Origin of the sequence: Bradyrhizobium shewense, from assembly GCF_900094605.1 — a bacterium.
GTDB lineage: Bacteria > Pseudomonadota > Alphaproteobacteria > Rhizobiales > Xanthobacteraceae > Bradyrhizobium > Bradyrhizobium shewense.
On sequence record NZ_FMAI01000017.1, the window covers coordinates 1 to 192,537 of the forward strand.

Here is a 192,537-nt window from a genome sequence, read left to right on the forward strand (position 1 = left end):
CGGTCGCCCAGCGCCTCCTCCAGTTCGCGCTCCGAAAGACCGTAGAGCGACTGCAGCAGCACCGCGCGAAACAGCACAAGCACCGGATAGCCTGGACGACCGGGGCTCCCTTCATCCCGCAAATGGCCGATCAGCTTCTCGAACCGGTACCACTTGACCAGGCCAGCCAACCGATCCAGCGCCGCATTGGCGCCGGCGCCCTTCGGCATCAGCGCTTCCACAAAGCTCGGCTGTCCTGTCCGCTTCACCGCCATCGATACCTCCAAGGCTTTGCCCTAGGGAATCACAACTGGCGGATTACGCAACAGGCCCCCTGTGGGAGAGGGTGGCTCGCCGCGACAGCGGCGAGACGGGTGAGGGGTATCTCTCGGCGAACTCGATGGAAATTGCTTTGCGGAGAGATACCCCTCATCCGGCGCTTCGCGCCACCTTCTCCCACAAGGGGAGAAGGGGCAACGTCGCTTGTAGCTACTTCATCTTGCACTTGTCGTGGAAACGATCCTGGTCGTTCTCCACGATGGTCGCGACCGTCTTCAGCGAGAGCTGGCCTTCGGCGTCCTTCACGACGTCCTGGAGATAGAAGCTCTGCACCGGGATGTGGTTCTTGCCGTATTTGAACGCGCCGCGCAGCGATTTGAAGTTGGCCTTCTCCATCTCGGCCTTCATCGCATCCTTCTTGCTGGTGTCGCCCTTCACCGCGACCACCGCGCTGTTGATGAGCTGGGCGGCGTCATAGGATTGCGCGCCGTAATAGGTCGGGCGCAGACCGGTGTACTTCTTGCGATAGTCGGCGACGAAGCGCTTGTTCTGCTCGTTGGGGAGGTCGTTGACCCATTCCTGCGCGCCTGGCACCCCGAGCGCGTTCTCCTTCTGTAGCGGCAGCGACAGCTCGTCCACCGTGAAGGCGGTGTAGAGCGGCATCGTGCTCTTCAGGCCGGCCTGCGCATATTGGTTGAGGAACTGCACGCCGGCTGCGCCCGGATAGAACACGAAGATCGACTCCGCGCCCGAGGCGCGCGCCTTGGAGAGCTCGGCGGAGAAATCGAGCTGGCTCGGCCACACCGTGTATTCCTCGCCCTTGATCTCGCCCTTGAACGTGTTCTTCAGGCCCGCGAGCATGTCCTTGCCGGCCGCGTAGTTCGGCCCGATCAGGAACACGCTCTTGACGCCCTTCTGGTTCATGTAGAGGCCCATAGCCTGCGGCGTCTGGTCGTTCTGCCATGAGGTCGAGAACACGTAAGGCGAGCACAGCTCGCCGGCGAGCTGCGACGGGCCGGCGTTGGCCGAGATCAGGAAGGTCTGCGAGTCGACCGCGGTCTTCAGCGAGGCCAGCAGCACGTTCGACCAGATGTAGCCGACGATGAAATCGACCTTGTCCGACTGCACCAGCTTCTCGGTCTTCTGCTTGCCGACATCGGGCTTCTGCCCGTCATCCTCGTAGATGACCTCGACCGGCTTGCCGTCCATCTTGCGGCCCATGTGATCCAGCGCGAGCTCGAAGGAGTTGCGCATATCGTTGCCGATCACGGCGGTCGGGCCGCTGAAGGTCGAAACGAAACCGATCTTGATGGTGTCGCCGGCGAAAGCCGGGCTCGCCAGCACCAGCGCCGCTGCGCCCGCCAGCCAGAATGCCGTCCTCATAACCACTCCCCTCCTTATTATCGGTCCCGGAAAACGGGGTGATCGCCGCCCCGGGCCTGTCTCTATTGAACGCAAAATCTGTCGCGCCGCCAATGGCTCAGCGGCCGCTGCTGCACCATATTTCGCCCCAATCGGCGATGGCAAGAAATATAATTCTACATACTTCGGCCAAGGCCTGATCCGAGCCTGCGGCGCTTTTTCGCGCCCGATCGATACATCCGGCCTATGCGGCGATTGATGACAGCTATTGGACCGCGGCGTCCAATCCGCACTTAAATGGGGGTGTGGAGCAGCGAGATTCGAGGGCACATCATGACCACGACACCGCATCGCGTCGTCATCGTCGGCGCCGGCTTCGGCGGGCTGGAGACGACCTACCGGCTTGCGGGTGCGCCGGTCGAGATCACGCTGATCGACCGCCGCAACCATCATCTGTTCCAGCCGCTGCTCTACCAGGTCGCGACCGCCTCGCTCGCCACCAGCGAGATCGCCTGGCCGATCCGTCATCTGATGCGCGACCGGCCCGAGGTGACGACGCTGTTCGCGACGGTCAGCGGCGTCGACGCCGCAAGGCGCCGCGTGCTGATCGACGACGGCAGCGAGGTGCCTTACGACACGCTGGTGCTCGCCACCGGCGCGCGCCACGCCTATTTCGGCCACGACGAATGGGAGCAGTTCGCGCCGGGCCTGAAGACGCTGGAGGACGGCACCACGCTGCGCCGCCACATCCTGGTGGCGTTCGAGCGCGCCGAGCGCGAGACCGATCCGGAAAAGCGCGCGGCGCGGCTGACCTTCGTCATCGTCGGCGCCGGCCCCACCGGGGTCGAGCTCGCCGGCACCATCGCCGAGATGGCGCGTCACACCTTGCCCGGCGATTTCCGCAACATCGACACGACCAAGGCCCGCGTGGTGCTGATCGAAGCGGGGCCGCGCGTGCTCGCGGGCTTCGCCGACGATCTCTCAGCCTACGCGCAGGCCTCGCTGGAGAAGATCGGCGTCGAGGTCGTGCTGGGACAGGCCGTCACCGAGATCAATCGCGAGGGCGTGGTGTTCGGCGGCAAGCTGCTCGAGGCAAAGACCCGAATCTGGGCGGCCGGCGTGCGCGCCTCACCCGCCGCAGAATGGCTGGACGCGCCGGCCGATCGTGCTGGCCGCGTGCAGGTCAAGGACGATCTGAGCATCCCTGATCATCCCGAGATCTTTGCGATCGGCGACACCGTCTTGATCAATGCCTGGGAGGGCAAGCCGGTGCCCGGCATCGCACCGGCCGCCAAGCAGCAGGGCCGTCACGTCGCCGAAACGATCAAGGCGCGGCTGCGCGGAGAGCCGACTGGCCCATTCCGCTATAAGCACTCCGGCAGCCTCGCGCAAATCGGCAAGCGGCTTGCGGTGATCGACTTCGGCCGCATCAAGCTGCGCGGCACCATCGCATGGTGGATCTGGGGTATCGCCCACATCTACTTCCTGATCGGCCTGCGCCACCGCCTCAGTGTCGCGCTGAGCTGGCTCTGGATCTACGCGCGGGACCAGCGCGCAGCGCGGCTAATCACGCAAGGAAGCAGTAAGGTGGTGTAGCGTCTTCTTCCCTTCTCCCCTTGTGGGAGAAGGTGGCGCGAAGCGCCGGATGAGGGGTCTCTCTCCGCTCACGAGAGTACCCGCGAGGAGAGAACCCCTCACCCGGCTTCGCTTTGCGAAGCCACCCTCTCCCACAGGGGGAGAGGGTGCAGCGGCGCTCGCCGCGACAGCTACTTCACCAGCTCGCACCCGCCTTCAGCCAGCGGGCGGAACGCCTGGTCCGCCGGAATCGTCGAGACCAGCTTGTAATAATCGTACGGATATTTCGATTCCTCCGGCTTCTTCACCTCGAACAGGTACATCGGATGCACGACGCGGCCGTCCTGACGGATGGTGGTGTCGCCGAACAATTTGTCCTTGCCTCTGAACTTCTTCATCTCGGGCACAGCGTCCTTGGCGTTGTCGCTGCCGGTCGCGGCGACCGCGTTGAGATAAGCGAGCGTCGAGGCATAGACGCCGGCCTGGTTGCCGCTCGGCATCTTGCCGTTCATGCCCGGCCGCGCGGCGAAACGTTTGGCGAACGCGCGGGTGTCATCGTTCATGTCCCAGTAGAAGGCTTCCATGAGCTGGAGGCCCTGCGCGACCTTGATGCCCATGCCGTGAACGTCGTTGATGAAGAGCAGGAAGGCGACAAGCTTCTGTCCGTTCTGCTGGATGCCGAACTCGGCAGCCTGCTTCACGGCGTTGATGGTGTCACCGCCGGCATTGGCAAGGCCGATCACCTGGGCCTTCGACCCCTGCGCTTGCAACAGGAACGAGGCGAAATCGGAAGTGCCGAGCGGATGCTTGGACGAACCCAGCACCTTGCCGCCGTGTCCCTCGATGTATTTCTGCGCCTCAGCCTCGATGCCCTTGCCGAGCGCGTAGTCGACCGTGAGGAAATACCAGTCCTTGCCGCCGCGCGAGATCATCGCGGCCGCCGTGGTGTTGCCGGTGGCCCAGGTGTCGTTGACCCACTGAATGGTGTTGGGCGAGCAGGCCTTGCCGGTGAGATCCGAGCTTGCGGTCGAAGAGGCCAGGAACGTCATGCGGCTGTCGCGCAGCAGCGTGTTGATGGAAAGACCAACCGCTGAGTTCGGCACGTCGACGATGGCATCGACGCCCTCGACGTCGAGCCATTTGCGCGCAATGGCGTTGCCGACATCGGCCTTGTTCTGGTGGTCGGCATAGACGATCTCGACCTTGATGTTCTTGCCGCCGCCGTTGAAATCCTCCGCGGCCATGCGCGCGGCTTCCACCGAGCCCATGCCGTTGGTGTCCTGGAAGATGCCGGAGATGTCGTTGAGCACGCCGACGCGCACGACATTGTCCGAGATCTCGGCGGTCGCCGCGCCGGTCACCAGGCTGGCGGCCAGCGCAAGCGTCCATTTCAGATGTTTCATTCTTCCCTCCCCTGTTTGATGGTTTGCCGCGCCGGACGTTGCCGGCGCGTCGAGACTCAGACCTGCCGTTCCGGCAGCTTCACCACGAGCCCGTCGAGCTCCGGCGTGATCTTGATCTGGCAGGACAACCGGCTGTTGGGCAGCCGCTCGCTCGCAGTGCCGTCGAGCAGCGCGTCCTCGTCGTCAGCCGCGGCGGGAAGCCGCGCGAGCCAGGCATCGTCGACATAGACGTGGCAGGTCGCGCACATGGCGTTGCCGCCGCACTCGGCCAGAATGCCGTCGAGACCGTGTCGGGTCGCGGTCTGCATGGCGCTCTCGCCGTCCGCGGTCTCGACGCGCTCGGACTTGCCATCGGGATGGATGAAAGTGATGGCGGGCATCAAAGCTCCTGGTCAGGCCGGGGTGATCGTGACGGGCAGGCTATCGAGCCCGCGCAACGTGTTGTTGAAGCGGCGCCTCGGCTCGCCCGTGATCTCGATCTTCGCGATGCGCCGGGCCAGCGCCGTCAGCATCACCTCGCCTTCGAGGCGGGCAACGAGCTGGCCGACGCACATGTGGATGCCCGAGCCGAAGCCGACATGACCGGAGGTGCGGCGGGTGATGTCGTAGCTATCAGGCTCGTCCCAGCGTCTGGGATCGCGATTGGCGGCGGCCAGAAACATCAGCACTTTCTCGCCCTCGCCGATCGTCGCGCCTGATAGCTCGACCTCCCGCGTGGTGGTGCGGAAGAAAGTCTGCACCGGACTTTCGAACCGCACGGCCTCCTCGAAGGCGTTGCGCGCCAGCGTCAGATCAGCGCGCAGGCGCTGCCACTGGTCGGGGAAGCGCGCAAGGCAATAGACCGCCGCACCAATGCCGTTGACGGTGGTGTCGAGACCGGCGGACAGCAGCGAGCGCACCAGCAGCGGGGCCTCGGTCGCGGTGATCTCGCCGTCATCGACGCGGGCGTGGATACAGGCACCGAAGCCACCGGGTGCGAGGTTGTCGCGCTGGCATTGCTCGGCGACATAGGCCTGGTGCGGCGCCGAGCGCGCGATCGCCTCCTGGCGCAACTGGTTGGGCGGGCCGAACGCGTTGAACACGACGCTCGCATAGGGGATCAGATGCTCGCGCCCCTCCGCCTTCAAGCCCAGCGCATCCGGAAAGATCGAGAGCGGATAGGCCTCGGCGAGATCGGTGATCGCGTCGAAGCTGCGCTTGTCCAGCAGCGCATCCACCCGCTCCTCCGCCGCGGCCGCAAAGCGATCGCGCACCTGCTTCATCACGGTCGGCGACAGCACCTTTGACAGCACGGCGCGGGTGCGGGTGTGCGCGGGCGGATCGGCCTCAAGGATCAGGCTCGGCGGCCGCCACGGCGTCTCCTTCTTGAAGTCGGACAGGCCGACGCCGCGGCTGGAACAGAAGGTCGCGGGATCGTTCAGCACCGCATGGACCTCGGCATAGCGCGCCACGCCATAGACGTTCCACTTGTCGAGATAGACCACTGGACCGGCCTCCCGCAGCCGCTGATGCGTCGGATACGGGTCGGCGAAAAAATTCATGTCGAAGGGATCGACGTCGAGATGCGGGACGGCCGCAGAGCCTGTCGATGCAGGGGTGCCGGATGCGGTCATGGGAGACCTCTCTCATTTTGATCTTGTGAAAGCGCGGCGCATGCCTTTAGGTCGGTGGCCTCACCGCGAGACAGAACGCCGACATGCCTGCGCCTTCGACCAGACCCCGCCACAAGCCTGCGCCCGCAGAGGCGGGACCGACGCTCGATCTCGAGCGTTACGTCCCGGCCTTCGTCACCTTCATCGCCAACAAGCTCTCGAACAGCGCGACTGCGTTCTATCAGCGGGAGTTCGGCGTCAACGTCACGGAATGGCGGGTCATGTCGCTCCTGGCGATCGAGCCCGGCATTCCGGCCTCGCGCATCTGTCACGTCATCGGCTTCGACAAGGGTCCAGTGAGCCGGACGCTGGCGGGCCTCGAGAAGCGCGGGCTGATCTCGATCCGCACCGACCCAAACGACGGCCGCACCCATTCGATTTCCCTGACGGCGAGGGGCCGCGCCACCCATGACAAGGTGATCGCCGCCGCGCTCGAACGCGAGCGGCGGCTGTTGTCCTGCCTCAACAAGGACGAGCGCGAGGTGCTGATCGGCCTGCTCCGCCGGCTGCACGAAAATCTCGGCGCAGTCACCGGCGGCACTGAGACCTGACGGGGCGCGCTTCAGGCATCGCCCTCCGTCACATCCAGGCATGCGCCGCCGTTTGCGGACGGCACCGTTCGGGCCGAGCATCGTTTCCTCCAGGATCAGACGCGGCGGTTTTCCCGCCGTCATCGCTCTCTGGAACGGTTCGCATAAATTAGTTGCTTAGGCAACAAAAGAATCAGCAATATATTGCGGCAGGGGGACTGGCGTATTGGGCGGGGACGTCTCGCTTGCTTCCTTCTCCCCTTGGGAGAGGGGAAGATCGCGGCCAGCTACAGCCCGATCCACTCGCCCGACGCATCATCGTTCAACCGCGCCACCGCATCGGCGCGGCGCGTCAGCACGGCGCGCTGGTTGATGTAGCCCTTGTCGGTGATCTCGCCGCCATCGACCGACGGCGGCTCGGCGAGAAGCAGCGCGCGCGTGGCGTGGCCGGAGGAGTTGGGGCCCTGCTGCTTCAGTTTCGCCAGTCCCTGCGCGATGACGATCCTGACCTTGTCGTGGGCGAGCACCTCGTTCACATCGGCCGTCTCGCCCAAGCCGGCATGGGCGCGGCAAGCCGCGATGTTCGGGATCACCAGGAAGCGCACCTCGTCGCCGCCATGGCCTGCGACGACGATGTCCTGCGCCAGCGGCGCCAGCGCGGCGATGCCGGCGACGCGCAGCGTGCCGACGCTGACCCATGTGCCGGAATTGAGCTTGAAATCCTCGGCGACGCGGCCGTCGAAGAACAGACCGCGCTCCGGCCGCGCGTGATCGGCGAGCTTCACGGCATCGCCGATGAGATAAAAACCCTCTTCATCAAAGGCCTGCTTCGTCAGCTCCGGCGCCTTCCAATAGCCCGGCGTGACGTTGGGACCGCGCACCCGCACCTCAAGCTTGTCGCCGGAAGGGACGAGCTTCAGCTCGGTGCCGGGAATGGGGACACCGATATTGCCGGAGCGCTCCGCGAGGAAATGGCAGTCGGCCGCGAGCGGCGACGTCTCGGTCGAGCCCCAGGCCGAAACCATCGGCATCGCGCGGCCGACGGTCCTGATTGAGAGGTCTTCGAGCGCATCCCAGAGATTCTGCGGCAGCGCCGCGCCGGCATAGAAGGCGAACTTCACCTCGCTGAAGAAGCGGCGGCGCAGCTCCTGGTCGCCGCGCAGTGCCGCGATCAGCATGTCGAAGCCGCGCGGCACGTTGAAATAGACCGTCGGCATCACGCTTTTCAAATTGGCCAGCGACGTCGCAAACAACCCGGGCGCCGGCTTGCCGCCGTCGATATAGAGCGAGCCGCCATTGCGCAGCACGAGATTGAAATTGTGGTTGGCGCCGAAAGTGTGGCTCCAGGGCAACCAGTCGAGAATGACGAGATCGCCACCACCCTGCTCCAGAAACGTCCAAGTCTGCGCCTTGGCCTGCTGGCTCGAGGTCAGCATGCGCTGGGTGTTGATGACGGCTTTGGGCGTACCTGTCGACCCCGAGGTGAACAGGAGTTTTGCGATCGTATCCGGCGTCACCGCGGCGAACGCCGTTGCGACGTCGGGCGTTTCGGGCGTCGCGGCGATGGTGTGGAACGCGAGCGCATCGACATCGTCAGCGTTCCCGCTGATGATCTGCGCCTTGTGCAGCGGCTTGATCGCGGCGAGCGCTGGCGCAAATGGTTTCGTGGCGGAGACATAGATCGCGCCCGGCTCGAGCAGCGCGATCATGCTCTTGAGCTTGTCGAAATCTTTCGACATCAACGAATAGGCCGGCGAAATCGCGGCCGAGGGCACGCCGACATGCTGTGCGGCAAGCGCGAGCAGCGCGTGGTCGATGCTGTTGTCGGAGATGATCGCGAGGGGGCGTTCGGCGCTCAGACCCTGCGCCAAGATCCAGGACGCCGCCGCACGCACCTGGCGCAGCGCCTGCGCATAGTTGACGGTGGTCCAGGGCCTGTCGACATCGCCGCGCTCGGCAAGGAAGATCGCATCCGGCGTTTGCCGCGCCCATTGCTCCAGCCAGTCACCGACGCAGCGCGCGCCATCGCGCAATGGATCGGGCGAGCGCAGCACGATGCTGCCGTCGGCGCGATGCTCTGCGACCGTCCGTGGCGTTGCAAACAGGCTTGCGGCATCGCCGCGTGCGGCGGTTGTCATGATTTCCTCCTCCGCCCGGATCCCGGATCGGCCGCAGCCTCGTTCCGGGCTGCTTTGGCCATAATGTTGGGCATGACAATTGTTGTCGTCAACAACAATCTTTCGCCCGAGCGACAGAGACGCTACAATAGGTCCGGCAGGAGACGCGATTTGACAGCCACCGCAGCCCAGACTTCCGCACGCAAGCGCGCCGGCAACGGCGCGGCGCCTCGGGATATGGCCGACGATATCGGCCTCGACGCACTGGTCGGGCACGCCGGCTATGCGGTGCGACGCTTCCAGATCTGGATCTTTCAGGACTTCATCAGAACGCTCGGCAATGTCGACATCCGGCCGACGCAATATTCGGTGCTGACGGTGATCGGCGCCAATCCGGGCCTGTCGCAGATGGCGGTGGCAAAACGCCTCGGCATCGAGCGCGCCCGGCTGGTGCATCTGCTCGACAGCCTCGAACAGCGCAAGCTCGTGAAGCGGGTCAAATCGAAAGCGGACCGGCGCTCGCATGCCCTGCATCTCACGCCCCAGGGCGAGACGGCGCTGGCGAAATTCAAGCGGCTTGCGGCCGAGCACGAGCGGCATGTCGAAGAGAAGATCGGCAAGGAAAACCGGGCGCAGCTACTTCGGATCCTCGCCGGCTTCACCTGATCTCGACTGCCTATGATTTGAGCAGGTGCCCGTCACAGGGCGCCGGCGCGAGCACCCATCGACCTGTCGAAATTCCGCCCAAGCCTCTGATTGCACGATAATATCCGCAGCAGCATTCCTGCCCGGATAATGTACACAATGGCACATCGCTTGCTTCACTCCGGGTGAAGCAGTTGCCGGAGTTTTATCGCCATGAGGGCTGAAATGGGGGCTGAGCAGCCTGAAACGATCGCCGCGATTGTGGCCGCGCATCGCGCGGGCACGCTGACGCCGGCAGAGACGATCGCGCGGACCTATCAGCGCATCCGCGACCACAATGATCCCGCCATCTTCATCAGCCTGCGCGACGAGAAGGATGCGATCGCCGAGGCCGAGAAGCTTGCTACGAAGGACGCCGCCAGCCTGCCGCTCTACGGCGTGCCCGTTGCGGTGAAGGACAATATCGACGCGCTGGGCTTTCCGACCACGGCGGCCTGCCCGGCCTTCTCCACGACGCCGACGCATGACTCGACCGCTGTGGCGCGGCTGCGCGCAGCCGGCGCCATCATCATCGGCAAGACCAATCTCGACCAGTTCGCGACCGGCCTCGTCGGCGTGCGATCGCCCTATGGTGTTCCCAAGAATTCGATCCGCGAGGATCTCATTCCCGGCGGCTCCAGTTCGGGCTCCGCTGTGGCGGTCGGCGCGGGGCTCGTGCCGCTGTCGCTGGGGACGGACACCGCCGGCTCGGGCCGCGTGCCGGCGATGCTCAACAACATCGTGGGTCTGAAGCCGAGCCTCGGCATGATCTCGAACGCGGGCCTCGTGCCGGCCTGCCGTACGCTCGATTGCATCTCGGTATTCGCGCTGACGGTCGACGACGCCGCACTCGCGCTCTCCGTGATGGCAGGTCCCGACCCGGCCGATCCGTTCTCGCGCGACCGGCCGCTGGGCGCGCTCACGCCGTTCCCGGCAGGCTTGCGCCTCGGCGTGCCGCGCAACGGACAGCTGATCTTCTTCGGCGACAAGAAGGCGGAAGCCGCCTACGCCGATGCGCTGAAGCGCTGGACTGCGCTTGGAGCGAAGCTCGTCGAGTTCGATCTCGAGCCGTTCTACGAGACGGCGCGGCTGCTCTACGAGGGCCCCTGGGTCGCCGAGCGTTATCTCGTGATCAAGGATCTGCTGGCGTCCGCGCCGGATACGATCCATCCCGTGACGCGCGAGATCACCGCGGCCGGCGCACGGCTCACCGCTGCGGACACGTTCTCGGCGCTCTATCGCCTGCAGGGCCTGCGCAAGATCGCCGAGCGCACGTTTGCCAATATCGACGCGCTGGTGCTGCCGACCGCGCCGACGGCCTATACGACCGCGCAGGTGCTGGCCAATCCGATCGAGCTCAACAGCCGGCTCGGCACCTACACCAATTTCGTCAATCTGCTCGACCTCTGCGGCCTCGCCGTGCCGGCATCGATGCGCGCCGACGGCATTCCGTTCGGCATCACGCTGCTCGCGCCCGCAGGACATGACGCGCTGCTCGCGAGCATCGGCCGCGTTTTCCATGCCGATACCGAGTTGAGCCTCGGCGCGAAGGGCACGGCGCAAGCTCCGCTGTCGCCGCTGCCGCCAAGCAGCAGCGACGAGATCCCCATCGCGGTCGTCGGCGCACATCTGTCCGGCATGGTGCTCAACGGCGAATTGAAGGCGCTGGATGCAAAGCTGATCGAGGCGACAAGAACCGCGCCCGACTACAAGCTCTACGCGCTCAAGACCACGCCGCCGAAGCCCGGCATGCTGCGCGTGGAAGCCGGCAAGGGCGCCGCCATCGAGCTGGAGCTCTGGTCGCTGTCGCCGTCTGCCTTCGGCAAGTTCGTCAATGCGATTCCTTCGCCGATGGCGATTGGCACGGTGCGGCTGGCGGACGGACGCAGCGTAAAAGGGTTTCTCGTCGAGCCCGAAGTGCTGGGCGATGCGCGCGACATCACGGCGTATGGCGGCTGGCGCGCGTATATGAAGGAAGCTGCGACAAAGTAGGTCTCGTAGGTGGGCAAAGCGAAGCGTGCCCACGATCCCGACCTTCATGAAAACCGTGGGCACGGCGCTTTGCGCCTTTGCCCACCCTACGGCACCGCATGTGCGGCCCTACACCGAAACCGCGTAGATCTCGTACTCCCCGCGCACCAGCTCGATATGTGCACGCATCGCCGCCGCGGCGCCCTGCTTGTCGCCGCGCATGATGGCGACGACGACGCGGTCGTGCTCGGCTTGCGATTTGGCGAGACGGCCGAGGTTGCGGAACTGGGCGCGGCGGAACGGCTGCACGCGCACCCGCGTCGCCAGCGTGATCTCGGCGATATAGCCGTTCTGCGATCCCGCATAGATCGCATTGTGGAAGCGCTCGTTGACCTCGTGAAAGCGATCGGGATTGCCGGTGTAGCTCAGCACCCGCAGCTCTTCGTGGATGGCCTCCAGGCCGTGGCGCTCGGCCGCGGACATGCGCTCGGCGGCAAGGCCGGCGCACAGCGCCTCGAGCTCGGCCATCGCCTCGAACATGCTCGTGAGACGCTCGATCGAGGGCTGCGCCACCACCGCGCCGCGATGGGCACGCGCTTCGACGAGGCCGCTGGCTACGAGCTGACGCAGCGCCTCGCGCACCGGCGTTCGCGACACGCTGAAGCGGCGCGCGATGTCGGTCTCGTCCAGGGGCGAGCCGGGGGCCAGGGCGCCGCGCACGATCTCGTCGGCGAGCTGCAAGCGCAGCTCCTCGGCGCGCGTGACCTTCAGCAGCGATGGTGAGGCGCGGTCGACGCGGGGCACCACCGGCTCGGCCGGCAGCGCTCCCTGCGGAAGATCGTCGAGCGTCATGCGGTCAGGTCTCTTTCGGCTCGTCGATCATGCTGACATGGGCTGCGACGACGCGCCAGCCCTCGGGAAAGCGAATCCAGGTCTGCATCTGCCGGCCGACCTTGCCGGGCGCTGTGTCGCGATAGAACAAAGTGGAGGCCACCGCGGTGTCGCGGCCATAGCTGCTGATCACCGTCTTGGCGGTGCGGCGGTTCAGGCCGACCGGCGAGCGCGCGGCGCGGAAGCCGTTGATCGCCTCGTAGCCATAGAGATTCTCGCCGATGCCGTAGCGCAGCGTGCGGGGATCGTTGCGGAAGAGCTCGCCGAGCACGGCCACGTCATTGCTGATGAGGGCCTGCTCATAACGATCGAACGCGGCTTTGACTTCCGCGATCACCTCGGGGAGATCGATCTCCATTTCATATTCCTCTCGGCGCGGGCGCTGCGGCGACGCCCATCTTTTCCAGGGCGTGCGCGACGCGGAGCGCGATGTCCTCGCGCCAGGGCGCAGCGATGATCTGCACGCCGATCGGCAGCGGCTCGAGCGGCACCGGCACGGCCACCACCGGCAGGCCGATGAAGGAGATCGGCTGGGTATGGACGCCGATATTGGCGCGCACCGGCAGCTCGACGCCGTCGAGGTTGAAATTCACCTGGCCGAGCTTTGGCGCGGTGCAGGGCGTCGCCGGCGCGAGCAGCACGTCGACGGATTTGAAGATCTCGGCGAGCTGCGCGCGATACCAGCGGCGGAATTTTTGCGCGCGGTCGACCATCGGCGCCGGCACCATCGCGCCCGCGATCAGCCGGTCGCGCACGGCCGGATCGAAATCGTTCGGCCGCTTGCGCAGGCGATCGAGATGCAGCGAAGCGCCCTCGGTGGTGGTGATGACATAGGCTGCCGCGCGGGCGCGCGCGGCTCCGGGAACGTCGACCACCTTCGTTGCGCCGAGCGCCTTGGCGACACGACTGACGGCCTCGACCGCTTCCGGAAACACATTCTTCTGGAAATAGCCGCCCGCGATGGCGATGCGCAGATCCGAGACCGGATTGGCGATCAGCGGCAGCGTCGGCTCCAGCCCGCGCGTCGTGCAGGCGCTGTCCTCCGCGTCGGGGCCCTGCATCGCGTCATAGGCGAGCGCGAGATCGGCGGCCGAGCGCGCGAACGGCCCGAGATGATCGAGGCTCGCGACGAAGGGGAACGAGCGCGCGCGCGACAGCCGGCCATAGGTCGGCTTCAAACCAAAAATGCCGCAGAACGAGGACGGCACGCGGATCGAGCCGTTGGTGTCGGAGCCGAGCGCGATCGGCACCAGCGCGCCGCCGACCGCACTGCCCGAACCGCCGGACGAGCCGCCGGTCATCCGCGTGGTGTCGTGCGGATTGCGCGAGGGACCGTCATGGACGTTCTCGCCGGTGAAGTCATAGGCGTATTCGCCCATGTTGAGCGCGCCGACCAGCACGGCGCCGGCGGCTTCCATGCGCTCGATCAAGCTGGCGTCACGCTTGGCGGGCGCGAGGTCGCGATTGATCTTCGAGCCGGCGCGCGTCGAAAGGCCCGCGGCATCGAACAGGTTCTTCACCGCGAAGGGCACGCCGGCGAGCGGGCCGACTTCCTTGCCAGCGGCAATCTCGGCGTCGATGGCACGCGCCTTCGCGCGGGCGCGCTCGGCGGTGACGTCGGTGAAGGAATTGAGGATACCGTCGTGCTGCTTGATACGCGAAAGTGCCGCTTCAGTGGCATCGAGCGCGGACATCCTGCGGCCCGCGACCGCACTCGCAATTTCCGAGGCCGTCATCTCTGGCTTGCTGGTCATGGCAACATCACGCGGTGAAAATCGGTGCCGGCTCGGTCTCGTCCGGCAGCGCGAATTCGTCGACCAGGCGGGCGAGCCGCAGCGAGACTTCGAGGTTGGCGCGCACCGCAGGCCTCCAGGCCTCCTCGATCGGCAATGCCAGCGCTTTCGATACGGCGTCGATATAATCGTCCAGCGGCTCGGCCATCACGCTCCCAAACTATCTCGGTGTACCTGCAACGGCGGATGCGGGATCGCCGTCAGCAGCTCCTTGGTGTAGTCGTCCTGCGGATCGCTCAAGACCTGCTCGGAAGAGCCCTCTTCGACGATTCGACCCGTCCGCATCACAATGACACGATCGCACAGCAAGCGCACTACGTTCAAATCATGCGAGACGAACAGATAGCTCATACCTAGCCGCGCCTTGAGGTCCTGCAGCAGATTGAGGACGACGGCCTGCACCGAGACGTCCAGCGCCGCCGTCGGCTCGTCCAGGATGACGAGTTTTGGATGCAGCGCGATGGCGCGGGCGATGCCGACACGGGCCTTCTGGCCGCCGGAGAGCTGGTGCGGGAAGCGATCGAGCAGATTGTGCGGCAGGCCGACCATGGTCGCCAGTTCCTCGCAGCGGGCGCGGAGCGCGTCGCGCCCCCTGATATCGCCCAATTGCATGATCGGGTCGGCGATGGCACGCGCGGCGGTGAAGCGCGGGTTGAGGCTGTCGGTCGGATCCTGGAACACCATCTGGATGCGGCTGCGCTGCGGCAGGCGGGCGAACGAGGCCGGCGCGATGCCGCCGATGTCCTCACCGTCGAACTGGATCAGGCCGGAGGTCTGGTCGAGGAGGCGCATCACCATCATTGACGTGGTCGATTTGCCGCAGCCGGACTCGCCGACGAGGCCGACGCTCTCGCCATGGCCGATCGAGAAGCTGATGCCGTCGACGGCGCGGAACGCATCCGGCTCCAGCGGTGGCTTGCGGCCGAACAGCTTTCCGAGCGTCGCGGTGGCACCCTGGCGCGGGTATTCCTTGACGAGCTTTTCGACGCGGAGGAGGGGCTTTGATGTCTCGTCACCCCCGGGCTTGACCCGGGGGTCCATCGACGGAGATGAATCTTGCGAAGCGTGATGGATGGCCGGGTCAAGCCCGGCCATGACCGGTGCAGCGTCTTCCTCCGGCAGCAGATCCCGCAACGACACACCGAGCCGCGGCGTCGCGCGCATCAGCTTCTTGGTGTAGGGGTGCTGCGGGTTAGCGAAGATGTCGGCGGCTTTGGCGGTCTCGACCACGCGGCCCTTCTCCATCACGACGACGCGGTCGCAATAGGCGGCGGCCAAACCGAGATCGTGCGTGATCAGGATGGTCGACATCGCGCGGCGCTTGGTCAGCTCTACGATCAGGTCCATCACCGCCTTCTGCGTGGTCACATCAAGGCCGGTGGTCGGCTCGTCCGCGATCAGCAGCTGCGGATTGCAGGCGAGCGCGAGCGCGATGACGACGCGCTGGCACATGCCGCCCGAGAGCTCGAACGGATAGGCATGATAGCGCTCGCGCGGGCGGGCGATCTTGACCTGCTCCAGCGCCTCGATCGCCTTCTCGCCGTGATCGGCGACCTGGGCCTGCTGCACATGGGTGCGCAGCACATCCTCGATCTGGTCGCCGACTTTCCGGATCGGATTCAGTGCTGCCCGCGGATTCTGAAAGATCATCGAGACTTCGCGGCCGCGCAAATCGCGCATCTGGTCCTCGGTCGCGGCCTTGACGTCGATGCCGGAGAACATCACCGAGCCCTCGGCGATCCGCCCCGCGCGGTCGAGGATGCGCATCACCGCGTAGGACGTCACCGACTTGCCGGAGCCGGACTCGCCGACGATCGCCAGCGTCTCGCCCTTGGCAACGGAGATGTTGACGTGCTGCACGGCTTTGACGATGCCGCGGCGGGTGGTGAATTCGACGGTGAGGTCCTGGACGTCGAGCAGCGGCTGGGCGGTCATGGATGCCAGCCAATCAAAAAGGTCGAAAACAACCCCATGCACAGTAGAATGGGGTTGTAATCATTGGAGAATTTTTCACGGATTCTTGCGTGTGAGGGAGGCGTCCCTTCCTCATTCCCTCCCCCCCTGTGGGGGAGGGGCAGGGAGGGGGGTGCCACACCGGGACTCTCTCCGCATGCGAGCACCGCGACATCCATCCCACGGATACTTTTTCCTGGGCTACCCCCCTCCCCAACCCTCCCCCACAAGGGGGGAGGGAGCGAGAGAGACGTGCCCTCGTCCCAGCTTCGCGGCACGCACTCGAACCCGACCACCATCACGTCCTCCGCTGGGGATCGACGATGTCGCGAAGGCCGTCACCGAGGAGGTTGAAGCAGAACACGGCGATCATCAGGGCAAGGCCGGGGAAGAGCGCGATCCACCATTCGCCTGACACCATGAAGCCGGCGCCTTCGGCGACCATGATGCCCCATTCGGCCGTGGGCGGGCGGACGCCGAGGCCGATGAAGGAGAGGCCGGCGGCGTTGAGAATGGCATAGCCCATGGTCAGCGACATCTGCACGATCATGATCGGCATGATGTTAGGGAGAATGTGCACCAGCAGGATGCGGAATTCGCCGTTGCCGGAGAGGCGCGCGGCCTGCACGAAGCCGGCGTTGCGGCGCACATTGGCCTCGGCGCGCGCGACGCGGGCGTAAAGCGGGAAGTTCACGATGGCTGTGGCGAGGATGATGTTCTGCACGGTGTTGCCGAGCGCGGCGACGATGCCCATGGCCAGCACGAACAGCGGGAAGGCCATGATGGTGTCGGCGATGCGGCCGACGATGCGATCAGTCCAGCCGCCAAAATAGCCGGCGGCGATGCCGGCAAGGCCGCCCATCAGGAACACCAGCACGACGGAGGCGACCGCGATGAACGTATCGAGCCTTGTTGCCACGACGACGCGGCTGAAGATGTCGCGGCCGAGCTGGTCGGTGCCGAACCAGTGCGCGGCCGACGGCGGCTTCAGCGCCGCGGCGGTGTCGGAGGCGAGCGGATCGTACGGCACCACATAGGGGCCGACGATCGCGGCGGCGAGGATCAGGATCAGCAACGCGAAGGCAAAGCCGGTGACTTTGTTCTCGCCCAGCACGTAGCGGGTCTGTTCGAGGATCGCAGTCAGTCCCGAGGTGCGTGCGGGACCGACGGGTTCAACAGCAGGCGCAACGGAGCTCATTGTGTCCCCCTAGCCTTCAAGCCTGACGCGCGGATCGATCACGCCGTACAAAATGTCGATCACGAGATTGAGCAGCACGTACATGACCGCCATGGTCAGCACAAAACCTTGCACCGGCGCGAAGTCCGACGAGATCAGCGCTTCCACGGCGTAGGAGCCGATGCCCGGCCAGGCGAACACTTTTTCCACCAGCACGTTGGCGCCGAGCAGGAACGAGAACACCATGCTGAGCGTGGTGATCACGGGCAGCATCGCGTTGCGGAAGGCGTAGGTGACGATGACGGTCGTCGGGGACAGGCCGCTGGCGCGCGCGGTGCGGACGAATTCGGACGCGAGCACCGCCAGCATCGAGGCGCGCGTCATGCGCGCGATCGGCGCCAGCGAGAAGATCGCGAGCGTCGTCGCTGGCAGGATCAGCTGGCTCAGCGCCGAGCGGAACGCTTCGAGATCGCGCGCGATCAACGTGTCGATCAGATAGAAGCCCGTGACGGTCGGCGGGGCGCTGGTGAACACGTCGAGCCGGCCGAGCGGGGCCGGCGACCAGCCGAGCCGGAAATAGAAGACATAGACCAGCACGAGGCCGGTGAAGAACACCGGCAGCGAGACACCGGCTGTCGTCGTCACGCGACATAGATGGTCGAGCCATGATCCCGGCCGCGTTGCAGCCAGCACGCCGAGCGGAATCGCGATCACGACGGACACGATGAGGCCGAGCAGTGTCAGTTCGGCCGAGGCCGGCAGGCGGTTGCGGATTTCGGCTGCCACCGGCTGGCCCGTGGTCAGCGAGTTGCCGAAATCGCCATGGGCGAGATCGTTGGTGTAGCGGAAGAACTGCTCGATCAGCGGCTTGTCGAGGCCGAGTTTCTTGCGAATCTGCTCGACGGCTTCCTTGGTCGCGGCCGGGCCGGCGAAGTAGGCGGCGGGATCACCGGGCAGCGCCCGCGTCAGCAGGAAGGTGACGATGACGACCCCGATCAGCGAGGGAATCGCGAACATCAACCGCTTGCCGATCATGGTCAGCATGGGGCGCTCCTGATGTGCTCGGTTTGGAAATGAGATCGCGCCACGCTCACCGGGGGAGGGCTAGGGAGGGGGGTGGCTCCGGGAGAGGTCGGAGTTCGTGGGCTACCCCCCTCCCTGCCCCTCCCCCACAAGGGGGGAGGGAATGAGAGAGTGGCGCTCACCTCACTAGACCAAGAGACACAGAAGGACGCGGACATGTCGCTCGCGCCAATCATGCCTCACCCCTTCGCCATCGCGCGATAGTCCAGCCTGCGGTGGAACCAGTACTGATAGCCGCTGATGTTCTTCTGCATCGCGACGTTGACGAAGGGCTGGTACAGCGGGATGCGCGGGATATCGGTGTAGGCGAGATCGACGAAGCCCTTCACGTCCTTGTCGTAGGTCGCGGTATCGCCGGCCGCAGCAGCGGTGCGCGCGCCGTCGATCAGCTTGTCCATCTCCGCCGACTTGTAGCTCATGGTGTTGAAGACGGAATTGTTGCCGTGATAGCACCAGTAGAAGAAGTATTCGGGGTAATCGAGCCAGCCCGAGAACACATTGGTGAAGAGCGGCATCTCCTTCTTGTTCAATTCGGTGCGCCAGTTGGCGCCGGGCACCTTGTTGATGGTGGTCTTGATGCCGATCTGAGCCAGGCTCTCCTGCACCAGCACGCAGAGCGGCTCGTTGACGCCGGCAAAATTCAGGTCGAACGAGATCGTGGTCTCGAAGCCGCTGGCGTAGCCGGCCTCGATGAGAAGCGCCTTCGCCTTCTCCATGTCGGTGTTGTATTTGTGCGGCTGCGGCCAGGCGACTTCGGTCGCCTTGTCCTTGGCCGCGCCGAACATCGGGTTGGCGAGGCCGAACATCACGGCGTCCATGATCTTCTGATAGGGCAGCGCGTAGGCGACCGCCTGACGCACCTTCGGATTGTCGAAGGGCGGCTTGGTGACGTTCATGCCGATATATTGGATGCCGTTGGAGAACGGCAGCGACACCACGTTGAGCTTGCCGTTGGCCTTCATCTCCTGAAAGTCCTTGTTCGGCAGCTCGTAGGAGATGTCGGCGTCACCTCGCTCCAGCAGCGCGCGGCGGTTGCCGGCCTGCGGCACCATGCGCCAGATCACGCGCTTGATCTTCGGCAAGGGGCCGCCGACCCAATCCTCGTTGCGCTCCATGATGACTTCGGTGCCCGCGGTCCATTTCGTCACCTTGTAGGCGCCGGAGCCCGCGGTCTGCTGTTTTGTGAACTCGAGACCCCAGGGGTCCTTCTCGCTGGCATTCTTCTTCACGAGCTCGGAGTTGACGATGCAGGGCACGATCACGGCGAGATCGGGAATCGTCAGCTTGTCCTTTTTCAGGAAGTCGACGCGCACGGTGTAGTCGTCGATGACGACGAACTGCTCCGGCTTGGTCAGCGAGCCCGCGCTCATCTGGAAGGTCGGGAAGCCGCCGACGCTGACGGCACGATCGAGCGACCATTTCACGTCCTTGGCGGTAACGGGCGCGCCGTCGTGGAACTTGGCGTTCTTCTTCAGCTTGAAGGTGACCGACATGTCGTCGATCTTGAAATCCTCGGCGAGCTCGCCCTTGAACTTGTCGCGGTCGTAATAGGGCACGCCGCCTGGGCCGGTCTTCATCTCGTGGCTGATCAGGCGGTCATAGCAATTCCAGGACACCTCGTAGCCGGGCACATTGGTGCCGACGCCGTGGATGTCGAGATTGTTGGGACCGCCTTCCGAGACGATCAGCAGCGTCTCCGAGCGGGCGTCGGCATAGGCAGAGGAAATCACCTGTGGCATCGCCGGAAGCGCCGCTCCGGCGGCCAATCCGGAAACGGACTTGAGGAAATCGCGGCGCTTCATGAAATCGCTCCAACACAACGTTTTTGGTTGGAACCGGATTCGCAAGGTTCGTGCCAGAGCTTAACGAGGAGTTACGATCAATTTAATGAACTGATATCGCTTAGGAAATGTCGATTTAGGCGCGTCGCGGCCTTCGTCTCGACCTCCCGAAATTGCATACAAAGATACAGATTTGCCTATTCAATGAGCTTAATTTGATTGGCGCCCGCCCAATAAGCACGGCTGTCATTCCAGGGCGATGCGCAGCATCGAGCCCGGAATCCATCGGGCGGCAGCACGCGCAGGATCATGGATTCCGGGCTCGCCGCTCCGCGGCGCTCGGGAATGACGGAAAGAGGCGCGGCCGGCGCTCGCCGGCGCTCAGCCCGCCCAGATCAGCTCCTGCAGCTCGACCAGATCATCCGCCTGCTCCTGCCAGCCATCGATGCAGATGTGGCTGTTGAGGTCGCTGGCGCGATGCAGCAGCATCAGGGCCATCAACCGGCGCTTGAGCGTGTAGTCGAGCTTCGCATAGCCAAAGCCTTCGAGCAGGCTCTTCACCCTTCCCGGCCGGCCCGCCGCCATGAACGCGCCGGGGCCGAGCAGGTCGTAATCGCGCCATCCCGCCAGCACGTCGCCGAAGTCGAACAGGCCGTTGAGCGACCACTGACCGTCATCGCAGGCGAGCAGGAAGTTCTCCGGAATGTATTCGCCGACCAGAAAGACCGGCGGCGCATCCATCGGAATCAGCTCTTCCGCATCGCGCAGGAGATCATCGAGGCCGGCAAGAAATTTCGGCGCAAGGCCGAGACGGGTGTGCCGGGCCCTGCAGCCCTGCATCTGGGCACGCATAAAGTCGTCCCAGCGCGGCTCGATTCGCGCGAGCGGCCCGAGCGGGGCGCGCTGGACGCTGACGATGGTCTCGCCGATCTGGCGCAGCAGGCGTTCCTTCTGCGCTTCCGCCAGGTGCGGCCACACCTCCGAACCGAGCGTGCCTGATAGCCGCGTGATGACGAGATAGGGCCAGCCGTCTCGGGTTCCTTCGGCGACGATCTCGGGGATCGGCAGATCGAGATGGCCTTTGAGCTGCATCAGCGAGCCGCGCTCGGAGACGAATTGCGCGTGCAGCATCGGCGGGAAGATTTTGAGGATCGGCCCCTCGCCGAGGCCGACGACGAGGTTGGTGCCGGTCGCGAACACATGCGGCGCGCTGACATCGAGATCGTGGCTGTGCGCAATGTCGAGCGCGATCGGCAGCCATTGCGCAGGCGCAGAGCGAAAGGCGCGGAAGCTTTCGGCGTCGGTGAGTTGAGACAATTTCAGCGACATCACCTGCTTGGTCCGTTTGAGCTCGTCATGCCCGGGCTTGTCCCGGGCATCCACGTTCTTCGTAGCGTGTGGCAAGGCGTGGATGGCCGGGACAGGCCCGGCCATGACGCTGCGGAGAGAGCTTGCACGCTAACGTCAAGCTTCGCTTCCGTCCTCTACCGCTCTGGACTCGCGCGCTCGAACTGGCGCAAGAGCTTGTTGCCGCGCTCGACGGCGGAATCCAGGGCGGATTGCGCGCTCTTCTGGCCGGAAAAGGCCTGCTCCAGCTCGTCCTCGATCGCGCCGCGGATCAGGACGAAGGAGCCGAGCCGGATGCCCTTTGAATTCTCCGTCGGCGGATTGAGCGTGATCTCCTCGAACGAGATCGCCGAGCCCGGATTGCGCTCGTAAAAGCCCTGCGCGCGCGTCAGCTCGGAAGCGGCGCGGGTGATCGGCAAGTATCCGGTGTTCTGATGCCAGGCGGCCTGCACGCCGGGCTGCGACAGATAGGCGAAGAAGCGCGCCACGCCCTTGTATTCCTCGCGCGGCCGGTCGCGCAGCACCCACAGGGTGGCGCCGCCGATGATCGAGTTCTGCGGCGCGCCCTTCACGTCGGGCCAATACGGCATCATGCCGTAGCCGATCTCGAATTTCGAATTCGCCTTGATGTCGGCGCGCGTCGCCGAGGAGCCGATGAAGATGCCGCATTCGCCGCTCTGGAAGCGCGGCTCGGCCGCTTGGCCGCGGCCGCCATAGTCGAACAGTTTCGTCTTTTGCCATTCGGCGAGTTGGGCGATGTGTTTGACCACGACCGGATTGTTGATGGTCAGCTCGGCATCGAGCCCGGCAAAGCCGTTCCCGCGCGTCGCCAGCGGCAAATTATGGAAGGCGGAGAAATTCTCGACATGGATCCAGGACGGCCATGACGTGGTGAAGCCGCACGCAGCGCCACGGTCGCGCAGGCGCTTTGCGGCGGCGCCAAGCTCCGGCCAAGTCTTCGGCGGCGTCTCCGGATCGAGGCCGGCGTCGCGGAACATGGTCTTGTTGTAATAGAGGATCGGCGTCGAGGAGTTGAACGGGAACGACAACAAATTGCCGGCCGCATCGGTGTAGTAGCCGGAGATGGCGGGCAGGTAGTCATTGAGCGAGAACGGCTCGCCCTGGTCCCGCATCAGGCTGAACACCGGATAGATCGCACCCTTGGCCGCGGTCATGGTGGCGGTGGCGACCTCGTTGACCTGGACGATCGCGGGCTGGCTGCGCGAGCGGAAGGCGAAGATCGCGGCGGTCACCGTCTCGGTGTAGTTGCCCTTGTAAGCGGGCACGATGCGGTAATCGGACTGCGAGGCGTTGAAGTCCGAGGCGAGCTTTTCCAATTGCCGCCCAAGCTCGCCGGACATGGCGTGCCACCACGCGATGTCGGTGGCGGCGCGCACGGGCGCGGCCAATGAGAGAGCCGCCAATGCGGCGACGAGCTGCAAAAGGCGCGATGCTGAAGTCACGATGGCTCTTCCCATGCCGCGCGACAAAGGCGGCTGCCCTGCTTACGGCGCGGCATATCCGGTTTCAACCGGGAATGAGCGCCGGCCGCGCCGCACAATTACACGCCGCGCCGAGCGGGATGGCCTTCCCCCGACCATCTGCTAGATTGCATTGAACCTTTTGCCCCCGCCATAGACTCCACCACTGAGGGGTTGAGTGTGCCAGTGTTGAGCCGTGCCGAACTCTCGCGGACCGGAGTGATCGTCGTCGCGCTTCTGCTTACCGTCTGTGCGACGGGCGCCGTCGCACGCGAATTTCGCGCCGCCGATACCCAGACCGAGGATTACCCGACCGTCCAGGCGCTGCGCTACATGGGCGCGCTGATCGCCGAGCGCAGCGGCGGCCGCCACGAGATCAAGGTGTTCCACTCCCGCCAGCTCGGCGAGGAAAAGGAGACCATCGAGCAGACCCGGGCTGGTGCGATCGACCTCAACCGGACCAACGTGGCGCTGATCGGCAACTTCGTTCCGGCGATGAACGTGCTCGCCATGCCGTTCCTGTTCCGGTCCATCGAGCACATGCAGAAGGTGCTGGACGGGCCGATCGGCAGCGAGATCCTTGATAGCTTCGAGCCCTATGGCTTCGTCGGGCTCGCCTTCTACGATTCCGGGGCGCGGTCGATCTACAACGGCGCCCGTCCGGTGAAGACCATCGCGGATCTCAAGGGATTGCGGATCCGGGTGCAGCAGTCGGAGTTGATGAGCCAGATGATCCGCTCGCTCGGCGCCGAGCCGGTCGAGATGCCCTATGGGCAGGTGCTCACCGGGCTCGCCAACCATCTGATCGACGGCGCCGAGAACAATTGGCCATCTTTCGTGACGACGGACCATTACACACACGCCGGGCATTATACGCTCACCGAGCACACGATGAGCCCCGAAGTGCTGGTGATCTCGCTGAAGGCCTGGCAGAGCCTGTCGCCGGACGACCGGACCATCTTCAGGGAGGCCGCGCAGCGCTCCAGCCGGTTCATGCGCGAGAAATGGCGCGACCTCGAAGAACAGTCGCAGCGCAAGGCGCTGGAAGCCGGCGTCACCATCATCAGGGATATCGACCGCAAGCCGTTCGAGGACGCGATGGCGGCGATCTACGCCAAGGCCGGGCGCGAGCCCGCCGCGGCCGCGCTGATCGAACGCATTCGCAAGGTGGAGTGAGCCGCGTTGGCTGCACTTGGACATACCGAGCACGCAGACAGGCCGTCCGGCCCGATCGGACGGCTGCGCGCACGGCTGGTCGGCGTGCTGCGGGCGGTGCCGATCCGCTGGCGCATCCTGTCGATCGCGGCGCTGAACTCCGCCGTGGTGGTGGTGCTGGTGGCGATGATCTGGAACGGCGCGCAGGTGCTGGGCTCGGCCTGGGGCGACGTGCGCCAGGTGCGCGAATCCGACCGGATCCTGGCGCTGCTCGAAAGCGAGACCGGGCGCCTGCACAATTTGATCCATCGCTACATCAACCAGCCGAGCCCGGACCTGTTCGCCGAGATCCTGCTGCTGCGCGAGGCGGTGTTGGGCACGCTGACCAACCGCGCCGCCAAGGACCCGATGCTGTCGGGCTCGGTCGAGGAGCTGGAGCGCACCACCGACCGCTTCCTCAACGGTTTCGGCGAGCTGCGCAGCGTGCAGGCCACCATCGCCAAGACCTATGAGGACCAGGTGCAGGGCCCGGCCAGGGACATGGCCGGGCTCTATTCCATCATCGAAGGCGCCACCGGCCATCGCGACGCGCTGATCTGGCCATCGCTCGGAAAATCCCGCGAGGCCTTCACCGCGATGCTGGTCGCGGCCAATTCCTATTATCTGTCGCTGTCATCGGGCGCCGCCGACGACGCGCGCCGCAACACCGAGACGATCGAGAAGACCATCCCCGTGATGATCGATCTCGCCGACAACGACCTGCAGAAGATGGCCCTGCGGCGGCTCGGGGCCCGCACCGCCGCGCTGCGCGAGGGCTTTGCAAAGCTCTCCGAGCAACTTGCCAGCCGCACCGAGCTGCTCCGCAACACCATCGACGCCAGCCAGGCCGAGGCGATCGGCGCCATCGACGACCTCTCCACCAAGATGCGCCGGCGCGAGCAGAGAGCGCAGGAGACCTTTGACCGCACGCTGGCGGATATTTCCCGCCGCGTCCTTTCGATTGCGGTGATCTTCCTCGGCATCATCCTCACCGCCGGCGTGATGATCGCGCTGTCGATCCGGCTGCCGCTGCAGCAGATCATGGCGGCGATGCGCGCGATCACGCTCGGCGACCTCGACCGCGAGGTGCAGGGCACCAAGGCCCGCGACGAGGTCGGCGCCATGGCGCGCGCGGTGGAGGTGTTCCGCGAGAACGCGATCGCCAAGCGCGAGACCGAGGACGAGCTGCGCGCGTCCAAGGAGAAGGCCGAGAGCGCGCTGCTCGAGCTCAATACCGCACAGCAGAATTTGATCGATGCCGAACGGCTGGCGGCGCTCGGCGGTCTCGTCGCCGGCGTCGCGCACGAGGTCAACAACCCGATCGGCATCAGCCTCACCGTTGCTTCAAGCTTTGCCCGGCGCAGCGAGATCTTCGAGGCCCAGCTCAGGGGCGAGGGGGGCCTGCGCCGCTCGCAGCTGGAGGAATTCGTGCAGTCCTCGCGCGACGCCTCGCAGCAGCTGGTCGCCAATCTGCAGCGCGCCGGCGAGCTGATCCAGTCGTTCAAGCAGGTCGCGGTCGACCGCTCCCATGCCGAGCGGCGGCAATTCTCGCTCAGCGAGGCCACCGACCAGATCATCGCCAGCTTGCGCCCGGTGCTGAAGCGCTCGCCGATCACGCTCCAGGTCGACGTGCCCGAGGGGCTGCTGCTCGACGGCTATCCCGGCTCCTATGGCCAGATCCTCACCAACCTCTTCCTCAACGCCGCCAACCACGCCTTCGCCGACGGGCGTGCCGGCACGATCATCATCCAGGCGCGGCCACGCGGGACCGAGGACGTCGAGCTCATCTTCACCGACGACGGGGCCGGCATGACCTCCGACGTGCAGCGCCAGGCCTTTGACCCTTTCTTTACCACCCGGCGCAATGAAGGCGGCACGGGACTCGGGCTTCATATCGTCTATAACCTCGTCACCCAGCAGCTCGGCGGGCGCATGATGCTGGAATCCAAGCTGGGACAAGGCACCACTTTTCGCATTATCATGCCCCGGGTTGCCAAGGGCGGCGCGCAAAGCACAGAAAGTGACGGGACTTCTCAATGGCCGAACAGGACGATGTCCTCCACCTGATCGACGATACCGGTACCGCGTCGGAGGATGCCAACGCCCGGAAATGGAAGATCGCCGTCATCGACGACGATCCGGCCGTGCATGACGGCACCCGTTTTGCTCTCTCGGATTACAGCTTGAACGGCCAGAGCCTGGAGATCCTGTCGGCCTATTCCGCGGCGGAAGGCCGCAAGCTGATGGCCGAGCACAGCGACATCGCCGCCGTGCTGCTCGACGTCATCATGGAGACCGACGTCGCCGGCCTCGAGCTGGTCGAGTTCATCCGCAACGAAATCCGGAACGAGACGGTGCGCATCATCCTGCGTACGGGACAGCCCGGCCAGGCGCCCGAGCGGCGCGTGATCGTGCAGTACGACATCAACGACTACAAGGCCAAGACCGAGCTCACCGCCGACAAGCTGTTCACCTCGCTGACCGCGGCGCTGCGCTCCTATCAGCAGCTCGAGCGCATGGTGCAGACAAGGCGCGGGCTCGAGATCATCATCGACGCGGCCTCGACGCTGTACGACTTCAAGTCGATGCAGCGGCTCGCCGAGGGTGTGCTGACCCAGCTCGCCTCGCTGCTCAACGTCGATTGCGCCGGTATACTGGTCTTGCGCGACAATGGCGGCCTCGACCCCGAACTCTCGGTGCTCGCCGGCAGCGGCTGCTACAGCCGCTTCATCGGCACCACGACGTCGAAGGCGCTCGATCCCGAACTGCGCGAGATGGTGGAGGCCGCGTTCCAACGCCGCAAGAACGAATTCGCCGACCACCGCAGCGTGATCTATTTGCGCACCGGGTCCGGCCGCGAGGTGGTGGTGCTGCTGCAGGCCGAGCGCGAATTATCCGAGACCGATCGCTCGCTGGTCGAGATCTTTTCCTCAAGGCTCTCGATCGCCTTCGACAACGTCATCCTCTATCAGCAGCTCCAGGCCGCCAACACCCAGCTGGAGGACCGCGTCGCCCAGCGCACCCGCGCGCTGATGCAGGCCAACCGCCGCCTCTCGGCGCAATGGCTGCGGCTGCAGCGTGCCAACGGCTTCAAGAACGAGATTTTGGGCACCGTCGCGCACGATCTGAAAAATCCGCTCGGCGTCATCCTGGGCCGCACCGAGATGCTGAAGGAGCTGATCTCGACCGGCGCCTCGGAAAACGGCGTGGTCGCCCAGGTCGACCATATCCGCGACGCCACCAAGCGCCTGACCACGATGGTCGACCATCTGATCTCGGATGCGATGGCCGATGCCTTCGACATCACCATCCGCCGCGAGCCGGTCGATGTCGCCGCCCTGGTCAAGGAGGTCGCCGAGGCCAACCAGCCGCTCGCCGTCAACAAGCAGCAGGCGATCAGCGTCGCCGCGCCGGCCAACATCGTCACCATGTGCGACACCGACCGGATCCGCGAAGCCATCGACAATCTCATCAGCAACGCCATCAAATACTCACCAATCGGCGGCAGGATCGACGTGGTCGTCAGCCATGAGGGCAGCGAGACCGTCATCCGCGTCAGCGACGAGGGCGCCGGCTTGTCGCCGGAAGATCTCGGCCGCCTGTTCGGCCGGTTCCAGCGGCTGTCGGCCAAACCGACCGCCGGCGAGAGCTCGACGGGACTTGGGCTCTCCATCGTCAAGCGTATTGTCGACATGCATGGCGGCGAGGTGACCGCCGACAGCGAAGGGCCCGGCAAGGGCTCGACCTTCACCATCACCCTTCCCGCGACCGAAATGCCGTGATCTCAAGACCATGACCCAAAGCCAGCACATCATGATCGTCGACGATGAAGCCCCGGCCCGGGAGATGGTCGGCGATTATCTCAAGATGCACGGCTTCACCGTGACGCTGTGCGACGGCGGCAAGTCCTTGCGCGCCGCGATCCAGGGCAGCATGCCTGATCTGGTCGTGCTCGACCTCAACATGCCCGAGGAAGACGGCCTCTCGATCATCCGCGACCTCAAGAGCCGCATCAACGTGCCCGTCATCATGCTGACGGCAACCGCGAGCCCGATCGACCGCGTGGTGGGGCTCGAGCTCGGCGCCGACGATTACGTGGCCAAGCCCTGCGAGCTGCGCGAGCTGATGGCGCGCATCCGTTCAGTGCTGCGGCGGAGCGGGCCGGCCAAGGCCGCAGCGCCCGATGCCGCGGCGGCGAAATCCGACAAGGAGCAATTGGTACGGTTCGGGACAAAGTGGCTCGATCTCGAAGCCCAGGCCTTGCGCGACGACGAGGGCAACGAGCATCCGCTGACCGCCTCCGAGTTCGGGCTGCTGAAGGTGTTCGCGGCCAATCCGAAGCGCGTGCTGTCGCGCGAGCGCCTGCTCGAACTCGCCAACGCGCGCGACGCCGAAGCCTTCGACCGCGCCGTTGATCTCCGCATCATGCGCATCCGCCGCAAGATCGAGCCCGATCCGGCCAAGCCCGCCGTGATCCGCACCATCCGCGGCGGCGGCTATCTGTTCTCGCCGGCGGGCGAGAAGGCGTAAGAGCAGCCACACTCCCCGCCGTCGTCCCGGACGAGCGCAGCGATGATCCGGGACCCATAACCACAGGAAGTGGTTATGACGCCAAAAGGGTAACTCCGAGTCTTCGCCAAATTTCTCCCTGTGGTTATGGGTCCCGGGTTCGCTTCGCGCCCCGGGACGACAGGAGAGTGATTAGCGCGACCGAACGCAAATCTCCGGGATTCGTTCCGTGGCGCCTCCGTCCGGCTCAAAACCCCTACCCCCGTATTTTCCGTACATTGAAATTCCACGCTTTTTTGTCCCGAATGTTTCGTCATCCCTCCTTCGACGAAACAATTTGGCGGCGCACGAAACCATTTTCCCCTTTTCGTGCAGACGTCCCGAAACGTTGGCTCATTAACACTTTGGTCCAAGGAAACGCCGCTCGGTCGCGGCGCTACGGGGAGCCAAGTCAATGCGGAACGTCATCGCCATCAACGCCCAGGCCAGCCAGAGCATCATCGCCGCTCAGGCGACTTCGGACGACATGCTTCTCGAAAGCATTGCCGACGGCAACCGGACGTCGATGCATATCCTTTATTGCCGGCACAGCGTGCGGGTGTACCGCTTCATCCTGCGCATCGTGCGTGACGCCACCGCGGCAGAAGATCTCGTCAGCCAGGTGTTTCTGGACGTGTGGCGCACTGCCGGCCAGTTCCAGGGCCGCTCGCAGGTCTCGACCTGGCTGCTCTCGATTGCCCGCTTCAAGGCGCTGACCGCGATGCGCCAGCGCCGCTTCGAGGACATCGATCAGGAGGACGTGCGCCAGATCCCCGACGATTCCGATACGCCGGAGACCTCGCTCGACCGCAGCGACACCAGCGCCATCCTGCGCGCCTGCGTGCAGAAGCTGTCGCCCGCGCATCGCGAGATCATCACCCTCGTCTACTACCACGAGAAGTCGGTGGAGGAGGTCGGGCAGATCATCGGCATCCCCCAGAGCACCGTGAAGACGCGGATGTTCTACGCCCGCAAGCAGCTGGCGGAATTGCTTAGGGGCTGCGGCGTCGAGCGCTTCGCCGCCTAAGCTCAATGAATTCAAAGGGATAGGGCCACCGATCTGGCCCTCTCCCGGGACACGGAAGTGTTACCGCCCACGAAACAATTGAAACAAAGCACAACATCAGGCGGAAAAACTTCCCTCCTATAAAGCTCACATACGGTTTTGCTTAAACCTCCCAAGGACCTCTACGACCCGGACGGGATGCCCCCCTCCGGGTCGTTTTGTGTTTGGGGGCATGTTGCCGACTCTAGCCGCCGGCTGAGTAAGGAGGGCACCACTCTCTCATTCCCTCCCCCCTTGTGGGGAGGGGCAGGGAGAGGGGTGCCGCACGGGGACTCTCTCGATTTTGCACGCGGAATGAGCGGAGATGGATGGACCATTTCCTGGGCTACCCCTCTCCCCTGCCCTCCCCCACAAGGGGGGAGGGAGCGCACTGCCGCTGCGGCTAACGGGCTGCCTCGCAAACCCGCTCCCCGTCACGAAGCCGTGACGCTCCGTAACGATCGCCCCATCCCGCCCGAACTCCCCTCGTGACCTCCTTCACGAGTGCCCCATGCTCGAACTTGTCTTCGCCGTCCTTGCCGGCATCCTCACCATCGCCGCGCCCTGCACGCTGCCGATGCTGCCGATCCTGCTTGGCGCCTCGATCGGGCGCGCGGGGCATCTGCGCCCGGCGATGATCGCGCTCGGCTTCGTGCTTTCCTTCTCGGCGACCGCGCTGCTGCTGGGTGCGATCACCCGCCTGTTCGATTTCGATCCGAATGTGCTGCGCGAAGCCGCCGCGATCCTGCTGCTCGGCTTTGGCCTGTTGATGCTGTGGCCGGCGCCGTTCGAATGGCTGTCGAGCCGGCTCAATGGCTGGCTCGATCTCGGCAATTCCGGCGCTACCCAGCGCGAGGGCGCGCTCGGCGGGCTGGTGCTCGGCACCACGCTGGGCCTGGTCTGGACGCCTTGCGCCGGCCCTGTGCTCGGCTCGATCCTGACGCTGGTTGCGACCTCGAAGAACCTCAGCTGGGCCGGCACGCTGCTGATCGCCTATGCGATCGGCGCCGCGATCCCGATGCTTGGGATCGCCTATGGCGGGCAGGCCGCGACCACACGCGTGCGTAGGCTGGCGCGGATCTCGCCGCGGCTGCAGCAGGGCTTTGGCATCGTCGTGATCGGCTTCGCGGTCGCCGCCTATTTCCAATACGACACGCTGATCGTGGCGTGGCTCACCGGCTTCTATCCCACCGGCCAGATCGGCCTGTGATCATCCCTCATCTTCACCGGAGGACGCTTCCATGACTTTCAAGCTGCTCGCCGTCTCGGCCGCCCTGATCGGCTTCACCGTCACCGGCGCCGTCATTCCCGGCATCTGCGAGGAGGCCGCGCGCGCCACGCCTGTCCTCACCGCCGCCGCAAACCAGCAGACCGCGCCGGACTTCGCCGGCGTCACCAACTGGTTCAACTCGAAACCACTGAGCATGGCCGATCTCCGCGGCAAGGTCGTGCTGGTCGATTTCTGGACCTATGGCTGCGTCAACTGCGTCAACACGCTGCCGCACGTGACCGACCTCTATGCCAAGTATAAGGACAAAGGCCTGGTCGTGGTCGGCGTCCACACGCCGGAATTCCCGTTCGAGCGCTCCGCCTCCAACGTGCAGGCCGCGCTCAGGCGCCACGGCATCACCTATCCGGTGGCGCAGGATAACGATTCGAAGACCTGGAACGCCTACAGCAACCGGTACTGGCCGGCGCAATACATCATCGACCAGACCGGCAAGATCGTGTTCCAGCACGCCGGCGAGGGCCGCTACGACGAGATCGACCGCACGGTGGCAAAGCTGCTGAACGTCAGCAGCTGATGCGGCGCGGGCATGGTGCGGCGGGTTTCGGCTGTCACCCTTGTTGCTTGACTCCACGGACCCGTCCGTGGAGTTTCGCGCTGACGCAATCAGCCGCCCGCAATGGACGACACGCCCCTCAATAACGACATCCGGCTTCGTGAAGGCGCCTCGATCGCGCAGCGGCTGGTCATGTCCGGCTTCGCGGCCGCCGTTGCGCTCTGCTTCACGCCGGGCCTGCTTACGCACGACACGCTGGAAATCATCATATCGGTGGCGGCGCTGCTGGTGGGAGCCGGGTTCGTCGTTGGCATCATGATGGCGCCGGCGGTGGTGTGGATCATCACGCCGGGCGAGATCCTGATCGGGCGGCAAAGCCCGTTCGGAAAGCTGCGTACGCGCATCGTCGCGAAGGACGTCATCACGAGGCTGCAGGTTCCCGGCAGCAAGCGGGTGAAGGCCCGCTTTCAGCTCGTCTTCACGCTGACTTCGGGAGAGCGACTGACGTCCCCGCCGATCTCCGACGTCACCCATGTTCGCGACACCGTGGCCCGGATCGCAGCGCAGTTCGAGGTTCCCAATGTCGAGGAGCCCGTCAACCCGCTCGATGCCAGCAATCCCGAGATGCATCTCGGCGAGCCGCTGGAGGCGTTTTCCGCGCGGGACATCCGCATCGTGTCCCTGATCGCCGTTGCATTGTCCGCCCTGCCCTATGCCTACAAGCTGTGGCGCGGATGGCCGCCCAGCCATGTCGACATCCTGCTGCTGCCGCTCGGCGTGCTCGCGGCGTTCGCCGTGCATCGCTATGCCAACCTCGTCACCGGCGCGTTCTGGATCATCCGCGAGGACGACATCCGCGTCGAACGCCTGTGGGGAGACGGCACGCCGCGCGCCGATCATATCGAGGGGCATGACGTGAAGACGATCACCGTCGAGCGCCGCGGCCGGTCCGAGGACGAGCACTGCATTGTCACGATCCGCCTGCACTCGGGACGGCGGTTTCGCAGCCCGCGGATCGGCTCGCGGGTGGAGGCGCGCGCGGTGGGAACGGAGATTGTAAGGCGGCTCGGTATCGCGCCGGAGAGCAATAAGATCTGACGATGACGGAGATAAGGCCCGACTGGCTCCCCGATTGAGGTGCGTTCCCTCCCCCCTTGTGGGGGAGGGCTAGGGAGGGGGGTAGCCCGGAAAAAGGTGTCGGTGGTTGGCGCTGCCGAGTGTGGTGTGCGACGGCGAGAATCCCCGTGCGGCACCCCCCTCCCTGCCCCTCCCCCACAAGGGGGGAGGGAACGGAGAGAGCGCCGCATTGGCCAAACACGATGGAGCTTCACTCCATCACGCACAAAAGCGCTTCACCCTTGGGCGAAGCCAAAAACTAGGCTTTTCGCGCCATCCCCTGTTTGTGGCATTGCCAGGCGGGCGTCAAAAAACCAAAGCATTCTCGTGACATATCAGGGCGGCGCGCCATCAACTTGCCATGAACATGCCCCTCAGGTTTGATGGTTCCGAATGATTTGCGCCGTGGCAGTGGGGAGAGCTTGAAATGACGGATTTTCGTCGCCTGACCGGGATGTTCGTGGCCGCGATCGGCCTGATCCTGTCCGCACCACATGCCATCGCGCAGCAGCCTGATCGCGGCGACGAGCCGGGTCTGGTCGCCGACGACGGCTACCAGCTCGAACCGGAATGGCAGAAGCAGGTCGTCTACTTCCGCACGACCGAGACGCCGGGCACCATCATCATCTCCACGGCCGAGCGCCACCTTTACCTGGTGCAGCCGGGCGGACGCGCGATCCGCTACGGCATCGGTGTCGGCCGCGACGGTTTCCAGTGGCAGGGGCTCGTGAACATCACCAACAAGAAGGAGTGGCCGGACTGGACGCCGCCGCCGGAGATGATCCAGCGCCAGCCCTATCTGCCGCGCTTCATGGCCGGCGGGCCCGGCAACCCGCTCGGGGCCCGCGCCATGTATCTCGGCACCACCGTTTATCGCATCCACGGCACCAACCGCCCCGATACGATCGGCACCAAGGTGTCCTCGGGCTGCTTCCGTCTCGTCAACAACGACGTCGCCGATCTCTATGAGCGCGTCCCCGTCGGCACCAAAGTGGTGATCCGGCAGAAGCCCGAGCTCTGAGGTTTTTGATCCGAGCATGGTCCTCCGGACCATGCTCGTCGCCTTCCCTCCTGATTCCTTTTCCCGATTTTTCGAGAGAGCAACATGATGCGCACTTTTCGAGGCGGCCTGCTGATCGGGCTCGCGGTCGCCGTGCTGGTCGCCGTTCTGGCCATCATCTACGAGTTCTACGACACCCGTACGCTGAAGCGCACCGTGCGCCGCGGGGAGGTGCTGTGCGGCGTCAACAAGGGCCTGCCGGGCTTCTCGTACTCCGAGGACAACAAAAACTGGACCGGCTTCGACGTCGATTTCTGCCGCGCGGTGGCCGCGGCGATCTTCAACGATCCGGGCAAGGCGAAGTTCATCCCGCTCGATGCCGGCGAGCGCTTCAAGGAATTGCAGAGCCGGAAGGTGGACATCCTCTCGCGCAACTCGACCTGGAGCATGGCGCGCGAGCTCGACTACGACCTCTATTTCCCCGCGGTCGCCTATTACGACGGCGCAGGCTTCATGCTGCCGCGGTCGCGCAACAAGGAGACCTCGCTGGACCTGACCGGCAGCAAGGTCTGCGTCCAGGCCGGCACCACGACGGCACTCAACGTCGCCGATTACTTCCGTGCCAACAACATGAAGTATGACGAGGTGAAGTTCGACAAGCTCGACGAGGTCGTGAAGGCCTACGACACCGGCAAGTGCGACACCCTCTCCGCCGACGTCTCCCAGCTCTACGCGCTGCGGATCAACCTGGCGAAGCCCGGCGACAACATGATCCTGCCGGACATGATCTCCAAGGAGCCGCTCGCCCCCGTGGTGCGCCAGCGCGACGACGATTGGATGATGATCGTGAAGTGGACGCTCTATGCGATGATCAACGCCGAAGAGCTCGGCGTCACCTCGGAGAACATCGACGAGGCGCTGAAGTCGAAGAAGCCGGAGGTGATGCGCCTCGTCGGCACCGAAGGCAATTACGGCGAGCAGCTCGGCCTCACCAAGGACTGGGCCGTCCGCATCATCCGCCACGTCGGCAATTACGGCGAGATGTACGAGCGCAACATCGGCGAGAAGTCGAAGCTGAAGATCCCGCGCGGCATGAACCAGCTGTGGAACGCGGGTGGCGTGCAGTACGCGCCGCCGATGCGGTAAGGAAGAGGCGGCTCTCTCTGCTGTCGTCCCGGCGAACGCCGGGACCCATACCGCGTGATCTATCGATAAGCACAGGTGACAGTACCGCGGAGAGATCTTCAAACTCCGAGCCTTCGTCAAATTACTCCCAGGGGTTATGTGTCCCGGCGTTCGCCGGGACGACACCCGGGGTGAGGCACCATCGTGCCTTGGGCCGTCGCCTCAATACCCCCGCGCGCGCGCCAGCTGCTCGGTGTGGTAGTTGGCGTCGCCGAACAATTCCTCGCACACCCGGGCACGCTTCATGAAGAAGCCGATGTCGAACTGGTCGGTCATGCCCATGCCGCCGTGCATCTGCACGCCTTCCTGCACCGCGCGCGTGGCGGTGGTGCCGGCGCGGGCTTTTGCCACCGCGACGGCCGATGTTGCCTTGGCAACATCGGCATCTAGCGCCTGAAGCGCCTTCATGGTGGCGGCGCGGGTGATCTCGATATCGACATAGAGCTCGGCGGCGCGATGCTGCAGCGCCTGGAATTCGCCGATCAGCTTGCCGAACTGCTTTCTGTTTTTGAGGTACTCAACGGTACGGTTGAAAACTTCTTCGCTGAGGCCGACCATTTCGGCGGCGACCGCGCCACGGCCGATGTCGAGCACGCCGTCGAGCAGCGCGGCGCCCTGATCGATCTCGCCGAGCACGCTGTCGGCATTGACCTCCACATTGGTGAGCTCGATCCGCGCCGCATTGTGCGCGTCGACCATGATGGTGCGCTCGATCGCGACGCCCTTGGCCTTGGGGTTGACCAGGAACAGCGTCAAGCCTTCGCGCTCGCCGGCGGAACCGGCAGTGCGCGCGGCGACGATGAGCACATCAGCAACGTGGCCATCGACGACCAGCGCCTTCGCGCCCGAGAGCTTGAAGCCGTTGCCCGCGCGCACGGCCTGCAGACTGGTTTGGAGCGGGCGGTGCTTTGTGCCTTCGTCGATCGCGAGCGTCGCGAGCAGCGAGCCGCTCGCGATCTTTGGCAGGTACTCCGATTTCTGCGCGGCATTGCCGCCGCGGTTCAGCGCCGAGGCCGCGACCACGCTGGTGGCGAGAAACGGCGACGGCATCAAGGTGCGGCCGATCTCCTCCATCACGACACCGGCCTCGACATAGCCGAGCCCGCTGCCGCCGAACTCTTCCGGCACCAAAAGGCCGGCGAAGCCCATCTCGGCGAAGGAATGCCAAAACTCCTTGGAGAAGCCGGCGGGGTCTTTGCTGTCGCGCAAATGCCGCAGGTGCGACACCGGCGCCTTGTCGCTGATCAGGCCGCGCGCGGAGTCGCGGAGCATTGATTGTTCTTCGGTGAGGACGAGGGCCATGTGCTTGAGTCTCTAACGTCTGGTGGAATGCGTGTTTGTTGCTGTCATTCCGGGGCGCGTTGAAGACGCGAACCCGGTATCTCGAGGTTCTCAGGTGCGCAACTGCGCACCATAGTTCGGTCCTACGGACCGCCCCGGAACGACGATCAAGCCCCCGGCAAATCCAGGATGCGCTTGGCGACGATGCCGAGCATTACCTCGGTGGTGCCGCCCTCGATCGAGTTGGCCTTGGTGCGCAGCCAGGCGCGCGGGCGGGCGCCCTGCTTGGAGCGCTCGCTCTCCCATTCCAGCGCATCGACGCCGCCGGCCGACATCAGGATCTCGTAGCGGCGCTTGTTGAGCTCGGTGCCGTAATATTTCATCGCCGACGAGAACGCCGGATGCGCCTGTCCCGCCTTGGCGAGATCGACGGCGCGCTCGGCGCAGGCCGCGAGTGCGGCTTCATCGACGTCGAACGTCGCGATCTTGCCGCGCAGCATGGAATCATCGAGCCGCCCCTGCGCATCGGTGCCGACGGAGTTTGCCGCGATCTGACCGAGCGGCCGGCCGACGCCCCGCTCGCCCATCCCCGAGATCATCGCGCGCTCATGCTGCAGCAGGTATTTCGCAACGTCCCATCCGCGGTTGACGGTGCCGACCACATGCGATTTCGGCACGCGGACGCCGTCGAAGAAAGTCTCGCAGAACGGCGAATAGCCGGAGATCAGCAGGATCGGCTTGGTCGTCACGCCCTTCGAGGTCATGTCGAACAGGATGAAGCTGATGCCGTCATGCTTCTTGGCGGCGGGATCGGTACGGACGAGGCAGAAGATCCAGTCGGCGTAGTTGGCGTAGGAGGTCCAGATCTTCGAACCCGTGATGACAAAATCGTCGCCATCGCTCTCGGCGCGGGTCTGCAGCGAAGCAAGGTCGGAGCCGGCATTCGGCTCGGAATAGCCCTGGCACCAGCGGATCTCGCCCGCCGCGATTTTCGGCAGGTGCTCCTTCTTCTGCGCGTCGTTGCCGTATTTCAGCAGCGCCGGCCCGAGCATCCAGATGCCGAAGCTCGACAGCGGCGGCCGCGCGCCGATTTTTCCCATCTCGGCGCGCAGCACCTTGTGCTCGGCTGCGCTCAAACCTCCGCCGCCATATTCCCTAGGCCAGTCAGGCACGGTCCAACCCTTGTCGCGCATGCGCTCGAACCAGATGCGCTGCGGCTCGGACGAGAACTTTGCGTTGCGTCCGCCCCAAAACACGTCGGCATCCGACGCCGCGGGCTTGCGCATCTCCGGCGGGCAATTGGCTTCCAGCCAGGCGCGCGTCTCAGCGCGGAATGTTTCGAGTTCGGCGGTCTCAGAATCGCTGGTTTTGGAGTCAGTCATTGGTCGTTTCCATCAATCAAAATCGACTTGTTGGGCGCGACTCTGGGCCAAGCTCCCGCGGAATTCAACCACTTCCGCGACCCGCATTCCGCTATAGTCGCGACCAGGGCGGTGCTTGAAAACAAAGAGGAAACGACGATGCGCCTGAAACTTCTTTCGCCTGGCGAAATGAACGAGAGCCAGCGGCAGACCTATGACGAGTCGATTGCCGGCAAGCGCGGCAAGCCGCCGGCGCCGATGATGGCCTGGCTGAACAGCCCTGAGATGGCCCGTCACGCCACGCGGCTCGGCGAAGTGCTGCGCTTCGACACGATATTCCCCGCAAAGCTTTCAGAGATTGCGATCCTGGTGACGGCGCGGCACTGGACCGCGCATTACGAATGGTACGCGCATAAACGGCTGGCACTGGCGGGCGGCATGAAGCCCGAGATCATCGACGCGATCCGCGACCGCCGCACGCCTGAGTTCGACGATCCCAGGGGCAGGATGATCTACGACGTGGCGAAATCGCTGCACGAGGGCCACGGCGTCGAGAAGGGCCTCTATGATGAGGCGGTGAAGCTTCTCGGTGAGCGCGGCGTGGTCGAGGTGATCGGATTGTGCGGTTACTACACGATGGTGTCGATGACGCTGAACACGTTCGAATTCGAGCTGCCCGAGGGTGAGGTGCCGGAGCTGGCTTAGTTTCTGTTTCCGGAAACGCTGGGTTTCGGAATGGGCCGTCGCAATGTGCCGCAGCCCGCCTTATCTGCTGGTTTTCAACGGAGTATTCCCATGCCGCAAAGCCCAGCCGTCGCCGCCGGCACCAGGATCGGCCACGTTCACCTCAAGGTCGCCGATCTCGATCGTGCGCTCGGCTTCTATTGCGGCGTGCTCGGCTTCGAGCTGATGCAGCGCATGGGCTCGGGCGCGGCCTTTATCTCGGCCGGCGGCTATCATCACCACATCGGGCTCAACACCTGGGAAAGCAAGGGCGGCTCGCCGCCGCCGCCAGGCACGACCGGGCTCTATCACACCGCCATCCTCTATCCGACGCGCGCCGCGCTCGCCGATGCGCTGCACCGCGTGCGCTCGGCCGGCATTGCGCTCGATGGCGCCAGCGATCACGGCGTCAGCGAGGCGCTTTATCTGCGCGATCCGGATGAGAATGGCGTCGAGCTGTATTGGGACAAGCCGAGGGAGCAATGGCCGTTCGGGCCGGATGGCAAGCTTGCGATGTTCACGAAACGGCTGGATGTGGAGGCGTTGTTGAGGGATCGGCAAGGATAGTCTCGTAGGGTGGGCAAAGCGAAGCGTGCCCACGAATCCTGCTGACTCATCGAGCAATCGTGGGCACGGCGCTTTGCGCCTTTGCCCACCCTACGCGAGCTTCGCCCGGGGCTTGCCCCACACCATGATCAACGCCGCCGCTACCACCTCCAGCGCGATGCAGAGATAGAACGGCAGCGAATAACCGCCGGACCAATCGCGCAGAAAGCCAACGACGCCCGGGCCGAACGCGTAGGTCACCTGGTTGATCGCGGTATTGAGGCTGATCAGCACGCCGAACGAAGCCGAATCGAACTCCTGCTGCACGATCAGCGACGGCAGCGTGATCAGATTGCCGACGGAGAAGCCGAACACCGCGCAGGCCGCGATCAGCACGTAATCGTTGTGCAGGTTGATGACGACCAGAAGCGCCGCGGCCTGGCTGAGGAACGACAACGCGGAGGCCAGCCGCTGGTTGAGACGATCGATCACCAGCGAGAACAGCACGCGGCCGACCACCGCCATCGCGGTCAGCACCGCGACGGCGACCGCCGCGCGCTCGCGGCCGATCACGGGATCGAGGAACGAGATCAGATGCACGATGAAGCCGACCTGCGCGAACAGCACCAGCGCAAACGCAATCGTCACCGTGAGGAAGCCGACGTCGCGCAGCGCCCATGCGCGGATCTGCGTCGATGATTGCGGCTTCGCCTTCGCCGCCGCGTGCCAGCCATGGTGATCGGGCGGCCGGCCGACGAGAACAAGGATCACCGGCAGCAGCAGCACCAGCATGGCGCCGGCAGCGGCGTACATCGCGCTGGCAAAGCCGACATGGCCGATCAGCGTCACCAGCAGCGGCACGCCGACGATGCCGCCGAAGCTGGCGCCATTGAGCGCAAGGCTGATCGCCATGCCGCGCTTGTGGTCGAACCACAAGCTGATCGTGTTGGTGATCATGGCGAGACTGGTGCCGGCCCAGCCGAAGGCGAGCACGGCGTCGGCGAGATAAAGCTGCCAGGGCTCGCGCACCGCGCCGATCGCAACGCTAGCTGCCGCCATCGCCAGCGTGCCGGCGATCAGGCAGAGGCGCGGACCGTATCTCCTCACGGCTTCGCCGACGAACACGACGAGCAGCGCGCCGAACAGATAGAAGAACGTGGTGCCCGATGAGATCAGTGTGGTTGGCCAGCCCCGCGCGCGCTGCAGCTCGGCGACATAGACGCTCTGGCCGTAGAAGCCGAGCCCCCAGCCGAAGGTCGCCAGCAGGAAGCAGACCGCGACGATGCGCCAGCCTTCGTAGCGAAGGGAGGATTCATCGATCGCTGGGGCTTGGGGATTGTCGAGCATCGCCGCTTACTCCGTCATGCCCGGGAATCCACGTTGTTCGATCCCAGCACCTAAGACGTGGATGGCCGGGGCAGGCCCGGCCATGACGACATCTAAATAGCCCTCGCCTTAAAATCACTTCGACCTGGATCGAAGTATCAACGTTGCTGACAATCTCCTGCCAGTCAAATCGCGTCCGGGAACTCGCCCATTGCCGCCTCCAGCCGCGCCTTGCGGCGGCGGGCCCAGGAGACCAGCGAGAGCACGGCAAGGCCCAGCACCACCGGCGGGAACACCACCAGGTTCACCGCCGACCAGCCGTAACTGGCGAGCAATTGTCCGGAGGAGAACGAGCCGATCGCCATCATGCCGAACACCAGGAAATCGTTGAAGGCCTGCACCTTGTTGCGCTCCTGCGGGCGGTGCGTCTCCAGCACCAGGGCTGAAGCACCGATGAAGGAGAAATTCCAGCCGACACCGAGCACGATCAGCGTGGCCCAGAAGTGCATCGCGGTGAGACCGGAGAGACCGATGCCGGCGGCGCCGGCTTCCAGCAGCAGGCCGGCGGCCACGACCTTCGGTGCGCCGAAGCGGGCGATCAGCGTGCCCGTGAAGAAGCTCGGCCCATACATCGCGACGATGTGCCATTGAATGCCGAAATTGGAATCGGACACGGACAGCCCGCACATCTTCATGGCGAGCGGCGCCGAGGTCATCACCAGATTCATCATGGGATAGGAGATGATGCCGCACAGCGCCGCGGCGACGAAGCGCGGCTGGGTCACGATGGTGAGCAACGGCCGGCCGCCATGCAGATCGGCCGGTGCGGGTTTGGGCATATCGACGCCGGCGACGATGCCCATGGCGATCAGCGCTACTGCGGCCTGCACCAGGAAGCTGAAGGCGAACAGATAGGGCTGCCAGACATCCATGGTCCATTGCACGAGCTGCGGACCGAGCACGCCGGCGAACACGCCGCCGGCCATCACCCAGGACACCGCCTTGGGCCGGTAGGCCGCGCTGGCGCCGTCGGCAGCGGCGAAGCGATAGGACTGCGCCACGGAGCCGTAGAGGCCGCCGAGGAAGGTCGCGATGCAGAACAGCGCGAACGAGCCGTGCAGGATCGCGAACGAGCCGAGCACGCCGGTGAGCGTGCCGAGAGCGGTGCCGATGACGAAGGCCGCGCGGCGGCCGAAGCGGCGCGAGATCGCGCCGGTCGGCAGCGTGCCGGCGGCAAGTCCGACCACATACATCGAGATCGGTACCGTCGCGAACGACATGTCGGGCGCGAGCGTGGCGCCGACGATCGCGCCAGTGGCGAAGATCACGGCCGAGTTGGCGCCGGTCAGCGCCTGGGCTGCGGCGAGGCGCACCACATTGGCGCGCACGCGAGCGTCGTCGGCGATCTCATGGGCAGAAGTCACGTCAAGCATCGGCTTTTTCTGCCCGAACGGGCTCAAGGGCTTGTTGATTCCCGGCACTATGGAGGGACGCGCATGGCCGGGCAACCGGCGCAAACGGGCGCAGGCCATGCCTCTGACGCAATCGGTGCGATGATAGCGGGCTGCGCACTTGACGGCTTGCGCTCGATCAAATCCTATCCGCCGCTATTTTTCGGAGTTTCGTTCATGACCGTCGACGACAGGCCCACGCTCAGCGCTCCCGACGACGATCCCTGGCTGTGGCTGGAGGAGATCGAGGGCACGCAGGCGCTCGATTTCGTCGAGCGGCAGAACAGCCTGACGCTCCAGGCGTTCGGTGGCAAAGCCTTCGAGCACGACCGCGACATCCTCGCAGCGATCTATGATCGCCCCGACAACATTCCCTATGTCAGCCGGCGCGGCAGCGACTTGCACAATCTCTGGAAGGACGCCGCCAACCCGCGCGGCCTGTGGCGGCGGACCACGCTGACGGAGTTTCGCAAAGCTGCTCCTGCGTGGGAGACCATGCTGGATATCGACCAGCTCGCAGCGCGCGAAGGCGAGGACTGGCTGCTGAGCGGGATCGCCACGACGCCGGGAAGCTCGCGCGCCATTTTAAGCCTGTCGCGCGGTGGCAGCGACGCTGTGACGTTGCGCGAATTCGACCTCGTTACGAAGAGCTTCGTGGCGGACGGCTTTACACTGCCGGAAGCCAAGGGCGGTGCGGACTGGCTTGATGCCGACACGCTGCTGCTGTCGAGCGCCCATGGCAAGGGCATGGTGACGGACTCCGGATACTCGCGGACAGTTCGCCTGTGGCGGCGCGGTCAGCCGGTCGATCAGGCCGAGGTGATCATCGAGACCACCGCCGATCACATGATGATCTATGGCGGCGCCGACGACACCGGCCCTGAGCCGCGGGCCTGGATCGTCGAGCAGATCGACTTCTTCAATCACGCGGTCTGGCTGCGCGACGCGGCCGGTCGCATGACCAAGCTCGATCTGCCGACCGGCATCTGGTTGCAGGCCCATGGCGACTGGTTCGCGATGAAGCTGCGCAAGGACTGGACGGCCGGCGGGCGGACCTACGCCACCGACACCGTGCTCGGCATCTCACTGTCGGCATTCCTGAACGGCAGCCGCGATTTTGCGGTGCTGTTCGAGCCGGCGCCGCGGCGCGCTTTGCAAGGCCTGTTCTGGGCGGCGGGCAAGCTCGTGCTGTCGATCCTTGACGAGCTGCGTCCGCGCTTTGAGATCCGCACGCCGTCGGCCGCCGGCTGGAGCCGCGAGACGCTTCCCGGCCTGCCGCAAATCGGCGTCGTCGACGTCTGGCCGCTCGATCGTCATCCCAGCGAGAGCAACGGCGATCTGCTCGCCAATGTGCAGGATCCGCTCACCCCACCGTCGCTGCTCTTGATCGAGCGCGGCGTCGCAAGCCCCGTCGTGCTGAAGCAGGCGCCGAAGACGTTCACCGCCGACGGCCTCGTGGTGACCCAGCACGAGGCGGCCTCTGTTGACGGCGAGCGCATTCCCTATGTCCAGACCGGCCCGGGAGGCGAGACCGGCGATGCGCCGGTCTATATGAGCGCCTATGGCGGCTTCGCCCATTCGGTGAAGCCGTACTACAATTCCTCGCTCGGCAAGCTCTGGCTGGAGCGCGGCGGCACCATTGTGCAGGCGAATTTGCGCGGCGGCGGCGAGTTCGGCACGCGCTGGCACGATGCTGGCCGGCTCGCCGGCAAGAAACTCTCGCATGACGATTTCGCCGCGGTCGCGGCCGATCTCGTCCGCCGCGGCGTGACGAGCGCAAAACGGATCGCGGCCCAGGGCGGATCGAACGGCGGCATCCTCATCACCAACATGCTGGTGCGCTACCCCGAGCGCTTCGGCGCGCTGTTCTGCACCATCCCGCTGATCGACATGCGTCGCTACACAAAACTGCTCGCGGGCGCGAGCTGGATCGCAGAATATGGCGACCCCGACAAGGCCGAGGAGTGGGAGTGGCTGAAAACCTACTCGGCCTATCACAATGTAAAAGCCGGCCAGACCTTTCCGCCGATCCTGATCGCCACCACAAGGCGCGATGACCGCGTTCATCCCGGCCACGCCCGCAAGATGGCGGCCAAGCTGCAGACCATGGGCTACGAGGCCTGGTTCTACGAGCCGGAAGCCGGCGGCCACGGCTACGGCAAGGACAACAAGGAGCGCGCTGGCTTCGAGGTGCTCGGTTTTCGGTTCTTGAAGGAGAAGATCGGGTGGAAGGATGAAGGCTAGTAGTGATGGGCTCTCGAAGCTCTGATCGTATCGCGAGGTGAGGCGGGCCCAGCTCTCTCATTCCCTCCCCCCTTGCGGGGGAGGGGCAGGGAGGGGGGTGCCACACGGGGACTCTCTCGATTTGTGCGCGCGTCACGATCACAGATGGATTGACCGTTTGCTGGGTTACCCCTCTCCCCCGCCCTCCCCCAAAAGGGGGGAGGGAGCGCACCACTTTCGCGGCACGCCCCTCGGCTCAAGCAGACGTCGCTTATCGCTCGAACACCAGCGTCAGATTGTTTGCGGGCATGTCGATCGTATCGACGAGGCGAAGACCTGCAGCCTTCGCGAGCGTCTCGACATCGCTGATGTCGCGCACGCCCCAGTCGGGATTGCCTTCCCGCAAGGAGGTGTCGAACACCGCATTGCTGAGCGCGGTGTGCTTGCCGTCGCGCTTGAACGGGCCGTAGAGGAACAGCTTGCCGTCGGGGCGCAGGTAGCGGCCGGCGCCGACGAACAGGCCCTCGGCCACGGCCCAGGGCGCGATGTGGATGACATTGGCGCAGAACACCGCCGCAAGGCTCGTCGGCGCCTGTCCGCTTTTCATCTCCGGACACCAGTCGGGATCGGTGAGATCGATCCGCAGGGGGCTGCGGATGTTCGCGAGGCCTGTATGGACGCGCCAGGCCTCGATGCTCTTGAGATGGCGCTGATTGAGGTCGCTCGGCCACCAGATCAGGCCAGGCGTGTGGCGGGCGAAATGGACCACGTGCTGGCCGGTTCCGCTGCCGAGCTCGACCACGTTGCCGGTCAGCCCGGTGAGGTGCTTTTCCAGCGCCGCCCAGATCGGCGCATGGTTGCGATGGAACGCCGGTGCATCGAGCCGCCCATCCGGCTCGACCCGTCCGCCATCCCTGCCAAATTCGACGACATATTCAGCCAAGTCAGTCCCCAATAAATGTGAAACAGAAGAGACGGCCCGTAAGGGCCAAACGCCCTAGAATAATTTGCTAGTGCCAACCTGTTAGGATGAACAAACGATCTCATCGGTTGCAATGCGCAGGATATTAACTCCATTTTGCCGCGTGCATAGTCTTGATTGTCAGACGATGCCCTTTGTGCTTTGGAACGCTTATATTTCCGCAAACGAGATCATCGACATAACGCCTGGGACGATGCCTTGACCGCCTTTCCTTGCAAGCTTGCCGTCCTGGCGGCGCTGGTCCTCTCCGCCGGCGCGGCTGTGGCTCCGGCGCGGGCACAATCCGCTGTCGCCGACGGCCAGAAGCTCGCTTTCGATCGCGGCAAGGGCAATTGCCTGACCTGCCACGTCATCAAAGGCGGCGACCTGCCGGGAACAATCGGGCCGGAACTGAAGGACCTCAAAGCCAAATACCCCGATCGTAATGAGCTGACCGCGATCATCTTCGACGAGACCAAGCGCAATCCGCAGACCATGATGCCGCCGTTCGGCCGGAACCGGATTTTGACCGAACAGGAGATCAGCGCGATCGTTGATTTCCTGCAGACCCTGTAACGGCCGGCTGCCCAGGAGACTTGAGATGACCACGACCACCGGCGCGCTTGCGACGAGGCGCCTGATCCTTCAGGGCGCGGCCTCTGTCGCCCTGCTCGGCCTTGGCAATCTGCCGTTCGCGGCGGCGCCCGCGCGTGCCGCGGCCAACGACAAATATCCGGAAGAGGCTTTCAAGCAGAAGCACGAGGCCGACGCGATCAAGGCGCTCTATGGCAAGACCGCCGAGCCCTCCGACAAGGTCAAGCTGGATGCGCCCGAGATCGCCGAGAACGGTGGCGTGGTGCCGGTGTCGGTGACGACGACGCTCGACAAGGTGAGCTCGATCTCGTTCTTCGTGACCGAGAACCCGTACGCGCTTGCAGCATCCTACAAGTTCGCCGACGGCACCATTCCGGGCGTCGCCAACCGGCTGAAAATGGCCAAGACCACCAAACTGGTCGCCATCGTCGAGGCTGACGGCAAGCTCTACAGCGCGACCAAGGAAGTGAAGGTCACCGTCGGCGGCTGCGGCGGCTAGGAGGATCGGTCCGATGGCATCAAGCATTCGCGTGCGCGCAACATCCAATGGCGACATCACCGAGGTGCAGGCGCTGATCCAGCACCCCATGGACACCGGCCTGGTCAAGGATTCCAAGGGCGAGCTGATCCCCGCGCACTTCATCCAGGAGCTGAAGTTCGAATGTAACGGCAAGGACGTCTTCGTCGCCGATTGGGGCACCGCGGTCTCCAAGGATCCCTACGTCAAGTTCAGCTTCAAGGGTGCCAAGAAGGGCGACGACCTCAAGATCTCCTGGACCGACAACAAGGGTGCGTCGGATACGACCACCGCGAAGATTTCGTGATGAAGACCCGATCTGCCCTGCTGCTTGGCTCGCTCAGCGCCGCGCTCGTGGCGTTCGCCCTCACCTCTCCGCGCGTCGTCGCGGCCGACAAGGTCGATCCCGTTGCCGACGCCAAGGCGTTCCAGAACTTCTTCTTCCAGAAGTTTCCCGACGTGAAGCACGAGGACTTCGTCAACGGTCCGTATTCCATGAACGCGGACATGAAGCGGCAGTGGCAGGAGAAGGAGGAGTTCCCGCCTTACGAGTTCGCACTCGACGCCGGCAAGGAGATGTTCGCCACCCCGTTCAAGAACGGCAAGACCTACGCCGATTGCTTCCCGAACGGGGGCGTCGGCATCCGCCAGAACTATCCTTACTTCGACGAGAAGGAGGGCAAGGTCGTCACGCTGGAGCTCGCGCTCAACCGCTGCCGCGAGGCCAATGGCGAGGCGCCCTACTCCTACGTCAAGGACGAGATGGCCTCGCTCACCGCCTACATGGCCTTCACCTCGCGCGGCAAGCCGATGGACATCAAGATTCCCGATGATCCCCGTGCGCTCGCGGCATTCGAGAACGGCAAGCGCTACTTCTACACGCGGCGCGGCCAGATGAATTTCTCCTGCGCCAGCTGCCATGTGCAAAGCCCGGGCGAGCGCATCCGCGCCGAGGTCCTGGCGCCAGCGCTCGGCATCCTGAACGCGATGCCGATCTACCGCTCCGAATGGAGCGGCATGGGCACCACCAGCCGCCGCTTCGTGACCTGCAACAGCCAGACCCGCGCGGTTCCGCTGGAGCCGCAAGCGGACGAATATCGCGACGTCGAATATTTCCTCTCCTACGTCGCCAACGGCCTGCCGATATCTGGCCCGGGAGCGCGGCCATGAAGCGGTCACTTCCCCTCGCCATGCTGCTGGCGCTCGGCCTCGCGTCAGCGGCGCGCGCGGCAAATGAAGCGGATTACAAGGCGGCCTATGCCACCGCGGAAGCCGCATCGAAGGAGGCTGCCGGCTTGCGCAACCAGTGGACCGTGACCGTCTCGACGCTGGCCGCGGCCAAGAAAGCGGCGGATGGCGGCGATTTCGACCGCGCCACAGCCGCAGCCAGGGAGGCCGAGGCGCTGGCAAAGGCGTCGATCTTCCAGGCGGCGTCCGAAAAAGAAGCCTGGAAGGCGATGGAAATCCGCTAGACTGGCCTCAACTGAAACAGTCTTGCGACATTGAGGGCGCGGAGAATTTTGGTATGGCGATCCGCCGCCGCGATTTCCTGAAGAGCGCAGGCCTTGCCGCTGCATCGCTCAGTCTGCCCCGACTTGCGCGGGGGACTGAGACCGCGAGCATTTACGACCTCGAGCGCTTCGGCAACGCGCGCATCCTGCACATCACCGATACGCATGCGCAGCTCAACCCGGTTTATTTCCGCGAGCCCAGCATCAATATCGGCATCGGTGAGATGGCCGGGCGGCCGCCGCATCTGGTCGGCCGCGCCTTTCTCGATCGTTTCGGCATCCGTCCCGACAGCGCCGATGCCTATGCCTTCACCTGCGTCGAGTTCGAGAAGTCGGCAGGCCGCTTTGGCAAGCTCGGCGGCTTTGCCCATCTGAAGACGCTGGTCGATCGCTTGCGTGGCGATGTCGGAGAGAAGCGTTCGTTGCTGGTCGACGGCGGCGATCTCTGGCAGGGCACCGGGCTTGCCAACATCATGCAGGGCCGCGACATGGTCGAGGTCGCCAATCTGCTCGGCATCGAAGCGATGACCGGGCATTGGGAATTCACCTATGGCGAGCAGACGCTGCGCGACAATCTCGAGCGTTTCAAGGGCGAGTTTCTGGCGCAGAACGTGTTCCTGACCGAGGAAGCCGCGTTCAACGACGCTCCCGCATTCGACAAGGCCACGGGGCGCGTGTTCAAGCCTTCGATGATCAAGGAGATCGGCGGTCATCGGGTCGCGATCGTCGGCCAGGCCTTCCCTTACGTGCCGATCGCGCACCCCAAGCGGTTCACGCCGGACTGGACCTTCGGCATCCGCGAGGAGGAGTTGCAGAAGCATGTCGATGCCTTGCGCGGCACCGACAAGGTCGATGCCGTCATCCTGCTGTCGCACAACGGCATGGATGTCGACCTCAAGCTCGCAAGCCGCGTCACCGGCATCGACGTCATTCTCGGCGGCCATACCCATGACGCCGTGCCGCAGCCGATCGCCGTGAAGAACGCCGGCGGCACCACGCTCGTCACCAATGCCGGCTCCAACGGAAAATTCCTCGCCGTGGTCGATCTCGCGATCGACAAGGGCAAGGTCAGCGACATTCATTATCATCTGCTGCCTGTTTATTCCGAGCTGCTGAAACCCGATCCTGGAATGGCCGAGCTGATCGGCCGGCTGCGCGCGCCGCATGTGACCGACTGGTCGGCAAAGATCGCAACGCCTGACCGCCTGCTCTATCGGCGCGGCAATTTCTCCGGGCCGGTCGACGAGCTGATCTGCACCGCGCTGCGCACCGAGCTCGATGCCGAGATCGCGCTGTCTCCGGGGTTCCGCTGGGGCGTCACCGCGCTGTCGGGCCAGGCGTTGACCATGGAGGACCTGCTCGCGGAGACTGCGATCACCTATCCCGAGACCTATGTGCAGGAGATGACGGGAGCCCAGATCAAGGACGTGCTGGAAGACGTCTGCGACAACCTCTTCAACGCCGATCCCTATTATCAGCAGGGCGGCGACATGGTGCGCGCCGGTGGGCTCAGCTACACCTGTACGCCGACCGCCGCGATCGGCGGCCGCATCTCGGAAGTGAAGCTCCATGGCGGCAAGGCGCTCAGCGCCAGCCACCGCTACAAGGTCGCAGGCTGGGCTTCGGTCAACGGCCAGCAAGGCGCGCCGGTGTGGGACGTCGTCGGCAAATATCTGCGCTCGGGCCGGATGTTTCAGGAGCGGCTCGGCTCCGGCGTGACGCTGAAGGGCGTCGAGGACAATCCGGGTATTGCGGGACAAGGATGATGCGGGCGCAGATCTTATTTGCGCTGCTGCTGGCGCTACTGGTCCGGGCCGCGATCCTGCCGGCCTCGGCGCAGCAGGTGCCGCTTCAGGACAAGCCGTTCGCCGAGCACAAGATCGTGCTGCAACTCTCCGATGGCGATGCAAGGAAGCAGGCGCTGGTGCTAAGCGTCGCCAACAATCTTCTGAAGGCGTACGACCCCGACAAGATCGCGATCGAGGTCGTCGCGTTCGGCCCCGGCGTCGATCTCCTGTTGTCCGGCAGCGAGCGTCGCAAGCAGGTCGAAAGCCTGATCGCGCAGGGCGTGCGCTTCGACATCTGTCTCAACACGGTCGATACGATCGAGCGCGAGACGGGCAAGCGGCCGGAGTTCATCCAGTCCGCGACGCCGGTGCAGGTGGGCGTGGGGCAGATCCTGTTCCTGGCGGAGAACGGGTATACGGTGGTGAGGCCGTAGGGGGCGTTGTCCCGCCGAACACGCGTGTACCCAATCCGCCCGGCGGACGACGTCCGCATGACCATCGGAAACGGACAAAAGAGGCGCGCTTGGTCATGTCGGCCAAGGGCCAGATCCGGACTCATGCTGCGAATTTCAAGGAGGTGTGGCGGACCGGCGAGGTATCCACGCTTGCCTCACACGGCATAACGCCGGTAGAGCACGACGATTACAGCGAGTACCGTCCCGGCATAAATGACCCGAGCGGCGTGATCCAAAATAATAGCGGCGCGCTTTCGGCCGGCGTCTCGAAGTTTTTCATGTTTGTAGCCCGCCAATATCGTCATCAGGCATAGTATGAAGAAAATGTAGAACATCTCTTCGACTACCACCGTGTATCCGACATCGCCGACCTGACTGGCGACCGTCACGAGCAGCACCGCGCTCGCCAGGATCGAGGTCACTGGAATCGTCACGCGTTCACGAAACATGGTTTCGGGAAAGAACAGCGTCGCGAACACGACGAGCACGAGCAGAAACAGCGGCAACAGGTTCTTCAGCATGTAGATGGCGGAGCTGCGGCGCAGCATGATGGTCGCATCGAAGCCTGCGAATTCCGTCATTGCCTCGGCACCAAACGAGGACGCCTTTCCGAGCGTCGATCCGCTGGACTGAGATTCGACGAAGTAGTTCAGTCCGAGAAATCGCCAGAGCTGAAGTCCGGAATAGGCCCCATCCTCGGCCCGCGAGCTTCCGTCGTCGGCGAGGCGCAAGCCGAACCGATCGATGACATAGGTGATGAGTTCCCGCCGCTGCTCCGTGTTCTGGAAACGTAGGCGCAATTCCTGCGTGTCGAACGGATAATCATGGAGATCGAAACGGGCTTTGAAATCGCCGTTGATTCGATAGAGCCGATAGCTCAGGCCGTCTTCCTGTCCAATCTGAATCGGCCGAGCCGGATCGAACGCCCCGCGATCCAGCAAGGCCGGGAACTCGACGTGCGTCTGCGCTTCATCGTCCCCGGCGAACCGCATCCAGAGATAGAAGTCGACGTTGAACGAATTTTGCTTCACGTCGATCCGGCTGACGCGAATGATGTCGATGCCGGTATAAACGACGCGCTGTATCCAGTAGTGTCGGTCGCCGAACGTGACGACATGGCCCTCCTCTCGTTCCGCGGCGAGATCGATTCCTTTGGGCTGATCGATGCGTACGAGTTGCAGCGGCGCAGTGACGAACAAACCGTAACGGAAGAAACCCAGTCGAATCGGGCGCGGAATGTCGCGGTTCGCGTTGAAATAGAGCCGCCCAGTCAGCCCGACGACCGCCGATTTCGGATCGTTGATCGCGGCAAGCGCGACGCGCACACGGTCGCGATCTGCAACCTTGCTGTCGGATCGTTTCTGAATCCCCTGCCCCATAAACCGGGGATGTACGGCAGCTCGTTTTAGCGCATCGATCATCAGGCGCGCAGCGTCATACGAGCCGCCGGCAACCCAGCTTGGCAAGGTTCCCGCTTTCGCTTTGTAGTCGGCGGCAAAGACCTGCGCTGCCACACCGGCACTGTCGAACATCAGCGAGGAAGCAGCATACAGATTCTCGCTGAAGAAACCCGGCTGCGCTTTTTCCTCGGGCTCATTGGCGAAATTCTGCAAATAGCTTTCGCGGGCCGCGGCTTGGGATGCAATGATCATTCCCTTGATACCGCGGCGGCGGAGCGCCTTGACGATGTCTGCGCTAAAATCGGTTGCCGCGCCGACGACAATAACACCGGGCCCGGGCTCCTGCGCGGCAGCGTCCAGCGCCTCATCCGTCGATCCGATCTGACCGGCTGCGACGTCCAGTCCGAACACACGCAGCTGCTCCGCCGGATAGGCCGTCGCAAATCCATGCTCAAAACTCTTGCCGTAGGAATCGCGCGTGTGAACGAGACGGACTTTTGGCTCCCTCATCACGGCGCGCAGATGCTCCGCGATCGAGCGCGCCTGCACGGAGACCGGCGACAGCGCACGAAAATAATATTCACTGTTGTTTGTCAGATCGTCGGCAGCCGAGCTTCCCGTGAGTGCCGGTATCCGCGCATCCTTGTATATCGGCGCCGCCGCGAGCGACGCGGAGCTGAGATAATGTCCGAGCACAGCGACGCACGGGCTGTCGGCAATCGCCTGCGCATTCGCGCGCGCCACGGCTGGATTGCTTGCGTCGTCGAACAGAACGAGCTCAATCAGCCGTCCGTTGACACCCCCTTTGGCGTTCACCTCGTCGATTGCAAGCTGCGTCGCGACCAGGCTTTCCGCCCCGATCGGGGCGGACGGGCCAGAGAGCGAATTGGCGAACGCGATGCGAATAGGCTCTGGGCGCGTCCAGAGGACGGCGGCCCAGGCGACAGCAAGCACCAGGACCACGCCTGCAACAACGGCAAGCCACACTATCGGCCGCTGCTTCATCGTCGATCCTCGCATCGATCGGCATAAGCCGAGATTCGTCAGATCGAAGCCTCAATCAGGCCGAGATTGCCGCCGCTGACAGCGTTTTTCAAGCCCGCCCCATCGCCACCGGCAAAATCAAGACCACTCAAGGCGGATGAAGGACAGTGCGTGGTGCCGAAGGTCAGAGCTGTCGGCCGTGGCCTTGTCCACCCTGATGACCCGACGGGGAGCGGCTTGGCCCGGACTTCGCGTTCGGGCTAGAAGCAGACCTCTACAAGCCGCTCGTCGTGGCTTTCCAAAACCTATCCATCGCTGAGCAATGCTCTCTGAACTTCGGCCCCAGGAAGCCTGCCACCGACCTGAAATCGAATGCCTTTGTGCCATCTGCATGCTGTAGTGATTCAAGAAAGCCGGTTGATAACGCGGCACGTTCTTGAGCAGGGCCGTCTTCGAGCGCTTGTTCGCAGAGTTCAAAGACGGATTGTATTGTGCTTTTTGGCAGTCGATTGAAATGCTCGACAAGAGCTTCCGCCAATCCGGCACCCACGAGGGTTACGGGCACCACTTCAGTTGACCATTCGGCCTTTAGCTCAGCGAGCACTTCTCTCAATTGAGGTGCAAGATCAGCAATTCTTTCAAGATAGCTCTCATCCCCAAGCATGCGACCAAAATGTCGGACACGGATCATGTCGGCAATGGGTCACAAGGCGTTATCCCTCAGGCCGGGTCGCGTGTCCGCTTCGCTCCTGAAAGCGGGCGTCGCAGATTTATGAGCCCTAGTGCGCAATTGCGCACCAGGCAGGGACGACACCGAATTTGTGGACCGCCCGCCCTCTCGCCCCCATCACGCGGAATAAAAATCTTCCAAATTTTCTTCTTCGCGCAGTGAATTACTTCTCTTTTTGCCTCCCGACGTAGTAGAATCTATAAATCACGCCACGCCGGGGTCTTGCCATGATCTTCCGCCAGCTCTTCGACAGCGTTTCGGGCACCTACAGCTACGTCCTTGCCAGCCGCCCCGGCGGCGAGGCGCTGATCCTCGATCCCGTGCTGGAGAAGGTCGATCGCTACTGCCAATTGCTGCGCGAGCTCGACCTCAAGCTGGTCAAGGCGGTCGACACCCATTTGCATGCCGACCACGTCACCGGCCTCGGCGAGCTGCGCGACCGCACCCATTGCATGACCGTGATGGGCGACCAGACCAAGGCCGACGTGGTGGCGATGCGGGTCGCCGACGGCGACAAGGTGACGATCGAGGGCCTGTCGCTCGACGTGATGTACACGCCTGGCCACACCGACGATTCCTATTCCTATCTGATGGGCGACCGGGTCTTCACCGGCGACACGCTGCTGATCCGCGGCACCGGCCGCACCGATTTCCAGAACGGCTCATCGCGCGCACAATACGAATCGATCTTCAACCGCCTGCTCAAGCTGCCGGACGAGACGATGGTATTCCCGGCGCATGACTACAAAGGCGACACCGTCTCCACCATCGGCGAAGAGAAGCGCTACAACCCGCGACTCCAGGTGCGGTCGGTCGACGAATATATCGAGCTGATGGCCAACCTGAAGCTGCCCAATCCGAAGATGATGGACGTGGCGGTGCCCGCCAACATGCATGTCGGCCTGCATCAGGAGGAACTGGAGAAGGAAGGCCGTGCGCTCAGCGCGGTCGAGGCGATCCGCATTCTCGGCCGGCCCGACATGCTGCTGGTCGATCTGCGCGAGACCAACGAGCGGATGAAGCACGGCATGCTCGAAGGCGCGCTGCATACGCCCTATCCGTCCGTCGAGGAGAGCCTCAAGCCCGGCGGCATGCTGCGCGAGGTCGCCGCCGCCACCGGCCGCCGCATCGTGTTCTTCTGCGCCTTTGGCGAGCGCTCGGCGATGGCGGTGGCCGCCGCCAAGGCGGCCGGCCTTTCCAACACCGCCCATATCGCCGGCGGCGTGGATGCCTGGAAGAAGGCGGGCGGGCCGCTCGTGCACTGACGGCCCTGCTTGCGATAGGTCAGAAACTACACATATGTTCCGGATAGGATCGGATGCAGCATCACCATCCGGGAACAGCCATGGCCAAGATCGGCAAGCCAATCGAGCCGCCCAAAATCGCTGACAAGAAGCGGGCGGAAGACAAGGCGAAGATACCGCCGCCCCCTCTCGACGACGATGACTACGAGGACGGCGACATTGCGACGCCCAAACGCGACCGCTACGGTCCGGATGACGAGTCGTTGTGAGGGCGTGAAGTTCACCTCACGAACGGTGCGTTCCCTCCCCCCTTGTGGCGGAGGGTTAGGGAGAGGGGTGCCACACGGCACACTCTTTCGAGAGCGCGGCGATTAACTCTGCATCGACCGGATGGAGCCTTTGCTGGATACCCCTCTCCCCCGCCCTCCCCCACAAGGGGGGAGGGAGCGCAGTGTGCCTCGCTGAACCAGTGAGCAGGTCTTGAGATGGCAGCGCCCCACCCGCACTACCTGCCATGCGCCTGCGTTGATGGACAAATAACCGCTCTCCCCGATAGTTTGCGCGCCTTCCAGGGAGTGAAACCGGAATTGCAATGATCGACGTTCTCGCCGCACCGCAGCAAGGCAAGGCGGACAGCGCGCTACGCACGCTGACCGGAATCTCGATCGCGCATTGGGTCAGCCATTTCCATCTGCTGGTCCTGCCGATGCTGTTCCCGTTCCTCAAGGCGCAGCTCGGCGTCGGCTATATCGAGCTCGGCTTCGCGCTCACCGTGTTCGCGGTGGTGTCCGGACTGACGCAGGCGCCGACCGGCTATCTCGTCGACCATTTTGGCGCGCGGCGAATTCTGCTGGCTGGCCTCACGCTCGGCGGCTTCGCGCTGATCCTGCTCGGCCTGCACCTCAGCTACGCCTCGCTGATCGCCTGCGCCGTGCTGCTGGGTCTCGCCAATAGCGTCTATCACCCCGCCGACTACGCGATCCTGGCCGAGCACATGGACGAGGCACGGATGGGCCGCGCCTTCTCGATCCACACCTTTGCCGGTTTTCTCGGAGGCGCGGTGGCGCCGGCGATCGTGGCGGCGCTCGTCACCCTGTCGGGCGGCGTCGGCGCGCTGATCGCATCGGGTGCGATCGGCATTCTGGTGGCATTGCTGCTGCTCGTCATGAACATTCCCGACGCCGGCGCCAGCAAGAAGAGGCCGGGCGCGGAGAACGCGCCGAAGCAGGCTGTCATCACACAGGCGCTGATCGTGCTGACCGCGCTGTTCATGCTGCTCAGTCTCTCGGTCGCCGGTATCAACAATTTCGGCGTTGTCGCGCTGATGAGCGGCTATGGCACGTCCTACTCGGCCGCCAACGTCATGCTGACGGCATTCCTTGGCGCCAGCGCCGCCGGCGTGCTGGCCGGCGGTTTCCTCGCCGATCACACCGAACGCCATGGCTATGTCGCAGCGGCCTGCTTTGCCGTGAACGCGGCGATCGTGCTGCTGATCGCGCTGGTGACGCTGCCCGGCTGGGCTCTGACCGCGGCGATGACGGCGGCGGGTTTTCTCTCCGGCGTGATCGCCCCCTCGCGCGACATGCTGGTGCGCAACGCAGCACCTGCCGGCGCTGCGGGGCGCGCCTTCGGCATCGTCTCCACCGGCTTCAATCTCGGCGGCGGCATCTCACCGCTGCTGTTCGGCTGGATCATGGACCAGAGTGCGCCACACTGGGTGTTCGGCGCGTCGGTGGTGTTCATGGTGGCGACGGTGGTGCTATCGCCGTTCACGGAGCGGAAGCGGGAAGCGAAGGCGTAGCTACAAATTCGGTCGTCGTCCCCGCGAAGGCGGGGACCCATAACCACAGGGAGGAGACGTGGCGCGAGACTGGTCACTCCGAATCTTCGCCAAATGCCCCCCTGTGGTTATGGGTCCCGGATCTGCGCGCGCTTAGGGCGCGCTTGTCCGGGACGACGACAAGAAACAAGAAACAAACCGGGAAGAAACACATGAACCATCCTGATCTTGTCATCCGCGGCGGCACCGTCGCGGACGGTCGCGGCGGCGAACTGTTCGAGGCCGATGTCGCCATCACCGGCGGCAGGATCAGCGAGGTCGGGAAGGTCTCTGGCAAAGGCGCCGAGGAAATCGACGCACGCGGAAAGCTGGTGACGCCGGGTTTCGTCGACGTGCACACCCATTACGACGGCCAGGTCACCTGGAGCCAGGACATCACGCCGTCGTCGCAGAACGGCGTCACCACCGCGATCATGGGCAATTGCGGCGTCGGCTTTGCGCCGTGCAAGCCCGCCGACCACACCCGCCTGATCCAGCTGATGGAAGGCGTCGAGGATATTCCCGAGCCTGTCCTCAGCGCCGGCATTCCGTGGGCGTGGGAGAGCTTTCCGGACTACATGAACTGGCTCTCCAAGCGCGATTTCGACATCGATGTCGGCGCGCAACTGCCGCATGCGGCGCTGCGGGTCTACGTCATGGGCGAGCGCGGCGCACGCCGCGATCCCTCGACCGCCGAAGACAATGCCGCGATGGCCAAGCTCGCGGGCGAAGCGGTGCGCTCCGGCGCACTCGGCTTCTCGACCTCGCGCACGCTCAACCACCGCACCTCCACCGGCGACTTCACACCGACGCTGAAGGCCGGAGAGGACGAGCTCACCGCGATTGCCGGGGCGATGCACAGCCAGGGCCGCAGCGTGCTGCAATTCGTGCTCGATCTCTCCACCATCCACGAGGACCTGCCGATGATGCTGCGGGTCGCCGACACGACGAAGTGCCCGATCTCGTTCTCGATCACGCAGAACGACAGATCGCCAAACCGCTGGCGCCAGACGCTGGACGAGATCAATGCGGCGGCGAAGCGCGGCCTCTCCATCACCGCGCAGATCGCAGCGCGCCCCGTCGGCCTGCTGCTCGGGCTCGAGCTGTCGCGCAATCCGTTCCAGACTCATCCGAGCTACAAGGCGATCGCGCATCTTCCCTTGAAGGAGCGGCTGGCGCGGCTGCACCAGGCCGACGTGCGCAAGGCAATCCTGAGCGAGACGGCGACCGCCACCGACGATCCGCTGTTCTTCCGGCCCAACTACGACAAGATGTTTCTGCTCGGCGATCCCCCCGATTACGAGCAGCCGCCGGAGAACGCGCTGGGGCCGCAGGCGCGCAAGCAGGGCCGTCAGCCGGAAGAGCTCGCCTATGATGCGATGCTGTCGGACCAGGGCCGCGGCATGCTGTACGTGCCGTTCCTCAACTATGCCGACGGCAATCTCGACGCGACGCGCGAGATGCTGATCGATCCGCAATCGGTGCCGGGCCTGTCCGACGGCGGCGCGCATTGCGGCATCATCTGCGATGCCAGCTTCCCCACCTATCTGCTGACGCACTGGACGCGTGACCGCAAGCGCGGCGAGAAGCTGTCGATCCCGTTCGTGGTCGCGGCACAGTCGCGCAAGACCGCACTCTCGGTCGGCCTCACCGATCGCGGCCTGATTGCGCCAGGCTACAAGGCTGACGTCAACGTGATCGACTATGACCGCCTGCATTTGCATCCGCCGAAGGTGCATTACGATCTGCCGGTCGGCGGGCGGCGCCTGCTGCAGGACGTCGACGGCTATGAGGCCACGATCGTCTCGGGCGTGGTGACGCGGCGGCATGGCGAGGCCACGGGCAGGCGGCCGGGGAAGCTGATTCGCGGGGCGCAGGGGGTGAATTAGGAGCTGACGGTGAGTGAGGCGCGAAGTCCGAGCCTCATTCTCAGTGTCGTCCCTGCGAACGCAGGGACCCATAACCACAGGGAGCTGTTATGGGGCTAAACTGGCAACTCCGAGTCTTCGCCAATCGCCTTCCTGTGGCTATGGGTCCCGGATCTGCGCGCGCTTTGGGCGCGCTTGTCCGGGACGACAGCGGTGGTTGGGGAGGGTAAGAGAGCAGCACCCTTACGTCGGCGACACCGCACCCTTCAGCGCGCTGGCCTGTGCCGCCGCACCGCGCGTCAGCCTGGCCTTTTCCGAGTTCGGCCACAGCAGCAGCAGGCCGAGCAGGCCGGAGCCGACCATGATCACGGCGTTGATGGTGAAGCCGGCCATGTAGCCATCGACCGTGCTGCCGGCACGCTGGATCATCGCCCCCATCACGGCGGGCGCGATGATGCCGGCCAGCGTGTAGAGCGCACCGTAGATCGCGAGGATCGCGCCGCGCTGCGACGTCGGCGTGAACTCGCCGAGCATCGGCGGGCAGACCACATAGATCGCCCCGCACAGGCCCGAGCCGACCACGAGCAGCGCGATCTGCAAGCCCGCGCCCTGAGCATGCGGCATCATCGCCAGAATCAGCCCGCCGATCACCAGCGGCACCGAGCCGAGCACGCCGCGAGCCACGCGGGTGTTGTAGCCGCGCGCCATCATCACCTGCGAGATCCACCCGGTGAGAATGACGATAGTGGCGCCGAACACCCAGGGCAGGATCGAGATGAAGCCGGCCTGGCTCTGCGAGAAGCCGAGCCCCTTGACGATGAACGGCGTGAACCAGGTCAGGCCGAGCGAGAGTGCCCAATAGGCGCCGAAGGTCGCCGCGACGCAACCGATGAAGGTGCGAGAGGTGAGAAGCTGCAAGTAAGGGATCTTCTGCTCGGTCGCGGCCAGGACCTGCGTGTCCTCCAGCGGGCCTTCCTTGCCGAGCGCGAGCCAGGCGCAAACCCAGATCAGACCGACGACGCCGAGCGCGCCGAAGGCATAGTGCCAAGAATGATTGACGATGACCCAGTTCAGCGCCGGCACCGCCAGGATCACGCCGAAGGCCGAGCCCTGCGACAGGATCGCGGTCGGCAGCGTGCGCTTCTCGTCGGGGAACCATTTGTAGATCGCGTGCGCGGCGACGGAGAAGGCCGGGCCTTCGCCGGCACCCAGCACGATGCGGCAAATCAACAGCGTGGTGAAGGAGACGGTGCCGACCATCGGAAACTGCGCCAGCGCCCAGATCACTGCGAGCACGAGCAGCACCCAGCGCGTCGGCACCTTGTTGACGATGAAGCCGACCACGATGGCGGCGATCGAGAACAGGAAGAAGAACGAGGAGCCGAGCAGGCCGAACTGCTCCGGGGTGAGCTTCAGATCGGTCATGATCGGCACGCCGGCGAGACCGACGACGATCTTGTCGGCGAAGTTCACGACCATGAAGAGGAAGAGGAGAAACGTGACGGTCCAGGCGCCCTTTGGCGTTCCCGTGGTCCCGATCGTCTTGCCGGCTACCTCCGTCGTTCCCTCAACGCTCATGATTCTCCCCCGTCGATGTCTTTTGGCACTTTTTTGATTTGGCTGTCTTGGGAGCTAACAACGGCTTCGAGACCAACGCAACCCGGCATTTCCGCAGCAAGTGTGCTACGCAGCAATTCCGTTAATTCCGCCCGGCGCCATTCATCGTGTTGAGCATCAAGAATCTCTCCAAGACCTTCTCCTCGGCCGGCGAGCCGGTCCATGTGCTGCGTGGCGTCGATCTCGACCTCAGGGCCGGCGAACGCGTCGCGCTGACGGGTGAGTCCGGCAGCGGCAAGAGCACATTGTTGCACCTGATCGCGGGACTCGATGCCGCCGATGGGGGCGCGATCCGGCTAGAGGACGTAGAGGTCACCGCGCTGTCCGACGCAGGGCGTGCCAGCTTGCGGCGCGACCGGATCGGCCTGGTTTTTCAGCAATTCAACCTGATCCCGAGCCTGTCGGTCGCGGACAATCTGGTTTTCCAGGCGCGGATCGCCGACCGTCACGATGCGGCCTGGACCAAAGAGCTGGTCGAACGGCTTGGTCTCGGCGCTCTCCTGAAGCGCTATCCCGAGCAATTGTCCGGCGGGCAGCAGCAACGGGTCGCGATCGGCCGGGCGCTGGCGACAAAGCCATCGCTGCTGCTGGCGGACGAGCCGACCGGCAATCTCGATGAGACCACCGCCGAGAACGTGCTGGCGCTGACGCGCGACCTCGTCGCGCGCACCGGCTGCGGCTTCCTGATGGTGACCCATAGCCTGCATCTGGCCGGCACGCTCGACCGCCATCTCACCCTGCATGCGGGGCGGATCGCATGAGACGCGCGCTCTGGGTGCTCGCTGTGCTGCTCAGCCATTGGCGGCGTCACAAGATGCAGTTCGCGACGCTGCTGGTCGGGCTGATCGCGGCGACCGCGCTGTGGAGCGGCGTGCAGGCCATCAACCAGCAGGCCCGCAATGCCTATGACCGCGCCGCGGCGACATTTGGCGGCATCCGCACGGCCATGCTGGTCGCGCCTGCTGGCGCGACCTTTCCCCAGGAGCTGTTCATCAAACTCCGTCGTGCCGGTTGGCCGGTGTCGTCGGCGCTGGAGGGCCGGGTCCAGGTCAACGGACGCTCGGTGCGGCTGCTCGGGATCGAACCGGTCACGCTGCCGGTCGAAATCGGCAACGCACCGCGCCTCGGTGCTGCGGATTTAGGCAGGTTTGTTGCACCGCCGGGCCAGACATTGGTGGCGCGGGAGACGCTGAGCGAGTTGCAGGAAGCGGAAGGCGCGACGCCACCGATCAGCAACGGCGCGAAATTGCCGCCGCTGCGCGTGCTTCCGCAGCTCGCGCCCGGCGTGCTGGTGGTCGATATCGGCGTGGCGCAGCGTCTGCTGAACAAGCCGGATCAGCTGTCGCGGCTTCTGATCGGCAAGCCCAAGAGCAAGCCTGCGCCTCTGGCAAGCGTGGTCGGCGACCAGTTGCAGCTGGTCGAGCCGACTGCAGAGACCGAGCTGGAGCGCCTCACCGACAGCTTTCACCTCAACCTCACGGCGTTCGGCCTGTTGTCGTTCTTCGTCGGCCTGTTCATCGTCAACTCTGCCGTCGGCCTCGCCTTCGAGCAGCGGCTGCCGATGCTGCGAACGCTGCGCGCCTGCGGCGCCTCCGCGCGGCTGGTCAACAGCGTGCTGGTGGTCGAGCTCGTGGCGCTGGCACTGATCGCCGGGCTGATCGGGCTCGTCTGCGGATATTTCATTGCGGCAGTGCTGCTGCCCGACGTCGCGGCGTCACTGCGCGGGCTCTATGGCGCTCAGATTCCGGGGCAGCTGACCTTACAGCCTGAATGGTGGCTCGCCGGCATCGGCATCAGCATTGCGGGGGCGCTTGTTGCGGCGGCGACCAGCCTGATCAAGGCGATCAGGATGCCGGTGCTGGCGACGGCGCAGCCGCACGCCTGGCAGCAGCGGCAGCGCCGCTGGTTGATCTTGCAAAGTCTCGCCGCCTGCGCCGTGTTCGCAGTCGCGCTGTTGCTGCTTCAGTACGGGCAATCACTGATCGCGGGCTTTGGCGTGCTGGCGGCGCTGATGTTCGGTGCGGCCCTGATCCTGCCGGCGCTGCTCGAGATCATCCTGCTCGCGGGTCAGCGCGCCGCGAGAAAGCCGCTTGCACTGTGGTTCTGGGCGGACAGCCGGCAGCAGCTTTCCGGATTGTCGCTGGCGCTGATGGCGCTGCTGCTTGCCCTCGCCGTCAATGTCGGCGTGTCCACCATGGTGGAAACCTTCAGCCGCACCTTCCTCGGCTGGCTCAACGGTCGGCTCGCCGCCGACGTCTACATCAGCGCCTCGGACAATGCGCAAGGCGTCGCCATCCGCAACTGGCTGCGCGAGCGCAGCGACGTGCAGGCGATCCTGTCGGGCGGCCGCGCCGAGGCGCAGGTTCAGGGCCAGCCGGTGGAGCTGCTCGGCCTGCCCGATCACGCGCTCTACCGCGAGCGCTGGCCGCTGCTGGAAGCCGCGCCGCGCGCCTGGAGCCGGCTCATGCCGGGCAATGCCGCCTTCATCAGCGAGCAGTTCAGCCGCCGCCTCAACGTCCGCATCGGCGACGTCGTCGAGGTGCCGGCGCCAGGCGGGACCTGGGAGCTCGACATCGTCGGCGTCTATGCCGATTACGGCAATCCCAAGGGGCAGCTGACCGTCAACGTCGCCGCGCTGATCCGGCAGTTTCCGCAGACGCCGCAAACGCGGATCGGCCTGATCGTCGCTAAGGAGAACATTCCCGGCCTGATCGCGGCCTTGCAGAAGCAATTTGCGCTCGACGACCGCAGTGTGGCCGACCAGGCGACGGTGAAGGCGGAATCGGTCCGCATCTTCAACCGCACCTTCGCGGTGACCTCGGCGCTGAACGCGTTCACACTCGGTGTCGCCGGGATCGCGCTGTTCACCAGCCTGTTGACGCTGGCGAATTCCCGTCTGCCGCACCTTGCACCGCTATGGGCGATCGGCATCACGCGACCGCGCCTTGCCGCGATCGAATTGACCAAGACGCTGTCGGTGGCGCTGTTCACGGCGCTGCTCGCCGTGCCGCTCGGGCTCCTGGTGGCGTGGTGCCTGATCGCGATCGTGAACGTGAAGGCGTTCGGCTGGCGGCTGCCGTTCCACGTGTTTCCGCTGCAACTGGTCGAGCTGGTCGCGGTCGCGCTGTTGGCGTCGCTGCTTGCGGCGCTGTTGCCGGTGGCACGGCTGGCGCGAATGCAGCCAGCAAATCTCGTCAAGGTGTTTGCCAATGAGCGCTGATCGCATGTCGCGCCGCGCCTTCGCCGGCGGCATCGCCGCGCTGACGCTCGCACGCCGCGCCGGCGCGCAAGGCTATGCGGGGCTCGGTGAGACCGCGGACGGCTTTGGGAAGGTGACGCCGGGAAAGCTGTTTGCCTTTCCTGGCGATCACGGGCCGCATCCGGAGTTTCGCATCGAATGGTGGTATCTCACGGCAAACCTCGTCGATTCCAGCGGTGCGGCTTGCGGCCTGCAATGGACGCTGTTCCGTCAGGCGGCGCAGCCGGGCCCGCAAGGCGAAGGCTGGGCCAATCAGCAAATCTGGATGGCGCATGCGGCGGTGACGCGCGCCGACACCCACCGCTTCAACGAGGTCTTTTCACGCGGCGGCGTGGGGCAGGCCGGCGTTACGGCAAAGCCGTTTGCGGCCTGGATCGATGATTGGGAAATGAAGGCTCTCGAGCGAACCGATGACCGCACTTTGGCGCCGCTGGCGCTGAGGGCGTCCAGCACCGATTTCAGCTACGCACTGACGCTGGAGGCCGATCGTCCGGTCGTCTTACAGGGCGACCGCGGCTACAGTCGCAAGTCGGAGCGTGGCCAGGCATCCTATTATTACAGCCAGCCGTTCTACCGCGCCCGCGGCACGCTCACCATCGACGACAAGCCGGTCGATGTCTCGGGCCAGGCCTGGATGGACCGCGAATGGAGCAGCCAGCCGCTCGACGCCGACCAGACCGGCTGGGACTGGCTGTCGCTGCATCTGTCGTCCGGCGACAAGCTGATGCTGTACCGGCTGCGGCAGAAGGACGGCAAAGACTATCCGTTCGGCAACTGGATCAGCGCCGCCGGCGAAACGCAGATGATCGCGGGCAGCGACATCCAGATGATGCCGAAAGCGACGGCGGAGGTTGCGGGACGCAAGCTGCCGGTGGAATGGCAGATCGCGATCCCGTCGCGATCGTTCTCGATCCTCTGCAAGCCGCTCAATCCCAGGGCCTGGATGGGGACCGGCTTCTCCTATTGGGAGGGGCCGATCGGCTTTGCCGGGACGCATCACGGCGTTGGCTATCTCGAGCTGACCGGGTATTGAAGCGGCGACCTCTTCAAAGGGATTCCGCGATGTATCACCTCACCGCCCTCGTCACGCTGCTGGCGATCGCGTTTTATTTCTTCACCGCCATCAACGTGTCGCGCTCGCGCACCAAGACCGGCGTCAAGGTGCCGGCGATGTCGGGCCATCCGGATTTCGAACGCGCCTTCCGCATCCAGATGAACACGCTGGAATGGATGCCGATTGTCCTGCCGGCGCTCTGGCTGTTCGCGGTCTATATCGGCGACGGCATCGCCGCAGGGATCGGCGCGGTCTGGATCATCGGCCGCGTCGTCTATTTCATCGGCTATACGAAGGCGGCAGCCAAGCGCGGCACCGGTTTCATGATCCAAGGCATCGCCGCCATTGCGCTATGGGCCGGCGCGCTGGGAGCGGTGGTGTTGCGGCTAGTGTAGTGAATCACATCACGCGTGCACGTGTCCCGGGCGCGGTGCAGCGTTTCACGCTGCAGCGCGTCCGGGACACGAGAGCCTCACTTCGTCAGCGGGCAGCCGCTGTCCTTGGCGGTGAAGAAGGCCTTGTCGCCGGGGACGGTGGCGAGCAGCTTGTAATAGTCCCAGGGCTTCTTCGATTCCGAGGGCTTCTTGACCTCGAACAGATACATGTCGTGGATCATGCGGCCATTCTCGAGCACCTTGCCGCCTTGCGCGAAATCGTCGTCGACCGGCAGCTCCTTCAGCTTCTTGGCAACCGCATCGGGATCCTTGGTGCCTGCCGCCTTGACCGCCTTCAGATAGCTCAGCGTCGCCGAATAGGTGCCGGCTTGGATCATGTTCGGCATCCGGCCGGTGCGCTTGAGGAAGCGTTCGCCGAGATTGCGGGACTTGTCGTTGACGTCCCAGTAATAGCCTTCGGTCAGCACCAGGCCCTGTGCAGCCTGGAGGCCGAGGCCGTTCACTTCGGCAAGCGTCATCAATAGGCCGGCGAGCTTCTGGCCGCTGGCGACGATGCCGAACTCGGACGCCTGCTTGATCGAGTTGGTGGTGTCGAGGCCGGCATTGGCAAGGCCGACGATCTTCGCCTTCGAGCTCTGCGCCTGCAGCAGGAACGAGGAGAAGTCCGAGGAATTGAGCGGCACGCGCACCGAGCCGACCACCTTGCCGCCATTGGCGGTGACGATCTCGCTGGTGTCCTTCTCCAGCGCGTAGCCGAAGGCGTAGTCCGCGGTGAGGAAGAACCAGGTGTCGCCGCCGGCCTTGGTCAGCGCACCACCGGTGCCGACACCGAGCGCGCGGGTGTCGTAGGCCCAGTGGAAGCCGTAGGGTTGGCAGGCATCGCCGGTCAGCCGCGAGGTGGCGGCGCCGACGACGATGTCGATCTTCTTCTTTTCCTTGGACAGCTCGTGGATCGCGAGCGCGACCGAGGAGGTCGTCAGCTCCGTGATCATGTCGACGTTCTCGACGTCGTACCAGCGCCGCGCGATCGAGGTCGCGAGGTCGGGCTTGTTCTGGTGGTCGGCGGTGACGAGCTCGATCTTCTGACCCAGCACCTCGCCGCCAAAATCCTCGATCGCCATCTTGGCCGCCTCGACCGACCATTTGCCGCCGTAATCGGCATAGACGCCGGATTGGTCGTTGAGGATGCCGATCTTGACGCCTTGCGCGGAGGCCGGCGCCGCCAGCACCAGGGCGGAGGTTGCGACGGCGGCCAAAAGTGCTGATTTCATCTGTTAGCTCCCAGCAGTTTTCTGTTTTGAAATCGCGCGGATACTAGTGAAGAACCCTGCGCCTGCCCATCCATTTCACGTTGGTCGTTAGTATGGAGGTCGCCACAGAAATGGTGTCGTCCCGGACAAGCGAAGCGAAGATCCGGGACCCATAGCCACAGGGAGGAGTTTGGCGAAGACTCGGAGTTACCGGAGTCGCGCCAAACTCCTCCCTGTGGTTATGGATCCCCGCGTTCGCGGGGATGACGGCAGAGGGTGTGGAGGCGTCGATGGCCATAGAGACAGCGTCAGGCCGCCACCTGCGGCTTCTTCCCCTCATTCCGCCCCTCGGCCAGGTTCCGCACCACCACGTAGAAGATCGGCGTGAACAACAGGCCGAACAGGGTGACGCCGATCATGCCGAAGAACACGGCGACGCCGACGGCCTGCCGCATCTCCGAGCCGGAGCCGCTCGATATCACCAATGGCAAGACACCGAGGATGAAGGCGAACGACGTCATCAGGATCGGCCGCAGGCGCAAGCGGCAGGCGTCGATCACCGCCTCCAGCCGCGGCTTGCCCTCGTTCTCGATGTCGCGCGCGAACTCGACGATCAGGATCGCGTTCTTGGCCGCCAGCCCCACCAGCACGACGAAGCCGATCTGGGTGAGGATGTTGACGTCCTGCCCCATGATGCGCACGCCGATCGTGGCCGCGAGCAGGCACATTGGCACGATCAGGATCACGGCGAACGGCAAGGTCCAGCTGCCATATTGCGCAGCGAGCACGAGGTAGACGAACAGCACGCAGATCGGGAACACGTAGAGGCCGGCATTGCCGCCGGTGACCTGCTGATAGGACAGATCGGTCCATTCGAAGGTGAAGCCGCTCGGCAAGGTGTCGTCCGCGAGCTTCTTGATGGTGTTGAGCGCCGTGGTCGAGCTGGTGCCCGGCGCCGGCTCGCCCTGGAGCTCGGACGCGGCGTAGAGATTGTAGCGCGCGACGCGATCAGGTCCGGAGACGTCCTTGAACTCGACCACGCTGCCGAGCATCACCATGTCACCGGACGCGTTGCGCGTACGCAAGCGCGCGAGATCGCTGGGCTCTTTCCGGAACGGGAAGTCGGCCTGCGCGGTGACGTGATAGGTGCGGCCGAACAGGTTGAAGTCGTTGACATAGGTCGATCCGAAATAGCTCTGGATCGTGTCGTTGATATTGGAGATGGGAACGCCGAGCTTCTGCGCCTTGGTGCGGTCGATGTCGACGAAGAGCTGCGGCGTGTTGGCCGAGAACGGCGAGAATACCGTGGGGCCGAGCAGCGAGGGCGATTTGCGCGCCGCGGCGACAAGCTCGTCGGTGGCCGCGGCGAGCAACTCAGGCCCGCGGCCTTGACGGTCCTGAATGCGGATGGTGAAGCCGCCGCCGGTGCCGATGCCAGGCACGGCCGGCGGCGGGATCACGATGATGAAGGCGCCCTGGATCGCGGACAGGCGCTTGCGCAGCTCGACCGTGATGGCGTTCGCAGACAATCCCTTCTCCATCCGCGCCTCGGGCTCGTCGAACACCGGGAACAGCGCCGCCGCATTGCCGGCCTGGGTGCGGGTGGCGCCGGAGAAGCCGGCGAAAGCGGCGACGCGGACGATGCCCGGCGTATCTAGCGCGATCCGCTCGATCTCGCGCACGACCTCGGTGGTGCGCGCCAGCGAAGCCGCTCCGGGCAATTGCACGGAGACGATGACGTAGCCGCGATCCTGCGCCGGGATGAAGCCCTGCGGCGTGGTCGCAATCAGCCAGCCGGCGCTTCCGATCAGCGCGACGTAGATCAGGATCATCACCACCGCATGACGGATGACGAAATTGGCGAGGCCGGCATAGCCATGCGCCAGCCGGTCGAACACACGGTTGAAGACCCCGGTGAAGGCACCCCACGCCCGCGCGATGACATTCCAGCTTGCCGGCGGCCGCTTCTCCTCGTGCGGCACCAGGATCTGCGAGGCCAGCGCCGGCGACAGCGTCAGCGAGCAGAAGCAGGAGATCGCGGTCGCGACCGCAATGGTGACGGCGAATTGCTGGAAGAACTGCCCGGAAATACCGCCCAGGAAGGCAGTCGGAACGAACACCGCGCAGAGCACCAACGCGATCGAGACCAGTGCGCCGCCGACCTCCTCCATGGTCTTGAGAGCAGCATCGCGCCGGCTCATGCCGTGCTCGAGATGCCGCTCGACGTTCTCGACCACCACGATGGCATCATCGACCACGATGCCGACCGCGAGGACGAGACCAAACAAAGTGAGATTGTTGATCGAGAAACCCAGCGCCGCCATCACCGCGAAGGTGCCGACCAGCGACACCGGGATCGCGATGATCGGAATGATCGCCGGACGCCAGCCCTGCAGGAACACCAGCACGACGATGACCACGAGCAGCATCGCCTCATAGATGGTCTTGATCAGCTCGTGGACGGACTGCGCGATGAATTCGGTGGGATTGTAGCCGATATTGTAGTCGAGGCCTTTCGGGAAGCTCTCCTTGAGCCTCGTCATCGTGTCGGTGATGTTCTTTGCGGTGGCGAGAGCGTTGGACCCGGGCCGCTGCGTCACCAGCATGGCGACCGCGGATTTGCGCAGCAGGAAGCTGTTGGTGCTGTAGGCGAGCGCCCCGAGCTCGATGCGGGCGACGTCGCGCAGCCGAACGACGCGGCCATCGGAGCCGGCCTTGATCAGGATGTCCTCGAACTGCTTCTGGTCCTTCAGGCGCCCGGTAAAGGTGAGATTCGGCTGGAAGGCTCGATCGGCGATCGGCGGCTCGGCGATCTGGCCGCCGGCGATCTGCACGTTCTGGGCGCGGATCGCGGCCAGCACCTCCGCCGAGGTCAGGCCGAGATTGGCGATCCGGTCAGGATCGAGCCACAGCCGCATCGAATAGTCGCGCGCGCCGAAGATCTGGATGTCGCCGACGCCGTCGAGACGCAGCAGCTGGTCGCGAACCTGGAGCAGCGCGTAGTTGGAGATGTAGAGCTGGTCGAACGTGTCGTCGGGCGACAGCATGAACACGACCATCAGGATGTCGGGCGAGTTCTTGCGGGTGGTGACGCCGTTGCGCTGCACCTCTTCGGGCAGGCGCGGCTGCGCGATCGCGACGCGGTTCTGCACCAGCACCTGGGCCTTGTCGAGATCGGTGCCGAGCTTGAAGGTAACAGTGATGGTGAGCTGGCCGTTCGAGGTCGCCTGGCTGTAGAGATACAGCATGTCCTCGACGCCGTTGATCTCCTGCTCGATCGGAGCTGCGACCGTGTCGGACACGGTCTGCGCGGAGGCGCCGGGATATTGCGTGGTGACGACGACGGTTGGCGGCACCACTTGCGGATATTCGGACACTGGCAGCGTGGTGTAGGCGAGCGCACCGATGATCAGGAGCACGATCGACAGCACCATCGCCAGGATGGGCTGGTTGATGGAGAGACGACCGAGATTCATGACTTGCCACCGGCTGGGGCTTGCGCGGTCTGCGGGGCAACCTTGGCGCCGACACGGGCACGCTGGATGCCGTTGACGATGACGCGGTCCTCGGCCTTCAATCCTTCGCGGATCACGCGCAGGCCGTCATCCAGCGGCCCGAGCACCACGGGACGCGCCTCGACGGTGTCGTCGGGCTTCACCACGAACACGATCTTGCGGGACTGGTCGGTCGCAACCGCGACATCCGGGATCAGCAATGCTTCATAAGGTGCGCTGCCGATCAGCCGTACGCGCCCGAACTGGCCGGGCAGGATCGACAGATCGGTATTCTTGACCACGGCGCGGCTGCGCAGCGTGCCGGTCGAAACGTCGAGCCGGTTGTCGAGGAAGTTGATGGTGCCTTCATGGGACGGCTTGGTTTCGCCGGCCAGCGTCACCTGCACCGGATTGGCCGTGTCGCGCGAGCTCGGGCGCCGCCCTTCGAACCACAGCTTGCTGTATTTGATGAAGGTCGCCTCATCCATGTCGAAATAGACGTAGATCGGGTCGAGCGTGACGATCGAGGTCAGGAGGGTCGAAGAGCCATTGTCGCTGCCCTGCACGAGATTGCCGGGGCTGACGAGATGGCGGCTGACGCGGCCGGTCAACGGTGCCGTCACATGGGTGAATTCGATGTTCAGTCTGGCGGCTTTGAGCGCGCCTTCAGCCTGCACCTCCGCGGCATGCGCAGCTTGCAGGGCCTGACGGCGCTGATCGACGACCTGCTCGGAGACCGCGCTGGTCTGCACCAGGCTGAGGCCGCGGTCGAGCTCGCGCTTGGCAAGTTCCACCTTGGCGCGGGCATCCGACAGCTGCCCCTCCGCCTGCGTGGCCACCGCCTCGAACGGACGCGGGTCGATCACGTAAAGCAAATCGCCCTGACGCACGATGGCGCCGTCCTGGAATTCGACCGAGTTGACGAAGCCGCCGACGCGCGGGCGCACCTGCACCTCCTCCACCGCCTCGAAGCGGCCGGTGAACTCGTCCCAATCGGTAACGGTGCGCTTGACCGGCTGGGCGACCGTCACGGGCGCCGGCGGCGGCGCAGACGCTTGCGAGGTGGGCTGCCCGCAACCGGTGAGCGCGAACGAAGCGACGAGGAGACCCGCTAGTGCGTAATGCCGCGGCTGGACGAATTCGTGCTTTTTGACAAGTCGCTCGCTTCCATCCGGTCCAGCCATCCCAGGTCCTCGCATCGTCCTCATGCCAAAAGCCGCGGAAAAGGCAGGGTAGGCATTTACCCGCGGGCGTCCCAAGATGGGTGGAGTTGATGACCACTTCAAGACCAAAGCGCGTGCAGGGCTCCAAGCGCGCCCTGACCGGTTGGCGGGTTGACGGGGGTGGCAACCCACCCCGCACGCGCTGAGTAGCCGGCAGGTTTGCGATTGGACTTTATTCGCCGGGCTCTTGAATGGAAACGTCCTTCCCCTTTCCCCGCACGCGGGGAAAGGGGAAGAGCAGCCAGCGCCTTCGCACATGACGAACGCCATCCGCTCGGCTAGATTGCCCTTACAAAAACAAGACGAATTGTCCGGGAGGACAGGCGTGCACCAGGGACGTGTCGTTTTCGGCGCGATCGAGGAGGTCGTGTTCGGCCATCCTGCAACTGAGGCCATCGTCGCGCAGATGGACCGGCTGGAAACGCGCCGCGCCTTCCTGATGGTTTCGGGCACGCTGAACCGGCAGACCGACGAAATCAGCAAGATCAAGGAAGCTCTGGGCCCCCGCTGCGCTGGCCTGTTCGATGCCATGCCGGCGCACACGCCGCGCGAGGCGGTGATCGCGGCAACCAACGCGGCGCGCGAGGCCGGCGCCGACCTGATCGTCACCGTCGGCGGCGGCTCGATCACTGACGGCGCCAAGGCGGTACAGCTTTGCCTCGCCAACGGTATCGACGATGTCGACGGGATCGAGCGGATCCGCGTGCACAAGGGCGTCGCACCGGAGATGACGGCGCCGACCGTGCGCCAGGTTAGCGTGCCCACCACGATCGCGGGCGGTGAGTTCTCATCCATCGCGGGCGTCACCGACCGAGCTGCGCATGTGAAGCAGATACTGCGGCATCCGCTCGCCGTGCCGCGCGCGACCATCCTCGATCCCGCGATCACCGTACACACGCCGGAATGGCTGTTCCTGTCGACCGGCATCCGCGCCATCGACCATTGCGTCGAGGCGATCTGCTCGCGCGAGACGCATCCCTATGCCGACGCGCAAGCGGTGAAGGGCCTCGCCATGCTCGCGGACGCGCTGCCGCGGGTGAAAGCCGACCCCGCCGATCTCGACGCGCGGATGGACGCGCAGATCGGCACCTGGCTGTCGATGGGCGCGCTCGCGGCCGGCGTTCCGATGGGCGCGAGCCACGGCATCGGCTACGTGCTGGGCGCGGCCTTCGACGTGCCGCACGGCTACACCTCCTGCATCATGCTGCCGGCGGTGATGCGCTGGAATGCGAGCGCCAATGCCGAGCGGCAGATGATCGTCGCGGCCGCCATGGGCTTTCCCGGCCACAACGCCGCCGATGTGCTCGATGCCTTCATCCGCTCGCTGGGCATGCCCCGCAGCCTCGCTGAGGTGCGTGTATCGCCCGAGCATTTCGAGACAATCGCCGAGCAGGCGATGCGCACCAACTGGATCCCGCGCAACCCGCGCAAGATCGAAGGCCCGGCGCAGGTGCGCGAAATCCTGCTTCTCGCCGCATAATCCAAAGCCGGAGGATAGATGTACCCAGGTCAGCATGCCCGCCTACGCCCGCTGCAGCCCGCCTTCATCATGGCGGCCACAGGCGAGGCCGTCACCTATCGCGAGCTCGATGCGCGCAGCAACCGGCTGGCCCATCTGTTCCGCAAGCACGGCTTGAAGCGGCTCGACCACTATTCGATCTTCATGGAGAACAATTCGCGCTATCTGGAGGCCTGCGGCGCCGGCGAACGCTCAGGGCTGTATTACACCTGCATCAACTCGTTCCTGACGCCGGGCGAACTCGCCTATCTGCTGGTCAACAGCCAGTCGAAGATCCTGATCACCTCGGTGGCGAAGCTCGACATCGCCCGCGAGGCGATCAAGGCCTGCCCCGACATCAAGCTCTGCATCGTCGCCGACGGCCCCGGCGAGAGCGAGCGCATCGTCGGACTTGCGGACGTCACCGCGGATATGCCGGCGACTCGAATCGCGGATGAATGGCTCGGCACGGCCATGCTCTATTCGTCCGGCACGACGGGACGGCCGAAAGGCATTCTGCGGCCGCTGCCGGAGGAGCCGCCGAAGCATAATCTGCCGCTGTTCGATTTTCTGACCAAGCTCTGGCACTACCGGGAGGGCATGGTCTACCTCTCGCCGGCCCCGCTCTATCACTCGGCGCCGCAGGCGGCCGTGAACCTCACGATCCGCATGGGCGGCACCGTGATCATCATGGAGAGTTTCGATCCCGAGCGTTATCTCGAGCTGGTCCAGCGGTGGGGCATCACCCACACCCAGCTGGTGCCGACGATGTTCTCGCGCATGCTGAAGTTGCCGGAGGAGGTGCGCGGCCGTTACGACCTGTCGTCGCTGGAGATCGCCATCCACGCCGCTGCGCCCTGGCCGGCTCTGGTCAAGGACGACATCATCAAATGGTGGGGCCCGATCATCCACGAATATTACGGCGCCACCGAGGGCCTCGGCTTTACCGCCTGCAACAGCGAGGAATGGCTTAGCCACCGCGGCACCGTCGGCAAGGTGCTGCTCGGCGACCTCCACATCCTCGACGAGAACATGCGGGAATGCCCGACCGGCACGCCCGGCCAGGTGTGGTTCAAGACCGCCTCGCCGTTCGAATATTTCAACGATCCGGAGAAGACCAAGGAGGCGCGCTCGGCCGACGGCAGCATGAGCACGGTCGGCGACGTCGGCTATGTCGATGCCGACCGGTTTCTCTACCTCACCGATCGCGCCACCTTCATGATCATCTCCGGTGGCGTGAACATCTACCCGCAGGAATGCGAGAATCTGCTGATCACCCATCCGAAGGTCGCCGATGCCGCGGTGTTCGGCGTGCCCAATCCCGATCTCGGCGAAGAGGTGAAGGCGGTGGTACAGCCGATGCCTGATGTCGTGCCGGGCGAGGCGTTCGCCGAAGAGCTGATCGCATTCTGCGCAAAATCGCTGTCGCGGCAGAAGGTGCCGCGCTCGGTCGATTTCGAGAAGGAATTGCCGCGGCTGCCGACGGGGAAGTTGTACAAGCGCCTGCTGCGGGACCGGTATTGGGGGAACAAGGCGTCGAGGATCGTGTGAGGGCGTATCTACGAATTCCGCTGTCGTCCCGGACAAGCGAAGCGCTGATCCGGGACCCATAGCCACAGGAAGGTGTTTGGCGAAGACTCGGAGTTGCGAGCGCGCGCCGCAGCGTCTCCCTGTGGTTATGGGTCCCGGGTTCGCGACTTCGTCGCGCCCCGGGACGACAGCGGAGTTTGTTGGTGCGATTGCGCGCAACATCCGCAACACCAGCACCGGAACCATCTCTTCGCACCTGCACTCTCACATCGTGAGAGCATGAAGACCTGCGGCCTTCGGTCATCCGAATTGTCGAGGCGGCATGCGGCCTTACCGGTTGCCTCCCTCAACTCGCGTGCTATCGTCGCGACAAACAGGCCGCAAAGGCCAAAAAGACTGATGTCCAGGGAGGATGAGCATGCGGAGCGTGTGGGCGCTCGCCGCAATGGCGGCGCTATCTGTGCTGACGGCCTCAACCACCACGCTCGCCGGCGAGCCCAAGCAGGGCGGCGTCCTGCGAATGTATCACCGCGACAGCCCGGCCAACGCATCGATCCTCGAGGGCGCGACCTATTCGGTCAACGTGCCGTTCATGGGCGTTTTCAATAACCTCGTTATTTACGACCAGCACATCGCGCAGAATAGTCCTGAGACCCTCCGGCCCGAGCTGGCCGAAAGCTGGTCCTGGGGCAACGACAACAAGAAGCTGACGTTCAAGCTGCGCCAGGGCGTCAAATGGCACGACGGCAAGCCGTTCACATCGGCCGACGTCAAATGCACCTTCGATCTCCTGATGGGCAAATCGCAGCAGAAGCTGCGGCAGAATCCACGCAAGGCCTGGTACAACGAAGTCAACGAGATCACGACGAGCGGCGATTTCGAGGTCTCCTTCGACCTGAAGCGGCCACAGCCGTCACTGCTGGCGATGCTCGCGTCCGGCTATACGCCGGTCTATCCCTGTCACGTCTCGCCGGCGGACATGCGCACCCATCCGGTCGGAACCGGACCGTTCAAGTTCGTCGAGTTCAAGGCCAATGAATCGATCAAGCTGACGCGAAATCCGGACTATTGGAAGAAGGGCCTGCCCTATCTCGACGGCATCGAGTACACAATCATCACGAACCGCTCGACCGCGATCCTGGCGTTCGTCGCCGGCAAGTTCGACATGACCTTCCCGACGCACATCACGATCCCGCTCCTGAAGGATATCAAGTCGCAGGCGCCGAACGCGACTTGCGTCGTCGAGCCGACCAACGTTTCGACCAACATCATCGTCAATTCGACCTCGGCGCCGTTCGACAACATCGATATTCGTCGGGCGGTGGCGCTTGCACTCGACCGCAAGGCGTTCGTCGATATCCTGTTCGAAGGCCAGGCCGATATCGGCGGCACCATGCTGCCACAGCCCCAAGGCGTCTGGGGCATGCCCAAGGACAAGCTCGAGACCATTCCGGGCTATGGCCGGGACGTGAACGCGAACCGCGAAGACGCGAAGAAGCTGATGCAGAAGGCGGGCTACGGCCCCGACAAGCACCTCGCGGTGAAGGTCTCGACGCGCAATCTCGCGGAATATCGCGACCCCGCCGTGATCCTGATCGACCAGCTCAAGAGCATCTATATCGACGGCGAGCTCGACGTCGTCGAAACCGCGAACTGGTTCCCGAAAGTCGCGCGCAAGGACTACATGCTCGGCCTCAATCTGACCGGCAATTCCGTCGACGATCCCGACCAGTCCTTCTACGAAAACTATTCCTGCGGCTCGGAGCGGAACTACACCAATTACTGCAACAAGGAGATCGAGAAGCTGTTCGACGTGCAATCGCAGGAGACCGACACCAGCAAGCGCAAGCCGCTGGTCTGGGATATCGACAAGAAGCTGCAGGAGGATGTCGCCCGTCCGATCATCTTCCATGCACGGGCCGGCACGTGCTGGCAGCCCTACGTCAAGGGCATCACGATCATGTCGAACAGCTCCTATAACGGCTTTCGCTACGAGGACGCGTGGCTCGACAAGTAGCGCGGCAGGCTGAAGACTAGCGGCTCGCGGAGGGCGAAGGATGTTTGCCTATCTGGTGCGACGCCTGTTCCTGATGCTCGTGACCCTGTTCGGGATCTCGATCGTCATCTTCCTCCTGCTGCGCATCGTGCCCGGCAACATCGTCGACATCCTGTTCGCCGCGGCCGGCTATGTCGATCCCGCCGACAAGGCCAACCTGGAGAAGGAGCTCGGCATCGACCAGCCGCTGATCGTGCAATATTGGCACTGGATCAGCGGTTTTCTGCGCGGCGATTTTGGTTACTCCTACGTCTCCGAGAAGCCGGCGCTGCAGGAGATATTGCCGCGGATCCCGATCACGGCGCGGCTCGCCGGCCTCGCGCTGTTGTTCTCGGTCTCGATTGGCATTCCGCTCGGCGTCATCAGCGCCGTGAAGCAGGGCACACGACTGGATTACGCCTTGCGTGTCGTCAGCCTCAGCGGCTTGTCGCTGCCCTCGTTCTGGCTCGGCCTGCTCATCCTGACGGCGTCGGTGGCGATGTTCGGCCAGATGCCGATCTTCAATCCGAATCCGCAGACCTGGCTCGAGGCGTTCGCAACCTACGCCGTGCCGGCCGCCGCGGTCGGCTTCCGCAGCGCGGCGCTGACCATGCGCATCACGCGATCCTCGATGCTGGAGGTGCTGCGTCAGGACTACATCCGCACCGCGCGCGCCAAGGGTGCCTCCGATGCCGCCGTGAACTATCAGCACGCGCTGAAGAACGCGATCCTGCCCGTCATCACCGTGATCGGCATCGAGGCGGCGTTCCTGATCGGCGGCCTGATCGTCACCGAGACGGTGTTCAACATCCCCGGCGTCGCCCGCTTCCTGGTCGAGGCGATCCGCTGGCGCGACTATCCGATCGTGCAGAACCTCGTGATGCTGATCGCCGTCGTGGTGGTGAGCGCGAATTTCATCGTCGACATGCTCTACGCCGTGTTCGATCCGCGCATCAGGTACACGGATTAGGAGATCAATTTGGCCGCGATCGACTTCGACGTTGAACTGAGGCGGGCCGGCGCGCATGCGACCGGAGGCTGGCGCCGCGTGCTGTTTCTGGCACAGCGGCATGTGCTGGGCGCCGCCGGCCTCGTCATCATGACCGTGTTCGTGTTCACGGCCATCTTCGCCGATTTCATCGCGCGCTATGATCCCTTGTCGATCGATTCGGCCCGCGCTCTGGCCCGCCCGAGCCTGGCGCACTGGATGGGAACAGACTCCTTCGGCCGCGACGTGTTCAGCCGCATCATCCACGGCGCGCGGATCTCGCTTGCGGTCGGGATCGGCTCGACCGCGCTCGGTGGCACGATCGGCGTCATCGTCGGCCTCACCTCCGGCTATCTCTCCGGTTGGGTCGATCTCGTGTTCCAGCGCGTCTCCGACGTCCTCCAGGCGCTGCCGCTGCTGGTGCTGGCGCTAGTGATGACGGCGGCACTCGGCCCATCGCTGCCGAACGTGATCATTGCGATTGCCATTCCGCTGATCCCGACGGTCGCGCGCGTCATCCGTGCCAACACGCTGGCGCTGCGCGAACTCCCCTTTATCGAAGCCGCCAAATCGATCGGCATGAGCGAAGTGCGCATCGCGCTCCGCCACGTGCTGCCGAACACGCTGGCGCCGCTTATCGTGCTCGCGACCGCGCAGCTCGGCTCGACCATCCTGACGGAAGCTTCCCTCTCCTTCCTCGGCCTCGGCATTCCCGAGCCGTATCCGTCTTGGGGCCGCATGCTCTCCGAGTCCGCCGCCGAATATGTCCGAACCGCGCCGTGGCTGGTGATCTTCCCGGGCATTGCGATCAGCCTCGCCGTGTTCGGCGCCAACCTGTTCGGCGACGCCCTGCGCGACATCCTGGATCCGAGGCAGCGCGGCTGATGACGGACAAATCCCACCTTCTCGAAGTGAAGAACCTGAAAACGGTGTTCTTCACCAATTCCGGTCTGTTCAAGGCCGTCGACGACCTGTCCTTTACCGTGAAGCGCGGCGAGACGCTGGCGATCGTCGGCGAATCCGGCTGCGGCAAGAGTGTCACCGCGCTGTCGCTGATGCGGCTGGTGCCCGATCCGCCCGGCCGCATCGTCGGCGGCTCCATCTCGCTCGAGGGCACCGATCTGCTGGCACTGGATGAAGCGGAGATGCGCGCCGTCAGGGGCAACCGCATCTCGATGATCTTCCAGGAGCCGATGACTTCGCTCAATCCGGTGATGCGGATTGGCGACCAGATCGTCGAGGCGGTGCGGCTGCACCGGAACATCCCGGCGAAAGAGGCCCGGAATATCGCCGTCGAGATGCTGCGCCTGGTCCGCATTCCCGAACCGGCACGACGCGCGAAGGAGTATCCGCATCAACTCTCCGGCGGCATGCGCCAGCGCGCGATGATCGCGATGGCGCTGGCCTGCCGGCCGGTGCTGCTGATCGCGGACGAGCCGACCACCGCGCTTGACGTCACCATCCAGGCGCAGATCCTGGCGCTGATCCTCGACCTTCAGAAGGAGCTCGGCACCGGGCTCGTGCTGATCACGCACGATCTTGGCGTGGTCGCGCAGACGGCGCAGCGCGTGATCGTGATGTATGCGGGGCGAAAGGTCGAGGAAGCCAGCGTCGAAGCGCTGTTCGCCGCCCCAAAGCATCCCTATACGCGCGGGCTGATGGCCTCGATCCCGGCGGTGCCGGCATCCGGCGTCCCGGCGCAGGCGCGGCTCAACGAAATTCCCGGCACCGTGCCGTCGCTTGTGCGGCTGCCGAAGGGCTGCGCCTTCGCACCGCGCTGCAAGCTCGCAATCAAGCGCTGCGAGGCCGAATATCCGCCGCTTGCGGATTGGGGCGGCGGACATCTTGCAGCCTGCTGGCGTGCGGCTGAAGTCGCGGAGGTGGCATGAGCGAAGTTCTGCTCGAAGTCACCAATCTCAAGAAGCACTACCCGGTGCGGGCCGGCGTATTGCGCAGGCAAGTTGGCACCGTGCACTCGGTCGACGGCGTCTCGTTCTCGGTTCATGCCGGCGAGACGCTCGGACTCGTCGGCGAATCCGGTTGCGGCAAGTCGACGGTGGCGCGTAGCGTGCTGCGGCTGGTCGAACCGACCTCGGGCCAGATTCACCTCGAAGGCGAGGATATCACCCATCTGTCCAAGGCGGCACTGCGCCCGCACCGGCGCTCGATGCAGATCGTCTTCCAGGACCCGTTCGCCTCGCTCAATCCGCGCATGACCGCCGGCGACATCGTCGGCGAGCCGCTTGCGGTGCACGGGCTCGCCAGTGGCAAGGCGCTGGATGCGCGGGTCGCAACGCTGTTCGAGCAGGTGGGCTTGCGAGCCGACCAGATGCACAACTTCCCGCATCAATTCTCCGGCGGCCAGCGCCAGCGCATCTGCATCGCGCGCGCGCTCGCACTCGAGCCGCGCCTGATCGTCTGCGACGAGCCGGTGTCCGCGCTCGACGTCTCGATCCAGGCGCAGGTGATCAACCTGCTGATCGACCTGCAGCGCCAGCACGGCTTCTCCTATCTCTTCATCGCGCACGATCTTGCCGTGGTCGCTCATATCAGCCATCGCGTCGCCGTGATGTATCTCGGCCGCATCGTCGAGATCGCAGGCAAGGACGAGCTGTTTCGCAATCCCAGGCATCCCTACACGCAGGCGCTGCTCGCCTCGGTGCCGATCGCCAATCCGCTCGCGAAGAAGCTCGCGCCGCTGGTCGACGGCGATGTGCCGAGCCCGGTCAATCCGCCCTCAGGCTGCGCGTTTCACACCCGCTGCCGGTTTGCGATGGAGCGGTGCAAGACGGAGCGGCCGGCGCTGCTGGAAGCTGGCGATGGGCATCAGGTGGCGTGTCTGCTCAATGAGGGCACGGGGCGGAGCCAGTTGGCGCCAACGACCTGATCACCGGCCACGCCGCCAGCGCTGCGGCCAGATGCTTGAGCGTGTGGCCCGAGACGAAGTGCCCTGTCGCTTCGAAAATGAGCGCGTCACCGAGTTCGAAAAGCTTCGCCAGCACATAAAAGAAGATCACGCCGCCCAGCGGCACGCCGAGCGCGCCAGGCCGCGGCCGCGTCAACGCCAGTCCCACGGCAAGTGCCATGCCGCCGAACTGCACGACCACCCATGGCGTGAGATTCTCGCGCGCCACCCAGGCAGCCAGCAGGCCGGCCATCATCATCAGCACCAGCACTGCCTCGCCTGCACGCACGCTGATGCGTTCACCGGCTGCGATGCCCAGAAAGCCCGCGAACGCCACCGCCATGCCGAGACGATCGGCCACGAGGCGTTGCGGCATGTCGGGGTCCAGGTGATAGAAGCCAGAACCCAGGCACGTGAGGATCAGTCCGACGAAGAACCAGCTTGCACCCACGGGCGCATCATGGCGGGCGCGCAGCCGCTCCGAACCCCAGACGCCCATCGCGAGAAAGGCGAGATTGCTCAGCACATCGCCGGCGTTGGGCACACCGAGCCAAGTGCGACTGTCGACGAAGTGCGGGACGTGCCAAGCGGCGGCGGGCAGTGCGGGAGCGAGGAGTGCCGACAGCGTCAGAACGCAGAGGGCCCCAATCAGGTATCTCTCGTGGAGTTGCGGGGCGGCCAACGAGAAGCGGCGGGCTACCGACGGGAGCGTCGGATTGGTCGCTTGGGCGGGATCATTGACGCGCAACATGCCGGCTCCAAAATTGAACAACGTTCAATATATGTAGCCAAAAAAATGAAACTCGTTCAAATTTAATTTCGCCCTTCGCACCAATATGCAATTAAACAACTGAAATATAAGGGAATTTTTATCGCACGCGAGATGCCGTAGGGTGGGCAAAGCGGAGCGTGCCCACGACTTTTCTGCGATTAGCGCGAGATGGTGGGCACGGCGCTTTGCGCCTTTGCCCACCCTACGAGACTGCGTTCGCCGCGCTAACCTGCCCCGATCTCGGCGACGATCCTGCCCGTCGTCACCTGCTCGCCTTCGGCGACGTCGATAGCCGCCACCACGCCGTCGACGCCGGCCTTGTGGACGTGCTCCATCTTCATCGCTTCCAGCGTCAGCACCGGTTGGCCGGCGGTGACGCGGTCACCCGGCTTGACCAGCACGGCGACGACGCGCCCGTTCATGGCGGCGCGCACCTTGCCGTCGCCGCCGTTGGCAGCAGTGGCCTTCGGCGCGGCGAGCGTGAGATCGGTGACCGCGAGAGGGACGCCGCGATGCTGGAGGTAGAGCCGATCACCGTCGCGCAGGAACTTTGCGCTGTCCATCACGCCATTGTGGCTGAAGCGGACGGCGTCGGAATCGAGTTGGTCGATCTCGAACTTGTCTTGTCGGCCGTCGGCGGCGACAGTGTAACTACCATCGCGCTCGCGCGTGACTTCGAGTTCGTATGTCTGACCGGCGATCTCGATCTTCGCTGGCAACGGAAAGGTGGCGGCGAGGCTCCGCCCGCCCTGCCATGACGGCGCGCGCGGGTTGGTGACGTAGAGCAGCAGCCCCGCCAAAGCCGTATCGAAGGCCGCGTCCGCACGCGGCGCCAATAGCTCATCGCGATGCGCGCCGATGAAGGCCGTCGTCGCCTCGCCCTTGGCGAAGCCGGAGTGGCGCAGGCACGACATCAGGAACGCCTGGTTGGTGGTCACGCCAAAGGCCGTGAGCTGCTCCAGGCCGACGATCAGCTGCGCTCGCGCCTCCTCGCGGCTCGCGCCGTGACTGATGACCTTGGCGGTCATGGAATCGTAGAACGGCGGAATCTCCGAGCCCGATTGCAGCGCGTGCTCGACGCGGACGCCATCTGGCACCTGCCAGCGCGCCATGCGGCCGGACTGCGGCATGAAGTCGTGCGCGGCATCTTCCGAGCAAAGCCGCACCTCGATGGCATGGCCGGAGAACTTGATATCCTGCTGCTTCACCGGCAACGGCTCGCCGCGCGCAACACGCAGCTGCAGCTCGACCAGATCGAGCCCGGTGATGGCCTCGGTCACGGGATGCTCGACCTGGAGACGCGTATTCATCTCCATGAAGTAGAATTCGCCATTTTCGTCGAGCAGGAATTCCAGCGTACCGGCGCCCTCGTAACGCAGCGCCTTCACCGCGGCGACCGCGACGTCACCCATTTTCGCGCGCAGCTCCGGCGTCACGGCGGGCGACGGCGCCTCCTCGATCAGCTTCTGATGCCGCCGCTGCACCGAGCAGTCGCGCTCGCCGAGATGGATGGCGTTGCCGTGGCTGTCGCCGAACACCTGGATCTCGATGTGGCGGGGATTCTGGATGGCGCGTTCGAGGATCACCGTGGGATCGCCGAACGCGGCCTTGGCTTCGGAACGCGCGCTGCGCAGCGAATCGGGGAACGAAGCGGCGTCCGTCACGAGCCGCATGCCACGTCCACCGCCGCCGGCGACCGCCTTGATCATCACGGGGAAGCCGATCTCCTTGGCCTCCGCGAGCATGACCTCGTCACCCTGATCGGCGCCCTGATAGCCGGGCACGCAGGGAACGCCGGCCTTCTTCATGATCTCCTTGGCGCCGGCCTTGTTGCCCATCGCCTCGATCGCCTGTGGCGACGGGCCGATGAAGATCAGGCCGGCATCCTTGCAAGCTTGCGCAAAATCCTCGTTCTCGGCGAGGAACCCATAGCCGGGATGAACGGCATCTGCGCCACTCGCTTTCGCCGCGGCGATGATCGCGGGGATGTTGAGATAGGATTGCGCCGGCAAGACTTCGCCGATGCGCACGGCCTGGTCGGCCTGTTGCACGTGGAGCGCGTCGCGATCCGCATCCGAATAGACCGCGACGACGCCAAGGCCCAGCTGCCGCGCGCTGCGCATCACGCGAAGCGCGATCTCGCCGCGATTGGCGACCAGGACCTTGAAGAACGGCCGGTGCTGCACTGATCCGTTCCTCATGGGCGGGCCACCGAGAACTGCATGCGCTGCGGCGTCCGTGCGTCGCCTTCGCGGCAGATCGCGAGCACTTCGGACAGCACCGCGCGGGTGTCGCGCGGGTCGATCACGCCGTCGTCGAGCACGCGGGCACTGGTCGAGAACACGTCCATTTGGCCGTCGAACACGCCGATGATTTGCGCCTTCATCGCGTCGAGTTTTTCCTTTTCGACCGGCTTTCCGCGCCTCGCGGCGGCCGCTTCCGTCACGATGGCCATGGTCTCGGCCGCCTGCTCGCCGCCCATCACGGCGGTCTTGGCATTGGGCCAGGAGAAGCAGAAGCGCGGATGGAAGCCGCGGCCGCACATGCCGTAATTGCCGGCGCCGAACGAGGCGCCGCAGTAGATGGTGATCTGCGGCACTGTCGCCGAGGTCACGGCCTGGATCATCTTCGAGCCGTGCTTGATCATGCCGGCTTCTTCATAGGCTTTGCCGACCATGTAGCCGGTGGTGTTGTTGAGATAGAGGATTGGCGTGCGGGTCTGGCAGCACGCCTGGATGAAATGTGTCGCCTTGTTGGCACCGGCGGGATCGAGCGGCCCGTTGTTGGTGATGATGCCGATCGCCTGTCCTTCGATGCGGGCGTGGCCGCAGACGGTGGCGGGGCCGTAATTCGGCGCCATCTCGGTGAAATCGGAATCGTCGACGATGCGTGCGATCACCTGCTTCATGTCGACGGAGCGCTTGTGGTCCATCGGCATGATGCCTAGCAGCTCGCCCTGGTCGTAGCGTGGCGGCTTGAATTCCGACGCCGTCCTGCCCGGCCGTTCCCATTCCAGCGCCGCCATGATCTCGCGCGCGATGCGCAGCGCATCGCGGTCGTCCTCGGCAAGATAATCGCCGAGACCAGAGACCTGGGTGTGCATCTCGGCGCCGCCGAGCTCCTCCTCGGTCGCGATCTCACCGGTCGCGGCCTTCAGCAGCGGCGGCCCGGCGAGGAAGGCGCGGGTACGACCGCGGACCATGACGATGTAGTCGGAGAGACCCGTCTGATAGGCGCCGCCGGCAGTCGAGGAGCCGTGCGTGACGGTGACGACGGGCAGGCCTGCCGCAGAGAGCCGCGCCAGATTGCGAAAGATGTTGCCGCCACGGACAAAATCCTCGACGCGGTAACGCAGCAGGTTGGCGCCGGCGCTTTCGACCAGTTGCACGTAAGGCAGCTTGTTCTCCAGCGCGAGCTCCTGCACCCGCAGCGTCTTGTCGAGGCCGTAAGGCTGCAGCGCGCCGGCATCGATGCCGGAATCGCTGGCGCTGACCATGCAGCGGATGCCCGAGACGAAGCCGATGCCGGCGATGACGCCGCCGCCGGGCACGCTCTTGGTCGCGTCCGGTACATCGAACATGTAGCCGGCGAGCGTCGACAGCTCGACGAAGGGCGCACCGGGATCGAGCACCAGCGCGACGCGCTCGCGCGGCAGCAATTGGCCGCGCTTGTGGAAGCGATCCTTGGCTGCGGCCGACGCCGCGCGGGTGCGCTCTTCCAGCGCGCGCATGCGGTCGATGAGGCCGAGCATGCCGTCGCGGTTGGCGTGGTAGGCGGCGCTGCCGGGGGAGATGGTGCTTTCGAGAATGGACACAGTTTACTCCGTCATTCCGGGGCGATGCGCAGCATCGAACCCGGAATCTCGAGGTTCCGGGTTCGCGCTTCGCGCGCCCCGGAACGACCATGTTTGGCTAGCGATTCGTCCCAAAGATCTTCCGCGCCTCGGCCGGGCTTGCGATCTCGCGGCCGGCACGGCGGGCGCAGGCGGCGACGGCCTCGATCAGCTGGCCGTTCGACGTCACCTTCTTGCCGTCGGCGAGATAGAAAGTGTCCTCGAGACCGGTGCGCAGGTGGCCGCCGAGCTCGGCGCAACGCTGGTGCAGCGGCCAGATTTCCTCGCGGCCGATCGCGGTGACCTGAAAATTCGCCTCGGGACGTTTCAGCCTGATCAGGATCGGCAGCAGCTCCGGGTCCGAGGGCATTCCCGAAGCGACGCCCATCACAAAATTATATTCGAGCGGTCCCTTGTACATGCCGACCTGGTTGTACATGCCGACACAGCGGACGATGCCGACGTCGAAACATTCGAACTCGGGGATGGTGCCGACCGCCTTCATGACGTCGAGATAGTCCTTCACCTTCTCGACCGCGTTGTCGAACATCATCGGTGGCCAGGCCCAATTATTGTCGGCCTTCACCTTCAGATAATTCAGCGAGCCGGCGTTGCAGGCGGCGATCTCCGGCTTGGTCTCACGGATGCAGTCGAGCGCGCCGGAGTAGTTCGGTCCTGACACGCCCGAGGTGTGATTGATGATCACGCCGGGACAGGCTTCGCGGATCGCCTGCTGGATCTCCTTGCTGACGGCGACCTCCCAGGACGGCAGATGTCCCTTGCCCGGCGCCTGCTGACGCAGGTGGATGTGCATGACGGACGCACCGGCATCGAACGCAGCCTTGGCCTCGCGTGCCATCTGCTCGGGCGTAACCGGCACGTTGTGCTGCTTGGGGTCGGTGAGCACGCCGTTCAGCGCGCAGGTGATGACGGCCTTGTCGCTCATGCCTTGGATGTCTCGCACGTTGAGAATTCAACGCTTGCGATCATGGGATGGGCGGCATGCGGCTTCTTGCGCGGAGAAGCTGGAAAACACGACGAATTCGTAGGGTGGGCAAAGCGACTTGTCCGCCGAAGCTCGTAGAGCGAAGGCGGAAGCGTGCCCACCATCTTTGCCAGTTGCCGAGAAGTGGTGGGCACGGCGCAAGAGCGCCTTTGCCCACCCTACGAGAGCGAGCCTAACTCGCCTCTGCGAGCCGCACCGTCTCCGTGCTGCGATAGATCGCAAGGTCGCGCGAGCCGACGAAGATCGCGCGCGGCTTCAATCCGTAGAAGCGGCGGATCGAATGGCTGAAATGCGTGGAGTCGGGATAGCCGATGTCCTGCGCGAGATGGGCGAGGTTGAGGTCCTGGTTGGCGAAGTGCAGCAGATGCCGTGCGCGCTTCCAGGCGCGGAAGGAGCGGAACGAGATGCCGGTCTCTTCCTTGAACAGATGCAGGAAGCGCGAGGCCGAGAGCCCCGCCTCCGCCGCGCAAGTGTCGGCCGTCACCGGCTCGCCGGTGAACCGCTCGATGCGGGCGACCGCCCGGGTCACGCGTGGATCGAGCGCGCGGCGGGCAAGCGCCTCGCCAAAGCACATCTCGTCGAACTCGGCGGTGGTGATGTCGCCATAGCGGCGCTGGCGCAGCAGCGCGTAGGCAGCGAGGATCTTGCGGGCATAGGTGGCCTTGTCCGGCCCCCGCAGCCGCTCGGCCAAGGCCTCGATCACGCCATCCGGCATGCTTTCCGGCTCGAGGGTCACGCTGATTGCAGTGCGGTAGTCGCTGGCGATGGAATGCCGCTGGTTCGGCAGGGTCACGATCAGTTCGTCCGACGTGTGGACGTCGTCGATCGTCAGGTGCAGGCTGCCTTTCACCGCGACGTAGATATGGCAGCAGCCGGGGGTCCGCTTGCGAGGGCGGCCGAGCAGGCCGGCATAGAATACCCGCTCCGGCGTGATCAGCATCAGATGGTCGGATTCGCGACCTTTATCTTCCATTGGGGTCCTCCTCGCGCGGCTCTCTGGCCGCTGCGGACGGAGGTCACCTTAGCGGAAATTTGGGCGCTGTCACGACGCGATAGCGCTGTCATAAACCATGCGCCGTCGTTCCGGGGCGGTCCATTGGACCGAACCCGAAACCTCGAGATTCCGGAGTTCGATGCTGCGCATCGCCCCGGAATGACGACCTAAAACTTATGCCCGCACTCTTGGTGCAACATTCTGCTCGGCACCAGCCTTCTGTTCCGCAGCCACGGCGCGCTTGAAACCGTCCCGCTGCTGCAGGCGCGCCCAATAGGCTGCGACATTTGGCCCAAAATCCTTGGCGAGCCCGATATTGTCGGCCAGCCGAAGCGCATAACCGATGACAATGTCAGCGGCGGTGAAGCGGCCGGCGCACAATGCTTCGGCATTGGCCGTCGCTGCCTCGACGGCGCGCAACCGGCCCAGGAACCATTTTGCATAGTCGCCGGCAACCTGCGGATTGCGGCGCTCCTCCGGCTCGAGCTGGGTGTATCGGAGCACCAGCGTCTGCGGGAAGGTTAACGTGGCGTCGCTGAAATACATCCAGTTCAAGAACGCGCCATAGGCGGGATCTTCCGGCCCGACCATCAGCGGCGTCGGGCCATGCTTGATGCCGAGATAGTGGCAGATGCCGGAGGATTCGGTCATCTTCGTCTCGCCGTCCACCATGAAGGGTATCGTGCCGAGCGGATTGAGCGCCAGATATTCCTTGGCGAAGACCCGCGGCGGGAACGGCAGCATCTTCAGCTCATACGGCAGCCCCATCTCTTCCAGCATCCAGAGCGGGCGAAAGGAGCGCGCGGCGTCGCAGTGATAGAGCGTGATCATCAAGAGCTTCCTTTGCTGCCGGGCAGCGTGCCCATCATCTTGCATAGGACCATCAGCATGACCTCGTCGGCACCGCCGCCGATCGAGGTCAGGCGGCTGTCGCGATAGGCGCGGCTGACCGGCGTCTCGTTGGTAAAGCCCATTCCGCCCCAATATTGCAAGCAGGCGTCGGTGAGCTCGCGGCCGAGCCGGCCAGCCTTCAGCTTGGCCATGGTCGCAAGCTTGGTCACGTCCTCGCCGGCCACCAGCTGCTCGGCGGCACGATAGATCAGCGCGCGCAGCAGCTCGACCTCGGTCTGCATCTCCGCAAGCTTGAAGTGCACCACCTGGTTGTCGAGGATCGACTTCCCGAAGGCCTTGCGGTTGCGGGTATATTCGATGGTCTGATCGATGATGTATTCATGCGCCTTAAGACAAGCCGCCGCGCCCCAGAGCCGCTCCTCCTGGAATTGGATCATCTGGTAGGTAAAGCCCTTTCCCTCCTCGCCGATCCGGTTGCGCTTGGGGACACGGACATTGTCGAAGAAGATCTGCGCGGTGTCGGAGGAGCGCATTCCCATCTTGTCGAGCTTGCGGGCGATGATGACGCCCTTGCTCTTCATGGGCACGCAGATCAGCGACTTGTTGCGGTGAACGGGCCCGTCGCCGGTGTTGGCGAGCAGGCAGATCCAGTCGGCCTGGGTGCCGTTGGTGATCCACATCTTGCCGCCGGTGATGACGTAGTCATCGCCGTCGGAGCGTGCCTGGGTCTTGATCGAGGCGACGTCGGAGCCCGCGCCGGGCTCGGAGACGCCGATGCAGGCGACGAAATCGCCTGAGATCGAGGGCGTCAGAAATTCGCGCCGCACCTCGTCGGAGCCGAACCGCGCCAGCGCCGGCGTTGCCATGTCGGTTTGCACCCCGATCGCCATCGGCACGCCGCCGCAGGTGATGGCGCCAAGCTCCTCCGCCATCATCAGCGCATAGGAGTAGTCGAGGCCGGAGCCGCCGAACTCCACGGGCTTGTTCAGGCCGAGGAAGCCGAGGCTGCCCATCTTCTTGAACAGCTCGTGCGCCGGGAAGATGTCGGCCCTCTCCCAGTCATCGACATGAGGGTTGATCTCGTTCGCGATGAACTTTTGCAGGGAGCGGCGGATGTCGTCGTGGTCGGCGGTGAATAGCATTTTCTCTCTCAACCTCGTCATTCCGGGGCGACGCGAAGCGTCGAACTACGATGCGCAATTGCGCATCTGAGAATCTCGATATTGTTGGACCCATCTCCAGGTCCCGGGTTCGCGCTCTGCGCGCCCCGGGACGGCTCTCATCACAACCCCATCTGCCGGCTGGCCAGATCCTTCATGATCTCCTCGGTGCCGCCGCCGATGGCGTTGACCTTGACCTCGCGGTAGATGCGCTCGGCCTTGATGCCGCGCATGAAGCCGGCGCCGCCGAAGATCTGTACGGCTTCCGAGGCGCAGAAGGCCATGGTCTGCGTCGCCTGGTTCTTCATCATGCAGATTTCGGCGACCGGGCTCTCGCCCTGCTCGAGCCGCCAGGCCAGCATCTCCAGCATCGCCTGACTTGCGGCGACCTTCTGCGCCATGTCGACGATCTTGTGCCTGATGACCTGGTGCTGGGCGAGCGGCTTTCCGAAAGTCTTGCGTTCTTTGGCGTAGCCGATCGCCTCGTCGAGGCAAACCCGGGCGAAGGCGGTGCAGCCGGCCGCCATGCCCATGCGCTCGCTGTTGAAATTCTGCATGATGATCTTGAAGCCCTGGCCTTCCTCGCCGATCAAATTTTCGGCCGGCACGCGGCATTGGTCGAAATGCAGCGTCGCGGTGTCGGAGGCCCACCAGCCCATCTTCTTCAGCTTGGTTCGCGACAGGCCGGGCGTATCGCCCTCGATCAGGAGCAGGCTGACGCCGCCGGCACCTTCGCCGCCCGTGCGCACCGCAACGGTCAGATAGTCGGCGCGCACGCCTGAGGTGATGAAGGTCTTCTCACCGCTCACGACGTAGTGATCGCCGTCGCGCCGCGCCCTTGTGGCGAGGTTCGCGACATCGGAGCCGCCGCCCGGCTCGGTGATCGCGAGCGCGGAGATCTTGTCGCCTGACAGCACCTGCGGCAGCACGCGTGCCCTCACCTCCGGCCGTGCCGCCCGCGCAATCGGCGGCGAGCCGATGGTGTGGCTCATCAGGCTGGCGCTGACGCCTCCGGCGCCCGCCCGCGCCAATTCCTGGCTCGCCACGATCTTCATGAACTGGTCGGCGGCGATCCCGCCATATTCCTCAGGGAATCCCAGCCCCAACAGGCCGATCTCGGCCGCCTTGCGATAGAGCGCGCGGGGGAATTCGCCGGCCTCGTCCCACTCATGGGCGAACGGGGAGATCTCCTTCTCGACGAAGCGGCGCATCATTTCGCGGAAGGCATCGTGCTCGGCGGTATAGAACGGGCTCTTCATCGCAGTCTCGCCTCGCGGACGGATTCGTCTCGTTCACCATGGCCGGAACATCGGCGGCTCACTTGCGCAGAGTGGCTGACTGAAGAACCACTGCGGCGCGGGCCATGGCCTAGCAACTCAACGCAAGACGATTTTGACCCCTCGCGCGCCAACTCCAAATCAAAAAAAGACGTCGATGCACCAACTCCGGCTGGCCCCAGGGCCACGCCGGGCATGGTGCACGGCAATAAGGATGCAGGCGGCAAAGACCGCCGAGGGAGGAATTCTTGGCCGTTCGTTACTACGACTGGATCATTCATCATGGCCGCCGCACGCCTGACAAGGTTGCGGTGATCGACCTCGCGAGCGAGCGGCGCTTCACCTATTCGCAGCTGGACGCCCGCGTCTCGCGCCTCGCCTCATTCCTGCGCCATACGCTGAACGTCTCACGCGGCGACCGCGTCGCGGTGCTGGCCCTGAACACGACCGATACGCTGGAGGTGCAGTTCGCCTGCGGCCGCCTCGGTGCCATCTTCGTGCCGCTGAATACCCGCCTCACCGTTCCCGAGCTTCAGTTCATCACCGGCGACTGCGCACCGAAGGTGATGATCCACGACACCGACCTCGCCGAGACCGCGCTTGCCGTCGCAAAGCTGTGCGGCATTGCAACCAGTCTGCTGCTCGGCCCCGGCGGGTCCTATGAGGCCGGCATTGCGGGCGCAAAGCCGCTCGAGGCGATCGAGCAGGTCACGCTCGATGACGTCTCGACCATCATGTACACGTCGGGCACGACGGGACATCCGAAGGGCGCGACCATTACCCATGGCATGACCTTCTGGAATTGCGTCAATCTCGGTGGCCCCGCCTGCATCGGGCCGTCCTCGGTGCTGCTCACCGTGCTGCCGCTGTTCCACACCGGCGGACTGAATTGCTACACCAATCCGGTGCTGCATGCCGGCGGCACCGTGATGATCATGCGCGCGTTCGACCCCGGTACCGCGCTCGGCCTGATCAACGATCCCGCGCAGGGCATCAACGTGTTCTTCGGCGTGCCCGCGATCTACCAGTTCATGGCGCAACACCCCGCCTTCGCGACGACCGATCTCGGCCGGCTGATCGTGGGCGGCGTCGGCGGCGCACCGATGCCGGTGCCGCTGCTGAAGGTCTGGGAGGCGCGCGGTGTCGCACTTCAGCAAGGCTATGGCATGACCGAGACCTCGCCGGCCGTGCTGGTGCTCGACCGCGAGGATGCGGCGCGCAAAGCCGGCTCCGCCGGCAAGCCTGTGCTGCACACCGAAGTGCGCATCGTGCGGCCCGACGGCAGCAACGCCGATGTCGGCGAGCTCGGTGAGCTCTGGGTCAAGGGGCCGAACATCACGCCGGGCTACTGGAACAGGCCGGAGGCGAACAAGACCTCCTTCACCGACGGCTGGCTGCACACCGGTGACGCGACGCGCGTCGACGAAGAGGGCTTCTACTACATCGTCGACCGCTGGAAGGACATGTACATTTCCGGCGGCGAGAACGTCTATCCGGCCGAGGTCGAGAACGTGCTGCACCAGCTCGCGGCCGTTGCCGAAGCTGCCGTGATCGGCATTTCCGATCCGCAATGGGGCGAAGTGGGCCTTGCCATCGTCGCGGTCAAGTCGGGCCAAAAGCTGACCGAGGCCGATGTCTTCGCGCATTGCGCGGCCAAGCTGGCGCGCTTCAAATGTCCGCGCCAGATCCGCTTCGTTGACGCGCTGCCCCGCAACGCCACGGGCAAGATCCACAAGCCGACCTTGCGCAAGGAGTTCTCGGCGGCCTCCGAAGTCGACAAGAAAGCCGCCAACGCCTGACCCAAGCGCCCCTCGCGGGCGCTTTTCTTTTTTGAAGTGCCTGCTCCACCCAACAAGAAACCCCAAGGAATTTCCATGAAGAACAAGAAACTCGTCCTCGCCGCGGCAACTGCCCTGACATTGCTCTCCACCCAGGGCGCTTTCGCGCAGAAGAAATACGACACCGGCGCCAGCGACACCGAGATCAAGATCGGCAATGTCGAGGCCTATTCCGGTCCCGCTTCCGCCTACGGCATCATCGGCAAGACCGAGGAAGCCTATTTCAAGATGGTCAACGATCAGGGCGGCATCAACGGCCGCAAGATCAACTGGATCTCTTACGATGACGGCTATTCGCCGCCCAAGACCGTGGAGCAGGTCCGCAAGCTGATCGAGAGCGACGAAGTGTTCCTGATCTTCAACGCGCTGGGCACCCCGACCCAGACCGCCGTGCAGAAATATCACAACGCCAAGAAGGTGCCGCAGCTGTTCCTCGCCACCGGCGCCAGCAAGTGGAACGACCCGAAGAATTTTCCCTGGACCATGGGCTTCCAGCCCAGCTACCGGGTCGAGGCCCGGATCTTCGCCAAATACATCCTGAAAGAGAAGCCTGACGCGAAGGTCGCGATCTTCTATGCCAACGACGATTTCGGCAAGGACTACCTCGCCGGCATCAAGGACGTGTTCGGTGAAAAGGCATCCAAGCTGATCGTGGCCGAAGAAAGCTACGAGACGTCGGAGCCGTCGATCGACGCCCATATCGTCAAGCTCAAGGGCACCGGCGCCGATGTTTTCGTGAACATCGCCACACCGAAATTCGCGGCCCAAGCCATCAAGAAGATCGCCGAGCTGGAGTGGAAGCCGATGCACCTGATGACGGACGTTTCGGTGTCGATCGGCGCGGTGATGAAGCCGGCCGGTCTCGAGGCATCCGAGGGCGTGCTGTCGGCGCACTACCTGAAGGATGCGTCGGATCCGCAATGGAAGGACGACGAGGGCATGAAGAAGTTCATGACCTTCATCGACAAGTACATGCCCGGCGCGAATATTTCGGACGCGAATCTCGTTTACGGCTATGCGGCGGCCCAGACGATGGTTCAGGTGCTGAAGCAGTCGGGCGACAACCTGACGCGTGAGAACGTGATGAAGCAGGCCGCCAGTCTCAAGGACTTCGTCCCTGACACGCTGATCCCGGGAATCAAGATCAACACCTCAACCACGGACTTCGCGCCGATCGAGCAGCTCAAAATGTGGCGCTTCAAGAAGGGCCAGTGGGAGCTGTTCGGCGACATCATTAGCGCGGAGGCCGGAGGCTAAAGCGCGATGCGATTAGAATGAATCGTCATCGCGCTTTAGGTTGTTGTTTAAGCATGATCTTTTCGGAAAACCGCTGCGCACTTTTCCGGATCATGCTTTAGCTCGACCGAAAGCACCCACTGAAACACCGAATAGCGGCCGAAGGGCCGCTATTCTTGTTCAGCGAGCAGCGCTGCCCTGCCGGCGATTTCGGCCTCGCCGCCCACGTCGATCGCCACGATGGACAGGCCGAGAGGACGCGAATCGCCGACGCCCCTGAGCACCGGGCATGACCACGCAAGGGTGGCGATACCTGATGGCGGCAGATCGAGGCTAAGCGTATAGCTGTCGCAGCCGATCACGATCGCGGCGGGATCGACAGGCGCGCCGTCGAGATAGAAATGCGCGCCGATCGCCTCAAGCGGCGCGCGAAGTGCCGGGCTTCGAATGCGGACGATGTTGCGGCCGGGCGGCCCCTCGATCCGCAGGGCAGCCTGCGGCTCGCTCCACCGGAAAGTGTGACCGGCGGAAGACTCTTCGGCATGGAAGCCGATCTGCGCAAGAACGTGCTTGCCCATGAGCCCTGCAGCGGGCCTGCCCTGTCGGGACAGGTGGGAAATGCAATCGAATCTCTGAAGCCTTATCAGTGCGGCGATGTAGCGCTTCATCCATCGGCCGATCGCCTCGCTCGACCCGATGCGCTCCAACGCCGTCAAGACCGTGTGTGCACGTATGACCCCCAGACGGGCTGCCGCACGCGTGCCGAGCCCGCCGAACAGAGCCGGTGCGACCCAGCGCAAAAAGGCACGCAGCATCTCATCGGGCCGCTTCCATCCCCGCCCCGCGAGGCTGTCGCGCACGAGTGCTTTCAATGCATGGCGGGCGAGCGAGGCATCGAACTCGCCCTGCTTGCTCCAGTCGAGCGGAATTTCCAGCAGCTCGCTGCCGGGATCGTCGCGCGCCTCACTGAGATAGCGTATCTGGCCCTGCACAAAATCGAGCGTAAAGGTCTCGAGCTCGTCGAGCCTGCCGACGTAGTAGTGATGGACGCAGGCTCCGTCCAGATAACCGATGACGTGACCGCGCGCATAATAGCTGGCGGCGAGCACCCATTCGGCAAAGTGACCCAGATCCGTGCGCAGGCCGCCGCACTCCTCGTAGACGTCGCGTCGTGTCACGAAACACTGATCGAGCACCTTGAGCCAAGGATGCACCTTCATGCCGAATTCGATGTCGGATTGGTACATCGCAGCTTCTGCCTCCGACAAGGCATTGTGGCAAACCGGGATCGAACGGCAGGAGAATCCCGACCAATCGGGATGATCTTCAATGGCGCGCAAGCAGAGTTCGAGCACGTCGGGTTCGGGACGGCAGTGTGATTCCGTGAAGAAAAGGTAGGAGCCGCGGGCCTTCGCCGCGCCCAGCGCACTCAACTCGATGTCGTGATTGGATTCGCTGTATTCGAGATGCGCATCGTGGCCGACGAGCGCCTCGATATCCGCGCGGAGTTGAGCGTCCGGCGGTACGGCGAGGATGATCTCATACAGAGACCTGTCTACACTCTGTGATGTCCAGCCGAGCCAGGATTGCCGCCACTGCCCGCGATGGTCGTCGAGCGGGATGATGATGGAGAACAGCGGAGATTCGCCGATGCATGGGGCGCGCGCGTTCTGCATACCCCCTTATAGACGCAGGCAACGCCATTCCGGATTCTTTCTTGCGGACTATACCGACAGAAACAGTGCGAAGGATTCTTCCACCGTGCGGCGCAGATGCTTTCCGTACAACGCATGGTTGGCGTCGCCGGGCCCGACCCTCCCCAGCGACGGCTTCGGGACGTTCCGGAGCGGTACGTAGGCGATCGGCGCTGCGATCGGCGTGAGCTGTGAACCAGGCCCGGCGCGGAGCGTCGAGATGATGCCGTACATCTCGCCGGCGACCGTCGGCCGCGACACCGTGATCACGCGATGCTGGCCGTGCTTGATGATGACGAGGTAGATGAAGCCTGACTGATGCGGGACGGCGACCTCGCCGGTATGCTCGTAGGCGGTATCGGTGCGATCGCCCTCCCGAAAGACCAGCGAAGACACCTTCGGCTCCCAGACGATCTCGGTACGGTACGCGAAGATCGCGTCCTTGTCGCCGAACGACGGCCGCAGCGTGATGTAGACGTCCTCGAGCCAGGTCACGGCGCGATGCGCATAGGAGCCAAGACTGTCGGGAGCGACATCGTTGGCGGCCTGAGGCGCCGCCACGACGGGGCTCTTGCGCAAGGAGACGCCCAGCGCCTGCTCCAGCCGGACCGTGGTCGCCAGCGTAAACGGCCGCCGGCCGCCGAGCACCTTCTCCAGCGTCGACAGGCTGAGCTTGGCCTGCTCGGCCAGCGTCTGCCGGGAGATCCGGCGCCTGGCGAGCTCCTCGCGAATGGTCTCGGCGATCTCGCGGCTCTGCTCGTCCGAAAGCTGCTTGTCGGTGAGTTTATCCTGCATCTGCATCGCTAACCCTGCTCCAGCACGGCCATTCTAGCAGGGCGGACAAGTCAGCACAAAACCGCACATGGGCGCCCCACGGCGGCCTGCCCGCGCCGGCCGCGGCGGAACATGACCGATCATTCTGCTCGCGAAATCGGCCCCCTCCAGCGAATGCTCAGAGCCAGCAAACGTCCTTCCGGAGCAGGCCAATGGACACCTACGATACAGCCGACAACGACGAGCACCCCATGTTGAAGGGGCTGATCAAGCTCGGATTGTTTCTTCTCGCGCAGGGCATCGCGGTGATGCTGATGGCCTTCGTGGCCCTGCTCGTCAGCTTCGGGACCAGTTGGTCGGCAACGACCGGGCAGGCCAGCCTGCTCCAGCCCGGCGACGCCAGGTCCGGCTCCCTCCTCCTGAAGGAGGATGGCGTCACCACCGAAGCGATCCGCCTCGGCATCGATGTCGACATCACGGCATCAGGCCCGACGCTGCGCGCGCGCGTCACCCAAATCTTCCGCAATCCGACCAAGGACTGGGTCGAAGCAACCTATGTCTATCCGCTCGCGACCGGCGGCGCCGTCGATACGCTGAAGATGGTGGTCGGCGACCGCGTCATCGTCGGAGACATCAAGGAGCGGCAGCAGGCCCGCGTGATCTACGAAGAGGCGCGCCGCACTGGTCAGAGGGCGGCGCTCACGGAGCAGGAGCGGCCGAACATCTTCACCAACTCGGTCGCCAATATCGGCCCCGGCGAGACCGTGCTGGTGCAGATCGAATATCAGGAACCCGTGCATCAATCCGGCAACGAATATTCACTGCGTCTGCCGCTGGTGGTCGGACCGCGCTACAATCCGGCGCCGATCGTGCAGAGCGTCGACTTCCGCAAGGACGGATCGGGCTGGGGCACGGCGACCTCGGACCCGGTACCGGACCGCGACCGCATCTCGCCGCCTGTGCTGGATCCCGCCAGGAATGCACCGGTCAATCCGACCAGCATCACGGTGCGCCTGAAGGCCGGCTTCGCGCTCGGTGAGGTCAGGAGTCACCACCATAAGGTCAAGATCGAGAGTCCGGACAACACGGCGCGTGTAATCACGCTCGCCGACGGCGTCGTCCCCGCCGACCGCGACTTCGAGCTGACCTGGAAGCCCGCCGACGAGAAAGCGCCGTCAGTCGGCCTGTTCCGCGAACATGTCGGTGATGCCGACTACCTGCTCGCCTTCGTCACTCCGCCCAGCGCCGAGCAGACGACACAAAAGCCGCTGCCGCGTGAGGTCGTGTTCGTGATCGACAATTCGGGGTCGATGGGCGGCACGTCGATTGTCCAGGCCAAGGCGAGCCTCGCCTACGCTCTGTCTCGCCTCCAGCCGACCGACCGTTTCAACGTCATCCGCTTCGACGATACCATGGACGTGCTGTTTCCTGCCTCCGTGCCTGCAGACGCCGCCCATGTCGGTGATGCCACCTCGTTCGTGAGCGCGTTGCAGGCACGCGGCGGCACCGAGATGGTGCCGGCAATGCGCGCCGCGCTGGCCGACAAGCTCGGCGACACCGGCATGGTTCGCCAGGTCGTCTTCCTCACCGACGGCGCAATCGGCAACGAGCAGCAATTGTTCGAAACGATCACGACGATGCGCGGCCGCTCGCGCGTCTTCATGGTCGGCATCGGGTCGGCGCCCAACACCTATCTGATGACCCGCGCCGCCGAGCTCGGCCGCGGTGCCTTCACCCATATCGGTTCCGTCGAGCAGGTGGAGGAGCGCATGCGCGGCTTGTTCGCCAAGCTCGAAAACCCGGCCGTGACCGGCCTTACCGCGAAATTCTCCGAGACCAACGCCGACGTGACCCCGGCGATGATCCCCGACGTCTATCGCGACGAGCCGCTGGTGCTGGCAGCAAAGCTCGACAAGCTCGCAGGCTCGCTCGAGATCAAGGGGCGGGTCGGCGATCGTCCATGGTCGGTAACGCTGCCGCTGCAAAATGCCGCCGAAGGCAACGGCCTGTCGAAACTCTGGGCCAGGCGCAAGATCGGTGACGCCGAAGTGGCGCGCGCCATGCGGGAGCTCGCGCCCGAGGAGGCCGACAAGGCGATCCTGGCGCTGGCGCTCGACCATCAGATCGTTACGCGCCTGACCAGCCTTGTCGCCATCGACAAGACGCCGAGCCGGCCCGAAGGCGCGCCGCTCAAGCTCAGCGAATTGCCGATCAACCTGCCGGCCGGCTGGGAGTTCGAGAAGGTGTTCGGCGAACGGCCGCAGATCCCCTCGCAGTTGCGTGAACGCCACGCCGATGCGCGCACCTCACCCGCCGCGCGGCGTCCGACACCCGCAGCGCCTGACGCGATCCGTCTGCCCAAGACAGCAACTTCAGCCGAGCTGAAGATGATCGCAGGCCTGATCCTGATCGTGCTCGCCCTGATCCTGTTCGTGTTCAACCGGCGTCGGCTCTTGCTCACCGACGCCGCTTGAGAGAGGAGCCTCCCCGAACTCCTCTGTTAGCGCGCGCGGCTGCCCGTCCCATACCAACGGCCGCGCGCGTCTTTTTCCAGTCATTGCGAGGAGCGACGCGACGAAGCAATGACGAGAGTAGATGTCATGCCCCGCCTCTTATCTCCCCTGGTTCTGGCACTGATCGGTCTCATCCTGTTTGGCGACGGCGCCTACATCCATGCCAAGGCGTGGCTGGCGCAGGTGCTGCTGGAGCGCGCGTTCGACAAGAGCCTCGCGACGGGCGAGGTGATCAAACCATGGGCATGGGCCGATACCTGGCCGGTCGCGCGGATCGAGGTGAAGCGGATAGGCGCCAGCGCGATCGTGCTGGAAGGTACGAGCGGCCAGGCGCTTGCCTTCGGGCCGGGCCATATCAGCCGAACGGCTGATGCGGGCGAGCGCGGTGTTGCCGTATATGCAGCGCATCGTGACACACATTTCCGCTTCTTGCGAAATGTTGCAGTCGGAGACATCGTTGAGATCACCCGCCGCGACGGCAAGCATTTTCGCTATCGGGCGGATTCTTCAGCCGTTGTCCGTTTCGACGCGTCGGGCATCGATCCCTCAGCGCAGGGCGCGGAACTCGTGCTCGCGACCTGCTGGCCATTCGACGCCGTTACGTCCGGCCCGGAGCGCTATGTCCTGCATGCCACCTTGATCGAAACGCGTGAATAGCGGTTCGCAATCGGCCCGTCCGGGAACGATCGAGCCCTCTCAAACCGCGCCTGACACGCCGGTCCATCGCGTTTGACGCGACCGTGAACTGGCGCCGCCGACCAGAGACCTGTAAGAAGGTCCCATTGATTTTTGGACGTTGTAATTTGCGAAAGCTCGATGGATGGACGACGAGTTCAGGCGGCGCCTCGAACAGCGAATGGAGCAGCTCGAAAATCGCGTCGCGCTGCTGGAAAGGAATCAGGATCTCATCGCCGCCGGGCAAAGGCGCTCCTCGCTCCGGAGCCTCTGGCGGCGTCCGCCGATGTGGACCTTCGAGCAATATCCTCCGCGCCTGCTCAACCTGACGGCCTTCCCGCCAGCACCCTCGATCCACGAGAATGCACCGCGGATCGCGATGGTCACACCGAGCTACAACCAGACGCAATATCTCGGCGCCACGATCGACAGCATCGTGAGCCAGAACTATCCTAACCTGTATTACCACGTGCAGGACGGCGCCTCGATCGACGGCACCGCTGACCTCCTGAAGAGCCGCGGCGAGAGCATCAGCTGGAAGAGCGAGCCTGACAGCGGACAATCGAACGCCATCAATCTCGGCTTCGCCGGCGTCGACAGCGAGATCATGGCCTATCTCAACAGCGACGACATGCTGCTGCCGGGGACACTGGCCTATGTCGCCAACTACTTCACGTCGCATCCCCATGTCGACATCGTCTATGGCCATCGCGTCTTCGTCGATCGCGAGGGACTCGAGGTCGGCCGTGCCGTGCTGCCGCCCCATGACGGGCGCGCGCTGCAATATGCCGACTATATCCCGCAGGAGACGATGTTCTGGCGCAGGCGCGTGTGGGACAGAATCGGTCCGATCGACGAAAGCTTCCACTACGCGATGGATTGGGACTTCATCCTGCGGGCGCAGGCCGCGGGATTCAAATTCGTGCGCCTGCCGCGATTTCTCGCCTGCTTCCGAATCCATGATGCCCAGAAGACGGCATCGACCTACGCGATCGGCGTCCGGGAGATGGGCATCCTGCGGCGCCGCGCTCTCGGCTTCGATCCGACACAGATTCAGATTCGCCGCGCCATCGCCCCCTATCTCGCGAGGCAGGTCGTCTTTCACTACGCCCACAAGCTGAGCCTGCTAGGATACTGAGCGGGCGGCGATCACCCACCTCGTGCCGCACGGACATCGTGATCGAGCCAGATCCGCTCGAGCCCGATGCCGAGAGGTCGCGCGTCGGAGCTCAGTCCGAGATCCGCGGGCGAGCGTGGATCGGATAGCGACAGCCTGATGGTCAACGTCCCGTCGGCGGCAATCGCGGCGGGATCGAGCATCAATCTGCGCAAGCCCGCGAACGCCTCTCTCGAGAATGTCAGTTGCTGCGGCGCTCCGTTGCCGACGCGGCAGGCCGCCCGCAATTGCGGATTTCTGTCGGAAACGAAGGCCCGGCACGCCAGCACAAGCTCGACCGGCCGTGACGGAATGGGATGGACCTCGAACCGGAGCACGCAATTCCTGGCAATGGACCAGGTGCCCCATTGCTCCGGCTCGCTCCATCCCTCGATCAACGCGGCGACGCCCGCTCCGCCATGCGCGAATTCGAGCTCCTTTGCGCCGAGGACCGGCGCGGACACGGGAGCCTTCAGAGCGGCCGGATCGAACGGCCCCTGATCCGGAACGAACTGCGCGATCACGCGCACTGCGTCCGCAATCGAATTGAGCCCAAGCGCAGAACCATCCAGCTCGTAAACCACACGGTTCGGTCCGGTCACGCGAACGCCCCCGCGGGGTGGCGGCCGATCCGCAAGGCGGGCAGGAATGATGATGTCGGCAACGTCGAATCCATGCGTGCGGGCGAGTTCGCCGATGGTCTGCACGGTCCGATCATACAGGGGCGGCCGATGGTTGATGTCGGTCGCGAGCGCCTGTGCCAGCGCCTTGAAGTCGAGCCGCACATCGCCGTGATCCGCCAGCAGCAGACGCTTGAGGACAAGCATGTCCTTGGCGATGAAGAGCTGAAGGGCGTTGAGATCGGGGAGTTGGGGATCCTCGTCAATGGGTCCGAAATCGCGCGCCCCTCGCGGCGTCTCGAGCAGATCAGCGGTCTCGAAGAACAGCGCGTGACCGGTGCTGTGCTGCGAGAACCCGGCCATGCTCAGAGGCCGCGACAGTCGGATGAAACTGTCGGTCAGCGCAGCGTTGGCGATACCGGACGCCACGTCGGGCGATAGACCGATGAAGTAGCGCCCACCGATCGCACGCATCCGATCGATGATGCTGCGGCGGACGAACGAATTGTAGATCATCGGCAGATGCGCATAGTTCGCCTGGAAACCGAAGATGCGCCTCAGTTCGTCGCGCGACGAAACTCGCTGTGCGGACGAGGTCAGGTCGATCTCGGCGAGCAGCCGGTTGCGGAAGGCCGGATGATAGTAGCTCGGCCAGTGATAGGTGTAGGCGCTCCAGCTCAGGAGATCGATGTTTCGGCCGGAGAGCATCTCCGATGCCGTGGTACATGCATAGGGCATCAGCCCGTCGTCGTCGCCGATGAAGGCGACGTACTCGCCCGAGGCATGGCCGAGCGCCGCCTCCCAATTGTCGGTCATGGTCAGAACGGTCTCGCTGGCAAAATGCCTGAAGCGATCGTCCTGGAGGTCTGCGACGATCTTCTCAATCTCGGGATTGCCGCCATTGTTCTGAACGATGAACTCGCAATCTGCATGCGCAGGCTGGCACGCCATGGTCGCGAGCGCATGGCGAAGCGTGTCGGGACGATCGAGGGTCGGCACCACGATGGACAGCAGCGGCATGATCACCATTTGAGAGAATGAGGGTCACGGTTTCCTAGCATCTTGCCGGACCGTTCGCACTTTCGCCAAAAGTCTCGTGATGCTAGCCTCATCGCCAAATCCTGCCCATTCCGTCTCGCGGCATGGAGCGGCCACGATCAGCCCCAAAAGCCGGCGCGCGGGGCGCGCGTTGCAACAAGAACAAGAAGTGAGGAAGCGCATGGAAGCTCAAGTGCCCGCCGCATCGGTTTCTCCGCGCCCATGGTCTCCATCGCCCGACGCCGGAGAGATCGTCAAGGGCATCCATGCCATGCTGCACCCGCACAACATCGTGCTGGTGGGCGCGACCGACAAGCCTGGCAATTATGCCGAACGAATCTGGAATAATCTGATCAAGTACGGTTACGAGGGCGGCCTCTATCCGGTCAACGCCAAGCGGGAAACCATCTGGGGCGTCCCCTGCTACAAGGACTTTGCGAGCCTCCCGGAAAAGCCGGATCACGTTCTGGTGCTGGTGCCGGCGCGCTTTGCCGTACAGGTGATCCGCGATGCCGCTGCCGCCGGCGCACGGTCGGCCACCATCGTCACCTCGGGCTTCAGCGAGTTGCAGGACGAGGAAAGCCAGAAGCTCGCGGCCGAATTGCAAGCGGCGATACGTGAGACGGGACTTGCCGTCACCGGCCCGAATTGCCTCGGCAACTTGAGCGCCGGCGAAAAGCTCTTCACCAACATCGACGATCGTGTCGTCACCATGGAACAGGGCGCGGTGGCGATCGCCGGGCAGTCCGGCGCCATCGTCATGGCGATCCGCCAGGCCCTGGAGGATCGAGGTGTCGGCGTCGGCTACATGGTGACCTCAGGCAATGAGGCAGGACTCGAGACGCCGGACCTGATGCGCTATTTCGCCGAGGATCCAAGCATCAAGGTGATCGTCGTCTACCTCGAAGGCGTGCGCAACACCAAGGCCTTTCGCGAGGCCTGCAAGGCAGCGCGCGCTGCCAGCAAGCCGGTGATCGCACTCAAGCTCGGTTCGTCCGAGGGTGGCCGCGCCGCGGCGATGGCACATACGGGTGCGCTTGCAGGCTCGATCGAGACGTTCGACGCCATTGCAACGCGCGAAGGCGTCATCCGCGTCGGCGGGCTCGACGAACTGATCGAGACCACCGAATGCTTCGTTCATTGCGGCGTGCCCAAGGGCGACCGGCTCGCGGCCGTCACGCTGTCCGGCGGCAAGCGCGGCATGCTGCTTGACGCCTTCTATGCCGAGGGCCTGAACTTTGCGCCGCTCAGCCCGCACGTCGGCTCCGAACTGGCAAAGATGCTCGGGCCGGGGTCGATCGTCGGCAACCCGCTCGACGCCGGCTTTGCCGCGGTGGTCGATCCCTCCGTCTACATGAAGTCGATCAAGCTGATGATCGACGACCCCGATATCGACATCGTCATCGTCGATGCCGAGCTGCCGAAAGCCCCGCACGAGCTTCGCGAGCGCAATTTGCGCATCGTCGACGACATGGCGCGCCAGGGCGGCAAGCCCGTGATCTATATCAGCGCGATGTCGATCGGCTTCACCGAGTTCACCAAGACCTTGCGCAAATCGCTGCCGCATCTCGCGGTCATGCAGGGCATGGACCGGGCGGTGACTGCAATCAAGTCGCTGCTGGACTACGCCAGGCTGCGCAAGGAGGTGCCCGATATCGTCCCGAGCTCGAAACCTGCCGCGCGCGCCGTGCTGGAGAAGGCGCTGAGATCGGCGAGCGGCGCCGCACTCGACGAGGTCGCCTCGAAGAAGCTCCTGAAGGCCTATGGCATTCCGATCTCGAAGGAAGCCATCGCGCAGACGGCAGCCGAGGCGGTGAAGATCGCCAAGCAGATCGGCTTTCCGGTCGTGGCAAAACTCGTCAGCGCCGAGATCCTGCACAAATCCGACATCGGCGGCGTGGTGCTGAACCTCAACAGTGCCGCCGAGGTGAAGAAGGCGTTCGCCGATATCACCGCCCGGGTGAGCAAGTTGCAAGGCAAGCCCAAGCTGGACGGCATCCTGATCGCGCAGCAGGTCAAGGCCGAGCTCGAGCTCGTCGTCGGCGCCTCGCTCGATGCCGAGATGGGACCTGTCGTGCTGTTCGGCACCGGCGGCATCGACATCGAGCTGATGAAAGACGTCGCGCTCGCCGGCGCGCCGCTGGACGAGGCCGAGGCGCGGCTCCTGATCGGCCGCACCAAGGCCGGCATCAAGCTGCGCGGCTATCGCGGCAAGCCGGCCCTGCACGAGGCCTCCGCGGTGAAGGCGCTGGTCGGCCTGTCCAATTTGATCGCGGATGCCGGCAACCGGATCGCCTCGATCGACATCAACCCGTTCCTGATCAACACCAGGACAGGCGTAGCGGTCGATGCCCTGATCGTGCTGAACAATGCTGCTGCAAGGCGGGTTGCCGGGCATTGAGGCCGTAGGGCGGATTAGCGTCAGCGTAATCCGCCAATTTACACGACTGCTGAGGCGAAAACGGCGGGTTACGCTTCGCTAACCCGCCCTACGTACCATTGGGGCTCCTTCCAACCTGCCCGCTTTGGCCGTAGAATCGCCTGATGGCACGCGCGAGTAATCTGGTGATCGGAACGGCAACGCTGACGGTGATTGCCGTGGCGTTCGGCGGCCTGCTCGGCGTGCAGAAATGGCGCACCATCCAGAGCCGCAGCCAGTTGCGCGTGGTGTTCGAGGGCGGCTCCGCCAGCGGACTGCGCCGCGGCGGCCCGGTCAATTTCGACGGCGTGCCCGCGGGCCAGATCCTGTCGATCAAGCTGGATAATCCACGCAAGATCGTGGCGCTGGTGATGCTCGACAACACCGCGCCGATCCGCAAGGACACCGTGGCGGGCATCGAGTTCCAGGGCCTCACCGGCGTTGCCGCGATCTCGCTGATCGGGGGCGCGCCCTCTGCGCCGCCGGTGCCGCTGGACTCGGACGGCGTCCCCGTGCTGACCGCCGATCTCAGCGACGCCGAATCCATCGTCGACACCCTGCACAGTGTCGACCGCACCATCGTCAGCAACGCCCCCGCGATCAAGGAGGGCCTGCGCACGTTCGAGGACTACACCGCCGACCTCCGGAGCAAGGGTGGCGAAATCGACTCCGTCATGGCCAAGGTCGACACCGCCTTCGCGGGCTTTGACAAGGCAGTCACGAAGATCGAGGGCGTGGTGCCCGGCTTCGTCGACGGCAAGGCCGACGAGCTGTTCGAGAAGATACAGGGGCTGCACGAGCTCGCCGACACCATGAGAAAGAAATCGGCCGGCTACCTCGAGGACATCCGTCGCTCGCTGCTCGACGTCAGCGAGGCCGCCAACAAGATGAGCGGGACGCCGGCCCCCGCTGCCGCCCCGCGCCCGCCGCGCAAGCCGCCGCAGAAGAAGCAGTGACGCCTCCCCTATCCTCCCTCTCAAGGGAGGCGACCATGCCTCACCACGCGTAGCGCACGACGCCCTTGCCGGCGTAGGAGCGGGTGAGGTTCGAGAACTCTCCCTCGAACGTCGCCGATGCAGACCAGCCGTTCATCCAGTTCATCTGCGCTGATGCCGTGGTCAGCGCCGAATCGCGCGCCTGGGCGGCACCGTTCACGACGAACGCCGATCCCGGCAGGGTCTGGAACACCGCGCCCACAGTGCGGTCCGGATTGTAGTCATGCGCCCAGGCGAGGCGGCCGCGCAGGGTCATGAGACCACCGGTCGCGGCAAACGATCTGTCCGCGCGCAGGCCGAGCTCGGTGCGGGTGCTGGTCACGTCCTTGGCGGCATAGTTGAGTGCGAAGACGTTGCTGCCGACCACGGCAGCCTCTGCATAGGTCGGAAGGCTGAACAAGGTGGCCTGGAGCGCGGCATAGGGCGTGACGCCGGCCCACTGCATGGCATAGCGATAGCCGCCCTCGATGCGGCCCGAGATCGCGTTGGCGTTGAACTGCGCCCGCAACTGGTCGTAACCGGCAGCCGTCACGACGCGGTTGGTCGTGACGTCCTGCCAGCCATAGGCGAGCGCCGCCGTGATGTAGGCAGGTCCCGCCGTATGACGCACGAAGGCACCGGCCTGGAATAGATCGGAGCGGCCCCAGCCGAGCCCGTTGACGTTGAAAGCGGTCCCACCGCCTGCGAGTGCAAAGCCCGCAATCGTCGACGGCGAGAAGCGGTAATCGAGGCCCATGGCAGTGCCGTATATACTGCTCCTCGTGTTGTTCGAGCCGAGGCCGGCATTGCCGTCCGTGGTCTGCGAGCCGCCATAGCCGGCCGTCCACACATCCCAGCGCTGCTCGAAGGTTGCCGCCGGTGCCTTGCGGTAAATCGAGGCGAAGGCGTCGCGCGCGCTCTTTTCGCGCGCATTCGCGTCCGCGGCAAATGGCGACGCGCCAGGCGCGCCGCTACGTCCTGAGCTGAAGACGTCGGTCAACAGGCTCATGAACAGGTTCATCGCATTGAACGTCGTCTGCTGCGATCCCGTTTGCGGATTCACCCGAGGCCTGCGTCAGGCCCCCGGGACCAAGACCCGCGAGTTCGGCCTGCAGGAAGCCGTTGGTGTTGAAGAAGTTCTGTAGGGTCGTCGCGACGTTCTGCTGGTTGACGTTGAGCGCGTATTTCGCGCCGTAGTTCAGCGTGAAATCGAGGAAGACCTCGTTCGACCCGACGGTCGTCGTGCCGATGAGGCCACCCGGCGCGGCAACGCCCGAAAAATTCCCGACGGAGGTGCCGAAGAAGTTCATGATCGAATAGTGCTTCATCACCGCGGCGCCCGGATACAGCGCGACGCCGACGGTGCCGTCCAGCGCGACATTGCCGGTGACGAGCGCGTGGCTCGTGCTGGATCCGCTACCGACCTGCACCACATAGACCGAGCCGGACTGAAGCGTGAGACCGCCCTGAACCTGCATGCTCGAGCCCGGGCCGCCGTCGCCGGGCGCATAGATGCCGCCGTTGGCGATGAGGGTATTGCCAACGATTCCGGCGCCGAACAACGCACCACCTGCATTCACGGTGGTCAGGCTCGACTGCGAGATGTCACCATCGACCCGCAGGATGCCGCCGTTCACCGTGGTCGTGCCGGTGTAGGTATTCGCGCCCGAGAGGATCAACGTGCCGCTGCCGACCTTTTCCAGCGAGCCGGGGCCGGCGGGACCGCAACCGCAGGTATCACCGATGACGCCGCTGACCTCGGTCGAGAGGTTGTTACCGCCGACGACGAGGGTATTGCCGCCGCCGATGTAGTAGAAGCCGCTGCCTTCGATCGATCCTGCGGTGATGCGACCATCGCCGGCCGGACCGGCGCCTCCACCGAAATCGACGACGCCGGTCCCGGTGGTGATGAAGCGTGCGTTGCCGCCGGTGGAGTTGTCGAAGAATTCGGTCCTGCCGCCGTCCTTGGTGATGATCGTGGCATTGCCGGCCGTGGTGAACGCGCCGAAATCGGTGAGACCATCCGCTTCATTGATGATGGTTGCATTGCCGGCGGTCGCCGTGTCGGAGCCGGCGAACGTCCCGAACACGGTCCCGCCAAAATCCTTGTTCACGATCGTCGCCGAGCCCGCCGAAGATTGTTCGATGAATATCGTGCCGCCGCCATTCTGGTTGGTGATGTTGGCCGCGCCTGCATTAGTCCGTCCGAAGAAGCCGATCAGGCCGCTGTCATTGATGATGGTGGCCCGACCGGCCGTCGCGGTGTCGGCTCCACCCCTGAGCGGATCGCCGAAATACACCTGGCCGTTGTTGGTGATCACGATCGAGCTGGCGGAGCTCGCGTTGAGGAACATCGTCGTGCCGGAGAAGGCGTTCAGGATGGACGTGATTCCCGACGTGTCGGCATTGACGATGCTGAAGAGGCCCTCGTTGGTGACGGCGCCGACCATGCTCGCGGTGTGGGTCGCGTCACCGAGCTGCAGGGATCCGCAATTGCAGATGAAGGTGCCGCCGGTATAGGTGTTCGCGCCGAGCAGCGCCAGGGTACCTGGTCCCTGAACATTGATGCCGTCGCTGCCGACGATGCGGGAAGCGATCACGGCCGAGGGATCGCTGGTGCCGGTCAGATCGTTGGTGACGAATGTGGTGCCGCCCGCAGCCAGCCTGAGGTCGCCGCCCTGGATGGTATAGAGCGAGCCGTCGGCGGTGAGGTCGAAGCCCACGAGGCTGGTGAGCTGCACGCCGCCAGGCGTAACCGTCACCGTGCCGCCCGTCGCCGGCGTCGAGGGAGCGCTGCTTCCGAACAGCGTGCCGGCTGACGCGGGATCATAGGCCGTGCTGGTCGCTCCAAAGAAGTCGGTCCAGTTGGTCGTCGTGTTGTCCCAGACGCCGCCCCCGCCGTTGACGATGCCGTTCGGCGTTGTCTGTGATCCGTTGAAGACCTGCTGGGCCCCGACGGGGCTCGCCATAGCGATTGCGAACGAGACGAAGCCGGCCCCGAATGCCACGCGCATTGCCGCGGCACTCCGGCGCGGGCAACTCCCCCCGCTCGATCGCAACCAAGCCCCCACGCTCGTTCCTCACCCCGCGGCGCTCCCCAACGGCGCCGCGGGGAACTTAGGCGAAGAGGATGGGCGGTAGAACTACGGGGCATCGAGAATCTGCCAACGGGACCCCCAATTCGGGCAGATTCAACAGTCCATGTTGTAACCGCGCCACGGTTTTGCCGGGCGCCATTCCCATTCCGCGCACATACGGACGCATGAGAACGTCCACATTTGTGGACGGCCATTCACATCAGTGGTTGACCGTCCAACTCATGGTGCCGGCAAGGGCTCAGTAATTGCTCGGAGACGACCCATTCGGGATGCCGTCAATCGGACATTCGTCCGTGCCGGGGGTCGAGCGGGTCATCGCCTCGACCATGTCCCTCGTGCCTTCGGGATCGGCGATCCAGTTCTTGTAGAAATCATACGGGCACGCCGCGACGCCGCGCGGGCTTTCCCCGGAGTTGATCATGCCGGTGTAGCCGCGGTGGACCAGCTTGTAGAGATGGTTCTGCGACTGGCCGTTGCGGCGCGCATCGCGGATCAGATGTTTCGACAGCTGGGCGTACTGGATGCCGTAATCCTCCTCGCCGCATTCGCCGAGCGTACGGCCGTCGAAGCCAATGATCGCGGAGTGGCCGAAATAGGAATAGACGCCGTCGAAACCGGCGGCATTGGCGACGGCGACATAGACGTTGTTGGCCCACGCCATGGCCTTCGAGATCAGAACCTGCTGCTCCTTGGCCGGATACATGTAGCCCTGGCAGCGCACGATCAGCTCGGCGCCCTTCATGGCGCAGTCGCGCCAGATCTCCGGAAAGTTGCCGTCGTCACAGATGATCAGGCTGACCTTCATCCCCTTCGGGCCGTCGGAGACATAGGTGCAATTGCCGGGATACCAGCCTTCGATCGGCACCCATGGCATGATCTTGCGGTACTTCTGCACGATCTCGCCCTTGTCGTTCATCAGGATCAAGGTGTTGTAGGGCGCCTTGTGCGGATGCTCCTCATGGCGCTCGCCGGTCAGCGAGAACACGCCCCACACCTTGGCCTTGCGGCAGGCCTCGGCGAAGATCGCGGTCTCTTCACCCGGCACCGCGCATGCCGTCTCGTACATCTCCTTGGAGTCGTACATGATGCCTTGCGTGGAATATTCGGGGAAGATCACGAGGTCCATGCCGGGCAGGCCGACCTTCATGCCCACCACCATGTCGGCGATCTTGCGGGCATTGTCGAGCACCTCGGCTTTGGTGTGCAGACGGGGCATCTTGTAATTGACCACTGCAACGCCGACGGTGTCGTTGCTGCTGGAAATGTCGCCGTGAAGCATTTGAGCGCTCCTGTCGTTTATTGGTTTAAGGTCATCGCGGGCGTTAGTGGCTGATCATCCAGGGCCGCGCCGTGGGAAAACCCTTGGCGCCGCCTTTGGTCTTGGTCACCAGCCGCGCCGGCTTCTTGCTGTCTGGCGCGCTCTTGTCCTTCACGGTCTTGCCAGACGAGCAGCAGCCGCAGCCGGGACCGTGCGAGGCCTTGTATTGCGCCAGCGTCTGCGGCGCGTGGGTGCTGCGCTCGTTGACGGCATGCGCCTTGCGCTTCTCGGCCGGCATGCAGAAGAAATTCGGCGCGGTCAGGATCACGCGCGGCGCCGACGTCTCGCAGCGCGGGCAGCTTTGCGGATCGTCGCACTCGGCCATCGGGCGCAGATCCGTAAAAGGTCCGCAGTCGTCACAGAGATATTCGTAGACCGGCATCGCATCACCTAAGCTCTTGCCTGTTCATACAACTCGCTGCCACCATTCGTGTGGAGACAGCCGCTCACCCCAACCCTCTCCCCGTAAGAACGGGAAGAGGGAGCGCACCGGCTACTTGTCCGGCGAGATCGGCATCTGGATATCGCCGGTGATGTGCTTGATGGGACCTGCCGCCGACGGCATCACGTCGAAGTCGAAGATCTCGGTCGGCAGCCACAGCGTGGCGCAGGCATTGGGTACGTCGACCACACCGGAGATGTGGCCCTGACACGGCGCCGTGCCGAGGATCGAATAGGCCTGGGCGCCGGAATAGCCGAACTTCTTCAGGTACTCGATCGCATTGAGGCAGGCCTGGCGATAAGCGATGTGGACGTCGAGATAATGCTGCTTGCCGGCCTCGTCGACCGAGATGCCCTCGAAGATCAGATAGTCCTTGTAGTTCGGCGTGATCGGCGACGGCTTGAAAATCGGGTTCTTGATGCCGTATTTCGACATGCCGTCCTTGATCACTTCGACCTTCAGATGCAGCCAGCCGGCCATCTCGATGGCGCCGCAGAAGGTGATCTCGCCGTCACCCTGGCTGAAGTGCAGATCGCCCATCGAAAGACCCGCACCCGGCACATAGACCGGGAAGTAGATCTTCGAGCCGCGGGAGAGATCCTTGATGTCGCAATTGCCGCCATGCTCGCGCGGCGGCACCGTGCGCGCCCCCTCCGCGCCGATCTTGGCCTTGACGTCGCCCTTGGCGCGGCCGCCATGGGCGGTCGCCGCGAACGGCGGATTGGCAAGGCCGGGCACGCGGGTCGGATTGGTCGAGATCAACTCGGCCTCGCGCTTGTTCCAGGTCTCCAGCATCTTCGGATCGGGCAGACAGCCGATCAGGCCGGGATGGATCAGGCCGGCGAAGTTGACGCCGGGCACGTGGCGTGACGACGTATAGAGGCCCTTGATGTCCCAGATCGACTTCTGCGCCAGCGGGAAGTGGTCGGTGAGGAAGCCGCCGCCATTCTGCTTGGAGAAGAAGCCGTTGAAGCCCCACAGGCTCTCTTTCATTGGACCGACGTCGAGCAGGTCGACGACAAGGAGGTCGCCGGGCTCAGCGCCCTTGACGCCGATCGGGCCGGACAGGAAGTGCACGATCGACAGGTCGATGTCGCGCACGTCATCGGCGGAATCGTTGTTCTTGATGAAGCCACCGGTCCAGTCATAGGTCTCGATGATGAAATCGTCGCCGGGATTGACCCAGGCCACGATCGGGATGTCGGGGTGCCAGCGGTTGTGCACCATGTCATTTTCGTAAGCCGACTTGGTGAGATCGACCTTGATCAGTGTCTCTGGCATCGAGATGCTCCCCTTTTACATGGTTGGTTAGACGGACAGATATTTCGAGACCTGTGCGGCATCGACGGCATCGCGCGGATCGTCGCGAACGATCTCGCCGTTCTCGATCACCAGCACGCGGTCGGCGATATCGAGCGCGAAGCTCAGGACCTGCTCGGACACGACGATCGAGAGCCCCTTCTCGTCGCGGATCCGCTTTAGCGTTCGCGCCATCTCCTTGATGATGGAGGGCTGGATGCCTTCGGTCGGCTCATCCAGCAGCAACACCTTCGGTTTGGTTGCGAGCGCACGCGCAATGGCGAGCTGCTGTTGCTGGCCGCCGGAGAGATTGCCGCCGCGGCGGCCCTTCATCTCGAGAAGGACCGGGAACAATTCATAGATGTCGCCGGGCACCTCGGATTCGCCCGCGACGACGAGGCCGGTCTCGATGTTCTCCTTCACCGTCATGGTGGAGAAGATCATGCGGCCCTGCGGCACATAGGCGAGACCCTTGGCGACGCGCTCGTAGCTCTTGAGGTTACCGAGCTCGGCACCGTCCATGGTCACCGAGCCGCTCCTGGCCGGCAGGATGCCCATCAGCGACTTCATCAGCGTGGTCTTGCCCATGCCGTTGCGGCCCATGATCGCCACGATCTCGTTGGGCGCGACCTTGACGTTGAGCCCGTGCAGCACCTCGCTCTGGCCGTAGGCGACGTGAAGATCGGAAATTGCCAGCATCAGCGTGCTCCTAGACTCGGTATGCCTTCCTTCTCCCCTTGTGGGAGAAGGTGGCGCGGACGAAGTCCGCGACGGATGAGGGGTTTGCATCCGCGGATGCGACAGGCAGTTCGACGCGCGGAGAGAGACCCCTCACCCGGATCGCATCTGACGATGCGATCCGACCTCTCCCACAAGGGGAGAGGTGCACCGTCAATGCCGCTGCGGACTCGCTGGCTCTCACCACGTCAGTGCCCCAGATAGACTTCGATGACCTTGGGATCGTTCTTGACCTTCTCCATGGTCCCTTCGGAGAGGATCTGGCCCTGATGCAGCACGGTCACCTTGTGGGCGATGTCCTCGACGAACTTCATGTCGTGCTCGATCACCAGCACCGAACGGTTCTTGATGATACGGTTGAGCAGCTCGGCGGTCTTGGCGCGCTCGGACACGCTCATTCCGGCGACGGGCTCGTCCAGCATCAACAGATCGGGATCCTGGATCAGCAGCATGCCGATCTCGAGCCATTGCTTCTGGCCGTGGCTGAGCTCGTCGGCATAGGTGTTGAGCTTGTCCTTGAGGAAGATCATCTCCGCCACCTCCTCAACCCGATCCTTCACGAGCTGGTCGCGCTGAAAGGTCAATGAGCCGAACACGGTGCGGCCGCGCGGGAACGAGATCTCGAGGTTCTCGAACACGGTGAGATCCTCGAACACCGATGGCGTCTGGAATTTGCGTCCGACGCCGGTCTGCACGATCTCGTTTTCCTTCATCTTCGTGAGCTCCTTGCCACGAAACTGGATCGAGCCCGAGGTCGCCTTGGTCTTGCCGCAGATCAGGTCGAGCACAGTGGTCTTGCCGGCGCCGTTGGGACCGATGATGACGCGGATCTCGTTCTCCTCGACGTAGAAGGAGAGATCATTGACCGCCTTGAACCCGTCGAACGAGACGGTCAATCCCGAGACAGCGAGCAGGAATTCCTTGGGCTGATGACCGACGAGCATGATCTACCTCCTCACTGCCAGCGTGGCATCGGCATCGTGATGACCGACGAGCATGATGGTCTCCTCACTCTGCCGGTGCGCCGTCGGCGACCGAATTGTCGTTCCAGCCCGGCTTCCGCTTGCGCGAGGCGAACAGCCGATCAATTCGCGGCTGCACGTAATCGGCCCAGAGCCCGGACAGACCGTTCGGGAAGGCGAGCACGACGGCGATGAACAGCGCGCCGAGGCCGAACAGCCAGAGTTGCGGGAAGGACTCCGACAGACTGGTCTTGGCGAAATTCACCAGGATAGCGCCCCATATCGCGCCGAAGATCGACATGCGCCCGCCGACCGCGGTGTAGATCACCATCTCGATCGACGGCACGATGCCGACAAAGGACGGCGACATGAAACCGACATTGAGCGCGAACATGGCGCCGCCGATCGCGGCGAAGACCGCGGCCATGCAGAAGGCAAAGATCTTGAAGTTGGCGACGCTGTAGCCGGAGAAGCGGACGCGATCCTCCTGTTCCCGCATCGCCACCAGGATGCGGCCGAGCTTGGTCAGGCGGATGAACTGCGCGATGCCGATGCAGGCGAACAGCAGCACCACCTCGACGAAGTACAGGATGACCTTGGCGTGGTCGGGCCGGATGTCCCAGCCCTTGAGGGTACGCAGATCGGTCATGCCGTTGATGCCGCCGGTATAGCCCTGCTGCCCGACGATCAGGATGGTCAGGATGGCGGCGACGGCCTGGGTGATGATCGCGAAATAGGTGCCGCCGACGCGGCGCTTGAACATCGCGGTGCCGATGATCAGGGCGAACAGGCCGGGGACCAGGATGATGGCGAGGATGGTGAAGGTGAGGCTGTGGAACGGCTGCCAGAACAACGGCAGCGACGTGATCTGATTCCAGTCCATGAAATCGGGGATGCCGGGCGTCGACTGGATCTTGGTGTTCTCGACGCTGGACGCCTCGAGCTTGAGAAACATCGCCATGCAATAGCCGCCGAGGCCGAAGAACACGCCCTGCCCCAGGCTCAGGATGCCGCCATAGCCCCAGCACAGCACGAGGCCGAGGGCGACAAAGGCGTAGGTGAGGTATTTCGCGACCAGGTTGAGGCGGAACACATCCAGCGACAGCGGCAGGATCACGAACAGCACGGCGGCCAGAACGATGAAGCCGATGAGCTCGGACCGATTGAAGAAGCGTGAGTTGATCATGACTTGCCTGCTTCTCGTTACTTGCGGACTTTGAGGGCGAAGAGACCCTGCGGCCGCAGCATCAGGATGCCAACGACAGCGAGCAGCGTCAGGACCTTGGCCATCGAGCCCGACATGAAGAATTCGAGCGTCGATTGCGTCTGCGAGATCGAGAACGCGGAGGCGATGGTGCCGAGTAGGCTCGCGGCGCCGCCGAACACGACGACCAGGAACGTGTCCACGATGTAGAGCTGTCCGGAGGTCGGCCCGGTCGAGCCGATCATGGTGAAGGCACTTCCGGCGATCCCGGCGATGCCGCAACCGAGCCCGAACGTGTAGCGGTCGACCTTCTCGGTATTGATGCCGACCGCGCCGGCCATGATGCGGTTCTGCACCACCGCACGGACTTGGCGGCCCCAGCGCGACATGTACATGACGTAGGCGACCGAGAGAGTGATCAGCACGGTGAGACACATCACGAAGACACCGTTGATCGGCACTTCGATGCTGTCGGTGACGTGCAGCGAGCCCAGCATCCATTGCGGCAACTCGACGCCGACCTCACGCGCGCCGAACACGGAGCGATAGGCCTGCTGCAGCATCAGGCTGAGGCCCCAGGTGGCAAGCAGCGTATCCAGCGGGCGCTTGTAGAGATGCCGTATCAGCACCCACTCCACCAGCATCCCCAATGCGCCGGACGCGACAAAGGCCAGGATCATCGCAAGGAAGAAATAGCCGCTGAACAAGCCCGGCAAATATGACTGGAAGACATTCGAGGTCATCCAGGTGACGTAGGCACCGAGGATCATGAACTCGCCATGGGCCATGTTGATGACGCCCATCTGGCCGAAGATGATGGCAAGCCCAAGCGCCATCAGGACGTAGACCGAGAACAGGATCAGTCCGGCAAAGCCCTGCATGACGAAGATGGATCCGAGATCACCAATCGAGTAGTCGCCGAACATCGATGTCCTCCGTCGGGGATAAGGGTCCCGCGTCGCGAGCAGGTTCGCGACGCGGGGGTCTTGGGCGTGGATTTGCTGTCCACGCCAGGGAGCGGTTGGACTTGAGGAAAAGCGCGACGGGCGCCGCGGCTTACTGGTAGCCCTTCGGGAACGGATCGGGCTCAACGAGATCGGCGGTCTCGTAGATCAGCTCGAACTGGCCATCGAGCTTGGCGCGTCCCACCCGGGTCTTCGACCAGAGGTGATGATTCTCGTGGATGCGCACATAGCCTTCCGGCGCGCCCTTGAACTCGACGCCGGGCGAAGCCGCTGCGATCTTGTCGACGTCGAAGGAACCCGCCTTCTCCACCGTCAACTTCCACAGCCACGGGCCGAGATAGGCAGCCTGGGTGACGTCTCCAATCACCGTCTTCTCGCCCCACGCCTTCTTGAACGCCGGCACGAAGGTTTTGTTGTTCGGATTGTCGAGCGACTGGAAGTACTTCATGCAGGCATAGGCACCCGCGATGTTCTCGCCGCCGATGCCGTCGATCTCGTCTTCGGTCACCGAGATCGTCAGCAGCGCCTGCTTGGAGAGGTCGATGCCGGCGGCCTTGAGCTGCTTGTAGAAGGCGACGTTCGAGCCGCCCACGACGTCGGTGAAGATCACGTCGGGCTTGGTCAGCTTGATCTTGTTGATGACCGAGTTGAACTGGGTGTTGCCGAGCGGATAGTACTCCTCGCCGACCACCTTGCCCTTCAGCACGTTCTCGACGTGCTTGCGCGCGATCTTGTTCGAGGTGCGCGGCCAGATGTAGTCGGAGCCGATGAAGAAGAACGACTTCGCGCCCTTTTCCTTGGCGATCCAGTTCAGGCCGGCGAGAATCTGCTGGGTCGCCTCCTGGCCGGTGTAGATGACGTTCTTGGACTGCTCGAGGCCTTCGTAGAAGGTCGGGTAGTAGAGCATGCCGTTATACTGCTCCATGACCGGCAGCACCGCCTTGCGGGAGGCCGAGGTCCAGCAGCCCATGATCGCCGCGACCTTGTCGTTGACCAGCAGCTTCTTGGCCTTTTCGGCGAAAGTCGGCCAATCGCTGGCGCCGTCCTCCTGGATGAACTTGATCTTGCGCCCGAGCACGCCGCCCATGGCATTGATCTGCTCGATGGCGAGCTTTTCGGCCTCGATCGACCCGGTCTCGGAGATGGCCATGGTGCCGGTCGCCGAATGCAGGATGCCGACCGTGACCTCGGTGTCGGTGACCGCAAGGCCGGTGGTATTGACCGCCGAGGTCGCGGGAGCCTGTGCAAAGGACGCCCGCGGCAGCATCGTGATGGCCGGCACGGCGGCCATTCCCATCAATAGTTTGCGCCGGAGCGGCGACAAAAGGCCCTTGTTTGGTTCGTCTGACATGAGCACCCCACTTTTGTTCGAGGACACGCGATTGGTGCCGGTGAGGATGGCTCGGATCTATGCAGCGCCAGCATACGCAAGATCGCGTATACTGCACCGCAAAATGCCGACGTAGGCTTTTGGTACGGAATTTGCGAGGGCTCCGGGTCCGTATCAGGAGTGGGGTAGAGCGTGGCAGGGCGGCAGCGAATAGACCGCGTCAGGCGCCAGTACAACCAATGGGTCGCCAACCAGACGCTGGAGGACTACGCGCTGCGCTTCACAGCCAAGAGCGCGCGCCGCTGGTCCGCCGCCCGGGTCGCCAACACGGCGCTGGGCGCGATCTCGTTCCTGGCGATGGAGGCGATCGGCGGCACCATCACGCTGAACTATGGCGTCACCAACGCGGCCGCCGCCATCCTCGTGGTCTCGACCATTATCTTCTGCTGTGGCGTGCCAATCGCCTATTATGCCGCCAAATGCGGCATCGACATCGACCTTCTCACGCGCGGCGCCGGCTTCGGCTACATCGGATCCACCGTCACCTCGCTGATTTACGCGTCCTTCACCTTCATCTTCTTTGCGATCGAAGCCGTGATCCTGGCGTCCGCGCTCGAGATGTGCTTCGGGATTCCGCGGCCGATCGGCTATCTCATCAGCGCCGTCGTGATCATCCCGCTGGTGGCCTACGGCATCACGCTGATCAGCCGCTTCCAATTGTGGACGCAGCCCCTGTGGATCGTGCTCCACATCATTCCGTTCGCGGCGATCGCCTGGCACAACCCGCACTCCTTCACGGAGTGGCGCAAGTTCTCAGGCGAGCACGGCGACCTCAACGGGCATTTCGACCTGCTACTGTTCGGGGTTGCGGCCTCGGTGGTGTTTTCGCTGGTGGCGCAGATCGGCGAGCAGGTCGACTTCCTGCGATTTTTGCCGCGCGACCGCCGCGCCTCCAAAGCGTCCTGGTGGGTGGCGCTGATGAGCGCAGGACCGGGCTGGATCGTGCTGGGCGCGCTGAAGCTTCTGGCGGGTTCGTTCCTCGCCTTCTTCGCGCTCAGCCACGGGGTGCCGCCCGAGGAGGCCGCGGAGCCCGCGCATATGTATCTCGAAGCGTTCCGCTATGTGCTGTCGCAGCCTGACCTCGCGCTGGCGTTGACCGGCACGTTCGTGATCCTGTCCCAGGTGAAGATCAACGTCACCAACGCCTATGCCGGCTCGATCGCCTGGTCGAACTTCTTCTCGCGCTTGACCCACAGCCATCCCGGCCGGGTCGTCTGGCTGGTCTTCAACGTCATCGTGGCGCTGCTGTTGATGGAGATCGGCGTCTACAAGGCCCTGGAGCAGACGCTGGCGCTCTATTCGAACGTCGCGATCGCCTGGGTCGGTGCGCTGGTCGCGGATCTCGTCGTCAACAAGCCGCTTGGATTGCGGCCGCAGCAGATCGAATTCAAGCGCGCGCATCTCTACGACGTCAATCCGGTCGGCGTGGGTGCGATGACGATCGCGACCATTGTTTCCATCAGCGCCTTTTACGGCCTGTTCGGGCCTACCGCGAAGGCGCTGTCAGCCTTCATAGCGCTGGCCGTCGCCTTCCTCACCGCACCGTTGATTGCCTGGGCCACGGACGGCAAATATTACATCGCGCGCAAGCCGAAGCGGAGCTGGCAGGACCTCGAGTCGATCCAGTGCTGCATCTGCGAGCACGCGTTCGAGCCGGAGGACATGGCCTCCTGCCCCGCTTACGCCGGACCGATCTGCTCCTTGTGCTGTTCGCTGGATGCCCGCTGCCACGATCTCTGCAAGCCGCACGCGCGGATCCAGGCGCAGGTATCGGAGACGCTGGGCAAGCTGCTGCCGCAGCCGATCTACGCGCGCATCAATTCGCAACTCGGCCATTATATCGGCGTGTTCGTGGTCTCCGCTGGCCTCGTCGCGCTGGTGCTGGGCCTGATCTATCTGCAGACCTCGGCGAGCGTGCATGGCGAGAATGGTCTCGTCTCCGACGTGCTCTGGAAGGTGTTCTTCTCGCTCAGCATCATCATCGGTGTGGTGGCGTGGCTGTTCGTGCTGGCACAGCAGAGCCGCCGGGCCGCCGAGGAAGAGACCCGGCGGCAAACCGCGCTGCTGATCCAGGAGATCGACGCCCACAAGCGCACCGACGCCGAGTTGCAGCGCGCCAAGGAGGTCGCCGAATCCGCCAACCTCGCCAAGAGCCGCTACGTGGTGGGCCTGAGCCACGAGCTGCGTTCACCGCTGAATGCGATCAGCGGCTATGCCCAGCTCCTGGAGCAGGACACGACGCTCAACACCAAGCCGCGCGATCAGGTCCGCGTCGTCCGCCGCAGTGCCGACCACCTCTCCGGCCTGATCGACGGCATTCTGGACATCTCCAAGATCGAGGCCGGACGGCTGTATCTGTCGCGCGACGAGGTGCGCTTCAGCGAGTTCCTCGATCAGCTGGTGGGCATGTTCCGCCTTCAGGCCGCTGCCAAGGGCATCGATTTCGTGTTCAGGCGGCCGGCGTATTTGCCGCTGGTGGTCTATGCCGATGAGAAGCGGCTGCGCCAGGTGTTGATCAATTTGCTCTCGAACGCCATCAAGTTCACCCAGACCGGTAGCGTGCAGTTCGTGGTGCACTATCGCAGCCCCGTCGCGGAGTTCGAGGTGATCGACACCGGTCCCGGCATCCAGGGCGACGATCTCGAACGCATCTTCGCGCCGTTCGAGCGCGGTGCGCTCGGCGTCTCGCAGCCACAAACCGGCACCGGGCTCGGCCTGACCATCAGCCGTCTGCTCGCCGGCGTGATGGGCGGCGATATCAAGGTCATGAGCACGGTCGGCACCGGCTCAACGTTCAAGGTCAAGATCCTGCTCTCGGAGGTCATCAATCCCCAGCGCATCGCGCCGGTGGAGGCTCCGATCTCCGGCTATCACGGCGCGCGCAAGACCATCCTCATCACCGACGACGACCCCGTGCATCGCGACCTCCTGCGCGAGGTGCTGACGCCGCTCGGCTTCATCCTGCTCAGCGCCCCCGACGGCCCCGGCTGCCTCGCATTGGCGCAGCATTGCCGGCCCGATATGTTCCTGCTCGACATCTCGATGCCCGCCATGGACGGCTGGGCCGTCGCGGAGGCCTTGCGCGCGAGCGGCCATCACCAGGCGCGCATCCTGATGGTGTCGGCCAGCGCGATCGAGGCCCACGGCGCGCCGCTGGCGCAGCCCTTCCATGACGGCTATCTGATGAAGCCGATCGACATCCCGAGGCTTCTGGAGACGATCCGCCAGCTCCTCAAGATCCAATGGCAATACGGCTCGGACGAGATCGCGGTGCCGTTCTGGCGCCCCGAAAGCGGATCGAGGCCGCCGGCGCGGCACATCGAGGCGCTGATCGGGCTCGGCAGGATCGGCTACGTCAAGGGCATCCAATTGAAGCTGGACGAGATCGGCAGCGAGCATCCGGAACACGCCGACTTCGTCGCGCAGATGCGGTCGCTGGTCGACCGCTTCGATCTCGAGCAGTACATGGCCACATTGAAGACGTTGCATGCGCATGAACATTGAGTCGAAAAAGCGCGACGTCGCGCTCGTCGTGGATGACTCTCCCGAAACGCTGCGGCTGCTCACCGACGCGCTCGACGGCGCCGGCATGACGGTGATGGTGGCGCTCGACGGCGCGGCGGCGATCCGCATCATCGACCAGATCACGCCCGACATCGTGCTGCTCGATGCCGTGATGCCCGGCATCGACGGCTTCGAGACCTGCCGTCGGCTCAAGCGCGATGCGGGTCTTGCCAATGTCCCCGTGATTTTCATGACGGGCCTCGCCGAAACCGAGCATATCGTTCGCGGGCTCGAGGCCGGTGGCGTCGATTACGTGACAAAGCCGATCGTGATCGAGGAGATGCTGGCGCGCATCCGCGTCCATCTCGGCAATGCCCGCCTGACCCAGAGCGCGCGCGCAGCGCTCGACGTCTCCGGCCGCTTCCTGTTCGCGGTCGATCGCCAGGGCGAGGTACTTTGGGCGACGCCGCAGGCGCAGAAGCTGCTGTCCGATCATCACGGCGCACAGGCCGACGACTTCGTCCTGCCGCCATCGCTGCTGCAATGGCTGGAGCAGGCCAGGGCCAAGGGCAGCTCGAAGTCGCAAGGAGCCTCTCTGCCCGACAATCCCCAGCTTCGGCTTTATTACATGGGCGAAACCGCGCCGAACGAGTTCCTGCTGCGGCTCTCCAGGGAGTCCGGCACCGCGCTGCCGCCTGAATTCACCAGCGAACTCGGTCTCACCACCCGCGAGGGCGAGGTGCTGGCCTGGCTCAGCAAGGGCAAGACCAACCGCGACATCGCGCAAATCCTGGGCCTCAGCCCGCGAACGGTCGACAAGCATCTCGAGCAGATCTACGCCAAGCTTGGCGTGGAGAACCGCACGGCGGCGGCGGCGATTGCGGCGAATACGACGCGAAGGAATTCGTAGAGTCGCGGTGTGGATGAGTTGGTACGCCGCTCACCCAACCGACGGTGTCGTCCCGGACAAGCGAAGCGCCGATCCGGGACCCATAACCACAGGAAGCAATCTTCCGCGAGTCGGCAACTCCGAGTGCCATAACCACTTCTCCCTGTGGCTATGGGTCCCGGGTTCGCTTCGCGCCCCGGGACGACAGCGGAGTGTGTGGCGATCACATCCGCCCCTCACACATGCAGCGCCCTCACCCGTAAACAAACGCCTTGTCATCCAGATCCGTCTTCGGGATCTCGTCCTTCTCGGTCCAGTAATCCTGGCTGTGCTGCCATTCCGGCTTATCGCCGCGCTTGGGCAACAGGTCCATGTTGCGCATCATGTAGCCGGGGTTGAAATTTTCCGGATCGATCCAGGGCAGGATCGGCATGTTGTGGTCTTCGGCGCGCAAGCGCACCTCGACCTTCTTGGCGCCCTTGGTCTTCATATGGCCAAGCAGCCGGCAGACGAAGTCTGCGACCAGATCGACGCGCAGCGTCCAGCTGGCGCGGAAATAGCCGAACACCCAGACCATGTTCGGAACGCCCGTGAACATCATGCCGCGATAGGTGACGGTGTCGCCGAACGCCAGCGGCTTGCTGTCGATCTCGAAGGCGATGTCGCCGAGCGCCGCGAGATTGAAGCCGGTCGCGGTGACGATGACATCGGCTTCCAGCAGCTTGCCGGATTTGAGCTGAATGCCGTTCTCGACGAAGCATTCGATCTCGTCGGTGACGACGGAGGCCTTGCCGCTGGCGATGCCCTTGAACAGATCGGCATCGGGCACGAAGGCGATGCGCTGCCGCCACGGCCGGTAAGTCGGCGTGAAGTGCGTCTCGACGTCGTAGTCTGGACCGAGCACCGCGCTGATCTGGCCGATCAGGTCCTTCTTGACCTGTTCTGGCTTGGATACGCAGAGTTTCGTGAAGGCATCCTGCTCGAACAGTATCTTGCGCCGAACAATCTCGTGGATCCAGGCCTCGTCGACCTGAAGCCTGCGCAGCTCCTCCGCGATCTCGATGGCGTTGCGGCCGAGGCGAAAATAGGTCGGCGAACGCTGCAGCATGGTGGCATGCGCGCACTTGTCCGCGATGTTCGGCACCAGCGTTGCCGCAGTCGCGCCTGAGCCGATCACCACGACCTTCTTGTTCGTGAGGTCGAGATCATCAGGCCAGGTCTGCGGATGGACGACGCGGCCCTTGAAGCGATCGGTGCCCTTCCATTCCGGCGTGTAGCCTTCCGAATGACGGTAATAGCCCTGGCACATCCAGAGGAAGTTCGCCGTGAAGGTCTTCGGCTCGCCGGTGTCGGTCGTCATCGCCTCGATAGTCCAAAGATTCTGCTCGCTCGACCAGCTGGCGGAATTGATCTTGTGCTTGTAGCGGATATGCCGCGCGATATTGTTGTCGTCGATCACCTCGTTCATGTAGGCGAGGATTTCTTCGGCGGTCGCGATCGGCGGCCCGACCCAGGGCTTGAAGCTATAGCCGAACGTATGGAGATCACTGTCCGAGCGGATGCCGGGATAACGATGCGTGCTCCAGGTGCCACCGAATGTTTCCTGCGTTTCCAGGATCACGTAGCTGGTGCCTGGAAGCTGCTTGTTGATGTGATAGGCGCTGCCGATGCCGGAGATGCCGGCGCCGACGATCAGCACGTCGAAATGTTCAGAAGCCTGTTTGGCCGTGGCGTGACTGCGAACAGCGACATTCATTGTTGCTTCTATGCCTTGCTTGTTTTTGTGGCCGCCCTTGACGGACGACGCGTTTCCTCCGCGGCCGGCATGATCACCCGCCGCGCTTCCGCTTCAAAATGACATAGATCAAGTCGCGGTCAAATCACAGTGCCGCACCCCAGCTCCGCGCGGTCTGCAAGATCCAGTCGCGGTAGAGCGTGAGCGGCGTGACCCCCGTCAATCCGCCACAGCCATCGCCGGCGTTCGGTCCCGTCGCCCAGCTGATGACACCGACAAGCACGGCGCCGTTCGGCTTGTCCTCGAACACAGGACCACCGGAATCGCCGGTACAAGCGCCAATTCCGTCGCGAACACCGTTGGTTACGGGATCGACCAGGCGGATCTGAAGCGTGCCGGGCTGGCCCGTGACGACAAGGCCCGCGACGCGCGTGGCCCCGCCGCTCCTGCCATCACCGCGCACGGTGACACCGGTACCGGCAATGACGAAACGGCTACCGACCTGGATTGGAATATTCGGCGCGCCAACCGGCGCCGCCGATTTTCCCTTGAGTGGAATTTCCAGTTGCAATAGCGCCACGTCTGCACCGGCACGATGCACCTGCGCTTTATAGCCCGGATGGATCGCGATGGTGCGCACGTTCAGCAATTGCGGTGCGCCACCGCTGCGATCGACGATCTTGTAGTCCGCGCCCGGCGGCACGCAGTGAGCGCCGGTCAATACGATCTTCGGCGCGATCAGAGTGCCGGTGCAGGAATTGCCGCGCGAGCCGACGATGGTGACGACGGCGCGCGCGACGCCATCGGCCTGCGGCGTGCCGCCGCCAACAATGGCATGAGCGGGCGTGGCGAGCACCAGAGTGACCGCGGCGAATGTCGCGATTGTCTTCATGGGGAACATGTCTCGTCAGTCTGTTCGGGGAGCGCCTGATTTGCTTCGGACTGGTCCTTGCCGATAGCGCATGCTAGCCCTCTTGGAAAGGAATTGACGAGGGCAGGACATTGGCGATCGAGGCTGTGATCTTTGATTTTGGCGGCGTGCTGACGAGTTCGCCGTTCGAGGCATTCGCGCGGTTCGAGACCGAGCGCGGGCTGCCCGTCGACATCATACGCCGGACCAACGCCGCCAACCATTTGGAAAACGCCTGGGCCAAGTTCGAGCGGGCCGAAGTCGATATCGACACCTTCGACGAATTGTTCGCCACGGAATCGCTCGCACTCGGCGCGGAGGTGCGCGGCCGCGAGGTGCTGCCGCTGCTACAGGGCGATCTGCGTCCCGAGATGGTCGAGGCGCTGAGGCGCATCAAGGCGCAATTCAAGACCGGCTGCATCACCAACAATCTGCCTGCCAATGCCATCGGCAGCATGACCGGGCGCTCCCTCTACATCGCCGAAGTCATGGTGTTGTTCGACCACGTGATCGAATCCGCCAAGATCGGCCTGCGCAAGCCTGATCCGCGTATCTACAGGCTGATGGTCGAGACGCTGAAGGTCGATCCGAACAATTGCGTCTATCTCGATGATCTCGGCGTCAACCTGAAACCCGCGCGCGACATGGGCATGACCACGATCAAGGTGACGAGCGGCGCCCAGGCGATCGCGGAGCTTGAGAAGGCGACGGGGCTGAAGCTCGGGTAGGCTTGCGAGGCACGAAGCCGTAGGGTGGGCAAAGCGAAAGCGTGCCCACCACAAGCAGGTCGTGGGCACGGCGCTTTCGCGCCTTTGCCCACCCTACGAGAGCTCGCAATGACGGCGGAGCCTACTCCGCCGCCGCGATCCGCTCCGGAAACGCCGCCGCCAGCTCGTCGCGATCCGGCTTCAGCACGCCGCGCTCAGTGATGAGGCCGGTCACGAGCCGCGCCGGCGTCACGTCGAAAGCGTAGTTCGCGACCGGCGATCCCTCGGGCACGATGCGTACCGTCTCCAGCCTTCCATCCGCGGTGCGGCCGGTCATGTCGGTGACTTCAACGCCGCTGCGTTGCTCGATCGGAATATCGCGGATGCCGTCATGGACGGTAAAATCGATCGTCGGCGACGGCAGCGCGACATAGAACGGCACGCCATTGTCGTGGGCGGCGAGCGCCTTCAGGTAGGTGCCGATCTTGTTGCAGACATCGCCATTCGCGGCGACGCGGTCGGTGCCGACGATGGCAAGATCGACCATGCCGTGCTGCATCAGGTGCCCGCCGGTGTTGTCGGGGATCACCGTGTGCGGCACGCCATGATGACCGAGCTCCCAGGCCGTGAGCGAGGCGCCCTGGTTGCGCGGACGCGTCTCGTCGACCCAGACATGGACCTTGATGCCGCGCTCATGCGCGAGATAGATCGGCGCCGTCGCCGTGCCCCAGTCGACGGTAGCGAGCCAACCGGCGTTGCAATGGGTCAATACGTTGACGATCTCGCCACGCTTCTTCGATGCAATTGCCTCGATCAGCTTCAGCCCGTTGCCGGCGATGCCGCGGTTGATCTCGACATCCTGCTCGACGATCTCGTCGGCGCGCGCATAGGCCGCCTCGGCGCGCTCCAGCGGATCGATCGGCGCGAGCGCCATGCGCATCTCGTCCAGCGCCCATTTCAGATTGATCGCGGTCGGCCGCGCCACTACGAGCGTGTCGTAAGCGCGCTTCAGGCCGGCGTCGGAGGCGTCCTCGCGCATGGCGAGCGCCATGCCGTAGGCCGCCGTGGCACCGATCAGCGGCGCGCCCCGCACCAGCATGTCGCGGATGGCGACGGCTGCGTCTTCGCAGGATGTCAGCTTCGCGACGACGAACTCATGCGGCAGGCGGCGCTGGTCGATCGCACCGATTGACCAGCCGTCATGCTCGCGCCAGATGCTGCGAAAATGCTTGCCGTCGACCTTCATGGCATTCTGCCTTTCACTTCACGCGCAGGATGCGCCCGGCCACCGCGTCGAGCTTCTTCAGAAGCTCGGGATCGCGCGCCTCGGGTGCGGCGATCAGCGCTGTGTCGAGCGCGCGATCCGAGCCGATCGGACAGGGTTCGTGCTCGCGCGGAAAATCCTTTGCCAGCCGCGCCACCAGCGCTTTCGCCTTGTCGGCGTTCGAGGTTAGCACGCGGATGATATCTTGCACGGTGACGGCATCGTGATCGGGATGCCAACAGTCGAAATCCGTCACCATCGCCACCGTGGCGTAACAGATCTCCGCCTCACGCGCGAGCTTCGCCTCCGGCATGTTGGTCATGCCGATCACGGAATAGCCCAGCGTCTTGTAGGTCATGCTCTCCGCATAGGTGGAGAACTGCGGCCCTTCCATGCAGACGTACGTGCCGCCACGCGCGATTGCGATGCTTTCGGCTTCAGCGGCCGCGGCAAGATGAATGCGCAGACGTGGAGAAACCGGATGCGCCATCGACACATGGGCGACACAGCCCCGGCCGAAAAACGAGCTCTCGCGCTTGTAGGTGCGGTCGACGAACTGGTCGACGAGAACGAAGGTGCCCGGCGGCAGTTCCTCCCTGAAGGAGCCGCAGGCCGATAGCGAGATCAAATCGGTGACGCCGGCCCGCTTCAAAACGTCGATATTGGCGCGGTAGTTGATGTCGGAGGGCGACAGCCGGTGCCCCTTGTCATGCCGCGGCAGGAATACGATCGGCAACCCTGCGATGGTGCCGCGGCGCACGGGCGCCGACGGCTCGCCCCAGGGGCTCCTGATCACCTCTTCGCGCGCACCCTCGAGGCCCGGCAAATCATAGATGCCCGAGCCGCCGATGATGCCCAATACCGCCTGCGTCATGCCTGCTCCACCCTGTTCGCCACGTGCGACATGGTTAAGCTATGCCAGTTTTGCGGCGGTTTTGGAACGGGGGTGGTGGGGGCGATATAGTGTGAGGGCGGAGGCCCCACACTCAGTGTCGTCCCTGCGAACGCAGGGACCCATAACCACAGGCCGTGGTTTGGCGAAGACTCGTAGTTCGGTAATTCGACCGTCATAAGGTCGATAGATTCCGCGGTATGGGTCCCTGCGCCCCGTGTGCAATTGCGCACTAGGCAGGGACGACAGTTGCGGTTTGGCTTTAAGCCGCGGTCGCCAGCTGCAGCTGGGTCGCCACCATCCGCTCCAGCGTCTCGACGGACTGGAAATTTTCCGGCGTGATCTCGGCTTGCGGGATGGTGAAGTCGAACTCGGCTTCGACGCCGAGCATCAGATTGACCATGTCCATCGAGGTCAGGCCGACATCGACGAGCTTGGCGGACGGCGTGACGTTAGCGGCGAGCGAATTCTGCTCGAGGATGCCCTTCACCAGCTTGATGATGCGATTGCGTACGTCGGTATCAAAGGATTGCATCGGCAAATTCCCGTCTGTCTGTAAAAGGTCGGACCGGCTTGCCGCTAGGATGGGCACGGCCTGTCGGTCCCGCAATGGGCGACACCAATACTTCGCGTTTCTTAGTAAACGATGACTCAGATTGTCTGAAATTCAGGCTTCTTCCAGAGTCCTAACGCGATGCTGGAAAAACGGGTGATGCAAACAACCGGACCTTAACTGTTCGTTCGGAATTGGACTTTGTTTACCCTCTATTTCATCGACGAATTTGAATTAAATCCGTAGCCTCGTCTCACAAGCAAAGATGGCCGGAGGATCGCTTACGCGCATCGCGAATGATGCCGGCGATCTCGAACGGCAAACCGGAGGCGGACGAGTATGAACGTGCGTGAAGCAGTCCTCACTGTCGACGAAACGCAGACGGGCTTCCTCGAGCAGGGCCCCTCCCTGATCGAGCGCGCCGCCCGAACCGCCGCAGCTGCCGCGGCCGACGCAGACGGGGTCGATCGCGACGCTCGTTTCCCGCACAAGGCTTTCGAGGTCGCGCGCGAGCAGAAGCTGCTCGGCGTCATGATCCCGGTCGAGTTCGGCGGCTTCGGTGCCTCCATCTACGACGTCACCGACATCTGCTACACGCTCGGACGCGCCTGCGCCTCGACCGCGATGATCTACGCGATGCACCAGACCAAGGTTGCCTGCGTCGTCAGGCACGGCCACGGCATCCCCTGGATGGAAACCATGATGCGCCGGGTCGCCCGCGACCAGTGGCTGCTCGCCTCCTCCACCACCGAAGGCCAGAACGGCGGCAACATCCGCGCCAGCGCCGCTGCCGTCGATCACGCCGGCGACACCGTCTCGCTGGTGCGCGACGCCACCGTGATCTCCTACGGCGCGGAAGCCGACGGCCTCGTCACCATCGCCCGCCGCGCTACCGAGGCCGCCGCCTCCGACCAGGTTCTGCTGGCGCTCGCCAAGGACGATTATTCGCTGAAGCGGACGCTGGGCTGGGAAACGCTCGGCATGCGCGGCACCTGCTCGACCGGCTTCGAGCTGAAGGTCGATTGCCCCGCCGATCGCGTCTTCCCGGAATCCTATGACAAGATCCACGCCCAGACCATGACGCCGTTCGCACATCTGTGCTGGTCGTCGGCCTGGGCCGGCATCGCCGCCGCAGCCGTGACCCGCGCGCAAGCCTTCGTCCGCAAGGCGGCCCGCACCTCCGGCGGCCAGATGCCGCCGGCCGCGGCACATTTCACCGCCGCCAAGATGTCGCTGGCAAAGCTGCGTGCGCTGCTGTCGACTAACATCGATGCCTTTGCCCGCGCCGAGCATGACGAGCGCGCCCTCGGCTCGCTCGACTTCCAGTCCTCGATCACGCTGCTGAAGGTGCAGGCTTCCGAACTCGCGGTCGAGACCGTGATGCATGCGATGCGCACAGCCGGCCTCTCCGGCTACCGCAACGACGGCGAGTTCACCATGGGCCGGCACCTCCGCGACGTGCTGTCGTCCCCGATCATGATCAACAACGACCGCATTCTGGCCAATGCCGCGACATCGACGCTGATGAGTGGCGTGCCGACAAGCCTTCACGACTGAATCAACAATAACAATTTTGAGATAGCAGGACATCGCGCCATGAATATTGCCATCCTCCCCGACTCGCCCGCGACCGCGCCGCAGATGATCGATCCGCTCGATCATCTGGCCGACAAGCTGTTCCACCGCATGGGCGCCGACGGCGTCTATGCCCGCACCGCGCTCTATGAAGGCGTCGTCGAGAAACTCGCGGCGCTGATCACGAGCCATCGCGAGAGCGGCACCGAGGTGATGCGCTTCCCGCCGGTGATGAGCCGGGCTCAGCTGGAGAAATCCGGCTACCTCAAGAGCTTTCCGAATCTGCTCGGCTGCGTTTGCGGTCTGCACGGCACCGAGCGCGAGATCAACGCCGCGGTGAGCCGCTTCGACGCCGGCGGCGACTGGACCACCTCGCTGTCTCCCGCCGATCTCGTGCTGTCGCCCGCCGCCTGCTATCCGGTCTATCCGATCGCGGCGAGCCGCGGCCCCTTGCCGAAGGGTGGTCTGCGCTTCGACGTTGCCGCGGATTGCTTCCGCCGCGAGCCGTCGAAACATCTCGACCGGCTGCAATCGTTCCGGATGCGCGAATATGTCTGCATCGGCAGCCCCGATGACGTCGCCGATTTCCGCGAGCGCTGGATGGTGCGCGCGCAGGCGATCGCGACCGACCTCGGCCTCACCTTCCGTGTCGACTATGCCAGCGATCCTTTCTTCGGTCGCGTCGGCCAGATGAAGGCGGTGAGCCAGAAGCAGCAACAGCTCAAGTTCGAGCTGCTCATTCCACTGCGCTCGGAAGAGCAGCCGACGGCCTGCATGAGCTTCAACTATCACCGCGAGCATTTCGGCACGACCTGGGGAATCCAGGATGCCGGCGGTGAGCCGGCCCACACCGGCTGCGTCGCCTTCGGCATGGACCGGCTGGCGGTCGCCATGTTCCACACCCACGGCACCGACCTTTCCGCCTGGCCCGCCAAGGTGCGGGACGTCCTGGGCCTGCAGCCGCGGGGCACGGCCGACGCCCATGTCGAGGGCTGGCGCTAGCAGCATGATCCGGATCCGAAGGACCGCGTCAGCGAAAAGTGCGAAGCGGTCTTCCGAAGAGACCATGCTGAAACAATAGACCAAACGAGGCCTGTCATTTCCACGGGTAAGACGAGCGTGATTCACACCAAGGTGCGATGCCGCGAGATCACCGAGTCCGACGCCGAAGCGGTCGCGGACCTGCTGACGCGCGGCTTCGTCGGCCGCTCGCGGAACTATTGGATCCAGGGTCTGCGCCGGCAGGCCTTCCGGTCCGTGCCGGAGGGCTATCCGCGCTTCGGCTACATGCTCGAGAGTGACGGCACGCCGGTCGGCGTGCTGCTGCTGATCTACACGGCGCGGAAGAACGGCGAAGAGACCGCCATCCAGTGCAATCTGTCGAGCTGGTATGTCGATCCGGCCTACCGCAACTATGCCCCGCTGCTGACCAAGATCGCGCAGCGGCACAAGGACGTGACCTATTTCAACATCAGCCCGGCACCGTGGACCTGGCCGATCATCGAAACGCAGGGCTTTCGCGCCTATTGCCGCGGCATATTCTTCTCGGTTCCTGCCCTGGCGCGGCCTCCGCGCTGGAGCGAGATCGAGGTCATCTCGCCTCACGCCAAGACGATCGAGGGACTTTCCGAAGGCGAAACCGAGCTGCTGACGCGGCATGCGCGCTACAATTGCCTCAGCCTCGTCTGCCGCACGCCGAAGGGAACATTCCCCTTCATCCTGCAACCGGTGCGGATCCGCCGCGGGTTCATCGCGCCCCCTGCGATGAAGCTGATCTATTGCCGCAGCGCCGCGGAATACGCCGCCTGCGCAGGCCGCATCGGCCGGCTGCTGCTTCGGCTCGGCAAGATCGCGGTGGCGATCGATTCCAATGGACCGCTTCCTGGCCTGGTCGGTATTTATACCGAGCGGCGCGGTCGCAAATACTTCAAGGGCCCGGATCGGCCGCAGCTCGGCGATCTCACCGATACGGAACTGGTGTTGTACGGGCCGTAGGGAAGGCTGTCGGACCAGACCACCGCTGTCGTCCCTGCCTAGTGCGCAATTGCGCACGGGCGCAGGGACCCATACCGCGTGATCTGTCTCTAAGCCGCAATGCTGGTACCACGGGAAGGCCCCTTCACTTCCAATCTTCGTCAAACCTTTCCCTGTGGTTATGGGTCCCTGCTTTCGCAGGGACGCCACTTCATTTGACGCGCCCTCCCGGCCAACTCTCGCGCGCACCTCCGCATTTCCGACGCGCTCTCCATCGCCAGTCACCGTCCGTAAACTACTGCGCTTAAGGGAATTTTCCGGCCTCTTCGTTACCCTCGGCGGCTGAATTAGGCTGCGTTAAGTCTATTGCTCGCCGAGATCCCGCCGATCCCATGACGTCGACCCGCGATAACGAGCTTGGTGCACGCCGCGAGCAGGGCCCGGAGGCCCTGGTCGCGCTGAGCCAGCTTGCGCTCGACCACATGGAACAAGGCGTCTGCGTCTACGATGCCGACAACCGGATCGTGCTGGTCAACCAGCGTTACCTGTCGCTGTTCGACATGTCGGCCGACATCGTGCGGGTGGGCACGAGCTACCGCGAGGTGCTTGCGCATAGTGCGATGCGCGGCAACTTTCCCCAGGACCAGCTCGACACGCTCTACTCGGCGCGGATCGCGCAGATCGCGGGGGGAAAGCCGTTCCGGACCGAGCAGCAGCTTGCGACCGGGCTCGTCATGTCGCTCGAGCTGAAGCCGCTTCCCGGCGGCGGCTGGATGACGATCTGCGACGATGTCACCCGCCTCGCCCGGCTCGAGGCGGAATTGCGCGTGCAGACCGAGCGCAGCCAGCACGCGCTCTCCAACATGTCGCACGGCCTCATCATGTACGACGCCGACAGCTGCGTCGTCGTCTGCAACGAACGATTCCTGAACCTCTACAATCTCGATCCCGAGATCGTGAAGCCGGGAGCCTCGCATCGCGAGGTGCTCGATCATTGGGTATCGCGCGGCAATTTGCCGGGCATGCCGACAGACGAATTCCATAAATCCAGGCTGCAGGACGTGCGCACCAGAAAGGCGAAATCCCTGCTGGTGATGCGTTATGACGGACGCATGGTGCAGACGGCCTCCCGCTTCCTGCCCGACGGCGGCTGGGTCACCGTGCACGAGGACGTCACCGACCGGCTGCAATACGAAGAGACGCTGCGGCAGCAGAACTTCATTCTCGACGCCGCGATGGAGAACATGGCGCACGGGCTCGCCTTCTACGACAGCGACATGCGCCTTCGCGTCTGCAACAACACCTACCGCAAGATCTACCTGCTGTCGCCGGAGGAGACCAGGCCCGGCACGCATCTCGCCGAGCTGATCGAGCGCTCGATGGCGAACGGCGCGTTCTCTTCCGAATACAGCCCGCAACAGCTGCTGGAAGCCGCCAGTGCGAGGATCGCCAATCACGACGCCTCCCCGATGCGCCGTCGGATGTCGAACGACACCGTGATTTCGGTCAGGTACTGCGCTCTGGCCGAGGGCGGCTTCGTCGCCACTTACGAGGACATCACCGAACGCGAGCACGCGATCGAGGAGCTGAGCGAGCAGTATCGCCGCTTCGACGCGGCGTTGAACAACATGAGCCAGGGCCTGTGCATGCTCGATGCGAGCCTGCGCGTCATCGTGTGCAATCGCCGCTACATCGAGATGTACGGCCTGTCGCCTGATGTCGTGAAGCCCGGCGTCTCGATGCGCGAAATCATGGAGCACAGCTGCGAGCTCGGCATTCATCAGAACACCACAGCCGCGCGGCTCTATGCCGATTACGTCGAGCGGCTACGCGAGGGCGAGCATACGCTGCACCGCCATTTGAGCGACGGCCGCATCATCAAGCTCAATCACAAGCGGATGGAGCATGGCGGCTGGGTCGTCACCTACGAGGACGTCACCGAGCGCCACAAGGCCCAGGCGCGCGTCGCGCACATGGCGCGGCACGATTCGTTGACCGACCTGCCCAACCGCATGCTGTTCCGCGAAAAGATGGGTGAGGGATTGAACCAGGTCGCGATCGCCGGCGGCGCGATGGCCGTGCTGTGCTTCGACCTCGACAATTTCAAGACCGTCAACGACCGCCTCGGCCACGCCGCCGGCGACCGGCTGCTGCGCTGGGTCGCGGCGCGGCTGAAGGAGAATGTCGGCGAGCACGACACCGTCGCGCGCCTTGGCGGCGACGAGTTCGCCGTCCTCCAGCGCGGACCGCAGCCGCAATCGGCGGAAAAGCTGGCCCGGCGCCTGGTCGAGGTCATCGGTCATCCGCCGCCACTGGAAAGCCAGTCGATCCATGTCGGCGTCTCCGTTGGCATCGCGATCGCGCCCGACCACGGGCTCGATGCCGACGAGCTGATGAAATGCGCCGATCTCGCGCTGTACCAGGCCAAGGCCAAGGGGCGCGGCGCCTATCAGCTGTTCGAGCCCGAGATGGAGGAAGAGGCGCGCAGTCGGCACGCGCTGGAGCACGATCTGCGCGGCGCGCTCGAGGCGCGTGAATTCCATCTGGTGTTCCAGCCGCAGCTGCGGCTCGATTCGTCCGAGCTCACCGGGTTCGAGGCGCTGCTGCGCTGGAAACATCCGTCGCGCGGCTTCGTCTCGCCGGCCGAGTTCATTCCGATCGCTGAAGAGACCGGGCTGATCGTTCCGATCGGCGAATGGGTGCTGCGCAGCGCCTGTGCGACCGCCGCGTCCTGGCCCGATGTCACCGTCGCGGTAAATCTGTCGCCGGTGCAGTTCCGTTCGCGCGGGCTGGTGGCGATGGTCACGAGCGCACTTGCCGAAGCCGGCCTGCCGCCGCAACGGCTCGAGCTCGAGGTCACCGAGACGGCGCTGCTCGACGACAGCGACGCGACGATCGAGATCCTGCACCAGCTTCGCGCGTTAGGGGTACGCGTCAGCCTCGACGATTTCGGCGTCGGCTATTCCTCGCTGAGCTACTTGCGCAAATTTCCATTCGATCGCATCAAGATCGATCGCTCCTTTGTCGGCACGCTCGGCGAAAGTCCGGAGAGCGTTGCCATCGTCCGCACCATCGCGAGCCTCGGCTCCGTGCTCGGCGTCGAAACGACCGCGGAGGGCGTGGAGACCGAGGAACAACTCGACTTCGTCCGCGAATGCGGCTGCACCGCCGTGCAAGGCTATTATTTCGGCAGGCCGTGCCCCGCATCGGAGGTCGGCCGCACCATCGAGACGCTGAGTTCGGTCCGGCGCGTGGCATAACGGCTTCCTCAAATTCCGCCTCTCGGCACACCACCAAACGACGAATTGTCGCATGTGCCGCCTCGACCGGGCTTGCCGCACCGCCCGGCACCCGCGATCTGCGCAATGCGCTTTTCTTCTCCCTCGATTTCAGGAACAATCGCCGCGTAAGAACGAGAAACGGCGGCCCGCAAAGAGGCCGCCGCGAGGGGAGGAGTTTCGATGCCGCGATACGGGCTGAAGACGATCGCATTTGCCGCGATGCATGCTGTCATGGGCGCATTGCTCTCGACTGCCGCCAGCGCGCAAGACTATCCCAGCAAGCCGATCACGCTGATCGTGCCATGGCCGGCCGGCGGATCGACCGATATCTCGATGCGCGCCATCGCCGACAGCGCCTCGAAGGTGCTGGGGCAGCCGATCGTGATCGACAACAAGGCCGGCGGCGGCGGCACGGTGGGCCCGGCGACCATGGCGGCGGCCGCGAAGCCGGATGGCTACACCATCTCGCAGATTCCGATCACCGTGTTCCGCCTGCCCTTGATGCAGGAAGTGTCGTGGGATCCGGCAAAGGACTTCACCTACATCATCCATCTCACCGGCTACACCTTCGGTGTGACCACCAGCGCGGAGTCGCAGTTCAAGAGCTGGAAGGACGTCGTGGAGTTCGCGAAAGCGAATCCGGGCAAGGTGACCTATGCCACGCCAGGCGCCGGCACCTCGCTGCATATCGGCATGGAGCAGATCGCCGCGATGTCCGGCATCAAGCTGACGCAAGTTCCTTTCAAGGGTGGCGCGGAGACCAACGCCGCGGTGCTGGGACAGCACACGATGCTTCAGGCGGACTCCACGGGATGGCGGCCGCTGGTCGACGCCGGCAAGCTGCGGCTGCTGATGGTGTGGACCGGCGCACGTTCGCCGAACTATCCCGACGCGCCGACGCTGAAGGAGCTCGGCTATCCCATGGTCTATGATTCCCCCTTCGGCATCGCCGGCCCGAAAGGCATGGATCCAAAGATCGTCGCCAAGCTGCACGATGCCTTCAAGAAGGCGGTCGAGGATCCCGCGGTGGTCGCGACGCTCGCCAAATACGACATGGTGCCGAACTACAAGAACACCGAGGACTACAAGAAGTTCGTCGTCGAGGTCACGGAGTCCGAGCGCAAGGTGATCGATACGCTCGGGCTTGCGAAGAAGTAGGGCTGAGCCACTTCCGTGTCCCGGACGCGGTGCAGCGCTTCTTCAGCGGTGCACCGCAGAGCCGGGACCCACCTTTGCCACGAACCCATGGGCCCCGGCTCTGCAGCGCACCGCTTCGCGCTGCGCAGCGTCCGGGGAACGGCCGAGAGAGTGCCGATGAGCGATCAAACCAACGTCAAACTCCGCCTCAGCAATTCCGAGCTCTGGGGCGGGCTGATCGGGTTCGCGCTCGGCGGCTTCGTGATCTGGTCGGGCATGAAGCTCAAGCTCGGCACCATCAACGATCCCGGCTCCGGCTACTTGCTGTTCTACACGGGCATCCTGATGTGCGTGTTCGCAGGCGCCATCATCGTCTCGGCGGTCACCGAGGGTGCGCCGACGCTGGCCTCGCGCTGGGAGAATGTGCGCTGGAGCAAGCCGCTCCTGCTGATTGCCTGTCTCGTGGCATTCTCCATTGCACTGGAACCACTCGGCTTCCTGCTGTCGTCGATCCCCCTGGTGCTGCTGCTGTTGCGGCTGATCGATCCCGTTCGCTGGACGCTGGCGATCCCGATCGCCGTGCTGGTGCCATCAGGCATGTGGTGGGTGCTCAAGCGGCTGCTGTTGATCCAGCTGCCCTCGGGCCTGTTCGGGATCGGCTGACCCTATGGATACGCTTGTCAATGTCGCGCATGGGTTCGGCGTCGCGCTGCTGCCGGTCAACCTGCTCTACTGCTTCATCGGTGTCTTCATCGGCACGCTGGTCGGCGTGCTGCCGGGTATCGGGCCGATCTCTGCGATGTCGCTCCTGCTGCCCGTGACGCTATCGGGCACGCCGGAATCCGGCATCATCATGATGGCCGGGATCTATTATGGCTCGATGTATGGCGGCTCGACCACCTCGATCCTGGTCAACATTCCCGGCGAGGCAGCTTCCGTCGTCACCTGCATCGACGGCCACCAGATGGCGAAGCAGGGACGCGCTGGCCCTGCACTCGGCATTTCCGCCTTCGGCTCCTTCATTGCCGGCACGTTCGCGCTGATCGCCTTGATGCTGGTCGCACCGAAGCTTGCCAGCGTCGCCATCGCGTTCGGCCCGGCTGAGTATTTCAGCCTGATGGTGCTCGGCCTCGTGGTGCTCACCTTCCTGACCCAGGGCTCGATGCCGAAGGCATTGCTGATGGCATGCATCGGCGTCGTGCTCGGACTGATCGGGCTCGACAGCATCACGGCGCAGCCGCGTCTGACCTTCGGCCGCATGGAGCTGATCGACGGCATCGGGCTCGTGCCTGTCGTGATGGGCCTGTTTGGCGTTGCCGAGGTGCTGCTCAACACCGAGCAGGCGATCAAGCGCGACATCATCAACACCAAGATCACCCATCTTCTGCCCACCAGGGAGGACTGGAAGGCGAGTGCAGGTCCGGTCGGGCGCGGCACCATCCTCGGCTTTTTCCTCGGCATCCTGCCGGGCGGCGGCGCCGTCGTGGCGTCCTTCGCCTCCTACGCGCTGGAGAAGCGGCTGTCGAAGACGCCCGGGCGTCTCGGCCATGGCGCGATCGAAGGCGTCGCCGGCCCGGAATCGGCGAACAATGCCGCGGCGGGCGGCGCCTTCATTCCGCTAATGACGCTCGGCATTCCGCCGAATGTGGTGATGGCGCTGCTGCTCGGCGCCTTCGTCATTCACGGCCTGCAGCCGGGGCCGCTGCTGATCACGCAAAACCCCGGCCTGTTCTGGGGCATCGTCGCCAGCATGTATATCGGCAACGTCATGCTGCTGATCCTGAACCTGCCGATGATCGGCATGTGGGTGCAACTGCTCAAGCTGCCCTACAACATCCTATTCCCCCTGATCATCCTGTTCACGATCCTGGGCGTCTACTGCTCCAGCAACAACGTGTTCGATGTCTATGTGATGATCGCGTTCGGGATCATCGGTTATTTCATGCGCAAGCTCGGCTATGAACCGGCGGCGCTGGTGCTGGCATTCGTGCTGGGACCGATGATGGAGAACAATCTACGCAAGTCGCTGATCCTGTCGCAGGGCGACCTCTGGACCTTCGTGCAGCGGCCGATCTCGGGGGTGTGTCTTGTGTTTGCCCTGGTGCTGCTGATCGCGCCGCTATTGCCGTCGCTGCGCAAGAAGCGCGAGCTGGTGGCGCTCGATGAGGGGGCGTGACGAGGTCTCGCAGGGTGGGCAAAGCGACTTGTCCGCCGTAGCTCGAAGAGCGAAGGCGGAAGCGCGCCCACGATCTGTATCCATTACGGAGGAATGGTGGGCACGGCGCAAGTGCGCCTTTGCCCACCCTACGGCATCTCAGCTTGCAGCAGGCAGCGCACTATCCGTTGAAGCGCCCCACGGACGCTCGCCGGATGCCAGCCCGATCAGGCGACCCTGGATGTAGTCGCAGCCCCAGTCGCGCAGCATGCTTGCGGCTTCCTCGTCCTGCACCCATTCAGCGACGGTCTTGATGTCGAGGCGACGCGCGAGGTCGATCAGGGTCTGCACGAAGGCGCGGTCGTCGGCGGAATGGGTGATGTTCTGCACGAACGCGCCATCGATCTTCACGATATCCACGCCGAGCTTGCGCAGATTTCGGAACGAGGTGTAGCCGGCGCCGAAATCGTCGATGGCGATGCGGCTGCCGAAATGCTTGAGGCGGCCGACGAAGGCACGGACGTCATCGATGTCCTGGATCGCGACCGTCTCGGTGATCTCGACGATCAGCCGCTCGGCAACGCCGGGATGGGCCTGCATCAGCGATTCGATGCCCGCCCACCAGTCCGGATCCATGGTCGTATCCGGCGAGATGTTGAGGCTGAGGCAGATGTCGGGCGCGGCGGCGAGCTCGGCCACCACGAGCTCGAGCACACGGTGATCGACCAGGCGGATCAGGCCGAGCCGTTCGGCGACCGGCACGATGTCGGGCGCGAGCAGCACCTGGCCGTCGCCCTGGTCCATCCGCACCAGGCATTCATGGAAAGCGCGCTCGCGCGAGCCGGCCGACACCACCGGCTCATAGGCGAGCTTGATGCGGCGCTCGTTCAGCGCGGTGACAATTTCGTCGGTGACGCGGATGTTGACGCGGCGCTGGGCGTCCCGTGTGGCATCCGGACGCCATGCTGCGAACGAGCCGACGCGGCGGCGCTTGGCGGCATCCAGCGTCTCATGGGCGCGGTTGACAGCCTCGTCCGTGTTGCGGGCATAGCGCGGTACGCTGACCGCGCCGATCGAGGCGGTGACCGAGACCGGACCGGATTTGGTTGGCACCACCTCGTCGCGGATACCGGCAAGGAATCGCTCGGCGGCGACATTCATGTCGTCGACGGTGCAGTTCTTCAGGATCAGGCCGAACTTGTTGCCGGAAAAGCGGCCGAGCACGTCGCCGCCACGCAGGCGTGAGCGGATGCGCTTGGCGACGTCGAGGATCACGGCGTCGGCAACGTCGAAGCCGAAGGCGTCGTTGACGCGGGCGAGATGGTCGATGCCGACCAGCATGAAGGCCGCGGTCGAGCGGAAGCGGGTCGTCTCCTCGATCGCCTCGGCCAGCGCGGCAATCAGATGAGAGCGATTGAGCTCGCCGGTCAGCGGATCGAGCCGGGCCAGCTTGGTCAGCTCCTCGTCGCGGGCGTGGCGTTCATTGTTGATTCGGACCGAGCCGATCGCGCGCACCGGGCGGCCGTCGGGGCCGGCGAACCAGCGGCCGGTCTCCTCGATCCAGATCACGGGATCGGCGGCGCTCATGCGCACGCCGTACTCGACCCGGTAGGGCGTGCCGTCGGCACCATGCACGGCGTAGGCTTGTGCCAACGCAGCGGTCCGCAGCGATGACGCGGGCTCGATCAGCTTGGCAAATTCGGCGCCCGTCGCCAGCCGCTCGGCGGGAATGCCGGGAAAGACGCTGGCGACCTGGTCACCCCAGACGATCGCATCACTGCCGATGTCCCAGGCAAACACGGCTTGGCCAAGGGCGGCCAGGACGTCGGAGGCTTGCGGTAATGCGGGGGTCAAAATCGCCTCGTTTCGGGACAGCGGGAAGTCCTGAGCTGACACAGGATAAAGCCAGATTCGTCCCCAACCCTAGGCAAAGTTGATAAACAATTTGGAAACCACGTTTCTACGAGCCGGGGAACCAAACCGGCCCATCCGGCATAGGCCTTGCGAGTACTGACACGCACCCGGCACCAGCGTCCCGAAACGCAACAGGCACTGCCGGATCAACGGTGATGGCGATGTTGAGTACCGATCGATCGGACGCGGCGGAAAACGGCACGGGCACGGCCCTGGTGCCGCTACTGCCGGTTTTGCAATGGGTCCACAAGACGCCGTTGCCGCGTCCCGATCCGAGCTTCGTCGCCCAGCTGATCGCCAATGCCGAACATCTGCCCCAGGCAAGCCGGCTGCGTCGCGCCTCCTCCGAAGATGCGCAAACGGCCTATGGCGGCAAGCGCCCGCTGCAAAGCGTCAGCGCGCGCACGCGGCAGGTGGCTTGAGATCGATCAGCGCGGCGGCGTGTCGGGGGACGGAGACGTGCCGTCGCCCGGCTGCAAATGCGGCGAGGGGACTTCCGGCGAGGGCGTGCTCTGCACCGGCTTCGGTGCGGGAGGATCCATCAACACGGATTCGGCGACCGACTGTGCCGAGGGCGCGGGAGGTGCCGCAGGTGCTGCGATCGGCGCGGCCACCGGCTCGAACTTGGGCTCGGCCACGGCATCGCCCGCCGGAGCTTCCACCTGGCGCTTGGACTTGCGTGGCGCCGGCACCGTTGTCTCGGCGACATAGGTGACGCGGCGGCGCGTGCGCTGGGCAATGCCGCCGAGGAAATCGGCCATCGCGAGCAGCACCAGCAGGAAAAAGGTCGAGTTGCCGAATTTGGGCCACATCACGAATTCGGCAGCGGCCGCGCCGAACAGGATCAGCGACAGCAGATGATCCATCAGGAATTTCGAGCCGGGCCGCGCGCCCTTAATAACTTCGAGCAGCAGCAGCACGATACCGAGCGCCAGCATCACGTCGGCAAGCGTGATCGGCCAGGTCTCGCCTGACACCATCGGCACCTTGAACAGCACATCCGTGAAGGACACGGTCGGCATCAGGAAGGCGATGATGTTGTAGACCGCGAGCGGAATCAGAAGCAGCGGGAAACCGACCATCGGCGAAATGCCTTCTCGATCAAGATATCCAGACAGGACAATGCGGCGGCGAAGCATTAGCTCCGCCGCCGCCACTGTCATATCTCATGGGTTGGCCGAAATCAGGCAGGCCCAATTATCCTGCCTGGAGAAAGGTCCTTAACTCAGGACTCTTTCTTCTTCAGGACCTGACGGCCCTTGTACATGCCGGTCTTGAGGTCGAGATGGTGCGGACGACGCAGCTCGCCGGAGTCCTTGTCTTCCACATAGGTCGGCTTCTTGATGGCGTCTGCCGAGCGGCGCATGCCACGGCGCGACGGCGAGGTTTTTCTTCTCGGAACGGCCATTTCAATATCCTCTAGGGATTGGTGTTATCAGGGCATCGTCCGCGAGGGACGGCTCAGCACCCGCAATCCGAGGCGAGCTGAATGCCGATCAAGGCCGCGCTTATAGAGGAAGGCTGGCCGCAAAGCTAGGCTCTTGGGCCGGAAAATACGCCCGGAAAGGGCCCAAAATCAGCGATTTTCCCGCCAGCAGGTCGCAAGTGAAGAGGCCTGCGCCCTTGCCACATAGGTCCCGGCCAGCCGCCGGACGCCCGGACCGGGGGTTTTGGCGCTGCGCTTGACCGGATTCGGCAGGATCGAGGCCAGAAGGGCCGCCTCCCGGGGGGAGAGGCCGGCGGCCGATTTGCCGAAGGCATAGGCGCTGGCCGCCCCCACCCCGAACTGGCCCTGCGGGCCGAGCTCGGCGATGTTGAGGTAAATCTCCAGGATCCGCGGCTTGGGCAGGACGAGATCGATCCAGAGCGCCAGCGGGAATTCGAGCGCCTTGCGGACGAAATCCCGGCCCTGCCAGAGGAACAAATTCTTCGCGACCTGCTGGGTGATCGTGGAGGCGCCCCGGAACGGCGTACCATCCTCCTGCGCGTCGTCGATCGCTTCGCGCAACGCGCCCCAATCGATGCCGTGATGCTTGCAGAAATGGGCATCCTCGGCTGCAACCACCGATCGCGGCAGCGAGGGCGACATCGCCGCCAGATCGATCCATTCCCGCTGCATCGGCGCGCCGCGAAGCGAGCGCCACGCCATCAGCGTCGAAACCGGATGGCCAGTGCGGTAGAAGGGCGCGATCACATAGGGCGCGAGAATGACAACCGCGAGCACTACCAGCAGGATTTTGACGATGCGCAAATCGACCTTTCCGGCATGGAACGAAACGCGGCCACGGCTCTCCCCATTAAGTCTGTGATAATTCTGGCCTTTTCCAGCACTTTTTAGGCCTTCCAAACGATTGACTGGGGCGGGCGCATAAAGGATTGTCCCGCCGAATTTTAGTTCTGGAGCCCTTCTTGATGACCGGCACGTCCCCGTCCGATTTCGCCAAGCGTCTGGACAAGACCGCTGATGACACCGAGGCCCTGCTCGGGCGCCTGTTGTCGGACGACATCCTGCACGATGAGATCGCCCGGCCCAAGCGACTGATGGACGCAATGCGCTATTCGAGCCTGAACGGCGGCAAGCGCCTGCGGCCCTTCCTGGTGGTCGAGAGCGCGGCAGTGTTCGGGGTCTCCCGTGAAGCCGCGCTGCTCGTCGGCGCCGCGCTCGAATGCATCCACTGCTATTCGCTGATCCATGACGACCTTCCGGCAATGGACAATTCGGACCTGCGCCGCGGCCGCCCGACCCTGCACAAGAAGACCGACGACGCGACCGCGATCCTCGCCGGCGACGGTCTGCTGACGCTCGCCTTTGACATCGTCACCCGCGACGAGATTCATCGCGACGCCAATGTGCGGCTGCTGCTGACGCGCGCGCTGGCGCGCTGCGCCGGCATCGGCGGCATGGTCGGCGGCCAGATCCTCGACCTCGCCGGCGAAGGCCGCTTTGGCGGCAACGAGCCGATCGATGTCGCCCGCATTCAGCAGATGAAGACCGGCGCGCTTCTGCGTTACGGCTGCATCGCCGGCGCGATCCTCGGCCAGGCCTCGCAGAAAGAATATCAGGCGCTCGACGATTACGGCCGCGCGCTCGGCGAAGCTTTCCAGATCGCCGACGATTTGCTCGATGTCGAGGGCGATGCGGCGGCCCTGGGCAAGCCGGCCGGCGCCGATGCCGCGCTCGGCAAGACCACCTTCGTCACCCAGCTCGGCATCGAAGGCGCCAAGCAGCGCGTGCGCGACCTGCTCGCCCGGGCCGACAGCGCGGTCTCGATCTTCGGCGATCGCGCCGCCGTGCTGCAGGCCGCCGCGCGGTTTGTCGCCGAGCGGAAGAGCTGACACGCATCGATGGCGGCCGAGGGCAAAGAAGATCCCGTCCTCGTCCGCTTCCGCCAGATGTCGCGGCCGATGCGGCTGCTTTACGCGCGGCCACGGACCTTCATCGCGCTCGCGGCTGGCGTCCTGGTCTGTCTGCTGCTGCCGGGCTCGCACCGGCTGGTGACACGGCTCCTGTTCGGCTGGGATGCGCTGATCGCGGTCTATCTCGTGCTGGTCTACGCAATGATGCTTTGCAACGACCATCACCACATCCGGCGCGCCGCCGCGATGCAGGACGACGGCCGTTTCGTGATCCTGCTGGTGACGGCGACCGGCGCCTTCGCCAGCATCGCCGCGATCGTCTCAGAACTCGGCACACCGCATCGGGGCGTGTTGGAGCTGACCATCGCAATCAGCACCATCGCGCTGTCATGGGCCGCCGTGCACACGACCTTCGCGCTGCATTACGCGCATGATTACTATCGGAACGCCAAGCCGGGCGGCCTTCAGTTTCCGAGCGGCGACAAGGAAAACCACGCCGACTATTGGGACTTCGTCTATTTCTCGTTCGTGATCGGCATGACCGCGCAGGTCTCCGACGTCGGCATCACCGACAAGACGATCCGCCGCACGGCCACGGCGCACGGGATCGTGTCGTTCATCTACAACACGGCGTTGCTGGCACTGACGGTCAACATCGCGGCGAGCGCGATTGCGACCTGACATCGTCCCGGCCTTCCGGGACGACGATCTGGATCATGCATGCCCTAACGACACACCTCGGCATTGGCATCGTTGCCGGGGCCGCCGCCGCCGCGATATTCGAGGTGGCAACCGCGGCTGACTGGGCGGCAGCCAGTGTTATTGCAGATGACTTGCCCGCCACCTGCGGCGCGACCGGCGCCAGCCGCGGCAGCAATGCCGGCCGCGGCACCATAGCCGCCCGCCGCGCCGCCGGCCTGAGGACGCTGCCGGGCGGGACGTTCATCACCGTCGTCGCGCTTCGCCGTTGCAGGCTTGGCCGGCTTGGCGGCGCGCTTCTTCTCGCACTCATTGTCGTCGTTGACCGCATAGCCCTCACGGCAGACGATCTTCGTGCACTTGTCGCCATCGGCCTTGAAGCCGTGCTCGCAGACCACCGGGCAGACGCGCGACGGCTTGGCCTTGACCGCATCCAGCGCATCCGTGCTCGCCACCTTCACGTCGAGCTTGGTGCCGGCATAGCGGTTGAACTGCGACAGCGAGCGCTGCGAGGATGTGCTCCAATTGCCGTCGGCGGCGCCCGAGAAGCAGCCGACGCGGCCGAGCTCGGTCTGCACCGAACGGCTGAGATCGGCCGGCGCGGTCGCCGGCGTCAAGGAGGCAACGTTGGTGCCGGCAGGGCTCGCCGTGCTGGCCGGCGCCGCGCTCGGCGCCGCAGCGGCGAGGTTGACGCGCTGCTGCTCGGCGGCAGCTGCCTGCTGCTGCGCCTGCTCCTTGGCCTTCTGCGCAGCGAGCTGCGCCTGCTCGGCGGCCTTCGCATCGGCCGCGGCTCTGGCCTGCGCATCCTTCTGTGCGCCGAGCGCGGCGAGACGATCACGTTCTGCCTCGGCCTGTTTCGCCTTCTCGGTGGCAGCCGCATGGGCCTGCTCGGCACCAATTTTCTCGACTTGAAGCTTGGCGAGGCTCGCATAGAAGCCATCGGGATGCTGGGCGAGGAAGGCGGCCCACGCCGCCTTGTTGCCGACCTGGAGCGCGAGCTCGTAATCGCGGCGGATATCGGCCTGCGGGTTCGGCGCGGGCGCAACCGTTGCTGCGGCCGTCACCTTGACCGGAACCAGCGGCACGTCCTCACCACCGAGGGAGCCGTAGACGAACGGCTCCTGCTTGTTGCCGGTCGACTTGAGCACGTCGTCGCGCACGAAGCCGAAGGCGCGGCGGACGTCGAGGCCCGGTGTCGTCAGATGCTTCGACAGCGCGACCGTAAAGGGGCTGTTGGCGCCGTCGCCGTCCTGGGCGGTGAAGCCGGCCTTCGCCGAATAGGCGATCAGCGTGTTGGGGCTGGTCGGCTCGACCTGGGCGAGGCCCCGGCCGATACCGCGCGCGGCCACCGTGCGCTTCATGGTCTTGCCGAACGGATTGTCGCGGCAGGCATCCAGGATCACCAGCCGAAGCTGTTTTGCCGGTTCGACGGCGACCAGGACGCGGTCGAGCGAGAGCGCCTCGTCATAGACGTCGGTGTCGCGCTCGAGCTTGGCGTCGACGGGGATCAGATAATTCGAGCCCTCGACCTCGATGCCGTGACCGGCATAATACACCACGGCGATGTCGGCATTGCGGGTCGCATCGGCAAAATCTCGCAGCACGCGCCGCGTATCCAGGGCCGATAGATCGTGCCGGAAATCGACGCTGTTGAAACCGGCCTCCTTTAGCGTCTTCGCCATCACCGCACCGTCATTGACGGGATTGGTGAGCGACGGCGCGTGCTGATAGGCCGAATTGGCGATCACCAGCGCGACGCGGTTGCCGGCAAAGGCGGGATCCGTGCCGAACAGCAGCACGGCGGCGAGGAGAAGCGGGCAGAGTCTGAGCAGGTTGCGCATGACACGACTTCCGAAGTTCGGGACGTTTCGGTCCCCCTTGGGACCGCTTTAGCAGGATCCGGTGCCGGCGCTTGTGATGGAGGTCACCAAGGCCGCGCCGGCGACAGCCCGAAGGACCCCCTTTGTTTGTCGCGCCAGCGCGGTCGGGGTTCGCTGCCAAACAGGCGTGCAGACCGAATTCCCCTTAGGCATCGCCAATATGCCCCCGATATTGCGGCAGATTGTCCGTAATCTCGTGCCAGGGCGCCTTCGAGGCCACGAAGATGTGGGCGCTCGGCCGGATCGAGGGGGCATCAACCAGGGTTCCCATGGCGACATGGACCCATTGTCCTTCACGCACCCGGGAATAAAGCAGCGAGCCGCATCGCCCACAATGGGCGTCATGGGTGGTGTCGTTGCCGAAAATCATCCGCTGGTTTTCCCCCCGGACAATGCGGAGCTTGTCCTGCGCGATGCCGGCGAACGGCTTGAAGGCGGAGCCGGTAGTGCGACGGCAGTTCGAGCAGTGGCAGTTCATCGCATAGGAGAACGCATCGGCCACCTCAAAGCGCACGGCGCGGCAGTAGCATTCGCCGATCAGGATACGAGCGTTCGAAGTTTCTGATCCGGTCATTCCAACACCCTCGCGCGATTGACGAGAGACACCCATAGCGCATTTCGATGTGTAGGACTAAGTTCCGCCCAAGCCATCATGCAAAAGGATGACCCATGAGCCAGAACCGTTCGAGTGTCGAAGCCGTCGTGCAATCCTATTTCGACGGGCTTTACGAGGGTGACGCCGAGAAGCTCGGCACCATCTTCCATCCCTCCGCTGACTTGCGCTGGGTCGAGAAGAGCGAGCTCCAGGTCCTGACCGTGCCCGACTGGCTCGACCGCGTCCGCAAGCGCGCCTCCGCCAAGGCCGAAGGCAAGCCGCGCGAGGATTTCATCGTCACCATCGACCGTTCGGACGACAAGACCGCCTTCATCAAGGTCCGTTGCCAGCTGCCGCCGCGTTTCTTCACCGATTATCTGGTGGCGATGAAGCTCGCCGACGGCTGGCAGATCGTGTCGAAGTCGTATCGTTATGATTTGAGGGAGTGAGGCTCGACGTTCCGCTGCCTGAATTCGGACGCGCTCGATATCCATCCCCCGTCGTTGCAAGCGAAGCAATCCAGAACCCCTCCGCGGAGACAGACTGGATTGCTTCGTCGCTTCGCTCCTCGCAATGACAGCATCTGAAAGTCTCCATGCCGCTCGATCGTCGCTCCCTGCTCGCCTCGCTGTGCTGGATCGCCGCCTCTCCCGCGTTGGCCGCTGAGGCACCGCCTGAGCTCGAAACCTATGAGCGCGAGAGCGGTGGACGGATCGGGGTCTATGCAGAGAACCTTGCGACCGGCAAAAAACTCGCATGGCGCGCCGACGAGCGCTTCGTCATGTGCTCGACCTTCAAGGCCTCGCTTGCGGCTTGCGTGCTGGCCCGGGTCGACCGCGGCGAGGAGCAGCTTGCGGCCATGATCGCTTACGGCAAGCCTGACCTCTTGGACTATGCGCCGGTCGCCAAACAGAATCTAGCGGCCGGCGCGATGTCGGTCAGCGACATGTGCAAGGCGATCGTCGAGCTCAGCGACAATACCTGCGCAAATCTGCTGCTGGCGCGGATCGGCGGCCCCGCCACCCTCACCGCCTTCTGGCGATCGCTCGGCGACACCACCTCCCGGCTCGACCACAACGAGCCAGAACTCAACCGCTCCCCGCCGGGCGATCCCCACGACACCACGACCCCGGCGGCGATGGCAGGAAATTTGCGGCGCCTGGTGGTGGGCGAGGCGCTGTCGCCGGCGTCGCGTGCCCTGCTCACCGACTGGATGGTGAACTGCAAGACCGGCGCGAACCGGTTGCGCGGCGGCCTCCCCGCAGACTGGACCATCGGCGACAAGACCGGCAACAACGGCAAGGACGCCTCGGGTGATATCGCGGTCGTCTGGCCGAAGCCCGGGACGCCGATCCTGATCGCGGCCTATACCCAGGGCGGCGCGCCGAATGCGGCGCAGATCGAAGCCGCCTTTGCACGCATCGGGCGGATGGTGGCCGAGCGGCTGGCGTAAGCCGCGCGCATTGACGTAGCAGTCGCTTCCGGGTCAAGACAGACCATCATGGAAGCGAAGTTTCAGACCTTTCTCATCCTGCTCGCCGTATTGGCAGGCGTGGCGTTGGCCGCGCGCCGCTTCAACGTCGCCCCCGCCATCCTGCTGATGCTGGCCGGCGTCGGCCTCGCCTTCGTGCCGGGCATGCCCCCGGTGGAATTGCCGCCGGAACTGGTGCTGCTGATGGTGCTGCCGCCGCTGATCTACTCGGCGAGCGTCGCCATGAGCTGGCGTGAGTTCAAGAACAATTTGCGTCCCATCGTGCTGCTCGCGGTCGGAGCCGTGATCTTCACCGCAGCGATGGTGGCGGCCGCCACGCACTATATGATCGGCCTGCCCTGGACCATCGGCTTCCTGCTCGGCGCCATCGTCGCGCCGCCCGACGTGGTGGCGCCGCTCGCGATCGCGCGCCGGCTCAACATGCCGCGGCGCCTCCTGGTCATCCTCGAGGGTGAGGGGCTCGCCAATGATGCCACTGCGCTGACCCTCTACCGCTTCGCGCTGGCCGCCATCATGGTCGGGCATTTTTCGCTGCCGCTCGCGGCCGGCGAATTCCTCCTCATCGTCGCCAGCGAGATCGCGTTCGGCATCGGCGTCGGTTGGCTCTCCCTTCGCTTCCGCAAATGGTCCGGGGATCCGCAGGTCGAGCTGACGCTGTCGCTGATCACCCCCTACGTGTCCTACTGGCTGCCCGAGCATATCGGCGGCTCCGGGGTGATCGCGACGGTGGCCTGCGGCCTCTATGTGAGCTGGAACGGCCCGCTGCTGATCTCGTCGGCAACGCGCCTGCAGGGCATCTTCTTCTGGGACCTCGTGATCTACCTGATCGAGGGCGTGCTGTTCCTGCTCACCGGATTCCAGATGCGCGCGCTCTACGAGAAATCGAAGGCGTTCCCGCTCGACGACATCCTGATCGCAACCGCCGTGGTCCTGGTGATCGTCGTGGTCGCGCGCTTCGCCTGGCTCTATCCCGCAACCTATCTGCCGCGGATGCTCAGCAGATCGTTGCGCGAGCGCGATCCGTCGCCGCCCTGGCAATGGCCGTTCGTGCTCGCCTTCACCGGCGTGCGCGGCGCAGTGTCGCTCGCGGCCGCGCTGGCACTGCCGTTCACGCTGCCGGATGGCGATGCATTTCCGTATCGCGACCTGATCCTGTTCGTGGCCTTCGGCGTCATCTTCGTCACGCTGATCGGCGTCGGGCTAACGCTGCCGCCGGTGGTGCGGTGGCTCGGCGTCGCCGAGGCCGGCCGTAACGAGCATGCCGCCGAGCACGAGGCCGAGATCGCCGCGCGCCGCCAGGCGCTGGATGCAGCACTGAAATCGCTCGACGCGCTGACCGAGGAGAAGGAGGTGTCCGACGAAGTGATGCGGCTCCTGCGTGCCCGCCACGACATCCGCGTCAACCAGCTGCCTGATTCACTCGATCCCACCCACCACGACGTCTCGGCCGCCGGTACCGCGCTGACCCGCGACCTGATCGCGGCCGAACGAAAATTCATCCACGATCTCCTGCGCGACGGCCAGATCACCGACGAGACCCGCCGCCGGATCGAGCGCGATCTGGATCTGGAGGAGGCGAGCCTGGCGAACCGGGAGTATCGGCGGACACCGCTGTAGCCTCCCGTCATTGCGAGGAGCCGTTGCGACTAGGCAATCCAGACCGCCTCCACGGAAAGACTCTGGATTGCTTCGCTGCGCTCGCAATGACGGCGGGAGCAATCTACCGCTTCGCGCAAAACTCCCCTATGGCCGACGCCACGGCAGCCGCAATCGTTTCATGCCGCTCGGGTGCGTTCATCGCCATTTCCTCGTCGCGGTTGATGATGGAGCCGGCCTCGAGCAGCACTGCGGCGCTGCTGGTCCGCGACAGGACGACGAGCCCGTCATAGCGGTAGACGCCGAAATCCTTGTCGAGCAACTGGCGCCGGTAACGGCCCATCAGCGGCAAAGTGTATTGGCTGGCATAGTGCAGGCCTTGCTCCTTCAACTGCCTGCCGATCATCCGGGCCAGGATCAGGCTGGTGGCGAAGTGCGAATTCCGCTGCGACACGAACAGCGAGTGGCCCGAAAAGCGATCGCTGAAATAGCTCTTCGCGCCATCGAATTCCCAGGTCTCGAGCAGCTTGTCCGGCATCGAATCGTGATGGATCGACAGGAAGAGATCGGCGTGCGACCCATTGGCGTTGCCGACACGTTTGAACAGGCTGGGCCGCGCCTTGCCGTCCGTGACGAGCAGGCGTGTTGCGGCAAAGCCTTCGGACTTGAGTTTCGCCGTGATGAGTCTTGCGAGACGGAAGTTGAAGCCGAACTCCGGATCGTTGCGCGCACTCAATGCGCCGTAGGAGTCCGGCGTATGCCCGACATCCACGACGATCCGGAATTTCGGCATCTCACATTTGGCCCGCGCGGGCGAAGGCTTGGGCCTCGCTTTCGCGACCTTTCGGGCCGGGGCAGCCTGACCCGCATCGATCGACGGAAGCAATAGCGCGACCAGCGACACCAGGAGAATTGCGACGATGTCCCGCCCTGACGACAAATCCTACTCCGCTGCCGCGATGCGTGGCCGGCCGACGAAGCCCGCGACATCGCCGAATCGTTCGAGCATGACCGCGGGCAAATCCTTCGACTTGCTGGTGACGCAGGCGCCCGAGCGCACTGCATAGCGATCCTGATGCGCCGCCTGCGGCGGGGCCTCGCCCTGCTGGAGCGCCCGCGCCAGATCCATCACCACTTTGCGAAAATGCATGATGCCGAGATCGGTCGGCCCGAGATGCTCGCGGGTGCGGTCGGCGATCGGCCCCTGGCTGTCCTGCACGGCGGCGTCCTGCTCGGAGACACCCTTGATGCCGGTGTAGCTCCTGGTCTTCTGCAGCTTGCGGTCGATCAGGTAGTCGTTCCCCTTATGGCGCAGCGGCACGTAATTTTCGTCGACCTCCGCGATCACGCCATTGCCGCGGTCGTAGGCGTCGCGCTCTGCTTGCGTCAGGGGCCGCTCCGGATTCCAGGCATAGGTGTAGATCCAGCAATTGGTGTCGGTCACAGGCACGAAGGTCTGGCCAAAAATGCTCTCGCCCGGCATCGCGCTCGGCGCGTAGGCGTGGAACGGCATCAGGAATTGCGCGATGCGCCAGTAGATGTTGTCGCCGCCGGTGAGCCGGCCGCCGGCAATGGTCAGCCCGGCCTCGTGCGGGCTGATCTTGATCACCGGTCGCGGGTCTTCCGCGATCCAGCGCATGTGATCGCTCGACATCCGCGCGATCGGATTCACCAAATGCTTCTTGATGTCCAGGATGTCGTTCTCCTCCTTGTCGAAGGAGAGATGGGCAAAGGTGAAATGCGCGGTGTCGATCGAGCCTTCCAGCGCCTGCACCCAGTTGCAGTCCTGCCATTTCTTGCTGACATAGCGGTGCGAGGCCGGCAGCAGCGCCATTTCGAGATCGGGCAACTCGGGCATCGCCTCAAGCGGACCCATATAGGTCCAGATCATCTCGCCCCATTCGCGCGCCGGATAGGATTTGATGCGGATCAGATCCTTGGCGTTGAGGTCGGGGTAGGAGGTCGGCATGTCGACGCAGCGGCCGTCGGTGTCGAATTTCCAGCCGTGATAGACGCAGCGGATGCCGCACTCTTCGTTGCGCCCGAGCCAGAGATTGGCGCCGCGATGCGGGCAGTATCGGTCGATGACACCGACGACGCCGCGCGTGTCGCGGAAGGCGAGCAGTTCCTCGCCGAGGACGACGATCTTCTTCGGCTCGCCGTCCGGTTCGGGGAGTTCTTCGGATAGAAGGACAGGAATCCAGAACCGGCGCAGCAGCTCGCCCATGCCGGTGCCTGCACCCGACTCGGTCAGGAATTTGTTGTCCTCGGCGCGGAGCATGAGAGGTCCTCCCGATTTGTTTTTTGGGAAGATTGGCGCGGACGTGGGAAGACGTCAACGCAAGAACGGCTCTTGTAGGGTGGGCAAAGCGAAGCGTGCCCACGTCCTGCCTATTTGATGAGAAGACGTGGGCACGGCGCTGACGCGCCTTTGCCCACCCTACCGCACCGTCTTCCTAAACCGGCCGCTCGCCCTTCACGGTCACCCGCGTCCCCGAGCGTGTATGCGGCCAGTAGTCCCACATCGCGCGGTGCTGGGTGCAGCGGTTGTCCCAGAACGCGATGGCGTTCTCGGTCCAGCGGAAGCGGCACTGGAACAACGGGTTTTCGGCGTGCTGGTAGAGATAGGCGAGCATCGCGTCGCTCTCGTCGCGCGGGATACCGTTGATGTGGCGGGTGAAGCCGCGGTTGACGTAGAGCGCCTTCTTGGCCGTGACGGGATGCGTCCGCACAACGGGATGCTCGGCGCTCGGATAGGACGGACGGTCGGCAACCCCATAGTTCGCATAGAGCCCGCGATAGATCGGCTCGCCGTCATGCAGCGCGGTGAGCCCATCGAGATAGGTCTTCATGCGGTCGGACAGCGCCTCATAGGCGGCGTACATGTTGGCGAACAGCGTGTCGCCGCCGCGCGGCGGGCACTGCTTGATGTAGAGGATCGAGCCCATCGGCGGCTCGAGATCGCAGGACACGTCGGAGTGCCAGCCCTCGCCGTTGGCGCGCGGCGAGTTCTTGTCGGCGTAGATCTTCATCAGCGCCGGGTCTTCGTCCTCATGCGGCGCGGCGGGATGGAAATGCAGCTCGCCGAACTTGCGGCCGAAGGCGAGATGCTGCTGCGGCGTGATTTGCTGGTCGCGAAAGAAGATGACGAGGTTTTCGGCGAGCGCGCGATGGATCTCGTCCATCTGCTGATTTGAGCGCGCGTCGTCGGAGACGAGCCTTCCGATGTCGACGCCCGATATTTCCGCGCCGATGATGGGCGTGAGCTTCTCGACCGCGATGGTCTCGTAGGGCGCGCCGTCCTCGGCCGCGTGGCGATAGCGCGGGCCCTGCTTGCCGGCGAGTGAGCTCATGGGCGTTGCTCCCGATCATTGTTGATTGGGAGCTATCGTAGCGCGCAACGACAGATACGCAATCTGCGCTGCAACCACAGCTGTCGTCCCGGGGCGCGCGTAGCGCGAACCCGGGACCCATAACCACAGGATCTGGTTTGGCGAAGACTCGGAGTGACAGCCCGTCATAACCACACAGTCCTGTGGTTATGGGTCCCGGATCGGCGCGCGCTTGAGGCGCGCTTGTCCGGGACGACGGAAGCGCGTGGCGCGCGAGCGGAGTGAAATCACTCCGCCGCGGTCACCGGCACCTTGGCGCCCTGGCCGTAACGCTGCTCGATATAGTCGATCACCAGCGCCTTGAAGTCGGCGGAGATGGTCGGGCCGCGCAGCGTGCGGAACTTCTTGCCGTCGACGAAAACCGGCGCGGCCGGCGCTTCGCCGGTGCCCGGCAGCGAGATGCCGATATTGGCGTGCTTGGATTCGCCGGGGCCGTTGACGATGCAGCCCATCACCGCGACGTTGAGCTCCTCGACGCCGGGAAATTTCGTCTTCCACGTCGGCATCTCGTCGCGGATGAACTCCTGGATCGAGCTTGCCAGCTCCTGGAACGTGGTCGAGGTGGTGCGGCCGCAACCGGGACAGGCCGCGACCAGCGGCACGAAGGTGCGGAAGCCCATCGTCTGCAAGAGCTCCTGGCCGACCTGCACCTCGCGGGTGCGGTCGCCACCGGGCTCCGGCGTCAGCGAGATGCGGATGGTATCGCCGATGCCCTGCTGAAGCAGGATGCCGAGCGCGGCGGAGGAGGCAACGATGCCCTTGGTGCCCATGCCGGCCTCGGTGAGGCCGAGATGGATGGCGTAATCGGAACGGCTGGCGAGAACCTCGTAGACCGCGATCAGATCCTGCACCGCCGAGACCTTTGCGGAGAGGATGATGCGGTTCTTGGGCATGCCGAGCTCTTCGGCGCGCGCCGCCGACAGCAGCGCCGACTGCACCATGGCTTCGCGCATCACCGCGCGCGCATCGCGCGGGTCGGACGAGGCGGTGTTCTCGTCCATCAGCTTGGTCAGCAGTTCCTGGTCGAGCGAGCCCCAATTGGCGCCGATGCGGACCGGCTTGTTGTTCTTGTTGGCGATCTCGATGATGTCGGCGAACTGGGTGTCGCGCTTGTCCTTGAAGCCGACATTGCCGGGATTGATGCGGTACTTGGCGAGCGCTTCGGCGCAGGCCGGATAGGCCGCCAGCAGCTTGTGGCCGATATAGTGGAAGTCGCCAATCAACGGCGTGGTGATACCGCGCTTGGCGAGGCCGTCGCGAATGTGCGGAACGGCGGCCGCGGCTTCCTCCCGGTCCACGGTGATGCGGACCATTTCGGAGCCGGCGCGCGCGAGCGCTGCGACCTGGGCAATGGTACCGTCGATGTCGGCGGTATCGGTGTTGGTCATCGACTGCACGACGATCGGCGCACCGCCGCCGACGGCGACGTCGCCGACCTTGACCTGGGTGGTGTGATGGCGCGGCGCTGGCCCCGCGATGTCGGAATCGATGGTGGTTTCGGGCTTGTTCATGGGGTCCAAATATCAGGTTTTGGTGACGTTCAGCAATGCATCGCGCGGCGCCGCAGCGACTTGGCTGGGACGGTTAACCAGAAAAAGCCCAGCAATTACAAGGACGGCGGCCGCCCCGAACGCCAAGCTTAGGGTGTCGTGCATGATGAAATAGCTACCGACGACGCCAAACAAAGGGGTGATGAAGGTAAAAGCCGACAATTTGCTGGCCGAATAGGCCTTCACCAGCGCGAACCAAAGCGTGAACGTGGTTCCAACCACCCAGATCGCCTGGAAGGCCATCAGGCCGAGCGACAGCGGCGCCGGCGTATGCGTGATGGTCTCGCCGAACAACCAGGCCGCCAGTCCCAGGATCGGGATCGAGATCGCCACCTGATAACCCAGCGCCTTCTCGGGCGCGGCGAACCGCAACCTTGTGCCCTTGGCTACCAGCGTGGTGGCCGCCCACAGCGCGGCGCCACCGACGATCATGAGGTCGCCGAGCAGGACATGCGAATCGACATTGGGCTGCGGCACGCCAATCGCGAGGGCGACGCCGGCAAAGCTGATGGCAAGGCCCAGCCATTGCGAGGCACCGAGCCGCTCGCCGAGCACCTGATAGGAGCCGAGCGCAACGAAGAACGGCGCGGTGTAGAGGAACACCACCGCGCGCGAGGCCGAGGTGAGGCGCAGCCCCTGGAAGATCAGCACGAATTCGATGCCGAACATCAGCCCGGCAATCAGGCCCGGCTTCCACGTGCCGTCATTCTCGAAGAATTTGACGCCGCGAAACGTGCCGATGAGGAACAGCACGGGCAGCGCACCCGCCGACCGGATCGTGGCCTGCAGCATCGGCGGAATGTCCGGCAGCACCAGCTTCACCGCGATCTGGTTGAACCCCCAGGTCAGGCACAGCATGAGCATCAAGGCGATGGCGCCGGCACTGAGGGGACGTGCGGCGGAATAGTTGGCTTGTGGCGAGGACATCTCTTCCCGATTACCGGCTTTGCGCCGTTGTTGCTCTATGCAGCTTTCTGACAATGGGTGCAGACGCCCGTGATCTCCACCACGGACAATTTAGGCGCAAAGCCCGAGCTGCGCGCCGCAGCATTGAGATCCCCGGCGAATGATGCCGACGGGATCTCTCCGACCAGGCCGCAGCGCTCGCAGATCAGGAACGCCACCGCCGAGGTCGCGTCGTGGTCGTGGGCGGCACAGGCAAGGTAGGCATTGCGACTTTCGATGCGGTGCACGAGGCCGTTGGCCATCAGGAAATCGAGCGCGCGATAGACCGTGATCGGCGCCGGCCGCGACATCGATTTGGCAAGCTCGTCGATCACCTCATAGGCGCCAAGCGGGCGATGGCTGGAGAGCAGGGCCCCCAGCACCTGACGGCGTATCGGCGTGAATTTCTGTGCGCGCTGCTTGCAGACCTCCTCGGCGTGCGCCAGCGCATCCGCGGTGCAGCGGCCGTGATCGTGGTCGGGCGCGGGAAATGCCGGCTTTGCGAGGGTCATGCGGCCACGTTCTAGCATTTGGGCCCGGGAACCCAAAGCGCGACGCTGCGAACGGCTGCCAGCCATGCTCGCGCTGCGGGACAGCATCTTGATAATCCGCCATGGAATAATCATAAGCTTGCTTATTATATCCCAAGCTTATTGGAGACCAAACTTATGACCCGCGGGTCCGTCGACCAGAACTTCCTGTTCACGCTCGGTGAGCTCTACCGCCTCTTGCGCGTCTATGCCGACAAGGAGGCATCGCGGTTCGGCATCACCCGGGCGCAATGGGCGGTGCTGGCCAAGGTCGAGCGCAGCGAGGGCATGAAGCAGTCGGAACTCGCGGAGCTGCTCGAGATGCAGCCGATCACGCTGACCCGCCTGATCGACAAGCTCTGCGACAATGACTGGATCGAGCGCCGCAGCGACGCTTCGGACCGCCGCGTCAAGCGCCTGTATCTGAGGAAGGCCGGCCGGCAATTGCTGGGCCGGATGAGCGGGCTGAAGTCCGAGCTCACGGCCAACGCGCTCGACGGCATCACGCCGGCGGACGCCCATCGCCTCCTGGCCCAGCTCGAAACCATCAAGGAAAACGTGCGTACCGCGATCCAGACCAGCGGCGCGGAACAGGCGCGTAAGGAGCAGCGCTATGGCTGACCAAGTCCTCAAGTTCCAGCCCGAGCAGAAGACCGACAGCGGCAAGCCCACCAAGAAAGCCGGCACCGATCCACGCCGTCGCTTGGTCGCGGGCCTGCGGCGTTACCGCCGCTTCCTGCTCCTGGTCGTGCTGCCTGTCACCGCCGCCATCGGCGGCATCACTTTCTACCTGCATGGCGGCCGCTATGTCGGCACCGACGACGCCTATGTCGGCGCGCAGAAGGTGCTGGTGACGCCCGACATCTCCGGCAAGATCCAGAAGGTCGTCGTGAAGGAAGGCCAGTCCGTCAAGCAGGGCGACGAGCTGTTCGAGATCGACCCCGCTCCGTTTCGCCACGCGGTGGACGAAGCCAAGGCGCAGCTCGCGCAGGCCCGCACGACCTACGACAACCTCGTCGCCAACATCAAGATCTATGGCGACATGCTGGGCCTCGCCCAGCAAGGCATCGATTTGAAGCAGCGCGACGTCGAGCGCAAGCAGGCGCTGGTGAAGAACAATTACGGCTCGCAGCTCGATCTCGACAATGCCTCGAATGCGCTGGTCACCGCCGGCGCGCAGGCGCAGTACATCAAGCAACAGCTCTCCAACGCCAGGACGCAGCTGCTCGGCGACCCCGAATTGCCGCTGGAGCAATTCCCGCCTTACGCACAGGCGAAGGCCAAGCTGGACGATGCCCAGCGCAACCTCGATCACACCGTGCTGCGCGCGCCGATGGACGGCGTGGCGACGCAGGTCGAGCAGATCCAGCTCGGCCGCTATGTCGCCGCCGGCACGCCGGTGTTTTCCATCATCGACGTCGCCCACCCCTGGGTCGACGCCAATCCGAAGGAGAGCGACCTCACCCACGTCACCGAAGGACAGCCCGTCACGCTGGAGGTCGACGCGTTCCCGAACCACGTCTTCAAGGGCAAGATCGGCTCGCTCTCCCCCGGTACCGGTGCGCAATTCGCGATCCTGCCGCCGCAGAATGCCACCGGCAATTTCGTCAAGGTGGTGCAGCGCGTGCCGATCCGCATCTATTTCGACGAGACCGACAAATATGTGCGGAAGCTGAAGGCTGGCATGAGCGTCTACGCCACCATCGACACCGGTCATCAGCGCTCGCTCGCCGGCCTGCTTGGCCTGTCGGCGACAGCGAGCCAGGACAAAGACTGAACGCAAGGACTGATCTGATGTCCGGTCCCAATGCCAGCCTGATGGTCCCCGGCCTGCGCCGGAACATGGTGACGATCTGCGCCATGACCGCGACCATCATGCAGGCGCTGGACACCACCATCGCCAACGTCGCCCTGCCCTACATGCAGGGCACGCTGTCGGCCTCGCAGGACCAGATCAACTGGGTGCTGACCTCCTACATCGTCGCCGCCGCGATCATGACGGCGCCGGTCGGCTGGATCGCCAACCGCTTCGGCCGAAAGCGCATCTTCATCATCTGCTCGGCCGGCTTCACGATGGCCTCGGTGCTGTGCGGCCTCGCCCAGGACATCAACCAGATGGTGCTGTTCCGCCTGCTGCAGGGCGTGTTCGGCGCGGCCCTGGTGCCGCTGTCGCAATCGGTGATGCTCGACTATTACACGCTCCAGGAGCGCGCCAAGGCGATGTCGATCTGGGGCATGGGCGTGATGATGGGCCCGATCATGGGGCCCTCGCTGGGGGCCTGGCTGACCGAGACCTATTCCTGGCACTGGGTGTTCTTCGTCAACCTGCCGTTCGGCTTCATCACCGTGCTCGGGCTGATCGTCTTCATGGACGAGACGGATAAGAATCTCAGCCTCAAATTCGACTGGTTCGGCTTCGCTGCGCTGGCGGTCGCGATCGGCTCGCTTCAGCTCGCCCTCGACCGTGGCGAGCAATTGGGCTGGCTGGAATCCAATGAGATCCTCGCGGAGTTCATCGTCTCGGCCGTCGCCTTCTACTTCTTCCTCGCGCACTCCTTCACGACCTCGACGCCGTTCATCCGCTTCGCGCTGTTTCGGGACCGCAACTTCGTCACCGGCTGCGTGTTCATGATCGTGATGGGGCTCGTGCTGTTCTCGACCATGGCGCTGGCCTCACCCTATATGCAGAACGTGATCGGCTATCCCATCATCACCGCCGGCCTCTTGCTGGCGAGCCGCGGCTTCGGCACCTTCTTCGCCATGATGCTGGTCGGCCGCATGATGCGTTATTTCGAGGCGCGCACGCTGATCATCGCCGGCCTGACGCTGACCGCGGCCTCGCTGTTCCAGATGACCGGCTGGACCGATTTGACCCAGGTGCCGGAGATCGTCACCGTCAGCGTCATCCAAGGCTTCGGCTTCGGCCTGGTCTTCGTGCCGCTCTCGACCGTGGCGTTCCTGACGCTATCGAACGATCTCCGTACTGACGGCACCGCGATGCTGACCCTGATGCGCAACGTCGCGAGCTCGGTCGGCATTTCCGTCGTCATCGCCCAGCTGACGCAGGGAACGCGGCGAACCTACGCGATCCTCTCCGAGCACATCAACCCGTTCAACCATGCACTGCAGATGCCCGACGTCAGGGGCCTGATCAACCTGTCTACCGACGCCGGCCGCGCCATGGCCGACAGGATGGTCAGCGTGCAGGCGCAGATCATCGCCTTCGCCTACGACTATCAGCTGGTGATGTTCTTCATCCTCTGCACCATCCCGCTCGCCTTGCTGATCGGCTCGACCAAGGCCACGCTGCGCAAGCAGGCGGCGGGACCGGAGCATGCGGTGATGGAGTAACGGTGTGGCGTAAGGAGTTAGTCCAGCCGCAACCTCCGCTGTCGTCCGGGACAAGATCCGGGATCCATAACCCCAGGGAGTAGTTTGGCGAAGACTCGGAATTGCCAGTCTCGCGCCAAACTACTCCCTGTGGTTATGGGCCCCTGCGTTCGCAGGGACGACACTGATTTGCGGCGCGCCCCTACAACAACTCCTCGCAGCCCAGATCATCCACAGCCGCAAACACCCGCTCCAGATTGTTCCACCAGATCACCGGCGGGATGTTGATGCTCCACTGCCAGACCGGCCTCGTGATCTGCCAGAGCACCGCCCACCGGTAGTCGCGATCGAGCGCACCGCGCGTGTAGCCGGTGATGCCGCTTTCGATCAACGTGTCATGGTAGAGATTGAGCAGCGAGCGTTCGAGCGCCTGCCGACGTTCCGGATACCAATGCATTGCCATCATGTAGGCGAGGTCGTGGGCTGGAACGTTGATGCTCCACAGGTCGAAATCGAAGATGCGCACGGTATCGGCAACGCCGGCGCGCGGCAGCAGGAAATTCCAGACATGGGCATCGCCGTGGGTGATGCTGAGGTGACGGCGTGAGTGGTAACGCTGGGACAGCCGGTCCGACTGATCGATGAGGCGGCGATAGAGGGTACGCCGCTCCTCGCTGAGGCGACCACCGAGAGAATCGGCAAAGCGGTCGTAATGGCCCGCGAAGGTCTCCATGCGCTCCGCACTGTCCTCAGGGCTCGCCCAGGTGCCGACGGTGTCGCCGAGGCTCGGGTGGTCCCACCAGGCCGCATGCCAGTGTGCGAGCGAAGTGACGATAGCGATCGTCTGTTCACGCGACGGCGGCAGCGGCCAGGCCGCCGCGATGTCGTGGCTGTCTGTGAGGTCCTCGAGCAGGAGATGCCAGGTGACGTTGCCCTCGTCGAAATGTCCGTCGAAGCAGCGGGGCACCAAGCCCTGCGGCATGCTTGGCGTCAGTCGCGTGTAGTATTCGACCTCGTGCCGGCCGCCATTGGCAAGCTTCTCGGCGAAGTCGGAATTCGCGGTCTTCAGGATCAGTGTCTGCGGCGCGCCGCCGGATTCGCCGACATAGCGCAGACCGAGGCGGACGATGTGTGACACGACGGTGTCGCGCTGATGCAGCACCTTCACCTCGCGGACCGCGCCGGCGTCCAGCACGCCGCCTCTGCGCAGTGCCGCCGTCAGTCGGGCGGGCTCAACGACATCAGGCAGTTGTGGAGGTGTCATGAAATTCACGATGCCCCTGTCCCGCGCCATACTGCACGATCATGACCCCACGCACCAGCCGCCGGTCCGATGCCGCGCTCAAGCCGCCTCGGTCGAGGCGCGCACGGTCCGCACCACGACCGACCGAAGCTGTTCGAGATTGGCCGCCATGCCGGCGATCGCCTGCCTGACCTCGGCGGCGCGCTCGTCCACGGAAGCGGCGTCGCGGCTGACATTGCCGATCTTGGCCGAGACCTCCTTCGCCGCTGAAGCCGATTCGGAAATCGACCGCGTGATCTCCCGCGTCGCGGCGTCCTGCTCTTCCATCGCGGCGGCAACCGAGGTCGCCACGCCGTCGATCTCGACGATGTGCCCTCCCATCGTCTCGACGGCATCGACCGCGGCCTGCGTCGAGGCCTGAATCTCGGTGATCAGCCGCGTGATCTCCTCGGTGGATTTGGCGGTCTGGTCGGACAGGGACTTCACTTCGGCGGCGACCACGGCGAAGCCGCGGCCGGCCTCGCCGGCACGTGCGGCCTCGATCGTGGCGTTGAGCGCCAGGAGGTTGGTCTGGCCGGCGATGCCGCCGATGAGGTCGGAGACCTCGGCGATCTTCTTCACCGATCCGGCCAGTGCCTGGATGGTCGAACGCGCCTGCTCGCGGCCGGCGACAGCCGATTTTGTGACGGTGCTGGTCCGCACGACCTGGCTCGCGATCTCGCGGATCGAGGCGCTCAGTTCTTCGGCCGCGGCCGAGACGGTCTGCGAACTGCTCAGGGCCTGGGTGGAGGCCGCCGCGACCGCCTGCGATTGCGCGGAGAGCGACCTCGCGATCTCCGACAGGCTGGACGCCGCCCGCTCCACGCCTTGCGTCGCTGCGCCGGCGGTGTCGACCGACCGGCCGGTCTCGCGCTCGACGGTTTCGGCCATCTGGTGCAGGGCGGAGCGCTTGGCGAGCGCCGCCTCGTGCTCCTGCCGCAACTGCTCCTCGCGCAGGCGGGAATTCTCGACCGCCGCCTGCTTGAATACCACAAGCGCCCCCGCCATCGAGCCGACCTCGTCCTTACGGTCAGCGAAAGGAATGTCGGCGGCGAGATCGCCGGTCGCAAGCTTCTGCATCGTGCCCGTCATGCGCACGATCGGGCGCACCACGCCGAGGGCGACGCCGAGCAGGCCCGCGGCAACGAGAGCCAGGACAGCGGCGGAGACGCCGAGGAGGATATAAAGCATCGAGCTGTCGCGGTCCGCGGCCAGCTTTTCCATGGCGGCATTCTGCTTGTTGGCGTTCTCGACGATGCTGTCGATCACGGCGCGATGCGCGGTGTAGGCGTCCTTCACCTGCGCATAGATGCGCTCGGACGCAGCGGCGTCCTTGGCCTTGAGGGCCGGCAGGAGCTGGTCGGACGCCTTCCAGAACTTCTGCACCTCGGCGTCGGACTTGGACACCAGCGCCGTTTTCAGGTCGGCCGAGAGGCTGGAGGTGACCCAGAACGCCTTGCGCTCGTCGTAGTCCTTGCGGAGCTGGGCCAGACGTTCGCCGTGGGCCGCCAGCTGGTCCGGCTCGCGCATGGCCAGGGTCGCCTCGAGATAGGCCTCGATGACATATTCCGGCGGCGGCAGAATGTCCGCGATGAGGTCGTTGCCGAGCTTGATGTCGGAGTAGAGCGGACCGCCGACCTTGAGCTCTTTCAAGGCGTAGAGGCTGGTCGAAACCACGGTGGCAAAACCGATGGCGAGAACGATGCCGAACGCAATGATCGCAGATGACAACGACAGACGAAATTTCATGAAAACAATCCAGGGCGGTGTCAAAACTGCAGCCACCCTAGACGAATACGGTAAATACGGGATTGCTTCGCGCCGAAATTGTATCGCGCGAACCCCGTCTAACTACGGGAATTTGACGTCAAGTCGTCGGTATTTGAGTCAGCGAGGCTGACGCACACACATGCGGGAGAATCGTTTCGGCCGGAGGCAGCCTCGGCTTCGATGCGCCAGATGAGACATGCGTGCCGGCGACCAAGCCTCCCCGGCACGGATTGTCTCACACGTCGAAGAACACCGTCTCGTTGTCGCCCTGGAGCCGCAGGTCGAGCCGGTAGGCCGGCTTGCCGGCTTCGCGCACCGCAGTCAGCGTGGCGCGGCGCTCGGTGGGCACCAGCGCCAGCACGGGGTCGGCGGCGTTGCCGGCCTCGTCGCCGAAATAGATCCGGGTGTAGAGATGCCGCAGCATGCCGCGGCCGAACACCGCAAGGAGGATGTGCGGCGCCTGTGGCTTGCCATCGGGATCCGGCACCGTGCCCGGCTTGATGGTCTCGAACGCGTAATTGCCGTCCTTGTCGGTGCCGCAACGGGCAAAGCCGCGGAAGCTCGCATTCGGCAGCGCACGCTTGTCCTGCGGGTCGGCAAAGCGACCCTGCGCGTCCGCCTGCCAGATCTCCAGCATGCAATCTGGCACGGCAACACCGTCACCGTCGAACACACGCCCCTCGATGCGGATGCGCTCGCCGGTGACGTCGGGCGTGAGCGTCGAGTTGGTGAACGCGTCGTTCCAGGCGTATTCGCCGTTCGGCGTCAGGCCGTATTTGAAGAACGGGCCGACCGTCTGCGATGGGGTGATCCCGTCGGGCGTCACAGAATCCTGCACTTAGTGATTCTCCATGGGGGTGGCGTTCTTGCCGCGCAGCACGACGTCAAAGCGGTAGCACAGCGCCCATTCGGGCTGGGTGTTCTCGAGATCGAACGAGGAGACCATCCGCGCTCGCGCCTTCTCGTCCGGCACCGAGTTGAAGATCGGATCGAACGGGAACAGCGGATCGTTCGGAAAATACATCTGCGTCACGAGGCGCGTGACGAAGGAATGGCCGAACACCGACAGATGGATGTGTGCCGGACGCCAGGCATTGTGGTGATTGCCCCAGGGATAGGCGCCGGGCTTGATGGTGACGAAACGATAGTAGCCGGCGGCATCGCTCACGGTACGGCCGGCACCGGTGAAGTTCGGATCGAGCGGCGCCGGATGCTGGTCGCGGACATGGACATAGCGACCGCAGGAATTGGCCTGCCAGATCTCGACCAATGAATTCGGCACGCCGCGGCCATTCTCGTCGCGCACATGGCCGTGCACGATGATGCGTTCGCCGATCGGCTCGCCGGTATGCTGGGTGGTGAGGTCGGCATCGCCCTCCCGCACGGTTTCGTGGCCGTAGACCGGACCGGTCAGCTCCGACAGGGTGTGCCGCATCGGGATCAAGGGCTTGTTCGGCGCGCGCTTGATCGAGCTCTTGTAGTCGGGCGACAGCGGCAGCGGATGCGCCTTATTGCTGTCAGTGGGATAGATGAATGTCATGGGCGAACTCCTCCCCGGCCATTGTGGTCCGGCCGGACAACGCTTCCGCCAATCATTATAGGATATAACTAATTGGGGGAAGCGGGTTTGAGCCCTATTTGATCGGCGGACGCGGCAGTACGGCTTCCCCGACTTCGAGTCGGTAGACATGGTCGAGCGAATACCAGGGCGTCGCAACATCGCGTTCGGTCGGATGTGGCGCGTCATGACGCAGGAACTTGCCGATCAGCGCCTGCGTCACGCCGAACTGCACGTCGCTGTCGATATGGGGATCGTTGGGATCGTAGACCTGCGAGATCAGGACCTTGAAGCCCGGCTTGAAGATCAGGGCATGCAAATGCGCGGGGCGATAGGGATGGCGGCTCTGCGCCTCCAGCAGGCGGCCGACCACGCCGCCCGTCGGAATGGGATAGCCCACCATCATCACCGAACGGAAGGAGAAGCGCCCATCCTGGTCGGTCGTGAACTTGCCACGCAGGTTCATGTCGGCCTGGTCAGGATCCTGGTTCTCGTAGAGGCCGACAGGAGAGGCGTGCCAGACATCGACCTCGGCGCCGACGACCGGACGACCCTCCTTGTCCACGACGCGGCCATTCACGAACAGCGGCGCGCCCGGGGTCTCGGAGCGGACGATCGATCCGCCATTCTCGACCCGCGGCGAGTTCAACCGCCAGAACGGCCCGAGCAGCGACTGATCGGTTTCGGTATTGCCCTGATCGCCGTTGTTGAGCAGGCACACCAGCGGCGAGACGCCGAGCGAGCCCGCCATCAGCACCACTTCGTTGTGCGTGTCGGTGGTCAGCTTGCCGAGCTCGGCGATGACAGCGGTGGCATCGCGAAACTCCTTCTCGGTCAGGCGGACGTCGCGCACGAAGCCGTGCAAATGCTTGACCAGGGAGATCATGATCTGGCGCATGCGCGGATCGGAAGTCCGCTCCATCACCGCCAGTGCTGCGGCCGTGACGTCCTGCTCGCGCTCGATGATCATGCCCGCCTCCCGGTCGCCCGTCATTCCGGGGCAGCCCGACAGGGCTGAACCCGGAACCTCGAGATCCCGGATTCCGCTCTAACGAGCAGCTCCGGGATGACGGTCCACTGCGTGGACCGTCAGTTCAGCTTCTCGATCGCGACCGCGACGCCCTGGCCGACGCCGACGCACATGGTGGCGAGCGCGAGCTTGCCGCCGCGCTTCTCCATGCCGTGGACGGCGGTGAGCGCGAGGCGCGCGCCGCTCATGCCGAGGGGATGGCCGAGCGCGATGGCGCCGCCATGCGGATTGACGAAATCCGCATCGTCGGCGACGCCGAGCTGGCGCATGCAGGCGATGCCTTGCGAGGCGAAGGCCTCGTTGAGCTCGATCAGGTCGAAATCGCTGATCTTCTTGCCGAGCCGTTCCATCAGCTTGCGGGTCGCGGGCACGGGACCGATGCCCATGATGCGCGGCGGCACGCCGGCCGAGGCAAGGCCGAGGATGCGCGCGCGCGGCGTCAGGCCATGCTTCTTCACCGCAGCTTCCGACGCCAGGATCATCGCGGCGGCGCCGTCATTGACGCCGGAAGCATTGCCGGCGGTCACCGTGCCGGGATTGCGTACGATCGGCTTCAGTTTTGCCAAACCTTCGAGCGTGGTCTCGGGACGCGGATGCTCGTCCTTGTCGACGGTTACAGGACCCGCCTTGCCGCCGGGAATGGTGATCGGGATGATTTCTTCCGCAAAATAGCCGGCCGCGATCGCGGCGCCTGCGCGCTGCTGCGAGCGGATGGCGAAGGCGTCCTGGTCGGCGCGCGAGACCTGAAATTCCTCGGCAACGTTCTCGCCGGTCTCCGGCATGGCGTCGACGCCGTACTGCGCCTTCAGTAGCGGATTGATGAAGCGCCAGCCGATGGTGGTGTCGAAAATCTCGGCCGAGCGCGAGAAGGCCTCCTGCGCCTTGCCCATCACGAACGGCGCGCGCGTCATGGATTCGACACCGCCGGCAATGGCGAGCTCGATCTCGCCGGAGCGGATGGCGCGGCCGGCCGCACCGACCGCATCCAGGCCGGAGGCGCAGAGCCGGTTGAGCGTCTGGCCGGGAACCGAGTCCGGCAGACCTGCGAGCAGGAGCGCCATGCGTGCGACGTTGCGGTTGTCCTCGCCGGCCTGGTTGGCACAGCCGAAGAAGACTTCGTCCACTTGCGCCCAGTCGAGGTTGGGGTGCTTGGCCATCAGTGCCTTGATCGGGGCTGCGGCAAGATCGTCGGCACGCACCTTGGCGAGTGAGCCGCCGAAACGGCCGATCGGGGTCCGCACGGCATCGCAGATAAAGACATCACGCATCGTTGTTCTCCCTGAATGCCGCGGTTCGGCCCAAATTCTTCAATGACGGCGGAGTTTTAGGAGGGCGCCCGCAGCAGGTCAATCGACCGATACACGCGTGTTCCGAGGGGGCCACACGCCGGCCACGCATGCCGCAATGCGGACAACGTGGAAAACCTCCCCTTCCCGGCCAAAGCGATAGGAGCAGGAGGCGAAATTTTGTAGGTTGCGCCGCCCATGACCATGCAACAGCCGATACCCGTACCTCCTCCCGACGAAGCGCCCGCCTCGCCAGCGGAAGCCATCGCGCGCGTCACGCCGATGATGGAACAGTACCTGGAGATCAAGGCGGCGCACCAGGGCCTGCTGCTGTTCTACCGGATGGGCGATTTCTACGAATTGTTCTTCGAGGACGCCGAGATCGCCTCCAGGACGCTCGGCATCGTCTTGACCAAGCGCGGCAAGCATCAAGGCGCCGACATCCCGATGTGCGGCGTGCCGGTCGAGCGCTCCGAGGACTATCTGCACCGCCTGATCTCGGCTGGGCATCGGGTCGCGGTCTGCGAGCAGACCGAAGATCCCGCTGCAGCCAAGGCGCGCGGCAACAAGAGCGTGGTCCGCCGCGGCGTGGTCCGGCTGGTGACGCCGGGCACGCTGACCGAGGACAATCTGCTGGATGCGCGCGCCAACAATTATCTGCTCGCGATCGCGCGCGCCCGCTCCTCTGCCGGCGGCGACCGCTTCGGCCTCGCCTGGATCGACATCTCGACCGCCGAGTTCATGGTCACGGAATGTTCGGGCGGCGAGCTTGCCGCAACGCTGGCGCGCATCAACCCGAACGAGGCCATCGTCACCGACGCGCTCTACAACGACAGCGAGCTCGGACAGACCTTGCGCGAGCTGCCGGCCGTGACGCCGCTGACGCGCGACGTCTTCGATGGCGCCACCGCCGAGAAGCGGCTGTGCGATTATTTCGCCGTCGCGACCATGGACGGGCTGGCGCAGCTGACGCGGCTGGAGGCCACCGCAGCAGCGGCAGCCGTCACCTATGTCGACCGCACCCAGGTCGGCAAGCATCCGCCGCTGTCGCCGCCCGCGCGCGAAGCCTCGGGCGCAACCATGGCGATCGATCCGGCCACACGCGCCAATCTCGAGCTGACCCGGACGCTCGCAGGCGAACGTCGCGGCTCGCTGCTCGATGCGATCGACTGCACGGTGACCTCGGCGGGCTCGCGTCTGCTGGCTCAACGTTTGGCCGCGCCGCTGACGGATGCGCCGGGGATCGCGCGCCGGCTCGATGCGGTCAGTACCTTCGTCGCCGATTCCGCCGCGCGCGAAGACATCCACAGCATCCTGCGCGGCGCGCCCGACATGTCGCGCGCGCTGGCGCGTCTCTCGGTCGGCCGCGGCGGCCCGCGCGACCTCGCAGGCATCCGCGACGGCATCGTCGCCGCCGACCAGGTGCTGGCGCGGCTTTCCGAGCTAGATCAGCCGCCGCAGGAGATCGCGGTGGTGATGGCGGCGTTGCAGAGGCCCTCGCGCGAGCTCGCGGCCGAATTCGCCAGCGCGCTCGACGAGCAGCTGCCGCTGATCAAGCGCGATGGCGGCTTCGTTCGACAGGGCTATGAGCCCGCGCTCGATGAAGCCCGAAACCTGCGCGATGCCTCGCGTCTCGTCGTCGCCTCGATGCAGGCGCGCTATGCCGACACGACATCCGTGAAAGGCCTGAAGATCCGGCACAACAACGTGCTCGGCTATTTCGTCGAGGTCACCGCGCAGCACGGCGACAAACTGATGTCGGCGCCGCTGAACGCGACCTTCATCCATCGCCAGACGCTGGCGGGCCAGGTGCGCTTCACCACTTCCGAGCTGGGGGAGATCGAAGCCAAGATCGCCAATGCCGGCGACCGCGCCCTCGGGCTCGAACTCGAGATTTTCGAGCGGCTGTCAGCCAAGGCCATGGCGATCAGCGACGATCTGCGCGCCGCCGCCCACGCCTTCGCCTTGCTCGACGTCGCGACCTCGCTGGCCAAGCTCGCAGTCGACGACAATTATGTGCGGCCGGACGTGGACGACTCGCTCGGCTTCGCAATCGAGGCCGGCCGCCATCCCGTGGTGGAGCAGGCCCTGAAGCGCAATGGCGAGCCGTTCATCGCCAATGCCTGCGACCTCTCGCCAAGTCCTGCGCAAAAGTCCGGCCAGCTCTGGCTGCTCACCGGTCCCAACATGGCCGGTAAATCGACCTTCCTGCGTCAGAACGCACTGATTGCGCTGCTGGCGCAGATCGGCAGCTTCGTGCCGGCCACGCGCGCGCGAATTGGCATCATCGACCGCCTGTTCTCGCGCGTCGGCGCCGCCGACGATCTCGCCCGCGGCCGCTCCACCTTCATGGTCGAGATGGTCGAGACGGCTGCGATCCTGAACCAGGCCGGCGAGCGCTCACTCGTGATCCTCGACGAGATCGGCCGCGGCACCGCGACCTTCGACGGTCTCTCGATCGCCTGGGCTGCGATCGAGCATCTGCACGAAAGCAATCGCTGCCGCACGCTATTCGCCACGCATTATCACGAGCTGACCGCGCTCTCGGCCAAGCTGCCGCGGATGTTCAACGCCACGGTGCGGGTGAAGGAATGGCAGGGCAACGTCGTGTTCCTGCACGAGGTGCTGCCGGGCTCGGCCGATCGTTCCTACGGCATCCAGGTCGCCAAGCTCGCCGGCCTGCCGCCGGCCGTGATCACGCGCGCGAAGTCGGTGCTCTCCAAGCTGGAGGCGCAGGACCGCGGCCAGACCGCACGGGCGCTGGTGGACGATCTTCCGTTATTCGCCGTGCCCTCACGCGCGGCAGCGGAAGCTGCTCCGCCGAGCGAAGCCGAATTGCTGATGGACGCCGTGAAGGCGCTGCACCCCGACGAGATGTCGCCACGCGAGGCGCTCGATGCGTTGTATGCGCTGAAGGCCAAGCTGCCGAAGGCATAGATCAGACCGTCATTCCGGAATGGTCCGAAGGACCAGACCCGGAATCTCGAGATTCCGGGTTCGCCTCTTCGAGGCGCCCCGGAATGACTGTGCGCCTGGCTACGCCCTCGCCGCGATCGCTGCCGCTTCCGCCGCCGCGCGCTGCATGCTGGTCGACATCTCGTTCGTCACCGTGCTCTGCTCCTCGACGGCAGCGGCGGTCGATGTCACGTATTCGCTGACATTGTTGATCGCCTGCTTGATCGAGCCGAGCGCGCTGACGACGTCGCCGGAGATGCCGTTGAGGCTGCCGATCTCCTGGCCGATCTTGTCGGTGGCCTGCTTGGCCTGATTGGCGAGACTCTTCACTTCGGAGGCGACCACCGCAAAGCCGCGGCCGGCTTCGCCGGCCCGTGCGGATTCGATCGTGGCGTTCAGCGCCAGGAGGTTGATCTGGCCGGTGATGCTGTTGATCATCTCGACGATGCCGCTCATCGACTGCGCCGCCTCGGTGAGGCGCTGGGCCTGAGCGTCCGCTGAGGCGACCTGCTCCACCGCGCTCATCGCGGTCTCGCGGGACTTGGTCATCGCCTCGGAGATCTCCCGCACCGAAGCGTTCAGCTCCTCCGAACCGGCGGCGACCGATTCCATCATGCCGCGCACGCGCTCGTTGCCCATGCGGACCAGCACTTGCCGCGTGGTGTCGGTGGCGTATTTCACGACCTTGAACGGCTTGCCGTTGAGATCGAGGATCGGGTTATAGGAGGCCTGGATGTAGACCTCCTTGCCGCCCTTGCCGATGCGCTTGTATTCGGCCGCCTGGTACTGACCGCGGTTGAGCGCGGCCCAGAACTCGCGATAGGCGGCGCCGTCGCGCTCCGCGGGCTCGACGAACATGCTGTGGTGCTTGCCCTTGATCTCGGCCAGCGAGTAGCCGAGTGCGCCGAGGAAGTTGGCGTTGGCGGCGATGATCGTGCCGTCCATGTTGAATTCGATCACGGCCTGGGCCTTGTCGATCGCCGATATCTGACCGGCGAGATCGGCGTTCTTCAGCTTCTCCGCGGTGACGTCGGTTGCGAACTTGACGACGCCGTAAGGTTTGCCGTTCTCGTCGAGCAGCGGGTTGTAGGAGGCGAGAATCCACACTTCGCGGCCGCCCTTGCCGATGCGCTTGAACTCGCCGGCCTGGTATTCACCCCGGTTGAGCGCAGCCCAGAACTCGCGATAGGCCGCGCCGTCGCGGTCGGCCTGCGGCATGAACAGGCTGTGATGCTTGCCCTCGATCTCGGCCAGCGAATAGCCGAGCGTCTTGCAGAAATTCTCGTTGGCGGTGACGATGGTGCCGTCGAGCTTGAATTCGATGACGGCCTGGGCACGGCTGATCGCGGCGATCTTCGACGCATCCGTCATGCTCCGGATCTTCTTCGCCGTGATATCGGTCGCGATCTTGGCGACCATCACCGTCTTGCCGTTGCCGTCGAGCACCGGATTGTAGGATGCTTCGATCCAGACCTCGCGGCCACCCTTCGCGATCCGCTTGAACTCGCGCGCTTGATACTCGCCACGGTTCAATGCAGCCCAGAACGCCTTGTACTCGGCGGTATCGCGCTGGTCGCCCGGCACGAACATGGAGTGATGCTTGCCCTGAATCTCGTCAAGCCGATAGCCGAGGGCGTCGAGAAAATTCTGGTTGGCCGTGATGATCGAGCCATCGAGATTGAATTCGATCATAGCCTGCGAACGGCCTATGGCGTCGAGCCGCCCTTGTGCATCGCTGTGGGACCTGCGACCGAACATCAAACAATCTCCATCTCGAAATACGCGATACTTCGTACGGGAAAAGCTCGAACAAAGTTCTAATAGAAATGTCGGAAACCAGCAGGGCCGGGAACGATCCGGCGGGCGTCGAGAGCCGCCATCCGCGCCCCCTGCGACTTGAAATGACATTTCTCATTCAATGGCTTGGGAAGATGCAGCGTTGCCTGTCGGCATGAGATGCGGTCTCCGACATGTCCTTTCGCGACGCGATGTCGCGCGTGTCCGTAGTCTCACGGCCCTTGCCGCGCCTTGTGCATCCTATGCCGGCCGATTCCCCACAGCGTCAGATTCCAGGCGATGCAGGTGCCGAGCGCGAGACACAAACCGACGGCCGAGCCGAATGACACCACTGCAACGTGCAGGACGGCAATCGCCGTGCCGAATCCGAGCAGGCCCCAGGCGGAGTTGGCGAGCACGGCTGCGGTCGGCGGGCCGCCGATGCGCGGATGCAGGATCACCATGATGCTGGAGAACACCACGGGATACAGCGCGATGATGCCGCTGATGCGGGGGCCTACCCAGCCCGAGGTCGAGACCACGATGGCGACCAGAGTCGCGACCAGTGCAGCCCGCATCGGCACGTCGTACCAGCGACGCGTGACCAGCGGCATCTTCACATGGCGATAGCCCGCCAGGAGCGGAATGCAGATGCCGAAGGCGATCAGATTGGCGGCCAGCCCCGCGGTGAGCGACCAGTCGAACTGGCGGATGATCGAGGCCAGCACGATCCAGACGGCGACCGCACTTCCACAACTCACCGCGAGACTGTGCCGCTGCGCCAGCACGACATAAATGACGCACATGAAGATCGTCGCCGCATTGATCGGCAGGCTCGCCAGCGAGCCCTGCGCGATGAAAGCGGCATCGTGGTCGAGCGCGAGGAAGACGTAGGAGGGACCGGCCGAAATCGGCAGGGTCGCGACCAGCGCGCCGATCACCGGACCCGCGTGCTCGGTGATGATCGAGGCCGTCACGACGAACGCCGCCGCGATCGCCATGCGCAGGAGAAGGAAGAGGAAGAAGTGGAGATCGGGGGACATTTTTGGCTTCTTACCCTCCCCTGGAGGGGGAGGGTCGGCTCATATTGAGCGCAGCGAAATATGAGACGGGGTGGGGTGACAGTCTCTCAACGGCGACGGTGCCCGAGTGGAGAGATCACCCCACCCCGCTCGCGCTATGCGCGATCGACCCTCCCCCTCCAGGGGAGGGTAAGAGACTCACATCCGCTGCATCGACACCGACACCTTCGGGCCGTTCTTGATGGTCTGATAGACCACGCAATAGCGCTCGGTCAGCTTGAGCAGGAGATCGAGCTTGTCCTGCGGCGCCGATGTGTCGACCTCGAAGCGCAGACGGATCTCGGCGAAGCCGACCGGTGTCTCCTTGTCGACGCCGAGCGTGCCGCGGAAATCGAGATCGCCCTCGGCATAGACGTTGCCGGTCTTGAGCGGCACCTCGATCGCAGTCGCGACCGACTTCAACGTGACCCCGGCACAGGCGACGAGCGCCTCAAGCAACATGTCCCCGGAGCAAAGCTCGAGGCCGGAACCGCCGGTCGCCGGATGCAGGCCGGCAAGCGCGATGGCGCGGCCGGTCTCGACCTTGCAAGCGATGCCTTCGCTGTCGGTGGAGCCCTTGGCCTTCAGCGTGATCAGTGCGGTCTTGGGATCGGTCTTGTAGCGCTCCTTGATCGGAGCCTGCATCTGGCGCAGCTCTGCAGCGTCCATTTTCGTTCTCTCCCGGAAAATTGCCCCTCGATGTACCGGTTCAGAGCGAAATTGTCACCACCACATGGCCTGACCGGGACCCTGGGTTGCGTCACGGTCGGGTACGTTGCGGTCAAGCGAACGGTCGAGTGACGTCAGCACACTTCGCTTGAAATTCTCGAACAACGGCGAATTGCGGTCGCGCGGCCGTCCGAGATTGATCTCGATCTGGTCGAACAACCGGCCCGGCCGCGGCCGCATCACCAGCACGCGGTCGGCCAGCACCACGGCCTCGTCGACGTCGTGTGTGACGAGGATGAGGGTCGGCCGCGTGTCCGCCCAGAGGTCGAGCAGATGATCCTGGAGATCCCTGCGGGTGAAGGCATCGAGCGCGGAGAACGGCTCGTCCAGCAACAGCACCTCCGGCTGCGGCACCAGCGCGCGTGCGATCGCAACCCGCTGCGCCTGTCCGCCGGAGAGCTCGCGCGGCCAGGCCTGCGCCTTTTCCGCCAGCCCGACGCGTTCGAGCGCACGCGCGACCTTCTCGCGGCGCTCGGCCGCGGACAGATCGGCAAGGCCGAAGCCGATATTGTCGGCGACGCTGAGCCAGGGCAGCAGCCGCGGCTCCTGGAAGATGATGCCGATCTTGGCATGCGGCGAGACGATCGCCTCATGGTCGAGCGTCACCGTGCCAGCGCTGGCGCGATCGAGCCCGGCGATGGCGCGCAGCAGCGTGGACTTGCCACAGCCGGAGCCGCCGATGATGGCGATGATCTCGCCCAGCCTGATTTCGGCGGAGAAGCGCGAAAGCGCCTGTACGCCGTTGGGATAGGTCTTGCTGACCCGGTCGAGCGCCAGCATTGCCTCAAGCTCCCTTCGCGCGCCCGAAGGCATCCTGCCAGCGCAGGAAAGGCGCGGCCGCGACCTCGATCAACCAGTCCGTGAGCTTGCCGAGGATGGCGAAGATCACGATGGCGGCCAGGATCTGCGCGGGCTTGCCGAGCTGCTGGCCGTCGAGCAGGAGATAGCCGAGGCCTTCGGAGGCGCCGATCAGCTCGGCCGCGACCACGAACATCCAGCCGAGGCCGAGACCGACGCGCAGGGAAACCACATAGGCCGGCAGCACCGCCGGCAGCAGGATGCGGCGGATCATGGCGAAGCCCGAGAGGCGGAAGGTCCGGCCGACCTCGACGATCTTGCGATCCACCGAGAGGATCGCGCCCATCACGCCGAGATAGACCGGAAAGAACACCCCGACTGCGATCAGCGCGATCTTCGAGGTCTCGAAGATGCCGAGCCAGAGAATGAACAGCGGCACCCAGGCCAGCGACGGGATCGCGCGCAGGGCCTGCACGGTCGGATCGAGCAGCCGGCGCGCCAGCGACCAATAGCCGGAGATGGCGCCGAGCACCGTGCCTGCGACCACGCCGAAGGCGAAGCCGAGCGAGACGCGCCACAGCGTCGCTACGATGTGGCGGACCAGCTCGCCAGAACGGGCAAGCTCAGCAATGGTGGCGAAGACGCGCGAGGGCGGCGGCACCAGCCGGCCGTTGGACCAGCCGAACCAGACCACCAGCTCCCAGCCGAGCGCGAGCGCGAGCGGCAACAGGAGCCCCAGCATCGGCCGCGCATAGCGCGCGGCGCGCGAGGGCGCGGTAGCGCTTTCGGCGGGTTCCGAGGATTGTTGCAAGGCTGGCGCGTCGGAGATCATGGCCATTAGCAAGCGCGTCTGATTGGGGATTGCAAGGAGCCTCTTACCCTCCCGTGGAGGGGGAGGGTCGGCTCATATTGAGCGCAGCGAAATATGAGACGGGGCGGGGTGACAGTCTCTCCGCGACAGACGGTGCCCGAGCGGAGAGATCACCCCACCCCGCTCGCGCTGCGCGCGATCGACCCTCCCCCTCCAGGGGAGGGTAAGAGAGAGATCAATTCGTCGGCAGCGGGACCTGGTCGTCGATCAGAGCATCCAGCGTCGCCTTCACGTCGACCTTGGCATCGACGACACCGGCCTGTTGCAGCGCGAGGCCGGCGGCGAGGATCGACTCGCGCTGCGGCGCGCCGATGCGGCTGTGGGTGAGCTCGGTGCGCTCCTTGAGCTGCTTGTCGACGACGGCCTCGGGGAGTTTTGTGACCGCGATGAAGGTCTTCTTCAGCTCGTCGTAATTGGCCAGCGAATATTTGCGCGCCTCCTCATACACCGCGAGGAGGCGGCGGGCAGCGTCGGGATGGTCCTTCAAAAACTGCTCGCGCACATTGAGGATGCCCCAGGTGTTGGCGTCGGCCTTGCGGTAGAACAGCTTTGCGCCCTCCTCGACCTCGGCCTGCGCCATCATTGGATCGAGGCCGGCCCAGGCGTCGACGTCGCCGCGGATCAGCGCGGACTTGCCGTCGGCGTGCTGGAGCAGCACCGGGGTGATGTCCTTTTCGGTAAGGCCCGCCCCTAACAGCGCGCGCACTAGGAAGATGTGCGGATCGGTGCCGCGCGTCACCGCGACGCGCTTGCCCTTGAGGTCGGCGACGCCGGCAATCTTGGAATCCTTCGATGTCACCAGCGCCGTCCACTCAGGGCGCGAATAGACATAGATCGACTTGATCGGGTTACCGTTGATGCGGGCGACCAGCGCCGCCGAACCCGCGGTCGAGCCGAAATCGATCGAGCCGGCGTTGAGGAATTCGAGCGCCTTGTTGGAGCCGGCCGACTGCACCCAGGTGACGGTGATGCCGTCCTTGGCGAACTCCTTCTCCAGGAGCCCCTTCTGCTTCAGAACCATCGACACCGGATTGTAAGTCGCCCAGTCGATGCGGATTTCCTTGAGCGGATCGGCCGCCTTGGCCGCGGGGGTCACGGCGAGCGCAACCGCCCCCGCCAGCAGAATGCGTCGTGTAATTCCGGGCATGCCCAGCCTCCTCCAAAACTTCATTGTTTTTCAATGAGTTATATCTAGAGGTCAACGAGAAAATCCGCCCCTCAAAAGCGCGCCGGCCGAGAACAGATTTGCCCAAAGCCGAGCCTTTCCAGCATGGAACGACTATTGCCAGAGAATGGCGGGTGACAGCGCCTGTCACCTCTTATATCCGGTGAGACATGGACAGCGTCGCGACTGAGCACAAGGCCGAGGTGGACGATCGTTTCGACACTGCGCGGATCACCGCCGCGGTCGATGCGCTTGCCGAAAAGCACCAGGGACGCGAGGACGCGTTCCGCACCGCCATGGCGCAATTGCTCAAGGCCGAGCTGATCGCGGCACGCGCCGCGGCACAGGAAATCCTTCTTAAGGACCGCCACGGCCGGCGCTGCGCCGAGCGGCTCTGCCACGTGCAGGACGAGATCATCCGCATCCTGTATTCGGCGGCGACCCGCCATCTCTACCGCTCGCCGATCCCGAGCGGTGCCGAGCGCATGGCGGTGGTCGCGACCGGCGGCTACGGCCGCGGCCTGATGGCGCCCGAATCCGACATCGACCTGTTGTTCATCCTGCCCTACAAGCAGACCGCCTGGGGCGAGCAGGTCGCCGAAGCGATCCTCTATTGCCTCTGGGACATGGGGCTGAAGGTCGGCCACGCCACGCGATCGGTGGACGAGTCGATCCGGCAGGCGCGCGGCGACATGACCATCCGCACCGCGATCCTGGAGACGCGCTTCCTCACCGGCGACAAGCCGCTCTATGAGGAGCTGGTCGCGCGCTTCGACAAGGAGGTCGTGCAGGGCACCGCGTCCGAATTCGTCACAGCCAAGCTCGCCGAGCGCGAAGAGCGGCACCGCCGCGGCGGCCAGTCGCGCTATCTGGTCGAGCCCAACGTCAAGGACGGCAAGGGCGCCTTGCGCGACCTGCACACGCTGTTCTGGATCGCCAAATACGTCTACCGCGTCCGCGACACCGGCGAGCTGGTCGAGCGCGGCGTGTTCGATGCGCAGGAATACCGCAGCTTCCGCCGCTGCGCCGATTTCCTCTGGTCGGTGCGTTGCAATCTGCACTTCTACTCCGGCCGCGCCGAAGAGCGTCTCTCCTTCGACCTCCAGCGCGAGATCGCGGTGCGGCTCGGCTACACCTCGCATCCCGGCATGCAGGACGTCGAGCGCTTTATGAAGCACTACTTCCTGGTCGCCAAGGAAGTCGGCAACCTCACTGCCATCCTCTGCGCCAAGCTCGAGGACCAGCAGGCCAAGCCCGCGCCGGTCTTGAGCCGGATGATGGCGCGGCTGCGGCCGACCGCGGCGAAGCGGCGCGTCCCCGACAGCGACGACTTCATCGTCGACAACAACCGCATCAACGTCGCCGCGCCCGACGTGTTCAAGCACGACCCGGTTAATCTGATCCGCATCTTCCGCCTGGCGCAGAAGAACAACCTCGCCTTCCATCCGGATGCGATGCGCGACGTGACGCGGTCGCTCGGCCTGATCAACGCGCAGATGCGCGAGAATCCCGAGGCCAACCGGCTGTTCATGGAGATCCTGACCTCCGACAACGCCGAGATCGTGCTGCGGCGGATGAACGAGACCGGCGTGCTGGGCCAGTTCATCCGCGCCTTCGGCAAGATCGTCTCGATGATGCAGTTCAACATGTATCATCACTACACCGTCGATGAGCATCTGATCCGCTGCATCGGTTTCCTCCAGGACATCGAGCGCGGCGGCATCGAGGAGTTCACCCTCGCCAGCGATCTGATGCGCAAATCCCGGCCTGAGCACCGGTCGGTGATCTACATCGCAACACTGCTGCACGACGTCGCCAAGGGCCGGCCGGAGGATCACTCGATCGCCGGCGCCAAGGTGGCGCGGCGGCTGTGCCCGCGGCTAGGGTTCAGCCCGGCCGACACCGAGCTCATCGCCTGGCTGATCGAGGAGCATCTGACGATGTCCACGGTCGCGCAGTCACGCGACCTCTCGGATCGCAAGACCATCGAGAATTTCGCCGCCGTGGTGCAGTCGGTCGAGCAGATGAAGCTGCTGACGATCCTGACCACCGCCGACATCCGCGGCGTCGGTCCCGGGGTTTGGAACGGCTGGAAGGCGCAACTCTTGCGCTCGCTGTACTACGAGACCGAGCCGGTGCTGACCGGCGGCTTCTCGGAAGTCGACCGCGGCAAGCGCCTCACCGCCGCTTACGCCGAATTCCGAAATGCCTTCGCCGAATGGCCGGCGGAGGAGCTCGATGCCTATATCGGCCGGCACTATCCGGCCTACTGGCTCAAGGTCGAGCTGCCGCGAAAAATCCGCCACGCCCGCTTCGTCCGCTCGAGCGAACAGGCCGGCCACAAGCTCGCGATCAATGTCGGTTTCGACGAGGTGCGCGGCGTCACCGAGCTGACGATCTTCGCAGCCGACCATCCCTGGCTGCTGTCGATCATCGCCGGCGCCTGCGCCTCGGCCGGCGCCAACATCGTCGATGCCCAGATCTACACCACGACCGACGGGCGCGCGCTCGACACCATCTCGATCTCGCGCGAATACGACCGCGACGAGGACGAGGGACGGCGCGCCACGCGCATCGGCGAGATGATCGAGGACGTGCTCGAAGGCAAGCTGCGCCTGCCCGAAGTGGTGGCGCGGCGCACCGTGCGCAGCAAGGCACGGCCCTTCGTGATCGAGCCGGAAGTGACCATCAACAACCAATGGTCCGACCGCTACACCGTGATCGAGGTCTCCGGCCTCGACCGGCCCGGCCTGCTCTACGAGCTGACCACCGCGATTTCGAAGCTCAACCTCAATATTGCGTCAGCCCACGTCGCGACCTTCGGCGAGCGCGCCCGCGACGTGTTCTACGTTACCGACCTCCTGGGTGCGCAGATCAGCGCGCCGACCCGCCAGGCCGCGATCAAGAGCGCGCTGACCCATGTGATGGCCGGCGACAAGGCGGTCCAGCCGGCGGCGTGACTTTCCTTCGTCACTCCGCGCTCGCGGCTAATGGGCCCTGCCCCCTAACTATCTTCGCGCCGACTTTTGTCCAGAGTGTCGTAGCGCGTTCACGAGCGCAGACAGCGCGGCTGGTTGATGCTGACGGCTGGGATAATACATGAAGAAGCCGGGAATTGGCGGCGTCCAATCCTCCAGCACCCGAATAAGACGGCGCTTCGCAATATGTTCGGCGACCTGCTCTTCATAGGCTAGGCCGATACCAACGCCGGCGAGCGCCGCCTGAATCACCAGGTGAGTGTCGTCAATGATGAGCGGGCCATTCACGTTGATCGTGACCGACTTTCGTCCTTGCTCAAACTCCCACCGATATGGACCACCTGCAAGACGCAGGGTCATGCACCGATGATCGCTCAGATCCCTCGGCTTTTCGGGGATGCGTCGTGAAGCGAAATAGCGTGGCGATCCTATGACCGCCAATCGCAGTTCGGGCGTGACGCGAACCGCGATCATGTCCTTTTGAATGTACTCGCCAAGCTGAATACCGGCATCGAACTCGCCTGCAACGAGGTCCACTGGGCCAGTGACGGTGACGACGTCCAGAACGATGTCGGGGTAGGCCTCAGCGAAAGCTCTGAGCCGCGGTAACAGTACCATCACCGCAGCCGATCGCGACATGACAATTCGAAGGCGACCTTCGGGCCGGCGCCGAATGCTTTGGGCTTTGTCGAGGGCATGACGAATTTGCTCAAGTGCCGGAGACAGATCTTCCAGGAGAGCCGCTCCCGCAGCGGTCGGCGCAACGCTCTTGGTCGTTCGAGCAAGCAGCTTCAGCTCGAGCCGTTGCTCAAGCCTCCGGATCGTGTGGCTCAAGGCAGACTGCGACACACCCAGCTTTATCGCGGCGCGTGTAAAGCTTCGTTCGCGGGCCACGATTGCAAACGCGGCGAGGTCGTTCATTTCGTCTGTCATCATCATGAATATCGCTCATGAGCCCATGCCATTCAAGACGCCTAGTCTCATAAGTCACCTTGCCGTAGGTTTTTGCGCGAGCACGGGAGACGACCTGCACTGCTTCTGCGCGGGGAGCGGACCGACGCTCGGCACAGCTGGCCGGACCGCATGAATGAGTCCGGTACAAGAGCCTTGAGGATGACAATGGATACGGACGTTTCCGCCTTGCGCTCGCTTGCACAGACCTATTTCGATGCTGCCTATGAAATGGATGCTGAGAAATTTGCATCCATATTTCACCCCTCGAGTTCCGTGACGAAGGTCGCCGAGGACGGCAAATTGGGCGTGACGCCGATTGCGTCCTGGCTGGCAGTGGTCCGCAACACGAAGGCTCCGAAGCAACAGGGCTTCGAGCGCGAAGATCAGATCCTATCCATAGACGTTGAAAGCGAGCTCGCGCTTCTGAAAGTCAAATTGCGCATTCCGCCGCGCTCCTTCACAGACCTGCTGTCATGCTTGAAGGTGAACGGGACCTGGAAAATAGTTCAGAAAGTGATGACGTCGAAAGTCTGACGGTTTCGTTACGTCAGGCAGCGTCCATGAGGCAGGGGCGGCCATGGGCGCGGTTCGCTCGACACATTCTCAACCGGACTCTCAGACCTCCACCCCCTCATGCCGCAACAGCCAGCGCTTGCGCTCGAGCCCGCCGCCATATTTCACCAGCGAGCCGTCCGCGCCGATCAAGCGGTGGCAGGGCAGCACCACGCTGATCGGATTGGAGCCGTTGGCATGACCGACGGCACGAATGGCTTTTGGCAAGTCGATCTTTGCGGCCAGCGCGCCGTAGCTCATCGTGATGCCGGCGGGGATGTGAGCCAGCGCGTTCCAGACCTTCTGCTGGAACGGCGTGCCGGCGATACGCCATGCGATGGCCGAGAGCTGACCGAGATCGCCTTCGAAGTAACCCGACAGCGCCGTCCGCATGGATGCAGGCGCAGGCCGGTCACTGAGATCGACCGCACCGTAGTGCAAGCGCAAGAGCTCGCGCATGCGATGCTCATAGTCTTCCCAGTCCAGTGCGCGTAGCGCCCCCTCGGCATCGGTGACGAGCAAAGCAATCCCGATCGGCGTCGTCAGGCGATCGAGGCCGAAGCTTGCAGACGGTTTGGTTGATCGCCCGGGCATGGTGGCACCATTGCATCGAAACATGCCATCGCACTTGCCATGCCGGCCGTGCTATCGTCCACCCGAAAGCTGACGCTGGGGGAGCTCAACTTGATCCTGATCGCCAATATCCTGGTGGCGCTGGTCGCCGCACTGCACGTCTTTTTCCTGATCCTGGAGATGTTCCTCTGGGACAAGCCGCAGGGCCTGAAGGTGTTTCGCAACACGCCGGAGAAGGCCGAGATCACGAAGGTGCTGGCCGCCAATCAGGGCCTCTATAACGGCTTCCTCTCCGCGGGCCTGATCTGGGGGCTCGTCCACGGCAACCCGGCCTTCGCATTCCAGATCAAGGCGTTCTTCCTGCTTTGTGTGATCGTGGCCGGCGCCTATGGCGCCGCGACCGTCAGCAGCCGAATCCTGATGGTGCAGGCGCTGCCGGCGGCGCTCGCGCTGGTCGCGTTGTTCCTGGCCTGAGACGCCCGACCTAGGACTCCCTGGCCTGAGACGCTACGGCGCAGCGCCGCGATCCTTGCGCGGCGGCGAAGCTTCCTCCACAATCTTCGGCAGCGATGGCAACCGTTGCAATCAACGGGAAAAGACCATCGGCCGAAAATTCCGTCAGGAGGAACAACCAACATGACCAATCGCAGAGCCTTCTTAGCTGCCACGACAGCGCTCGCCTTCGCGTTCTCCGCGAACCAAGCCTTCGTAAGCCAAGCCTTCGCCCAGAAGAAATACGACACCGGGGCGACCGACACCGAGATCAAGATCGGCCAGACCGTGCCGTTCTCCGGCGCCTACTCCGTCTACGCCAATATCGGCAAGACCCAGGCCGCCTACTTCAAGATGATCAACGATCAGGGCGGCATCAACGGCCGCAAGATCAATCTGATCCAGTATGACGACGCCTATTCGCCGCCGAAGACGGTGGAGCAGGTGCGCAAGCTCGTCGAGGGCGACGAGGTGCTGTTCACCTTCCAGCTCATCGGCACCGCGGCCAATGCCGCCGTGCAAAAATATCTCAACGGCAAGAAGGTGCCGCAGTTGCTGGCCTCGACCGGCGCGGCCCGCTTCAACGATCCGCAGAATTATCCCTGGACCATCGCCTACAATCCCAACTACGTGTCCGAGGGACGCATCTACGCCAAATACATTCTCAAGGAGCATCCGAACGCCAAGATCGGCGTGCTCTACCAGAACGACGACATGGGCCGCGACTATCTCGCGGGCCTCAAGAGCGGCCTCGGCGACAAGGCTGCCAAGATGATCGTCGGCGAGGTCTCCTACGAGGTCACCGACCCGACGGTCGATTCCCAGGTGGTCAAGCTGAAGTCGATGGGCGTCGACGTGTTCTTCGATGCCTCGACGCCGAAATTCGCGGCCCAGGCGATCAAGAAGCTCGCCGACCTCGGCTGGACGCCGGTGCACATCCTCGACATCAATGCGAGCCCGATCTCGGCGACGCTGAAGCCGGCCGGCCTCGACATCTCCAAGGGCATCATCTCGACCCAATATGGCAAGGAGCCCAGCGATCCCCAGTGGAAGGACGATCCCGGCGTGAAGGCCTTCTTCGCCTTCATGGACAAGTATTTCCCGGAAGGCGACAAGCTCAACACCGTCAACACCTACGCCTATTCGGTGGCGGAGCTGCTGGTGCAGGTCCTGAAGCAATGCGGCGACGACCTGACGCGTGAAAACATCATGAAGCAGGTCGCCAACATCAAGGACTTCACGCCGAGCTTCGCGCTGCCCGGCATCAAGATCAACACTGGCCCGAACGACTTCCGCGTCAACAAGCAGATGCAGATGATGAAGTTCAACGGCGAACGCTGGGAGCTGTTCGGACCGATCATCGAGGACACGGGACCGTCGGGCTAGTTCCGATCTCGTTGGGTGGGTTACGCCTGGCGGACTGCGCTTCGCGCAGCCCGCAAGGCTAACCCACCCTACGAACGCCCACCTTGCGTCGCAACAATCGTTCCTCCACACTCGCCCTCAGCGATGGCATCGGACGCACCGTGCGGCCGGCAGATCATCGGCAAAAACAGACTGAGGGAATTGCGAATGAGGAATGGAAAGCTGCATCTGGCCACGGCGCTTGCTCTGGCGCTGTCGATTTCAGCGGCCAATGCCCAGAAGAAATATGATCCGGGCGCCAGCGACACCGAGATCAAGGTCGGACAGACTGTGCCGTTCTCGGGGCCGGCATCGGCCTATGCCACGATCGGCAAGACGCAGGCCGCCTATTTCAAGATGATCAACGACCAGGGCGGCATCAACGGCCGCAAGATCAACCTGATTCAATATGACGACGCCTATTCGCCGCCAAAGGCGGTGGAGCAGGTGCGCAAGCTCGTCGAGAGCGACGAGGTGCTGCTGACCTTCCAGATCGTCGGCACGCCGTCGAACGCAGCCGTGCAGAAATATCTCAACTCCAAGAAGGTGCCGCAGCTGTTCGCCGCCACCGGCGCCTCGAAGTTCACCGATCCGAAGAACTTCCCGTGGACCATGGGCTACAACCCGAACTATTTCGTCGAGGGCCGCATCTACGGCCAGTACGTCCTGAAGGAGCATCCGAACGCTAAGATCGGCGTGCTTTATCAGAACGACGATCTCGGCAAGGACTATCTGAACGGCATCAAGGCCGGCCTTGGCGACAAGGCAGGCAAGATGATCGTGACGGAAGCGTCCTACGAGGTATCCGATCCGACCATCGACTCGCAGATTCTCAAGATCAAGGATGCCGGCGCCGATCTGTTCTTCAGCGCGACCACGCCGAAGCAGGCCGCGCAGGCGATCAAGAAGATCGCGGAGATGGGCTGGCATCCGGTGCAGATCGTCGACATCAACGCCACCTCGGTCGGCGCGGTGATGAAGCCGGCGGGCCTCGAGGCGTCCAAGGGCGTGATCAGCGTCAACTACGGCAAGGATCCGCTCGATCCGGCCTGGAAGGACGATGCCGGCATGAAGAAATATTTCGACTTCATGGCGAAGTACTATCCTGACGGCGACAAGGATTCGAGCTTCAACACCTATGGCTACGGCACCGCCCAGCTGCTGGTGCACGTGCTGAAGCAGTGCGGCGACAACCTGACGCGCGAGAACGTCATGAAGCAGGCCGCGTCGCTGAAGGACTTCATCGGCGACATCGCGCTGCCCGGCATCAAGGCCAACACCTCGGCGACCGACTACCGCGTCAACAAGCAGCTTCAGATGATGAAGTTCAACGGCGAGCGCTGGGAGCTGTTCGGCCCGATCCTGGAGGATGCGGGTCCGGCGGGTTAGCTGCACACGCAACTTCGTAGGGTGGGCAAAGGCGCGCGAGCGCCGTGCCCACCATCTCTCCACAATCGCGACGAAAGTCGTGGGCACGCCCCGGGATGCGCATTCGCGCACCCCGGTGCTTTACCCACCCACGGACTAGGAAGGTATCTCTCCAAAATTCTTCCCGATCGGCAGCACGGCGTGCCGGATCAGCCGCGAGTCCTCCACAGCAGCCTGGCGATGCTTGACCGCCTCGCGGTAGACGGGATCGCGGATCATCTCGACGAAGGCTCCGACATCAGGATATTCGGCGATGAAGCAATGGTCCCAGCGCTCGTCCTGCGGACCGATCAGCATCAGCTCGAACTTGCCCTGCCAGACGATGCGGCCGCCGAGGCGCTCGAACACCGGGCCGCTCTCGCGGCCATAGGCCGCGTAGGCTTCGGCGCCGCTTGCCTTGCGGCCGTCCGGATAGGCCGCCTCCTTGCGCAGGCGCACCAGATTGAGCATGTGGATCGGCCCGGGACGGTCGTTCTCCCGGAATTGCGCAAAAATCTCCTTGGTCGGATCGATATGGCCCATGTGTGTTTCCTCTGCGTGTTTCCTCGTGTTTTGTGCCGGCGATCCTAGCTCCGTCGTCCAATCAGCGGAACTGCGGCGGGCGAATGCCGCACCTCCTAATCGCGCGTTAAGGTCTGGGTAACCGGGCCTTAAACAGCGACCGCTAGCGTGCGGCGGGGCGGGCTGACCGGGCGTTTTTGCGTATGGCGTGGGGAAAGAAAAAGGGTGGGCGGAAGGAGCCGCTGTTCGGCTTGCCCGCGGCGCTCGCCGATCTGCGCCTGACCGCGGCGGATCGCATCCCCGGCGGCGACGACAAGCCGAAGAAATCAACGAAATCATCTGCCAAGCGCAAGAGCGAGGATTCCGGTGACGAGCCGCCGCGCGAGCGGAAAGCGCAAGCCAGCCGCAGCGGTGCCAAGCGCCGGTCGAAGTCACGTATTGGCGCCAGCATCGGCCGCCTGGTCTATTGGGGCGCGGTGCTCGGCCTGTGGGGCGCGATCGCCGTGATCGGCGTCGTGATCTATGTCGGCGCCCATCTGCCGCCGATCCAGTCGCTGGAGATCCCCAAGCGCCCGCCGACGATCCAGATCGTCGGCATCGACGGCAGCATGCTGGCGCAACGCGGCGAGATGGCAGGCGCCAATGTCTCGCTGAAGGATTTGCCGCCGTATCTGCCGAAGGCCTTCATCGCCATCGAGGACCGCCGCTTCTATTCGCATTTCGGCATCGACCCGATCGGCATCCTGCGCGCCCTCGTCACCAACGTCATGCATCGCGGCGTCTCGCAGGGCGGCTCGACGTTGACGCAGCAGCTCGCCAAGAACCTGTTCCTGACCCAGGAGCGCACCATGCAGCGCAAGCTGCAGGAGGTGGAGCTCGCGATCTGGCTGGAGCGCAAGCACTCCAAGAACGAGATCCTGGAGCTCTATCTCAACCGCGTCTATTTCGGCTCGGGCGCCTATGGCGTCGAAGCTGCCGCGCAGAAATATTTCGGCAAGTCGGCGAAGAACGTCACGGTCGCCGAGGCCGCGATGCTGGCCGGTCTCGTCAAATCGCCCTCGCGCCTTGCGCCGAACCGCAACCCCGAAGGCGCCGAGGCGCGCGCGCAAATCGTGCTTGCGGCGATGGCGGACGCGAAGTTCATCACGGATGCGCAGGCGCAGGCCTCGATCGGCCATCCCTCCTACAATGTGAAGCCGGTCGGCGCCGGCACGGTCAATTACGTTGCCGACTGGATCGGCGAGGTGCTGGACGATCTGGTCGGCCAGATCGACGAGAGCATCAAGGTCGAGACCACGATCGATCCGAAGCTGCAGAGCGTGGCGGAAGCCGCTATCATCGACGAGCTCGCGGCCAAGAGCGTGAAGTTCAATGTCAGCCAGGGTGCGCTGGTGGCCATGACGCCCGATGGCGCGGTGCGCGCCATGGTGGGCGGGCGGAACTATTCCGAGAGCCAGTACAACCGCGCGGTGACGGCGAAACGCCAGCCGGGCTCCTCGTTCAAGCCGTTCGTCTATCTGACCGCGCTCGAGCAGGGCCTGACGCCTGATACGATGCGCCAGGACGCTCCGATCGAGGTCAAGGGCTGGCGACCCGAGAACTACACCCATGAATATTTCGGCGCGGTGACGCTGACGCAGGCGCTGGCGATGTCGCTCAACACCGTCGCTATTCGCCTCGGCCTCGAGGTCGGGCCGAAGAACGTGGTGCGTACCGCGCACCGGCTCGGCATCTCCTCCAAGCTCGAGCCCAACGCCTCAATCGCGCTCGGCACCTCCGAAGTCTCGGTGGTCGAGCTGGTCGGCGCCTACGCCCCCTTTGCCAATGGCGGTCTCGCGGTGGCGCCGCATGTCGTCACGCGGATCAAGACGCTGGGCGGCAAGCTGCTCTACATGCGCCAGCCTGAGGAGCGCAATCAGGTCATCGACCCCCGCTATGTCGGCATGATGAACGCGATGATGCGGGAGACGCTGATATCAGGCACCGCCAAGAAGGCCGAGATCCCCGGCTGGCCCGCGGCCGGCAAGACCGGCACCAGCCAGGATTACCGCGACGCCTGGTTCATCGGCTACACCGCGAGCCTCGTCACCGGCGTCTGGCTCGGCAATGACGACAACTCGCCGACCAAGAAGGCGACCGGCGGCGGCCTGCCGGTGGAAGTGTGGTCGCGCTTCATGAAGGCGGCGCATGAGGGTGTGCCGGTGGCAGCATTGCCGAGCACACAAGGTGGCTGGGGCCTGTCGAACCTCGCGCAGGCGGCTTCGCAGGTATCGGCGCCGACGGTGGCAGCGCCCGGGCCGGCACCCGCAAGCAATGGCGGCTATCGCCCACCGCCGACACGCGCCAATGCGCGGCCGGAAGCGGCGGCGGGGCTCGACGGCTGGCTGATGGACCGGCTGTTCGGCGGAAACCGATAGGCTCGGGCTGAGGTCTCCATGACCTCAAAACAAAAACTGCGAAAACAACCCCATGCACAGTAGCCGAAGATAACGAAATCAACGGCTTGCGGAGGCAGCCCAGACGGCTGAAGCACGCGCCTGGAAATCAGCGGCATCGCTTCGGCAAGTCCTGCCTAACATCGAGATTCATAACGACTGCCGCGGCGTACTGGGTCGCCCGGTCCCGTCTCCGCAAGGCTACGCCGGGCCCACAGTGGTGCTCGGCCGGCGAAGCATTAGCGAAGACGGCAAGCCGGGCGACGACAGCGTTTGCCTGGCTAGCTGGGAGGATTAATCCTCGACCCCGTACCGGTGCAGATCGTTGCCGTGGGTATCGAGCCACTTCTTGGCGCGCTCCATCGAGGGGCAGACTTTTCCGCACACGCGCCAGAACCGGGCCGAGTGGTTCATCTCGACGAGATGGGCGACCTCGTGCGCGGCGAGGTAGTCGAGCACGAAGGGCGGTGCGAGGATCAGGCGCCAGGAGAAGGACAGCGAGCCGGCCGAGGTGCAGGAACCCCAGCGGCTGGACTGATCGCGGATCGAGAGGCGCTTGACCCTGACGCCGAGCTCGACGGCGTAAGCCTCCGCCGAACGCTGCAGGTCGCGGCGCGCCTCGCGCTTGAGGAAGTCGCTGACGCGGCGATCGACATGCTCGAGCCCGCCGGCGACGCAGAGAATGCGTTCGCCGCTATCGCGCGTCTCGGTCCACACCGTGCCGCGCGTGCCGGCGCGATGAACGATGCGATGCGATGTGCCGCGGAGCGGTATCACCGTGCCTGGCTGGAACGGCGCGGCCTTCGGCAAGCGACCGAGGCGCGCCGCGATCCACGCACCGTGGCGCTGCGCGAAGTCTTTTGCTTCGGCCAGCGTGCCGCGCGGCGGCATGGTGAGGATGGCTTCGCGATCGCTGGGGTGAATTCTCAGCGTGTAGCGGCGCGCCCGGCGATGCCGGCGCAATCGGATGGCAAAAAACTGCGATCCGTGGGTGATAACGAGGGTCTTCGGTTCGTGGGGCCGCCGATAGAGGAGAGCGCGAGTGGCCATGTCTGTCAGTCCGGGGGGCAGGAGGGCGCCCGGATTCTGCCATAACCGCCGCCAGGGAAAGCGCTCGGCGCAAAAACAAATCATTTGCCCAATATACAGCGGTCTGACGTCCGGGAGACCCTACAGACTGGGGTTGGAACCGGCTTTTTTCGCCCCCGCTGGACGCATGCGGCACCCCCAAGAGGTGAGGGATGACTCACTCCTATAAAGCTACCTAAATACCGCGAATCTGGAGGGAACCAGGCCCCGCCGGAGCCTCCGGCGGGGCCTGAATTTTCGACGGGAAAGCCGAAAACGAAGGTTATTCGGCCGCGAGAGCCTGCAATGAGCTCGGATTCGCAGCTGAGACCATGAAGTCATGGATTCGCGGAACGATTTCCGACTTGAAGCGCGAGCCGTTGAACACGCCGTAATGTCCAACGCCCTTCTGGACGTAATGAACGCGGCGATGATCGGGGATCGAGCTGCACAATGCGTGCGTTGCTTCAGTCTGACCGAGACCCGAGATGTCGTCGTTCTCGCCTTCGACCGTCATCAACGCCACGCGCGTGACCTTGGAGGGATCCACGCGTGTTCCGCGATGGGTCATCTCGCCCTTCGGCAGCGAGTGCTTCACGAACACGGTGTCGACCGTCTGCAGGTAATACTCGGCGGAGAGGTCCATCACCGCGAGATATTCGTCATAGAACTCGCGATGCTTGTCGACGAGGTCGCCGTCGCCCTTCACCAGATGGGCAAAGAGCTGCTTATGAGCGTCCATGTGGCGGTCGAGATTCATGCTGATGAAGCCGTTGAGCTGCAGGAATCCCGGATAGACGTCGCGCATCATGCCGGGATGCGGGAACGGCACCTTGGTGATGACGTGGTTGCGGAACCAGTCGATGCCGCGCTCCTGGGCGAGATTGTTCACCGCCGTCGGATTGCGACGGGTGTCGATCGGGCCGCCCATCAGCGTCATCGAGGTCGGCACGAAGGGATCGCGCCGCGCTTCCATGATCGAGACGGCGGCGACCACCGGCACGGAGGGCTGGCACACCGCCATCACATGGGTGTTGCCGCCGAGGACGTGCAGCATCTCGATGACGTAGTCGATGTAATCGTCGAGATCGAAGCGGCCATCGCTGAGCGGCACCATGCGGGCATCGGCCCAATCGGTGATGTAGACCTCATGTGCGGGCAGGAAGGCCTCGACCGTGCCGCGGAGCAGCGTCGCATAATGCCCGGACATCGGCGCCACGATCAGCACGCGCGGCTGCGGGCTGCGCAGCGGACGAGCGAACTTGCGATCGAAGTAGAGCAGCCGGCAGAACGGCTTTTCCCAGACCGAGCGGACCTCGACGGGGACGCGGATGCCGTTGACCTCGGTGTCGTCGAGGCCCCATTCCGGCTTGCCGTAGCGGCGCGTGGTGCGCTCAAACAATTCGCAGGCGGCGGCAACCGACTTGCCGACCTCGGTGCGCGCCCAGGGATTGAGAGGATTCTGGAACAGCAGCTTGGTCGCGTCAGTGACCGCACGTGCCGGATTGAGAGAGGCGTGCGCCATCTCGTACATCCAGTACATCGGCGTCGTCAGGACCGGACTGCCTTCTGCAGCCAGGGGCGGTGCGCCGCCGAACTCACCAATAGGCATCGCTATATCCCTCTTCGCATCGCAGCATACTGCCGAATGCGCAATATTGCGTCAATGCATGGTTCCGTACATCTACGGAGCCGAAGCGGCTAAACCAGCCTGAATCCACGGGAAAGTGACGTTATTCACCGCCCGACAGCAGCGAGCCGTGCCGTTTGGCGCTGCGCAAAAGGGCAAGGAATGATGCAAAAGATGCAACCAGAAGGACGGCGTTGATGGCCAGCGCCTCCAGCATCAGGTCGGCGCGGAAGGTGTTTTCGATCAGCAGCGCGCGCATCCCCTCGAAGGCATAGGTCGGCGGCAACGACCAAGCGACGTATTGCAGCCAGACCGGCAACACGCTGACGGGATAGTAGACGCAGGCAAGCGGCAGGATCGCGAACATCAGGGTCCAGACGATGCTCTCGGCGCCGAGCCCGTTTCGCAGCACGAGACCCGACACGAAGATGCCGACCGACCAGCTCGTGAAGATCAGATTGCAGAAGAATGCGATCAGCGGCAGGCCCAGGGCATAGACATTGAAATGAAACATGAACAGCGCGAGCAAGGTCATCGGAATGATCCCGATCGCAAGCCGGATCAGGCTCATGACCATCAGCGACAGCAGAAACTCGATCGGCCTCAAGGGGCTCATCATGAGGTTGCCGATGTTGCGCGCCCACATCTCCTCCAGGAACGAGATGGAGAAGCCGAGCTGCCCGCGGAACAGGATGTCCCAGAGGATGACGGCGCCGATCAGCGTGCCGCCGGCGCGCGCGAAGAAATTGGAATTCTCGGCGATGTAATACTGGATGAAGCCCCAGGTGATGACCTGCAGCGCCGGCCAGTACAGCAGTTCGAGCAGCCGCGGCCAGGACGACAGCAGGAGGTACCAGTAGCGCAGGATCATCGCACCAATGCGATGCGGGGAGATGCCGCGGTGGATGGTGATGTCGGTCATGGCCGCACCGCGTAGCTGTCATCCCGGGGCGCGACATAGTCGCGAGCTATGATGCGCAATAGCGCATCTGAGGATCCATAACCACAGGATTGGATTTGGCGCAGACTCGGAGTTACCAGCCTCGCCCTACACCCGCCGCCTGTGGTTATGGATTCCGGGCTCGCGCTCCGCGCGCCCCGGAATGACGGTAATCTATACAGGGTGCGATCGAGACGAGAGAGCCTCCTCACCTTGCCGCCTCCTTCGCACCGTTCACCCGGCCGCGCGCGACGTCCAGAAACACCTCCTCCAGCGTGGTGCGATTGTAGCGCGCCATGATCGCCTCCGGCGTGTCGTCGTCCTCGATGCGACCGCGCTTCATGATGATGACACGGTCGCAGAGCCGCTCGACCTCGAGCATGTTGTGCGAGGCCAGGAGGATGGTGGCGTTGTTGTCCTTGCGATAACGCTCCAGATGCGCCCGCACCCAGTCGGCGGTATCCGGATCGAGCGAGGCGGTCGGCTCGTCCAGCAGCAGCAGCTCGGGCCGGTTGATCAGCGCTTTGGCGAGCGCGACCCGGGTCTTCTGCCCGGCCGACAGCTTGCCGTTGGCGCGGTCGATGAATTCGGTGAGATCGAGATCATCCGCGAGTTCGGCGACGCGGCCGGCGAGGTTCTTCACCGCATAGAGCTTGCCGAACACGGTGAGATTCTGCCGCACCGTGAGCCGCATCGGCATGTCGACATAGGGGCTCTCGAAATTCATCCGCCCCAGTACGGAAGCGCTCTCCTCGGGCATCCTGTGACCGAGCACCTGCACGCGGCCGGAGGTCGGCAGCACCAGGCCCATGATCATCGCGATGGTCGTGGTCTTGCCGGCGCCGTTGCCGCCCAGAAGTCCGGTGATGGTGCCGCGCGGCAGCGAAAAGGAGATGTCGTCGACCGCGCGGGTCTGCTTGTAGATTTTGACGAGGTGTTCGACCGCGATCGCCGCGGACGAGCTGCGCTCCGCGACAGTCGGCCGACTTGAAGCCTTGTCATTCTCGGTCATGCTGGTCGTTCTTCTGCTATTGCAGCGGATAGCGCAAGGCTTGTAATCCGGTGGTTCCGCGAGCCCAGCGTTTGTGATCTGGAAGGCACCCCCATTGGCCGATATGACTGAAATTGCTGCTTCCGACTTTCGCCACGCGCAGCGGCATATCCGCCTGGACACGATCCTGCGGCTGCGCTGGCTGGCGGTGCTGGGCCAGCTCGCGGCGATCTTCATCGTGGCGCAGGGGTTGGAATTCAACGTCGAGATCGTCCCCTGCGTCAGCATCATCGCCTTGTCGGCAGCACTGAATCTGGCGCTCCAGACCGCGGCCAATCCAATGCAGCGGCTGGAGCCGATGCAGGCGGCCGGACTGCTCGCGCTGAACATCGTGGAACTGGCCGGTCTGTTGTACTTCACCGGCGGACTGCAGAACCCGTTCTCGTTCCTGTTCTTGGCGCCGGTGCTGATCTCGGCCACGGCGCTGCCGGCGCGCTTCACGTTCGGCCTCGGCGTGCTTGCGGTAGCCTGCGCCTCGGTGCTGTTCTTCTTCCATTTGCCGCTGCCGTGGGATTCCGATGATCCCCTAGTGCTGCCGCCGATCTATCTCGTCGGCGTCTGGCTCTCGATCGTGCTCGCGATCGGCGTCACCAGCCTCTACTCGTTCCAGGTGACCGAGGAGGCGCGCAAACTTGCGGACGCGCTGGCGGCGACCGAGCTGGTGCTGACGCGCGAGCAGCATCTGACTCAGCTCGACGGGCTCGCCGCTGCGGCCGCGCACGAGCTCGGCACGCCGCTCGCGACGATCTTCCTGATCTCGCGCGAGCTGGAAAAGACGGTGAAGGACGCCAACTTTGCCGCCGACCTGAAGACGCTGCGCGAGCAGACCCAGCGCTGCCGCGACATATTGAGCAAGATCACCCAGCTCTCCTCGACCGGCGCGCCGTTCGATCGCATGAAGCTGTCGGAACTGATCGAGGAGGTGGTGGCCCCGCACCGCGATTTCGGCGTCGAGATCAAGGTGCGGATCGCGGTCGCCGCCGTGTCCGAGCCGGTCGGCTCGCGCAATCCGGCGATCCTCTACGGCGTCGGCAACATCGTCGAGAACGCGGTCGATTTCGCCCATACCACCGTCGAGGTGAACGCGTGGTGGAACAAGGACACGATCGAGCTTCTGATCTCCGACGACGGCCCCGGCATTCCGCCCGATATCCTGAACCGGATCGGCGAGCCCTATCTGTCGCGGCGGCGAAATACGGATGACGGCGGCGGTGAGCAACGCGGTCTCGGATTGGGCGTGTTCATCGCGCGCACCTTGCTGGAACGCACCGGCGCCAAGGTCTTGTTTACCAACCGGATCTTTCCGGAACACGGCGCGGTGGTGCAGATCACATGGCCGCGACAGCGTTTTGAGGCTATCGAGAGCCTCGAAGAAACAATAGGATAGGCCGCGACCTTGCGTCGCACAACAGGGCCGATCGACTATCGGCGGCCTTGGCACCGCCCGATTGCGAGGCCATATGTGGTCGCGTTGGAGAGAGGACAAAACCTTGAACGCCATCGCCGAACTGAACGAACAGACTGACCGCTCGCTGCTCATCGTGGAGGACGACAAGCCGTTCCTGGAGCGGTTGTCGCGCGCCATGGAAACGCGCGGCTTTGCGGTGACGTCATGCGACACCGTCTCGGATGGTCTTGCGCAGATCGGCAAGGCAGCGCCGGCATTCGCCGTGGTCGACCTGCGGCTCGGCGACGGCAACGGCCTCGACGTGGTTTCGGCGCTGAAGAAGAAGCGCCCGGATGCGCGCGCGATCGTGCTGACCGGCTATGGCAACATCGCCACCGCCGTCACCGCGGTGAAGATGGGCGCGATCGATTATCTCTCCAAGCCGGCGGATGCCGACGACGTCGTCGCGGCGCTGCTGTCGACCAGCGCGGAGAAATCCGAGCTGCCGACCAACCCGATGTCGGCCGACCGCGTGCGCTGGGAGCACATCCAGCGCATCTACGAGATGTGCAACCGCAACGTCTCGGAGACGGCGCGGCGGCTCAACATGCACCGCAGGACGTTGCAGCGCATTTTGGCCAAGCGCGCGCCGAGGTAGCGGTCTCGTAGGGTGGGCAAAGGCGCGAAGCGCCGTGCCCACCATCTCTGCATCGAACTTGATTGGCTTGAATGGTGGGCACGCTGCGCTTTGCCCACCCTACGGCACCTATGCTCCGGCGCCGCTACTCCCAAAATTCCGCGTGGCCCTGCGGATCAACCAGGCGATTGATCCGAAGCGCCGCCGCCATTCCAAACCGCACCGTCATCTGCTTGCGCGTGGCGGCAGCGAGCTTGTGCTCGGGCGCTTCGCAATGCAGGTGCGCGCCATAGGCATCCGCGATGATCAGGCCAGTGCCTTCCGGAAAGATCTCGCACGGCAGGTCCTGCGTGAAGGCGAAGAACAGCCGGTCGCAATGGGCGCGGTACTCGTGCCATTTCTGATCGGCGCGCAGATCCTCCACCGACGATTTGATCTCGACGATCCAGATCTCGCCACGCTCGTTCAGCGCCACCAGATCGGCGCGCCGGCCCGAGGGCAGCGGCAATTCGCTGATGCAGGTAAAGCCGAGCGAACGCAGCAGCCGCGCGGTGCCGCGCGCGACCGCGAGCGCTGTTTCCGATTGGCGGCGATCCGGCGGCGGCACGAGGGCGATGTTGCGGGCGGGGCTGTCCATGGGGGGAGGATAACCGATTCCGGTGTGCCCGCACACTGCTCGATGGAGGCTAAGCGCAGCCTCGATCTCCGCCGTCGTCCCCGCGAAAGCGGGGACCCATAACCACAGGGAGTCGTTGTAGGGCTGAAAGGTAACTCCGAATCTTCGTCAAATTCCTCCCTGTGGTTATGGGTCCCTGTGTCTTGGAAGTCTGTCAGGATGGGGTTGGGCGGGAAGCCGTTGGGTCCTTGGCGCTTGACGCCGTGAGCCGGCTCGGTCTCCCGCCCGTTCCATTACCAACCTGAACAGTTGCACGAGGCTGCGCCAACAGACCTCGCATCACAGGGACAGGCACCGTGATCATACCCGCTCGTTGCGTCGGAATCGACGTCTCCAAACAACACCTCGATATCTTCGATGACGGTTTAGGCGTGCCGGAGCGCATCGCCAACGCGCCGCAGGCCATCACACAGATCGCGGCGCGTTGGCGATGCAACGTGCTGGTCGTCTTCGAGGCCACGGGTGTCTATGACCTCGAGCTTCGCGAGG

At 64.4% G+C, this 192,537-nt stretch carries 157 protein-coding genes and 2 pseudogenes; 75 read left to right on the forward strand and 84 right to left on the reverse strand.

Annotated elements, in window-relative coordinates; translation table 11 throughout:
- Together GA0061098_RS27870 and GA0061098_RS27875 are read right to left on the reverse strand one after the other, a co-directional pair.
- Positions 1-254, reverse strand: a 254-nt coding sequence (locus tag GA0061098_RS27870) for a transposase (protein WP_129590977.1), incomplete at its 3' end; no start/stop codon positions are given.
- 214 nt (positions 255-468) lie between these two features.
- The gene (locus GA0061098_RS27875) at positions 469-1,641 is read right to left on the reverse strand and encodes an ABC transporter substrate-binding protein (RefSeq protein ID WP_091964200.1); all 1,173 of its coding nucleotides are present in this window, start codon (positions 1,639-1,641) and stop codon (positions 469-471) included.
- Between the two features lie 312 nt (positions 1,642-1,953).
- Here GA0061098_RS27875 and GA0061098_RS27880 point away from each other — a divergent pair, with 312 nt between their 5' ends.
- Positions 1,954-3,216 carry an NAD(P)/FAD-dependent oxidoreductase gene (locus GA0061098_RS27880; RefSeq protein ID WP_165637647.1) on the forward strand — a complete coding sequence of 421 codons (1,263 nt, stop codon included), beginning with the start codon at positions 1,954-1,956 and terminating at the stop codon, positions 3,214-3,216.
- 170 nt (positions 3,217-3,386) lie between these two features.
- On the opposite strand, the gene GA0061098_RS27885 is transcribed toward GA0061098_RS27880, so the two are convergent.
- From GA0061098_RS27885 to GA0061098_RS27895, 3 genes are read right to left on the reverse strand one after another with little or no spacing between them, the layout of a single operon-like run.
- Positions 3,387-4,598 carry an ABC transporter substrate-binding protein gene (locus tag GA0061098_RS27885; protein ID WP_091964206.1) on the reverse strand — a complete coding sequence of 404 codons (1,212 nt, stop codon included), beginning with the start codon at positions 4,596-4,598 and terminating at the stop codon, positions 3,387-3,389.
- Between the two features lie 56 nt (positions 4,599-4,654).
- Positions 4,655-4,978 carry a 2Fe-2S iron-sulfur cluster-binding protein gene (locus GA0061098_RS27890; protein ID WP_091964209.1) on the reverse strand — a complete coding sequence of 108 codons (324 nt, stop codon included), beginning with the start codon at positions 4,976-4,978 and terminating at the stop codon, positions 4,655-4,657.
- A gap of 12 nt (positions 4,979-4,990) precedes the next feature.
- Positions 4,991-6,211 (reverse strand): cytochrome P450, encoded by a 1,221-nt coding sequence (locus GA0061098_RS27895; protein WP_091964212.1) that lies wholly within the window; start codon positions 6,209-6,211, stop codon positions 4,991-4,993.
- A gap of 83 nt (positions 6,212-6,294) precedes the next feature.
- On the opposite strand from GA0061098_RS27895, the gene GA0061098_RS27900 reads away from it, so the two are divergent.
- Entirely contained in the window at positions 6,295-6,801 is a 507-nt protein-coding gene (locus tag GA0061098_RS27900; protein WP_018316859.1) for a MarR family winged helix-turn-helix transcriptional regulator, read from the forward strand.
- Between the two features lie 266 nt (positions 6,802-7,067).
- Here GA0061098_RS27900 and GA0061098_RS27905 read toward each other — a convergent pair whose 3' ends face one another.
- Positions 7,068-8,918, reverse strand: coding sequence for a feruloyl-CoA synthase (locus GA0061098_RS27905; RefSeq protein ID WP_091964215.1), 1,851 nt, complete (start codon positions 8,916-8,918; stop codon positions 7,068-7,070).
- 150 nt (positions 8,919-9,068) lie between these two features.
- Here GA0061098_RS27905 and GA0061098_RS27910 point away from each other — a divergent pair, with 150 nt between their 5' ends.
- A complete protein-coding gene (locus tag GA0061098_RS27910; RefSeq protein ID WP_091964558.1) occupies positions 9,069-9,563 on the forward strand; it encodes a MarR family winged helix-turn-helix transcriptional regulator in 495 nt (164 codons plus the stop codon).
- Positions 9,564-9,767: 204 nt separating this feature from the next.
- Positions 9,768-11,573: an allophanate hydrolase gene (gene atzF / locus GA0061098_RS27915; protein ID WP_091964218.1), complete on the forward strand. Its 1,806-nt coding sequence runs from the start codon at positions 9,768-9,770 to the stop codon at positions 11,571-11,573.
- A 108-nt stretch (positions 11,574-11,681) separates the two neighbouring features.
- Here the strand turns inward: atzF and GA0061098_RS27920 are convergent, their stop codons facing one another.
- The 10 genes from GA0061098_RS27920 to ugpB all read right to left on the reverse strand — a co-directional run bounded on the left by GA0061098_RS27920 (position 11,682) and on the right by ugpB (position 23,055).
- Complete coding sequence (locus GA0061098_RS27920) at positions 11,682-12,404, reverse strand: GntR family transcriptional regulator (protein WP_091964221.1); 723 nt, start codon at positions 12,402-12,404, stop codon at positions 11,682-11,684.
- Positions 12,405-12,408: 4 nt separating this feature from the next.
- Complete coding sequence (gene hpxZ / locus GA0061098_RS27925; protein WP_091964224.1) at positions 12,409-12,801, reverse strand: oxalurate catabolism protein HpxZ; 393 nt, start codon at positions 12,799-12,801, stop codon at positions 12,409-12,411.
- A gap of 1 nt (position 12,802) precedes the next feature.
- Positions 12,803-14,197 (reverse strand): AtzE family amidohydrolase, encoded by a 1,395-nt coding sequence (locus GA0061098_RS27930; protein WP_165637649.1) that lies wholly within the window; start codon positions 14,195-14,197, stop codon positions 12,803-12,805.
- A gap of 7 nt (positions 14,198-14,204) precedes the next feature.
- Positions 14,205-14,384 carry a DUF4089 domain-containing protein gene (locus tag GA0061098_RS27935; RefSeq protein ID WP_165637650.1) on the reverse strand — a complete coding sequence of 60 codons (180 nt, stop codon included), beginning with the start codon at positions 14,382-14,384 and terminating at the stop codon, positions 14,205-14,207.
- On the reverse strand, positions 14,384-16,171 hold the full coding sequence (locus GA0061098_RS27940) for a dipeptide ABC transporter ATP-binding protein (RefSeq protein ID WP_091964230.1): 1,788 nt from the start codon (positions 16,169-16,171) through the stop codon (positions 14,384-14,386). Before GA0061098_RS27940 ends, GA0061098_RS27935 begins: the two co-directional genes overlap by 1 nt.
- A gap of 316 nt (positions 16,172-16,487) precedes the next feature.
- On the reverse strand, positions 16,488-17,387 hold the full coding sequence (locus tag GA0061098_RS27945; protein WP_091964233.1) for an ABC transporter permease: 900 nt from the start codon (positions 17,385-17,387) through the stop codon (positions 16,488-16,490).
- Between the two features lie 9 nt (positions 17,388-17,396).
- Positions 17,397-18,410 (reverse strand): ABC transporter permease, encoded by a 1,014-nt coding sequence (locus GA0061098_RS27950; RefSeq protein WP_091964236.1) that lies wholly within the window; start codon positions 18,408-18,410, stop codon positions 17,397-17,399.
- Between the two features lie 218 nt (positions 18,411-18,628).
- The gene (locus GA0061098_RS27955) at positions 18,629-20,251 is read right to left on the reverse strand and encodes an ABC transporter substrate-binding protein (protein ID WP_091964239.1); all 1,623 of its coding nucleotides are present in this window, start codon (positions 20,249-20,251) and stop codon (positions 18,629-18,631) included.
- Between the two features lie 360 nt (positions 20,252-20,611).
- Positions 20,612-21,559 (reverse strand): aminoglycoside phosphotransferase family protein, encoded by a 948-nt coding sequence (locus GA0061098_RS27960; RefSeq protein WP_091964562.1) that lies wholly within the window; start codon positions 21,557-21,559, stop codon positions 20,612-20,614.
- 155 nt (positions 21,560-21,714) lie between these two features.
- A complete protein-coding gene (gene ugpB, locus GA0061098_RS27965) occupies positions 21,715-23,055 on the reverse strand; it encodes a sn-glycerol-3-phosphate ABC transporter substrate-binding protein UgpB (protein WP_091964242.1) in 1,341 nt (446 codons plus the stop codon).
- A gap of 183 nt (positions 23,056-23,238) precedes the next feature.
- On the opposite strand from ugpB, the gene GA0061098_RS27970 reads away from it, so the two are divergent.
- From GA0061098_RS27970 to GA0061098_RS28015, 10 genes are all read left to right on the forward strand, one after another.
- Positions 23,239-24,234, forward strand: a complete 996-nt coding sequence (locus GA0061098_RS27970) for a TRAP transporter substrate-binding protein (RefSeq protein ID WP_091964564.1) — start codon at positions 23,239-23,241, stop codon at positions 24,232-24,234.
- A 6-nt stretch (positions 24,235-24,240) separates the two neighbouring features.
- Positions 24,241-26,319, forward strand: coding sequence for a sensor histidine kinase (locus GA0061098_RS27975; RefSeq protein ID WP_245323666.1), 2,079 nt, complete (start codon positions 24,241-24,243; stop codon positions 26,317-26,319).
- Positions 26,289-28,034: an ATP-binding response regulator gene (locus tag GA0061098_RS27980; RefSeq protein ID WP_091964245.1), complete on the forward strand. Its 1,746-nt coding sequence runs from the start codon at positions 26,289-26,291 to the stop codon at positions 28,032-28,034. Before GA0061098_RS27975 ends, GA0061098_RS27980 begins: the two co-directional genes overlap by 31 nt.
- Positions 28,035-28,044: 10 nt before the next feature.
- Complete coding sequence (locus tag GA0061098_RS27985; RefSeq protein WP_018316843.1) at positions 28,045-28,782, forward strand: response regulator; 738 nt, start codon at positions 28,045-28,047, stop codon at positions 28,780-28,782.
- A 433-nt stretch (positions 28,783-29,215) separates the two neighbouring features.
- The gene (locus GA0061098_RS27990; protein WP_091964248.1) at positions 29,216-29,827 is read left to right on the forward strand and encodes a sigma-70 family RNA polymerase sigma factor; all 612 of its coding nucleotides are present in this window, start codon (positions 29,216-29,218) and stop codon (positions 29,825-29,827) included.
- Positions 29,828-30,356: 529 nt separating this feature from the next.
- On the forward strand, positions 30,357-31,055 hold the full coding sequence (locus tag GA0061098_RS27995; protein ID WP_091964251.1) for a cytochrome c biogenesis CcdA family protein: 699 nt from the start codon (positions 30,357-30,359) through the stop codon (positions 31,053-31,055).
- 31 nt (positions 31,056-31,086) lie between these two features.
- Positions 31,087-31,650 (forward strand): thioredoxin family protein, encoded by a 564-nt coding sequence (locus GA0061098_RS28000; RefSeq protein WP_091964254.1) that lies wholly within the window; start codon positions 31,087-31,089, stop codon positions 31,648-31,650.
- A gap of 102 nt (positions 31,651-31,752) precedes the next feature.
- On the forward strand, positions 31,753-32,727 hold the full coding sequence (locus GA0061098_RS28005) for a hypothetical protein (RefSeq protein ID WP_091964257.1): 975 nt from the start codon (positions 31,753-31,755) through the stop codon (positions 32,725-32,727).
- Between the two features lie 445 nt (positions 32,728-33,172).
- The gene (locus tag GA0061098_RS28010) at positions 33,173-33,766 is read left to right on the forward strand and encodes a L,D-transpeptidase (protein ID WP_091964260.1); all 594 of its coding nucleotides are present in this window, start codon (positions 33,173-33,175) and stop codon (positions 33,764-33,766) included.
- Between the two features lie 87 nt (positions 33,767-33,853).
- A complete protein-coding gene (locus GA0061098_RS28015) occupies positions 33,854-34,891 on the forward strand; it encodes an amino acid ABC transporter substrate-binding protein (protein ID WP_091964568.1) in 1,038 nt (345 codons plus the stop codon).
- 201 nt (positions 34,892-35,092) lie between these two features.
- Here GA0061098_RS28015 and GA0061098_RS28020 read toward each other — a convergent pair whose 3' ends face one another.
- Positions 35,093-36,232, reverse strand: a complete 1,140-nt coding sequence (locus GA0061098_RS28020) for an acyl-CoA dehydrogenase family protein (protein WP_091964264.1) — start codon at positions 36,230-36,232, stop codon at positions 35,093-35,095.
- Between the two features lie 146 nt (positions 36,233-36,378).
- The gene (locus GA0061098_RS28025; protein ID WP_091964267.1) at positions 36,379-37,593 is read right to left on the reverse strand and encodes an acyl-CoA dehydrogenase family protein; all 1,215 of its coding nucleotides are present in this window, start codon (positions 37,591-37,593) and stop codon (positions 36,379-36,381) included.
- Between the two features lie 138 nt (positions 37,594-37,731).
- On the opposite strand from GA0061098_RS28025, the gene GA0061098_RS28030 reads away from it, so the two are divergent.
- Both GA0061098_RS28030 and GA0061098_RS28035 read left to right on the forward strand, forming a co-directional pair.
- The gene (locus tag GA0061098_RS28030) at positions 37,732-38,277 is read left to right on the forward strand and encodes a carboxymuconolactone decarboxylase family protein (RefSeq protein ID WP_091964570.1); all 546 of its coding nucleotides are present in this window, start codon (positions 37,732-37,734) and stop codon (positions 38,275-38,277) included.
- A gap of 90 nt (positions 38,278-38,367) precedes the next feature.
- Positions 38,368-38,862 (forward strand): VOC family protein, encoded by a 495-nt coding sequence (locus GA0061098_RS28035; RefSeq protein WP_091964271.1) that lies wholly within the window; start codon positions 38,368-38,370, stop codon positions 38,860-38,862.
- Between the two features lie 90 nt (positions 38,863-38,952).
- On the opposite strand, the gene GA0061098_RS28040 is transcribed toward GA0061098_RS28035, so the two are convergent.
- Positions 38,953-40,188 (reverse strand): MFS transporter, encoded by a 1,236-nt coding sequence (locus GA0061098_RS28040; RefSeq protein ID WP_091964277.1) that lies wholly within the window; start codon positions 40,186-40,188, stop codon positions 38,953-38,955.
- Positions 40,189-40,352: 164 nt separating this feature from the next.
- Positions 40,353-41,600, reverse strand: a complete 1,248-nt coding sequence (locus GA0061098_RS28045) for an MFS transporter (RefSeq protein WP_091964572.1) — start codon at positions 41,598-41,600, stop codon at positions 40,353-40,355.
- 195 nt (positions 41,601-41,795) lie between these two features.
- Between GA0061098_RS28045 and GA0061098_RS28050 the strand changes: the two genes are divergently transcribed.
- Complete coding sequence (locus tag GA0061098_RS28050; protein ID WP_165637651.1) at positions 41,796-43,862, forward strand: prolyl oligopeptidase family serine peptidase; 2,067 nt, start codon at positions 41,796-41,798, stop codon at positions 43,860-43,862.
- A gap of 250 nt (positions 43,863-44,112) precedes the next feature.
- On the opposite strand, the gene GA0061098_RS28055 is transcribed toward GA0061098_RS28050, so the two are convergent.
- Positions 44,113-44,784 carry a DUF938 domain-containing protein gene (locus tag GA0061098_RS28055; protein ID WP_091964280.1) on the reverse strand — a complete coding sequence of 224 codons (672 nt, stop codon included), beginning with the start codon at positions 44,782-44,784 and terminating at the stop codon, positions 44,113-44,115.
- A 267-nt stretch (positions 44,785-45,051) separates the two neighbouring features.
- Here GA0061098_RS28055 and soxX point away from each other — a divergent pair, with 267 nt between their 5' ends.
- From soxX to GA0061098_RS28090, 7 genes are read left to right on the forward strand one after another with little or no spacing between them, the layout of a single operon-like run.
- Positions 45,052-45,378 carry a sulfur oxidation c-type cytochrome SoxX gene (gene soxX / locus GA0061098_RS28060; RefSeq protein ID WP_091964576.1) on the forward strand — a complete coding sequence of 109 codons (327 nt, stop codon included), beginning with the start codon at positions 45,052-45,054 and terminating at the stop codon, positions 45,376-45,378.
- Positions 45,379-45,403: 25 nt separating this feature from the next.
- Positions 45,404-45,895: a thiosulfate oxidation carrier protein SoxY gene (gene soxY, locus GA0061098_RS28065; RefSeq protein WP_091964284.1), complete on the forward strand. Its 492-nt coding sequence runs from the start codon at positions 45,404-45,406 to the stop codon at positions 45,893-45,895.
- Between the two features lie 13 nt (positions 45,896-45,908).
- Positions 45,909-46,220, forward strand: coding sequence for a thiosulfate oxidation carrier complex protein SoxZ (gene soxZ, locus GA0061098_RS28070; protein WP_091964287.1), 312 nt, complete (start codon positions 45,909-45,911; stop codon positions 46,218-46,220).
- A complete protein-coding gene (soxA, locus tag GA0061098_RS28075) occupies positions 46,220-47,083 on the forward strand; it encodes a sulfur oxidation c-type cytochrome SoxA (protein ID WP_165637652.1) in 864 nt (287 codons plus the stop codon). The genes soxZ and soxA overlap by 1 nt, the downstream gene beginning before the upstream one ends.
- Positions 47,080-47,385: a hypothetical protein gene (locus tag GA0061098_RS28080; RefSeq protein WP_091964293.1), complete on the forward strand. Its 306-nt coding sequence runs from the start codon at positions 47,080-47,082 to the stop codon at positions 47,383-47,385. The genes soxA and GA0061098_RS28080 overlap by 4 nt, the downstream gene beginning before the upstream one ends.
- A gap of 53 nt (positions 47,386-47,438) precedes the next feature.
- Positions 47,439-49,190, forward strand: coding sequence for a thiosulfohydrolase SoxB (gene soxB / locus GA0061098_RS28085; RefSeq protein WP_091964296.1), 1,752 nt, complete (start codon positions 47,439-47,441; stop codon positions 49,188-49,190).
- Entirely contained in the window at positions 49,187-49,645 is a 459-nt protein-coding gene (locus tag GA0061098_RS28090) for a DsrE family protein (protein WP_091964298.1), read from the forward strand. The genes soxB and GA0061098_RS28090 overlap by 4 nt, the downstream gene beginning before the upstream one ends.
- 176 nt (positions 49,646-49,821) lie before the next feature.
- On the opposite strand, the gene GA0061098_RS28095 is transcribed toward GA0061098_RS28090, so the two are convergent.
- Positions 49,822-52,071, reverse strand: coding sequence for an ABC transporter substrate-binding protein (locus tag GA0061098_RS28095; protein WP_165637653.1), 2,250 nt, complete (start codon positions 52,069-52,071; stop codon positions 49,822-49,824).
- Between the two features lie 253 nt (positions 52,072-52,324).
- Positions 52,325-52,741 (reverse strand): DUF7674 family protein, encoded by a 417-nt coding sequence (locus GA0061098_RS44125; protein WP_129590980.1) that lies wholly within the window; start codon positions 52,739-52,741, stop codon positions 52,325-52,327.
- A 266-nt stretch (positions 52,742-53,007) separates the two neighbouring features.
- On the opposite strand from GA0061098_RS44125, the gene GA0061098_RS28100 reads away from it, so the two are divergent.
- From GA0061098_RS28100 to GA0061098_RS28115, 4 genes are all read left to right on the forward strand, one after another.
- Positions 53,008-54,045, forward strand: a complete 1,038-nt coding sequence (locus tag GA0061098_RS28100) for an MBL fold metallo-hydrolase (protein ID WP_018316818.1) — start codon at positions 53,008-53,010, stop codon at positions 54,043-54,045.
- A gap of 80 nt (positions 54,046-54,125) precedes the next feature.
- Positions 54,126-54,293, forward strand: a complete 168-nt coding sequence (locus GA0061098_RS28105) for a hypothetical protein (protein ID WP_165637654.1) — start codon at positions 54,126-54,128, stop codon at positions 54,291-54,293.
- Positions 54,294-54,616: 323 nt separating this feature from the next.
- Positions 54,617-55,825 (forward strand): MFS transporter, encoded by a 1,209-nt coding sequence (locus GA0061098_RS28110; RefSeq protein WP_091964306.1) that lies wholly within the window; start codon positions 54,617-54,619, stop codon positions 55,823-55,825.
- A gap of 191 nt (positions 55,826-56,016) precedes the next feature.
- The gene (locus GA0061098_RS28115; RefSeq protein ID WP_091964310.1) at positions 56,017-57,732 is read left to right on the forward strand and encodes an N-acyl-D-amino-acid deacylase family protein; all 1,716 of its coding nucleotides are present in this window, start codon (positions 56,017-56,019) and stop codon (positions 57,730-57,732) included.
- A 222-nt stretch (positions 57,733-57,954) separates the two neighbouring features.
- On the opposite strand, the gene GA0061098_RS28120 is transcribed toward GA0061098_RS28115, so the two are convergent.
- On the reverse strand, positions 57,955-59,289 hold the full coding sequence (locus GA0061098_RS28120) for an MFS transporter (RefSeq protein ID WP_091964313.1): 1,335 nt from the start codon (positions 59,287-59,289) through the stop codon (positions 57,955-57,957).
- Between the two features lie 146 nt (positions 59,290-59,435).
- Between GA0061098_RS28120 and GA0061098_RS28125 the strand changes: the two genes are divergently transcribed.
- The 4 genes from GA0061098_RS28125 to GA0061098_RS28140 are packed head-to-tail and all read left to right on the forward strand — an operon-like array spanning position 59,436 to position 64,036.
- Complete coding sequence (locus GA0061098_RS28125) at positions 59,436-60,089, forward strand: ABC transporter ATP-binding protein (RefSeq protein ID WP_091964316.1); 654 nt, start codon at positions 59,436-59,438, stop codon at positions 60,087-60,089.
- On the forward strand, positions 60,086-62,548 hold the full coding sequence (locus tag GA0061098_RS28130) for an FtsX-like permease family protein (protein WP_091964319.1): 2,463 nt from the start codon (positions 60,086-60,088) through the stop codon (positions 62,546-62,548). Before GA0061098_RS28125 ends, GA0061098_RS28130 begins: the two co-directional genes overlap by 4 nt.
- A complete protein-coding gene (locus GA0061098_RS28135; RefSeq protein ID WP_091964321.1) occupies positions 62,538-63,620 on the forward strand; it encodes a lipocalin-like domain-containing protein in 1,083 nt (360 codons plus the stop codon). The genes GA0061098_RS28130 and GA0061098_RS28135 overlap by 11 nt, the downstream gene beginning before the upstream one ends.
- Positions 63,621-63,649: 29 nt before the next feature.
- Complete coding sequence (locus GA0061098_RS28140; RefSeq protein ID WP_091964323.1) at positions 63,650-64,036, forward strand: MAPEG family protein; 387 nt, start codon at positions 63,650-63,652, stop codon at positions 64,034-64,036.
- 77 nt (positions 64,037-64,113) lie between these two features.
- Here GA0061098_RS28140 and GA0061098_RS28145 read toward each other — a convergent pair whose 3' ends face one another.
- The 3 genes from GA0061098_RS28145 to GA0061098_RS28155 all read right to left on the reverse strand — a co-directional run bounded on the left by GA0061098_RS28145 (position 64,114) and on the right by GA0061098_RS28155 (position 69,964).
- Positions 64,114-65,307, reverse strand: coding sequence for an ABC transporter substrate-binding protein (locus GA0061098_RS28145; RefSeq protein ID WP_091964325.1), 1,194 nt, complete (start codon positions 65,305-65,307; stop codon positions 64,114-64,116).
- 287 nt (positions 65,308-65,594) lie between these two features.
- Positions 65,595-68,762, reverse strand: a complete 3,168-nt coding sequence (locus GA0061098_RS28150; protein WP_091964327.1) for an efflux RND transporter permease subunit — start codon at positions 68,760-68,762, stop codon at positions 65,595-65,597.
- Entirely contained in the window at positions 68,759-69,964 is a 1,206-nt protein-coding gene (locus GA0061098_RS28155) for an efflux RND transporter periplasmic adaptor subunit (protein WP_165637655.1), read from the reverse strand. Before GA0061098_RS28155 ends, GA0061098_RS28150 begins: the two co-directional genes overlap by 4 nt.
- 364 nt (positions 69,965-70,328) lie before the next feature.
- Between GA0061098_RS28155 and GA0061098_RS28160 the strand changes: the two genes are divergently transcribed.
- From GA0061098_RS28160 to GA0061098_RS28190, 7 genes are all read left to right on the forward strand, one after another.
- Positions 70,329-71,483, forward strand: a complete 1,155-nt coding sequence (locus tag GA0061098_RS28160) for an iron-containing alcohol dehydrogenase (RefSeq protein ID WP_165637656.1) — start codon at positions 70,329-70,331, stop codon at positions 71,481-71,483.
- Between the two features lie 18 nt (positions 71,484-71,501).
- Entirely contained in the window at positions 71,502-73,052 is a 1,551-nt protein-coding gene (locus GA0061098_RS28165) for an AMP-binding protein (RefSeq protein WP_091964333.1), read from the forward strand.
- A 397-nt stretch (positions 73,053-73,449) separates the two neighbouring features.
- Positions 73,450-75,048, forward strand: coding sequence for an ABC transporter substrate-binding protein (locus tag GA0061098_RS28170; RefSeq protein WP_091964578.1), 1,599 nt, complete (start codon positions 73,450-73,452; stop codon positions 75,046-75,048).
- 40 nt (positions 75,049-75,088) lie between these two features.
- Entirely contained in the window at positions 75,089-76,036 is a 948-nt protein-coding gene (locus tag GA0061098_RS28175) for an ABC transporter permease (protein WP_028139688.1), read from the forward strand.
- A 9-nt stretch (positions 76,037-76,045) separates the two neighbouring features.
- Positions 76,046-76,939 carry an ABC transporter permease gene (locus tag GA0061098_RS28180; protein WP_091964335.1) on the forward strand — a complete coding sequence of 298 codons (894 nt, stop codon included), beginning with the start codon at positions 76,046-76,048 and terminating at the stop codon, positions 76,937-76,939.
- A complete protein-coding gene (locus tag GA0061098_RS28185; protein WP_091964337.1) occupies positions 76,939-77,943 on the forward strand; it encodes an ABC transporter ATP-binding protein in 1,005 nt (334 codons plus the stop codon). The genes GA0061098_RS28180 and GA0061098_RS28185 overlap by 1 nt, the downstream gene beginning before the upstream one ends.
- Positions 77,940-78,941: an ABC transporter ATP-binding protein gene (locus tag GA0061098_RS28190; RefSeq protein ID WP_091964339.1), complete on the forward strand. Its 1,002-nt coding sequence runs from the start codon at positions 77,940-77,942 to the stop codon at positions 78,939-78,941. The genes GA0061098_RS28185 and GA0061098_RS28190 overlap by 4 nt, the downstream gene beginning before the upstream one ends.
- Here the strand turns inward: GA0061098_RS28190 and GA0061098_RS28195 are convergent.
- The 8 genes from GA0061098_RS28195 to GA0061098_RS28230 all read right to left on the reverse strand — a co-directional run bounded on the left by GA0061098_RS28195 (position 78,898) and on the right by GA0061098_RS28230 (position 88,834).
- On the reverse strand, positions 78,898-79,710 hold the full coding sequence (locus tag GA0061098_RS28195; RefSeq protein ID WP_091964579.1) for a hypothetical protein: 813 nt from the start codon (positions 79,708-79,710) through the stop codon (positions 78,898-78,900). The two genes, GA0061098_RS28190 and GA0061098_RS28195, sit on opposite strands and share 44 nt — an antisense overlap.
- Before the next feature lie 245 nt (positions 79,711-79,955).
- A complete protein-coding gene (locus GA0061098_RS28200) occupies positions 79,956-81,932 on the reverse strand; it encodes an acetyl-CoA carboxylase biotin carboxylase subunit (RefSeq protein WP_091964341.1) in 1,977 nt (658 codons plus the stop codon).
- Positions 81,929-83,545 (reverse strand): acyl-CoA carboxylase subunit beta, encoded by a 1,617-nt coding sequence (locus tag GA0061098_RS28205; RefSeq protein ID WP_091964344.1) that lies wholly within the window; start codon positions 83,543-83,545, stop codon positions 81,929-81,931. The genes GA0061098_RS28200 and GA0061098_RS28205 overlap by 4 nt, the downstream gene beginning before the upstream one ends.
- A 97-nt stretch (positions 83,546-83,642) precedes the next feature.
- Positions 83,643-84,509 (reverse strand): beta-keto acid cleavage family enzyme, encoded by an 867-nt coding sequence (locus tag GA0061098_RS28210; RefSeq protein ID WP_091964347.1) that lies wholly within the window; start codon positions 84,507-84,509, stop codon positions 83,643-83,645.
- A 232-nt stretch (positions 84,510-84,741) separates the two neighbouring features.
- The gene (locus GA0061098_RS28215; protein WP_091964350.1) at positions 84,742-85,542 is read right to left on the reverse strand and encodes a helix-turn-helix domain-containing protein; all 801 of its coding nucleotides are present in this window, start codon (positions 85,540-85,542) and stop codon (positions 84,742-84,744) included.
- Between the two features lie 195 nt (positions 85,543-85,737).
- Complete coding sequence (locus tag GA0061098_RS28220; protein WP_091964353.1) at positions 85,738-86,394, reverse strand: glutathione S-transferase family protein; 657 nt, start codon at positions 86,392-86,394, stop codon at positions 85,738-85,740.
- On the reverse strand, positions 86,394-87,557 hold the full coding sequence (locus GA0061098_RS28225) for an acyl-CoA dehydrogenase family protein (protein WP_091964356.1): 1,164 nt from the start codon (positions 87,555-87,557) through the stop codon (positions 86,394-86,396). The genes GA0061098_RS28220 and GA0061098_RS28225 overlap by 1 nt, the downstream gene beginning before the upstream one ends.
- A 140-nt stretch (positions 87,558-87,697) precedes the next feature.
- Entirely contained in the window at positions 87,698-88,834 is a 1,137-nt protein-coding gene (locus GA0061098_RS28230) for an acyl-CoA dehydrogenase family protein (protein ID WP_091964359.1), read from the reverse strand.
- Between the two features lie 266 nt (positions 88,835-89,100).
- Here GA0061098_RS28230 and GA0061098_RS28235 point away from each other — a divergent pair, with 266 nt between their 5' ends.
- Positions 89,101-90,651: an acyl-CoA synthetase gene (locus GA0061098_RS28235; protein ID WP_091964362.1), complete on the forward strand. Its 1,551-nt coding sequence runs from the start codon at positions 89,101-89,103 to the stop codon at positions 90,649-90,651.
- Between the two features lie 75 nt (positions 90,652-90,726).
- Positions 90,727-91,947: an ABC transporter substrate-binding protein gene (locus GA0061098_RS28240; RefSeq protein WP_091964365.1), complete on the forward strand. Its 1,221-nt coding sequence runs from the start codon at positions 90,727-90,729 to the stop codon at positions 91,945-91,947.
- A 149-nt stretch (positions 91,948-92,096) separates the two neighbouring features.
- Here GA0061098_RS28240 and GA0061098_RS28245 read toward each other — a convergent pair whose 3' ends face one another.
- Together GA0061098_RS28245 and GA0061098_RS28250 are read right to left on the reverse strand one after the other, a co-directional pair.
- Positions 92,097-93,602 carry a hypothetical protein gene (locus tag GA0061098_RS28245; protein WP_091964367.1) on the reverse strand — a complete coding sequence of 502 codons (1,506 nt, stop codon included), beginning with the start codon at positions 93,600-93,602 and terminating at the stop codon, positions 92,097-92,099.
- 48 nt (positions 93,603-93,650) lie between these two features.
- Complete coding sequence (locus GA0061098_RS28250; protein WP_091964371.1) at positions 93,651-94,421, reverse strand: helix-turn-helix domain-containing protein; 771 nt, start codon at positions 94,419-94,421, stop codon at positions 93,651-93,653.
- A 185-nt stretch (positions 94,422-94,606) separates the two neighbouring features.
- Between GA0061098_RS28250 and GA0061098_RS28255 the strand changes: the two genes are divergently transcribed.
- From GA0061098_RS28255 to GA0061098_RS28265, 3 genes are all read left to right on the forward strand, one after another.
- Complete coding sequence (locus tag GA0061098_RS28255) at positions 94,607-96,868, forward strand: marine proteobacterial sortase target protein (RefSeq protein WP_091964374.1); 2,262 nt, start codon at positions 94,607-94,609, stop codon at positions 96,866-96,868.
- A 126-nt stretch (positions 96,869-96,994) separates the two neighbouring features.
- The gene (locus tag GA0061098_RS28260) at positions 96,995-97,564 is read left to right on the forward strand and encodes a class GN sortase (RefSeq protein ID WP_091964377.1); all 570 of its coding nucleotides are present in this window, start codon (positions 96,995-96,997) and stop codon (positions 97,562-97,564) included.
- Positions 97,565-97,727: 163 nt separating this feature from the next.
- Positions 97,728-98,720 (forward strand): glycosyltransferase, encoded by a 993-nt coding sequence (locus GA0061098_RS28265; protein WP_091964380.1) that lies wholly within the window; start codon positions 97,728-97,730, stop codon positions 98,718-98,720.
- Between the two features lie 11 nt (positions 98,721-98,731).
- On the opposite strand, the gene GA0061098_RS28270 is transcribed toward GA0061098_RS28265, so the two are convergent.
- On the reverse strand, positions 98,732-100,378 hold the full coding sequence (locus GA0061098_RS28270; RefSeq protein WP_245323667.1) for a glycosyltransferase family 2 protein: 1,647 nt from the start codon (positions 100,376-100,378) through the stop codon (positions 98,732-98,734).
- Between the two features lie 199 nt (positions 100,379-100,577).
- Here GA0061098_RS28270 and GA0061098_RS28275 point away from each other — a divergent pair, with 199 nt between their 5' ends.
- Positions 100,578-102,797: an acetate--CoA ligase family protein gene (locus GA0061098_RS28275; protein ID WP_091964385.1), complete on the forward strand. Its 2,220-nt coding sequence runs from the start codon at positions 100,578-100,580 to the stop codon at positions 102,795-102,797.
- Positions 102,798-102,940: 143 nt separating this feature from the next.
- Positions 102,941-103,771, forward strand: a complete 831-nt coding sequence (locus GA0061098_RS28280; RefSeq protein ID WP_091964388.1) for an MlaD family protein — start codon at positions 102,941-102,943, stop codon at positions 103,769-103,771.
- A 40-nt stretch (positions 103,772-103,811) separates the two neighbouring features.
- On the opposite strand, the pseudogene GA0061098_RS28285 reads toward GA0061098_RS28280, so the two are convergent.
- The 9 genes and pseudogenes from GA0061098_RS28285 to urtA form a co-directional block, all read right to left on the reverse strand.
- Positions 103,812-106,803 (reverse strand): annotated as a pseudogene (locus tag GA0061098_RS28285) (autotransporter outer membrane beta-barrel domain-containing protein).
- 322 nt (positions 106,804-107,125) lie between these two features.
- A complete protein-coding gene (locus GA0061098_RS28290) occupies positions 107,126-108,166 on the reverse strand; it encodes an aliphatic amidase (protein ID WP_091964391.1) in 1,041 nt (346 codons plus the stop codon).
- Positions 108,167-108,209: 43 nt separating this feature from the next.
- Positions 108,210-108,587, reverse strand: coding sequence for an FmdB family zinc ribbon protein (locus tag GA0061098_RS28295; protein ID WP_091964394.1), 378 nt, complete (start codon positions 108,585-108,587; stop codon positions 108,210-108,212).
- A 111-nt stretch (positions 108,588-108,698) separates the two neighbouring features.
- Positions 108,699-109,928: a formamidase gene (gene fmdA, locus GA0061098_RS28300; protein ID WP_018316778.1), complete on the reverse strand. Its 1,230-nt coding sequence runs from the start codon at positions 109,926-109,928 to the stop codon at positions 108,699-108,701.
- A gap of 27 nt (positions 109,929-109,955) precedes the next feature.
- A complete protein-coding gene (gene urtE, locus GA0061098_RS28305; RefSeq protein WP_018316777.1) occupies positions 109,956-110,645 on the reverse strand; it encodes an urea ABC transporter ATP-binding subunit UrtE in 690 nt (229 codons plus the stop codon).
- A 227-nt stretch (positions 110,646-110,872) separates the two neighbouring features.
- A complete protein-coding gene (gene urtD / locus GA0061098_RS28310) occupies positions 110,873-111,628 on the reverse strand; it encodes an urea ABC transporter ATP-binding protein UrtD (RefSeq protein ID WP_091964397.1) in 756 nt (251 codons plus the stop codon).
- 64 nt (positions 111,629-111,692) lie between these two features.
- Positions 111,693-112,832: an urea ABC transporter permease subunit UrtC gene (urtC, locus tag GA0061098_RS28315; RefSeq protein WP_028139660.1), complete on the reverse strand. Its 1,140-nt coding sequence runs from the start codon at positions 112,830-112,832 to the stop codon at positions 111,693-111,695.
- Between the two features lie 17 nt (positions 112,833-112,849).
- Positions 112,850-113,776, reverse strand: a complete 927-nt coding sequence (gene urtB / locus GA0061098_RS28320) for an urea ABC transporter permease subunit UrtB (protein WP_091964400.1) — start codon at positions 113,774-113,776, stop codon at positions 112,850-112,852.
- Between the two features lie 130 nt (positions 113,777-113,906).
- On the reverse strand, positions 113,907-115,166 hold the full coding sequence (gene urtA, locus GA0061098_RS28325) for an urea ABC transporter substrate-binding protein (protein WP_091964403.1): 1,260 nt from the start codon (positions 115,164-115,166) through the stop codon (positions 113,907-113,909).
- A gap of 171 nt (positions 115,167-115,337) precedes the next feature.
- Here urtA and GA0061098_RS28330 point away from each other — a divergent pair, with 171 nt between their 5' ends.
- Positions 115,338-118,709 (forward strand): hybrid sensor histidine kinase/response regulator, encoded by a 3,372-nt coding sequence (locus GA0061098_RS28330; RefSeq protein ID WP_091964406.1) that lies wholly within the window; start codon positions 115,338-115,340, stop codon positions 118,707-118,709.
- Positions 118,693-119,619: a response regulator gene (locus tag GA0061098_RS28335; protein WP_165637657.1), complete on the forward strand. Its 927-nt coding sequence runs from the start codon at positions 118,693-118,695 to the stop codon at positions 119,617-119,619. Before GA0061098_RS28330 ends, GA0061098_RS28335 begins: the two co-directional genes overlap by 17 nt.
- 232 nt (positions 119,620-119,851) lie before the next feature.
- Here the strand turns inward: GA0061098_RS28335 and GA0061098_RS28340 are convergent, their stop codons facing one another.
- Together GA0061098_RS28340 and GA0061098_RS28345 are read right to left on the reverse strand one after the other, a co-directional pair.
- Entirely contained in the window at positions 119,852-121,354 is a 1,503-nt protein-coding gene (locus tag GA0061098_RS28340; protein WP_091964411.1) for a flavin-containing monooxygenase, read from the reverse strand.
- Positions 121,355-121,478: 124 nt separating this feature from the next.
- Entirely contained in the window at positions 121,479-122,225 is a 747-nt protein-coding gene (locus GA0061098_RS28345) for a S1 family peptidase (protein ID WP_091964414.1), read from the reverse strand.
- Between the two features lie 110 nt (positions 122,226-122,335).
- On the opposite strand from GA0061098_RS28345, the gene GA0061098_RS28350 reads away from it, so the two are divergent.
- Positions 122,336-122,971: an HAD-IA family hydrolase gene (locus GA0061098_RS28350; protein ID WP_165637658.1), complete on the forward strand. Its 636-nt coding sequence runs from the start codon at positions 122,336-122,338 to the stop codon at positions 122,969-122,971.
- Positions 122,972-123,092: 121 nt separating this feature from the next.
- Here GA0061098_RS28350 and mtnA read toward each other — a convergent pair whose 3' ends face one another.
- From mtnA to GA0061098_RS28365, 3 genes are all read right to left on the reverse strand, one after another.
- Entirely contained in the window at positions 123,093-124,196 is a 1,104-nt protein-coding gene (gene mtnA / locus GA0061098_RS28355) for an S-methyl-5-thioribose-1-phosphate isomerase (protein ID WP_091964416.1), read from the reverse strand.
- Positions 124,197-124,209: 13 nt separating this feature from the next.
- Complete coding sequence (locus GA0061098_RS28360; RefSeq protein ID WP_091964419.1) at positions 124,210-125,088, reverse strand: S-methyl-5'-thioadenosine phosphorylase; 879 nt, start codon at positions 125,086-125,088, stop codon at positions 124,210-124,212.
- A 280-nt stretch (positions 125,089-125,368) separates the two neighbouring features.
- Positions 125,369-125,641, reverse strand: a complete 273-nt coding sequence (locus tag GA0061098_RS28365) for a phosphopantetheine-binding protein (protein ID WP_091964422.1) — start codon at positions 125,639-125,641, stop codon at positions 125,369-125,371.
- Between the two features lie 357 nt (positions 125,642-125,998).
- On the opposite strand from GA0061098_RS28365, the gene GA0061098_RS28370 reads away from it, so the two are divergent.
- The 7 genes from GA0061098_RS28370 to GA0061098_RS28400 all read left to right on the forward strand — a co-directional run bounded on the left by GA0061098_RS28370 (position 125,999) and on the right by GA0061098_RS28400 (position 135,802).
- Positions 125,999-127,216, forward strand: a complete 1,218-nt coding sequence (locus tag GA0061098_RS28370) for an acyl-CoA dehydrogenase family protein (protein WP_091964425.1) — start codon at positions 125,999-126,001, stop codon at positions 127,214-127,216.
- 39 nt (positions 127,217-127,255) lie between these two features.
- Complete coding sequence (locus tag GA0061098_RS28375) at positions 127,256-128,236, forward strand: amino acid--[acyl-carrier-protein] ligase (protein ID WP_091964428.1); 981 nt, start codon at positions 127,256-127,258, stop codon at positions 128,234-128,236.
- A 117-nt stretch (positions 128,237-128,353) separates the two neighbouring features.
- Positions 128,354-129,229, forward strand: coding sequence for an acyl-CoA acyltransferase (locus GA0061098_RS28380; RefSeq protein ID WP_091964431.1), 876 nt, complete (start codon positions 128,354-128,356; stop codon positions 129,227-129,229).
- 371 nt (positions 129,230-129,600) lie between these two features.
- Entirely contained in the window at positions 129,601-132,468 is a 2,868-nt protein-coding gene (locus tag GA0061098_RS28385) for a PAS-domain containing protein (RefSeq protein ID WP_091964433.1), read from the forward strand.
- Positions 132,469-132,669: 201 nt separating this feature from the next.
- Positions 132,670-133,647 carry a tripartite tricarboxylate transporter substrate binding protein gene (locus GA0061098_RS28390; RefSeq protein WP_091964436.1) on the forward strand — a complete coding sequence of 326 codons (978 nt, stop codon included), beginning with the start codon at positions 132,670-132,672 and terminating at the stop codon, positions 133,645-133,647.
- A gap of 156 nt (positions 133,648-133,803) precedes the next feature.
- Complete coding sequence (locus GA0061098_RS28395; RefSeq protein WP_091964582.1) at positions 133,804-134,289, forward strand: tripartite tricarboxylate transporter TctB family protein; 486 nt, start codon at positions 133,804-133,806, stop codon at positions 134,287-134,289.
- A 4-nt stretch (positions 134,290-134,293) separates the two neighbouring features.
- Complete coding sequence (locus GA0061098_RS28400) at positions 134,294-135,802, forward strand: tripartite tricarboxylate transporter permease (RefSeq protein ID WP_091964439.1); 1,509 nt, start codon at positions 134,294-134,296, stop codon at positions 135,800-135,802.
- Positions 135,803-135,940: 138 nt separating this feature from the next.
- On the opposite strand, the gene GA0061098_RS28405 is transcribed toward GA0061098_RS28400, so the two are convergent.
- Positions 135,941-137,635 carry a bifunctional diguanylate cyclase/phosphodiesterase gene (locus GA0061098_RS28405; protein ID WP_165637659.1) on the reverse strand — a complete coding sequence of 565 codons (1,695 nt, stop codon included), beginning with the start codon at positions 137,633-137,635 and terminating at the stop codon, positions 135,941-135,943.
- A 221-nt stretch (positions 137,636-137,856) separates the two neighbouring features.
- Here GA0061098_RS28405 and GA0061098_RS28410 point away from each other — a divergent pair, with 221 nt between their 5' ends.
- Positions 137,857-138,117 carry a hypothetical protein gene (locus tag GA0061098_RS28410; RefSeq protein WP_038970702.1) on the forward strand — a complete coding sequence of 87 codons (261 nt, stop codon included), beginning with the start codon at positions 137,857-137,859 and terminating at the stop codon, positions 138,115-138,117.
- A gap of 6 nt (positions 138,118-138,123) precedes the next feature.
- Here the strand turns inward: GA0061098_RS28410 and GA0061098_RS28415 are convergent, their stop codons facing one another.
- The 3 genes from GA0061098_RS28415 to mtgA form a co-directional block, all read right to left on the reverse strand.
- On the reverse strand, positions 138,124-138,777 hold the full coding sequence (locus GA0061098_RS28415; protein WP_165637660.1) for a hypothetical protein: 654 nt from the start codon (positions 138,775-138,777) through the stop codon (positions 138,124-138,126).
- Between the two features lie 143 nt (positions 138,778-138,920).
- The gene (gene rpmF, locus GA0061098_RS28420; protein ID WP_007598106.1) at positions 138,921-139,103 is read right to left on the reverse strand and encodes a 50S ribosomal protein L32; all 183 of its coding nucleotides are present in this window, start codon (positions 139,101-139,103) and stop codon (positions 138,921-138,923) included.
- A gap of 168 nt (positions 139,104-139,271) precedes the next feature.
- Complete coding sequence (mtgA, locus tag GA0061098_RS28425; RefSeq protein ID WP_091964448.1) at positions 139,272-139,946, reverse strand: monofunctional biosynthetic peptidoglycan transglycosylase; 675 nt, start codon at positions 139,944-139,946, stop codon at positions 139,272-139,274.
- Between the two features lie 161 nt (positions 139,947-140,107).
- Between mtgA and GA0061098_RS28430 the strand changes: the two genes are divergently transcribed.
- Both GA0061098_RS28430 and GA0061098_RS28435 read left to right on the forward strand, forming a co-directional pair.
- Complete coding sequence (locus GA0061098_RS28430) at positions 140,108-141,031, forward strand: polyprenyl synthetase family protein (protein ID WP_091964450.1); 924 nt, start codon at positions 140,108-140,110, stop codon at positions 141,029-141,031.
- A gap of 9 nt (positions 141,032-141,040) precedes the next feature.
- Entirely contained in the window at positions 141,041-141,733 is a 693-nt protein-coding gene (locus GA0061098_RS28435) for a DUF1345 domain-containing protein (protein ID WP_091964453.1), read from the forward strand.
- Between the two features lie 44 nt (positions 141,734-141,777).
- Here the strand turns inward: GA0061098_RS28435 and GA0061098_RS28440 are convergent, their stop codons facing one another.
- Positions 141,778-143,592 carry a caspase family protein gene (locus tag GA0061098_RS28440; RefSeq protein ID WP_091964456.1) on the reverse strand — a complete coding sequence of 605 codons (1,815 nt, stop codon included), beginning with the start codon at positions 143,590-143,592 and terminating at the stop codon, positions 141,778-141,780.
- Between the two features lie 184 nt (positions 143,593-143,776).
- Positions 143,777-144,205, reverse strand: a complete 429-nt coding sequence (locus GA0061098_RS28445; RefSeq protein WP_091964459.1) for a GFA family protein — start codon at positions 144,203-144,205, stop codon at positions 143,777-143,779.
- A gap of 95 nt (positions 144,206-144,300) precedes the next feature.
- Here GA0061098_RS28445 and GA0061098_RS28450 point away from each other — a divergent pair, with 95 nt between their 5' ends.
- The 3 genes from GA0061098_RS28450 (at position 144,301) to GA0061098_RS28460 (ending at position 147,335) form a co-directional block, all read left to right on the forward strand.
- Complete coding sequence (locus GA0061098_RS28450) at positions 144,301-144,675, forward strand: nuclear transport factor 2 family protein (RefSeq protein ID WP_091964462.1); 375 nt, start codon at positions 144,301-144,303, stop codon at positions 144,673-144,675.
- Positions 144,676-144,821: 146 nt separating this feature from the next.
- A complete protein-coding gene (gene bla, locus GA0061098_RS28455) occupies positions 144,822-145,679 on the forward strand; it encodes a class A beta-lactamase (RefSeq protein WP_091964465.1) in 858 nt (285 codons plus the stop codon).
- 48 nt (positions 145,680-145,727) lie between these two features.
- Complete coding sequence (locus GA0061098_RS28460; RefSeq protein WP_165637661.1) at positions 145,728-147,335, forward strand: Na+/H+ antiporter; 1,608 nt, start codon at positions 145,728-145,730, stop codon at positions 147,333-147,335.
- Positions 147,336-147,438: 103 nt separating this feature from the next.
- On the opposite strand, the gene GA0061098_RS28465 is transcribed toward GA0061098_RS28460, so the two are convergent.
- From GA0061098_RS28465 to GA0061098_RS28490, 6 genes are all read right to left on the reverse strand, one after another.
- Complete coding sequence (locus GA0061098_RS28465; protein WP_165637662.1) at positions 147,439-148,254, reverse strand: N-acetylmuramoyl-L-alanine amidase; 816 nt, start codon at positions 148,252-148,254, stop codon at positions 147,439-147,441.
- 3 nt (positions 148,255-148,257) lie between these two features.
- On the reverse strand, positions 148,258-149,595 hold the full coding sequence (locus tag GA0061098_RS28470; RefSeq protein WP_091964470.1) for a Rieske 2Fe-2S domain-containing protein: 1,338 nt from the start codon (positions 149,593-149,595) through the stop codon (positions 148,258-148,260).
- Between the two features lie 175 nt (positions 149,596-149,770).
- Positions 149,771-150,667 (reverse strand): TauD/TfdA dioxygenase family protein, encoded by an 897-nt coding sequence (locus GA0061098_RS28475; protein WP_091964474.1) that lies wholly within the window; start codon positions 150,665-150,667, stop codon positions 149,771-149,773.
- A gap of 266 nt (positions 150,668-150,933) precedes the next feature.
- Positions 150,934-152,217 carry a flavodoxin-dependent (E)-4-hydroxy-3-methylbut-2-enyl-diphosphate synthase gene (ispG, locus tag GA0061098_RS28480; protein ID WP_091964477.1) on the reverse strand — a complete coding sequence of 428 codons (1,284 nt, stop codon included), beginning with the start codon at positions 152,215-152,217 and terminating at the stop codon, positions 150,934-150,936.
- A gap of 12 nt (positions 152,218-152,229) precedes the next feature.
- On the reverse strand, positions 152,230-153,183 hold the full coding sequence (locus GA0061098_RS28485; RefSeq protein WP_091964480.1) for a DMT family transporter: 954 nt from the start codon (positions 153,181-153,183) through the stop codon (positions 152,230-152,232).
- Positions 153,184-153,218: 35 nt separating this feature from the next.
- On the reverse strand, positions 153,219-153,713 hold the full coding sequence (locus GA0061098_RS28490; RefSeq protein WP_018316739.1) for a Fur family transcriptional regulator: 495 nt from the start codon (positions 153,711-153,713) through the stop codon (positions 153,219-153,221).
- A 156-nt stretch (positions 153,714-153,869) separates the two neighbouring features.
- On the opposite strand from GA0061098_RS28490, the gene GA0061098_RS28495 reads away from it, so the two are divergent.
- Genes GA0061098_RS28495 through GA0061098_RS28505 form a run of 3 tightly spaced genes read left to right on the forward strand, consistent with a single transcriptional unit; the run spans position 153,870 to position 157,082 of the window.
- The gene (locus tag GA0061098_RS28495; RefSeq protein ID WP_091964483.1) at positions 153,870-154,352 is read left to right on the forward strand and encodes a MarR family winged helix-turn-helix transcriptional regulator; all 483 of its coding nucleotides are present in this window, start codon (positions 153,870-153,872) and stop codon (positions 154,350-154,352) included.
- Positions 154,345-155,508: an HlyD family secretion protein gene (locus GA0061098_RS28500; protein WP_091964486.1), complete on the forward strand. Its 1,164-nt coding sequence runs from the start codon at positions 154,345-154,347 to the stop codon at positions 155,506-155,508. Before GA0061098_RS28495 ends, GA0061098_RS28500 begins: the two co-directional genes overlap by 8 nt.
- Positions 155,509-155,525: 17 nt before the next feature.
- Positions 155,526-157,082 (forward strand): MDR family MFS transporter, encoded by a 1,557-nt coding sequence (locus GA0061098_RS28505; protein ID WP_091964489.1) that lies wholly within the window; start codon positions 155,526-155,528, stop codon positions 157,080-157,082.
- Between the two features lie 181 nt (positions 157,083-157,263).
- Here the strand turns inward: GA0061098_RS28505 and GA0061098_RS28510 are convergent, their stop codons facing one another.
- The 6 genes from GA0061098_RS28510 to pcaF form a co-directional block, all read right to left on the reverse strand.
- On the reverse strand, positions 157,264-158,355 hold the full coding sequence (locus GA0061098_RS28510; protein ID WP_091964492.1) for a phosphotransferase: 1,092 nt from the start codon (positions 158,353-158,355) through the stop codon (positions 157,264-157,266).
- Between the two features lie 48 nt (positions 158,356-158,403).
- Positions 158,404-160,092, reverse strand: a complete 1,689-nt coding sequence (locus GA0061098_RS28515) for a methyl-accepting chemotaxis protein (protein WP_091964495.1) — start codon at positions 160,090-160,092, stop codon at positions 158,404-158,406.
- A gap of 256 nt (positions 160,093-160,348) precedes the next feature.
- Entirely contained in the window at positions 160,349-160,951 is a 603-nt protein-coding gene (pcaG, locus tag GA0061098_RS28520) for a protocatechuate 3,4-dioxygenase subunit alpha (RefSeq protein WP_091964498.1), read from the reverse strand.
- Positions 160,952-161,653, reverse strand: coding sequence for a protocatechuate 3,4-dioxygenase subunit beta (gene pcaH / locus GA0061098_RS28525; protein ID WP_091964501.1), 702 nt, complete (start codon positions 161,651-161,653; stop codon positions 160,952-160,954).
- Positions 161,654-161,747: 94 nt separating this feature from the next.
- Complete coding sequence (locus tag GA0061098_RS28530; RefSeq protein WP_165637663.1) at positions 161,748-162,641, reverse strand: dioxygenase family protein; 894 nt, start codon at positions 162,639-162,641, stop codon at positions 161,748-161,750.
- Between the two features lie 119 nt (positions 162,642-162,760).
- On the reverse strand, positions 162,761-163,969 hold the full coding sequence (gene pcaF / locus GA0061098_RS28535; RefSeq protein WP_091964510.1) for a 3-oxoadipyl-CoA thiolase: 1,209 nt from the start codon (positions 163,967-163,969) through the stop codon (positions 162,761-162,763).
- 216 nt (positions 163,970-164,185) lie between these two features.
- Between pcaF and mutS the strand changes: the two genes are divergently transcribed.
- Positions 164,186-166,924, forward strand: a complete 2,739-nt coding sequence (gene mutS, locus GA0061098_RS28540; RefSeq protein WP_091964512.1) for a DNA mismatch repair protein MutS — start codon at positions 164,186-164,188, stop codon at positions 166,922-166,924.
- A gap of 99 nt (positions 166,925-167,023) precedes the next feature.
- Here mutS and GA0061098_RS28545 read toward each other — a convergent pair whose 3' ends face one another.
- From GA0061098_RS28545 to GA0061098_RS28570, 6 genes are all read right to left on the reverse strand, one after another.
- Positions 167,024-168,700, reverse strand: coding sequence for a methyl-accepting chemotaxis protein (locus tag GA0061098_RS28545; protein WP_091964515.1), 1,677 nt, complete (start codon positions 168,698-168,700; stop codon positions 167,024-167,026).
- A 251-nt stretch (positions 168,701-168,951) separates the two neighbouring features.
- Positions 168,952-169,761 (reverse strand): hypothetical protein, encoded by an 810-nt coding sequence (locus GA0061098_RS28550; RefSeq protein WP_091964518.1) that lies wholly within the window; start codon positions 169,759-169,761, stop codon positions 168,952-168,954.
- Positions 169,762-169,938: 177 nt separating this feature from the next.
- Positions 169,939-170,448, reverse strand: coding sequence for an OsmC family protein (locus GA0061098_RS28555; protein WP_028139616.1), 510 nt, complete (start codon positions 170,446-170,448; stop codon positions 169,939-169,941).
- 54 nt (positions 170,449-170,502) lie between these two features.
- Entirely contained in the window at positions 170,503-171,288 is a 786-nt protein-coding gene (locus GA0061098_RS28560) for an ABC transporter ATP-binding protein (RefSeq protein WP_091964521.1), read from the reverse strand.
- Between the two features lie 4 nt (positions 171,289-171,292).
- Positions 171,293-172,138 (reverse strand): ABC transporter permease, encoded by an 846-nt coding sequence (locus GA0061098_RS28565; protein WP_091964586.1) that lies wholly within the window; start codon positions 172,136-172,138, stop codon positions 171,293-171,295.
- Positions 172,139-172,352: 214 nt separating this feature from the next.
- Positions 172,353-173,324, reverse strand: coding sequence for an aliphatic sulfonate ABC transporter substrate-binding protein (locus GA0061098_RS28570; RefSeq protein ID WP_165637665.1), 972 nt, complete (start codon positions 173,322-173,324; stop codon positions 172,353-172,355).
- Between the two features lie 188 nt (positions 173,325-173,512).
- Here GA0061098_RS28570 and GA0061098_RS28575 point away from each other — a divergent pair, with 188 nt between their 5' ends.
- Positions 173,513-176,302: a [protein-PII] uridylyltransferase gene (locus tag GA0061098_RS28575; RefSeq protein ID WP_091964527.1), complete on the forward strand. Its 2,790-nt coding sequence runs from the start codon at positions 173,513-173,515 to the stop codon at positions 176,300-176,302.
- Positions 176,303-176,350: 48 nt separating this feature from the next.
- Here the strand turns inward: GA0061098_RS28575 and GA0061098_RS28580 are convergent, their stop codons facing one another.
- Positions 176,351-177,256 (reverse strand): LysR family transcriptional regulator, encoded by a 906-nt coding sequence (locus GA0061098_RS28580; RefSeq protein WP_430649280.1) that lies wholly within the window; start codon positions 177,254-177,256, stop codon positions 176,351-176,353.
- A 183-nt stretch (positions 177,257-177,439) separates the two neighbouring features.
- Between GA0061098_RS28580 and GA0061098_RS28585 the strand changes: the two genes are divergently transcribed.
- Positions 177,440-177,808 (forward strand): nuclear transport factor 2 family protein, encoded by a 369-nt coding sequence (locus GA0061098_RS28585; RefSeq protein ID WP_245323670.1) that lies wholly within the window; start codon positions 177,440-177,442, stop codon positions 177,806-177,808.
- 81 nt (positions 177,809-177,889) lie between these two features.
- On the opposite strand, the gene GA0061098_RS28590 is transcribed toward GA0061098_RS28585, so the two are convergent.
- Entirely contained in the window at positions 177,890-178,420 is a 531-nt protein-coding gene (locus tag GA0061098_RS28590; RefSeq protein WP_091964534.1) for a methylated-DNA--[protein]-cysteine S-methyltransferase, read from the reverse strand.
- Between the two features lie 39 nt (positions 178,421-178,459).
- Between GA0061098_RS28590 and GA0061098_RS28595 the strand changes: the two genes are divergently transcribed.
- The 3 genes from GA0061098_RS28595 to GA0061098_RS28605 all read left to right on the forward strand — a co-directional run bounded on the left by GA0061098_RS28595 (position 178,460) and on the right by GA0061098_RS28605 (position 181,684).
- Positions 178,460-178,873 carry a DUF1304 domain-containing protein gene (locus GA0061098_RS28595; protein ID WP_208610691.1) on the forward strand — a complete coding sequence of 138 codons (414 nt, stop codon included), beginning with the start codon at positions 178,460-178,462 and terminating at the stop codon, positions 178,871-178,873.
- A 162-nt stretch (positions 178,874-179,035) separates the two neighbouring features.
- Entirely contained in the window at positions 179,036-180,277 is a 1,242-nt protein-coding gene (locus GA0061098_RS28600; RefSeq protein ID WP_091964536.1) for an ABC transporter substrate-binding protein, read from the forward strand.
- A gap of 186 nt (positions 180,278-180,463) precedes the next feature.
- Positions 180,464-181,684 (forward strand): ABC transporter substrate-binding protein, encoded by a 1,221-nt coding sequence (locus GA0061098_RS28605; RefSeq protein ID WP_165637666.1) that lies wholly within the window; start codon positions 180,464-180,466, stop codon positions 181,682-181,684.
- A 135-nt stretch (positions 181,685-181,819) separates the two neighbouring features.
- On the opposite strand, the gene GA0061098_RS28610 is transcribed toward GA0061098_RS28605, so the two are convergent.
- Positions 181,820-182,245 carry a DUF1330 domain-containing protein gene (locus GA0061098_RS28610; RefSeq protein ID WP_091964540.1) on the reverse strand — a complete coding sequence of 142 codons (426 nt, stop codon included), beginning with the start codon at positions 182,243-182,245 and terminating at the stop codon, positions 181,820-181,822.
- A gap of 182 nt (positions 182,246-182,427) precedes the next feature.
- Between GA0061098_RS28610 and GA0061098_RS28615 the strand changes: the two genes are divergently transcribed.
- The gene (locus GA0061098_RS28615; RefSeq protein ID WP_091964542.1) at positions 182,428-184,641 is read left to right on the forward strand and encodes a transglycosylase domain-containing protein; all 2,214 of its coding nucleotides are present in this window, start codon (positions 182,428-182,430) and stop codon (positions 184,639-184,641) included.
- A gap of 312 nt (positions 184,642-184,953) precedes the next feature.
- Here GA0061098_RS28615 and GA0061098_RS28620 read toward each other — a convergent pair whose 3' ends face one another.
- From GA0061098_RS28620 to GA0061098_RS28635, 4 genes are all read right to left on the reverse strand, one after another.
- Positions 184,954-185,793, reverse strand: a complete 840-nt coding sequence (locus tag GA0061098_RS28620) for a M48 family metallopeptidase (protein ID WP_091964544.1) — start codon at positions 185,791-185,793, stop codon at positions 184,954-184,956.
- Between the two features lie 217 nt (positions 185,794-186,010).
- Positions 186,011-187,339 carry a polyhydroxyalkanoate depolymerase gene (locus GA0061098_RS28625; protein ID WP_091964546.1) on the reverse strand — a complete coding sequence of 443 codons (1,329 nt, stop codon included), beginning with the start codon at positions 187,337-187,339 and terminating at the stop codon, positions 186,011-186,013.
- A 121-nt stretch (positions 187,340-187,460) separates the two neighbouring features.
- Positions 187,461-188,279, reverse strand: a complete 819-nt coding sequence (locus tag GA0061098_RS28630) for an ABC transporter permease (RefSeq protein ID WP_091964548.1) — start codon at positions 188,277-188,279, stop codon at positions 187,461-187,463.
- Between the two features lie 226 nt (positions 188,280-188,505).
- Positions 188,506-189,309 carry an ABC transporter ATP-binding protein gene (locus tag GA0061098_RS28635; protein ID WP_091964550.1) on the reverse strand — a complete coding sequence of 268 codons (804 nt, stop codon included), beginning with the start codon at positions 189,307-189,309 and terminating at the stop codon, positions 188,506-188,508.
- Between the two features lie 103 nt (positions 189,310-189,412).
- On the opposite strand from GA0061098_RS28635, the gene GA0061098_RS28640 reads away from it, so the two are divergent.
- Complete coding sequence (locus GA0061098_RS28640; protein ID WP_091964552.1) at positions 189,413-190,735, forward strand: ActS/PrrB/RegB family redox-sensitive histidine kinase; 1,323 nt, start codon at positions 189,413-189,415, stop codon at positions 190,733-190,735.
- A gap of 103 nt (positions 190,736-190,838) precedes the next feature.
- A complete protein-coding gene (locus GA0061098_RS28645; protein WP_008141807.1) occupies positions 190,839-191,393 on the forward strand; it encodes an ActR/PrrA/RegA family redox response regulator transcription factor in 555 nt (184 codons plus the stop codon).
- A gap of 124 nt (positions 191,394-191,517) precedes the next feature.
- Here GA0061098_RS28645 and GA0061098_RS28650 read toward each other — a convergent pair whose 3' ends face one another.
- On the reverse strand, positions 191,518-192,009 hold the full coding sequence (locus GA0061098_RS28650; protein ID WP_091964556.1) for an MmcB family DNA repair protein: 492 nt from the start codon (positions 192,007-192,009) through the stop codon (positions 191,518-191,520).
- Positions 192,010-192,344: 335 nt separating this feature from the next.
- Between GA0061098_RS28650 and GA0061098_RS28655 the strand changes: the two are divergent.
- Positions 192,345-192,537: pseudogene (locus GA0061098_RS28655) on the forward strand (IS110 family transposase); the annotation flags it as partial.

Bases quoted from the DNA above. Each gene is read 5' to 3' on its own strand.
- GA0061098_RS28000 (WP_091964254.1), top strand. From the start codon at position 31,087: ATGACTTTCAAGCTGCTCGCCGTCTCGGCCGCCCTGATCGGCTTCACC.
- GA0061098_RS28590 (WP_091964534.1), bottom strand. From the start codon at position 178,420: ATGCCCGGGCGATCAACCAAACCGTCTGCAAGCTTCGGCCTCGATCGC.
- GA0061098_RS28020 (WP_091964264.1), bottom strand. From the start codon at position 36,232: ATGGCCCTCGTCCTCACCGAAGAACAATCAATGCTCCGCGACTCCGCG.
- fmdA (WP_018316778.1), bottom strand. From the start codon at position 109,928: ATGCCAGAGACACTGATCAAGGTCGATCTCACCAAGTCGGCTTACGAA.
- GA0061098_RS28345 (WP_091964414.1), bottom strand. From the start codon at position 122,225: ATGAAGACAATCGCGACATTCGCCGCGGTCACTCTGGTGCTCGCCACG.
- GA0061098_RS28435 (WP_091964453.1), top strand. From the start codon at position 141,041: ATGGCGGCCGAGGGCAAAGAAGATCCCGTCCTCGTCCGCTTCCGCCAG.
- pcaH (WP_091964501.1), bottom strand. From the start codon at position 161,653: ATGACATTCATCTATCCCACTGACAGCAATAAGGCGCATCCGCTGCCG.
- GA0061098_RS27945 (WP_091964233.1), bottom strand. From the start codon at position 17,387: ATGAGCTCCGTTGCGCCTGCTGTTGAACCCGTCGGTCCCGCACGCACC.
- GA0061098_RS28290 (WP_091964391.1), bottom strand. From the start codon at position 108,166: ATGCTTCACGGCGACATTTCCAGCAGCAACGACACCGTCGGCGTTGCA.
- GA0061098_RS27895 (WP_091964212.1), bottom strand. From the start codon at position 6,211: ATGACCGCATCCGGCACCCCTGCATCGACAGGCTCTGCGGCCGTCCCG.
- soxB (WP_091964296.1), top strand. From the start codon at position 47,439: ATGGCGATCCGCCGCCGCGATTTCCTGAAGAGCGCAGGCCTTGCCGCT.
- ugpB (WP_091964242.1), bottom strand. From the start codon at position 23,055: ATGGGAAGAGCCATCGTGACTTCAGCATCGCGCCTTTTGCAGCTCGTC.
- GA0061098_RS27900 (WP_018316859.1), top strand. From the start codon at position 6,295: ATGCCTGCGCCTTCGACCAGACCCCGCCACAAGCCTGCGCCCGCAGAG.
- GA0061098_RS28165 (WP_091964333.1), top strand. From the start codon at position 71,502: ATGTACCCAGGTCAGCATGCCCGCCTACGCCCGCTGCAGCCCGCCTTC.
- GA0061098_RS28600 (WP_091964536.1), top strand. From the start codon at position 179,036: ATGACCAATCGCAGAGCCTTCTTAGCTGCCACGACAGCGCTCGCCTTC.
- GA0061098_RS27980 (WP_091964245.1), top strand. From the start codon at position 26,289: ATGGCCGAACAGGACGATGTCCTCCACCTGATCGACGATACCGGTACC.
- GA0061098_RS28625 (WP_091964546.1), bottom strand. From the start codon at position 187,339: ATGCCTATTGGTGAGTTCGGCGGCGCACCGCCCCTGGCTGCAGAAGGC.
- GA0061098_RS28015 (WP_091964568.1), top strand. From the start codon at position 33,854: ATGCGCACTTTTCGAGGCGGCCTGCTGATCGGGCTCGCGGTCGCCGTG.
- GA0061098_RS28385 (WP_091964433.1), top strand. From the start codon at position 129,601: ATGACGTCGACCCGCGATAACGAGCTTGGTGCACGCCGCGAGCAGGGC.
- GA0061098_RS28530 (WP_165637663.1), bottom strand. From the start codon at position 162,641: ATGATCATCGAGCGCGAGCAGGACGTCACGGCCGCAGCACTGGCGGTG.
- GA0061098_RS28120 (WP_091964313.1), bottom strand. From the start codon at position 59,289: ATGAGCGTTGAGGGAACGACGGAGGTAGCCGGCAAGACGATCGGGACC.
- GA0061098_RS28500 (WP_091964486.1), top strand. From the start codon at position 154,345: ATGGCTGACCAAGTCCTCAAGTTCCAGCCCGAGCAGAAGACCGACAGC.
- GA0061098_RS27930 (WP_165637649.1), bottom strand. From the start codon at position 14,197: ATGACCAGCAAGCCAGAGATGACGGCCTCGGAAATTGCGAGTGCGGTC.
- GA0061098_RS28225 (WP_091964356.1), bottom strand. From the start codon at position 87,557: ATGCTATTCACCGCCGACCACGACGACATCCGCCGCTCCCTGCAAAAG.
- GA0061098_RS28580 (WP_430649280.1), bottom strand. From the start codon at position 177,256: ATGATGACAGACGAAATGAACGACCTCGCCGCGTTTGCAATCGTGGCC.
- GA0061098_RS27880 (WP_165637647.1), top strand. From the start codon at position 1,954: ATGACCACGACACCGCATCGCGTCGTCATCGTCGGCGCCGGCTTCGGC.
- GA0061098_RS28260 (WP_091964377.1), top strand. From the start codon at position 96,995: ATGCCCCGCCTCTTATCTCCCCTGGTTCTGGCACTGATCGGTCTCATC.
- GA0061098_RS28560 (WP_091964521.1), bottom strand. From the start codon at position 171,288: ATGCTGGCGCTCGACCGGGTCAGCAAGACCTATCCCAACGGCGTACAG.
- mtnA (WP_091964416.1), bottom strand. From the start codon at position 124,196: ATGAAGGTCGACGGCAAGCATTTTCGCAGCATCTGGCGCGAGCATGAC.
- urtC (WP_028139660.1), bottom strand. From the start codon at position 112,832: ATGATCAACTCACGCTTCTTCAATCGGTCCGAGCTCATCGGCTTCATC.
- GA0061098_RS28155 (WP_165637655.1), bottom strand. From the start codon at position 69,964: ATGGCTGGACCGGATGGAAGCGAGCGACTTGTCAAAAAGCACGAATTC.
- GA0061098_RS28620 (WP_091964544.1), bottom strand. From the start codon at position 185,793: ATGATTTGTTTTTGCGCCGAGCGCTTTCCCTGGCGGCGGTTATGGCAG.
- GA0061098_RS28335 (WP_165637657.1), top strand. From the start codon at position 118,693: ATGCGCATGAACATTGAGTCGAAAAAGCGCGACGTCGCGCTCGTCGTG.
- GA0061098_RS28045 (WP_091964572.1), bottom strand. From the start codon at position 41,600: ATGCTTGACGTGACTTCTGCCCATGAGATCGCCGACGACGCTCGCGTG.
- GA0061098_RS28395 (WP_091964582.1), top strand. From the start codon at position 133,804: ATGAGCGATCAAACCAACGTCAAACTCCGCCTCAGCAATTCCGAGCTC.
- GA0061098_RS28265 (WP_091964380.1), top strand. From the start codon at position 97,728: ATGGACGACGAGTTCAGGCGGCGCCTCGAACAGCGAATGGAGCAGCTC.
- GA0061098_RS28275 (WP_091964385.1), top strand. From the start codon at position 100,578: ATGGAAGCTCAAGTGCCCGCCGCATCGGTTTCTCCGCGCCCATGGTCT.
- GA0061098_RS28365 (WP_091964422.1), bottom strand. From the start codon at position 125,641: ATGCAATCCTTTGATACCGACGTACGCAATCGCATCATCAAGCTGGTG.
- GA0061098_RS27890 (WP_091964209.1), bottom strand. From the start codon at position 4,978: ATGCCCGCCATCACTTTCATCCATCCCGATGGCAAGTCCGAGCGCGTC.
- GA0061098_RS28555 (WP_028139616.1), bottom strand. From the start codon at position 170,448: ATGGACGCTGCAGAGCTGCGCCAGATGCAGGCTCCGATCAAGGAGCGC.
- GA0061098_RS28640 (WP_091964552.1), top strand. From the start codon at position 189,413: ATGACTGAAATTGCTGCTTCCGACTTTCGCCACGCGCAGCGGCATATC.
- GA0061098_RS28550 (WP_091964518.1), bottom strand. From the start codon at position 169,761: ATGTCCCCCGATCTCCACTTCTTCCTCTTCCTTCTCCTGCGCATGGCG.
- GA0061098_RS28565 (WP_091964586.1), bottom strand. From the start codon at position 172,138: ATGATCTCCGACGCGCCAGCCTTGCAACAATCCTCGGAACCCGCCGAA.
- GA0061098_RS28475 (WP_091964474.1), bottom strand. From the start codon at position 150,667: ATGAGCTCACTCGCCGGCAAGCAGGGCCCGCGCTATCGCCACGCGGCC.
- GA0061098_RS28545 (WP_091964515.1), bottom strand. From the start codon at position 168,700: ATGTTCGGTCGCAGGTCCCACAGCGATGCACAAGGGCGGCTCGACGCC.
- GA0061098_RS28605 (WP_165637666.1), top strand. From the start codon at position 180,464: ATGAGGAATGGAAAGCTGCATCTGGCCACGGCGCTTGCTCTGGCGCTG.
- GA0061098_RS28430 (WP_091964450.1), top strand. From the start codon at position 140,108: ATGACCGGCACGTCCCCGTCCGATTTCGCCAAGCGTCTGGACAAGACC.
- GA0061098_RS28585 (WP_245323670.1), top strand. From the start codon at position 177,440: ATGGATACGGACGTTTCCGCCTTGCGCTCGCTTGCACAGACCTATTTC.
- GA0061098_RS28130 (WP_091964319.1), top strand. From the start codon at position 60,086: ATGAGACGCGCGCTCTGGGTGCTCGCTGTGCTGCTCAGCCATTGGCGG.
- GA0061098_RS27985 (WP_018316843.1), top strand. From the start codon at position 28,045: ATGACCCAAAGCCAGCACATCATGATCGTCGACGATGAAGCCCCGGCC.
- GA0061098_RS28115 (WP_091964310.1), top strand. From the start codon at position 56,017: ATGAACCATCCTGATCTTGTCATCCGCGGCGGCACCGTCGCGGACGGT.
- GA0061098_RS28615 (WP_091964542.1), top strand. From the start codon at position 182,428: ATGGCGTGGGGAAAGAAAAAGGGTGGGCGGAAGGAGCCGCTGTTCGGC.
- GA0061098_RS28105 (WP_165637654.1), top strand. From the start codon at position 54,126: ATGGCCAAGATCGGCAAGCCAATCGAGCCGCCCAAAATCGCTGACAAG.
- GA0061098_RS28170 (WP_091964578.1), top strand. From the start codon at position 73,450: ATGCGGAGCGTGTGGGCGCTCGCCGCAATGGCGGCGCTATCTGTGCTG.
- GA0061098_RS28145 (WP_091964325.1), bottom strand. From the start codon at position 65,307: ATGAAATCAGCACTTTTGGCCGCCGTCGCAACCTCCGCCCTGGTGCTG.
- GA0061098_RS28210 (WP_091964347.1), bottom strand. From the start codon at position 84,509: ATGAGCGACAAGGCCGTCATCACCTGCGCGCTGAACGGCGTGCTCACC.
- GA0061098_RS28245 (WP_091964367.1), bottom strand. From the start codon at position 93,602: ATGCAGAACGCGCGCGCCCCATGCATCGGCGAATCTCCGCTGTTCTCC.
- urtD (WP_091964397.1), bottom strand. From the start codon at position 111,628: ATGCTCGTCGGTCATCAGCCCAAGGAATTCCTGCTCGCTGTCTCGGGA.
- GA0061098_RS28400 (WP_091964439.1), top strand. From the start codon at position 134,294: ATGGATACGCTTGTCAATGTCGCGCATGGGTTCGGCGTCGCGCTGCTG.
- GA0061098_RS28110 (WP_091964306.1), top strand. From the start codon at position 54,617: ATGATCGACGTTCTCGCCGCACCGCAGCAAGGCAAGGCGGACAGCGCG.
- GA0061098_RS28095 (WP_165637653.1), bottom strand. From the start codon at position 52,071: ATGAAGCAGCGGCCGATAGTGTGGCTTGCCGTTGTTGCAGGCGTGGTC.
- GA0061098_RS27995 (WP_091964251.1), top strand. From the start codon at position 30,357: ATGCTCGAACTTGTCTTCGCCGTCCTTGCCGGCATCCTCACCATCGCC.
- GA0061098_RS28570 (WP_165637665.1), bottom strand. From the start codon at position 173,324: ATGCCCGGAATTACACGACGCATTCTGCTGGCGGGGGCGGTTGCGCTC.
- GA0061098_RS28485 (WP_091964480.1), bottom strand. From the start codon at position 153,183: ATGTCCTCGCCACAAGCCAACTATTCCGCCGCACGTCCCCTCAGTGCC.
- GA0061098_RS28175 (WP_028139688.1), top strand. From the start codon at position 75,089: ATGTTTGCCTATCTGGTGCGACGCCTGTTCCTGATGCTCGTGACCCTG.
- GA0061098_RS28445 (WP_091964459.1), bottom strand. From the start codon at position 144,205: ATGACCGGATCAGAAACTTCGAACGCTCGTATCCTGATCGGCGAATGC.
- GA0061098_RS28215 (WP_091964350.1), bottom strand. From the start codon at position 85,542: ATGGAAGATAAAGGTCGCGAATCCGACCATCTGATGCTGATCACGCCG.
- GA0061098_RS27950 (WP_091964236.1), bottom strand. From the start codon at position 18,410: ATGCTGACCATGATCGGCAAGCGGTTGATGTTCGCGATTCCCTCGCTG.
- GA0061098_RS28255 (WP_091964374.1), top strand. From the start codon at position 94,607: ATGGACACCTACGATACAGCCGACAACGACGAGCACCCCATGTTGAAG.
- GA0061098_RS28360 (WP_091964419.1), bottom strand. From the start codon at position 125,088: ATGACGCAGGCGGTATTGGGCATCATCGGCGGCTCGGGCATCTATGAT.
- GA0061098_RS27885 (WP_091964206.1), bottom strand. From the start codon at position 4,598: ATGAAACATCTGAAATGGACGCTTGCGCTGGCCGCCAGCCTGGTGACC.
- GA0061098_RS28135 (WP_091964321.1), top strand. From the start codon at position 62,538: ATGAGCGCTGATCGCATGTCGCGCCGCGCCTTCGCCGGCGGCATCGCC.
- GA0061098_RS28040 (WP_091964277.1), bottom strand. From the start codon at position 40,188: ATGCTCGACAATCCCCAAGCCCCAGCGATCGATGAATCCTCCCTTCGC.
- GA0061098_RS27955 (WP_091964239.1), bottom strand. From the start codon at position 20,251: ATGAAGCGCCGCGATTTCCTCAAGTCCGTTTCCGGATTGGCCGCCGGA.
- GA0061098_RS27940 (WP_091964230.1), bottom strand. From the start codon at position 16,171: ATGACCGCCCAGCCGCTGCTCGACGTCCAGGACCTCACCGTCGAATTC.
- ispG (WP_091964477.1), bottom strand. From the start codon at position 152,217: ATGAACAAGCCCGAAACCACCATCGATTCCGACATCGCGGGGCCAGCG.
- urtE (WP_018316777.1), bottom strand. From the start codon at position 110,645: ATGCTGGCAATTTCCGATCTTCACGTCGCCTACGGCCAGAGCGAGGTG.
- soxY (WP_091964284.1), top strand. From the start codon at position 45,404: ATGACCACGACCACCGGCGCGCTTGCGACGAGGCGCCTGATCCTTCAG.
- GA0061098_RS28515 (WP_091964495.1), bottom strand. From the start codon at position 160,092: ATGAAATTTCGTCTGTCGTTGTCATCTGCGATCATTGCGTTCGGCATC.
- mutS (WP_091964512.1), top strand. From the start codon at position 164,186: ATGACCATGCAACAGCCGATACCCGTACCTCCTCCCGACGAAGCGCCC.
- GA0061098_RS27875 (WP_091964200.1), bottom strand. From the start codon at position 1,641: ATGAGGACGGCATTCTGGCTGGCGGGCGCAGCGGCGCTGGTGCTGGCG.
- GA0061098_RS28460 (WP_165637661.1), top strand. From the start codon at position 145,728: ATGGAAGCGAAGTTTCAGACCTTTCTCATCCTGCTCGCCGTATTGGCA.
- GA0061098_RS28050 (WP_165637651.1), top strand. From the start codon at position 41,796: ATGACCGTCGACGACAGGCCCACGCTCAGCGCTCCCGACGACGATCCC.
- GA0061098_RS28440 (WP_091964456.1), bottom strand. From the start codon at position 143,592: ATGCGCAACCTGCTCAGACTCTGCCCGCTTCTCCTCGCCGCCGTGCTG.
- GA0061098_RS28650 (WP_091964556.1), bottom strand. From the start codon at position 192,009: ATGGACAGCCCCGCCCGCAACATCGCCCTCGTGCCGCCGCCGGATCGC.
- GA0061098_RS28250 (WP_091964371.1), bottom strand. From the start codon at position 94,421: ATGCAGATGCAGGATAAACTCACCGACAAGCAGCTTTCGGACGAGCAG.
- GA0061098_RS27990 (WP_091964248.1), top strand. From the start codon at position 29,216: ATGCGGAACGTCATCGCCATCAACGCCCAGGCCAGCCAGAGCATCATC.
- GA0061098_RS28505 (WP_091964489.1), top strand. From the start codon at position 155,526: ATGTCCGGTCCCAATGCCAGCCTGATGGTCCCCGGCCTGCGCCGGAAC.
- GA0061098_RS28635 (WP_091964550.1), bottom strand. From the start codon at position 189,309: ATGACCGAGAATGACAAGGCTTCAAGTCGGCCGACTGTCGCGGAGCGC.
- GA0061098_RS28035 (WP_091964271.1), top strand. From the start codon at position 38,368: ATGCCGCAAAGCCCAGCCGTCGCCGCCGGCACCAGGATCGGCCACGTT.
- GA0061098_RS28340 (WP_091964411.1), bottom strand. From the start codon at position 121,354: ATGAATGTCGCTGTTCGCAGTCACGCCACGGCCAAACAGGCTTCTGAA.
- bla (WP_091964465.1), top strand. From the start codon at position 144,822: ATGCCGCTCGATCGTCGCTCCCTGCTCGCCTCGCTGTGCTGGATCGCC.
- GA0061098_RS28195 (WP_091964579.1), bottom strand. From the start codon at position 79,710: ATGTTGCGCGTCAATGATCCCGCCCAAGCGACCAATCCGACGCTCCCG.
- urtB (WP_091964400.1), bottom strand. From the start codon at position 113,776: ATGTTCGGCGACTACTCGATTGGTGATCTCGGATCCATCTTCGTCATG.
- GA0061098_RS28295 (WP_091964394.1), bottom strand. From the start codon at position 108,587: ATGCCGGTCTACGAATATCTCTGTGACGACTGCGGACCTTTTACGGAT.
- GA0061098_RS28630 (WP_091964548.1), bottom strand. From the start codon at position 188,279: ATGACCGACATCACCATCCACCGCGGCATCTCCCCGCATCGCATTGGT.
- GA0061098_RS28185 (WP_091964337.1), top strand. From the start codon at position 76,939: ATGACGGACAAATCCCACCTTCTCGAAGTGAAGAACCTGAAAACGGTG.
- GA0061098_RS28025 (WP_091964267.1), bottom strand. From the start codon at position 37,593: ATGACTGACTCCAAAACCAGCGATTCTGAGACCGCCGAACTCGAAACA.
- GA0061098_RS28490 (WP_018316739.1), bottom strand. From the start codon at position 153,713: ATGACCCTCGCAAAGCCGGCATTTCCCGCGCCCGACCACGATCACGGC.
- GA0061098_RS28390 (WP_091964436.1), top strand. From the start codon at position 132,670: ATGCCGCGATACGGGCTGAAGACGATCGCATTTGCCGCGATGCATGCT.
- GA0061098_RS28140 (WP_091964323.1), top strand. From the start codon at position 63,650: ATGTATCACCTCACCGCCCTCGTCACGCTGCTGGCGATCGCGTTTTAT.
- GA0061098_RS28575 (WP_091964527.1), top strand. From the start codon at position 173,513: ATGGACAGCGTCGCGACTGAGCACAAGGCCGAGGTGGACGATCGTTTC.
- rpmF (WP_007598106.1), bottom strand. From the start codon at position 139,103: ATGGCCGTTCCGAGAAGAAAAACCTCGCCGTCGCGCCGTGGCATGCGC.
- urtA (WP_091964403.1), bottom strand. From the start codon at position 115,166: ATGTCAGACGAACCAAACAAGGGCCTTTTGTCGCCGCTCCGGCGCAAA.
- GA0061098_RS28280 (WP_091964388.1), top strand. From the start codon at position 102,941: ATGGCACGCGCGAGTAATCTGGTGATCGGAACGGCAACGCTGACGGTG.
- GA0061098_RS28375 (WP_091964428.1), top strand. From the start codon at position 127,256: ATGAATATTGCCATCCTCCCCGACTCGCCCGCGACCGCGCCGCAGATG.
- GA0061098_RS28370 (WP_091964425.1), top strand. From the start codon at position 125,999: ATGAACGTGCGTGAAGCAGTCCTCACTGTCGACGAAACGCAGACGGGC.
- GA0061098_RS28200 (WP_091964341.1), bottom strand. From the start codon at position 81,932: ATGAGGAACGGATCAGTGCAGCACCGGCCGTTCTTCAAGGTCCTGGTC.
- soxA (WP_165637652.1), top strand. From the start codon at position 46,220: ATGAAGACCCGATCTGCCCTGCTGCTTGGCTCGCTCAGCGCCGCGCTC.
- GA0061098_RS28190 (WP_091964339.1), top strand. From the start codon at position 77,940: ATGAGCGAAGTTCTGCTCGAAGTCACCAATCTCAAGAAGCACTACCCG.
- GA0061098_RS28240 (WP_091964365.1), top strand. From the start codon at position 90,727: ATGAAGAACAAGAAACTCGTCCTCGCCGCGGCAACTGCCCTGACATTG.
- atzF (WP_091964218.1), top strand. From the start codon at position 9,768: ATGGGGGCTGAGCAGCCTGAAACGATCGCCGCGATTGTGGCCGCGCAT.
- GA0061098_RS28415 (WP_165637660.1), bottom strand. From the start codon at position 138,777: ATGGTCGGTTTCCCGCTGCTTCTGATTCCGCTCGCGGTCTACAACATC.
- GA0061098_RS28450 (WP_091964462.1), top strand. From the start codon at position 144,301: ATGAGCCAGAACCGTTCGAGTGTCGAAGCCGTCGTGCAATCCTATTTC.
- hpxZ (WP_091964224.1), bottom strand. From the start codon at position 12,801: ATGGAGATCGATCTCCCCGAGGTGATCGCGGAAGTCAAAGCCGCGTTC.
- GA0061098_RS44125 (WP_129590980.1), bottom strand. From the start codon at position 52,741: ATGATCCGTGTCCGACATTTTGGTCGCATGCTTGGGGATGAGAGCTAT.
- GA0061098_RS28220 (WP_091964353.1), bottom strand. From the start codon at position 86,394: ATGATCACGCTCTATCACTGCGACGCCGCGCGCTCCTTTCGCCCGCTC.
- GA0061098_RS28410 (WP_038970702.1), top strand. From the start codon at position 137,857: ATGTTGAGTACCGATCGATCGGACGCGGCGGAAAACGGCACGGGCACG.
- GA0061098_RS27960 (WP_091964562.1), bottom strand. From the start codon at position 21,559: ATGTCGCTGAAATTGTCTCAACTCACCGACGCCGAAAGCTTCCGCGCC.
- GA0061098_RS28270 (WP_245323667.1), bottom strand. From the start codon at position 100,378: ATGCCGCTGCTGTCCATCGTGGTGCCGACCCTCGATCGTCCCGACACG.
- GA0061098_RS28080 (WP_091964293.1), top strand. From the start codon at position 47,080: ATGAAGCGGTCACTTCCCCTCGCCATGCTGCTGGCGCTCGGCCTCGCG.
- GA0061098_RS28150 (WP_091964327.1), bottom strand. From the start codon at position 68,762: ATGAATCTCGGTCGTCTCTCCATCAACCAGCCCATCCTGGCGATGGTG.
- GA0061098_RS28510 (WP_091964492.1), bottom strand. From the start codon at position 158,355: ATGGCGCGGGACAGGGGCATCGTGAATTTCATGACACCTCCACAACTG.
- GA0061098_RS28610 (WP_091964540.1), bottom strand. From the start codon at position 182,245: ATGGGCCATATCGATCCGACCAAGGAGATTTTTGCGCAATTCCGGGAG.
- GA0061098_RS28495 (WP_091964483.1), top strand. From the start codon at position 153,870: ATGACCCGCGGGTCCGTCGACCAGAACTTCCTGTTCACGCTCGGTGAG.
- GA0061098_RS27905 (WP_091964215.1), bottom strand. From the start codon at position 8,918: ATGACAACCGCCGCACGCGGCGATGCCGCAAGCCTGTTTGCAACGCCA.
- soxZ (WP_091964287.1), top strand. From the start codon at position 45,909: ATGGCATCAAGCATTCGCGTGCGCGCAACATCCAATGGCGACATCACC.
- GA0061098_RS28595 (WP_208610691.1), top strand. From the start codon at position 178,460: ATGCCGGCCGTGCTATCGTCCACCCGAAAGCTGACGCTGGGGGAGCTC.
- GA0061098_RS28010 (WP_091964260.1), top strand. From the start codon at position 33,173: ATGACGGATTTTCGTCGCCTGACCGGGATGTTCGTGGCCGCGATCGGC.
- GA0061098_RS27935 (WP_165637650.1), bottom strand. From the start codon at position 14,384: ATGGCCGAGCCGCTGGACGATTATATCGACGCCGTATCGAAAGCGCTG.
- GA0061098_RS27920 (WP_091964221.1), bottom strand. From the start codon at position 12,404: ATGACGCTCGACGATCTTCCGCAGGGAGCGCTGCCGGCCGAGCCGGTG.
- GA0061098_RS28030 (WP_091964570.1), top strand. From the start codon at position 37,732: ATGCGCCTGAAACTTCTTTCGCCTGGCGAAATGAACGAGAGCCAGCGG.
- GA0061098_RS28090 (WP_091964298.1), top strand. From the start codon at position 49,187: ATGATGCGGGCGCAGATCTTATTTGCGCTGCTGCTGGCGCTACTGGTC.
- pcaF (WP_091964510.1), bottom strand. From the start codon at position 163,969: ATGCGTGATGTCTTTATCTGCGATGCCGTGCGGACCCCGATCGGCCGT.
- GA0061098_RS28470 (WP_091964470.1), bottom strand. From the start codon at position 149,595: ATGCTCCGCGCCGAGGACAACAAATTCCTGACCGAGTCGGGTGCAGGC.
- GA0061098_RS28230 (WP_091964359.1), bottom strand. From the start codon at position 88,834: ATGAAGAGCCCGTTCTATACCGCCGAGCACGATGCCTTCCGCGAAATG.
- GA0061098_RS28100 (WP_018316818.1), top strand. From the start codon at position 53,008: ATGATCTTCCGCCAGCTCTTCGACAGCGTTTCGGGCACCTACAGCTAC.
- GA0061098_RS28005 (WP_091964257.1), top strand. From the start codon at position 31,753: ATGGACGACACGCCCCTCAATAACGACATCCGGCTTCGTGAAGGCGCC.